General features: G+C 36.3%; 150 protein-coding genes and 11 tRNA genes. 86 read left to right on the forward strand and 75 right to left on the reverse strand.

Features of this window, described 5'->3' with window-relative positions:
• The first annotated feature begins 206 nt into the window (after nt 1–206).
• Nucleotides 207–653: a VOC family protein gene (locus MP477_RS18590; RefSeq protein ID WP_230039255.1), complete on the forward strand. Its 447-nt coding sequence runs from the start codon at nt 207–209 to the stop codon at nt 651–653.
• Nucleotides 654–764: 111 nt separating this feature from the next.
• Here the strand turns inward: MP477_RS18590 and MP477_RS18595 are convergent, their stop codons facing one another.
• The 26 genes from MP477_RS18595 to MP477_RS18720 form a co-directional block, all read right to left on the reverse strand.
• Nucleotides 765–2,114, reverse strand: coding sequence for an SWIM zinc finger domain-containing protein (locus tag MP477_RS18595; protein WP_257191555.1), 1,350 nt, complete (start codon nt 2,112–2,114; stop codon nt 765–767).
• Between the two features lie 4 nt (nt 2,115–2,118).
• Nucleotides 2,119–4,815, reverse strand: a complete 2,697-nt coding sequence (locus MP477_RS18600) for a DUF6493 family protein (protein WP_257191556.1) — start codon at nt 4,813–4,815, stop codon at nt 2,119–2,121.
• The gene (locus MP477_RS18605; protein ID WP_257191557.1) at nt 4,796–7,327 is read right to left on the reverse strand and encodes a DUF6493 family protein; all 2,532 of its coding nucleotides are present in this window, start codon (nt 7,325–7,327) and stop codon (nt 4,796–4,798) included. The genes MP477_RS18600 and MP477_RS18605 overlap by 20 nt, the downstream gene beginning before the upstream one ends.
• 295 nt (nt 7,328–7,622) lie before the next feature.
• Nucleotides 7,623–9,596, reverse strand: coding sequence for an AAA family ATPase (locus MP477_RS18610; RefSeq protein WP_257191559.1), 1,974 nt, complete (start codon nt 9,594–9,596; stop codon nt 7,623–7,625).
• Between the two features lie 120 nt (nt 9,597–9,716).
• Entirely contained in the window at nt 9,717–10,268 is a 552-nt protein-coding gene (locus tag MP477_RS18615; RefSeq protein ID WP_230039760.1) for a 3'-5' exonuclease, read from the reverse strand.
• 233 nt (nt 10,269–10,501) lie between these two features.
• Nucleotides 10,502–11,515: an RNA ligase, Rnl2 family gene (locus MP477_RS18620; protein ID WP_257191560.1), complete on the reverse strand. Its 1,014-nt coding sequence runs from the start codon at nt 11,513–11,515 to the stop codon at nt 10,502–10,504.
• A 4-nt stretch (nt 11,516–11,519) separates the two neighbouring features.
• Nucleotides 11,520–11,891 carry a cyclic-phosphate processing receiver domain-containing protein gene (locus MP477_RS18625; protein WP_373567439.1) on the reverse strand — a complete coding sequence of 124 codons (372 nt, stop codon included), beginning with the start codon at nt 11,889–11,891 and terminating at the stop codon, nt 11,520–11,522.
• Nucleotides 11,892–11,952: 61 nt separating this feature from the next.
• Entirely contained in the window at nt 11,953–12,438 is a 486-nt protein-coding gene (locus tag MP477_RS18630; RefSeq protein ID WP_257191562.1) for a ribonuclease H-like YkuK family protein, read from the reverse strand.
• Between the two features lie 188 nt (nt 12,439–12,626).
• A tRNA-Gln gene (locus MP477_RS18635) sits at nt 12,627–12,699 on the reverse strand.
• A gap of 45 nt (nt 12,700–12,744) precedes the next feature.
• Nucleotides 12,745–12,817 (reverse strand) — tRNA-Phe (locus MP477_RS18640).
• 237 nt (nt 12,818–13,054) lie between these two features.
• A tRNA-Glu gene (locus MP477_RS18645) sits at nt 13,055–13,126 on the reverse strand.
• A gap of 81 nt (nt 13,127–13,207) precedes the next feature.
• Nucleotides 13,208–13,342 (reverse strand) — tRNA-OTHER (locus tag MP477_RS18650).
• Nucleotides 13,343–13,877: 535 nt separating this feature from the next.
• A tRNA-Asn gene (locus tag MP477_RS18655) sits at nt 13,878–13,949 on the reverse strand.
• Nucleotides 13,950–13,954: 5 nt separating this feature from the next.
• Nucleotides 13,955–14,028 (reverse strand) — tRNA-Ile (locus MP477_RS18660).
• 74 nt (nt 14,029–14,102) lie between these two features.
• Nucleotides 14,103–14,174 (reverse strand) — tRNA-Pro (locus tag MP477_RS18665).
• A 68-nt stretch (nt 14,175–14,242) separates the two neighbouring features.
• Nucleotides 14,243–14,316, reverse strand: a tRNA-Arg gene (locus tag MP477_RS18670).
• A gap of 7 nt (nt 14,317–14,323) precedes the next feature.
• Nucleotides 14,324–14,397: transfer RNA gene (locus tag MP477_RS18675), tRNA-Lys, on the reverse strand.
• A gap of 8 nt (nt 14,398–14,405) precedes the next feature.
• Nucleotides 14,406–14,477, reverse strand: a tRNA-His gene (locus MP477_RS18680).
• A 568-nt stretch (nt 14,478–15,045) separates the two neighbouring features.
• On the reverse strand, nt 15,046–15,174 hold the full coding sequence (locus MP477_RS18685) for a penicillin-binding protein (RefSeq protein WP_167449355.1): 129 nt from the start codon (nt 15,172–15,174) through the stop codon (nt 15,046–15,048).
• A gap of 246 nt (nt 15,175–15,420) precedes the next feature.
• On the reverse strand, nt 15,421–16,443 hold the full coding sequence (locus MP477_RS18690) for a soluble NSF attachment family protein (protein ID WP_257191563.1): 1,023 nt from the start codon (nt 16,441–16,443) through the stop codon (nt 15,421–15,423).
• Entirely contained in the window at nt 16,433–18,127 is a 1,695-nt protein-coding gene (locus MP477_RS18695) for an APC family permease (protein WP_257191564.1), read from the reverse strand. The genes MP477_RS18690 and MP477_RS18695 overlap by 11 nt, the downstream gene beginning before the upstream one ends.
• Nucleotides 18,117–20,495, reverse strand: coding sequence for a hypothetical protein (locus MP477_RS18700; RefSeq protein WP_257191565.1), 2,379 nt, complete (start codon nt 20,493–20,495; stop codon nt 18,117–18,119). The genes MP477_RS18695 and MP477_RS18700 overlap by 11 nt, the downstream gene beginning before the upstream one ends.
• Entirely contained in the window at nt 20,486–21,229 is a 744-nt protein-coding gene (locus MP477_RS18705) for a hypothetical protein (protein WP_257191566.1), read from the reverse strand. Before MP477_RS18705 ends, MP477_RS18700 begins: the two co-directional genes overlap by 10 nt.
• Entirely contained in the window at nt 21,202–22,335 is a 1,134-nt protein-coding gene (locus tag MP477_RS18710) for an AAA family ATPase (RefSeq protein ID WP_257191567.1), read from the reverse strand. The genes MP477_RS18705 and MP477_RS18710 overlap by 28 nt, the downstream gene beginning before the upstream one ends.
• Entirely contained in the window at nt 22,335–22,979 is a 645-nt protein-coding gene (locus tag MP477_RS18715; protein ID WP_257191568.1) for a hypothetical protein, read from the reverse strand. The genes MP477_RS18710 and MP477_RS18715 overlap by 1 nt, the downstream gene beginning before the upstream one ends.
• A 214-nt stretch (nt 22,980–23,193) precedes the next feature.
• Nucleotides 23,194–23,583, reverse strand: a complete 390-nt coding sequence (locus tag MP477_RS18720) for a VOC family protein (protein ID WP_257191569.1) — start codon at nt 23,581–23,583, stop codon at nt 23,194–23,196.
• Nucleotides 23,584–23,900: 317 nt separating this feature from the next.
• Here MP477_RS18720 and deoD point away from each other — a divergent pair, with 317 nt between their 5' ends.
• Nucleotides 23,901–24,611, forward strand: coding sequence for a purine-nucleoside phosphorylase (gene deoD, locus MP477_RS18725; protein WP_257191570.1), 711 nt, complete (start codon nt 23,901–23,903; stop codon nt 24,609–24,611).
• Between the two features lie 57 nt (nt 24,612–24,668).
• Here deoD and MP477_RS18730 read toward each other — a convergent pair whose 3' ends face one another.
• The 4 genes from MP477_RS18730 to MP477_RS18745 form a co-directional block, all read right to left on the reverse strand.
• The gene (locus MP477_RS18730; protein WP_257191572.1) at nt 24,669–25,454 is read right to left on the reverse strand and encodes a TatD family hydrolase; all 786 of its coding nucleotides are present in this window, start codon (nt 25,452–25,454) and stop codon (nt 24,669–24,671) included.
• Between the two features lie 15 nt (nt 25,455–25,469).
• Complete coding sequence (locus MP477_RS18735; protein WP_257191574.1) at nt 25,470–25,763, reverse strand: hypothetical protein; 294 nt, start codon at nt 25,761–25,763, stop codon at nt 25,470–25,472.
• 106 nt (nt 25,764–25,869) lie between these two features.
• Nucleotides 25,870–26,520: a hypothetical protein gene (locus MP477_RS18740; RefSeq protein ID WP_257191576.1), complete on the reverse strand. Its 651-nt coding sequence runs from the start codon at nt 26,518–26,520 to the stop codon at nt 25,870–25,872.
• Nucleotides 26,521–26,523: 3 nt separating this feature from the next.
• Entirely contained in the window at nt 26,524–27,237 is a 714-nt protein-coding gene (locus MP477_RS18745; protein ID WP_257191578.1) for a DUF434 domain-containing protein, read from the reverse strand.
• 191 nt (nt 27,238–27,428) lie between these two features.
• Here MP477_RS18745 and MP477_RS18750 point away from each other — a divergent pair, with 191 nt between their 5' ends.
• Nucleotides 27,429–28,289, forward strand: a complete 861-nt coding sequence (locus MP477_RS18750) for a DUF4822 domain-containing protein (RefSeq protein WP_257191580.1) — start codon at nt 27,429–27,431, stop codon at nt 28,287–28,289.
• 79 nt (nt 28,290–28,368) lie between these two features.
• Here MP477_RS18750 and MP477_RS18755 read toward each other — a convergent pair whose 3' ends face one another.
• The 4 genes from MP477_RS18755 to MP477_RS18770 all read right to left on the reverse strand — a co-directional run bounded on the left by MP477_RS18755 (nt 28,369) and on the right by MP477_RS18770 (nt 35,136).
• Entirely contained in the window at nt 28,369–29,415 is a 1,047-nt protein-coding gene (locus MP477_RS18755) for an MBL fold metallo-hydrolase (RefSeq protein WP_257191582.1), read from the reverse strand.
• Between the two features lie 12 nt (nt 29,416–29,427).
• Nucleotides 29,428–31,008, reverse strand: coding sequence for a Na+/H+ antiporter (locus tag MP477_RS18760; RefSeq protein WP_257191584.1), 1,581 nt, complete (start codon nt 31,006–31,008; stop codon nt 29,428–29,430).
• 350 nt (nt 31,009–31,358) lie between these two features.
• On the reverse strand, nt 31,359–33,116 hold the full coding sequence (locus MP477_RS18765) for an alkaline phosphatase (protein WP_257191585.1): 1,758 nt from the start codon (nt 33,114–33,116) through the stop codon (nt 31,359–31,361).
• A gap of 229 nt (nt 33,117–33,345) precedes the next feature.
• Nucleotides 33,346–35,136 (reverse strand): helix-turn-helix domain-containing protein, encoded by a 1,791-nt coding sequence (locus MP477_RS18770; RefSeq protein ID WP_257191586.1) that lies wholly within the window; start codon nt 35,134–35,136, stop codon nt 33,346–33,348.
• Nucleotides 35,137–35,332: 196 nt separating this feature from the next.
• Here MP477_RS18770 and MP477_RS18775 point away from each other — a divergent pair, with 196 nt between their 5' ends.
• From MP477_RS18775 to MP477_RS18790, 4 genes are read left to right on the forward strand one after another with little or no spacing between them, the layout of a single operon-like run.
• On the forward strand, nt 35,333–35,530 hold the full coding sequence (locus MP477_RS18775; protein ID WP_257191587.1) for a hypothetical protein: 198 nt from the start codon (nt 35,333–35,335) through the stop codon (nt 35,528–35,530).
• A 6-nt stretch (nt 35,531–35,536) separates the two neighbouring features.
• On the forward strand, nt 35,537–37,738 hold the full coding sequence (locus MP477_RS18780) for a prolyl oligopeptidase family serine peptidase (protein ID WP_257191588.1): 2,202 nt from the start codon (nt 35,537–35,539) through the stop codon (nt 37,736–37,738).
• A complete protein-coding gene (locus tag MP477_RS18785; protein WP_257191589.1) occupies nt 37,739–39,982 on the forward strand; it encodes a lantibiotic dehydratase family protein in 2,244 nt (747 codons plus the stop codon).
• Between the two features lie 37 nt (nt 39,983–40,019).
• Nucleotides 40,020–40,868 (forward strand): thiopeptide-type bacteriocin biosynthesis protein, encoded by an 849-nt coding sequence (locus MP477_RS18790; RefSeq protein ID WP_257191590.1) that lies wholly within the window; start codon nt 40,020–40,022, stop codon nt 40,866–40,868.
• 448 nt (nt 40,869–41,316) lie between these two features.
• On the opposite strand, the gene MP477_RS18795 is transcribed toward MP477_RS18790, so the two are convergent.
• From MP477_RS18795 to mce, 9 genes are all read right to left on the reverse strand, one after another.
• Nucleotides 41,317–41,703, reverse strand: coding sequence for a hypothetical protein (locus MP477_RS18795; RefSeq protein WP_257191591.1), 387 nt, complete (start codon nt 41,701–41,703; stop codon nt 41,317–41,319).
• Nucleotides 41,704–41,708: 5 nt separating this feature from the next.
• Entirely contained in the window at nt 41,709–42,497 is a 789-nt protein-coding gene (locus MP477_RS18800) for a hypothetical protein (RefSeq protein ID WP_257191592.1), read from the reverse strand.
• A gap of 116 nt (nt 42,498–42,613) precedes the next feature.
• Nucleotides 42,614–43,282: a hypothetical protein gene (locus MP477_RS18805; RefSeq protein ID WP_257191593.1), complete on the reverse strand. Its 669-nt coding sequence runs from the start codon at nt 43,280–43,282 to the stop codon at nt 42,614–42,616.
• Complete coding sequence (locus tag MP477_RS18810) at nt 43,263–50,120, reverse strand: RHS repeat-associated core domain-containing protein (RefSeq protein WP_257191594.1); 6,858 nt, start codon at nt 50,118–50,120, stop codon at nt 43,263–43,265. The genes MP477_RS18805 and MP477_RS18810 overlap by 20 nt, the downstream gene beginning before the upstream one ends.
• 70 nt (nt 50,121–50,190) lie before the next feature.
• Complete coding sequence (locus MP477_RS18815) at nt 50,191–50,673, reverse strand: hypothetical protein (RefSeq protein WP_257191595.1); 483 nt, start codon at nt 50,671–50,673, stop codon at nt 50,191–50,193.
• A 10-nt stretch (nt 50,674–50,683) separates the two neighbouring features.
• Nucleotides 50,684–51,565: a hypothetical protein gene (locus MP477_RS18820; RefSeq protein WP_257191596.1), complete on the reverse strand. Its 882-nt coding sequence runs from the start codon at nt 51,563–51,565 to the stop codon at nt 50,684–50,686.
• Nucleotides 51,566–51,582: 17 nt separating this feature from the next.
• Nucleotides 51,583–52,401, reverse strand: coding sequence for an FkbM family methyltransferase (locus MP477_RS18825; protein ID WP_257191597.1), 819 nt, complete (start codon nt 52,399–52,401; stop codon nt 51,583–51,585).
• A gap of 470 nt (nt 52,402–52,871) precedes the next feature.
• Nucleotides 52,872–52,945: transfer RNA gene (locus tag MP477_RS18830), tRNA-Ile, on the reverse strand.
• Between the two features lie 62 nt (nt 52,946–53,007).
• A complete protein-coding gene (gene mce, locus MP477_RS18835; RefSeq protein WP_257191599.1) occupies nt 53,008–53,406 on the reverse strand; it encodes a methylmalonyl-CoA epimerase in 399 nt (132 codons plus the stop codon).
• 94 nt (nt 53,407–53,500) lie between these two features.
• Between mce and rbfA the strand changes: the two genes are divergently transcribed.
• The 7 genes from rbfA (at nt 53,501) to MP477_RS18870 (ending at nt 61,661) form a co-directional block, all read left to right on the forward strand.
• Nucleotides 53,501–53,860 (forward strand): 30S ribosome-binding factor RbfA, encoded by a 360-nt coding sequence (gene rbfA, locus MP477_RS18840; RefSeq protein ID WP_027373534.1) that lies wholly within the window; start codon nt 53,501–53,503, stop codon nt 53,858–53,860.
• A gap of 3 nt (nt 53,861–53,863) precedes the next feature.
• Nucleotides 53,864–55,069 carry an ABC transporter permease gene (locus tag MP477_RS18845; protein ID WP_257191601.1) on the forward strand — a complete coding sequence of 402 codons (1,206 nt, stop codon included), beginning with the start codon at nt 53,864–53,866 and terminating at the stop codon, nt 55,067–55,069.
• Nucleotides 55,070–55,149: 80 nt separating this feature from the next.
• The gene (locus MP477_RS18850; RefSeq protein ID WP_257191602.1) at nt 55,150–56,934 is read left to right on the forward strand and encodes an endonuclease; all 1,785 of its coding nucleotides are present in this window, start codon (nt 55,150–55,152) and stop codon (nt 56,932–56,934) included.
• A 61-nt stretch (nt 56,935–56,995) separates the two neighbouring features.
• Nucleotides 56,996–57,733, forward strand: a complete 738-nt coding sequence (locus tag MP477_RS18855) for a shikimate dehydrogenase (RefSeq protein ID WP_257191604.1) — start codon at nt 56,996–56,998, stop codon at nt 57,731–57,733.
• 77 nt (nt 57,734–57,810) lie between these two features.
• The gene (locus tag MP477_RS18860; RefSeq protein ID WP_230039838.1) at nt 57,811–59,613 is read left to right on the forward strand and encodes a DUF349 domain-containing protein; all 1,803 of its coding nucleotides are present in this window, start codon (nt 57,811–57,813) and stop codon (nt 59,611–59,613) included.
• 64 nt (nt 59,614–59,677) lie between these two features.
• Nucleotides 59,678–60,703: a bifunctional diaminohydroxyphosphoribosylaminopyrimidine deaminase/5-amino-6-(5-phosphoribosylamino)uracil reductase RibD gene (ribD, locus tag MP477_RS18865; protein ID WP_257191606.1), complete on the forward strand. Its 1,026-nt coding sequence runs from the start codon at nt 59,678–59,680 to the stop codon at nt 60,701–60,703.
• Nucleotides 60,704–61,055: 352 nt separating this feature from the next.
• Entirely contained in the window at nt 61,056–61,661 is a 606-nt protein-coding gene (locus tag MP477_RS18870; protein ID WP_257191607.1) for a YigZ family protein, read from the forward strand.
• Here the strand turns inward: MP477_RS18870 and MP477_RS18875 are convergent.
• The gene (locus MP477_RS18875; protein WP_230039844.1) at nt 61,658–62,368 is read right to left on the reverse strand and encodes a zinc metallopeptidase; all 711 of its coding nucleotides are present in this window, start codon (nt 62,366–62,368) and stop codon (nt 61,658–61,660) included. The genes MP477_RS18870 and MP477_RS18875 overlap by 4 nt on opposite strands.
• 105 nt (nt 62,369–62,473) lie before the next feature.
• Here MP477_RS18875 and MP477_RS18880 point away from each other — a divergent pair, with 105 nt between their 5' ends.
• The 30 genes from MP477_RS18880 to MP477_RS19020 all read left to right on the forward strand — a co-directional run bounded on the left by MP477_RS18880 (nt 62,474) and on the right by MP477_RS19020 (nt 91,473).
• Entirely contained in the window at nt 62,474–63,607 is a 1,134-nt protein-coding gene (locus MP477_RS18880; protein ID WP_257191608.1) for a GTP cyclohydrolase, read from the forward strand.
• 385 nt (nt 63,608–63,992) lie between these two features.
• Nucleotides 63,993–64,364, forward strand: a complete 372-nt coding sequence (locus MP477_RS18885; RefSeq protein ID WP_076356209.1) for an NADH-quinone oxidoreductase subunit A — start codon at nt 63,993–63,995, stop codon at nt 64,362–64,364.
• Nucleotides 64,365–64,463: 99 nt separating this feature from the next.
• Nucleotides 64,464–65,024 carry an NADH-quinone oxidoreductase subunit B gene (locus MP477_RS18890; protein WP_002983540.1) on the forward strand — a complete coding sequence of 187 codons (561 nt, stop codon included), beginning with the start codon at nt 64,464–64,466 and terminating at the stop codon, nt 65,022–65,024.
• Nucleotides 65,025–65,029: 5 nt separating this feature from the next.
• The gene (locus tag MP477_RS18895; RefSeq protein ID WP_257191612.1) at nt 65,030–65,524 is read left to right on the forward strand and encodes an NADH-quinone oxidoreductase subunit C; all 495 of its coding nucleotides are present in this window, start codon (nt 65,030–65,032) and stop codon (nt 65,522–65,524) included.
• Between the two features lie 61 nt (nt 65,525–65,585).
• A complete protein-coding gene (gene nuoD / locus MP477_RS18900; RefSeq protein ID WP_047494369.1) occupies nt 65,586–66,809 on the forward strand; it encodes an NADH dehydrogenase (quinone) subunit D in 1,224 nt (407 codons plus the stop codon).
• Between the two features lie 127 nt (nt 66,810–66,936).
• Nucleotides 66,937–67,446 (forward strand): NAD(P)H-dependent oxidoreductase subunit E, encoded by a 510-nt coding sequence (nuoE, locus tag MP477_RS18905; protein ID WP_230039853.1) that lies wholly within the window; start codon nt 66,937–66,939, stop codon nt 67,444–67,446.
• Between the two features lie 78 nt (nt 67,447–67,524).
• Nucleotides 67,525–68,883, forward strand: a complete 1,359-nt coding sequence (gene nuoF, locus MP477_RS18910; protein ID WP_230039856.1) for an NADH-quinone oxidoreductase subunit NuoF — start codon at nt 67,525–67,527, stop codon at nt 68,881–68,883.
• A gap of 87 nt (nt 68,884–68,970) precedes the next feature.
• The gene (locus MP477_RS18915; protein ID WP_306552785.1) at nt 68,971–69,762 is read left to right on the forward strand and encodes a hypothetical protein; all 792 of its coding nucleotides are present in this window, start codon (nt 68,971–68,973) and stop codon (nt 69,760–69,762) included.
• Nucleotides 69,763–69,803: 41 nt separating this feature from the next.
• Complete coding sequence (locus tag MP477_RS18920) at nt 69,804–70,802, forward strand: 2Fe-2S iron-sulfur cluster-binding protein (RefSeq protein ID WP_230039860.1); 999 nt, start codon at nt 69,804–69,806, stop codon at nt 70,800–70,802.
• 87 nt (nt 70,803–70,889) lie between these two features.
• A complete protein-coding gene (nuoH, locus tag MP477_RS18925) occupies nt 70,890–71,954 on the forward strand; it encodes an NADH-quinone oxidoreductase subunit NuoH (protein ID WP_230039862.1) in 1,065 nt (354 codons plus the stop codon).
• A 151-nt stretch (nt 71,955–72,105) separates the two neighbouring features.
• Entirely contained in the window at nt 72,106–72,663 is a 558-nt protein-coding gene (locus MP477_RS18930; RefSeq protein ID WP_040996950.1) for an NADH-quinone oxidoreductase subunit I, read from the forward strand.
• Nucleotides 72,663–73,160, forward strand: a complete 498-nt coding sequence (locus MP477_RS18935) for an NADH-quinone oxidoreductase subunit J (RefSeq protein ID WP_047494349.1) — start codon at nt 72,663–72,665, stop codon at nt 73,158–73,160. The genes MP477_RS18930 and MP477_RS18935 overlap by 1 nt, the downstream gene beginning before the upstream one ends.
• 3 nt (nt 73,161–73,163) lie before the next feature.
• A complete protein-coding gene (gene nuoK, locus MP477_RS18940) occupies nt 73,164–73,493 on the forward strand; it encodes an NADH-quinone oxidoreductase subunit NuoK (protein ID WP_047494345.1) in 330 nt (109 codons plus the stop codon).
• 2 nt (nt 73,494–73,495) lie between these two features.
• Nucleotides 73,496–75,409: an NADH-quinone oxidoreductase subunit L gene (gene nuoL / locus MP477_RS18945; protein WP_257191615.1), complete on the forward strand. Its 1,914-nt coding sequence runs from the start codon at nt 73,496–73,498 to the stop codon at nt 75,407–75,409.
• A gap of 2 nt (nt 75,410–75,411) precedes the next feature.
• Complete coding sequence (locus MP477_RS18950; RefSeq protein WP_047494340.1) at nt 75,412–76,905, forward strand: NuoM family protein; 1,494 nt, start codon at nt 75,412–75,414, stop codon at nt 76,903–76,905.
• Nucleotides 76,906–77,055: 150 nt separating this feature from the next.
• Complete coding sequence (locus MP477_RS18955; RefSeq protein WP_257191617.1) at nt 77,056–78,435, forward strand: NADH-quinone oxidoreductase subunit N; 1,380 nt, start codon at nt 77,056–77,058, stop codon at nt 78,433–78,435.
• A gap of 143 nt (nt 78,436–78,578) precedes the next feature.
• Nucleotides 78,579–79,658 carry a hypothetical protein gene (locus MP477_RS18960; protein WP_257191618.1) on the forward strand — a complete coding sequence of 360 codons (1,080 nt, stop codon included), beginning with the start codon at nt 78,579–78,581 and terminating at the stop codon, nt 79,656–79,658.
• A gap of 39 nt (nt 79,659–79,697) precedes the next feature.
• Nucleotides 79,698–80,201, forward strand: a complete 504-nt coding sequence (locus tag MP477_RS18965) for a DUF4280 domain-containing protein (RefSeq protein ID WP_257191619.1) — start codon at nt 79,698–79,700, stop codon at nt 80,199–80,201.
• A 17-nt stretch (nt 80,202–80,218) separates the two neighbouring features.
• Complete coding sequence (locus MP477_RS18970; protein WP_257191620.1) at nt 80,219–83,506, forward strand: glycoside hydrolase family 19 protein; 3,288 nt, start codon at nt 80,219–80,221, stop codon at nt 83,504–83,506.
• Between the two features lies 1 nt (nt 83,507).
• Nucleotides 83,508–84,350, forward strand: coding sequence for a hypothetical protein (locus MP477_RS18975; RefSeq protein ID WP_257191621.1), 843 nt, complete (start codon nt 83,508–83,510; stop codon nt 84,348–84,350).
• A gap of 3 nt (nt 84,351–84,353) precedes the next feature.
• Nucleotides 84,354–84,953 (forward strand): hypothetical protein, encoded by a 600-nt coding sequence (locus MP477_RS18980; RefSeq protein ID WP_257191622.1) that lies wholly within the window; start codon nt 84,354–84,356, stop codon nt 84,951–84,953.
• Between the two features lie 32 nt (nt 84,954–84,985).
• A complete protein-coding gene (locus MP477_RS18985) occupies nt 84,986–85,522 on the forward strand; it encodes a hypothetical protein (RefSeq protein ID WP_257191623.1) in 537 nt (178 codons plus the stop codon).
• A 13-nt stretch (nt 85,523–85,535) separates the two neighbouring features.
• Entirely contained in the window at nt 85,536–86,078 is a 543-nt protein-coding gene (locus MP477_RS18990; protein WP_257191624.1) for a hypothetical protein, read from the forward strand.
• Between the two features lie 106 nt (nt 86,079–86,184).
• Nucleotides 86,185–86,769, forward strand: coding sequence for a hypothetical protein (locus tag MP477_RS18995; RefSeq protein WP_257191626.1), 585 nt, complete (start codon nt 86,185–86,187; stop codon nt 86,767–86,769).
• Between the two features lie 111 nt (nt 86,770–86,880).
• Entirely contained in the window at nt 86,881–87,015 is a 135-nt protein-coding gene (locus MP477_RS22870; RefSeq protein ID WP_373567440.1) for a hypothetical protein, read from the forward strand.
• A 251-nt stretch (nt 87,016–87,266) separates the two neighbouring features.
• A complete protein-coding gene (locus MP477_RS19000; RefSeq protein WP_257191627.1) occupies nt 87,267–87,803 on the forward strand; it encodes a hypothetical protein in 537 nt (178 codons plus the stop codon).
• 199 nt (nt 87,804–88,002) lie between these two features.
• On the forward strand, nt 88,003–88,416 hold the full coding sequence (locus MP477_RS19005; protein ID WP_257191628.1) for a hypothetical protein: 414 nt from the start codon (nt 88,003–88,005) through the stop codon (nt 88,414–88,416).
• Between the two features lie 3 nt (nt 88,417–88,419).
• Nucleotides 88,420–88,926, forward strand: coding sequence for a hypothetical protein (locus MP477_RS19010; protein ID WP_257191630.1), 507 nt, complete (start codon nt 88,420–88,422; stop codon nt 88,924–88,926).
• Complete coding sequence (locus tag MP477_RS19015; protein WP_257191631.1) at nt 88,907–89,050, forward strand: hypothetical protein; 144 nt, start codon at nt 88,907–88,909, stop codon at nt 89,048–89,050. The genes MP477_RS19010 and MP477_RS19015 overlap by 20 nt, the downstream gene beginning before the upstream one ends.
• Before the next feature lie 122 nt (nt 89,051–89,172).
• Nucleotides 89,173–91,473 (forward strand): GAF domain-containing protein, encoded by a 2,301-nt coding sequence (locus tag MP477_RS19020; protein ID WP_257191632.1) that lies wholly within the window; start codon nt 89,173–89,175, stop codon nt 91,471–91,473.
• A gap of 179 nt (nt 91,474–91,652) precedes the next feature.
• Here MP477_RS19020 and MP477_RS19025 read toward each other — a convergent pair whose 3' ends face one another.
• Both MP477_RS19025 and MP477_RS19030 read right to left on the reverse strand, forming a co-directional pair.
• Complete coding sequence (locus tag MP477_RS19025) at nt 91,653–92,576, reverse strand: bestrophin family protein (protein ID WP_257191633.1); 924 nt, start codon at nt 92,574–92,576, stop codon at nt 91,653–91,655.
• A gap of 15 nt (nt 92,577–92,591) precedes the next feature.
• Complete coding sequence (locus MP477_RS19030) at nt 92,592–93,767, reverse strand: Pycsar system effector family protein (RefSeq protein WP_257191634.1); 1,176 nt, start codon at nt 93,765–93,767, stop codon at nt 92,592–92,594.
• Nucleotides 93,768–93,793: 26 nt separating this feature from the next.
• Here MP477_RS19030 and MP477_RS19035 point away from each other — a divergent pair, with 26 nt between their 5' ends.
• Nucleotides 93,794–97,513: a metallophosphoesterase gene (locus MP477_RS19035; protein WP_257191635.1), complete on the forward strand. Its 3,720-nt coding sequence runs from the start codon at nt 93,794–93,796 to the stop codon at nt 97,511–97,513.
• Between the two features lie 69 nt (nt 97,514–97,582).
• On the opposite strand, the gene MP477_RS19040 is transcribed toward MP477_RS19035, so the two are convergent.
• Nucleotides 97,583–99,610, reverse strand: coding sequence for a M43 family zinc metalloprotease (locus MP477_RS19040; protein ID WP_257191637.1), 2,028 nt, complete (start codon nt 99,608–99,610; stop codon nt 97,583–97,585).
• Nucleotides 99,611–99,702: 92 nt separating this feature from the next.
• On the opposite strand from MP477_RS19040, the gene MP477_RS19045 reads away from it, so the two are divergent.
• Nucleotides 99,703–100,185, forward strand: coding sequence for a hypothetical protein (locus MP477_RS19045; protein ID WP_257191638.1), 483 nt, complete (start codon nt 99,703–99,705; stop codon nt 100,183–100,185).
• A 58-nt stretch (nt 100,186–100,243) separates the two neighbouring features.
• On the opposite strand, the gene MP477_RS19050 is transcribed toward MP477_RS19045, so the two are convergent.
• The 5 genes from MP477_RS19050 to ruvX form a co-directional block, all read right to left on the reverse strand.
• On the reverse strand, nt 100,244–101,116 hold the full coding sequence (locus MP477_RS19050) for a hypothetical protein (RefSeq protein WP_257191639.1): 873 nt from the start codon (nt 101,114–101,116) through the stop codon (nt 100,244–100,246).
• A gap of 52 nt (nt 101,117–101,168) precedes the next feature.
• Nucleotides 101,169–101,936 (reverse strand): nucleoside triphosphate pyrophosphohydrolase, encoded by a 768-nt coding sequence (gene mazG, locus MP477_RS19055; RefSeq protein WP_230039916.1) that lies wholly within the window; start codon nt 101,934–101,936, stop codon nt 101,169–101,171.
• A 495-nt stretch (nt 101,937–102,431) separates the two neighbouring features.
• Nucleotides 102,432–102,989, reverse strand: a complete 558-nt coding sequence (locus MP477_RS19060; RefSeq protein ID WP_230039918.1) for a DUF5606 domain-containing protein — start codon at nt 102,987–102,989, stop codon at nt 102,432–102,434.
• 78 nt (nt 102,990–103,067) lie between these two features.
• Complete coding sequence (gene def, locus MP477_RS19065; protein WP_230039919.1) at nt 103,068–103,640, reverse strand: peptide deformylase; 573 nt, start codon at nt 103,638–103,640, stop codon at nt 103,068–103,070.
• Nucleotides 103,637–104,053, reverse strand: a complete 417-nt coding sequence (ruvX, locus tag MP477_RS19070) for a Holliday junction resolvase RuvX (RefSeq protein WP_230039930.1) — start codon at nt 104,051–104,053, stop codon at nt 103,637–103,639. The genes def and ruvX overlap by 4 nt, the downstream gene beginning before the upstream one ends.
• Before the next feature lie 115 nt (nt 104,054–104,168).
• Here ruvX and MP477_RS19075 point away from each other — a divergent pair, with 115 nt between their 5' ends.
• Nucleotides 104,169–104,645 (forward strand): histidine phosphatase family protein, encoded by a 477-nt coding sequence (locus MP477_RS19075; RefSeq protein WP_230039932.1) that lies wholly within the window; start codon nt 104,169–104,171, stop codon nt 104,643–104,645.
• Between the two features lie 291 nt (nt 104,646–104,936).
• On the opposite strand, the gene MP477_RS19080 is transcribed toward MP477_RS19075, so the two are convergent.
• On the reverse strand, nt 104,937–106,481 hold the full coding sequence (locus MP477_RS19080; RefSeq protein WP_257191640.1) for a serine hydrolase: 1,545 nt from the start codon (nt 106,479–106,481) through the stop codon (nt 104,937–104,939).
• 73 nt (nt 106,482–106,554) lie between these two features.
• Between MP477_RS19080 and MP477_RS19085 the strand changes: the two genes are divergently transcribed.
• From MP477_RS19085 to rsmD, 5 genes are all read left to right on the forward strand, one after another.
• Nucleotides 106,555–107,004, forward strand: coding sequence for a hypothetical protein (locus tag MP477_RS19085; RefSeq protein ID WP_257191641.1), 450 nt, complete (start codon nt 106,555–106,557; stop codon nt 107,002–107,004).
• Nucleotides 107,004–107,501 (forward strand): metallophosphoesterase, encoded by a 498-nt coding sequence (locus MP477_RS19090; RefSeq protein ID WP_257191642.1) that lies wholly within the window; start codon nt 107,004–107,006, stop codon nt 107,499–107,501. Before MP477_RS19085 ends, MP477_RS19090 begins: the two co-directional genes overlap by 1 nt.
• 97 nt (nt 107,502–107,598) lie before the next feature.
• Nucleotides 107,599–108,093, forward strand: coding sequence for a Smr/MutS family protein (locus MP477_RS19095; protein WP_257191643.1), 495 nt, complete (start codon nt 107,599–107,601; stop codon nt 108,091–108,093).
• 18 nt (nt 108,094–108,111) lie between these two features.
• Entirely contained in the window at nt 108,112–108,828 is a 717-nt protein-coding gene (locus tag MP477_RS19100) for a DUF3822 family protein (protein WP_257191644.1), read from the forward strand.
• A 66-nt stretch (nt 108,829–108,894) separates the two neighbouring features.
• The gene (gene rsmD, locus MP477_RS19105; RefSeq protein WP_230039953.1) at nt 108,895–109,470 is read left to right on the forward strand and encodes a 16S rRNA (guanine(966)-N(2))-methyltransferase RsmD; all 576 of its coding nucleotides are present in this window, start codon (nt 108,895–108,897) and stop codon (nt 109,468–109,470) included.
• On the opposite strand, the gene MP477_RS19110 is transcribed toward rsmD, so the two are convergent.
• Nucleotides 109,467–109,814, reverse strand: coding sequence for a helix-turn-helix domain-containing protein (locus tag MP477_RS19110; RefSeq protein ID WP_257191645.1), 348 nt, complete (start codon nt 109,812–109,814; stop codon nt 109,467–109,469). The genes rsmD and MP477_RS19110 overlap by 4 nt on opposite strands.
• Nucleotides 109,815–109,898: 84 nt before the next feature.
• Here MP477_RS19110 and MP477_RS19115 point away from each other — a divergent pair, with 84 nt between their 5' ends.
• Nucleotides 109,899–110,501 carry an NAD(P)H-dependent oxidoreductase gene (locus tag MP477_RS19115; RefSeq protein ID WP_257191646.1) on the forward strand — a complete coding sequence of 201 codons (603 nt, stop codon included), beginning with the start codon at nt 109,899–109,901 and terminating at the stop codon, nt 110,499–110,501.
• Between the two features lie 36 nt (nt 110,502–110,537).
• Here MP477_RS19115 and MP477_RS19120 read toward each other — a convergent pair whose 3' ends face one another.
• Nucleotides 110,538–111,587, reverse strand: coding sequence for a substrate-binding domain-containing protein (locus MP477_RS19120; RefSeq protein ID WP_257191647.1), 1,050 nt, complete (start codon nt 111,585–111,587; stop codon nt 110,538–110,540).
• 223 nt (nt 111,588–111,810) lie between these two features.
• Here MP477_RS19120 and MP477_RS19125 point away from each other — a divergent pair, with 223 nt between their 5' ends.
• The 9 genes from MP477_RS19125 to MP477_RS19165 all read left to right on the forward strand — a co-directional run bounded on the left by MP477_RS19125 (nt 111,811) and on the right by MP477_RS19165 (nt 122,698).
• Nucleotides 111,811–112,758: a class II fructose-bisphosphate aldolase gene (locus tag MP477_RS19125; RefSeq protein WP_257191648.1), complete on the forward strand. Its 948-nt coding sequence runs from the start codon at nt 111,811–111,813 to the stop codon at nt 112,756–112,758.
• Nucleotides 112,755–113,636 carry a myo-inosose-2 dehydratase gene (gene iolE / locus MP477_RS19130; protein WP_257191649.1) on the forward strand — a complete coding sequence of 294 codons (882 nt, stop codon included), beginning with the start codon at nt 112,755–112,757 and terminating at the stop codon, nt 113,634–113,636. Before MP477_RS19125 ends, iolE begins: the two co-directional genes overlap by 4 nt.
• Before the next feature lie 17 nt (nt 113,637–113,653).
• Entirely contained in the window at nt 113,654–114,685 is a 1,032-nt protein-coding gene (locus tag MP477_RS19135; protein WP_257191650.1) for a Gfo/Idh/MocA family oxidoreductase, read from the forward strand.
• Between the two features lie 26 nt (nt 114,686–114,711).
• Nucleotides 114,712–115,578 carry a 5-deoxy-glucuronate isomerase gene (iolB, locus tag MP477_RS19140; protein ID WP_257191651.1) on the forward strand — a complete coding sequence of 289 codons (867 nt, stop codon included), beginning with the start codon at nt 114,712–114,714 and terminating at the stop codon, nt 115,576–115,578.
• Nucleotides 115,579–115,598: 20 nt separating this feature from the next.
• Nucleotides 115,599–116,603 (forward strand): 5-dehydro-2-deoxygluconokinase, encoded by a 1,005-nt coding sequence (gene iolC, locus MP477_RS19145; protein ID WP_257191652.1) that lies wholly within the window; start codon nt 115,599–115,601, stop codon nt 116,601–116,603.
• A 19-nt stretch (nt 116,604–116,622) separates the two neighbouring features.
• On the forward strand, nt 116,623–118,506 hold the full coding sequence (iolD, locus tag MP477_RS19150; RefSeq protein ID WP_257191653.1) for a 3D-(3,5/4)-trihydroxycyclohexane-1,2-dione acylhydrolase (decyclizing): 1,884 nt from the start codon (nt 116,623–116,625) through the stop codon (nt 118,504–118,506).
• Entirely contained in the window at nt 118,503–119,981 is a 1,479-nt protein-coding gene (locus MP477_RS19155; protein ID WP_257191654.1) for a CoA-acylating methylmalonate-semialdehyde dehydrogenase, read from the forward strand. Before iolD ends, MP477_RS19155 begins: the two co-directional genes overlap by 4 nt.
• Nucleotides 119,982–120,069: 88 nt before the next feature.
• Entirely contained in the window at nt 120,070–121,047 is a 978-nt protein-coding gene (locus MP477_RS19160) for a Gfo/Idh/MocA family oxidoreductase (RefSeq protein WP_257191655.1), read from the forward strand.
• A gap of 43 nt (nt 121,048–121,090) precedes the next feature.
• On the forward strand, nt 121,091–122,698 hold the full coding sequence (locus MP477_RS19165) for a solute:sodium symporter family transporter (protein ID WP_257191656.1): 1,608 nt from the start codon (nt 121,091–121,093) through the stop codon (nt 122,696–122,698).
• Nucleotides 122,699–122,868: 170 nt separating this feature from the next.
• Here MP477_RS19165 and murI read toward each other — a convergent pair whose 3' ends face one another.
• The 6 genes from murI to MP477_RS19195 form a co-directional block, all read right to left on the reverse strand.
• Nucleotides 122,869–123,699, reverse strand: coding sequence for a glutamate racemase (murI, locus tag MP477_RS19170; RefSeq protein WP_230039969.1), 831 nt, complete (start codon nt 123,697–123,699; stop codon nt 122,869–122,871).
• A 45-nt stretch (nt 123,700–123,744) separates the two neighbouring features.
• Complete coding sequence (locus tag MP477_RS19175) at nt 123,745–125,337, reverse strand: DUF4139 domain-containing protein (RefSeq protein WP_257191658.1); 1,593 nt, start codon at nt 125,335–125,337, stop codon at nt 123,745–123,747.
• 47 nt (nt 125,338–125,384) lie between these two features.
• On the reverse strand, nt 125,385–126,509 hold the full coding sequence (gene hemW, locus MP477_RS19180; protein ID WP_257191659.1) for a radical SAM family heme chaperone HemW: 1,125 nt from the start codon (nt 126,507–126,509) through the stop codon (nt 125,385–125,387).
• 51 nt (nt 126,510–126,560) lie between these two features.
• Complete coding sequence (locus MP477_RS19185) at nt 126,561–127,511, reverse strand: PorP/SprF family type IX secretion system membrane protein (RefSeq protein ID WP_230039993.1); 951 nt, start codon at nt 127,509–127,511, stop codon at nt 126,561–126,563.
• A 51-nt stretch (nt 127,512–127,562) separates the two neighbouring features.
• On the reverse strand, nt 127,563–128,636 hold the full coding sequence (locus MP477_RS19190) for an RluA family pseudouridine synthase (protein ID WP_230039995.1): 1,074 nt from the start codon (nt 128,634–128,636) through the stop codon (nt 127,563–127,565).
• A 74-nt stretch (nt 128,637–128,710) separates the two neighbouring features.
• Complete coding sequence (locus tag MP477_RS19195) at nt 128,711–129,805, reverse strand: PASTA domain-containing protein (RefSeq protein WP_257191661.1); 1,095 nt, start codon at nt 129,803–129,805, stop codon at nt 128,711–128,713.
• Nucleotides 129,806–129,959: 154 nt separating this feature from the next.
• Here MP477_RS19195 and MP477_RS19200 point away from each other — a divergent pair, with 154 nt between their 5' ends.
• The 5 genes from MP477_RS19200 to MP477_RS19220 all read left to right on the forward strand — a co-directional run bounded on the left by MP477_RS19200 (nt 129,960) and on the right by MP477_RS19220 (nt 133,104).
• Entirely contained in the window at nt 129,960–130,949 is a 990-nt protein-coding gene (locus tag MP477_RS19200; protein WP_257191662.1) for a D-alanine--D-alanine ligase, read from the forward strand.
• 95 nt (nt 130,950–131,044) lie between these two features.
• A complete protein-coding gene (gene coaD / locus MP477_RS19205; RefSeq protein WP_230040006.1) occupies nt 131,045–131,509 on the forward strand; it encodes a pantetheine-phosphate adenylyltransferase in 465 nt (154 codons plus the stop codon).
• 193 nt (nt 131,510–131,702) lie between these two features.
• Nucleotides 131,703–131,903, forward strand: a complete 201-nt coding sequence (locus tag MP477_RS19210; RefSeq protein WP_257191690.1) for a four helix bundle protein — start codon at nt 131,703–131,705, stop codon at nt 131,901–131,903.
• Between the two features lie 42 nt (nt 131,904–131,945).
• Nucleotides 131,946–132,578, forward strand: a complete 633-nt coding sequence (locus MP477_RS19215; protein ID WP_230040008.1) for a trimeric intracellular cation channel family protein — start codon at nt 131,946–131,948, stop codon at nt 132,576–132,578.
• A gap of 4 nt (nt 132,579–132,582) precedes the next feature.
• Nucleotides 132,583–133,104 carry a hypothetical protein gene (locus MP477_RS19220; RefSeq protein WP_257191663.1) on the forward strand — a complete coding sequence of 174 codons (522 nt, stop codon included), beginning with the start codon at nt 132,583–132,585 and terminating at the stop codon, nt 133,102–133,104.
• A 53-nt stretch (nt 133,105–133,157) separates the two neighbouring features.
• Here MP477_RS19220 and MP477_RS19225 read toward each other — a convergent pair whose 3' ends face one another.
• Together MP477_RS19225 and MP477_RS19230 are read right to left on the reverse strand one after the other, a co-directional pair.
• Nucleotides 133,158–133,724 (reverse strand): tetratricopeptide repeat protein, encoded by a 567-nt coding sequence (locus tag MP477_RS19225; RefSeq protein ID WP_230040012.1) that lies wholly within the window; start codon nt 133,722–133,724, stop codon nt 133,158–133,160.
• A gap of 164 nt (nt 133,725–133,888) precedes the next feature.
• Nucleotides 133,889–134,392 carry a dihydrofolate reductase gene (locus MP477_RS19230; protein ID WP_257191664.1) on the reverse strand — a complete coding sequence of 168 codons (504 nt, stop codon included), beginning with the start codon at nt 134,390–134,392 and terminating at the stop codon, nt 133,889–133,891.
• 74 nt (nt 134,393–134,466) lie between these two features.
• Between MP477_RS19230 and MP477_RS19235 the strand changes: the two genes are divergently transcribed.
• The 5 genes from MP477_RS19235 to MP477_RS19255 all read left to right on the forward strand — a co-directional run bounded on the left by MP477_RS19235 (nt 134,467) and on the right by MP477_RS19255 (nt 138,909).
• A complete protein-coding gene (locus tag MP477_RS19235; protein ID WP_047493113.1) occupies nt 134,467–135,072 on the forward strand; it encodes a LemA family protein in 606 nt (201 codons plus the stop codon).
• The gene (locus MP477_RS19240; protein ID WP_202271782.1) at nt 135,072–135,500 is read left to right on the forward strand and encodes a TPM domain-containing protein; all 429 of its coding nucleotides are present in this window, start codon (nt 135,072–135,074) and stop codon (nt 135,498–135,500) included. The genes MP477_RS19235 and MP477_RS19240 overlap by 1 nt, the downstream gene beginning before the upstream one ends.
• Nucleotides 135,481–136,299 carry a YgcG family protein gene (locus MP477_RS19245; RefSeq protein ID WP_257191665.1) on the forward strand — a complete coding sequence of 273 codons (819 nt, stop codon included), beginning with the start codon at nt 135,481–135,483 and terminating at the stop codon, nt 136,297–136,299. Before MP477_RS19240 ends, MP477_RS19245 begins: the two co-directional genes overlap by 20 nt.
• Nucleotides 136,300–136,497: 198 nt before the next feature.
• Entirely contained in the window at nt 136,498–137,019 is a 522-nt protein-coding gene (locus tag MP477_RS19250) for an NAD(P)H-dependent oxidoreductase (protein ID WP_257191666.1), read from the forward strand.
• 3 nt (nt 137,020–137,022) lie between these two features.
• A complete protein-coding gene (locus tag MP477_RS19255) occupies nt 137,023–138,909 on the forward strand; it encodes a monovalent cation:proton antiporter-2 (CPA2) family protein (RefSeq protein WP_257191667.1) in 1,887 nt (628 codons plus the stop codon).
• 1 nt (nt 138,910) lies between these two features.
• Here MP477_RS19255 and MP477_RS19260 read toward each other — a convergent pair whose 3' ends face one another.
• Nucleotides 138,911–139,726, reverse strand: coding sequence for a head GIN domain-containing protein (locus MP477_RS19260; RefSeq protein WP_230040021.1), 816 nt, complete (start codon nt 139,724–139,726; stop codon nt 138,911–138,913).
• A 560-nt stretch (nt 139,727–140,286) separates the two neighbouring features.
• Between MP477_RS19260 and MP477_RS19265 the strand changes: the two genes are divergently transcribed.
• From MP477_RS19265 to MP477_RS19275, 3 genes are all read left to right on the forward strand, one after another.
• Complete coding sequence (locus MP477_RS19265) at nt 140,287–142,428, forward strand: M3 family metallopeptidase (protein WP_257191668.1); 2,142 nt, start codon at nt 140,287–140,289, stop codon at nt 142,426–142,428.
• A gap of 141 nt (nt 142,429–142,569) precedes the next feature.
• Entirely contained in the window at nt 142,570–142,947 is a 378-nt protein-coding gene (locus tag MP477_RS19270; RefSeq protein WP_257191669.1) for a YchJ family protein, read from the forward strand.
• 4 nt (nt 142,948–142,951) lie between these two features.
• A complete protein-coding gene (locus tag MP477_RS19275) occupies nt 142,952–143,545 on the forward strand; it encodes a hypothetical protein (RefSeq protein WP_257191670.1) in 594 nt (197 codons plus the stop codon).
• Between the two features lie 334 nt (nt 143,546–143,879).
• Here MP477_RS19275 and MP477_RS19280 read toward each other — a convergent pair whose 3' ends face one another.
• Both MP477_RS19280 and MP477_RS19285 read right to left on the reverse strand, forming a co-directional pair.
• The gene (locus MP477_RS19280) at nt 143,880–144,380 is read right to left on the reverse strand and encodes a peptidylprolyl isomerase (RefSeq protein WP_257191671.1); all 501 of its coding nucleotides are present in this window, start codon (nt 144,378–144,380) and stop codon (nt 143,880–143,882) included.
• Nucleotides 144,381–144,495: 115 nt separating this feature from the next.
• On the reverse strand, nt 144,496–144,747 hold the full coding sequence (locus MP477_RS19285) for a VF530 family DNA-binding protein (protein WP_230040030.1): 252 nt from the start codon (nt 144,745–144,747) through the stop codon (nt 144,496–144,498).
• 121 nt (nt 144,748–144,868) lie between these two features.
• On the opposite strand from MP477_RS19285, the gene MP477_RS19290 reads away from it, so the two are divergent.
• The 3 genes from MP477_RS19290 (at nt 144,869) to MP477_RS19300 (ending at nt 149,391) form a co-directional block, all read left to right on the forward strand.
• On the forward strand, nt 144,869–145,021 hold the full coding sequence (locus MP477_RS19290; RefSeq protein ID WP_230040032.1) for a hypothetical protein: 153 nt from the start codon (nt 144,869–144,871) through the stop codon (nt 145,019–145,021).
• Between the two features lie 125 nt (nt 145,022–145,146).
• Nucleotides 145,147–146,352: an exonuclease subunit SbcD gene (locus MP477_RS19295; protein ID WP_257191673.1), complete on the forward strand. Its 1,206-nt coding sequence runs from the start codon at nt 145,147–145,149 to the stop codon at nt 146,350–146,352.
• Between the two features lie 3 nt (nt 146,353–146,355).
• Entirely contained in the window at nt 146,356–149,391 is a 3,036-nt protein-coding gene (locus MP477_RS19300; RefSeq protein ID WP_257191674.1) for an SMC family ATPase, read from the forward strand.
• Nucleotides 149,392–150,158: 767 nt separating this feature from the next.
• Here MP477_RS19300 and MP477_RS19305 read toward each other — a convergent pair.
• Together MP477_RS19305 and MP477_RS19310 are read right to left on the reverse strand one after the other, a co-directional pair.
• Nucleotides 150,159–151,184 (reverse strand): LLM class flavin-dependent oxidoreductase, encoded by a 1,026-nt coding sequence (locus MP477_RS19305; protein ID WP_257191675.1) that lies wholly within the window; start codon nt 151,182–151,184, stop codon nt 150,159–150,161.
• A gap of 521 nt (nt 151,185–151,705) precedes the next feature.
• On the reverse strand, nt 151,706–153,844 hold the full coding sequence (locus tag MP477_RS19310; protein WP_257191676.1) for a S9 family peptidase: 2,139 nt from the start codon (nt 153,842–153,844) through the stop codon (nt 151,706–151,708).
• 449 nt (nt 153,845–154,293) lie between these two features.
• On the opposite strand from MP477_RS19310, the gene MP477_RS19315 reads away from it, so the two are divergent.
• Both MP477_RS19315 and ygiD read left to right on the forward strand, forming a co-directional pair.
• Nucleotides 154,294–154,806 carry a YceI family protein gene (locus tag MP477_RS19315; RefSeq protein WP_103291681.1) on the forward strand — a complete coding sequence of 171 codons (513 nt, stop codon included), beginning with the start codon at nt 154,294–154,296 and terminating at the stop codon, nt 154,804–154,806.
• Between the two features lie 78 nt (nt 154,807–154,884).
• On the forward strand, nt 154,885–155,712 hold the full coding sequence (ygiD, locus tag MP477_RS19320; RefSeq protein ID WP_257191677.1) for a 4,5-DOPA dioxygenase extradiol: 828 nt from the start codon (nt 154,885–154,887) through the stop codon (nt 155,710–155,712).
• 207 nt (nt 155,713–155,919) lie between these two features.
• Here the strand turns inward: ygiD and MP477_RS19325 are convergent, their stop codons facing one another.
• The 3 genes from MP477_RS19325 to hutH form a co-directional block, all read right to left on the reverse strand.
• Nucleotides 155,920–157,398 (reverse strand): S8 family serine peptidase, encoded by a 1,479-nt coding sequence (locus tag MP477_RS19325; RefSeq protein ID WP_230040042.1) that lies wholly within the window; start codon nt 157,396–157,398, stop codon nt 155,920–155,922.
• A gap of 127 nt (nt 157,399–157,525) precedes the next feature.
• A complete protein-coding gene (locus MP477_RS19330; protein WP_257191678.1) occupies nt 157,526–157,972 on the reverse strand; it encodes a GNAT family N-acetyltransferase in 447 nt (148 codons plus the stop codon).
• Between the two features lie 68 nt (nt 157,973–158,040).
• Nucleotides 158,041–159,528, reverse strand: a complete 1,488-nt coding sequence (hutH, locus tag MP477_RS19335; RefSeq protein ID WP_257191679.1) for a histidine ammonia-lyase — start codon at nt 159,526–159,528, stop codon at nt 158,041–158,043.
• A gap of 129 nt (nt 159,529–159,657) precedes the next feature.
• Here hutH and MP477_RS19340 point away from each other — a divergent pair, with 129 nt between their 5' ends.
• Both MP477_RS19340 and uvrC read left to right on the forward strand, forming a co-directional pair.
• Nucleotides 159,658–160,419, forward strand: coding sequence for a hypothetical protein (locus tag MP477_RS19340; protein ID WP_257191680.1), 762 nt, complete (start codon nt 159,658–159,660; stop codon nt 160,417–160,419).
• An 88-nt stretch (nt 160,420–160,507) separates the two neighbouring features.
• Complete coding sequence (gene uvrC / locus MP477_RS19345) at nt 160,508–162,301, forward strand: excinuclease ABC subunit UvrC (protein ID WP_230040050.1); 1,794 nt, start codon at nt 160,508–160,510, stop codon at nt 162,299–162,301.
• A 452-nt stretch (nt 162,302–162,753) separates the two neighbouring features.
• On the opposite strand, the gene MP477_RS19350 is transcribed toward uvrC, so the two are convergent.
• The 4 genes from MP477_RS19350 to MP477_RS19365 form a co-directional block, all read right to left on the reverse strand.
• The gene (locus MP477_RS19350; protein ID WP_257191681.1) at nt 162,754–165,609 is read right to left on the reverse strand and encodes a T9SS type A sorting domain-containing protein; all 2,856 of its coding nucleotides are present in this window, start codon (nt 165,607–165,609) and stop codon (nt 162,754–162,756) included.
• Between the two features lie 75 nt (nt 165,610–165,684).
• Complete coding sequence (locus tag MP477_RS19355) at nt 165,685–166,437, reverse strand: hypothetical protein (protein WP_257191682.1); 753 nt, start codon at nt 166,435–166,437, stop codon at nt 165,685–165,687.
• 12 nt (nt 166,438–166,449) lie between these two features.
• A complete protein-coding gene (locus MP477_RS19360) occupies nt 166,450–167,532 on the reverse strand; it encodes a PorV/PorQ family protein (RefSeq protein WP_257191683.1) in 1,083 nt (360 codons plus the stop codon).
• Between the two features lie 13 nt (nt 167,533–167,545).
• Nucleotides 167,546–168,424 carry a DMT family transporter gene (locus MP477_RS19365; RefSeq protein ID WP_257191684.1) on the reverse strand — a complete coding sequence of 293 codons (879 nt, stop codon included), beginning with the start codon at nt 168,422–168,424 and terminating at the stop codon, nt 167,546–167,548.
• 199 nt (nt 168,425–168,623) lie between these two features.
• Between MP477_RS19365 and MP477_RS19370 the strand changes: the two genes are divergently transcribed.
• The 4 genes from MP477_RS19370 to MP477_RS19385 all read left to right on the forward strand — a co-directional run bounded on the left by MP477_RS19370 (nt 168,624) and on the right by MP477_RS19385 (nt 176,321).
• On the forward strand, nt 168,624–169,151 hold the full coding sequence (locus MP477_RS19370) for a GNAT family N-acetyltransferase (protein ID WP_257191685.1): 528 nt from the start codon (nt 168,624–168,626) through the stop codon (nt 169,149–169,151).
• A 297-nt stretch (nt 169,152–169,448) separates the two neighbouring features.
• Nucleotides 169,449–171,077 (forward strand): acyl-CoA carboxylase subunit beta, encoded by a 1,629-nt coding sequence (locus tag MP477_RS19375; RefSeq protein ID WP_257191686.1) that lies wholly within the window; start codon nt 169,449–169,451, stop codon nt 171,075–171,077.
• 448 nt (nt 171,078–171,525) lie between these two features.
• A complete protein-coding gene (locus tag MP477_RS19380) occupies nt 171,526–174,651 on the forward strand; it encodes a SusC/RagA family TonB-linked outer membrane protein (protein WP_257191688.1) in 3,126 nt (1,041 codons plus the stop codon).
• A 26-nt stretch (nt 174,652–174,677) separates the two neighbouring features.
• The gene (locus tag MP477_RS19385; protein WP_257191689.1) at nt 174,678–176,321 is read left to right on the forward strand and encodes a SusD/RagB family nutrient-binding outer membrane lipoprotein; all 1,644 of its coding nucleotides are present in this window, start codon (nt 174,678–174,680) and stop codon (nt 176,319–176,321) included.
• Nucleotides 176,322–176,652: the final 331 nt, after the last annotated feature.

Genomic DNA, 176,652 nt, shown 5'->3' on the forward strand with positions numbered 1-176,652 from the left:
ATTATACATTATACATTATACATTATACATTATACATTATACATTATACATTATACATTATACATTATACATTATACATTATACATTATACATTATACATTATACATTATAAAAACCTTCTATCATTCATTTCAAATTAAGAAATCACAGATACCGGCTTTTTAAATATCCGTTGTATAGCTTTGTGATGATTAAAAATGGGAACTATGATTACAGGATTATATGAAACGCATGTTCAGGTAAGTAATTTGGAAAACGCAGTAGAATTTTATACAACAATATTAGGATTACAATTAGCGCACAGAGATGAGACAAGACCTATCGCTTTTTTGTGGATTGGAGAGGAAAAGAAGTTCATGTTGGGATTATGGGAACAAAAAGAGAACCTTCAAACCAGACATTTTGCATTTACGGGCGATAAAGAAGATATCCTGAATTATTCTGTGGAATTTTTAGAAAACAAAGATTTACAACCCTATAATTTTTTAAAGAACGGCACCGTTCAGCCAATGGTTTTTGCATGGATGCCGGCACTGGCTATTTATTTTAATGATCCGGATGGCAACCAGCTTGAGTTTATTTCAATTCTGGAAGGTGAAGGAAAGCCAGAGCTGGGAGTACTTACCTATGAAGAATGGATGAATCTTCAATAAATCCGGTATAAATCCTGAAATCCTTTATATAAATATACTAATGATTTTCTGGCAGCTCTTCTAACGGACTCCGGCAAGCCCAAAGGGCTTGCCGGAACTATATAGTAAATCTTAATCGACCTGATTCACCATCTTTTTCACTGCCAGAACATGTTTACAGGGACCTCTCTCCCCCTGGTATTTACTGAACCATTCACAGGTACAGCGTTCTTTTTTATCTTCAATAATGACCGTGTGATGAACACCTGTTCCTTCCACTCTGGCCTCAGTTCTTTCTCGAGTACGATGTAAGATTTCAACCTTTCCTTCTTCAATGAGTTTTTCAGCATTTTTCAGACGAGGATTTAGTCCTGCAATACGGCTCAGTTTAAATGGCAATTTCCGGTAGAAAAATCCATTATCATCCAGATCATAGCCCAGCATTCCCATTGCGGCCAGCCTGCCTGTAAGATCAGCAACCTTTTTCAGGCTGACATTTTCTTCCAATGCCAGAACTGTTGCATTAAAGGATTGATTGGCATAAGCATATTTATCCAATGCATCTATCCATTCATCAGCAACATCGTTAATTAAATTCTCTAATACAGCTCCTTCTCCGGAAAATCCGCGCCAGCTTTCTCTTGATAACGAAAAACTGAATTTTATATTCCCCATATAAAGCTGCCATGTGGTAGACTGCATATTGGGGTGGGCAAAAACCTTCATATGATCTATATAAGGAAGAAGAGGCTCAAGCAGCCGAAGCCTGTGAATACCTCCCACACAAACAGCGTCCATAGATTTCACAGGAGAAAACATGGGTTTATTTCCTCTTACGATAAGATAGTAGTCTGATTTCACTATTCCTTTCGGCATTCCTCTAAACAGCTGCTGTGTCTGAATTTTATTGAATGTATGCAGCCTTTCTGATTTGGATAAATAAACCTGAACGGTTCCCAATCCATTGATCCATTTTAAAGGCAGCGGAACTTTCCTTTCCATTACTTTTGTCTCTTCTTTATAGAGGCCAACTTCTTTTTCACCTACAGAAAGTACAATACTTTCATTAGGACGAATGCTTCCTAACGCATTAATCATAGGCTGATTAAAATCCACATTTGTAGTACCACTTTCCAGAAACTCTCCATCCAATCCCTCAGGCAGAACATCTATACGTGCATACACTCCGGCACAGTGTGAAAATCCTTCAAAACGTAATCTTTCATTCCCGGCAGTCACAATAGGATCTTTAAGTAATGCCATTTGAAATGGAGAAAGATTAAAGCTGGACTTTACAATATTAGAAAGACTAATCAGACATCGGGCCAGGATAAATGGCTGTCTCACATTACCCCAGAAAAAACAGGGGGCATCAGTATTCTTCTGAATCTCGCTATATTTTGCAAGAAACAGTTCTTCCAGCGCTCCCTTTTTTACCAAAGATGATGATCTGGAATAGTTGTAAATAAGCGTATCTTCCATAAATTTATTTTTTAAGAAGAAGATTGCAGATTTTTTTCAGGCTTGAGTTTTCTTTCCAGTCGTTTAGTTTTTGTTGTACCTCTTTATTAGCTTCCGACTGGTTTAAAGCTATGACTTCATGGTAAACCTCCAATAATTTTTTCAAATTAGTGACAGGTTCTTCCATTTGAAGTAATATATTTGATATTAATTCTTCTAATGCGTGATTGTGATTTTTACTGACATTCAGCATATGGTGCTGCATAAGATCAGTAAGCCTTTTAACAGGCGCCCATTCCAGTTTTTCATGCAGGCCGATTACTTTTCCTAACCGTGCATTATTGATCATTTGATGGGAAACATGTTCCAGCCATATTTCGGCAGCAATACCTCTGATTGTTTTATCGCCATCGAGGAAAATAGTTCCCAGAAAGAGATATCCCATTTCGTCCAAAGGTTTTTTGATCTGATAAAGGGCTTTGGCAGTATTCAGAACCAGATTTCTTTCATACACTTCTGCCAATCCTGAATAGAACAGGCATATTTTAATAACTCTGGCAAGAATATTGGCCTGGGCATTTGGGAAACTCCACATAAAAGCAGGGATTTCAGAAAAATCCTTTTGTTCCGCAATGAAATACTCCATAAGGAGCTGATCTTTTTTCTTTTCAAAGCGGTATTTGGGAATGCTGATGTTCAATTCAACAGGATAATATGAATTCTTATTACTGTCTATTGTTTTCCATTCATACATTCCGGAAAAAAACTCCTTAGGGATATTTTCATATCCGAAATTTTTAAATTCCTCAAAAGTAATATCCTGAGACCGTGTGATTCCGGCAGTCATCCACCAGGCAGGATGTTCAAATTTCCCTTTTGGAGTTTTATATTTTCCAAACAAGAACAACAGGAGATCTTTATATTCTCCTTTCAAATTTTTCTCAACCAACGGCACTGCTTCCGCAGCATCGTCTAATGCACATCGTTGTAATGCCAGCTGAATATCCAGCTGATTAGGCTCAATATTTTTATTTTGGTAGATTTCAAATCTTTCCACCAGCTTCACCGGAGAAATCCAACAAGGTGTATGGGTTACCGTAGACAGCAACGGAGTTGTATCACCTGACCGGATTTTATGGTAAGCATCAATGGCAATTTCCTTGAACACTTTCATAGCAAGACCTCCTACTCCAACCCCTTCTATTGGGCCTATTTTTTTATAATAGCTTGAATAGGCTTCTCTTGAAACTTCATTCTCACGGGTTTTAGCATATATTTTTTCCAGGTTTTTCAGTTCGCCTGGGAATTTTTCCAATAAGCTTAATCCATAATTAATAACCAGATTACAGAGGATCACATTAAAATAAGGGACCTCCCATTTCGCGATCGTTTTACAGGCTTTCAGAAATACAGGTTCTATTAATATTACAGATTCTGTATCTACCTCATCAGCAAAACGGATGAGCCCGGCCAATGCAATATCATAATAATAGCTTTCCGGATTTTCTATTGCCAAAGGAAGAAGGAACATTAAATCTTCAAAGCTTTTAGGTTCTTCAACCCTGTTTTCTTTGGTAATTAATGTTAATCTTTCAGTCGTAATATTCTCCAGCTCGTGCGGCGTATCTTCAATATATTTTGCTAAAACAGGGCGTATATTAGCCAGTATATTATCTGAATAATGAGAAAGTGATTCTTTTATATTTTCAGAAACAGGGATATATTTTATAATAATCTTTGATGCCTTAGACTGTATTCCGTCATCCTTACTTACAAATGCTGTGCTTAAAGCCATTCCCAACATCTCTGGATTAATTCTTCTTCTCTGGAAAATTTTTTCCGTTAGGATAAGACTGGAGGCTACTACAGTTTTAACTTCAGAACTCAATAAATTAGGAAGATAATGGGAAAATTCATCTATTTTAAATTCAGGATTCTGAATAATTTTTTTCAAATGCACCAATATGGTATTGATTGCTTTGGATTGGGCAGACGTTAACCCTGCCAATAATTCATTCTGAAGCTCTACAAGCTCTTCATCTGTTGGTTTTAATGCAGTAAATGCATCCATAAACCAACCCGTAACATTTTTATTAAAATTTCTGTTGGAAGCCAGAAGACATTCTCTCAAAAATCTTTTCCTGTCAATTTTCTTTTCTGCAACCAGCCTTTGGATGATAGGGAACCATTCCTTATGAAATGGCAATGATTTAGAAGGATATTCACACAAATACCAGAAATGGGTTTTCAATGTTTCAGGATATTTATCCAGGTTTTTGGGATAATTACACAAATGATATCCCAGGAGCTCAGGTTTAGGCTGTATATATCCTTTCTCAGCCCATTCTAAAACATGCAGATAGTTAAATGTTGTAAATTCTGCCTCTACAGACTCATTGATAAAGTCTGAAAACCAGTCCGGGCATCCCCACTCCAGTATTTTCTCAGTCTGCTCTATATTTCGGAAAAGGTTCCAATAATTTTTACCGAAATTTTTCTGATCCATACAGGCAAGCGATGCAATATCTACAATAGAGTGCTGGTCTGCAGAGCCTGCAGTATGGTAGGAGTTTTTAGTCATGACGATCTTATTGATCTCCCTGTCCATTTTTTTTATCGTCGGTACAAGTGCTTTTCTTTCGTCAATAGAAAGCTGTTTCAAAAAAGGTACGATCTCATGTATTTTTCCCTCGTTAAGGATCTCATAAAGTCTTTCTTTCATGTGTTTTAATTTGATGAATAATTTTTTTCAGGTTATTTTCTCTTTCCCAATTCTGGAGCTTCTCAGCAATAGCTTCGTCCGCTTCAGATTGGTTCAGGTTTAGTAGTTCATAATAAAGCTCAAGGATTTTTTTCAGATTAAAAACAGGTTTTTCAATGGCTGCCAGGGTGGAAATCAGCAGTTTCTCAAAAAGCTGATTATGTCTGGAGCTCAAATTGATACATCCAGCCAGTCCATCTGTCAGTCTTTTAACCGGAGCCAATTCAAAGTTGATATTTTTACCGATTAACATTCCCAGTTCCCGGGCATCAAAATCCTTTGAAAACGCCCTATTTATCAGTACTTCAAAAGCCATACCAGAGAATATTCTATCTTTATTCAGCAAGCCGGCAGATAGAAATAAATAATGTATGGGCTGAAAAGGTAAATTCAGCTTCATCCATGCATCAAGAAATTCTATATTTCCTTTAATATCATACTGATACACAGCATTGGACAAAGTTTCATTATATTTTTTTGCGAAAACAGAGCCTGAAAAATAGGGAGCTGTATATACAATACTAATCAGGTCATCATGATAAACGCCATGATAAGAATTGAATAAAAAATCTAAAAGAGTTGAATCCTCCGTAATTTCTTTCCGGTTTTCAATACTTACCAATACTTGAGGAATTTCCTCCGTATTATTCCATTTATAGACTTTTCTGCGGCTTAGCTTCCAATCAAAATTACCATCAAGATAGGCATCCTCATACCTGTCTGTAAAATAATCCCCGTTAAAAACAGGTTTCAGAAAATTAAAATATTCTGCATCGAGCTGCTCTTTTGCATAGTGTTCAGCCTGTTTCAGGTTTTCTTTTTTCACCCTAAGGACAGCCATTTGCAGGTCGAAAGCCATAGGCCGTTCATCCTGATTCTGGTATATCTTTATTTTATCTATCAGCGTAAAAGCAGAAATCCAACAAGGGGTATGATCCGGAACTGAAAGAAGCGGAAGTTTCTTTCCTTCTTTTAACCCTTCGAAAATATCTAAAAAAAACTGTTGATAGGCCCTGAGAATTAAAGGAGTTCTTTTCTCATCCCAATTTTCCAATCGGGGAAACTCTAAACGGGCTTCCAGCAGAACATCAGAGGTTTTCTTTTGCTTTAGCAAGCCATAATTGATAAAAAACGTAGCTAATAAATGACGTAACCCTGATGTTCCTTTTAATTTATAGGCTGCTTTAAATGCGGGCTCAAGCTGATTAAAATGATCTTCTTCAAGCTCATTATTAAACCTCATCAAAGTTGCCAGAAACTGGTCGATGTGATAGGTTTCTTTGTTATTGAACACCCGGGAAGTCAAAAATATAAAATCTTCGACTGTTTCTATAGTTGCTATTGGCTGTGGTACATACCATAAACCACTTACGAAGTTCTGTTCTTCTTTAAGCGCTGGCTTCTCTTCATTAATCAGAAACTGTCCCAATAATGTATGGGTATCTGAAAGAAAATTCTCTTTATACCCTCTCAGTTCTTCTTTTATAGTATCAGATTCCGGGTTACCATATTTAGCAATAATTTTGGCTCCTCTCGTCTGTATCGCTTTATCTTTATTCAAAAAAACGGGCATCATGAGAATACAGATTTTTTCTCTGAGCTCTTTATTGCTTTTTGCAATCTTTTCCAAGATCATCAGTACTCCATTTAAAACACTCTTTGTAGAAAGTGTTAACAGGCGTTCTACAGCATCTAAAAATGCTTCTGTTTTAAATTCTTTTTCTGTAATAACAGGATTTAAAGCCTTAAGTATTCCCGGAAATAATGACTGTTGTGTAGAATGAAAAATTAGAAACAGCTCTTCCTGTAATTTCAAGATTTCGTTGTCTGTAGGCTCAAGATAAGCGAAAAGCTCCAAAAACCATGTGTTATATTCTTTTGAAAAGTTAAAGTGAATAGCCTTCAGACTTGATTTTAAAACCCTGTTGCGGTCAATCTTATCTTTTTGAACAAGATTTTTTAACAGATCCTTCCAGTTTCTTTCGCCATAATGTTCCGTAATACAGGATCCATATTCAAATAAAAGCCAGATATGGGTCTTCAGGGTAACAGGATAGGTGCTTAGTTCGTCTTCTGAGATAGATGATGTAAGCAGGGATGCACATATTTCATTATCAACGGTAAGATAACCTTTCTGCTCCCATTCCAGCATTTTTAAATATCCAGTTTCTCTTAAAAATAAATAGCTTTCACCAATCCATTCGGGAACATAAGATTCAAATAATTCATCAATAAGTTCTACCGGCATAGAATAATATCCAGGGCTTAGATTTTCGTATTCATTTTTGGTTTTACAGCACGCCAAAGCCGCCAACACAGAAATACTATTGTGCCCCCATTCTTTGTTTATAAATTTCTTTAAAAGAGCGGCAATTTCTTTTTTGTCTTTCGGTGTAAGCTTCTTCAGAAAAGGAACAATTTCCTTAATTTTATAGTTTAAGTATATGGCTTTAAACCCCTCCTCAATAAGCATAAATTCATTCTTGGCGGCTAAAATAACAAAAAATGCCAGACACGCAGTAAATTATCCCATAAAAGTGATTTTTTTAACAAAATATTAAGTTAATAAAAGCCATAGTATCACATATTTTAACTATTACACTAAAATCCCATAGTAAAGATATATGTTTAGAAAAGATCCATATATCTTACTTTTTCAACTTTAAATTAAACTGCAGGGGATTTTATATAATACAGGTGATTTAAAAACAGGCTTACATACATTTCAAAAGCAGAGTTCCGAAAGGATACTAATCTTGTCAGAGGCATTACATTTTAAAAGTTCTTTCAACTTCGGTTAAGCCCATTTTTGCCAGATGCCTGTATACTGTTGGCAGAGTAAGATTTCTTTTTTCAGCAATTTCAAAAGGAGGCATACCTTCATCAAATAATTGGAATGTAATCAGGTGCGTGGGCTTTTTTACAACAAGTACAGAGGTATCCATTTCATTTGTTTTATCAAATAAAGGAACATCCAGTAAGCAGCATTCTTTCAGCCTTTCAATATAGTCTCCAAGATCAGACAGGAATATTTTAGTTTCTTCATTATAAGCTTTTAAGCCTTTGGTACCTATCGTTTCAGAGTAAAACTCTTTTAAAGGCAACAGGAAATCTTCAGCCACTCTTTTATAAAAAAAATCAACAGCTCCTTTGCATTTTTCTTCAATTTCGGACCATTGGCTATTTCCTCCCGTAAAGCTTCTGGCCATTTGCCGGATGACCCTTTTAAACCTTTCAGAAATTTTAAAAAGCTTTTCGCTTTCCGTTATAAAATTTTTTGACAGCAATTCCAGTCTTTTCTGATCTGGTACATCTGCTGACCATGCAGTGCCTGTCCAGGTTATTACAGCATATTTTATCCATTCTGCATCTATAGTCATCTGTACTTTATGAAGGCTATGGTCATATTTTTCCTGTTCCAGAAGCTCCTCTAAGATATCGTTAGCATTGGTAGATTCCTGAAAATCTTCAATCCTGAGATCTTTAAATATAGCTTTCTGCAGAATTTCAGACTTCAGAACAATTCCTTCCAGTGTACGGCAACGGCTTAATGCTACATACACCTGACCGCTGGCAAAAGATCTTCCGGCATCAATGATCACACGATCAAATGTCAGTCCCTGGCTTTTATGAATGGTAACAGCCCAAGCCAGACGGATGGGATATTGTTCAAAACTACCCACTATTTCTGTTTTGATATTCTTGTCAGCATCAAGACTGTATTTTTTATGTTCCCAAACCTCCCTGGTAAGCGTTATTTCTTCTTTGGTTTCGTGTAATATAGCTTTCACAATTTCATCATCCAGATAAGAAATTTCTGCAAGTTTACCATTATAGAATTTTTTAGCAGATGATGAATCATTCCTTATAAACATAATCTGGGCTCCTTCTTTTAACTCCAGAGTTTCCTCATTGGGATATTGGGATTCTTTAAAATCACCAATCACCGTAGCTTTATACAAGTGTGAATCCTCAGCTAGCTCAGCCAGTTTTTTCTGATTAATATGATCTGCGATACGATTGTGTGAACACAAATGAATATAGGCTTCATTTTCAGGCTCAAATTCCGGGTTATACCGGGAATTCAGCTGAGCAAGTTTTTGGCTGCTGATATCTGCATGCCGGACCGCGTTAAGGATATCGAGAAATTCCTTATCCTGCTGACGGTAAACTTTCATGAGCTCTACTGTCACCAAAGAGATTTTCTGTAATGCTTTGGCAGAAAAGAAAAACGGAGTTTCATAGAATTGGGATAAGATGTGTGCTGCATCATCCCTCACTACCGGAGGCAGCTGGTACAAGTCGCCAATTAAGAGGAGCTGTATTCCTCCAAATGGCAGCTGATTTCTTCTGACCCGTCTCAGAGAATGGTCCATCATATCCAGCAGATCGGCTCTTACCATGGATACTTCATCAATAACGATCAGTTCAATCTCGCGGAAAAGGTCCAGTTTATCTTTTCTGTATTTGAAATGTGGAAAAAGCTCATTGATATTCATTGCCAGATTAGGATCAATGTGTTCTGTGGTGGGCACAAACGTTCGTGACGGGATAGCAAACAACGAATGAATGGTAACGCCGCCGGCATTTATTGCAGCAATTCCCGTTGGGGCCACGATGATATGCTTTTTACGCGTTTTTTTTACAAAATCGTTGAGGAAAGTCGTCTTCCCTGTTCCTGCTTTGCCTGTCAAAAATACGCTTCTGCTGGTATGTTCGAGTAATTCGACGAGTGCCTCCACTGAATAAAAAGTTTTGATCAAAGTTAAATCATAAAAAACGATTCGCAATATTGTCCATAAAAAAACTCCCTTTTTCAAAGGAGCCAATGTTAATGGTATCGTTCGGTTGATGACTGTATTTTAATAGTTTTTCAGGCACCAATGGAGAATCTTTGCAATATTCTTAGCATCATCCACTCCCCGGTGATGAGTACCTTCCAATGTAAGTCCCAATTCACCTAAGGCCCTGTTCATTCCTACACTTTTTCTTATGGTAGGATGAATTTCTCCGAATAAGGTTTTCACATTGATGTGGTCATCTCCCATGGGATAATCCAGATAAAATCTCCGTGCCTGATCTTTAAGCATATTCAGGTCGTAGTTTCCATAGCTGGCCCATGTCAATTCTTCGGAATCATACTCTGCTCTCAGGATATCGAATGCATCTTCCAGCATGATTCCTTCGTTATCCAGCATGTTCTGGGTAAGGGTTGTAAGTTCCGTACAAAAGGGGCTTACTTTGGAGTATTGCGGCTTTACCAAAATACCTTCATTTTTGGAGATCTTTCCAGTCTTTGCATTCATAATACAAACCCCGATTTCGATGATCTCACTTTCCTGACCTCTTGGTGGACGGTCATTCCAACACGTCGCTTCAAGGTCTACAATTAATATATTTTCTGTTGTTTTCACTTGTTTAATTTTTTTTTAATTTGTTGTTTAACCACCAAAGGACTTCACAATAAATAGTCATCTGATCTTCTTTATTTGCTGTTGAGACTCCTACGGAATGACCAACTGGATGTATTTTCAAAACATGAGTGTTCTTCTCAACCGTTTCATCGTGACTAAAAAATAACTAAGTGCTTACCTTCTTTTGTGGTTTAGGTTTTATACATAAAAAGCTTCGGTAAAAAATACCGAAACTAGACTTTAACGGTCATCAATTCTTCTTTGATAAAATCAATGACTAATGCATTCAACTTTTTGTTGATTCTTTTCTGCTCTTCTTTTTCAATGGTTGTGAAAACTGCCGGAAAATCTTTTTCAAAATCTTCCAAAATATCCTGAGCAAAAAGACCGATAACTTTCCCTATTATTTTAGGATCAAATTCCCCAATTTTGCTCACTACATTGTTCAGCCTGTTGACTGTTGCATATCTTTGTATTTCTTCCCAAATATTCTGAGCTGTTTCACTAAAATGGATTTGTTTTTGAACAGTTTTAGCCCGTTTTTTCACCATTTTAGATTTTTCAATCCATTTTTCATTCTTATTTTTCAGAATGACTCTTGCACCGTTTCCAAAATATTTCGTTTTCAAAGTCTTTACAATAGTTCCTTCACACATATTGTTTATTTCCGGTAACCCTAACCAGGTTGGAATTTTAGAATTGAAAACATTAGGGAACCTCAAAGCTTCTTCTAAAGTACCCTGAAACAAAGTTTTAGCATAGAAAAATCCGGTTTCCTCAAAAATTGAATTGATCATTTCTGTATCCAGATAAGTGACTCCGTTTAACTTGATATCGAAAGCATAAAATTCGTTGTAAGGGGCATACTCAATACCTTTTTGCACTTTTACAGCACCTTTTACCGGTTCTACATCTTTATGTTCGTAGCCACCACCGAACAATTCGCCATAGATCACTATAGTTTCAACATCCGGATATATAGTTTTCACTTTCTGAAACACTTTAATTACATTTTTCCTGTAACGTTCCAACATCTGATGGGCATTGAAAAATTTTTCATCTTTTTCAATAAAAGCAGTTCTCTTCGCGATCTTAATTTCCTTTCCGTCGGTAAAGAATGAGAAATTGGCACCGTGAACTTTTTCCTGTACGATGAAAACCTCATTTCCAAAACCCTGCATCCTGATCTGTTCGATCACGCGGGCCTGGTAAGCATTTTCTATAGCGTTATATGTTTTGAAAATCATTTTTTTAGTTTTTAATAGTTTTAAAATTTTTTAAGAGGCTCATAATATTGTCCTTTCCTACAGGATTCATCGAGTGGCAGTAGAATTTGGGTAAGTCTAAAGAATTATCCATACAAAATTCTATCAGCCATTTGGCACACTCATATCCTGTTTTTTCAGCATATTCAGACGAACCTGTTTTCAGATAATTTTCATCTGCAAGGTCGTGGTCAAAAGAGATCATTTCCGGAAGTCCTTTTTCCAAAATCCTATTGACAAACTGTTCGTAATTCCGAACGATATGCCAGTCTTTTCTGAGAAAAACATCCTGCTTGGTATAATGATATGCTTGAACAGGATACCTTATATCATCCAGAAATAATAATCTTTTTGTCATTTCCATAGTTTAATTCTTTATAACCTCCATTTCCTGCTGCTTCAGTGGTCACAATATCTGCTTACACCATCATATCAGCACAGTTGGAACTTGCGAAAGCAAAAGGTTTTGCTTTGAATACATATCCCATCCCCAGAATATATCCCATTGCATCTTTTAATGCTACATTGGATTTAAAATCAGGATCGGTATTAATATCCGCGTGTACCTCCATTTCCACTCCATAGGTATCCAATACAGAGCAAATTGTGTAGGCAATTTCCACAGATTTGTTGACTTCATTCAGCATTCTCTCTTTGATACTGATACTCTGTATTTCTCTTTCTTTTCTAATAAAGGTAAACGCTCCTTTTCCTTCACGAATAAATACTACTGCCGTAGCATAATTGATGGCTTCTCCATATACATGAGAATCTGATCCCACACATACTTTCAGACGGTGTCCGTTTGCCAATTCGCGAATGATGGCTTCTTCTACCAGCTGCGTGATAGACTGTTGGAAAATCTTTCCGTTCATATTCTGCCATGTTTGTTGTTGCGTTTCCATTTTTTCTACATATGTTTATTGATAATTAATAAATGATTACTGATTGATAAATAGCCAATAGTGAATTTTAAAACCGACCGCAATGCGGATTGACTATTCATTTTTTTTGCACTCCGAACCAGACCCGAGCCTATACTGTCAGTTTTGGAGACTGAAATGTTACCATTACAATATCGGAGTGGATGATGTTAATTCATTAGGATTCGAACCTAAACTACAAGAATCAAAATCTTGTGTGCTCAACCATTACACTATGAATCAGGCTATGAGTAATAAGCAATGCCATTACTTATCATTCATGTTTTGTGGAACAGACAGGAATTGAACCTGTACCTTTAGTTTTTCAGACTAACGTGCACACCTTGTACACCACTCTTCCGGCTTTTTATAAGTAATGATTTTGTTTTTCAATGATTATTCATTACTTATTTAGGTTTGAGAAAGCTCTGTCTATTTAAAAACTATGCCTGTTAGTATTTGTAAAGATCAACTGCGCTTGACAAACCTTTCTCTTTTCCTAATTTCCATGTGAATGATGACTGGCCAAATGTATTTTCAAACTTGAATTTTCATGGTATTATTGTCATTCAATATTGACCAGTTCATGCATATCTTGTACTCTATAAGGGAATCGAACCCTTATTTTCTGCTCGAAAGGCAGGCGTCCTCACCATTAGACAACTAGAGCAATAAAACCAACTGATCAGGAATCGAACCTAAACAACAAGAGTATATTTCCTGCATGCTGCCATTACATTATCAGCGGTTGTGGAAGTAGTAGGATTCGAACCTACTCAGCAATGAAGCAACAGATTTTAACTCTGCCCTTTTCATTTTTTTAAGGAATCGTTCAATTCATTCCTCATGTCAGTCTGCCCCGACTCTCCAACTTCGACGTACTTCCATTTTCATGAGTAACCAGCAATGAGTTTCATTTTCCAAAGGAGGAAATAAAGTTTGTCTCTATTTTTTTGTTTGATATAAGAACTTCTACGCTCGACAAACTCTTATTTTTTCTCCTGAACTAATCTCATTTTAGTTATTTGAGATGGCTATGGGATTGTTCATAACATTCTTATTTTTTTATTTGAATTCACGAATGTTTCACATTTCAAAACCCACTCAGCATATGCAACGGTTTTGCAGACCGCCCCGACTCTTCCACTTCGGCGAACCATCAGATGATAAATGATGAATGGTAATGGATTGATTTTTACCACTATCATCTCGTTTAGATATTTAAAAACAAGAGCCTGTCATTATTTTTTATTTGATATAAGAACTTCTACGCTCGACAAACTCTTCTTTTTTTTATCAATGGCAATCAGTTTGTGGGAGAAGGAAAAAGTCTGTCTATAATTTTCGTGTTTGGCTTAAAGATCTTCTGCTCTCGACAAACTTTTACTTTTCTCCTGAAACAATTAACATTTTATTATCTGCGATTCTGGAAAGACTCGAACTTTCAACTTCCAGTTTAACAAACCAATGCTCTACCATTGAGCTACAAAATCTTTTGTAATTCCGGAAGGACTCGAACCTTCAACCTTCGGTGTATCAGACCGACACTCTAACCACTTGAGCTACGAAATCATTTTAATACGTGAATAGTAAATAATCAATTCACTTACACAGCAACATTTACCATTACCTTATTCACTTTTTTGTCTGGAAAGCAAGATTCGAACTTGCGACCTCCCACGTCCAAGACGGGTAAACAACCACCGTTATCTTTCCAGTTTTGCAGATTCACTTCAAAATTCTTTTCCGAGAGACAGTCGGAGCTGAAATTTTCCGTGAATCTTTGTGATCCCGAGAGGACTCGAACCTCTAACCCTGGGTTTAGAAAACCCATGCTCTATCCAGTCGAGCTACGGAACCGGTTTAGTAATCTCAGAAGGATTTGAACCTTCAACTCCCGGTTTAAAAGACCGGTGCTCTAACCACTTGAGCTATGAGATTTTATAATTTGGTATCTTCGGGATCGAACCCTGTTCTCCGGTTCCACAGACCGGCGCTTTACCAAATAAGCTAAAGAAACCATAAAAAAAGCACCTCTTTTCGGGAGGTGCTTCATATATTCTAACGTAATAGATCATTCACTGACCCACGTATATAAGCACCTTTTATCCACAATTCCACGATCAATAATACACAGAGGAGATATCGGCTCTTGTCCGAATACTCTTGAATATAGATTGAATATGTTATGTAATTGTTTCATTTTATTTTTTGTTTGTTTTTAAATTATTTTTTGAAATCCTGAAAACCTGTTGCTTTCAATTTTCGGTTGCAAAGTAAATATGTTTTCTTGAAACCTGCAAATAAATTTCAAATACAACCCACTGTAAATCAAATAATTAAGTCATTAATTAAGAATAAGAAATATCTGTCCGCAATGTTTTGCGGATATATTAATTACCTAAATGACTGTCTCTCACCGGGTTGCTTATCACTCTATTTTATCGTATTAAAGTTTCATTGTTAGTTATTAAATTTTCATGTTTATGGTTATTTTTTTTCATTCTAAATAATTTCTGACCTAAAAAACAAAAAACGCCTCGATTTTTCGAGGCGTTTTTGCAGTATTTTGATTAAATTTTTACGAGTTTACAGTAAATAATTTCCAAAGTCAGCACATTTTGCCTCATTCCATATCGTCCATTCATATCCGAACAACCCCTTTGTAGAAGGGCGTCCGCATAGTTCTGCATTGATATGTGCTCTTTGTATTGTCATAATTTTCTGGGGCAAAGATAAATATTTTTTGTAATTATTTTATAGTTCTCGCAGGATGGAGTAATAAAACAATCGTTTTAAACACTCTTTTTTGCCACAACTGGCTTTAAAATTTCTACTATTTTTTCAATAGATTTTACATAGAATGTTTTAGGGCTAAAAGAGAATCAATTAAATTAATTCTGATGAAGCAGCCAGTCATTTTCAACCGTTTGTTTTTTTACCAATAGAGGTATTTCATTACTCTCAATTTCTAAACATCTTATTTCTGCCGGTTTTAAACCTGGAGATATCTTTCAGAATTACCTCATCATCAGGATTGAAATATTTTAGTTCGTTTACAATTTCTGAACGTATTCCTATTTTTTCTGCAATGATTTGATAGGCAATGTTTCTGGTTGTCGTTTGTAATTTCGGATCTTTTCTGAACTCATGTTTCATGGCATCCAGGTAGGTCATCTTTTTATAATCCGGAGTCTTTTCATATAAATTTCTAATTTCCGTTTCCAGTTTCTGAACATCATGGATATTGGCAAAATAGTTATTAAGGCAGTTGAAAGGATCTTTATTTTCTTCCCAACCCTTTAACAACACTTTTTGTGCCTCTTCTCTATTTTCCATCTTTTTACGGTAGATCAAAGAAGCCTTTACCATCTGATTATTCGCAGTATAGTCATCTGCAACCATTTGGTAATAAGCGTGGGCATTTTTAAGATCATTAATTTCTTTATAAAGATCTCCTACCTTTTCCTTCTGCTCCATCTCTCTGTAAAGCTCAATTGATTTTTTATATTGTTTTGCCTTTTCATAACAGATGGCAGCATCGGATTTGTTGTTTAATTTCTTAAGATATACCGCAGCAGCTTCATTGTAAAATGCTCCATCTTCCAGGGTTTTTGCCCCTCTGTAATTGTCCTGAAGTAAATTCATGTAGACTTTTGCCGCTTTTTTATACTCTTTTTCGGCGATATATTTTTCTGCCAGTTCTTCATATTTACTTCTGATCCTGTCAAACAATGAACTTTCAAGATAAAAGCTCCCTCCTCCGGCACCTCTTTTCCCTGAGTTTTGTGCATTCTGTTCTTTATCTTTTAAAGCAGCGATGACGATAAGTATAATAAATGCTACCACTAAGAAAATCACCAATGTGCCCACCACACTCCAGAAACTTTCATGAAACAGCTGGGCTACGATTCCAATTACCTTAAACATTACTAAAAGGACAAAAGCAGCCATGAATTTGTCTGTAAATTTCTGTTTATTCATCATCTTCGGTGTTTAAAATGGTTTTATCTTCCCTGAACAAACGGTAAAGAAGCAGTATAACACAAATGATAAGAGCCCATACAAACCAGTTGTAACCGAACATTTTCACCAACGGATAAAACAGGTATATCAACATCGTCACAAGTATGGCAATTAAAAGAAATTTTATCCAGCCCGGCACATTATCACCTCCCAGATGTAAGGCTTTTTTCTTAAAGATAAAGAGATAGATTCCCACCGCACCGATCATAAAAATAATAAGATAAAGAATATCGGAAACCGCAGCCTTCTCTTCAGGCTTGCTTCCTCCTGGTTCCACACCTTTGATCTTAGATTTTCCAACGGGTGCTGAAGAAGCATCCACCAGGTCTATGGTTCCATAAAGTCTTCCCAAAGAATCTGCCATTAGGACCTGTTTCTTTCTTACAAGGTATTTTACCACATCTCCATTGACAGGTTTCCCCCTGCTATATTGTTTCAGGGAATCCGAAAGCTTCCGTTTCAGCTTTTCAGTTCTCGCTTCAATATGTTTTTTGATTTTTCTGCTGTAGATTATTTTGAGGGAGTCCCTGCTTTGTTTCTCTTTGGCAACAAGCTTGTCTATATCCGGACTAATTTCATTAAGATTTCGTCCTCCTGATTTTCTGTACTGTTCCCTTTCTTTCTCTTTAGCTGATATCATTGTGCTTGCGACATGAACTTCTTTAGATAAAACGGCCCTTCTATCCTGATATATAGAATCAATCTTCTGATCAATTTCCGAGATTCCGGATTGGAAGGCAACCATATCTGAAGGGTCTTTTACTGCATCGGTGACAATACTTCCCGAAGAAGCACCAGTTTCTTCCTGTTCTTTTTTATCTTTATCTGAGGGTAATGCAAATCTTAAGATGACAGCAATCACCAACATTGCCCAAAATATCCGGCGGGAGTTTCTAGCCCTTTTAGTTTCAGGTTTTCCACCAGTGTTTCCAAATAAACCTTCAAACCAGGAAAATTTTTCAAAACCATTTCCTCTGGAAGTCCCCATAATATCCAAAGGAACTCCTAATTCGATTGCTCTTTCAGGATATTTTTCAATATATTTTAAATACTTTTCAATTTCTTTTTTATTTCCGGCCATTACCTTTTTAAGATCAAAGGGCAGGTTCTTCGTCCATTCTTCTTCAGTTTGCTTCGGCTGTAATGCTTCCAGGATTTTTTCATCATCCATTTCTACAGTATAACTCTCAATGTTCTGAGCAATGTGAACACCGTTTGCAGGTCTTCTGATTATTTCCTCTATTTTTCCGGGTTCCTGAATTAAAGCAATCCAATTGATTTCTTCCGATAGTTTGACCAATCCAAACTCAGGATGCATAATGATAAACCGGGAATCCAGATGTTCCCAGTCTTCCGGATTAATCTTAGGATAAAAGACTGTATGTTCCGGTATAAAAAATCTGTCATTTACCGACTGGAAGTAAGCATTTCTCCCAATCTCATGTGGAATTTGATCGTTAAAAATAAGAAAACACCCGTAGAGTATATTGGGGGTATCGGATGGAATAGCATAAGATTCTACCTGACTTAAGCTGATATCAAGATCTTCCATTTCCTGAAGCCATATGACCGGTGAAGAGCCTTTAATTAAAAGCCCTTTTTTAGGAAATTTATTTTTCGGAAAAGGTTTAATTCTAAGCTCCATAATCCAAGATCTGTTCTATAAATGCTTTTAAAAACCGGGAACACATTTCTTCCATTGTTTTCACCTTCATCAAAGCATGTTCGGGAAGATAATATTCTGAACCTCCAAACTCTGTATACGTGGCCAGCGATAAAAATCCATAGGCAGTAGAGGGGATAAAAAACTCTTCAATTCCTTTATTACTGCTTCTGAAAGTCAATATTCCACGGGAATCCGTAATAATCTCGCTTCCATCAGGAAAGGTAAATTTATTTTTATGCTGTTCTGCAAAAATTATAATTTCCGATTTATTTTTATAAAGATTTAATGAGTTTTCATAGAGACTGCTCAGTTCATTGGCTGAAACAACCAGGTTATGATTATCATTAATTCCGATTTTGTTAAAACTATTGATAATTTTCAATCCGCTTCTGTCAAGTTTAGCTACTTCGGCTTCCACTTTTGTTTTGTTTCTTTCGATTTCTTTTTCTTTACCGGAAACGGTTTCCAGCGAAATATTTCCATCAATGTTTATTTTGTAATGAACAGGATTTCCAGGATGGTACAGATAAAAGCTTTTACCAAAATACAGCAGCTCATAGGAATCCCCAATATTCATTCCGGTAAGATTCTGCTCAGAATATTCTTTGGTATTGATATTAAGCTTGGAAATTAATTTTTTATCGGCCTGATATTGGCACAGGATAAAATGCTGCTGTTTATTTTTTGCCAATGCAAACTGTCCTCTTGGTTTTACAGAGACCTTTTCGAATAAAACTTCACAGCCATGAAATGTTTTATAATAATCATAAGAATGTCTGTCATAATAATTATCTGACAGATACGTTTTCAGCAAATCCTTTTTTGAACTCAAAACAAAAAATTCTCCTTCATATAAAAACTGGGCAATTTTACCGGCAGGCATTGGAAATAAAATAGGATAGTTTTGGGGAAGATCTGTTTTCTTTCCGTTACTATTTTCTGAAGAATATTTTCTTCTTGGAGGATTGGCCCATAATTCAGGCAAAGGAAGTTTTATTTTCTGAATATGTTTTCTTGCCCCTTTATCATGTTTATAGAAATTGATCTCGCCATCTGATGTGGTTGTTACCAGAAATTTGAGCCTTTCTCTATTTTCATGGATTACTTTCTGAACCTTTTCATCTTTTGTACTTTCCTGATGGGTAATAAAGAACACTTCAATATCTTTTTCAGAATGCGGCCCACTAAAAAAATTTTCCAGGGCTTCTGAAACTTCAAGAACAGGGCTCACTTTATTCAGGTTTTCAACAACTTCTTCTACCGTGTTAAGCGACATTGGAACACTATCCTGTCCTAAGGCAAAAACCCTGCATTCTGAATGGGCTTTGGGATGTTTAATAATGGCCAAAGCTGCAGCAAAAGCAAGCACTTTTGGAGTTCCCCAGTTTCTAAGGGAGGTATCAATCAGGATCACTCTCTCAAAAATATTTTCTTCAGGTGGAATCTCTCTCTGAATATAAAGGGCTTCATTATTGGCCACGCGGTTCATAAATATTTCATCCTCATTGGCAAATTCTGAAAGAAGCATCCTGTGAAAGTCGCCTTTATTGGTCATATCGGAAATTCCTCCTATAGGCTGCTCTCCCGGAGAAAGGTGGCGCATCGGAATTTTCAGTCCGCTCCAGATTCTTTTGATAAGGCTCCCTACCTGAAATGTTTTAGGCTCTTCCACCAATTCCCTAATGAAATCTTTATCGGTATCTGAGGTTGTCTCTTCCTGTACAAGTTCGTCATCGAGTTCAGGTTCTTCCACAAGTCCTTTCATCGCGTCAATGATAGACTGAACGGTAGGAAATTTTTCATTGAGATCCAATGCTTTTAAATCTCTGTTTAAAACAGATGGTCCGGCATGTTGTTTTTCCGCACCTGAAGCGAGTTCGTGAGGTCTTTTATAATAGGCATTCAGATTAAGTTCTGCATTCACAGAAGATAGTCTGTGATGTACATCTTTAAAGAGAGTCTGCAAAAGTATGATTCTATTCTGCCCCTGTTTATAAGCTTTGGGAAGTGATTTTATTTTTTCAAGAAATTCTATTTCTCTTTCTGCATTAAACTCAAAATTCCCGACACTGTAAAATTCAGCTGTACGTTTTAAGGGAGTTTCAAAATCGGTGTATCCTTCCTGTGTGGCATATAAAACCATCAGCAATGCTCCAAAAGGTGGCCATCCCTGTGGCTGAAGCTCCTTCAGGATTTCCATTACATAAGGTCTGTAAGCAATGGCTCCCACTCCCGGGACAGAGAGCAGGTTATGATCATGATATCCGGAATCACCGGGAACATCTTCATCGGTTTTCCATTCCCAGAAATAATTTTCATAGGACTGGAAGTATACCTTTAATTCCATTCTTTTGATTTTTCAGTAAGACGGAATGAGCTGACAGACAACTGACGGAAATCGGTATCCTTTAAGTAAAGATAATTTCCATTTTCATCCCATAAAAGCCACCCGTCTGATTCTTTATTATATTTCTGCTGTAAAAATATACTCATATTTTTAAACTCAAAATCCAATCCCGAAGGTAAAAGATGCTTGTCTTTTGTCCAATATGTTTTTCCCGGAAGGCTTAATAACGGTGTTCCTAAGAACAGTGCTTTATCCCCTATGATTGTCCAGTCTATTCTTTCAAGTTTGAATTTTGCTGTTCCGGCTATGCTTTCACTAATGTCTGATATTAGGCTTAATAAAGCAATTACCGGCTGTTCTTCATTGTTTTCCTTTAAGCGGATCTGAATTTTTTCACTAATTCCGAAATAATTTTGATTGGAAGCCGGAAATGTAAGGCGCAATGCCTTATCTATCGACGTCCAAAGTAAAGCAGAGCGCATTTTTTTACTCGGAACCAATGCATCTTTCCGGAATAAAAGACCATCATGCAGCTCATACAGTAAAAAATCTGGAAACTGATGAATTTCCGAAGCTATAATCTGTTCATCGGTAAAACCTTTGAGCCAAATCGTTTCGTCGTCCACTGCAATCAGTACATTTTTCCAGTCTCTGATTGACCCCAGGAAATCTTCATTCCTGCGGGGAAGTTCTGCCCAAAATTCTTTTATACACTTTGAAGGATCTTCTGCCATAAGCTTTCAATTTCTTGCCGGATATATTCTTTCTGTTCAGGATTCCTGATCCAGTCACAACGGGTCTGCAGGTATCTCAGTTTATCTTTAATCACATTCTGTTCTTCAAAACTCAGTGTTCCACCATTCCATTTATCGGTAAGGATCTTCACATCCTTCATTACTTCTTCCGGATTGGGCGTTTTGTTGTGCATCGCCTGTGGATGGGAATTTGGGTGGTCATCCTTTTCAACAGTCCTGTTGATGATTCCTTCCAGGATTTCAATCTGCTCTTCTGTATCCCAGATATGTTTCAGAACCCAGAGATCCGAGAGAATGGCCTCATTTCTTCCGCAGATCAGGGCACTAGCAGCAATCAGGTTTTGAAGTTTTACAGCTCTACGGTCTGAAATGGCAATTCCTGTATTTCGTAGATTTATAATAGTATTCAGATACACCTCATAAATAGGTTTAAGATCTATGGTTCTGCATAAATTCTGAAGCTCTCTGATCTCATGCACCTGAATTTCAGGAGTTTCAGTTTCTTCTTCATTTTCAAGTTTCCTTCCGGCTAAAAGAACCTGATGGAGTAACTCGGGATTTACATAATCTACATTGATTCTCACCAGGAAACGGTCAAATAATGCATTTAATGCTTCATCTTCGGGAAGAACATTACTTGCACCTACAAACATCAGCGCCGGCAACTGTTTAGTTTCTTTTCCTCTTTTGAATATTTTCTCGTTGAGAGCCATCAACAGTGAGTTCAGAATAGCGGAATTGGCATTGAAGATCTCATCCAGGAATACCATGGACGCTTCAGGCATCATTCCTTCTGTATTGGTAAGAAGTTCACCTTCTTTTAATTTTCTGATATCAAAAGGTCCGAAGATCTCATTGGGTTCTGTAAAACGGGTTAATAAATATTCAAAGTTTTTCCCATCTTTTACCGTTTTGGACAATGTTCTGACAATGGCTGATTTTGCAGTTCCCGGGGGACCGTATAAAAAAGCATTTTCTCTTGCCAAAAGACAGATTCCCAGTAGATCGACTACATCATTTTTCCCTACAAAAGTATCTTTTACGTAGGTAAGGACTGTATTAAGTTTATTGATATTCTGAGTCATTAATTTTCTTCAGTTATTATTTTTAGTTCTCTCCAGAATGCATCTTTATGCATTCCCAATTCTGCAATAAGCATTGTATTGATCGCCGGAATTTCTGCCCGTTTATAATCTCTTTTTTCAAGAATTCTTTCGAGATATAGCTTCCGGTACGTACGGTCTTTTAATTCTTCTTCCCAGCTTATATGCTTCAGATCAAGATCATATCCTATTCCCGAATAATGAAATTCTGTCAGAATATCTTCAAGCATCCCAATCAAAACATCTTCCGGATCCAGTGTATTCAATGCTACCATGATCTGTGGAAGGAATCTTAAAGACATATCCGCAGATAGTACAGAAGAGACATCTTTTTTTCCTTTAAACCTGGAAATAAGGCGGTCTATATTTTTTGCTGTGTTTTCCCTGATCAGATAAAGCTGTGCACTGTGATACAGTATTTTTCCTGCCCACACTGCTGCTGCTCTGTCACATGGCATTCTTCCAGATAAAAATTCAAGCCTTTCCTTTTCAAATTCTGTTTCAAAATAGTCCTCTGCCTCTCCTTCTTCTTTGGGAGAAATCTCCTGTAAGTCTGAAAAAAGAGTAATGCATTCAGTTTTTCTGAGCAAAAAGATCGTATCTAAGAATGGTGATTTGGCTTCCATCATTTAACAAAAATAGAATTATTTCGTTGAGAATAAAATTTTTAACTCAAGGATTGATATCAGATACTGAATCTTTTTTTGTTTTGATGTAACAGTGAAGATGATCTAATTGATGTAATGAAACTCTACAGGTTGTACTTTGCAACTTTATATTTTCCAACATTCATGAAATTTCATGAGTGCGTTATTGCTAAAAGCTTTTGCAATGATCATATCAGGCTACTATTTCAACAATATTGTCTTCCGGATCAAGAATAACACTTTCATAATAGCCGTCACCTGTAGTTCTTGGCTCTCCGGCGATGGTATAGCCATCTTTTCTCAGGAGTTCTGTAAGTTCATTTACCTTTTCTTTAGTTTCGACAGCAAATGCCAGATGGATAATTCCAAACTGTTGGGAATCATAAGATCCTGTATTTTCTTTAATATCGGGTCTTGTCATAATTTCAAGACGGCAGCCAGTCTCAAAACTCAGAAAATACGATTCAAAATTTTTAACAGGATTATGGTATTTTTCGTTGGAAACAGCTCCAAAATATTTCTGATAGAATTCTTTAGTTTTTTCAAGATCTTTTACCCAGACGGCAAGGTGTTCAATTTTCATTTTTCTATATTTTTAACTATTGCATGGCAAAATTAGCTGGCTCCACGTTGCCATATCTGCTCTCTGTTATTCTATTCTTGTTCTGTATTTACAAAAGGTAAAAACTCATGCTGAAAATCATTAAAAGCTCATGTTCTAATGAGTACAGGCTCACTCAATATGAAGTTTTCAACAGACGTTATACAAAACTGCATTCAAAATACTTATATATACCATTTTATGTATTATTTTTTCATGAGAAGGCTTCGTTGTTTCACTCATAGTAATATCACATACAATCTAAAAGTTATTATCTTTGCATCTGTCAAAATAAAATTATGAGTATTCACATCAGTGCCAACAAAGGAGAAATTGCTAAAGTAGTATTGCAGCCGGGGGATCCGCTTCGTGCACAGTATATTGCTGAAAATTATTTAGAAAATGCAAAACTGGTAAGTAAAACCAGAGGTATATTTTATTATACAGGTCTTTATAAGGGTAAAGAAATCACGGTAGGAGCAAGTGGAATGGGCTTTCCAAGTATTGGAATCTATTCTTTTGAGCTATTCACAGAGTATGAGGTAGATACTATCATCAGAATTGGAACTTGTGGTGCTTATACTACAGATCTTAAGCTTTTTGATATTTTAAATATTGAAAACGCAGCCAGCGAAAGTACGTATGCTAAATATGCATGGGGAATTGAAGATGAGATTCTTCCTCACCAGGGAAATATCTTCAACACCATTAATGAAACTTCTAAAGAATTATCCTTAAACGCAAAAGCAATCAATATACACAGTAGTGATATTTTCTACAGAAAAGATCCTGAGACTCCTGCTATTGCCACAAAATACAATTGTCCGGCAGTGGAAATGGAAGCTTTCGGATTGTTTGCGAATGCTCAGCATTTAGGAAAAAATGCAGCTACTATCCTTACGGTAACTGACATTATCCCAACGCATGAAAAAATTTCTGCTGACGAAAGAGAGAAAGCCCTGAACCCAATGATGGAACTGGCTTTGGAATCAGCATTGAAAAGTCTGTAAAAGCGAATTCGCTTAAGAAATAAAAAAAGAGCTTTACTGTATCAGTAGAGCTCTTTTTTATAGCCTGAAAAACTTCTTCGCAGCTTCTGTGGTTTCATCTGCAACCTCGGAAATACTTATTTTTTTCAGATGGGCTATGGTTTGCGCCACATAGGGTAAAAATGAAGGTTCGTTCCGTCTGTTCTGAATTCTCGGCATATTCTTCGGGAGCATGAAAGGGGCATCTGTTTCAATCATCATCCTGTCGAGGGGAACATATTTAATAACATCTTCCAGTTGTTTAAATCTTTTCTCATCGCTAACTGCTCCGGTAAAACCTAAGTAAAATCCTTTGTCCAGATATTTTTTTGCTTCATCCAAAGTTCCGGTAAAGCAATGAACTACTGCTTCCGGTAATTGGGAAAGATATTCATCTGTAATATCATTAAATCTTTTAAAAGCTGATCTTTCATGAAGGAAAAGAGGCTTATCCACTTCAATCGCCAATTCTAGCTGAGCTCTGTAGCATTTTTCCTGAACAGGTCTTGGGGAGAAGTCACGGTCAAAATCCAGTCCGCATTCTCCTACTGAGATGACATGTTCCTGTTGTAAAAGTTTTCTCAGTTCACTGATGCTTTCGTTATTAAAAGATTTGGCATCATGAGGATGGATTCCTGCTGTAGAAAATAAAATGTCCGGATAGTCTTCTGCTATTTCTGCAGATTCTCTACTTCCCCGTACGCTTGTTCCCGTGAGGATCATATGCTCTACTCCATTATCCAGAGCACGGTTGATAATTTCGTCATGTTCGTTATAGAACTGTTTATTGGTCAGATTAATGCCAATATCAATGTAGGTATTCATTTCTTTTTTGTTTTATTATTTTTCATATAAAAATATCTTGTTACATATTGGTTTTTCACAGCATCTTTCAATTCTTTTTCTGTAAAACCTTTTATAATCAGAGCGCTTCAATCCGTTAATTTCTTTTGTTATTTTGACCCATATGGTTTTTCTACGGTTTTTTTTAGTTTTCAGGAAACGTACTTCTTCTTTCAAATGATCTTCGATAGCAGATTTTTCGGTCCTCCGCCATTTTTTATTCCCATATTTCTGTAATTCACGGGAAATTTTACCCTCTTCTCCAGCTCTGAAATCTCCTTTGTTGTACATATTCCTCATGGTTATTGAATAAAAATGATCATCAACATATATAATCGCTATTTAATTTCCGCAAAATTATCTGTTAACAGCGCAATCTTTTTACGCGGTAAAAAACTTATTCATTGATAAATCTTTCCAGAAAGCCAATCAGTTTTGTTCCCCCGTGGCTCCACCGGATTCCGTGGCCTTCTTTTTCCCTGATTTCAAAGACTAAACCCTGTTTATAATGAAAAAATACATTCCACCAGGTTTGGTTTTCGAGAATATAGCAGATTTTCTTCATTACCTTTTCCTGCTTCTGCTGGTTATTGCCTTTGACTTCGCCCCAAAAATGATCATCCATTCTTCCGGTGTGTTTTTCCCAGGCTCTCTGGGCAATGGTGATTTCACTGTTAAAAGGCTCTCTGCATGCATTAATAAATACTTGATGGAGAGGAGGAATAGCATTCTCATCACGGATGCTTGCCGGGGTAAGCCTTTGCCCCAAAACAATAAGCCAATCTTCAAAGGGAGTTTCTTCTAATTTTGTTGCTTTAACCTCAGCAGGATCATTGCTTTCTAATAAGTGAATAAACCTATCAAAAATGTCATGACGGTTAATTTTTACTTCTTCATTAAAATAAGGCAGATCCCAATCCAGCCTATTTTCTTTATAGGCCCGGATGTTTTTTTCCAGGTTTTTCACATGTTCTTCTTCTAAAATAGCCTGATATTTTTCTTTCCAGGAATCTGAAATAAAAGGAATATATTTTTCAAACATCTTCATTCTTTACGATGTTTTTATAAGATTGACAGAAAGCAATTCTTCCTGAATCAAATATCCGGTAAGATTAAACCATTGTTTACAGTGATCTAAAATCCAGGCATCAGCAGAAATAATGATTTCTGCATTTTCTGCCAGAAATTTATCCGGATTGAACTGAAGTTCACACTCCCAATTCAGTTTGTTTTCGAAAGCAAAATCAAGGATCATCTGTTTTACTCTTCCACTGTTGGATACCGGCTGATCAAAAACCCAGATCAGCTTTTGGATTTTATTTTTTTGAAAGAAAGAAGCTACCAATTCTACAGCTTTCAACGTCTGATTAACTCTTTTATAAGTTCCGTGAATTCCGGAAAGGTCTCGAAAACAACCGTCTGCGCCTTCGAAAATATAAGCTTCGGAAAGCAGGCTTTCCAACAAAATCAATACATTAAACCCATCAAGGTAAATTATTCTGTCTTTTAATGCTGAAACGTTCAGTTGTTTTAAATTTCTCTCATGGATCTGCATACCGGAAGCTGATGCACCCCGTAAAGCCTGTATTTGTCTGGTCTTTAATCTATATCTGTTGCCTACAAGTTCTGATCCTGCTTTTTCCGCATAACCTCTTGTCAGCAAATACTGCATATCCTGAACAGCCATTCTCATTGTGTTGACCTGTTTTTCTGAACCGAACAGGTTATCGTCACCTGTATTTTTTCCCCGGTTTCTGTTATTCATACTCAAAAATAGAATTTTTGAAGGTTTTTCGTCTATAAACTTTTCCAAAAGAATTTTTCGGCAAGAGTACAACAATATCATTTTGTTTATTTTATCATCCATCTGTTATATTTCCTACAACAAAAGAGATACTTTATACAATGTTTTGGTGTTGATTAGGGATAAGTTTGCAAAGACTTAAAAATACCCTTATGAATACACTGAAAAAACTATGTTATCTGTGCGCAGCAATGCTTTTAACAGCATCTTTTGTATCATGTTCTGATAACGATGACGAAATTATTATAGAACAGCAAACTCCCTCACAGGTTCTGTCTTCCACTCCATGGGAAACTACAGGGGCCAAAGATAAAAATGGGAATAATGTAGCACTAACTGATGCCAGTGTAGCCGGATATGTAGGTTTTGCTTATTTCAAAGCAGATGGAAAATTTGCTATTTACGGACTGGATGATATCTTGAGATCAAGAGGAACCTGGTCTGTAGATGCGCAAGGTAAAAAAAGAACTATTGCAGCGCTTAATCCGGACGGTTCTACTATCTTCACCCGCGATGTTGATATTCTTGTCCTTAATAAGAATGAATTTACCTACAGAATATATCCTAGTTCAGCAGATCCATCTCTTTATTATGACATCATCCATACAAGAACATCTCATGCCGAACCGGACAACGGACAGCTTACTTTAGCTTCTACTCCGTGGGAAACTACAGGTGCTAAAGATAAAGACGGAAATAATGTAGCATTAACCAATGCCAGTGTAGCCGGATATGTAGGATATTCTTATTTCAGAGCCAATGGAACATTCAAAATTGTAGGATTGGATGATGTTTTCAGATCCCAGGGGAAATGGTCTATTTCTGCTGACGGGAAGAAGAGAACACTTATTGGAATCAATCCCGCTACCGGAGCTGTTATTTTTACCAGGGTGGTAGATATTCTTACCCTGAATGAGACTACTTTCACCTACAGAATTATCCCTGATGCGGCTAATCCTTCTGTATTTTATGATATTATCCATACTAAGGTTACCCATAATGAACCTCAGTAGTGGTTATTTTTTTGATAATAAGGAAGAACCTGCTCAGTATGGGCAGGTTTTTATTTTAATTAGTGATGTACAGGAAATATCAGATATAGTCTTCCCACCAATTCTTCCAGTCTGTGGTGTCCAGCTTATCTAAGTTCACTTTTTCACCCATAACAGGTAATGTAATTGGCTGCTGATGTTCTTGGGCATATTTTGAAACCTGCTCAAGCGGTTCGTACCAGGCGTGCTGAGCTAATTTAAATTTTGAATTGTGTACAGGAATGAAATTTTTTGCTTTCAGTTCTTTCACTTCTGTAATGATCTGTTCGGGTAAGGAGTGAATATAGGGCCACTTTTCATTGTATTGTCCACATTCCATTACTGCTAAATCGAATGGTCCGTATTTTTCTCCAATTTCTGTAAAATGGCTGCCATAGCCACTGTCGCCACCTAGAAAAAGGTTCTTTGTAGGTGTTTTCAACACAAAGGAGGTCCAGAGTGAGATATTACGGTTCAGCAGCCTTCCTGAGAAATGCCTTGCCGGAGTGAGAGTAATTCTGAAACCTTCTGCAATATCCATACTTTCCCACCAGTTTTTTTCCACAATTTTCTCTGGTGACCAGCCCCAATATTCAAAGTGCTGGCCGGTTCCCAAGCCACAGATTGCTTTTCCTGCTTTATTTTTTAAAGCCTGAACGGTTTTATAATCCAGGTGATCCCAATGATCGTGGGAAATAATAAGGAAGTCTATATCCGGCATATGTTCCGGTTTATAATAATCTGCTCCCGGAAATGCTTTTATAGACCCCGGCATGGGAGAGGCATTTCCACTGAAAACAGGATCTATCAAAAATTTTTTGCCATCAATCTGTATGAAATAAGAGCTGTGCCCAAACCAAACGAGAACATTTTCGTCAGGCTGCAGGTTTTTAAGATCTGTTACTACAAACGGAAGTGCAGTTCCGGGTGATGTGTTTTCTATTTTACACAGACTTCCGAGAAGAGCTTTGGTCATACTTTCCCCTTCCAACAAAGCCGGTGTTATCAGTATATTTTGAAACTTTCCATTGTTATAATTGGAAAGTGTACTGAAATATTCTTTTCTTTTTTCATCGGGGAATTGCCCCAGTTGTTTTACTAAGTTCATTGTATTTTTTTTTTACATCCTAAGTCTTTCTTCTTCCATATCCAATCTTGTCAGATAATGTCTTATATATTCTTCATCAATATTCGGGTTACGTCTGTTTTCTTCCCGAAGCCAGATTCTCTGTTGCTCCAAAGTTTCAAAATAGATTTCTTTAGCTTCATCAGACAGCTTATGAACTGAATCTTCCTTATCTTCCTGCTCCCAGCGATCCATCAGTTTATTGAAGTATTCATTTTCATTTCTCTTTTCTTTATAGTTTTCATCCAGATACCTGAAGGCAACTCCGCGCATTTCTTTTTTCAAAAAACGTTCTGATTCGTCTTCAGACATATATCCTCCATTGGAATCGGATAAATCCAGTTTCTTTATCAGTGTTGGTAAGGTCAGTCCCTGAAGGATTAAAGTAACCAAAATGACTACAAATGTAATGAACAGGATAAGGTCACGATGAGGAAAAGGCTGTCCGTTTTCCATGACAACGGGAATAGATAATGCAGCGGCTAAAGAAACCACACCCCTCATACCGGTCCAGCCCATTAGGACCGGGGCTTTCATTCCGGGATCTCTGTCTGCTACATTGATAAAATTCCGCATAATCAAAGTTATAAATACGGCACCAAAAGAAGCCAGGAAGCGGACAATAATCAGTACTGCTGTAACCAGCAATCCATAGCTTACTGCTTCGGACAGGCTTATTCCTTCTTTATTCAGGCCTACCATAATTTCGGGAAGATCCAGCCCTATCAGCAGAAAAACAATTCCGTTAATCAGGAATACAAAGCTTTCCCATACATTGGAGCCTCTCAGTCTGGATTCTGAAGTTCTGAAAACTTCATGTCTTCTTACAGAAAGAAAGAGTCCGCCACTCACTACAGCCAGCACACCGGAGGAGTGCACTTCTTCAGCAGCAATATATATAACATAGGGTGCTACTAAACTGAGTATGGCATCCATATTGACATCGGTAGGGAATATTTTTTCAATTTTAAGAAAGATAAAAGCCAATACAACGCCTATTCCGAGGCCTCCAAATACCATCCATCCAAAACTGAGTACGGCATCCTGCCATATAAACTGCCCTGTAGCTACCGCTACCATGGCAAATCTAAAAATGATTAGTGAAGAGGCGTCATTGAACAGGCTTTCTCCTTCCAGCACAGTGGATACATTTTTAGGGACTTTTACAAATTTTAAAATAGCTCCTGCACTTACAGCGTCGGGTGGTGAAACAATTCCTCCCAAGACAAAACCCAAGGCTAATGAAAACCCCGGAATATATGAATTGGCCACAAAAGCTACAGATATTGCAGTAAGGAAAACAACAATAAAGGCAAAGCTGGTAATGATGCGCCTCAGTTTCCATATTTCCTTCCATGAGACCGCAAACGCTGCTTCATATAAAAGCGGAGGCAGAAAAATGATAAATATAAGCTCAGGATCAATCTTTATAGCGGGTAATCCGGGAATGAAGCTGATCAGTAATCCTGCAATAACCAATATAATAGGATAGGCAATTTTTAAACGATTGGCCAGCATTATCGCACCGATAATCACCAGAACCAATCCTAAGTAATAAATAAAATCTTCCACCATTGCTTTTTAATTATTTGTAAACCAAATGATATCATTTTTGAGAAATATGATGTCTCTAATTTGATTTTAAAATAAATATAAGCATTCAATATGGAAATTTCATACTGCCATACCAAGAAATGTTCGAATGTAAAATCTACAGGATTGATACTGCATACAGAATAAACCCAGGAGTCTATATGCAAGTTTGGTCTGAAGTTTCGAAATCAGGGGTAAAAATTCTTTCATTATATCCTCCTGCAGCTGTTTAAGATACAAAAAACATTAATATAAAAGAGCTACAGTAGCGTGCTGCAGCTCTTAATACAAAATTGAAAATAAGATTTGTTCTACTAAAACTATGATTAAAATTATACGATTGTAAATGTTTTTTCGGTAACAGTATTGTAAGTATCGGAAATTATATTGTCTACAAATCTCCATTCTGCCAGAGAACTTCCGGAAGTAAATTTTACATGCAGATATCCTCTTTTATAAAGATTGGCATAATCCAGATCGTCTATCAACATTGAAAATGCCTGAGCCAATTCTACAGCTTTTGCAGGGTCAGATGAGATTCCCAGATATCCTTCAAGCCCCGGAGAAGAAACCGAACTACAGGCCAGCTCTGTCCCAATGTGATTTCCCTGCGCGTCTTTCAGTGTTCCCAACCATGCATTATGAGTATCCCCTGCCAGTACCACTACTTTTTTCCCGGCAAGAAGAGAATATAATTGTTCCCTTTCCATAAAATATCCATCCCATGCATCTAAATTATAAGGTAGTGTAGTAGTAATTCTTGCAATTTCCTGCGGTGTAAGGGTTGGGTCCTGTTGTTTGTATCTTGTTTTCAAAACAATCAATTGGGTAATTGTAGTCTGAAGTGCCAGCATGGTTGCCGGCTGTGCACTTCCGTGCTGTTTTATTTCTGCAAGAATCTGGTTCAGTAACATCAGGAGTTCGGCAGGAACCATCATTTTTGTCATAAGGATCTGCTGCCCCAATACCTGCCATTTTGCAGTGTTACCATTGATCTGAGAACTCAGCCATGACATCTGCTCGCTTCCGATCAGTTTTCTGCCGGTGCTCAAAAAATCTGTTGTAAACTGGGCCTGATTAAAATTTCCGGCATTATCCAGATAATCCGAATATTCCATCTGTTTATCTCTTGCGATTACCCTTGTATCCATCATGTAAAGGGAAACAATATTTCCGAACTGGAAACTTCTGTAAATTTTCAGATCTTTTCCTGTTTTCAAAGGAATATACTCACTGTAAGCCTGGAAAGCTGCCATTTTTCTGGCCTGGAAATCCCCTTCATTAGGCTGATGATTTTCAGCTCCGGATTTGTAGGTGTCATTCGCAAATTCATGATCATCCCATACGCAGATAAAGGGCTTTTTCTGATGAAGAAGCTGAAGATTTTTATCTCCCCTGTACTGTCTGTATCTTTCCCTGTAATCGTTAAGACTCAGGATTTCTCTGGCCGGTTTATGGGCTCTGCCAAGTTGGTTGGTATAAGGATTGGTACCATATTGTCCCGGAGCATATTCGTAAATATAGTCTCCAAGGTGTACCACTACATCGGCTTCTGATTGGGCAATAGCACCATATACATTAAAAAGCCCTGCAGGAAAATTAGAACAGGATACTACCGCCATTTTCACTTCGCTTACAGTATCTGTTTTTGATGGTAATGTAAGGGTTTCTCCAACAACAGAAGCTTCTTTGGTTGTAATATTATAAAATCTATAGTAAAACTTAGTATTTGACGGAATATTCTGTACGTCTACAGCTACAGTAAAATCATTAACGGATGTAGACATCGCCTTGCCTCTTCTCAAAACTTCCGAGAAACTGCTGTTTTTACTTATTTCCCAGGTAATTTCAGCATCAATGCCTGTAGAGTATCTTGTCCAGATAATAATTCCTGCTGCAGTAGGATCGAAACTGGCTACTCCGGATTCAAAGCCTGCATTTTTAAGATCGGTGGGAGCATTTTCATTGGTATCGGTAAAATCATTATCTGTACAGCTTTCAATTAAAGGAGCGATAAAAATTCCTCCTGCTGCCAGCAATGAATTTTTAAGAAATCTCCTCCTGTTGATCGGGTTGTTGTTTTCCATCATTATTTTTTCTGCAAAACAACGTTATCTGAGCAAGAAGGCTGTTAACTCAGTTTTAATTATTCTTTATGGTTTTTTAAACATACGTTTAATTCGAATTTTATCTGTTTCAAGGAATGATAAGTCCCCATTAAAAAAAAACAAAGCACTCACATTTCTGTAAGTGCTTGTTTTTTTCGGGGTCATTTCTTCAAATCTATGAATACTGAATCGCATACATTCCAAAAGGTTATTATACTACATCTGGATTATCCTTTGTTTCATTTACCGTCTTTTCAATTTCCTTTAAATAGATGGATAGCGGAGTTCCCGTTCTTTTTTTGAAAGCCAAGGTGAAAGCCTGCTCATTGTTGTATCCTAATTCTTCTGCAATAAAAGGTATTTTATAAGACCGGAATCTTCTGTCCCTTGCCAATCTGCTGATCGCGTAATCAATACGGAGATCATTAAGATAAGCTGCGAAATTTTTCCCTTTATGGGTATTGATTACTTCTGACAAATATTTAGAATTTGTCTTTATTTTTTTTGCCAGCGTTCCCAACGTGATTCCCCTGTTTAAAAACTGTTCTTTCTTTTCAAAAATATCGAGCTCTTTCAGAATACTTTGTGTTATATCCTCGGAAATTGTTTTCGTTGTTTTATCTTCTGTATTTTCTACATTTTCTGTATTTTCTGTATTTTGTGGTAAGACAATATCCGGTACTACTTCTTCTTTTTGTATTTCTGCCTCTGGTTCTTTCTTATTTTCGTTAACGGACTGAATTAAATCCTGAGCAATCTTTCTGTATTTTTTTTCAGCATTTTTATATTTAAAATAAAAATTCACAAATAATAAAAGAACTATCACTAAGATTCCCAGCACTATATAAAGGAATATTTTTCTCTGTTTGAGTTCTTTGATAATACTCTCTTTTTCCTGTAACAGATTAGGGGTGTCATACCTTCTTGGTAGCTCTCTTGATATGTACCGGAAACGGGTATCCAACACCTTGTCGACATCTAAAAATCTTTCAACATAATAAAGCTGTTTCTCCTTATCTTTTTTCTCTTTATAATGATCAATAAGGTAGGTATACACTTCTCTAAGCTCAGGAAAAACATAGTTTGTTTTAAGCACCATAGAGTCTATTTTTGCAAAATTCTCTATTGCTTTATTGCTTTCCTGCAATCCCGCATAGGCCTTTCCTAAGTTTAAAAGAGTATAATTTTGATTTCTCTTGCTGGGATAGCTTGCAGTGAAAAAGAAGTTTTTACACTTCAATAAATTTTCAATGGCTACGTTATATTTTTTTAATTTTAAATTATAATAGCCTAATAAACCCAAATTCTGATGGTAAGCATATACGTTTTTGCTTTTCTTAGCGGCCAGTAATCCATCCTGTATCAACATATATGCAGAATCCATTTTATTGATTTCTATATAAGCATCTGCTAAATTTAATCTAAGAATGGTATGCTCACTCTCATTCATATAATCAGCATTATACAGATAATATCTAAGGGTCTTAGCTGTTTCAGCATGCTTTCCAATATAATTTTTCAAATAGGCAATACTGATCTCAGCCATGGCAATCTGCCTTTTATATCCTTTTTCTTTCGCGTATTTCAGACCCAGGACATAATTATTCAGTGCAGCCTGAAGGTTATCAGATTTAAAATATAAATTCCCTCGTAATAAATACGTTCTGGCGGGATAATAAATTTCTTTGGATTTTTTGGTAACAGACTGCAGACTATCCAGATACTTTAATGCATTGGGTAAAGATTCATCAACATGTAACATGACATATGCCTCCGCAATCTGAACTTCATCTTTTTCTTCTTTGGCTTTTTGGAGATAGTATTTTGCTATATCTCTTTTACTTTTTACATCTTCAGGTTTAGTTTCATAGAATTTTTTTTCCAATTCCTGATAGGTATAATCTTTTAAAACACTCTTTTGAATATTCTCAGCATTACCCGTCTGTGCATACATTACATTACACAACACACTTAACAATAAAAGCAGCTTAATTTTCAACATCTGCATCCCATTTTTTACAAAAATATTATTTAAAAATGAGAGTCTTATAAAAATTTAAAAAAATCATTATAAAACACTGTAAATCAATTTATTAAAATAAGTATAAAAATTATAAATTCATGAATTTATACATACTTTTTCCCAACATAGAGAAAAAATAGCTTTATTTGTAAACAGCTACATAAACAATTTTAAAATGAAAAATAAGAAAGAAACAAAAAAGAAACTATCTTTAAAAAAATTACAGATGGCAAAAATTGACAATCTCAACAAAGTACATGGCGGCTATGGTAACAACAGCCACCTGCAGCACATTGACGGTTGTGTGAATGGCGATGATGGAAGCATCATTGATGATAGCCTGGGGATACCACCACCTGTTCTTACAAAATAATTTCTTATGCAATATAAAATATTTCTCACTTCTCTTCTTTTAACAACATCTTTCAAAGCACAATTAAGTAATCTGGCTCCGTCTGTTCCTGCTACAGACAATTATTTTGGCACAAAAATAATAGATGAATACAGGAATTTAGAAAATTTACAGGATCCTAAAGTAATTGGCTGGATGAAATCCCAGTCAGATTTTACAGCTTCAGTATTAAGCGCTATTCCTAATAGAAATTATTATCTAAATAAAAGGTTAGAGTTTGATAAGAGAGAAGGATATTCCTTATATGATTTAAAAGTAACGGAAAATGATAAATATTTTTATTTAAAAAGAAATGTTGGAGAAAAAACCGCTAAGGTTTATTACAGAAATGGATTTAACGGGCAAGAAAATTTACTTTATGACCCCGCCAATTTTGTTTCCTCCAGGAAAACGACAGGCACTCCCAAGACGGGCAATTTTGTCATCAATCTTGCAAGTCCCAGTTGGGATGGAAGTAAAGTGGCCATTTCTTTAACCCAGGGAGGTAAAGAATTATCTGAAGTAATTGTGATGGATGTGGATAAAAAAACTATTTATCCACAAACCATCACTAATACAAATCCTGCCAGCATTGGAGGAATAAAATGGCTTGATGATAACAGTGGCTTCTTCTATACCTATTATCCGGTGGTAGATCTGCAGTCTAAAGATTTCAGAAAAAACACCCAGGCTATACTTTATAGAATTGGCGAAGATCCTAAAAAGCTTAATGATGTTTTTTCAGGTACCCATAATCCTGATCTGAAAATCAGCAGCACAGATTATCCTGCCATCCTTTCTTTCAACCGTGAAGATCAGCATTACATAGGAATTTTGGTAGATGCAGAGAATTTCAGGAAAACATTTTTTATTGAAAAGAAAGAATTATTACAGGGAAAAAATAATTGGAAACCTTTGTATGATAAAGAAAGTAAAGCATTTTCAATAAGACTAGCAGGAAATGACATTTATTTTTTATCAGGATATAACTCATCCAATTATAAGTTGTGTAAAACCAATATGACCACCAGGGATTTTAAAAACCCTGAAATACTGGTTCCTGAAAAAAAAGATGAAGTCATAAAGCAGTACACTATTACAAAAGATGGTATTTATTATGTGACCACCAAAAATGGGGTGGAAGCTAAATTATATTTATATCAAAATGGAAAAGATATTACCATCAAATTACCCTATGTTTCCGGCAGCATAGATCTACAATCCAAAGGAAAGAATTTTTCTGATATATGGATCAATTGTTCGGGATGGGCTAATGAAGAAGAGCGTTTTAAGTATACCCTATCTACCAACACTTTCACTCAGGAAAATCTTGTCCCAAACATAGATTTCCCGGAATTTAAAGATATTACTGTAGAAGAACTTTCTATAAAATCCTATGATGGAACGGAGGTTCCCTTATCCTTAATTTATAACAAAAACACTAAGAAAAACGGCAAAAATCCAGTGCTTATAGATTGCTATGGAGCTTTTGGAGAGTCTTCAAGACCCTTTTTTGCTAAGAGTTACTTATTGTGGGTCAATCAGGGAGGTATTGTTGCTATTCCCCATGTAAGAGGAGGTGGAGAAAAAGGAGCACAATGGCATACTGACGGACAGAAAGATAAAAAACCCAATACCTGGAAAGATCTGATTGCCAGTGCAGAATATCTTATTGACCAGAAATTCACGTCACCGGAAAAATTGGCAATCTGGGGAGCCAGTGCAGGAGGCATTGCAATAGGAAGAGCCATGACCGAAAGACCAGAGCTGTTTAAGGCTGCCATAATAGAATCCGGAGTATTAAATACGATCCGGTTCGAGAACAATGGAATTCAGGCAACCAGCATCAAAGAATATGGAAACCCAAGTGATCCGACTGAGTTTAAAGGACTATTAGAAATGGACTCTTATGAACATATTAAAAAAGGTAAAAAATATCCTGCTGTTTTACTTTGTGCCGGAATTAATGATCCAAGAGTGTCACCGTGGCAATCTACAAAATTCGCATCTAAATTATTAGCAAGCAGTACTTCAAAAAGACCTGTTTTATTAAATATAGATTATGAAGGAGGCCATGGTGCAAATATTCCGGTAGCCCAGCGATATTCTAACCTCTCGGATATCTTTGCGTTTGCATTCTGGCAACTGGGACATCCTGATTACCAGCCTCAAAAAGATAAAAAGAAGTAGATGTCTCGTTTTCCTTACCATTTTTTTGATGAGTATGTTTTTCGTACGCCCTTATTTTCACGGAAGCAATTCCTTGAAATGGCAGGCAATGATGAAATCCAAAAGAGTGCATTGAAATCAATCTATGCGGATCCTGTTTTTCAGGAAGCCATTTATCTGGCCTCTCCCTATCTTCATAAAAAACTGAATGGCTGGCTCAGCTTCAATCAGCATAAATCACAGAAAGAAAATCAGAAACTGGAAAACAGCTTTCTGAAATATTACAGCCGGATGAGCACCCGTTCTATTCCTTTTGGTTTGTTTACGGAGGTGGGTGTAGGACAATTCTGTACAGGCCCCAACCCATTTTATGGGAAAGATCAGTTCACAAGTGAGCATCTTGTGAGAGAAACTCAGCTGGACATGCACTTTCTGGTTGGCCTTTCCAGTCATTTGGTAAAAGCTCCGGAGATAAGAAATAAGTTATTATTTTATCCTAACAACAGCATTTATACAGTCAGGAATAGAATCCGCTATGTTGAATACGAATATACCCACGGAAAAAGAGAGTATATCATCTCATCAGCTCAGCTTTCTGATGAATTACAGGATGTATTAGATTGTGCAAAAAAAGGTAAAACAATACAGCAGCTTTCAGACATTCTGATCAATGAAGAAATCACATCGGAAGAAGCTGCGGAATTCATCAATGAATTAATTGACAATCAGGTTCTGGTAAGTGAATTGGAACCTAATGTATCCGGAAAAGATTTCTTAGATATCATCATCGGAACTTTACAAAAAACAGGCATCAGTAATGAAGCTGAAATTCTGAGTTCTATACAAGCCAAACTGGATATCATAGATACCACTATCGGAAACCCTGTTTCTTTATATGCTGAAATTGAGGATTTAATTACATTATTCAATACAGAATATGATCAGAAATACCTGTTTCAGACCGACCTTTATTTCAAAGAAAAATTCATTTTACCTCCATACTGGAAAAAGGAATTAAAAGAAGCGGTTAGTTTTTTAAATAAAATTAAGTTCCCCCAAAAGGACAGCCACCTGGAGAGGTTTAAAAAAGCATTTTATGAAAGGTTTGAAAAGCAGGAAATGCCATTGGCCTATGTATTAGATACAGAGATCGGAATCGGTTACAGGCAGGATATTGCTACAAAGGGATTACATCCTTATATTGAAAACCTGGATTATTCTTCGTCTCATCATCACTCAACCCTTAGAATTGAACTGGATCCTCTTCAGCAAATTCTCAATGAAAAAGTACAGGAAGCCTTGCTCAACAATCAATATAAAATTAATCTGTCTGATAAGGATTTCGAAGAATTTGAGGAAAACTGGAGTGATCTGCCGGATACAATTTCTTTTGTCACAGAAATTATCTCTGAAAACAATCAGGAAAAGCTCTCCCTAAGCAGCGGAGGCGGAGGCAGTGCAGCCAATCTTCTGGCAAGGTTTTGTTCAAAGAAATCTGAGGTTCAAAATTTAACAAAATGCATTGCACAAAAAGAACAGGAGCTTAATGCCGGTTATATCTCGGCAGAAATCATCCATCTTCCCGAAGCAAGAATAGGAAATGTAATCCGAAGGCCTACACTGCGCCCTTATGAAATCCCTTTCCTGGCACAATCCGTTTTGCCGGAAGAAAATCAGATAAGTGTTGATGATTTATACATTTCCCTGAAAAATAATAGAATTGTTTTGCGTTCCAAAAAACTGAACAGAGAAATTAAACCATACCTGACCAATTCACATAATTACTCCGCCAATCCATTGCCGGTTTATCATTTTTTATGTGATCTTAATCGTCAAAATATAAGATCTTCCATTAGTTTTAACTGGGGAGATTTAAAAAGTATCTATCAGTTTTTACCGAGAGTGGAATATAAAAATTCAATTCTCTCAAAAGCCTGGTGGAAAATTACCGAAAAAGAGCTTACTCAGTTTTCAATATTGAGCAGCTATGAAACAGGAAATAAAGAACAATTATTATCCGGCATAAAATCCTGGAGAAATAAAAGGCAAATACCTCAGTGGATTCAATGGGTACAGTCTGATAATAAGCTTACTATTAATCTTGATAATTATGATCTGGTGATCGTTTTTATTGATACCGTTAAAAAATTAAAATCAATCGTTATTGAGGAGTTCCTGTATAACGAGAATACTGACTTTATGCACCAGTTTATATTTTCAATGTATAGGGAGGGTGAGAGCCAAGAGTTGAGAGTTAAGAGTTAAGAGTTAAGAGCAAAGATAAAAAACATGTAAGATAAGGATGATGGTAAAAAGAAAGTTTGTTCCCGGAAGTGAATGGCTGTATTTTAAAATATATACGGGAATAAAAACAGCTGACATTATTTTGGAGGAATCCATTGAACTGCTCGTGGCCTGCTTCAAAGAAAATAATTTAATTTCACAATGGTTTTTTATCCGTTATAATGATCCACAGCCGCATCTGAGGCTCAGATTAAAGCTTACTCAAGCTGAAAATTATACTGAAGTTGTCCAAAAAATCAATAATACTCTCACTGAATATATTAACAGCGGAGAAATTTCAAATATCCTTATCGATATTTATCACCGGGAAATGGAAAGGTATGGCAGCAATACGATAGAAGAAGCTGAAACCTTATTCTGGAAAAACAGTGAGTTTACGTTAGAATGTCTTCATTACAGCGATGAGGAAAAGCTTATGATCAGTCTCTTTTATATTGATGAACTCTTACATCAGCTCAACCTTCCGATCCAGGAAAAACTGAATTGGATAAAAGATTTCAATGAAGTATTTAAAAAGGAATTTAAAGCCGATAAAAAACTTAACAGCCAGTTGGATAAGAAATACCGGGAATTTAATCCCCTATTCTTAGATTTTATCCAGTCTGAAAAATTTTCAGAGGAAAGAAGTACCATAATTTCCACCATTAGTGAAAGTGCTTCCGCATTACAAGCGATTCTCAACCATCATGAAAGTCAATCTTTAGAATCCTCATTGCAAACATTCTTTCAAAGTATTTTTCATATGAATATCAACAGGATGTTTATTTCCAACCAACGCCTGTTTGAAATGATTGTTTATGATTATTTATTCAGGTATTACAAAACGGTTGCCTTCCGGGCTTTGTAGAACAACTGATTTGTAGCTTGGCTCATACCCATTTCAATACCTTCCTAAGCTTCTAAAATATAGAATGCAGTACCGCCTTCTTTTTCTCTTTTTTTAGTTGATAATTGTAACCATTGTTTTTGATTTTTGAGTTAGATAAAACACCAGGAACAAAAGAATCGTGAGCAATAGTACATCAGCTATCACCTTGATTGTATTACTGCCTGCGAAATTTTCCTTTCTTACTGGCGGGAGATGATTCCTCCTCAAGATTTGTCGGGGTGTGTGGGATAAGGGGAATTACACATAAATAAAGGGAGTCGAATTTTTTTTCCAGAAAATTTCCAGAAAAAACCAATATATAAGTTAAAGGTTTTTGTAAAATAAAAGAGACTGTCCAAAAAAGGTCAGCCTCAATATTATTTGTTCATTTTGTGAAGGGAGATGATTTACTATAACACTTTATAATTTAATCATTATTTTTCACTCTTTTAAATATAAACTCTTTGTTAGTTTTAATTATTGCTAGTGTATCACTATTTGCTCTCTTAATAATTTTAAAAGGAAGATTAACTTCTCTCCAATAAATTGGAAACTCATCATTAACCAAGCTTCCTGGTATTAAAAGTTTTCTTTCATTCAAATCTTTTGTGTAATACACAAAATCATACTCTTTTTCTATATAACTTTTTTTATCAATACTAAAAACATAACCTATATTAAAACTTCCTTCTCCGTCAACATTTGTGTTAAATGAGTAATCATTAAAATCAAGAAAATCTTTGCCATTTTTATCCTTACAACTTAAAGTAGTGAAAAAGGAAATTATTATCATTAAAACTGTACGATAATTCATGTTTTCTATTTATTAAATATTGATTTAAGTTTAATAAACCTGTCGGCTGACATTGTCTTGTTGAAATTAATATCAACACCAGTTGGCACTGAATCTAATCCAAAGCTTACAGATATTCCATAAGTTTTAAATTTCCATCTGTTATCTGTACTATATGAAGCCCCAAATCCTAATTTTGCAATATCATCTAATTGTACATTTGTAGACCATCCTTTACCCATAAATAAACCCGTACTAATTTTATTTTCAGAGCAATCACAATAGTATTCGGTATATACCACACCTCCTCCTGCATTCACGGTTCCTAATCCGGCCTCTATACCATACATTCTGGAGATTTCAGTCCCATTCATTGTCATTATGAATCCTCCGGATAAGGACATATTAACTCCAGACGAAACTTGACCATAGAGAGAGATAGAGATCGCATCCGGTCCAAAAATATGTCTGGTTTGTCCTGTTATGATTGCCATAACAGAACCCTGTGGTGAGATACTGCTCAATCTAGGTATTCTGAACGTAGCCCCCCGCTTCTTGGGTTTTGGATTGTCAAACAGGTTGCTGTCTATTTTATGCATCGCATGATTCAACCCAGCTACCGTACCGCCAATCAAAGCGCCTTCCCAGAAATTCCCTCCTGATAAGGCAGAGCCTGCACCTCCTGCCAGAGCTCCAAAAGTAATTTGTCCTATGGCAGAATTGGCCACCCCTTTAGCAACGGCTCCGAATGCGCTGGCTCCTAAGCTTCCCAAAGCTCCGGCAATAAAAGCCTGTCCAAAACTATTGCCCTGCATTAAAGATAATGTTCCCTGTGCTAAAGCATGGGCTGCGCTCTGTACAAGAACAGTTCCAAACCTTCCAAGTTCGTTGGCAGTTTGGGTAGCACTATCAAGCCCAAGAAGTGTTGCTATTAATCAGAATAATTAGTTTTAATAAAGATTAATTGTACTTGATTACTACAAATTTTTCTGTTATAAATATTCTCTTTTTTTAGATAATCTCTGACTTGAGGATTAATATTTTCGTTAAGGCATATCTTTAAATTATATTTCTTATTCTTTTCCAAAATATAACCTTCTATTTCTGAAAAATCATAAAAGCGAGGTTCATTTTCAAAATCAATTCTTGTTGAAAACCTCATAGAATCATTTCTTTTGATAGTTTTAATATATCTTCTTAAAAGAGAAAGATCAATATTATTGATGTTACTCAAACTTTCTATTTCTTTATATTCTTCTTTTACAGAAGCTAAACTATCTAAAATTTTTCCTTTATAATTCACCTTAAATAAACCAGGAATTACAGTATTTTTGTTGTTGTATATATTTATTTTAGGGTTAAACCATGTATTTATAAAAAGACTATCTTTTTTACGTTGAAAAAAATCAGGATTACATAAAATTCGTATGTCATTATCTGTTTTGTTCACAATATAATAACTTACAATATCTTGGTTATAAGAAATATTCTTATTCAACCTAATGTAGACGTCTTCTTTTTCATCAGTTTTCTTTAGATTATAACAATTACAAAGTAAAAACAGAAAAAGTAATAATGAGTTATTTATATTGCCAGCCATATTTTTGATTTAATGATTTTAATGCATCTCCTGTACCAAAAGTAAATCTACTATTTAATAATACAGCACCAATTTCTTTATGTATTAAAAAATGTTCATAGTCACTACGTTTTTGACCAGAATATTTGAGAAGTTTTTGGAATCCTGGATTCCAATAAAATACTAAATGTTTTAGCTCATGGAAAATAACTGTTCCCAAAGACATATTACTTGCTGTTGATAAGCTATTTCTAGCTAAATAAATATCTCCGGTTTTTACATTTGTTGCTCCATGATAGCTATCTGCATTTGTAAATCCCGCAATCTTTCCTCTTCCGCCTGCTAAATCTCTTTGATTTTTAAGTATTGCTACTTTCTCCATCATTGTTTGAGCATATTCTTTTGTAGCTACTGGCTTAGCCCAAGGATCATAACCTGCTTGTTCAAGTTGACTCTCTAGTATATATTTACCTTGAGAATCTAATTCTGTTACTAATTTATTACTCGTATCCATCTGATGCATCGCGTGGTTAAAACCTGCTACTGTACCACCAATCAAAGCACCCTGCCAGAAGTTTCCTCCTGATAGGCCAGATCCTGCACCACCTGCCAGCGCTCCAAAAGTAATTTGTCCTATGGCAGAATTAGCTACCCCTTTAGCAATAGCTCCGAATGCGCTGGCTCCTAAGCTTCCCAAAGCTCCGGCAATAAAAGCTTGTCCAAAACTATTGCCCTGCATTAAAGATAATGTTCCCTGTGCCAAAGCATGGGCTGCGCTCTGTACAAGAACAGTTCCTAATTTTCCAAGTTCTGTGGCAAGTTGTGTTGCTGTTCCGGCAGAGCTTACAAATACACTTCCTATTCCAGCAGTCACAGCTCCACTTACTGCCCCAAAGGTAATAGATTTCAGGAAACCGCCCCAACTCCAGTTACTGGAGAAAGACGCACTCATAATATAAGAAACAGCCCCGATAGCAGCCCCTATAACTGCTGCGGTAGCTACGGTTCCCCAAAAAACAGGCAGGGCAGCAAAAATAGCAAATACAAATTCTCCATTGGGATCATTATACATCAGAGGATTATTCATTACATATCCATACTTATTATAGTTTTGGGTATTGAATGGCTCCTGGATATTTTCATCTGCATTTAAGAATCTTCTTAATAGTGGATCATATAACCTTCCGTTCATATGGATGATGCCTACTTCTGCAAAATGCTCATGGCTTGTATAGCCTCTTTCTAATAATAACGATGTATTGTCAATTATATTTTTATCGGTGATAATAGCCCCGCTTCCTATCTGAAGATGGGTAAAATTACCCCAGGCATCAAAATGTCTTTGTTCCAATTTGTTTCCTGCTTCATCACTGATGGCTAAGATACTTCCTATATAATCCTTATGCAGGAATTTGTAAGAACCACTGCTCTCTGTATAATTTTTTAAATATACAATATCAGAATCATACGGCGACCCCCCAATATATAATATATGTTTTTCCTTTCCGGTAACATTATCTTTTACAACCTCAAAACTTCCATCCTCACTATAATATTTGGTGAATTTACCTTCCCCATCTGTACTAAAGTTACCTCCATAGGAGGCTCTTTGTCTCATACTGGAAAGTCCGTATTGGAAAGCAACATCACCTTTCATACCATCAATGAATACAGGATCATTGTTTTCATTATAAACAATGTTTTGAACTAAATCATTGTTATAATTTTGAGCTCCTGCGGCATTCAGAGTCATACCTGTTGGCTGGTAGATTTTAGAAGAATTGTCAAATTTGATTTTTCCTACCTGATCGTTTTCCAGGATTCTTCCTTTTGCATCATAAACGTTACGGGTTGCATTCTGTACTTTAACTCCTGTTACCGGATTCGTCCAGTTGATAAGTCTGTTGTTATCGTCATAATCAAAGGATTCTACTAAATTAAAATCTCCTCCGGTGGTTCTGCTCTTAAGCTCATTTTTGATTGCATCAAATGCGTAGGAAACTTGGAGAATACCGGGTTTCACCTGTGAAGAATGATTAACATTCGTTAAGAATCCATTAGTGTCATACGTATTATTAATGCTAGCAGCTCCTAATTTAGCCGTTAAAACCTGACCTTTTGCATTGGTTTCTTTCAGCTCCCACAAGATTTTACCTGAGATTTTATCTTTTATTTGATACAGCTCTCCATTCCATGCACTATACACATTTTCTATTTGCACTTTAGTCAAAGTTCCGGAAGAATACAATTGCTTCTCATAAGAAATTACTCTTGCTTTATCGTCGTAGGTAATTCCTTTCTGGATAAAGTATTTTCCGTTACTGCTTTCTGAGGAGGATAAAAGTCTTCCCTGAGGGTCGTAGGCTATATTCGAACTGTAGGCTTTTCCTTTGGAGATTCCGGCTTTTGAAATAACCCTTCCTTTATTGTCATATGAATAAGAAATGGTTTTATCAGTTGCTTGTCCGCCATCTGCTGTAGAAAGTTCTTTTTGAGTGATCAGTTGCCCCAGATTATTATAAATGTATTCCTTCGTTCCTTTCGGACTGATGACTTTCTTAGGCTGCCCAAAACCATCATATTCATATTTGTAGATTCCATTGGAAGGATCATTAAACTCCGATTTTCTTCCCCACGAATCATATTTAGTGGTAACAATATTTTCGGCATATTGAGCCTTGATCTGTTCACCTGCGGCATTGTAAGAAAATGTGATCGTTCCACCTTTGTCAGTAGTGGTGATAGTGTTTCCCAGAGCATCTGCTGTTTTGGTGGTGATTCTTCCGTAATCCGTGGGATTTGATTCTTTAACTGTCGTTGTTAATCCTGAGATGCTGGTCTCCATTTGTTTTCCGGTGAAGGAAGTGGTGGTTATTTTAGCAGGAAATACGCTGTCATCATAGGCAATGGTATTCCAGTTACTAACACCCTGTCCTTCAAAAAAAGGTTCGGACTCTCTTATTTTTCTACCTAAAATATCATACTGGGTAGCTTTCAAAACAAAATACCCCTGACCAAAAGCTTTGGTTGAAGACGTAATTTCCTGCCCTAATGTATTAGTAGTTTTTTTTGAAATATCCCCATCTGGATCGTATTGTGTAATGATCAAATTAGAGAAATAATCTTTTTCATACTGATAAGTGGTTGTTCCTGCTAAATTAGTTTTAGAAGTTAATAATTTACCCCAGTTATCATAAGTATTGGTGAGAATATTTCCTAAGGGATCGACCTGGGTCAGAATCTGTCCCCAATCGTTGTATACAATACCGGTCTGTAATCCTAAGTTGTCTGTTTTTCTAATGACAAACCTTCCTTTAGGATCATAGTCTGCTTTGGTGGTCTGAGTCCCAGAATCAACACTATTACTTACAGTTTTCTGAATAGTATTTCCAAAGCCATCGTAAATATAGGTTTCCTGTAAGTAACCTGTATTATCCCTGTTCCCTATTTTTAGGGTTTTCAACAGGTTGTTTTCGTAGCTGTATTCTTCCTTAGCAGATTTGGTGTCACCATAAGCCTGTCCTATGTCTGTTTTAGACTTAGGACGTCCGATGTAATAGTCTGCCCCGTTTCCAGAGGGATTGTGGGTATAATCGAAGGTGGAAGTAGTGATGCCATAGCCGTTATTGATATTGACAATACTTTGGGCAGGAAGATAATATTCTCCATAGGTAATGCTGCTTTCGGTAATGTTGCCTGTTAAAAAATCTTTGGTTTTGGTAGTCTTTGGTACTATTGCAGTTACGATTTTAGGCTTATCAGCATTAGCTACCGAAGTGACTATTTGTCCGTTCAACAATTGATCGGTTTGATATTGTGTTGATTTGAAGCTTAGTAATTGGGAATTGTTCTCAGAAATATCCGGAGGAAAGATCATATTTTCGGTATTGGTTCTGATCGACCATTCTTTTACCGGAACAACTTCATTCACAGGATCTATTTCTGTTCCACTCCATATTTTAGTGTTTTCAAAACCATCAGCATACCAGGAAGAACGGGCAGTTTGGCGAAATCCGATGATACCCTTTCCTTGTAAATTCGCTATATATCCTCTGTACCTGAAATCCTGCTTTTTGCCAGACATCCTGATTTGAGTCACCGCATACATCTGGGATAGCCTGTCCATTTCTACATAGGGATACTGCTCTTTTTTTACCGGAGCATATATATTGGAATTAACAGCAGGATCAAGCTCTTTATAATCGATATCATACTGAAGACCTGCCTGAAGTATGCTTGAAATATTCTTGTCAGCATTCAGATTATAATGCTGGTAACTGATAAGCTTTCTCTCATTATTGTTCACTCCCTTTAATAAAAACAGTACTTTAGAAGAGTTACTATTTACCCTGAAATCTCCAAATAAAGGACTTACTATTACTTTAGCTCTTTGTGAATAATAGAGTTGTTTTTTTGTGAAACGCCATTTAAATTCTGTATTTCCGGGATTATAATAAGGTTCCGTATAATTATCAATAAACCATGTTGATTGCTGATTATTAGCAGCTGCAAATATTACGGTAGAGTTGACGATATCACTTTTCCCGTCATTGTCTAAATCGATCAGTCCGGCCTGAGAATAATTTACAAGTGTTGTTGGATTCTGAGATACTTTCTTATAATACATAAGCCCCTGAATACCCTCTGACAAAGATTGTCCGTTATTTAAATAAATAGACCATCCGGTGGTGTAAATATCGTTGGTTGCATTTTCGTGGATTGGCAGTAGCATTTCAATATTTCTGTCACCGTTCAGATCTCCAAATTGAAGTCCATCCACAAGCCCTTTTACGGAATGGATATTTTTCAGATTTAAGACATAGGCATTATTTTGTTTTTTGAGTTCATATTGCCGAACACTGTTCAATGGGGTACTAAAAGTCCTGCTGACAGACGGACCGTTTTCATTCATATACTCTTTGGTGAAAAAAGTAACATCTGTATTCGTACCAGTTGGGTCTACAAAAACTATGTCCTGCTTCCCATCATTGTCAAAATCCATAATCCTCCCTTTGCTCAGTATATTTTTAGGAGTTGTATCCGGTATAACATGAATAGTGTTGTTTTGTATGTCATCATTATCTACAACCATATACCTATATCCTAATGTATTACAATCCCATCTTCCTTTAGGCGGATCAGGAATAATTTCTATATAACGGCATTTTTGATCTTCTATACCCATAACCAGCTCAGACATTCCATCAGAATCAATATCAACTTCTTTCAGATTCGAAAGACGTGAGACATTGTCACCATTTCCGCCATTAGGATATGTCGGGCTACTGAATTCATAGCTGGAACTCTGTATTGTTTTTGAATATTCTAAGACTAAAGGGTTGTTATACGTATTTAAAACGGACGCATCACTTTTAATGGAGTAGTACTTTAATTCTATGTTTCCTGTAGAGGGAGGGTTATACTCTGAATTAGCCTTGGAGATAATAAGTCCCTGCTTGGTTTTAATATAGTTATCCGCCGATTTTATATTAAATGTAGTAAAGCTGCTACTTGGCCAATAAGTACTTGAAGTGCCTAAGTAGACAAAAGAAGGATTGCTGCTGTTAATAGCATCAAAATAAATATAGTATCCATCCGGTCTGCCATTTTGTGCAGGCTGCATCACTATAAAATCTACCAATCCATCTCCGTTATAATCTCCGGTCGTAACAATATTGTTGTAATCTGCAAAATTACTTTCACTGCTGCTGGTAGTCAATGATTTTGTAGCAAATGTAACCGGATTGGCTGCATCTCCTACACTATTTCCTTCGGTCACACTTTTTACAAACTGGTAGTTAACCCTTTTATTGGGATCATTATTTACCGTTTCGGCTGAATAGTTGATGGAGTAGCTTTTAAACGTTGTATTACCTGTCCTAACCACTACAGTGCTTAAAATTTTATCTTGTAGTAAAGGAACTCCCCTGACGTAAGATGATTCCTGAACATTTCTGGGAGAATAGTAAAAGTTGATCTGGTTATAATGAGCCTTTCCAAGTCCTTCATTGCCTCCCCATTGAATCGTATTAATGGAAGCGGTATTATTACTCTGAATATAGTTATAAGTAATAGAGTTACCTTTATTATCTTTCCATTTTACAATATTATATTCCATCGGAGTCCTTGCCTGACTATTCCCTGAAGCAGCAGCCCCATACCAGGCCTGCGACCCATCTTCAAAAGTTACTTCCCAATATTCCGGTCCCTGCCATGCTTGTCCAGAAATTGCTCCAACAGACTTTATTTTAATATTGGAATATTTTTCAGTGCCATATTCCGCACCATCTTTTCCATACTCACCGGATTTAAGAATTAGCCTTTGACCATTGAAGCTGTAATAATCAGAATAATCTAGTTGTATTCCCTTAACTTCTCCATCTTTTTCAATGGTCTTTCCTATTCTTGAAATAGCTGTAAGCCCAGATAAATTCCAGGCATAGCCAGCAATTCCATTTCCTGCACCACTGGTATAAACCAGATTAACTTGTGGAGCTACACTTTTAATTCCCGGAGGTAAAGCAATGGGTAAAGTAAATTGTAATTGCCCAGCTCCGTTAACCTCAATATTGCCTTTGGTATCATGAAAGCTCTGGCCTCCCGGGGCAGATGATGTACCGCTTGGGTTATTGGCCCCGGCATTAGAGTCTACAGGTCCTCCTCCCGGATTTTCTGTTGCAGGTCCAATCTTAGCTATAAAAGGATTGGAAACATCAGATTTAGCATAAAACCCCTGTGCCAGAACCACTGTCTGTGGATCCTGAACTGTACGGGTTGTACTCTCTGCCTGATACAGTATGGTCTGTGAAAAGCCCAATACTGAGCCTAACGACAATATAATTGATGAAATAAATTTCATATTTGTATTTTTTAATAATGATTGATAAATAATATTCAAAATGACCTCAGCTATAAGCCGAAGCCGAATATTATCGTTTCGTAATATTTCGACCAAAAACTCTTCCGTCTTTCAAGGTAAAACGCAAAATATAAACACCCCAATCATATCCAGTCATATTGATCTTCAACTGCTTATTCAGATTGGGTAAATTTTGTTGTTGGAATTTCCAGTGTACAGTACTATGCTGATAAAGAGAAACAGATTCTATTAATCCATCTGCTTGTTCTGTCCAGCCAATGGTTAGTACATCATTAACCGGAACAGGATATAGTCTTATTTGCTTCCAGAAAGTGGCTTCATCCATAATTTGAGTTTGAGGATCAAGCTGACTTTGGGCTACAGAAACAGTTTTTGCTTCTGTTTTTGCTGGTTCTTCTACTGTTTTTCCTGCAGAATTTGTTCCTCTGTATCTTTGGTTTCCGGCTTCATCGTATTTGAAATACACTTCAGTTTGAGAAAAACCTAAGAAGCCTATAAATAAAGAGAATATCGAAAGTAATTTTGTTTTCATTGGTGTCTTTTTATTTCTTTGTTGATAATAATTGCTGAACTTGTTTCTTTAGCTCTTTTATGTCTTCGGATTGAGATTTCAGAGTTTTATTTTCTTCCTGTAGATGCCTAAGTTGTTCTTCCTGAAACTTTAGCTGCTTATTTTGTTCTATTGAATAGAGGGTAAGTTCTTCAATTTTTTGTAACAATTTAATCTGGAATTCGCCTATATTGACTCCTTCATTTTCCATTTCTTTGGCAGAAGCAACTTCAGGAAGATGTTTCTTTTCTCTGATATGCTTTTCAATTTCCTCTAATTTTGGTAATTGATAGTCTTCTTCAAACACAAAATCCGCGGTTGGAGTGGCAGTGACCTTTACTTCTTTAGCTTCTACTTTACCTCCCACTTTCATATTATCACTAAAAGAAGATTTTCCTAATACATCAAGTTTATATTGAGGATTATGTATTCCTACTCCAATGTTTCCATTCGCTCGTATGTTAAATAAAACTTCATATTTGGAAGGCTCGGTCAATCCAGATACTGTCATTACACTGGGATTGTTTGGCTGGTATTTTCCATATCTGAGAAATATAAGATCATTCCCGTTTCCAACATTATCAGAATCATTTCCAACAAAAAATACATCACTGTCTGCATTCGATACTATTTGCGATCTCCCATGTACTTTTAAATTGATTTCAGGATCCACCGCACCGCCTACTGCAATTTTACCGTCCGAATTTATCCTTACCCTTTCAGTATTGTTTGTTTTAATAATAAAATCTTTATTATCAGATGTTCCTAAAAAATTAGTGCCAGGATTCGTTGCAGAGTTTCCTGTTAGATTCCATGATTGTCCGTAAATAGTTAACGATAATAAAAGACTTGCTGTTAATAAACTTTTTTTCATAATTGTATATTTAAATATTATTTTTTTGTTGCATAAATCATTTTTAATCCTCTAAAAGAATCGGGGGTTAAAACCGTAAAGCCAAAAGGCAATAGGTCCTGTTTTAACTCATCTAAACTATATGGATCATGTAACTCTATTATTATATTGTCCACCTTGTTAAGCCACTCATTATTATTTTTCAGGAGCGATTGCTCTAAGCCCTCAATATCTATTTTTAGTAAATCTATATGGTCAATTTCCAGTAATTCCATATAACTTTTCATGCTATACGCCTGAACTTTTTCTCCGATTTCTGTTACAGTATCTGAGATTTTAAAGTTATAGGATAAATCAGGAGAAGAAAGAAATACGATTCCATCTTTTGTATTAATAGCTCCATGTTTTGAGATAATATTCTTAGAGAAAGAGACATTTTTTTTAAGGATTTTGTAATTCTCTTCTTCTGCTTCTAAAGCATATATTTTTGCATTTGGATATTGTAAAGAGAAAAAAATAGATGTAAACCCAATATTTGCACCTAAATCCATTATAATTTTATTCCCAGGTGAAAAAAGCATTTTGGGAATATGATAAGTTTTCTTCCAAAAAATCTCATAAAATATATCAAAATCACCCGAATAAGTTCTGATAGAAAGAGGAATATTATTTCCTGATAAAAAAAGATTATATTCTACAACTTCTTTATTCTCCGTTCCTAAAAGTTTATTTTTTTTATACGTTGAACTATATCTTTTAGAATTTTTAATAAATAGAGCAGTTTGAAAAAAAGAAGAATTTATCTTAAAACAAAATAAAGCTTTAGAAAGGATTGTATTTAGTTTATTTATAAGCATAATATTAGCTATTTTTGATTTATTTTGGTAAAGTCAAATCTGATCAAGAACCAATACAAATCATTATTTTTTTTTAATTTTGCAAATATAAAATTTTATAATCACATAAGGGAGAGATATTAAGTTGATTATAAAGTAATCTCTTATTCTAAATTGTTACGTTGTAAAGATATTTTCCGCAAGCGTCAAAATTAGACGTATTAAAAGTAAATTTTATTTTTTCTATTCAAACCTCATTGCATCATACAATAAAATCCGCTAGGATAAACCTCTAGCTCAAAAACCAACGATAATTTAAATTATAAAAAAGCAGGTAACATTTTACTTTCAGATTTAGATAAATACCGATATAACTTCTACCTGTCTATAAACTAGGTGAATGATAAAATATATCCTGAAATGTTGCAGTATTGTTGCAGTCAAAAAATAAAAAAAGCACCTACATTTCTGTAAGTGCTTGATTTAAAAAGTGGTCCCACCTGGGCTCGAACCAGGGACCACCTGATTATGAGTCAGGTGCTCTAACCAACTGAGCTATAGGACCTCAAAACTTGGTTAAATTTTGTGTTTGCAAAAATAGTAAAAATTCTTTCACTACAAAATTTTTTATTGCTTTTCTTGACAAAGTTCTACCAGCACGCCGTTTGTAGATTTTGGATGAAGGAATACAACTAATTTGTTATCAGCACCTTCTTTCGGTTCTTCGGAGATAAATTGAAATCCTTCTTTTTTTAATCTTTTTACTTCTTCCAGGATATTTTCAACACCAAATGCCAGATGATGGATGCCTTCGCCCTTTTTTTCGATGAATTTTGAGATTGGACTTTCAGGACTACTGGCTTCCAGCAGCTCAATTTTACTTTCTCCTGTTTTGTAGAAAGAAGTAACTACCCCTTCCCTTTCCACAGTTTCTTTTTTATAGGATTCCTTTCCTAATAGTTTAGTAAAAAGCTCGTCAGAGATTCCTAAAGATTGTACGGCAATACCGATATGTTCTAGCTTCATAAATACAAATAAAATATAATTAAATCGTAAATTTGATACTGTAGCTGAATTTGAAAGTATCAATTCAAACAAAAGTACTAAATTTGCATAAATTATGGAAAGTAACAGACAAAGAAAAGTAGCACAGATTATTCAGGAAGACTTCGCAGAGCTTTTCCGCAAACAGGCTTCAGAAAGTAAGCAAAGCATATTGGTATCCGTATCAGACGTAAAAGTAACTGCTGACTTAGGAATTGCTAAAATTTATTTAAGCATTTTCCCACAGGAATTCCGTACTGCAGTCATGAAGGAGATTGAAGAAAACAAACCTCAGTACAGAAACTTCATTGGCCAGAAAATGGCAAAACAGGTACGTATCATCCCACAGCTTAACTTTTATCTGGACACCGCGCTGGATGATGTTGAAAAATTAGAAAGAGAATTAAGAGGCGAAGGCGACAATCCTGTTTTATAGATCTTGAAGAATATTGCATTTTACATAGCATCCAGATACCTTTTGGCTAAAAAAGGAAGTACTGCTGTTACGTTTATTACGTGGCTTTCGGCAGGGGCTATGACGGTTGCAGTAACTGCAATGTTCGTCATTATTTCTGTTTTTTCAGGTCTTGAAGATCTTAATAAAGATCTTATTTCCAATCTTCATGCAGATCTCACTGTACAGAGTACTGCCGGAAAGACGATCAAAGACCTGGATAAGGTTAATAAAATACTGGCCAATCAAAAAGAAATCAGCAGCTTTTCCCGTGTTATTGAAGAAAAAATATACATCAGTTTCAATGGCAAAGGAGATATCGCTTACTTAAGAGGTGTTGATTCCGCTTATGTAAAGGTTAACCCAATCAATAAAGATGTATTCTACGGAACTTACCCAAGTTTCAAATATTCTAATGAAGTATTAATGGAAAACAGTCTGGATAACAGGCTTTCCATTCCGGTAGATTCATCCAATCATTATGCAACGGTCTTTATGCCGAAACCGGGAACGGGTATCATCACTAAGGAAGAAGACATTTATAATAAAAAAGACATTCTGGTAACGGGAGTTTTTCCGGGAAAAGATCAACTGGACAATTACATTATTTCTCCTATTGAACTTGCTGAAGAACTGCTTAGCTTACCTAAAAAATCTGCATATCAAATTGTTATTAAACTAAAAAATCCTGAGAATGCAGATGCAGTAAAACAAAACCTGCTCTCTGCTCTCGGAAAAAATATTGAAATAAAAACCAAAGAAGAGGAAAATGCAGCTTTCTGGAAGATGATCAACACAGAGAAAATGTTCATTTATTTAATTTTCGCATTGGTAATTTTCATTACTACCTTTAATCTTGCAGGAGCCATTATTATCCTGCAGCTTGATAAAAAAGAACAGGCAAAATCATTGATATCACTGGGCTTTCCTTTAAGCCACTTAAGAAGAACCTATTTCTACACCGGAATTCTCATTGTTATTTCAGGAGTTATCACCGGATTGATTGCGGGAACAGCACTTTGCTATTTCCAGCTTTATACAGAATTTTTCAGAGCTAATGAAGTACTTCCTTTCCCGGTGAAAATTGTAGGAAAGAATTATTTCATCGTAGCCCTTACCGCTTCCCTGTTTGGAATTGCAATTTCATGGTTCTTCTCAAAAATCAGCAAAGAATATATTACTAAAAATTAATATATTAAGCTGGTAAATTTAACAACACCAATCTTTTCGGATTTCATTTTTTCATACCTTTACGCCCCAATTTAAAAAAAATGAAACGAATTCTATCTTTTTTTCTGTTAAGCCTGGTATTCATCAGCGCTCTAGCACAACCACCTGCCAATTATTACAATGCAGCGGCAGGTTTAACAAATGCACCTCTTAAATCAGCACTGAAGCAAATCATTACCACCGGACACGCCTCCAATCTCTCTTATAATGATTTGTGGACCGCATATCAAACCACTGACCGTGATTATGACTACGATAATGATGGAACTATATTAGACATTTACTCTGAATTCCCTATTGGTCCAGATAATTATAGCTATCCTTACGGATCTTCGCAATGTAGTGGAACCAGTGGTCCTGAAGGGCATTGCTACAACAGAGAACATATCGTTCCTCAAAGTTTATTTAATCAGGGGTTACCTATGAGATCTGATGCTCACTTTGTAAGAGCTACAGACGGAAAAGTAAATGGAGAGAGAGGAGATTTACCTTTTGGAAAAGTGGCAACTGTCAATTATAATTCACAAAATGGATCTAAAAGAGGAAATTCTGCATCACCAGGCTTTACAGGAGTAGTATTTGAACCAATTGACGAGTTTAAAGGAGATGTAGCCCGAATGATTTTCTACTTTGTAACAAGATATGAAACTCAACTTTCCGGATTTGGTACAGGAAATATGCTGGGCGGCTCTGCTTATCCTGGACTTCAGAACTGGGAGCTTAATCAACTTATCATATGGCATACACAAGACCCTGTATCATCAGCTGAAATCAGAAGAAATAATGCTACCTATACATTTCAGGGAAATAGAAACCCATATATTGATCATCCGGAATATGTAAATATGGTTTGGGGAACTCCGGTTCTTGATACGGAAGCTCCTACCATTCCTACCAACTTAGCAGCCACAAATCCTACCTCAAGCACTGTTGCATTGAACTGGACGGCTTCTACAGACAATATTGGAGTAATAGGCTATGACATTTATGCCAACGGAGTTCTTAAAACAACTGTATCCGGCACCTCTACAACTGTTACAGGATTGTCTCCGCTTACAGCATACAATTTCTATGTAATTGCTAAAGATGCTTCCGGAAATGCTTCTACACAAAGTAATATAGCATCAGCAACTACCCTTGACGGACCTGTAGGTGGAAGCTGTGGAACTGAAGACTTCACCAACATTCCAACTTCTACGACTCCAGCCTACGATACAAGAGTATGGACCAATAATAGTATAACATGGACTGCAACAGACGCAAGAATTGATCAAACAATTAATGGTAAAGCTATTACAATAAGAAATGGGACTTTAACCAGCTCTACTGTTTCTGGAGGAATCCAAAGCTTAACCTTAACAACTCAGTTAAAGTTCTCAGGAAATGCTGGTACTATAAATGTTTTTGTAAACGACGTTAACGTAGGAGCAATTCCTTACAGCTCAACAGCTACAACCACTACGATAAACAATATTAATGTAAGTGGGAATGTTACCATTAAATTTACAAACTCCTCTACAACTGACAGACCTGCTTTAGATGACTTAAGCTGGACATGCTTCAACACTTTGGCAACTTCTGAAATCAAAAAAGATAAGTCAGAATTTACCATCTACCCTAACCCGGTAAGAAATAATGAACTGTTTGTAAAAGGAGAAAATCTTAACAAAATTTCAAAAGCTGAAATTTATGATCTTTCAGGAAAACTGATTGAAACGATTGCAAGTCCTTTCAAAAATTCAAATAAGATCAATCTTAAAGGATTGACAAAAGGAAATTACATTCTGAAAACAGATCATTTTACTAATAAATTCATTGTAGAATAAATATTAATAATATTTCAAATCAAAGGCCGGATTTATCCGGTCTTTTTTTTATTTTTGATCAATGGATTCCAATAAAAAATTAGGATTGATAGGACGGAATATTTCCTATTCTTTTTCTAAAAAATTCTTCGAAAATAAGTTTCAAAAGCTTATGCTTAAAGGCTTTACTTATGACATATTTGACCTGAACGAAATTAATGAAGTGGAAAACCTTTTTTCTTCTCCCGAGCTTTTAGGATTCAATGTTACGATTCCTTATAAAGAAAAAATCATCAACTATCTGGATGAGCTTAGTGATGAAGCCGAAAAAATTGGAGCAGTGAACTGTGTTCTTATTCGGGACGGAAGAAAAACAGGTTATAATACAGATGCCTTTGGTTTTGAAAAAACTCTTTTTCTACACAAACAACCTTCCCAGAATAAAGCTTTAATTTTAGGAAACGGAGGAGCTGCCAAAGCTGTACAATATATTCTGAATAAAAATAATATTCCTTGCCAAATAATCTCCCGAAACACAGAAATTAATTTTGAAAATCTGGACCAGGAAACGGTTAAGGAACACAAAATCATCATTCAATGTACTCCTGTGGGCACATTCCCAAATGTGGAAGACTGCCTGAATTTTCCGTTCGAAGCAATCTCTTCGGATCACCTGGTAATCGATTTAATATATAATCCGAATTATACGAAGTTTATTATCAATGCCGCAGAAAAAGGAGCGAAAACAGTAAACGGTTATTATATGCTTGAACAACAAGCAGAAAAAGCCTGGGAAATTTGGAATTTTCAAAAAAAATAACATAAATTAGTGCTTTAATTGGCTTTATAGCTATATTCAAAGGATATTATTAACGCCACTCACATAAAAGATTTGCTATGACTACAGAAAACAATCTTTCTGAAAACGAAGAAAAGAAAAATCCGAACGAAGTATCTCAGGAAACATCAGAAAATAAAGATTCTCATGATGTGATTCCCCATGAGGATGATGCTGAGCACCTGGAGGACCATGAAGCTGTTGAAATTTCCCTGACAGACGCTCTGAAGGAAATGGAAAAAATCATCAACACTCCTAATGCCGGTGAAAACTTCAAAAGATTCAATCTGCTGAAGGAAAAAGCAAGTCATTACATTCATGATGAAGTGGAAGATAAAAAACATGAATATACAGAAGGTGGAAATGCCTCTGAAAATTTCAGTTACGAACATCCTTTACAAGCTAAGTTCTCTGCTTTAGTTAATATATTCAGAGAAAAGCATGATGATTTTCAAAAAGGACAGGAAGAAGAACAGAAAAACAATCTTGAACACCGTCAGAATATTATTGAAAGACTTAAAAATCTCTACACCAATTCTGAACCGGGAGTTAATCTTTTCAAATCCATCCGTGAAATCAAGGAAGAATGGACGAAGGCAGGACAGGTTGCAAAATCTGAGTTTAAAATCCTTAACAACAATTATTTCCATCATTTGAACCAGTTTTATCAAATGCTGGATCTTAACAAAGAATTTTTGGAGCAGGAATACAGCCATAACTTAGAAAAGAGGCAACATATTATTGCCCGTGCCAAGGAGCTGGAAAATGAGCCCGTAATCCAGAAAGCTTTAAATGAGCTGCAGTATCTTCATAAACTTTGGAAAGAAGAAGCAGAACCGGTAGCAGAAGAATTCCGTGAAAAGACATGGGAAGAATTCAAAGAAATATCCAATAAAATTCACGAAAGAAAATCTGAACTTTCCGCAGTGATCGAACAGGAACAAAATGTTAATCTTGAAAAGAAAAATCAGATCATTGCTGAGATCAAGAAACTGTCTGAACCTGCTGAAACCCCCAATCACAACTATTGGCAAAACGCTATCAAAAGAGTGGAAGACCTTCGTTCCGAGTTCTTAAAAACAGGAAGTGTTCCAAGGAAACTTTCGAATCAGAACTGGAATGATTTTAAAACTATACTGAGAGGTTTCAATACAACAAAAAACAACTATTATAAGTCTTTAAAAGGTTCTCAACAGGCTAATCTTGAAGAAAAGTTAAAACTGATTCAGACAGCCAAAGACAATATGAATAATGAAGAATGGGATATTGTAGTTCCGTTATTCAAAAAACTTCAGGAAGACTGGAAAAAAGTGGGCCATGTTCCTAAAAGCATGACCAATAAGATCTGGGACGAGTTCCGTGATGCATGTAATGCTTTCTTCAATAATTACAGAGAAAAAAGCAATACGTCTACCGACAACTGGAAGGAAAACTATAAAAACAAAAAAGCCCTTCTTGATGAACTGAAAATGGTGACTGATGAAGAAGGCAGTATTGAAAAAATAGAACAGATCAAAACTTCATGGAATAATATTGGAAAAGTTCCCAGAGATAAAATTTCAATTAATTCTGAATTCAATAAGACCTTAAGAGAGAAATTAAAAATCAATAAGATCAATGAGCTTGAATTGAAAGAAGAAGGACTATCTGAAAACCAGCTTACCGACAAGGCAAGAAAGATCAAAAATCAAATTTCAGATCTTGAAGGCGAAATCGTTAAACTTGAAAATAACCTGGCCTTCTTTACTAAGCCATCAAGAGAAAATCCTCTTTTAAGAGATACTTATAATACTATTGATGAAAAGAAAGCTCATCTGGAAACATTAAAACAAAATCTCCACAATATCATTACCGGAGATTAAATTGTAATACAATAAATAAAGGCGGAGCAAAGCAATTTGTCTTCGCTTTTTCTTTTCTACACCTATGAATAACGACGAATTTTATATTAAAAGATGCATTGAACTGGCACAAAAAGCACTAGGCAAAACCTACCCTAATCCCCTGGTGGGAAGTGTAATTGTTCATAATGGAGAAATTATTGGGGAAGGCTACCATCATAAAGCTGGAGAAAACCACGCTGAAATTAATGCCATCAATTCCGTTAAAAACAAAGACCTTATTCCGGAATCTACCATTTATGTTTCCCTGGAGCCCTGTGCCCATTACGGAAAAACACCTCCCTGTGCTTTAAAGATTAAAGAATTGGGATTTAAAAAGGTAGTTATCGGAGCGATGGATTCTCATGATAAAGTCAATGGAAAAGGAAAAAAAATCGTTCAGGATGCCGGCATCGAAGCCATTTCAGGAATTCTGGAAGAAGAATGCATTGAGCTGAATAAAAGGTTTTTCACGTATCATGAAAAGAAAAGACCTTACATTATTTTAAAATGGGCAGAATCCGGTGACGGCTTTCTGGATAAGGACTTCAAACCGACGGCTGTTTCAAATCCTTTAGTCAATCAGTTTGTCCATCAGTTAAGGGCCGATGAACATGCCATCCTGGTAGGAACCCAAACCGCTTTAAATGACAACCCCAGCCTTACCGTAAGAAATGCAGAAGGGATAAATCCTGTAAGAATATTAATTGATTTTGATCTGAAAGTTCCGGATACCTTTAAAATCTACAATAAGGAAGCCAGAACATTGGTTTTGAATTCTATTAAAGAAGGAACTGAAGACCATATTCAGTTTATCATGATTAAGAAAGAAAATTTCCTGCAGAAACTCATGGAGACACTTTATAAAGAACAGATTCAATCTGTTATTATCGAAGGAGGACGTTTTACTTTACAGCAGTTCATTGATGGCCAACTTTGGGACGAAGCAATTGTCATCAAAAATGAGAATTTGAAATTGGAAGATGGGACCAAAGCTCCTGAGTTTAATTATACAGCTAGTAGAATTGAAAACTATAGGGATAACTCGGTATCCTATTTTGTCTTAAAATAAATCCATTTTATCCCTTTTAAATGAAATAATATATTTACATTAGTAATACAAAAATATTGCTATGAAAAATTTAAAGAAAATCACCAGACAAAATTTAAAAAAACTAGCGGGAGGTAGTGCACCTGAATGTTGCTCTTACTACCCGCCTTCATTACAGCATTGTTGCCCAACTCCTTCCAGCATGAGCTGTCCACCACCATGGCTTGACGGATCCTTCCCATGCTAGAATATGGAAACAATATATAAGATTAAAAGAGCGGAAACGCTCTTTTTTCATTCATTAAATTTTTCGGTAATATACATACATAGTGAATTTTAAAGTTTTAAATTTGCACCAGCAATTGTTGAGAGGATGACGTTTGAATACAAAACCATAGAAAAACCCATAGAAAACACTTTATTAAAAGAGAAAGGAAGTAAATTCATAGGATTTGCTTATCCTGTGAATAATGAAAGTGAGCTGAAAGCTGCATTGGAAAAAGTAAGGGAAGAACATCCAAAAGCAACTCACCATTGCTATGCATTCAGGATAGGAATAAATGGAGAAAATTATCGGGCCAATGATGATGGTGAGCCTTCAGGAAGTGCAGGATTACCTATTTACAATCAATTATTAGCCCATGAAATCACCAACATACTTGTTATTGTTGTGCGCTACTATGGAGGAACTAAGCTGGGTGTGTCAGGACTGGTAAAAACGTACAAGGAGTCTGCAAAGATGACTTTAGAAGAAGCCAGTATTATCATTAAAGAACTGGAAACACAAATCGAAATTCAATTTAATTTTAATCAGCAAAATATTATATTTACGCTGCTTTCAAGATTTGATGCGAAAGTTTTGAATTTTGATGCCAATGAAAACTGCATCCTTACTGCTTCACTGAAACTTATTCAAAAAGAAAACATCTCGGAAAAATTATCCGAGATGCAATATGTTACCTTTGAATTTAAAGATTAATCCCTTCTTCCGCCAAGAAGTAAGGAGCCCCAATAGAGAAGCTGTGCTAAAGAGCCTAAAGCTGCCACTACATAAGTTCTTGCTGCCCATTTCAAGCTGTCCTGTACGCCAACGAATTCTTCCGTCGTTACAGTTCCTGTATCTTTAAGCCATTTCATCGCTCTGTTACTTGCATCATATTCCACAGGGAGTGTTACAAAAGCAAAAAGCGTTGTCATGGCAAACATAGCCACACCAATTGCCAAAACGGTTGTATTTCCATTTGGATTCTCTATGCTTCGGGATGCTGCCATTACCGCAATACCTGCAATAAGGACAAACTGCATCAAATTAGAACTTATATTAACAATAGGAACCAGTTTTGAACGTAAATTCAACATTGCATATCCTACAGCATGCTGTACAGCGTGCCCACATTCATGAGCTGCCACTGCCGCTGCTGCTGCATTCCTCTGCATATAAACCCCTTCAGAGAGGTTTACTGTTTTATCTGCCGGATTATAGTGGTCCGTCAACTGCCCGGGAACAGATATTACCTGAACATCATTAATCCCGTTATCTCTCAACATTTTTTCCGCTACTTCTTTCCCCGAAAGACCATTTCGAAGATGTACATTGGAATAATATTCAAATTTAGATTTCAACCTTGATGACACCCACCAGCTCACCAGCATTGAAATACCAATAATGATATAATAACCCGTCATTTTATATAGATTTTGTGTTTAATTTTTATTCATAATGATATAAAAACTGTGCCAAAGTATATGATATTATTATTTATATTTGCCCTTAAATTACCATCAAAAATTATGTCGAAGGTTTCAATTATTGAAGTAAAAACAGCCGGTCAGCTCAAGCAGTTCGTAAGATTCCCAATGGATCTGTACAAAAATAACCCATACTATGTTCCATCTTTTATTAAAGACGAAATTAAAATCTGGGATGCAAAAGAGAATCCAGCCCTGCAATATTCAGAATCCAGACAATTTCTGGCACTAAAAGACGGCAAAGTGGTTGGAAGAATTGCGGTAATGATTAATCATAAAGAAGAAAAGGAATTAGGCATTAAAAAAGTACGTTTCGGATGGATAGATTTTATTGACGATGCTGAAGTTTCAAAAGCTTTAATCCAGACTGCTGCCGATTACGCCAAAGAGCACAATTTTGATATGATTGAAGGCCCGATGGGCTTCACCAATCTTGATAAAGCAGGAATGCTGACGATGGGATTTGATAAACTGGCGACAATGATAGGAATTTACAATCATGCCTACTATCCGAAGCACCTTGAAAATCTTGGCTTAACCAAAGAGAAAGAATGGGTAGAATATGAAATGAACTTCCCGAAAGTACTTCCTGAAAAAGTAGAAAAATTCAGTGGCTTAATCGCTCAGAAATATAAACTTAGTGTTCTTAATTTCAAATCAAAAGAGGAGATCCTTCCTTATGTGGAACCTATGTTTAAGCTATTAGATGAAACCTATAAACATCTATCTACCTATACTCCGATTTCGGAAGAGCAGATCAAAACATATAAAGAAAAATACTTCCCTTTTATTGATAAAAATTACGTAATCTGCGTAGTAGATGAAAATAAACAACTGGTATCTTTCGCCATTACAATGCCTTCCTATTCAAAAGCTTTACAAAAGTCAAAAGGAAAACTGTTTCCTTTCGGATGGTGGCATTTTTTACAGGCGGGCAAAAAAAATGACCGTGCCAACTTTTACCTTATCGGAATTCACCCTGAATATCAGAGACGTGGCGTAACAGCTATTATCTTCAAAGAAATTTTTGTACGGTTTACAAGCATGGGAATCAATTTCGCAGAAACAAATCCCGAGCTGGAGGAGAATAAAAGCGTTCAGCTTCTTTGGCAGGATTACAACCCGGTCAACCACAAACGAAGAAGAACGTATTCGCTAACTATAAATAATAATTAGTTATGAATGATAAGTTTTGAGCTATGAATGATTTCATTCGAAAATTAAAACTTATCATTCATAACTCAAAACTTATACCTTTTCTCATGAAACCGCAACTTATTATTTTTGCTATTCTCATCTCCGGCTTTATTGGTTACAACTTTTTTTTTCAGTCGCCGGATGACAGAACAAACACAATAATTAATATCGTGTTTGCCAGCGTTCTTTTTGGATATATTTCATTCATGGCATATGCTCTTCTTAAAAAAATGAAGAAATAACTCCTTATTTTTATTGATTCTAAATTGTAATTTTTCTCTATTTTAATCCTACTTTTAAGCTGATTAATTTCATGCTTTCTTGTTTATTCGCTAAATTTGCAAATTGAGATAATAATGCAAAAATGAATTTACCTGAAAGTTATATTCCAATCCTTATCCAGGCAGGTGTAGCAGTAGCATTCGTAGCTGTTTCCTTACTTGGAGCACATTTCCTAGGTCCAAAGCAGAAAAAAGGAGATTCTGTAAAAAACCAAAGCTGGGAATGTGGAGTTCCTAGTGAAGGAAATGCAAGAACACCGTTTTCTATCAAGTACTTCCTGACTGCGGTATTGTTCGTACTATTCGATATTGAAATCGTATTCTTTTATCCTTATGCAGTAAACTTCAGAGAATTCGGCATGGAAGGATTCCTGGCTGTACTTACGTTCGTTGCGATTTTCTTCGTAGCGTTTTTCTATGTTTGGAAGCGTGGTGCACTGGATTGGGATAAATAAATTTTAACATTAAAAGATTGAATGACTTAATTTATAAAAAATCAGCAGTGGTTTCAAATTTTTTAAATGCTTTAATCTTTAAATATTTAATCAAACAAAATGTCAGATAAAAAACCAGTAATAAGAACAGATGCACCTGCTCCCGAAGGATATGAAGGAGAAGGGTTTTTCGCAACAAAACTGAGCAGCGTAATCGGTATGGCTAGAAAGTTTTCACTTTGGCCGTTGCCATTTGCAACCTCTTGTTGTGGTATTGAGTTTATGGCTACCCTGAACCCTACTTATGATGCTTCAAGATTTGGAATGGAAAGAAACTCTTTCTCTCCAAGACAAGCAGATATGCTGATGGTTTGTGGAACTATATCAAAGAAATTAGGACCAGTCCTGAAAGAAGTATACACTCAGATGGCTGAGCCTAAATGGGTAGTGGCAGTGGGAGCCTGTGCTTCCAGTGGTGGTATTTTTGATACGTATTCCGTACTTCAGGGAATTGATAAGATTATTCCGGTTGACGTTTATGTGCCCGGATGTCCTCCAAGACCAGAACAGATTATTGAAGGGGTAATGCAGGTACAGGCTCTTGCTGAAAGTGAAAGCATCAGAAGAAGAGATATGCCTGAATATCAGAAATTATTAGATTCTTACAATATAAGCAACTAACGGAAATGACAAACGAATTTGTATTAGAAGCGATCACCAGAGAATTTCCGGAATCTGTTATTTCAAGTTCAGAACCGTATGGAATGCTGACCATTGAGGTAAAGAAAGAAGATATCAAGAAGATTATCCACTATCTTAAAGATTCATCATTAGAAATCAATTTCCTTACTGATATCTGTGGAATTCATTATCCTGAATTCCCGGACAAAGAAATAGGTGTTGTATATCATTTACATAATATGATGGTCAACTTCAGATTACGTCTGAAAATCTTTATGTCCAGAGAAAATATCGAAGTGGACTCTCTTGTAGAATTATATGCGGGAGCTAACTGGATGGAAAGGGAAACTTTTGATTTCTATGGAATTAAATTTAAAGGACATCCTGATCTTAGACCTATCCTGAATATGGAAGATCTTGGATACCACCCCATGTTGAAAGAATATCGACTTGAAGATGGTACAAGAACCGACAAGGACGATAATATGTTTGGAAGATAAAAAGCGAATGGCCAATGGCAGCTAGCCAATAGCCTGAAGCAAATAGCTAAAAGCAATCATTATGAAAGATAACTCATTATCTAATATACTAAACCAGTACGAAAGTAAGGAACAGATTGACGGACAACTATATACCCTCAATTTAGGACCTACCCACCCTGCAACTCACGGAATTTTTCAGAACATTCTAACAATGGATGGGGAAAGAATTCTTCATGCTGAGCAAACGGTAGGTTATATCCACAGAGCATTTGAGAAAATTTCTGAAAGAAGAAACTATTCTCAGATTACTACTCTTACTGACCGTATGAATTACTGCTCTGCCCCTATCAATAATTTAGGCTGGCATATGACAGTAGAGAAGCTGATTGGTGTAGAAGTTCCAAAACGTGTAGACTATATGCGTGTTATCCTAATGGAATTAGCCAGAATCGGTGATCACCTGATCTGTAACGGGGTAACCGGAATGGACTCGGGAGCTATTACAGGTCTTACGTATATGTTCATTGAAAGAGAACGTATTTATGATATGTACGAGCAGATCTGCGGAGCAAGGATGACGACTAACATGGGAAGAATTGGCGGATTTGAAAGAGATTTCACTCCAAAATTCCATGAGCTGCTACAGGACTTCTTAAAAACTTTCCCGGCAAGATTTAAAGAATTCGGTACTTTATTAGAAAGAAACAGAATTTTTATGGACAGAACCATCGGTACGGGAGCTATTTCTGCCGAAAGAGCATTAAGCTATGGTTTCACAGGTCCCAACCTGCGTGCAGCTGGTGTAGATTATGATGTAAGAGTTGCACAGCCTTATTCTTCCTACGAAGATTTCGACTTTATTATTCCTGTAGGAACTTCAGGAGATACTTACGACCGTTTCATGGTTCGTCAGCAGGAGATCTGGGAATCACTTAAAATTATCAAACAAGCATACGAAAATCTTCCTGAAGGGCCATTCCATGCGGATGTTCCGGATTTCTATCTTCCTGAAAAGGCTGATGTATATCAAAAAATGGAGGCATTGATCTACCATTTCAAAATTGTAATGGGAGAAACTGATGTACCAAAAGGAGAAGTTTACCATGCTGTAGAAGGTGGAAACGGAGAATTAGGTTTCTATCTTGTGAGTGACGGAGGAAGAAGCCCATATAGACTTCACTTCAGAAGACCATGTTTCATCTACTATCAGGCATATCCTGAAATGATTACAGGATCTGTAATTTCAGATGCCATTGTAACGATGTGTAGCATGAATATTATTGCGGGAGAATTAGACGCATAATACATTAGACAAAAAGATAAAAGAAGAAAGATAAAAGACTTTCTTCAACCCAAAATAAAACGAATTTAGAATAACGGACTTTAGAATCTTTTTTCTTTGTTCTTTACTCTTTAATCTTAGATAAAAAATGAGCGAAACAATAGCTTTTAAACCGGAAAGTTTAGCACAGGTACACAAAATTATCGCAAGATATCCTGAAGGAAGACAGAAATCTGCTCTTCTTCCTGTACTTCACTTAGCACAGAAAGAATTCGGAGGATGGTTAGATGTTCCTGTGATGGATTATGTTGCCGAACTATTAAGTATCCAGCCGATTGAGGTATATGAAGTGGCTACTTTCTATACGATGTTTAATATGAAGCCGGTAGGTAAATATGTTTTGGAAGTTTGCAGAACCGGACCTTGCATGGTGTGTGGAAGCGAAAAAATCCTTAATCATATCAGAACCAAACTGAACATTAAGGATGGAGAAACTACCGAAGATGGAATGTTTACATTAAAGCCTGCTGAATGTCTTGGAGCATGCGGATATGCACCAATGTTACAACTGGGAAAATTCTTTCATGAAAATTTAACGATAGAAAAAGTAGATGAAATCCTGGATCTTTGCAGACAGGGGCAAGTTGCTTTAGACTAAATAAATTTTAACAAATTAAAAATAGCCATAAGCTAAAAGCCATAGGCCAATAGCTGACCGCTAAAAGCATAATAAACAATGAGTAAAAAACTTTTACTTAAAGACGCACATATAGAAGGTATTCGCTATTTTGAAACATACCGTAAACAGGGAGGTTACACTGCAGCAGAAAAGGCCTTGAAGATGACTCCGGACGAAATTCTTGAAGAAGTAAAAGCTTCAGGATTAAGAGGACGTGGTGGAGCAGGATTCCCAACAGGAATGAAATGGAGCTTTTTGGCAAAACCTGAAGGCGTTCCAAGACACCTTGTTGTGAATGCGGATGAATCTGAGCCCGGAACATTTAAAGACAGATATCTAATGGAGTTCCTTCCTCATGTATTGATTGAGGGAATGCTTATTTCATCATTCTGCTTAGGTTCCAATGTTTCCTATATCTACATCCGTGGAGAGTATTCGTGGATTCCTGATATTTTAGAAGAAGCTATTGAAGAAGCTAAAGCAGCGGGATTTTTAGGTAAAAATATTTTAGGAACTGGCTTCGACTGTGAAATTTATGTTCAGAGAGGAGGTGGAGCATACATCTGCGGTGAAGAAACGGCATTGCTTGAATCCCTTGAAGGAAAGAGAGGTAATCCAAGGCTAAAACCGCCATTCCCGGCTGTAAAAGGTCTTTGGGAAAGACCAACAGTGGTAAACAACGTTGAGTCTATTGCTGCTATCGTTCCTATCATTGATATTACAGGTGCTGAATACGCTAAAATTGGTGTGGGAAGATCTACCGGTACGAAATTGATTTCTGCTTGTGGAAACATCAATAAACCGGGTGTATATGAAATCGACATGACGATTACAGTAGAAGAATTCATCTACTCTGACGAATATTGCGGTGGTATTGCCAACGGAAAAAAATTAAAGGCTTGTATTCCCGGAGGAAGTTCCGTTCCTATTGTTCCTGCTAACTTATTGTTGAGAACAGTAAATGGGGAGCCTAGATATATGAACTACGAATCATTGGCAGACGGAGGTTTTGCTACCGGAACTATGATGGGTTCAGGAGGTTTCATCGTTTTGGATGAAGACCAGTGTATCGTAGAACACACGATGACTTTAGCAAGATTCTATAATCACGAAAGCTGTGGTCAATGTACGCCTTGCCGTGAAGGTACAGGATGGATGTATAAAATCTTAAAAAAAATAGAAAACGGACAGGGAAAAATGGAAGACATCGATCTACTTTGGGATATCCAGAGAAAAATCGAAGGAAACACAATCTGTCCATTGGGTGATGCCGCAGCTTGGCCAGTTGCAGCAGCAATCCGTCACTTTAGAGATGAATTTGAGTGGCATGTAAAAAACCCTGAGTTATCACAGACTCAAAATTATGGATTGGCAAATTATGCAGATCCTATTCCGGCCGTAGAAAAAAACGCATAGATGAAAAATTTGTTGGTTGTCGGCTTAATGTTGTCGAGTTTTGTTTTCGGACAAAAAAAAGAAAAAGATACTTTAATAGACAGAAGTATGGCGGATTCGTTTGCAGCGACTCCTAATCAGAAACCTGAACCTTTAAGCAAAAAGGGACAGATGTTTGTTTTTTTTGGATGGAACAGAGCCGCCTTCAGTAACTCTGACATCCGTTTTAAGGGAAATGGCTATGATTTTCAGCTGAATAATGTATCCGCTCAGGACAGACCTACAAAGTTTGGAATCGTTTACATTAATCCGGGATGGTTTACCGTAGTTCAGTATAATTTCAGAGCGGGATATTTTATCAAAGATAATTTAGCACTTGTTCTTGGAATTGACCATATGAAATATGTGATGGATCAGGATCAGACAGTTAATTTCAAAGGGCATATTTCAGATCCTGAATATGCAGGAATGGTACAAAACGGACAGGTAAACCTGGCAGATGAGAAGTTCCTTACTTTCGAACATACGGATGGACTTAATTATGAAAACCTGGGTCTTGAAAGATATCAAAACCTTATCAACAAGAAAAACGTTGATTTAGTTTGGTCTTACGGAGCAGGAATCGGAGTCATGTTTCCTAAAAGTAATGTAAGACTTTTTGGAAATGAAAGAAGCGACCGTTTTCATGTTGCAGGTCTTGGGACCGACGTAAGATCCAGTCTTAACCTTGTTTTCTGGAACCACTGGATGGCAAGACTGGAAGTAAAAGCAGGTTATATCAATATGTGGGATATAAAAACTACATTAAATAATAAGCCTGACAAAGCACAGCAGGATTTTGTTTTCGGGCAGGTCCTTGCAGGAGTTGGATATACATTTAATACGAAAAAATATAAATAACAAAGCCTATTGCTTAATGCATAAAGCTTAAAGCATACAATATGAGCGAAGAAGTTAAAAAATTCACAATAACGATAGACGGACAGACTACTGAAGTTTTGCCTGGTACTTCTATTTTGGAAGCCGCAAGACAAATTGGTGGAAAATCTGTACCTCCCGCGATGTGTTATTACAGCAAATTGGAAACCAGTGGAGGAAGATGCAGAACATGTCTTGTAGAAGTATCTAAAGGATCTGAAGCTGATCCGCGTCCTATGCCAAAATTAGTGGCTAGCTGCAGAACGAATGTAATGGACGGTATGGAGGTAAAAAACCTTACTTCTGAGAAAGCTCAGGAAGGAAGAAAAGCGGTTACCGAATTCTTATTGGTAAACCACCCGCTGGACTGCCCTATCTGTGACCAGGCAGGAGAATGTCATCTTCAGGACTTAGGTTATGAACATGGTGTAGACAGTACAAGAACAGAGTTCGAAAGAAATACTTACGAAGCTGATGATCTTGGACCGAACATCAAATTGAACATGAACCGTTGTATTCTTTGTGCAAGATGTGTATTGACAGCAAACCAGCTTACAGATACAAGAGAACACGGTATTCTTTTCAGAGGAGACCACGCTGAAATTTCTACCTATTTAAATAAAGCTTTAGACAATGACTTCATTGGAAACATTATCGACGTTTGTCCTGTAGGAGCATTAACAGACAGAACAGCCCGTTTTGCAAGCAGAGTATGGTTTACCAAACCAATGAACGCTTCCTGTAAATGTGATAAGTGTTCAGGAAAAGCTGTGGTATGGATGAAAGGTGACGAGATTGTAAGAGTAACAGCAAGAAAAGACCAGTGGGGAGAAGTTGAAGAATTTATCTGTGATACCTGCCGTTTCGAAAGAAAAGCATTATCAGACTGGAACATCGAAGGTCCTAGACATATCGACAGACACTCCGTAATTTCATTGAACCACTACGAGAAGCCTAAAGATGAACTGAGAGTTTTAGACAATCCAATGGCTAAAGAAATCAGTGAAAAAGACGAAAAATAATTTTAATTAAAAGACATCAGATTTCAGACATTAGATCACAGACTTTCTAATTTCTAACTTCTAATATCTAACATCTATAACAAAAAAATGGATTTAATAACATTTAAACTTATACTTGTACTAGCGCTTTTCCTGCTGTCCTTAACGATTGCAGCCTACTCTACCTGGGCAGAAAGAAAAGTTGCCTCTATCATGCAGGATAGAATTGGTCCTAACAGAGCAGGACCCTTCGGACTATTACAGCCTCTTGCTGACGGTGGAAAGTTTTTCTTTAAAGAAGACTTTACTCCGGCCAATGCAGAAAGATTCCTTTTTGTATTGGGGCCTGCTTTAGTAATGTTTATTTCATTAATCACAGGAGCTGTTATTCCTTGGGGTAAAAGTTTAAATATTGCAGGTACTTCTTTTGATCTTCAGGTAGCCAACATTGATGTGGGAGTACTTTTCATCATCGGAATGGCTTCCATTGGGGTGTATGGAATTATGATCGGAGGTTGGGCTTCCAATAACAAATATTCATTATTAGGTGCTATCCGTGCTTCTTCACAGATGATTTCTTATGAACTGGCGATGGGACTGGCACTGCTTTCTATCATTATGATGTCAGGAAGTTTAGACTTAAAGGAAATTACTGAAAGCCAGACTACTGGGAAATTATGGGGAGTAATTCCTTGGGGTTCTGGTATGAACTGGAATATTTTCTACCAGCCAATTGCCTTCCTTGTTTTCTTTGTAGCAGCTTTAGCAGAAACAAACCGGCACCCGTTCGATTTACCTGAGTGTGAATCTGAATTGGTAACAGGATACTCTACGGAGTACTCTTCCATGAAGTTAGGGTTATATATGTTCGGAGAATATGTGAACATGTTTATCTCCAATGCTTTCATGGTGGTTCTTTTCTTCGGAGGTTACAACTACCCTGGTATTGAATGGGTAACTCAGAACTGGGGTGAAAACATTGCAGGTATTTTGAGTATTGCAGCATTCTTAACGAAGACGGTAATTGGAATTCTGATCTTTATGTGGATCAGATGGACACTTCCAAGATTCAGATATGACCAGTTAATGCACTTAGGGTGGAAGACACTGATCCCAATGGCATTGGTAAACCTATTAATTACAGGAGCTGTAATTTTAGCATTTGCAAACTAAGAAATTTGAAAATGAGCTGATTTGAAAATTTGATAATGAAATCAAAGCTTTATCTTTAGCGTATCATATTCAATCATCAATATTAAATAATTAAGATAACAGACAAGATTAGTCTAAAATCTAATGTCTAACATCTAATATCTATAATTAAATGAAACTTACAAACAGATCAAAAGTTGTTTCCAATAAAGAAATGACCCTTGCTGAAAAAATCTACCTTCCTGCTATTTTTACAGGGATGGGGATTACATTTAAGCATGCTGTAAGAACCGTGATAAAGGGTGCTCCCGCAGTATATTCGTATCCGGAAGTACAGAAGCCAAGAACTACCATCTGGAGAGGTCAGCACGTTTTGAAAAGAGACGAGGAAGGCAGAGAAAGATGTACGGCCTGTGGACTTTGTGCGGTAGCTTGTCCTGCAGAAGCCATTACGATGACTGCTGCTGAAAGAACCAAAGAGGAAAAAGGCCTTTACAGAGAGGAAAAATATGCTTCAGTATATGAAATCAATATGCTGAGATGTATCTTCTGTGGAATGTGTGAAGAAGCCTGTCCTAAATCCGCTATCTATCTTACAGACAGATTGGTGGATGTGGAAACCAACAGAGGTTCTTTCATCTATGGAAAGGATAAATTAGTTGAAAAAATAAATGAAAGGATTGACATCACAACAAGACAATCCGAGAAACAAAAAAATGCGGTAAAATAATGGATCAGTTTTTATTTTTCTTGGTGGCGTTTTTAGCAGTGGCAAGTGCTGTTTATTTTGTATTTGCCAGAAATCCTTTATATGCTATTTTGTCATTAATCGTCACGATGTTTTCAATTGCAGGAATGTACATTCTTTTGAATGCACAGTTCTTAGCCATTATCCAGATTATAGTGTACGCAGGTGCCATCATGGTACTTTTCCTTTACATCCTAATGATGCTTAACCTTAATAAGGGAGACGAAAGTAAGAAGAACAATACTTTAAAATTTGTTGGAGTTTTTACTGCAGGTCTTCTTTTAGTAGGGGTATTAGGGGTATTCAGAGGAGTACAGGACAACCACATTGTAGTGGAGAATGTAGACAGAGGAGTGGGTCTTACTAAAAATCTGGGTAGACTTTTGTTTAATGAATATGTTTTACCGTTTGAGCTTGCTTCCATCCTAATTCTGGCAGGTATTGTAGGCGCGGTATTAATCGGTAAAAAAGATTTATAAATTATGGGAGAAGTAAATACATTTATACAAAGCATCCCCTTGGAGTACTTCATCATTCTTTCTTCGGTATTATTCTGCCTGGGAGTGATGGGCGTATTGCTAAGAAAAAATGCTATTGTGATTCTGGGCTGTGTAGAGCTTATGCTAAATTCTGTAAACCTTTTATTGGCAGCTTTTTCAGCATATAAAGGCAACGGCGACGGACAGCTTTTAGTTTTCTTCATTATGGTAGTGGCTGCTGCTGAAGTAGCAGTAGGTTTGGCAATTATTGCTATGCTTTATAGAAATACCCGTTCTGTAGATGTGAGTATATTTAATAAATTAAGAGGATAAGAATGGAGAATTTAGTATATGCAATAGTACTTTTACCACTTTTAGGGTTTCTTATTAACGGTTTATTCGGGAAAAATCTTCCAAAAATATTGGTAGGTTCTTTGGCCACTGCAGCAGTATTCGGATCTTTCTGTATTGCTGTAAGTCTTTTCATGAATTTCAATTCTGAAAGTCAGCCTGTAATCGTAAAAGCTTTTGAATGGTTTAGAGTCAATGGTATTCAAATTAATTTTGGATTCCAGATCGATCAGCTTTCTTTAATGATGGTGATGATCATCACGGGTATCGGATCATTAATCCACCTATACTCTATCGGATATATGAGTCATGACAAAGGGTTCTATAAGTTCTTTACTTACCTGAACCTTTTCATCTTCTCAATGTTACTTTTAGTAATGGGAAGCAACTACCTTATCTTATTCATCGGATGGGAAGGTGTAGGTCTTTGTTCTTACCTGTTGATCGGATTCTGGTATACTAACGAAGAATACGGTAAAGCGGCAAGAAAAGCTTTCATTATGAACAGAATTGGTGACCTTGCATTATTGATCGGTATCTTTATGATTGCTGCTCAGACCAATGCTGTAGATTACCTTTCAGTAGCAGAAAACGCTTCAAAATTTGAATTAGACGGAACCGTGATCATCTTTATCACAGCCAGTTTATTTATCGGTGCTACCGGTAAATCGGCTCAGGTTCCTTTATATACATGGTTACCGGACGCAATGGCCGGTCCTACTCCCGTTTCAGCGTTGATCCACGCGGCAACGATGGTTACGGCAGGGATCTATTTGGTAGTAAGATCTAACTTCTTATTTACTTTAGCCCCTACGGTACAGGGAGGAATTTTATTCATCGGGTTCTTAACGGCAGCTTTAGCAGGGTTCTATGCACTTCGTCAGAACGATATCAAAAAAGTATTGGCATATTCTACAGTTTCACAGCTTGGATTTATGTTCATTGCTTTAGGTCTTGGAGCGTATACAACGGCTATGTTCCACGTAATGACACATGCATTCTTTAAAGCTTTATTATTCCTTGGTGCAGGTTCTGTAATCCATGCTATGAGCAACGAGCAGGATATGCGTTTCATGGGAGGTCTTAAAAAATACATTCCTCTTACCCATGCTACCTTCCTTATCGGAACATTAGCCATCTCAGGTTTCCCTTTATTATCAGGGATGATCTCTAAAGACGAAATTTTAGTAGCAGCTTTCGCTAAAAATCCGGTGTACTGGGTGATCTTATTTGTTTTAGCGGCAATGACTGCAACGTATATGTTCAGATTATACTATTTAACATTCCACGGAGAATTCAGAGGTACTGAAGAACAAAAACACCACTTACACGAAAGCCCGTCAAATATGACCTTACCATTGATCGTATTGGCTATTCTTTCTGTAATTGGAGGTTTTATCAACCTGCCACACTTCATCGGTCACGGGCATTATGCTAAACTGATGGAATGGTTGAAGCCGGTTCTTACGGAACAAAGCTACAACCAAATGGAAGCTACCCTTTCGGGAGTACCTTTCAATACTGAAATGATATTATTGGCAGCTACAGTGATTATGTTCTTTACGGTATGGTTTATCGTTAGAAACACTTATGTAAGTAAGAAAAAAATGGCTGTTGCAGAAGAAAGCTATACCGGATGGGAAAAGCTTTCTGCTAAGAAATTATACGTTGACGAACTTTACAACGCATTGATTGTAAAAACTGTTGAAGGATTAGGACGCGGAGGAAAGATGTTTGATAAGGGTATCTTAGATCGTTTTGTAAACTTTGTAGGTGATGGTGCTGAAGACAGCGGAAAAGCTATGAAGCGTGTTCAAAACGGAAATGTAGAGACGTATATTCTTATCATGTCTTTAGCTGTGGGAATTATATTAATTGTTAACTTTTTATTACAATAATAATGTCTTGTTTATTATTAACATTATTACTTTTACCTCTAGTAGGTTCGGGATTAGTTTTTGCATGGAAGAGTAATTCCAGCAAATATTTGGCACTGGGAATTGCACTGGTACAAATGCTTCTTACATTTTATATACTTTCGGATTTCGATTTTACTCCGACGGTAGATAGTGTATTGCAGCATGAGATCAATTATCCCTGGTCACAATTTATGAAGAGTTCTCTTCACTTCGGTATCGATGGGATGAGCATGCTTCTGCTATTGCTGACTAATATTTTAGCGCCAATCATCATTTTATCTTCTTTCAATGAAAGTGTAAACTACAGAAATACATTCTACGGTTTGATTCTGTTGATGCAATTTGGTCTTGTAGGAGTTTTTACTTCTCTAGACGGATTGTTGTTCTACATTTTCTGGGAAGTAACATTGATTCCAATTTGGTTTATTGCCGGACTTTGGGGACAGGAAAATAAAAGGTTTGAATTCACTACGAAATTTTTCGTATATACATTCGTTGGATCTTTATTTATGCTGGCCGGATTGATCTATGTGTACAACCACTCTGCATCATTCGCCTTAACAGATCTATACAATGCGCAACTTAACGAAGTACAGCAGACGGTGGTATTCTGGTTTATTTTCTTTGCATTTGCAGTGAAATTACCGGTATTCCCTTTCCATACATGGCAGCCTGATACCTATACCTACTCTCCTACTCAGGGATCGATGTTGCTATCAGGGATCATGCTTAAGATGGCAGTGTACGGGGTAATGCGTTATTTACTTCCAATTACTCCACTTCCTATTGCTGGGATTTCAGGACAGATTGTGATCATTCTTGCCATTGTAGGAATTGTTCACGGAGCTCTGATTGCTATCATCCAAACAGATATGAAGAGAATCATTGCGTATTCATCTTTTTCTCACGTAGGATTAATGGTGGCAGGGATCTTTGCTTCAGCAGTGGTTACTTTAAGAGGTAATTTCAATGTTGAAGGTGCTGAAGGAGCTTTGGTACAGACTTTCGCTCACGGTATCAACGTGGTAGGATTATTCTACTGTTGTGATATTTTATACAAGAGATTTAAATCAAGAGATATCAGACAAATGGGAGGTTTAGCAAAAGTAGCTCCTAAATTTGCGGTATTATTCCTGATCATTATATTAGGTTCAATGGGAGTTCCATTAACCAATGGATTTATCGGAGAATTTATTCTATTGAAATCAGTATATGATTTTAACGGAACAGCAGCAGTAATTGCTGGTCTTACGGTAATTCTTTGTGCAGTGTACTTATTGAGATTCTACGGAAAAGCAATGTTTGGAGAAGGAGATGAGGCAGTTCTAAGCACAGCAAAAGATTTATCAGGTGTAGAATTTTCTGTATTGGCAAGTTTAGCGGTTTTTGTGATTTTACTTGGTATTTTCCCACAACCGGTAATAGACATGGTGAGCAGTTCAGTGAAGTTTATCTACACGGCGATGGCCAACTAAAAATTAAAAGATTTAAAAATTAAAAAATTAGGAGATTAGAGAAAAGTAAAAGACAGGAGACCAAGAGATTAGAGACAGGAGACTAAACCTGGAACTTTACGTCTTACATCTTAAGCTTTATCTTCAAATCTCACATCTCAAATCTATATTATGAGTGTTTTAATTATTGTTTTCCTAACGGCAGTTATTGCGTTATTTTCAGGAGTTTTTGAACAAGGAAAATTCGCAAGATACATTGGGATTTTGGGATTAATCATCGCATTGTACGTAAGTTTTATGCCGGAATGTTCGTTCTTCGACCATTACAAGCATATGTATGAGTACAGTGCCAATACAGCATTATTCACAAAAATATCCATTGTAACAACCTTATTGTTATTCTTCCTTGGAGGTTTTGCATTCAGCAATCACAGAAGCCACCAGTCGGAATTATATGCTTTAATGCTATTTGCATTATGTGGAGGGATCATCCTTTTCGGATACCAAAACCTGGTGACGATGTTCTTGGGGGTGGAGATTCTTTCTATTCCACTTTATGTAATGGCCGGAGCCAACAAAACTGATTTAAGATCAAACGAAGCTTCTATCAAATATTTCTTAATGGGTGCATTCGCAACAGGTTTCCTACTTTTCGGAATTGCGTTCATCTATGGAAGTGCGGGAAGTTTTGACCTCTATAAGATCCATGATTTTGGAATAGCAAACACTGGTAATGTAATGTTTATCTTAGGGGTATTATTAATCCTTTGTGCATTGGCATTCAAAGTCGCTTTGGCACCTTTCCATATGTGGAGTCCTGATGTATATGCAGGTTCTCCTTCATTAATTACAGCTTTCATGGCAAGTGTAGTAAAAATCTCAGGATTCTTCGCCCTGTTCAGATTAATGACCATTGGTTTTGCCGGGGTTACCCATGAATGGATCAATGTTTTAGGGGTATTCTTAATTATTACTTTGCTTTTGGCAAACGTTATGGGTCTTGCCCAGACGAATGCAAAAAGAATGCTGGCCTACTCTTCAGTTTCTCACGCCGGATACATCGGATTGGTATTCTTCGGAATGACCAGCCTTTCTACTTATAATTTAGCATTTTATTTATTTGCGTACTCATTATCTACAGTAGGAGTTTTTATGTGCTTAATCTGGGTAGAGAAATTAAAGAGAGAAACTTCTTTCGGAGCATTCAAAGGATTGGCAAAAACAGAACCTTTATTAGCTACTGCGGCAGCAATCTCTATGCTTTCTATGGCAGGAGTTCCGCTAACAGCGGGTTTCATGGGGAAATTTGCTTTATTCTCCCAGGCTATGAACGGTGCAGCTTTCCTTGTATTGGTAGCTGTGTTAGGTTCTGCCCTATCTATCGCTTATTATTTAAGGCTGATTGTAGCCATGTTCTTCTTTAAAGAATCAACATTCAAGTCATCAGAGAAAGTAACGCTTACTTATAATATCATTGCAGTAGTTGTTATTGCCTTGATTATCGTTCTGGGAATTTTCCCGGACCTGTTTGCAAGAATATTCGGACTGTAAAAGTTATCTATTATTATATCAAAAACCTTCCAGGCATCTGGAAGGTTTTTTTTTGTCAAAATTTTTATAAATTTCAGACAACAAAATAAATTTTACTCTCTATCATTATAACCCCATCTCACATTACTAAACACACCAATCACATGATCACGTATATGACTCTTCCAGGCGATACTCTGGAGAAAATTGCTTCCGACCTGAAAGTAGAAAACCCCAACTATATCAAAGAGGTGCATAATAAATGCTGCGCCCTGCACAACAGACTGGTAGAGCCTGTACAGCTGAAACCTGGAACACTCCTTCATATTCCGTTTGGGGATGAAATAAAGAATCTCAATATTAAAATTAATGAAAATGGAGACAGCTTCTACTATCATCCACCCCATGGAAATATTCCGTTTCAGATCCCTTTATTGGAGGGCAGCTATAACATGAAGCATCAGAAATATCAGGACCACAACATGCAGGCAGATTATCAGTATCAAATGGAACTTAAATACCTGAAAACGCAAAACGATCATCACTTTTTTTCAATGCAGCTAGTAGATTCCAGAAAGGACGGAATGGAATCAGACAGTAAAATTTCCAGCCTGGCGAAAGCCTGCACAACAATTATTTACCCATTGCAAATAAGGACAGATGAAAAAGGCAGACTTATAAGTGCCGAGTTTATGCATTCAGAAACGGTCATTAAAGAGGAACTGGAAGCGTTGAAAAAATACTTTACAGATGAACTTTCAGCTTCTTATATCGATCAAATGAAAAAAAAGGCGGGAGATAAAAAACAGATTCTTGGAGATATAAGGCATACACTTCCTGTACAATTCCTGTTTGGATCTTTTTACAGAGCCCAATATGGAGACTGGACCGATTCCAAAATCTATCATGAGTTTCTTCCGTGGATTGCCCATGCTTCCCCGATACGTTTTGAACTTTATAACCGGATCTTACCAAAAGATTTAGCTACAGATAATGAAGCACTGAAAATCATTCAGAACGGCAGCTGCTGTGACTACCGTAATCTCAATCAGCTGTATGATAAAAACTATATTTATTCTGAACAAACTCCCATTAATGAAAACTCTGTACACTGCCGCCATGAAGCAGAATATATTTTTAACAGAAAGGATCTGGCAGTTCAAAAAATCACAGGAAGTTTTGAAATTCAGATTGGTGATGTGACAGAAAAAGATGTTTTCATGATGGAAAAAGCAATAAAATAAATTAGTATCTTTGAGACAGCACCATCAAAAACGCAAAATATGTCCGAATCCGCATCACCACATGACGGAAAACACTTTGTCATACAGAAAGGAAAAACCCAGTGTAATCAGGGAGACCTCTTTCCACAGTTTAAAGTCACTTCCCATCAGAAACATTACTGGAATAATGAAGAAGGTAAGGCTGATTATCTGGCCGTTACCGAAGATGACCTTCAGTTTAATCCCCAAGGCCCAAGTTTCGGAAAATGTAAACTGAAACCTACTCCCGGTGGATATCTTCCCTGCGCATATGCTCCCGCAGGAAAATGGCAGAAAACTTACGAAAAAGTAAAAGTAATGGGTAAAAGCTGCGTTACAGAAATCTCAGAACTTATGTGCTCTACAGGTGGAAAAATCACCATCATGGAACATGGGCAGACTGCTGCTATGACTCAGCAGAATGTTAAAAATGCAGACCCTCAGGAACAGCATCATATCAATCCTTTTATTGATTTCAAAGAATTCCAGAAGGAAACGGATGATCATGAAGCAGATGCCTATTAACCATACACTTTTCGGCCATGTCAAAACAAGGAATTTATAAAATATCGGGAAATACAAAACCAAAAGTTGGCGAACAGGTTACCTACAAAATTGATGAATGGTATCCTGCCACCCCCAGAGAAAAAAGAAATCCGGCGCTCGTTACCTGGCATCTGTTCAAAAAGGTGAACGGGAAATTTGTTCCCACCACTATTAAGAAAAAAGGAATAAGCAGCTTTACCTTTAATACAACAGCTTATAAAGATACTTTCAGGATAGAAGCTTATCTTCATAATCCGGAAGGAAAAACTCCAATGGCACTTGAGATACAGCCCCAGCCCAGCGATGTTCCCCGGATCAACAAAGTTGAACTAAAATACATAGACAATACTCCCGGAACTGTTTTCAGCTTTACGGAAAAAATGGTGGCAGAAGCTAAATGCATGAATCTGGAAGCCCAGTATCTGCAATTTACTCTTTGGGAAGATGATTCCAGAGACTCAGGTCATAATGCTCAAAATCTGCCTATAGACAGTAAAAAAGAAAAGGTAAAAAACGGAATCGCCAGGGCAGAATTCATGCTGACAAAAGCACTTATGCGAAAAGCAATGCAAGGTGAAACAAACCCTCAGCAGCTTGAATTCTATGTAACCGTAGAATATTATGCCCATAAAAAGCATGCAACGGATAATGTAAATATCAATACTCCAACAGAATTACGCCCTTCATCCGGCCAACCTCAACCTCAGCAGCCCCAACAACAACAACAACAACAACAACAACAACAACAACAACAACAACAACAACAACAACAACAACAACCTGCTCCGTCACCTCAACAACATCCCGAGCCACAAACAGCCCATGGACAGATCAATAATACCCAGCCGGCAACACCCCCACCATCGGGAGGGGTCTCTCCTACCGTCATCAATCAGGTAAAGGTTGAAGACCTTCTGGATGCCTATTTTGCAAAAAAAGAATATACCAGGAAAACAGGAGAAGAGGACGGAACTCATACCTATACTTTCGGAGGAAGCAAAAGTGGCAACAAAACAGCTACTGCTGAAGAGAAAAATAAAGTGGCACAAACCATTCTCAATAAAATTAAAGAGAACCTGAAGTCCTCAAAGAAATATACCACTCCTGAAGTGATTGCTGCGGCATTAACCGCCGAAGCTTATGGAAAAGATACAACCAGTCAAAAGACTGTAACTTTTAAAACCTTCAAGCTGGGAGTGGATTTTAAAAAGGTTGACAGTGCCCCACTCGATGATAAACTGTACCTGGTTGCCAGAACCATGCTTCTGGATGGGAAACAGGTCACCATATCCATTAAAGAAAAAGATGGTATCATCAAAGGTTCAGCAGATGCTGTTCTCCCTGTTCTGGAAATTACTGAAGAACAGATGGAACAGAAAACACCTGCCGGAGGAGAAGTTCCGGGAACCGAGAAAACAGAATTCTCAGGAACCGTAAAAGACAATCTCGTAAAAATTCCTATTCACCTCCGTCCGAAATCCGAAGAAGAGCTGAAGCAATGGAAAGATAAGATCAACAACGGAAAAGAAGATGGAAGCTATACCTATACATTCGGAGGTCCTACAAGTATAAAAAATGCTGCCGATAAAAAATCTATCGCCGGAAATATTCTCAACAACGCCAAAGGCGGTAAACGGGGAAATCCAAAAATAGAAGACGGCAAAACCTCCAGTGTAGAAGAAATAGAAAAAGCTTTAGCCATAAAGGATTACAAAGCCGGAGATACCATCACCTTTAAACTTCTGAAAAAGGTCCCGGAATTCTTGTATCTTCATGCAAAAGCACAGGGTGAGAAACAGCATGATAAGAAGTTCTTGAATAAAGAGGGAGCGTATTTCCAGATTGGGAATAAGTGTCCTAGATGTGAGGCTAAAATTACAGTGGCAGAATTTCAAGAAATGTTTCCTGATGTAAAACAATTATTTTATAAAGGAATTAATAGTCTAAATTCTCCTACTTTAGAAAACTTTCTGGAAGCTTTAAATAAAACCTTAAAAGAGTTCAATATAAATACTTGTATAAAAAAAGCATTCTTCTTAGCACAAATAACTAAAGAAACAGGATATTTTGCAAGAATAGATGAAAACTTGTATTATACTACTGAAGAGGCATTGCATAGTTTTTGGAAAAAAAGCAGCCATCCTAGGTTATATTCAAACCCTAACGAGTTTTTTAAAAATCCCGAAAAATTAGGGAATTATGTTTATAGAAATGTTGCAGAAAATGGTGATGAAGCAAGTGGTGATGGGTATAAATATAGGGGTAGAGGATTAATTCAGATTACAAGAAAAAAGGGTTATAGGAGATTTGGAGAATATTCTGGTAAGAATTTGGTAAGTAGCCCTGATTTATTGTTAGAGGATCTTGAGCTTACAACAAGATCAGCAGGCTGGTATTGGAAACACGGAGTACTTTTAAACAATGGCAGTGAAAAAGATCTAAATACTGTTGCAGAATCTGGAAACTTTACTGAAACTACTAGATTAGTTCATGGTTCAACAGAAGATGTAGCTGCAAGGGAAACAATCTTATTAAAAATAAAGAATGTTTTGAGAACAGATGAATGTCAAAAATCAGACACAGCCATAACAGATGCAGATATAGAATATCACATTCAAAGCTCTGGAGAAATTCAATACAAAATCCAAAATGAAAAAAGAGAATATGCAGCATATTTTTACCATGATACTAACGGAAATGTTCATGACCTAGGTAGATATAAATTAAAAAAAGTCAAAGATAATTATGGAGGGCTTTATAAAGATAAATTAGGAAAGGATTCTAATAATGTTTATCTAATTGATATTAGGACTGTTAAACAAAGTTATAAAAATAATGGAATAGGATTTACTTTAACCGTTAATACTAATCGTTACTATATGAACGATGTTACAATAGCCTCATTATTCGGTGCAATGCTAGCATGTAATTACGATGACTTTACATTCAATGGGTTTAGTAATGAAAAAGGTGAATCTATTGGGGGAAGCAAATCTCATAAAAATGGTATGAATGGAGATCTTAGATATCTTAGAAAGGACAAAAAAGGAGGCAAAACAAATCTGTTTGATAATGGTGAAACACTAGGGTGGAAAGGACTAGATGAAGAAAGACAAAATAATTTTAATGATTCATTGTATAAATTTGGATGGAAGAGTATGCTCTCCCAATATTTCGGTGAAAAGAAAAATAAACTTCTTCGACATTGTACAAATGACTCTGACAACGGCCATAATGACCATTTACACTTACAGGGTTACAAACCAACTCTAAAAGAACTTTAATATGAAATATATACTATGTTTACTTTTTTTAATTCAAATTAAAAATTGTAAATCTGAAACACTTCCATCTCAAAAAAAAATATCACCGCAAATATCAAATACTAAAAGTATTATAGATAATTATTCTATAAATAATGTTGATAAAAATGCAATAGGAAAAAAGATAGAAGACCAGAATACTATAAAGCATTTAAAAAAATTATTATCACAATCTTTGGATAGGGAAATTGAGAGACCTTATATGTGGGATATTTTCACCTCCTCCAATGATACTTTACTACAATTCCACAATTATAAAGATTTTGTACTAAACAATACTACTTTTAAGTCTTATTACATCAAGGCCAATTATGAAGATGCAAAATATCAATGTATTTTAACAATCAATGAGACCTCGAATAATATTTATAATGGTATGATTGTTTATGAGCAATTAAACTCTGAAGAAAAATACCAAAGAACTTCTGAAGTCCAAGGGGATAAAATTATTCTAAAATTTCTCCGGGAAAGATCTTCTAAAAGTATGATATTCCAGATTAAAAATGGTCTATTTTTAGACTATTTTGATGTCCAAAATATAGATCAACGATGGGGTAATAAAGAATTAACACATTCTAACACAGCAGTATATGAATATCAATTAAAAGGTAAAGCAAATAATCATTTAAAAAATGGCTATTGGATCGAAAAAAGATATTCAACAGATTATAGAAAAACAGTTATTGAAGATGGTAATTACATAAATGGCATAAAAGACGGAGAATGGAATTATTCTCCGGATGGACCTGTAGATAAAATTGAGGTTTATAAAGACGGCAAAGTGATAAAAACATATTCTCCTTAAACGATGTGCTTACGTAAAATACTATATACAATTGGATTTTTATTACTACTTTCCTGTAAAGAAAAAAAACAGGAGGTTGTTCAAATTAAAAAAACAAAATCTGATACTTCAGTAGCATATTCAATTAATGAAAATGATACTTTGCAGCAATCAAAAGGCCCGATAAATATAAAAAGTGTTGAAGATAAACCCTCCCAAAAAGAAGAGAAATATTCTCCTGATGGAACCTGGCAGGTAGACTGTAAAAAAGGAGCCGGAAGCATATCTATCGATGGCAAAGAGGCATCACTGACGGTTTTGTACAATCAAATTTATATCGATATGAAAGAACTCAAGAGATATGATTTTGAAAAAGGTATTGCCTATACACTAAAAGAAGTTCCGGAAGATATTGGAAATATTGGAAGAGGGCTCAACTGGAAAGAATATGTAAATAATGAACCTATAGTATATCTGAAGATCATTGATAAAAATACTATGCATTTTTACTGGTATGGGTTTTACAACAGAAAAACAAAGAAGAGAGAATGTAAAGAAACTAATTTCCAGCAGGAAAGCAAAACCAAAGAAATCATTCTAAAAAGATGTTCTCCTCAAAATTAAAAATTACAGACAAAGTAATTTTGATATAAAAAATGCAAGCAAACAATATCACCTTTATATTGTTATTTATTTTTCTCTTCTCATTGGAAGGGAACGCACAGTCATATAATAAAAATAAAAGTTTGCATCCTAAAACTGCATCAAATAAAAAACCCGGAAAAGGAAAAACACTCCCATCTGATTTAGAAGGCGAATGGGCTGTAAACTGCGGAAACGGACTGACCACCTTCAGTATAGGGAAAGAAGAAAACATTATATCATTGTATGGAAACTCTATATACATTAATGTACAGGTGGAAAAACTAACTGATAGGGAATATATTTTAAAATTCAAAAATATAGCAACTCAGGAAAATTGGGTAGAAGAGTCATTAAAAATAACTGAATCAGATATATCAAAAGATAAAATCATTGGAAAATTCTTTATAAAAAAAGATGGCAAAGTAGAACTTCATTGGATAGGTCTGTATAATATGAAAAAACAAAAACTAGATTACGCTGGTAAAGACTTTTCATTAATTAGGGAAAATCGGGGTAAGAATCCTGTTATATTAGAAAAATGTTCATAATCAGATTAGTAAAATGCATGTAAATAGTATCACTTTTGTATTGTTATTTATTATTCTCTTATCATTTGAAGGGAACGCACAATCAAATAGTAGAAATAAGATTTCTCATCATCAAACTGCACCAAATACAACAAGCGAAAAAGAAAAAACGGCCCCTTCAGATTTAAAAGGGACCTGGGCCGTAATTTGTAAAAATGAATTAACAGAGCTTGATATCAATAAAAATGAAGGTTATTTATCACTGTATGACTTTAATGCCATTTACATCAATCTAAAGGTAGAAAAAACATCTAACAAAGATGAGTATGTTCTGAAGTATGCAAGCTTAGCTTCTCAGCAAGATTACTATAAAGAAAATTTAAAAATTGTAGATGAAGAGATCTCAAAAGATAAAATTATTGGAAGGCTGATTCTGCAAAAAAATGGTAAAGCAGAATTACAATGGATCGGATTATATAACATAAAAAAGCAGAAACTGGAGTTTGTAGGTAATGATTTTCTTCTTATAAAAGAAAACGGTGGTAAAACTCCATTAATTCTTGAACCATGTCACTAAAATGATAAAGACTCAATTTTTTTTTATAATCGGATTTTTATGGTTTTTCTTCTGCAAAGAAGCAAGACAGAAAACACTCCAATTTGAAAAGTCAAAATCAGGTACTTTGGATAATGATAAATATGTCAACTATTATATAGATATTAATAAAGATAATATTCCTGATAAAGTAGTTTCCAGTGCTCCTGGAATGGGAGATGAGCTTTCACTCTATATAAAAAAAGATAACAAATTCAATTTAGTATTGAAAACCATTAACTTCTCTCAGGATGGAGGAAATAAAGTATCTGATATTAAAGAAACAAAAGAGGGATTTGTTATTGTTACCACATTTCCCGATAGAGGATACTATGAAGAAAACTATCAGATTATATATGATAATAATAGTTTTATCTTAAAAAATGTAGTTTACAAAACAAGTTCATGGCAGGAAGATTATACAAAAACATATGTCTGTAACGTAATTCAGAATATCAACATTTCAAAAAATCCCTATAAATTTAAAATAAAAGGGATGCCGGGTGAAGAGAATAGAAATCAGGAATGTAGTGTTGAATATTACTCAGGAAAAACTTTACAAGAATTTATAGATCGATTTAAAGAACGAAATTCACCTCAAATCGTACAGGGAATTGAAAGATATAAACAATTATTACAAACATTTCCCATCACTCAACAAAATATATTATAATACAATGACATAGGATATTATCTACAACAATCACAAAATAACAGAGAAGCCATTTTTCTGCTCACAAAAATTATAGAAAAATCTCCAACCCGAGTAGTAGCATACCTTAATATAGCAGACGCTTATTGGGAAATAAATGATAAAGGAAAAGCCAAAGAATATTATCAAAAATATATATCATTGATGAAAACCCAAGATAAAGATTTGAAGAAGATACCACAAAGAGTTCGTGACAGAAATAAGTAACATCATTATAGTTTTAAAAATTAATAGATTTTCATATAAAAATATAATGCAGAAAAAATAAGAGATAAAATATAGATCAGAAGTAAACAAAAAATTCGAACTTTTCGGCCAAAAAGAAAGACTAAGAAAACAAGAGTTCAATGGTAATAATTTTCTCTTCTGATTCTCTAGCCATGTAAATAAAAACGATGATGAAGCTATCAAATCTTCTATTATTACTTCTAACCATAAGCATCTTTTCCTATAAGAAGATGGAAAAACAAGATTCTCAAAAACAGATCTCTTACACCAAAGGTAAAACTGAAAAAATAATAGAAAAAAAAGATGATTCTTCCAGGATTGACAAAATAATTAAGGATAGTCTATCTTCAAAGGAAGTCTTTACAGTCAACGCAAGCTTCAATAATGATCAGTTAAATAACTTCAGTTTTTCAGGAATATGGAAAGCTGAATGTACTACTAATGACCATGTAAGTAATATCTTATTTTATAAAAAAGATGAAGGGGATCTGAGTATATATTATAAAACAAAGCTCATAGCTAAAATGATGGTTGAAGTAAATTCCGACAATAAATCATTAAAGTATATTGGAACAAATATTATTGGAGAAGGAGTAGATATAAAAAAAATAACTACCCTTACAAAAGGAGATGTACTTGCCAAAATTGATATTATTAATGAATATAAAATATCAGTTAATTGGCTGGACTTTATAAAAGAAAAAATATTTATTAAAAATTTATTTGGAAAAGAAAACTCTATAATCCTAAGTAAATGTAGTGAGTAATATAAGAAAATCATTATACTCTCAATGATGTACCTAAACAAAATACTATATACAATCGGGTTTTTATTATTACTTTCCTGTAAAGAAAAGAAATAGAAGGCTGTTCAATTTGAAGAAAAAAAATCTGATACTTCAGTAGCATATTCAATACAGGAAAATGATACTTTACAACAATCAAAAGGCCCAATAAATATAAAAAGTGTTGAAGATAAAACCTCCCAAAAAGAAGAAGAAGAATACTCTCCTGCAGGTAGACTGTAAAAAAGGAGCCGGAAGCATATCTATCGATGGCAAAGAGGCATCACTGACGGTTTTATACAATCAAATTTATATCGATATGAAAGAACTCAAGAGATATGATTTTGAAAAAGGTATTGCCTATACACTAAAAGAAGTTCCGGAAGATATTGGAAATATTGGAAGAGGGCTCAACTGGAAAGAATATGTAAATAATGAACCTATAGTATATCTGAAGATCATTGATAAAAATACTATGCATTTTTACTGGTATGGGTTTTACAACAGAAAAACAAAGAAGAGAGAATGTAAAGAAACTAATTTCCAGCAGGAAAGCAAAACCAAAGAAATCATACTAAAGAAATGCTCTCCATAAATCATGAATTTAAACACAATATTTTACACAGCCGGGATTCTGTTATTATTTTCCTGCAAGGAAACCCATGGCAATAAAAACACTCCGGAACCCAATTCCAGTCTAAAGCGTGAGAAGATTGTCACAGGGCAGCAAATACAGAAAACAAAAGCGGAAGAAGATCCAGGTCAAGCTTCTGTACAGGAAACAGGATCTATCTGGAACGGGAAATATTCAGGTTCATTTTTAAGATTAAAAGATGAAACTGCAGATCCCAGAGCCTGGGGACAGATTCATCTACACATCCATGGGAAAAGTGCAACACTTTCTATCGATTCTTATGTGGAGAATGTTCAAAAAAAATTAAAATTATTCAGCGAATCAAAAGATGAACTCAGACTAAAAGATATTTCCGATGGGAAATCTCTTACCCTATCTAAAAAATCCGGTACAATCACTATGGAAGGTAACTTAATGGAATCAATAGTCGGAATCAGTGAAAAATATGAAATTGAAAAAACGGTCAGATAAAACGTATGATGAAGTTTATAATACGGTAACCTTTAATGGCAGATATCAGCAATCCAGCTATGATGCCCAGCATTTCAATATCTTCGGAACACAGTTTATACTGGGATATAATATAAAGTTCTAATACTCATCATAAAAATCAGAAGCCCTGACCACCAAACAATTACTATATTTTTAAAATAATAAAAGTTGTCCCAGAACTATTGGAGGCAACTTTTTTCATAACTTTACTTTAAATTTCAGCTCTTGGCTAATCTTTACAAAAAAGACTCTCCCTTTCAGGTTTATATATCGTTCAAAAAATATTTGGATGTATTGGAACATATCCGATATAATGACCGTCTGGAATACAGGGTCAACTATGCTGAATCCCTGATTGACAGAACAAAAAACTTTACAGAGCTTAAAGAAGGCTTTCAGGATATCACCTTGCTGGAAAAACATGAAGACCTCATCAGGTTACTTCTTGCTGACCTTTTCCCTACCGGTCTTACCCATAATGAAATAAAGGCAGCAAGTATTCCCCTTTCCAACATTACTTTTAATTATACCGAAAGGTTTAAAAACATCCTTAAGGACGCCGGTAAAGATTTTGAAATAGAACTCAGAAATATTAATGACGATGAGTTTTATGTATTCTGCTGCTGTCTGATTCTTCAGAGTTACTTTAAGAAAGATATCAAAAGTACAATCCCTTTTTATTATGATATCCCGAATCAGCAGGGAATCATGAAACATTATAAAATTACAGTAAACTCAGACTTTACTGAAATTTATCCTACAGAAGAAGCAAAAATACCATCGGATGATATTCTGGATGTATTGTTGGAAAATCTTGATGACTTTAAATTGTGGAAAAAATATTTTCCTTCGCAATCCTGGATATTAAAAGGATTTACAATTATTTCATTGGTAGACTGTACTTCCGAAGTCGCACTATCTGATCTGAAGTCAAGCATGATAGAGATTGATCCTGAAGATTTAAATCCGGATGAAAACCTGACTGAAATTTTCAAATCCTATTTTGATGTACCAGAGCTTAATTTTGGATTGATGACTTTTAATAAGAAAGAACAGAAGCTTGATAAACTTCCTATTTACGAAAGTCTTCTAACCAATCATATCCTTGATTTCTGGATCAATACATTTGATGAAGAAACCCGTAAAAATACTTTCAATAACTTAAACCACAACTCAAAACCCATTGTGGTTTCCAACGTCGATAATCTGGATGAAAATGTCAGACAGCTTCCTTCTTTCAGCATATTAAAAGACAATAATGTCAACAGCTTTATGGTGATTCCTATCATGAAAGACAGTGAGCTTCTTGCTATCATGGAATTCACGTCTCCTCTGGCTGGCAGTTTTAACGGATTAAAACTCAAAAAAATGGAGTTTTTTTCCGATATGATCCTTTTTTCTTTAAGCAGATTCTACTTTGAGAAAAATTACCAGATAGAAGCTATTATCCAGCGTGAGTATACATCTATTCATGACAGTGTGGTATGGAAGTTCAGGAATGAAGCTGAAAAATATTTTACGGCATCGCTTGGAAAAAAAATATATACTCTAAAGGAAATATCATTTAAAAATCTAACCCCTTTATTTGGAGTCTCAGACATCCGTTCTTCTTCGGAAAAACGTTTTAACCTTATGCTTCAGGACCTTAACCAGCAGATTGAATGGTTAATTGATATTTTAACAATAACCAATTCTGATTCGGAAAAGTTTATGCTCGCATTAGATGTTTTTGAAAATGAACTGAATAATGAGATCAAGGCTGATACTGAACAGCGCCTTCAAAGATTATTGAGAGAAGAAATTCATCCGTTCCTACAGGGAAAACTGGAGGTAAGATCATCCAGAGAATTAAAAACTAAAATTAAAGAGTACTTTTTGCAGGTGCGGGTTCAAACTGACCTGTTTTATAACCACAGAAAAAAACTGGATGATTCTATAACGCTTGTCAACAGGAAATTGGCAGATATGCTGGATGAAAGCCAGGTGAAAGCTCAACAGATCTTTCCACATTATTATGAAAGGTTTAAGTCTGATGGAGTGGAACACAACCTGTACATTGGTACCACTATAGCTCCGGAGCTTCATTACACTTCAAAAGTAGTCCATAAGCTAAGATACTCGCAGCTGAAAACCATCTGCAAAATGGAAATGGAGTTTCAGTCTTTTAAACAGCAGCTTCCGATTCAGCTGGATATAGCTTCACTGATCTTTGTATACAATGAAAAAATAGACATCCGATTCAGAATGGATGAAAAGCGCTTTGATGTAGATGGGGCTTATAATTCCTATTATGAAATCATAAAAAAGCGTCTTGACAAAGCTCATGTAAAAGACTCTTCGGAAAGAATTACTGCTCCCGGAAAGATTACCATAGTCTATTTCGGAATGGAAAACCAGAAAGAATATCTCGAATATATCTCAAAACTTCAGAACAAAGGAATTTTACAACCTAACGTAGAATTTCTGAAAGTTGAAGACCTTCAGGGGATCACTGGGTTGCTGGCACTGAGAGTGACGTTGATATAAATTGTGGACTCAATAATTTTATGATTTTTTCATTTTTACTTAATAACTACTGCCTTATTATGGGTAGATAAGCATTTTTTTTCATAGTGAGAAGGTATATCTTCCGACTTACATCTTGATGTGCTTTTAGGTAACTAATAAACTTTTACTCTTAAAAACCAATCATCAGCCAGATTATCCTAATCTATAAAATAAGTATCCGGCTTCTTCAGCTCACCCTGTGGTATTTCAGCCTGCTCAAAAATAGAAAACTCAATAGTACGGCAGATGCTGTTCAGGGCCAGATCATTTTCTTCTTCCCCAAAAGGTTCCCCAATTTCCTGGATTATAGCATCCAATGCAATAAAGGTATAACTGATCAGCAGGACAATTAAAGGCATCATCCATCCCAGGGAATCAACTAACCCAAAAGGAAGCCAAAAACAGTATAGGTATACCGTACGGTGCAGCAAAACACTGTAGGCAAATGGTAACGGTGTGTTATAAATTCGCTCACAGCCTCCGGAAATATTAGAAAACTGATTCAGCTGATGGTCCATAGAAGTCAGTACAATGGTATCAATATTTCCTTTTTTCTGCTGTTCATTCAGCCAGGCGGCAATAAAACCCAGGATTATACTTGGAATAAATTTTTTATCCTTCAGCTGCTCCACCTGCTCCTGAGAAAGTAATCGGGAAAGGTGTTCAGTTCCGGATTTATCTCTGAGCTGATGGTTCAAAGACCAGCAGAATGCAGAGATCATTTTGATGATTTTTTGTTTTTCTTCTTTAGATTCAGGAGAAGAATCATTTACCAATGAAAAAATTTGCCTTGTTAGCGATCTTGTTTCAATAACAAGCAGTCCCCAAAGCTTGCGGCCTTCCCAAAAACGATCATAGCTTGCGGAATTGCAAAAACCCATGAAAATGGCTAATGCCAATCCTATTAATGTAAAAATCGTAGGATTAAGATGTACTTTATAATCAAATATTTTTCCTTTAAAATAATAAATAGCCAATGAAAACAGCGTAATAATGATCAGCTGAACTACAATTTTCTTTAACACAGAACCTCTCCATATAAATAGCATTTTCAGCCAGTTTGTACGCTGCCTAACAATCATTGTATCTGTTTTTAATTAAAGACTAAGAAATGCAAATCCAAAAGAAAGTACTGAAATAATAATTCCAGCCATAAAAATCTTATACGTTATGGATAGAAGCTTATATTTTCTGTCCAGGACTTTTCCCAGGTAATACAAATCCTTTACCATAGAGTCGTAAATATAATCCCTGTCCTTAATAAGGTCTTTCATTGCATTATGATAATCATCAAACAGCATCTGCTGAAAGTTCCCGAAAAACAACAGGTTTACTTTTCTGTTAGCAATATCCTGAGGAGTAAAAGTTGTTTTGGTTACATTGGGTTTTGTAGACAGGATGGCAAATATAATTGTCAGCACACTTGAAAGCAGTAATATAAAGCTAGGAAGAATCAAATGTGAATTTTTAGGGGTATCCAGCTTCGGAATTAATACAGACAGGCATACTGAAATAATAATAGCATTTACAGATAACAGAATGTTCGCTTTACTGTCTGCAATATCACTCAGTCTTGTATGATTATTAAGCGTCACTCGAAATAAAGTATCGACACTTCTGTCAGATTTTTCTTTTTCTTTTTTCCCTTCAGAATTATCTTTTTTATCTTCCTTCTTCTCAGCTTCTTTCTCCAGCTTTTTTTCAATCTTTTTGATATTCTTATTTTTTAAAGGTTCCCAGTTTTCTTTGGCATAATCTGTATAAAAAGTATGCCTGTTTTTCAGCATATCCAGATTTCCGGCATTCCATTCGTCGTTAGAAAAACATTTTACATTGGTAAGCTCCCATTCTTTTCTCAAGGCATCAGAAATATCATTATAATCGTGACCTGCAAAATGGCTGAAATCAGCATCTTTCACTATTTTCTCAAGTAAATTCTGAGGCTCATAAGTAATTTTTGTGGCCATGATCAGTTTTTCAACATCTCCAATATAGTCTTCAGGGTAATTTTCCTGATGCAGAAAATCCTTCATAATTTCCACACCCCTCTCTTCATGATTCATCGCACATTCTATGTAGCCGGTATCATGGAACCAGAGTGCCACAAGTACCTTCTCCTGATCCGCTTCGGAAACAGGAGTATTTTTCATGATTTCTTCTGCCTTGTTTACTGTATAGGCAGTATGAATAAAATTATGATAAAAATATACCGAAGATAACTTATCTTTGAATAAGATTTCAACATAATTTTTAGCTTTGTGTAGAATGCTCATTCCTGAATTTTTGTTATTGTAAATTTATGAATTTATCCTTTAAAACTCATCTAAAAAATACTTCTATTGTTCTAAGGACAATATTATCCGCAGGAGCCCTTTACTCCTGTGCAACCTATAACGTACAAAAAGGCAAAAACTTATTTGAAGTGAAAGATTCTGATATAAAATCTGAAGCTGATTTTAAGCTTTTCCTGATCGGTGACGCCGGAAATGCAGATGAAGTTCAGGCACAGAAAACCCTGAATTTACTGAAAGGCAAGCTGGATTCTGCAGACAGCAAGTCTATGCTGATCTTTTTGGGTGATAATATCTACCCTAACGGAATGCCTAAAGAAACGGATAAAGACTATAATCTTGCCAAACAAAAACTCGAAAATCAGCTTTCTATCACCAAAAACTTCAAAGGAAAGACACTGGTGATCCCCGGAAACCACGACTGGTACAGCGGTGTGGACGGATTAAAAGCCCAGGAAACCCTGGTAAAGAATTATTTCAATGATAAGAAGCCCTTTTTACCTAAAAGCGGCTGCCCTATTGATGACATCAACATATCTCAGGATATTAAATTAATTGCCATTGATACGGAATGGGTGATCGCCAACTGGGATAATTACCCGGGAATCAATAAAAACTGTAATATAAAAACCCGTGAAGATTTTTTCACAGAGTTTAAAGACCTGGTCATCAAAAATCAAGGCAAAAGAATTATTGTGGCCCTGCATCATCCTATTATCAGCAGCGGAATTCATGCAGGATTTAACTCTGCAAAATCTCACCTTTATCCTCTTAAAAGTAAAATTCCTGTTCCTGTTGTGGCCAGTGTTATCAACATATTGAGGAGCTCGTCAGGGGCAAATCCTCAGGATATCAACAATCAGCATTATGCTGATCTTGCCAACCGGTTGAAAAGTATTGTTCAGGATAAAGAAAATATCATCTTTGTTTCAGGACATGATCATAATCTTCAATATCATGAAGATGGAAATATAAGACAGATCATCAGTGGTGCAGGTTCCAAAACTGATCCGTCTACGATTGTCGAAAAAACAGATTTCTCTTACGGCGGAAATGGTTTTGCTGTTTTAAATATCAGAAATGACCAGAGTACCGATGTTGAATTCTTTTCAACAAAAGATACCCAGCTTCAGAGGCTTGCCCAGATCTCTGTCATTTCAAAACCGGACGTATTTGTGAATAACTTTCCAAATTCTTTTCCGCCAGCCATATCTTCTACTATCTATCCGCTACAGCTTACCCAAAAAAGAAAATTTTACAGATGGCTTTGGGGAGATCACTACAGAAGATATTACGGAATCCCTGTTGAAGCTCCTACAGCCAACCTTTCGGAGCTTAATGGAGGCTTTATCCCTTTCAGAGAAGGAGGAGGAAACCAATCCAACAGCTTAAGATTAAAATCTTCAGACGGACAGGAATTTGTAATGCGCGGCATAAAAAAAAGTGCCATTCGTTTTCTCAACAATATGGCTTTTACCAAAAGTACATTTGGAGAAGAACTTACCGATACCTTTCCTGAAAAGTTCCTACTGGACTTTTATACCACGAATCATCCTTTCACTCCTTTTTCCGTTGGAAATATGGCCGATAAACTGGGAATTTTCCACAGCAATCCAAAATTATATTATATTCCTAAGCAACAGGCTTTAGGCAGGTACAATCAAAACTACGGTGATGAAATGTATATGATTGAAGAGCGTTTTTCTTCAGACCCTAAAACCTTAGCTTCACTGGATAATGCAAAAGATATTCTTTCTACTGATGACGTACTGAAAAACCTCATCAAAAACTATAAATATTCTGTTGATAAGGAATCCTATATGAGGGCCCGGATTTTTGATATGCTGATCGGAGATTGGGACCGCCATTCGGATCAATGGAAATGGGCTGAATATGAGAAAGGAGATCAAGTGGTTTACAAACCAATTCCCAAAGACCGGGATCAGGCTTTCAGTAAATATGACGGAGCTGCATTCAAACTTATTATGAATGTCCCGGCGATCCGTCATATGAAAACATTCACAGAAGATATCAGCAGTGTAAAATGGCTGAGTATGGAACCTTACCCAATGGATCTGGTCTTTTTAAAAGGATCTACTCAGGAAGAATGGGTAGCACAGGCAAAATACATCCAGGAACACCTTACCGATTCCGATATTGATGAAGCATTCAAAAATCTTCCCAAAGAAGTACAGGATGAAACCATTGCCGATATTCAGAAAAAACTGAAAATACGAAAAACCAAGTTACAGGATTATGCCTTCGACTATTATGATGTGCTTCAGAAAAAAGTTCCATTGGCAGGAACTATAAATCCTGATAAATTCGTCATTACAAAAAATGGAAAGTCTGTACTTGTACAACAATATGAACTCGGTAAAAACAAAGATAAAAATGAACTGGTTTTTGAAAAAAAATATGATGATTCAAAAACAAAAGAACTCTGGATCTATGGGCTCGAAGATGATGATATCTATGAAGTAACAGGAACCGGAAATCCAAAGATGAATATCAGACTGATTGGCGGATATAATCACGATGTATATAATGTTGCAGACGGAAGAAAAGTGAAAATTTATGATTTTAAATCACAGAAGAACACTTATAACAATGCCGGCAATGCCACAAAGAATATTTCTGATGATTATGACCTCAACAGCTACAATTATAAGCACCCGAAATACAATTCATTTGCAGGATACCCCAACTTTGATTACAACCCTGATGATGGAGTAATTGTTGGTGTTTTAGCAAATTATACCGTGAATAACTTTATTCGCGACCCTTATACTCAAAAACACAGTTTAAAAGCCAATTTCTATACTGCTACAGCGGGGTTCAGTCTTACTTATAAAGGGATTTTCAAACAGGCAATTAAAGGATGGGATTTTAATGTGGATGCTGCCTATACCACGCCAAGGTTCTCTCAGAATTTCTTTGGCTTATCCAATGAAAGCCCTTATGATAAAGAAAATACAGAGAGAGAATATAACAGGGCCCGGATTTCCAAATTCAATGTTGCTCCTTCGATCTCCAAAAAAAGCTGGATGAATCTCAATCATCAGATTCAGCTTACCTTTGAAGACAATAAAGTACAGGTAAAGGAAGGAAGATTCATTAACGAATCTCCCGATGTAAGGCCTGAAGTCTTCAGTAGCCAGCAGTTTGTAGGGGCCAATTATACATTCAGTTATAAAAATTCAGATAATGTTGCCTTCCCTACTCTTGGAATGGAGTTCATGCTTAATGCCGACTGGAAAGCAATTTTATCAAATTTTAACCGGAACTTCCTTACTCTGAAAGGTAAGCTGGCTATTGACCACAGAATTGATAAAAAAGGAAATTTTGTTTTTGCCAATTCCAGTCATGCCATGTGGATTAATAATGACAGCTTTGAGTTTTACCAGGCGGCAACTATTGGTGGAAACAATGGAATGAGAGCATTCAGAAATGAAAGATTCTCCGGTAGATCATACTTTATCAACAATTCAGAAATCCGATGGGATTTTGGAAGAATCAGAAATAATATTATTCCTGCCAATCTTGGAATTCTGGTAGGCTATGATATTGGACGTGTATGGAATGATGGCGAATATTCAAGAAAATGGCATCAATCTGTAGGAGCCGGTGTTTGGCTAAGTCTTGCCGAAATGATCTCCGCAAGGTTAAACTATTTCTATGGCTCAGATGGCGGAAGGATTTCAGCAGGTATTGGTATGAAATTTTAGATTAATAAAGAAGTAAATAAAAAAAACTCAGGGTGACCTGAGTTTTTCTTTTATGTATATATGTTTGTATTACTTCTTAATGAATTTAATACTTTCAGAAATTGTACGATCTTGTATTGTAATAACATAAGTACCTTTCACTAAATCAGCTACACGGATCTGGCTATTTTCAATTTTACCTTTCTTAATAAGCTGTCCGACAGCATTATGAATTTCAAATTGTGCTTCTCCGGAAACAGATGAGATAGTAAGTATATCATTAACCGGATTAGGATATATTCCGAAATTATTTTTCTTATCCGTTTCCTTGGTTCCCAGCGTCTCTCTTGTTGTAAATGTTTTAGTTTCATAAACAAACTCACCATCTTTATGAAATACAACCTGCCCTGAGCTTGTAGATAAATCAACATAACCATTTGTTAAGCCATCCCCAAAATCATCGGAAATAGTAAATGCATAACAATCTTGAGGAAGCGTCCATGTTTGTGTAATAAGTGTTGGATTCGGCTGTCCCGGTTGTGTGTTAGAATAGTTTCCGGACTTAACAATCTGGCCAGCACTATTTCTCAGGTTCCATCTTGTCTCATTTCCATATCGGTCTCTTAATAATTTAAAAGTAAATGTAGTGGTACCAAAATACTCAGGTATTATAGGTTTCACATAATTACCGTTTGAGGTATTATTTGTACTTCTTTCATCTGTTGTTCCGTTGACTGAGACAATCGCTAATGAAACAGGAGAAGAGGGTACAGCTCCATCAACAGGAATATTGATAACGCTTGATTTATCCTGAGTTAAATTACCTGTCCAGTTATAATTTTGAACAGCACCACCATTGAATGAATAAGAAATAACAGCTGACGTTAAATTACTTGTCCCTCTATTATTAAGAATAAGACGTACTACTCCTTCCCCACAATTCACCACACCAATTGAACAGCCTCCGTCAAATTTGATCTCAGCATCATTAGCAAACAGAGGAATAGGCTGATCTCTATTAGATGTCTTCAGCTCTACCCTTCTTGGAGAGTTGTCCATTACTGTTCTGATTCTTGTTTTCTGATCATTCGTATAAATGTTCATACAGGTATCATTGGTATAATCCATATAGTTCTGAACCATTTCATACACTGATGCATTATCACAGCTGGCTATTGCAGCATTACATGTATAATTTGCAGTATGTGCTGTTGGAGTATCTGCACAATAGTCATTTCCACAGTTAGCATCTCCCCAGATATGTCGTAATCCTACAAAGTGTCCTACCTCATGAGTCATTGTTCTCCCCCTGTCATAGCCCGCCTGCATCAGAAATGTTCCATCATTGTAATCCATACTCCCAAAAGTAGAGAAACCTGCAACAACACCATCTGTATTGGCGAGCCCACCATTAGCAGCCATCCCCGGAAGTCCGGAATTAGATGGAAATTGAGCAAAGCCCAGTAAGCCACTGTCTGCAAAATTTACACTCCACATATTCATGTATTTTGTAGGATCCCATATTGTTGTAGGCTTTACCGTACTGTTAATAAAGTTTTCGTAACCATCTGCTGGGGATCCGTTAGCCCAGAACTCCCGGCAAAGATTTACCCTATCAATACCATTGGTGGGATTTCCGTTAGGATCCACCTTTGCAAGTACAAATTGTATTTCAGTATCTGCTCCTACAAGGCTGGCATTAAATCCCGGAGTTCCCGTCATTCGTCTAAAGTCGTTATTCATTACTGTAATCTGTGACATTACCTGGCTATCTGTAATATTGGGAGCAGTTCCTATATCCTGACCATTGTGAATAACATGTACTACAACCGGAATAGTAATGACATTCCCGTTCTGGGATCTATTCAATTTATTTTTTTCAATTAAAGGGGCCAGCCATTCTTCAAATTGTTCCGTTGTAAATCTCTCAGGAAATTGTTTCCTAAGACCTTCTTCATACGCAACAGTTCCACATCTTTCAATTCCCCGGGGATCCCTATTTCCTTCTGTGGAGCGTTTTGAAAATTTTGAACCTTCTTTATTCTGAGCATTGGTAAATACAGCTCCGGAAAATAATAGAGGTACCAAAAAAAATTTCGAAATAGTAGTTTTTCTCATATTCTTTTTTATATTTTAGCAAATATATAAACAAAAACAAAAAACCAAATAATAATAGATAAAAAAAACACCAAATACATAAAAATAATTCAATGAAAAAACATTTTATATTAATTAATTCCGTATTCATATTTTCAATTATAGGTTGTATTAATCAAAATAAAAGTGAAAACAACGGAAAAAATTCAACAATAAATACAAAACAAGGGAAAATTGAAAAAGTACAATTAATCGAACAAACAAGAGGAGTTAATGATAGTGTGACTTTCACAGCTACCTCTAAAGTCTACACCTCCAATAATGCAGACCCCACCAATTCTTCTATCTCCCCCTCTGAATGGGCAAGCATTTCCAAACAGGCAGAAGCGCTTGATTTATCTGCAATATCCAAGCTTCAATCTCCCACAACAGGAAGATATTCTGACCGGGCTCTGGCCGCTACCATTATTATTACTTCGGGCGGTACAACCTATACCTCAGCAACTTTTGACTCGGGCCATCCACCAAAAGAATTAGAAGCTTTGTATAATGAAATTCAAAAACCTACCAGAAATCTTAAAAAGAAACCTGAATAAACCAATAAAAAAACCACAGATAATTTCTGTGGTTTACTATTTATAAATATTGATTTGTTTAAAAAGCAAGCTGATATACATTTCCACCTTCTTCTTTAGCTTTTTCATCAGCAATAATTAATGTTTTGTCATTAAGGAAAACAATCGCTTCTTTCTGCGAATTGTGGTCTAATGGTATTTTCTGAATTTTGGCAGAACTGAAATCATCTGCTGTAAACCCACTGAGAACATGAATGTTTTTATGGGTAAGCAGTACAATCTTATCTTTCGTACTGTTGATGGTTGCAGAAGTAATAGCAGCATCATTATACCCTCCGTCAAGCTTTAATCTCCCTATTAATTTGGCTTCAAAATCTCCTTCTTTATTAGGAACCTGAAAAACAAGGAAAGTTCCGTCAAAACCTTTGCTTCTGTTTTTAGTAAAAAGATAGAAGTTACCATCCATCTCTACAAAAGCCTCACAGTCATACAATAAGTTAGATTTTTTTGGAGGAAATTCAGTCTGTCCCTGATAATGAAATTTTGTAGTTTGGATCACTTTGGTTGTTGCCTGAGTGGCATCTTTTAAATCTGTCTTCAAAATAGCAAGGTCCTGTCTGCTATTATCATTATTTCCAAAATTTCCAATGTAAATATTTCCTTGTGTATCTGAGATAATATCTTCCCAGTCTGTATTTTCAGCATTTTCAACCGGAATAGAGGCCAGCAATTCACCTTTATCATTAAGCCCATATACAGCATTTTTATTTCCACGGTCTTCTATGACCCAGGCTGTCTTTTTATCCTGAGACAAGGTAATTCCGGAAACCTCCTTTAGCTTTTTAGGTAAGGTATACTGTACTTGTAATTTATCATCATTAGTGGGTTGATTCTGTGCCTTAGGATTACAGCTCAGTAAAAGTGAAACAGGTAAAATAAGAAATCGTATCATATGTATTTTTTTTAACTTAAATTAAGAAGCATTAATCGTTCCAAATACGACTTTATGAAAGAAGCTTTGCTTTTTCCCATAAAATATCCATTTCTTCCAGGGACATATCAGCAAGTTTTAAACCTTGCTCATTGGCAAGTACTTCCATCTTTTGAAATCTTGAAATAAACTTCAGGTTTGTTCTTTCTAATGCAGAATCAGGATTAATTCCTGAAATCCTCGCATAATTGATCAATGAGAAAAACACATCTCCCAGCTCCTGTTCTTTTTTAACAGGATCCGTTTCCTCATGGAATTCCTGGATCTCCTCATCTACCTTTGCCCAGGCATCTTCTGCATTATGAAACTCAAACCCAATCCCTTTTACCTTATCCTGAATCCGGTACGCCTTTACCATACTTGGAAGGCTTTTCGGCACTCCTCCCAGGATAGAGGTATTACCTTCTTTCAATTTCAACTTCTCCCAGTTCTGCTTTACCTCTTCTTCATCCTTCACTTCAGTATCACCATAAATATGGGGATGGCGGAAAATCAACTTTTCATTGAGAGAATTGATAACATCTGCTATATCAAAGCTTCCTTTTTCAGATCCTATTTTAGAATAGAAAACCAGATGAAGCAATACATCTCCCAGTTCCTTCTTTATTTCCTGTAAATCTTCCTGAAGTATGGCATCTGAAAGCTCATAAGTCTCCTCAAGAGTCAGGTGGCGAAGCGACTCTAAAGTTTGCTTTTGATCCCATGGGCATTTTTCACGCAGATCATCCATAATATCCAGTAGTCTTCCGAAAGCTTCCAGCTTTTCCTGTTTCGTATTCATAGTAATGGGAAATTCAAAATTATACAAATGTAAGGGTTATTTTGACTTTAGTGCAAGCCTTGGAGCTGAAAGTTGAGAGTTAAGAGTTAAGAGTTGAAAGTTAAGAGTTGAAAGTATGAAGCAGGAATTGTGAATCGTCAATCTGCGCTGCGCTTATCAATTTTCACAGATCTGGTACAACCAATCACTATTCACTTGCAAAGAAAAATTCAATCTCTGACTTAAAACGGCATTGCAAATTGTGAATGGTCAATCCGGCTGCGCTTGTCAATTTTTTGCAGATAAAAAATTCACTATTCACCAGCAAAGAAAAATTCACTTTTAACTTAAAGTTGTATTTCAACCTTCAACATCTGAAATCTAGCATTTCGGCTCTCAACTCTTAACTCTTAACTCTCAACTCCAATCCTTGCCTCCCCCTCTTATCCCCACAAAACAAAAAACCTTGTTAAGAAAGTTCTCAACAAGGTTGTATTGTAAAATCCGGTGATCGGATTATCCTTTTTTAGTGTGTGTACTTTTCGGAGCTGACTTTGCAGCTGAAGTAGCCTTTACTTTAGGAGCAGCAGGCTTTTCTGCTTTAGGCGCCGCTTTTTTAGTTTCTTTTTCAATGCTTACTTCTTCTGCAGGCTCACCTTCCAAAGTTTCAGGTTCTGCTTTTACAAAACTTTCAGGAGTGATATATCCAGCTTTGTGAAGAATATTATACCATTGAGCCAATTTCTTGATGTCAGATGCATATACTCTTTCTGTATCATAATTAGGAAGAGAAGCCAACATAAAATCTTTCAGTTCAGCATCAGAAGCTTTGTGAGAAATAGTTTCTTTATAATCATTGTTTTTAGCAACATTTTCAAAAACTTCGAACAAAGGAACTTCTTTATCAAATGTAAACATTGCAATATTATCCAATAAGCTTACCTGGCTAGAGTTACCAATGCTTACTTTTTTCTTGTTGGTAACATCTTCAATAATAAACCCGTTTCTTAATTGAGAAACTAATTTGAAAAGTCCTGGTTTTCCAGAAATTGAAATTATTTTTTCTAACAGCATAATTTTATTTTTTGTAAATTCTGCAATCAGCTTTCAGCTTTTTGCCTTTTATTATTCTTTTTTTAATCCTTGTTTACATTATTTTGGAAATCTCATTTTGTAGCCGATGCTTACATCACCCTGAGAAATCTTTGTCAGTTTTCCTTTTACCAGTTTCTTCTTCAGTGCACTCAGATGGTCGGTAAATAAAACCCCTTCAATATGATCGTATTCATGTTGAATTACGCGGGCTCTAATATCGGAAAAAGTTTCTGTATGTTTTACAAAATTTTCGTCATAATATTCAATGACGATAGTTTCTTTTCTTTTCACATCTTCTCTTACATCCGGAATAGACAGACAGCCTTCATTAAACTTCCATTCTTCACCCGATTCTTCAAGAATTCTGGCATTAATGAAAACTTTCTTAAACTCTGCCAGCTCATCTTTGATATCTTCATAATCCTCATCATCTGCAAGGGGGGTCACATCTATTATAAACAGACGGATATCCAATCCTATCTGAGGTGCAGCAAGACCAATGCCATTTGCACTGTACATCGTTTCGAACATATTATCCAGTAATTCCTGTAATTCAGGATAATCTTTATCTATATCTTTTCCTACTTTTCTCAAAACAGGATCCCCAAAAGCTCTTATCGGTAAAATCATCTTAATCTTTGTTCTAAAAAATTCTGCAATATGATGGTTGCACTTACTTTATCTATTAATCCCTTTTCCTGTCTCTTTTTTTTGCTCTTTCCACTTTGGGAAATAAAAAACGAGGCCATTTTGGAAGTAAATCTTTCATCCAAACGGTGGACTGCAATATCCGAAAATTCTTTTTTAAATTCTTCAATGAATTTTAAAATATCAGTTTCCACTTCTGAAATATTCCCTTTCAAATCTGTGGGAAGGCCAACTACTACTTCATCTACCTTATTTTCGCTGAAATATTTTTTTAAAAATTCCATCAGAAAACGGGTCTCCACAGTATCCAGCCCACTGGCTATAATCTGCATATCATCTGTTGCAGCAATGCCACAACGCGCCTTTCCATAGTCTATCGCAAGGATTTGTCCCATAATTTTGCAAATTTAGTAAAATTTAATGATTTTATTCATAACGCAGTTTTTTTATATAAATCATGTTTTATTCCATTATTTTTTTTATAATTTTAATCCTCCAAAAAACAAATATATGAAGAAACTCATCCTCGTAAGACATGCAAAAAGCGACTGGCCGGAAGAAACGGAGGATTTTGACAGACCTTTAGCAGATAAAGGTTTAGAAGACGCTATGAACATGTCCCGGTTCCTGAAAAGTCATCAAATTTCTATTGACCATTTTATTTCAAGCCCGGCCGTCCGTGCGCTCAATACATGCAAAATTTTTAACCAAACCTATCAGCTTAATTTTTCTACTGATGAAAAACTCTATAATCCTTCGGAAAGAAATTTTGAGTCTGTAATTTATGATCTGGATGACAACCTTAGCTCGGTTGCCTTTTTCTCCCATAATAACGGAATCTCGAATTTTGCCAATTCTATCTCTGAAGATATTTTTCATTTTCCGACCTGTGGTGTCGCAGGTTTTGAAGTAGACTGCACTTCATGGTCTGAATTTGACGGAGCCCAAAAGAAACTTCTATTCTTTTATGAGCCGGGGAAAATTTAGCTTCTTTTCAATAATTCTTTATTCAGTATGGTAATAAAAACGGTTGCTTAAGTTAAAAACTTTTTTTGAAAAACATCATCTTAATTCAGAGCTTTCAAAAGCTGAACAGGGCTTAAACCTGCTTCAGTAAACCAGTATATCTTTTGCAGACTACATATTTCCCTTCACTAGTGGGGTGGCAAAAAATTTATTTTTGACAGGGTGGTTAAACTTCAGCCAAAAAAACTATCCGTTGTATACAAAAAAACGGGCTAAAGCCCGTTCTGTTGAATATTTTTGCAATTGTGCCACTTATTTTCTCTTCAGATCAAGATCATCAAAATCAAAACTGAAATCTGTAACATCGGAAATAGCTTTTAATTTCGCTGACTGTGCTTTTCCATTCTCATCATAGCTGAAAATAATAAAAGCATCCGCATCATAGCTTCTGTCATCCCATTTTATAATGAAAGAATTGTTGGAATACGGAAGCAGCTCTCCTTTCAATCTTGGAGAATTTTTGCATGATATCCTGTAGGTATTTCCTTGTTGAGTAATGTCTACATCTCCAAACCAGATGTCATGATAAGTTCCGGTAAACTGTTCTGCATTTGGCTGAAGTCCTTTATCTTTCTTAAAAGTTTCAGATTTTACATAAGCTTCTTTCTTTTGCTTATCATATTCTGCATTTATTTTAGACATTCTCTCACCATATGTTTTCAGCCAGTTTCTGTCTGCCACCCCCAGATAAGAATCTTTCACTGTATTGGTAATGGTGTTGAAGGCAGCTCCTGATTGCTGGTTAGTTAAGACCACAATTCCAAGTTTCAGATCAGGAATCAGGGTAAATTGTGTCACCGTACCAATAAGCCCGCCGGTATGCTGAACCTGCTTATGGCCTTTAACATCGCTTAAAAACCATCCCAACCCATATCCGTAGAAGCTGGTATCATATGGATTTTTTGCAGCTACTCTATCAGGGATCTGTAAACTCCAAAGTTGCTGAACATTTTTATCAGACACTAATTTTTTACCGTCTTTCGTTGTAAAATTATTCAAAAGACATTCTGCCCATGTGGTCATGTCTTTGATATTACTCATAATTCCTCCTGCCGCATTGCCTGTTTCATTCCAGTCATGAGGAACCGCAATTGCTTTTCCATCTACAGGGGCGTGTGCATCAATTTTATTAGAGATAGCTTTTGCCCTGTTGTAGCTTCCAAAACTCGATGTCATCCCTACCGGCTTCATAATTCTCTGCTCAATAAATTCAGCCCAGCTTAATCCGGAAACTCTGTGGATAACTTCTCCGGCAACAATGAACATGATATTATTATAATCTAATTTCGTTCTGAAAGCGTTTTCAGGCTTCAGATATCTTACATTGTGAACAATATCGTTAACGGTCAGGTTTCCTCCTTCCGGAAAAAACATCAGATCTCCCTGCCCCAACCCTAATCCCGCTCTATGGGTAATCAGATCCTTTATGGTTATATTTTGAGAAACGTATGGATCGTACATTTGGAATTCAGGGATATATTGAGAAACTTTATCATCCCAGTTCAGCTTTCCTTCATCTGCCAAAATAGCCAATGCCACACAGGTAAATCCTTTGGAGTTGGAAGCAATACCCACCAGAGTATGATCATCCATAGGTTGTTTTGTGGTAAGAGAACGTAGTCCGAAACCTTTTGAATAGGTTACTTTTCCATCTTTTACAATACCTACTGACATTCCCGGAACATCGAAGGTTTTTAATGTATTCTGGATTAATTCATCCAGTTTTTTTTCTTCAACCTGGGCATTAGCTAGCCCCACTGTTAAAAGAAAAATGAAAAGAGAAAGTTTATGCCTCATTGCTTTTTAATTTCCCCAAATTTAGTAAATAACATCAAAGCTTCTTTATATTTGCAGTCTAAAAGCATTAAAAATGGCAATAAACAGATTATTAGCTTTATTCTTACTCATGATAAGCTGTAATTTATATTTTTCTCAGGATGTAGTCATTAAAGATAACAAGGTTATGCTAGACGGAAAGCAAATTCTAAAAGCTGAAAAAATAAGTCTTGCTCAATATTCATTTTTCTCTATGAAAAATGATGATGAAATCTTGCTTTACAAATACATGGATAATGAAACGCCAAGTAACGTAAGAGATGATTTCTTTATCCTGAATTTTCTAACGGAAAAAGTTAAAGTAGAGTCCACCGATTTAGGAAAGGTATCCAACTTTATGAACTCCAGAAAGGGGATGGAAAAGGTATTGAGATGGCTGTTAAAAGAAAGGGTTATTAATTATGATGGTGAACTTAACCCTGATCGTGTTGCTGTTTTTAAAGAAAAATACGACGAAAATATTACCGAAAGAACATTGAGATAATGACAAAAATTCTTCTCCTTTCCGATTCCCATTCTTATATTGATGACCGAATCTTAGAATACGCATCCCAGGCAGATGAAGTCTGGCATTGTGGTGACTTTGGAAGCATGGATGTTATAGAACAGCTGGAAAAAATAAAACCGCTAAAAGGGGTTTACGGGAATATAGACAACGCTCAGATCCGTTCTGAGTTTCCGGAAGTAAACCATTTTCTTTGTGAAAAACTGGAGGTTTTGATGATCCATATTGGAGGTTATCCCGGAAAATACACTCCCTTAACAAGGAATGAAATAACCAACAAGGCCCCGAAACTGTTTATCTCAGGGCATTCTCATATTTTAAAAGCCATGTATGACGAAAAGAACAGTCTTTTACACCTCAACCCGGGAGCTTGTGGTAAGCAGGGCTGGCACAAGATGAGAACCATGATGCGGTTTGTAGTGGATGGAGAAGAAATAAAGGACCTTGAAGTTATTGAATTGGGTCCGAGATTGTGAGGAGTTTGAGGGTTTGAGAATAAAGGGGCTTGCCTTCAATACATTTTACTTTTTACCTTTGTACAAATTAGTGGGTCCGGACAAGTCTTAAAAAATTATGAAGATTGGTGATAAAGTTTCTGTAGTGGATGAAAATTTAAACGGAGTGGTAACTTCCGTGAAGGGAAATATTGTAGTATTTAAAGATGAATACGGCTTTACTCATCAATATCCAAAAGAAAAACTGGTTCCCAAAGATGCTGATCTTTATGAAAATATAAGAATCATAAGAAAAGCAGAACCAAAAAAAATCATTTCGAAGAAACATCAGAAAAATCATTTGGTTGTAGACCTTCATTTTCATAATTTAGTAAAGAATCCCAGTGATTATGACAGCTTTGAAAGACTGTTTATTCAAAAGGAGAAATTAATAGATGTGTTGGCATTCTGCAGGAAAAACAATTTAAAAAGGCTTGAAATTGTTCATGGTATTGGGGACGGCACTTTACAGAGGATGGTACGGGATGTTTTGGAAAGCCAGGTGAATATTGATTTTTATAATAAGGAAATACTTCACCACCAATCGGGTGCGGTAATGGTAGAATTTCACTAAATTTGCAGCAATTGAAATATGAACGTACTTAATTTACTTTTTACCAAAGACGGATTGATCTACCAGATTGTGAAGAATAAAAACATCCTGGAGGAAAAATCTTATTTCGTTACAGAAGAAACACCAGCCAATCTTATTGAAGAAAAGCTTGATGATATTCTTATCAAACAACGTTTTGATGAGATCCAGATCATTTCTGCCCTGAATCATTTTACTCTGATGCCGGAAGGATTTTCAGAACATGAAGCCGGATTTGACCTGATAGCCTTCAATGCTCCGGCTGACAGGAACAAAGAAGAACTGATGCTTTCGATCAATAAAAAATTCAATATCCAGTTTTACTATACTTTTCCCAAACATTATTACAAAAAAATAAAAGAGCTGGCTGTTCCGGTACATTTTAATTTTTCCGGAGAGAAGTTTTTAAGTTCTCTCAACAATAAAAATAACAAGGAAATTCACATCAATCTTTATCATAATCAATGTGAGTTTTTTGCTATCGATCAAAAAAAGGTAATCCTGTACAATAACCTGGATGTCAATTCAGAGGTTGATTTCCTTTACTTTATTATGTTTACGCTAAGCAAGTTAGGTTTTGGAATCAATGATACGAACTTTTTCGCTTATGGAGAAACAACGGAAAATGAAACATTTATTTCCGAACTTCAAAAATTTGTCAGAAATCTAAAGATTGTTTTTGACAATGTTCCTAACAAGAATTTTATACTTAATTAGATTACAGCCAGGTATATCAGAAATTTATATATACTTCTATAATCTACCACATAAACCCTAAAAAATATGTTCAGAATAATATCCGGAAAATGGAAAGCTAAAAAAATTGCCGCTCCAAAGAACTTCGATGTAAGACCCACTACGGATTTTGCGAAGGAAGCTTTATTCAGTATTCTGGAAAACAAATATGATATGCAGTCCATTTCCGTCCTTGATTTATTTGCGGGAATAGGTTCCATTTCATTAGAATACGCTTCCAGAGGATGCAAGAATGTTACATCTGTAGAAATGAACCCCAAACATACAGGCTTCATTAATTCTACAGCATCTGAACTGGATATGTCACTTCAAATCAATGTACAGAGAGATGATGTGTTCGACTGGCTTAAAAAGTTCAGAAATAAAAAATCTTTTGAAATTGTTTTTTCAGACGCCCCATTCGAAATGGAGGAGAAAAAATATTATGAACTGATTTCTTTAGTATTAAATAATAAATACTTAAAAGCAAATGGAGTTCTTATTGTAGAGCATCAAAGCAGAATGAAACTTGAACATCCCAATCTGACAGATACCAGAAAATACGGAAATGTAAGCTTCAGTTTTTTTGAGCCTAATAAAGAAAATGATAATCAGGAAATTTAATTCCTGATTATTTTTTTTGATATCTCAGGTGCGTTTTTTCCCCATTTTGTAATTGCTTCCAAAACAGGCAGCAGGGTCCTCCCAAAATCAGTTAAGGTATATTCTACCATTAAAGGAGGTTTTTCCGTGAATACTTTTCTGTCAATAATTCCATCTTCCTCCATCTGTTTAAGCTGAAGGCTCAGTGTTCTTTCTGTAATGGTCGGAATTTCTTTTCTAATTTCATTATACCTTTTGGCACCCTCAATCAAGTGGTGCAAGATGACTGCCTTCCATTTCCCTCCTATAAATCTCATTGTTACACTTGTGCAACAAGGATATGATTTGTTATCTACTGTATACATTTTTTATACTATCCTTTTTTACCGTTATTGCAAAGTTAATAAACTTAAATTAATTTTGTAACTATAAAAATGATAGTATAAATTATGAGTTTTTTAGAGAAAATGAAAACAAGGTATACTGTAAAAAAGTATAACCCACAGGGCCATATCAGTGAAGAAAAAATAAATGAATTGAAAGAAATTCTAAATCTGAGCCCATCTTCAATCAACAGCCAGCCATGGAATTTTATTTTTGTTAATAATAATTCTAAAGTGAAAGATCAGCTAGCGGAAGCTTCTTACTGGAATAAAGAAAAAATTGTACAAAGCAGTCACTTGATTGTCTTCCAATCTCTTAAGAATTCAGAAGATTTTGAAAAACAGATTGAAGGAGTTTTGCCTGAAGGGTCCGTGAATTATTATAAAAATTTTATAAAACCTAAAGGAGAAGACGGAATCAGGTCATGGCTAAAGCATCAGGTTTATTTATCTTTGGGAGTCTTTCTTTCTGCCTGTGCTGATATGGGAATAGATTCTACTCCTATGGAAGGAATTGAACCGGAGCGCTACGATGATATTCTGAAAAATGAAAAGTATGAAACGCTTTTTGCCGTAGCAATCGGTGAAAGAGATGAAGCAGATACCAATCAGCCAAAGTTCAATCCAAAAACAAGACTAAAGACCGGAAAAGTGATTGTAGAAGGGTAAAAATCCACTTTTCAAAAACCTGGAATAGCGAATGGGTCAATGTACATAATATTCCAGGTTTTCTTTCGCTATAATCTGTACCGGTGACATATAAACAGCATTCAGCTGTTCTCCATGTACAAGATGTTCAAACATAAGTTTGACACTTTTATATCCTTGCTGGAACGGTTCCTGGCCAATAAGAAAAGTAATAATATTCTGATTCAGGTATTTTTTATTCTCCTCAGTCACATCATACCCAACGACCAGATCCAGTTTTATCTGGTGTGTTTCAAAATACCTTCCTGCTTTGGTTATTGAGTTGGAGGGAAAGAATATTCCACCAATATCTTCATAAGCATTTAGGCTTTCACTTAACAGCTTATAATAGAGTTGAGTATTTTTATTCGGAACTCTTAATTTTTCAATGATCACATGAGAGGTATGGTCTGAGAAAAAGCTCATAAACCCTTTCACCCGTTGATCCAATCCATAATAATTTTCGAAATCTTCTAAAACCTCCACTATTAAGACCCGTGGCTTATTTGTATTTTGAGCAACGTGAAAAAGTTTAGCAGCAAGCCTCCCGCTGGCAAAAGAATCCTGACCTACAAAAGAAATGTTATTGAGTCCTTTCAAAGGAACATTCAAAAACAGATAAGGAATATTAAGCGCATCAAGCACACCACTTCTTTCCTGTGTCTCTTTAGCAAAATGTGGAGCTATGATAATCCCATCCAGGTTTTTATTCTTCAGGATTTTATCTAATTCCCTGTTGTAAGAATCTACATTGAATTCATCAAAGTAGGAAACAGAAACTTTCATTCCATAGCTCGAAACTTCTTCTACCGCTTTAAGCACTCCTTTTTTAGGATATTCCCAAAATGGACTGGCCGCATTAAACAAAGGCATTAAAACCGCTACCTGATACACTTTATTAAGTGCCAGATTACGGGCAATAACATTAGGCTTGAATCCGCCTGCCTGTTCTATTATTTCTATTACTTTCTTTTGGGTACTTTCCGCCACTCCCCCTCTGTTATGCAGTATACGATCCACTGTTCCAGGGGAAACATTCGCTAATCGGGCAATTTCCTTAATTGTCAAAATATATGATTTAGTGTAAATAAGTCTTCAACAAATATAGAAAACATTTCATTCCTTTTGTTCTACCCGTCTCGAATTCCCATTAAATCTACAAATAATCAAAAAATAAAATAAATATTTAATAAATATTTTGCTATTTATAAATAAATATATAAATTCGTGTTCGAACACAATGATAAAAAATTAAACAATCAAGTTAATTTTTTATAAATTCAATAATTATATGAAAACTAACTCGGTTACCCTTTTTAAAGAAGCTTACGGAAAGTTTTGTATTCCTGCGATCAACATTTCGATGCCTGAGCAGATTCATGCTTTATTTAGTACAGCACAAAAGATGAATGCTCCATTTATTATTCAGACTACTCCGGTTGCCAGAGAATACATGCACCCTCTTATGCTGATTAACTGCGTAAAGGCTGCCGCTAAAATATACCCCGATGCTCTTTTCGCCCTGCATCTGGATCACGGTAATGAACCGCATATTGACAGTGCTATTGAATCAGGAGAATATACATCTGTAATGATCGATGCCTCGCATGATCCTTTGGAAAAGAATATTGAACGGACAAAAAAAATATCCCATAGAGCTCATCTTAAAAACATTTCTGTTGAGGCAGAGCTTGGGGTACTGAGTGGTGTGGAAGATCATCTTAATATAGAAGAAGAGAACGCATTGTATACCAATCCTGCCGACGTGGAATATTTTGTAAAAGAGGCGGGCTGCGACAGTCTTGCTGTTGCTGTAGGAACAAGCCACGGTGCTTATAAATTCTCCGGAGGCAAAGGGCTCCGTTTCGATCTCCTGAAGGATATCCAGAAAAGAGTCCCGGATTTCCCCGTTGTTCTTCATGGTGCTTCTTCCATAGATTACGAAGAAATAAAACGAATAAATGCCGCGGGAGGAAACATTAAAGAAGATGCAAAAGGTATTACGGAAGAAGAGATCAGAAAAGCCATCCCCTACGGAATATGCAAACTCAATATCGCTACCGATCTTAGAATATTATGGATAAGAGTTCTCAGAGAATATTTACAAAATCACCCCGATCAATTGGATCCTTTAAGACCGGGAATCCAATATATGCAGGAACTCGAACTTCTTATCGCTAAAAAGTTTGAAATATTAGGCAACACTAATAAAACACAACTATATAAAAAACACATATGATACAATTAGGAATTGCTCCCATTGGCTGGACTAATGATGACATGCCTGAGCTGGGAAAAGATATTACTTTTGAACAATGCATCAGTGAGATGGCCCTGGCCGGCTATAAAGGCTGTGAAGTTGGAAATAAATACCCTAAAGATCCTGTAATCTTAAAGAAATATCTCGACATCAGAGGGCTTACTATCTGCAACCAATGGTTTAGTTATGAACTGACTGCTAAATCATATGAACAGGTAAAACAGGATTTCATGAATCAGCTGCATTTTCTAAAGCATTTCAATTCAAAAGTAGTGGGTGGCGCAGAATGTGGGAATACCATTCATGGGAAATACAATACCCCCATCACACAACGGAAAAAAGCATCGGATGAAGATTGGAAAAAATTAACCCATGGGCTGAATGAACTGGGTAAAATAGCATTGAATGACTTTGGAATGTACCTTTCCTACCATCACCATATGGGAACAATGATACAGACCATTGATGAAACCGACCGCCTGCTCAATGAGACAAAAGAAGAATATGTAAAGCTTAATTATGATTGCGGCCATTTTGCTTTTGCCAATGAAGATCCGGCTAAGGCATTAAAAAAATTCATAGGCCGCACGGCCCATATCCATTTCAAAGACGTAAGAAAAAACATTCAGGAACAGGTGTATAAAGATAATAACAGCTTTTTACAGGCTGTAAAACTAGGCATATATACTGTCCCGGGAAATGGCAACCTCGATATGCATACGCTGGCTCAAATTATACATCAAAATGATTATAAAGGATGGATCGTAGTAGAGGCAGAACAGGATCCCTCTAAAGCCAATCCTTTTGAATATGCCCAGAAAGGCTACCAATTCATGACAGAAACTTTAAAATTTTAAAAAAGAAAAATACATTTATGAAAAAATTGAATATTGGAATTGTAGGATTGGGTAGACTGGGTAAAGAATATGCAAAAAACCTTACCTATCTGGTTCCAAATGCCAATCTGATTGCAGCATGCAGTATAAGAAAGGAAGAACTGGATTATGTAAAAGAGACCTATAACGTTCCCAACCTATACACCTCCTACGACCAAATGCTTGACCAGCAAAAAGATATGGATGCTGTAGTTATTGTTACCTCAACAGATCAACATGCTGATGAAATCATTAAAGCTGTAGAGGCCGGTTATCATGTTTTCTGCGAGAAACCTTTAGCACTTAATATAGAAGACTGTCTCCGCGTTGAAAAAATAGTGGCCAGGCATCCCGATCAGATTACCATGTTAGGATTTGTCCGGAGGTTTGATGCCAGTTATGCAGAAGCTAAAATCAAAATTAATGAAGGCTTGGTGGGTACTCCCTATCTTTTACGTTCTCAAACAATAGATAAAGATACTTTTGCACCATTTCAGATTGAATTTTGTACCACTGGTGGAGGAATTTTCCATGATTATAATGTTCACGACATAGATCTGGCCCATTGGTATCTGGGTTCCAGAATAGAAAAAGTTTGGGCTCTAGGAGGAGCTTATAGATTCCCGGAGTTTGGCCTCGCAGGAGATGCAGACAATACAGCTGCTATGTGTGAACTACAAAATGGAACTATGGCTGTATTACTGGCCTCCAGAATTTCCTCTTTCGGGCATAATACCTGTACAGAAATTTTCGCGACAGAAGGCAACTTAAAAATAGGTGATCCTCCTGTAAAAAACATGCTTCAGATATCAGACAAACATGGCATCCGAAGAGAAGGGATGGAAACTTTCTTTGACAGATTCCAGCATGCATTTCTAACACAGATTCAATCTTTTGTAGACCATGTATTAGAAAACAAACATCCTGAATTAACGATGCATAACGCAACCAATGCCACTTTAGTGGCTACTGCATTAACGAAATCATTTAAAGAGAAAAAGCCAGTCACCATTGCCGATCTACTCTCTTAGACAAGAACGCGCCTAAAAACACACAAATGAATCTTATAGTAAAATCTAAAAAACAGAAAATTTACCAAAGTATATCTGCCGAAAATGCAGGCTGGAACTGGCTAAATTTTGAAGCCCGTCTTATGGGTTCATCTGAAACATGGACCTATGATACGGGAGAACATGAAATGGTAATTGTATTATTGTCCGGTAATTACAAAGTGGAAAGCAACAGAGGAAATTGGGAAACAAAAAATGGGAGAAAGAATGTATTTCAAGGGGTAGCCCATACCCTTTATCTGCCCAGAGAAACTCAATTCACCCTTATACCAACCTCTGAAGCGCTAGACATTGCCTATTGTTGGTGTAGTGCTGATCATGATTTTGAACCTCAGATGATTACTCCGGAAGAAACTCCCACCGTGATTTTTGGCGGAGATAATGCCACCAGGCAATTCAATGATTTAATTCCGCCGGGATTTGGATGTTCCCGACTTGTATGCCGGGAGGTATATACTCCATCCGGAAATTGGAGCTCCTTCCCCCCCCACAAGCATGATGAAAGAATTATTGATCATAATGGAGAATTGCAGGAAGCCCAACTGGAAGAGATCTATTTCTATAAATTTCAAAAGCCTGAAGCTTATGCTATCCAGCAAATTTACACAAAAGATCATCAGGATCCTTTAAACGAGATATTACGGGTAAGACATGATGATGCAGTACTGGTGCCCAGGGGGTACCATCCGGTAACAGCAGTACATGGCTATCATTGTTATTATTTAAATTTTCTAGCGGGATCCGATCAGTCACTCGCCAATACCCCCGACAGTGACTATGAATGGATTTTTGATTCATGGAAAGGAAAAGACCCTCGTCTTCCTTTAGTAACTCCTGCCATGAATAATCAGTAACACGATTAATATAAAGTAAAATGAAATTTGATCTACTAACATTCGGAAGAGCCAGCATAGACCTGTACTCTAAAAATATTGGTGCAGAGTTTAATGACATCAAAGAGCTTACCACTGCCATTGGAGGATCTCCGGTAAATATATCCGTAGGAGCACAAAGACTCGGCCTCAGGACAAGTATTGTAACAGGAGTTGGAAATGATCCTGTTGGAGGTTTTATTACCCATACCTTAAAGCAGGAAAATGTAGATGTGTCCCATGTCAATATCATCAGGGATACTACCAGTACGGCTGTCGTTTGTGGTATTGTACCTCCTGATAAATTTCCTCTGGTTTTTTATCGGGATAAGGCACCAGATAACTATCTCACAATAGATATGGTGAACACAATAGATTTTGACCAATATAAATCTTTCCTGATGACAGGTACGGCATTATCCGTAGAGCCTACCCGAAGTGCAGCTATCTATGCTACAGAAAAAGCCAAAACAAAAGGAACAACCATTTTTTTAGACATCGATTTCAGAGCCAATCTATGGCATGATGTACGGGCATTTGGAGTTACCCTTCGTCAATACCTTCCTCTTTGTGATATTGTTATGGGTACAGAAGAAGAACTTTTGGCAATGGGGCTTACAGATTCTGATCAGGTAACAATTAAAGACAATGCTATTTCTTCCCCAACTATCGAAGGTGATATCAATGGGGTGATCAAACAGGTGTTATCCTCCGGAATAAAGCTTCTTTTGGTTAAAACAGGATCCAAAGGGGTGACCGCTTATTATCCTGACGGAAAGACGGAAGATATCCCGGGATTTCCGGTAGAAGTTGTCAATGTATTGGGTGCAGGAGATGCATTTGCGTCGGGGTTTATTTATGGGTACCTCCAAAATTGGGATACGTATCAATCTGCCCGTCTTGCTAATGCTTGCGGTGCATGGATTGTGACCAGGCAGGGATGTAGTAATTACGCACCTACTTATGAAGAAATAGTTCAGTTCATTACAGACAAAGGAGGCTTTTAACCCTATCAACCGTTGAATTATGGAAACAAAAAGATTAACGGTAGCACAGGCTACTATTGAATTTTTAAAAAATCAGTACACCAAAAGAGATGGTAGAGAACAGCTATTTTTCGCAGGGTGTTTCGGGATTTTCGGGCACGGAAATGTAGCTGGTTTAGGAGAGGCTCTGAAACAAAATCCAGATTTCACCTATTATCAAACCCGTCATGAGCAGGCCATGGTCCATACCGCTGCTGCCTATGCAAAAATGAAAAACAGACTGCAGACATTTGCCTGCACGACCTCCATAGGTCCGGGAGCACTTAATATGATTACAGCTGCTGCCGGTGCTACCATTAATAGATTACCCGTATTATTGCTGCCCGGAGATTTTTTTGCGACACGTTCTGCAACTCCTTTACTACAGCAATTAGAATCTGCCCAAACTCAGGATATTTCTGTGAATGACTGTTTTAAGCCCATTTCAAAATATTGGGACCGCATCCAACGTCCGGAACAACTCACCTCATCTTTACTGGAAGCCATGCGTGTTCTTACTTCACCTGCTGAAACAGGAGCTGTAACACTGGCTCTTCCACATGATGTACAAACGGAAGCCTATGATTTCCCTGTTCAGCTTTTTGAAAAAAGAACCTGGTATATTCCAAGGCCGGTACCGGATTTTCAATTATTAGAATATGCCGTAAGCCTTATAAAAAGTTCAAAAAAACCAATGCTTATTGCAGGAGGAGGAGTTATCTATTCTGAAGCAGAAGAAGAGTTAAAAACTTTTGCAGAACAGTTTGGAATCCCGGTTGCTGAAACCTATGCCGGAAAAGGATCTCTTCATTATGAACATCCCCTCAATCTTGGGGCAATGGGAGGAACTGGTACCAAAGGAGCCAATAGAATTGCTGAAGAAGCAGATCTTGTCATTGGAATAGGAACCCGGTATGGAGATTTTATGTCTGCCTCCAAATCAGCATGGAAAAATCCCAATGTCATTTTTATCAATATCAATGTTGCAGAAATTGATGCTTTCAAACATTCTGCGGTTCCTTTACAGGGAGATGCAAGGGAAACTCTTAAAGCATTACGTAAAGCGTTGAGAGATTATCACACAGAAGAAAAGTATATCGAAAAAGTTCACGGCTATCATAAAGAATGGGATGAAATTGTAACAAAAGCCTATGCATGCGAAAATCCTGATCATCCTGTACAGGTAGAATATATGGGAGCCCTCAATGATTTTATAGAAGATAAAGATGTAATTCTCTGTGCTGCAGGCTCATTGCCTGGAGATTTGCATAAATTGTGGAGAACCAAAAACTCTAAAGGCTTTCACCTGGAGTATGGAAATTCATGCATGGGATATGAAATTCCGGGAGGTCTTGGTGCTAAAATGGCGGATCCTGACCGGGAAATATATGTTATGTGTGGGGATGCCACTTATCTTATAATGCCTTCTGATCTGATTACCACACTACAGGAAGGATATAAGATCACCTTAATATTAATCAACAACAATGGCTATGCCTCAATAGGCGGGCTTTCCAATGCTGTTGGAGAAGAAGGGTTTGGAACTTATTTTAATTATAGAAATGAAAAAACAGGCCAACTGGATGGAGCCCCTCTTACAACTGATCTGGCAAAAAATGCAGAAAGCCTGGGAGCTGCAGTATTCCGTCCTAAAAATATGGCTGAGTTTCAGGAAAGCCTGATCAAAGCCAAAAATAATAAAGAAACAACGGTTATTTACGTAGAAACCATCCGGGACAGGAAACTCCAGGGTTACGCTTATTCGTGGTGGGAAGTTCCCATCCCTGAAATATCGGTTTTCCCTGAGGTTATTGAGGCCCGAAAACAATATGAATCCAATAAAAAACAACAACAGCAATACATAAAACCTAATCAATACAAATGATGAAAACATTAGAAAATTACATCAACGGAGAGTGGCAGAGCAGTATCTCCACCCAATATACCTCCGTACATAATCCGGCAACTCAGGAAGTTATTGCACAGGTTCCTTCCGGCCCGGATACCGTAAAAGATGTGGAAAAAGCGATACAGCATGCCCAAAAGGCTTATCTGGAATGGAAGGATGTCCCGGCAATGAAGCGAGTACAGCCTTTATTCAAAATGAAAATGTTATTAGAAGACCACAAGGAAGAGATTGCAAAACTCATTACCAATGAATGTGGGAAAACCTATGCAGAATCTTTGGGTGAAATACAGCGTGCTATTGAAAATGTGGAAGTAGCCTGTGCTACATATGTCCTCAATCAGTCTGAGTTCTCTGAAAATATAGCTCCGGGGATTGATGAATTCATGATCAGACAGCCCTTGGGAGTCTGTGCTTGTATTACTCCTTTTAATTTCCCGGGAATGATTCCTTTTTGGTTTCTTCCGTATGCAATTGCCACGGGAAACTCTTTCATCTTAAAACCTTCAGAAAAAGTACCTGCCACCATGCAGTATGTATTTGATCTTATCCATAAGAACTTAGATCTGCCTAAGGGCCTTTTAAGTCTGGTACACGGTGGAAAAGATTCTGTAGATACGCTACTCCGACATCCGGATGTAAAAGCCATTAGCTTTGTAGGCTCTACTCCCATAGCCAAATATATTTACTCGGAAGGAGCCAAATATGGAAAACGCGTACAGGCACAGGGAGGAGCTAAAAATCCTATCGTTATCATGCCTGATGCAGATATTGATATGACTACAAAAATCATCACGGATTCAGTATATGGCTGTGCAGGCCAACGCTGTCTTGCAGCGTCCCTTGTTATTACTGTTGGTGATGATAAAAAAATCAAAGATGCTCTGGTAGAAGCTGCCAAGTCCAGAAAAGTAGGATATGGCCTTGAAGACGGAATAGAAATGGGACCTGTAATTTCTCAGGAAAGTAAAATACGAATTCAGGGGCTTATTCAAAAAGGAATTGCCGAAGGTGCCAACTTTCTGGTAGATGGTACTCAAAAAAATGTTTCCGGATTTGATCGTGGAAATTTCCTTTATCCTACTATCCTGGAAAATGTTCCGCTAGATAAAGAAATTATTTCTACGGAAATATTCGGTCCGGTAATGAGCCTGCTTAATTTCAAATCTATGGAAGACTCTATTCGGTTTATCAATAGTGGACGTTACGGCAATATGGCTTGTATTTTTACTCAGGATGGTCTTTCAGCACGTCAATTCCGGAGTGAAGCAATGGCCGGAAACATAGGCATCAATGTAGGGGTAGCAGCACCGGTCGCGCAGTTTCCTTTTTCAGGATGGAAAGAGTCTTTCTTTGGTGATCTTCATGCACAAGGACGCCACGGCATCGAATTTTATACCCAGACAAAAGTAGTCATCGAACGCTGGCCTAAAACCTGGTCCAGAACCTTTTAATTCCAGGTTCCATATCAAATAAAAGGGTTCGGGTTCGAAATAATTGGAATACAGGAAAGTTAAAAACACAAATTCAACTATACATAAAGTGGACACCCAATTAAAAATAGGTATTATAGGACTTGGAAGAATCGGACAGGTACACCTTGCAGCATTAAAAACTATAAAAAATGTTGAGGTTGTAGCGCTATCAGATATTTCTTTGGATCACGTAACAAAAACAGCTGAAGAGTATCAGGTTCCTCATTTCTATACTGATTATCATAATATTCTGCGTCGGCTGGATATTGATGCAGTATGGATATGCTCTCCTACCAGCCAACATTTCACTCAGGTGATGGAAGCTTTAGGGAGCAATAAATATGTATTCTGCGAAAAGCCACTGGATGCAGATAGAGATAAAATTCAAACTATTATAGATTCTTATCCGGATATCAATCATCGTCTTATGGTAGGTTTTAACCGACGCTTTGATCCTGACTTTGCCAATGCCAAAGCAAAACTGAAAAAAATAGGCAAGTCTGTGATTATTAAAATCACCAGCAGGGATCCTTTCCCTCCATCTGCAGAATATTCCAGACAATCCGGAGGAATTTACAATGACATGAGTATCCATGATCTGGATATGGCCCGTTTTATCAGTGAAAGTGAGGCTGAGCAGATTATTGCCATAGGTTCCCGCAATTTTACAGAAGATACAGATACAACCCTTATTACCATTAAGTTTAAAAATGGTATTATCTGTAATATAGATAACAGCCGAAAAGCTTCCTATGGATATGATCAACGGTTGGAAATATTGGGAGATCAGGGAATGATCTCTGTGGAAAATAAAAAGATCAGCCATACCCGTTTTTATTTTGAAAATGCTGTTGAAAGCAGTGTACTCGAACCATTTTTCCTGGAGAGATATAAAGATTCATATATAGAAGAAGCAAAAGCATTTGTTACTTCTATAAAGGAGAAAAAAGAATTTCCTTCCACTGCAGAGGACGCCCTTAAGGCTGCCCTATTAGCTAATGCCTGTGCGCGGTCATTAGAACAACAAAAACTGATTTTTCTATAATGAAAAATAATGTTTACAATGGTAATCAAAAAAACTTAATTCTATGCTTACAACATTAATCACATTCTTCATATTTACAGCCGGAGTGGCCATTACTTCCTGGTGGTTTACAAGAAAAACAAAAATGGCACATTCTTCTGTAGGATATTTTCTGGGAGGGCGTAATTTGACTGCCGTTTTAATTACAGCTTCTTTATTACTCACCAACCTGTCCACGGAACATCTGGTGGGTCTTAATGGTAGTGCTTATGCTTTTGGAATGGAAGTAATGGCCTGGGAAACTATGGCAGCATTTGCCTTGGTACTTATGGCTATCTACTTTCTTCCCAGGTATCTAAAAATGGGACTGGTCACCATTACAGAATTTTTAGAACTCCGTTATGATAAACAAACGCGGGTAATCTGTTCAGGGTTATTTCTATTGCTTTACATTACGACTCTCCTTCCCATTGTACTCTATACGGGAGCTATTAGTATGGAAAGCATTTTTGATGTTTCAAAAAATCTGAACATTGATAAAATGACAGCCATTGTCATCATGGTGGTGAGCATAGGAGCCCTCGGTTCTTTATATGCTATTTTAGGAGGGTTAAAAGCCGTAGCCATCTCTGATTTGATTAATGGTATTGGCCTGGTTATTGGAGGTGCACTTATTCCTATACTCGCATTCTATAAAATAGGTGACGGAGAGTTTTTAGCTGGGGTACATACCGTTTTTGAAGCTGTTCCGGATCGCTTTAATGCAATTGGAGAATCCAATTCGGATGTTCCTTTTTCAGTACTTTTTACGGGAATGTTTATTCCACAAATATTCTATTGGACTATGAATCAGTCTATTATTCAGCGCGCATTCGCTGCCAAAAATCTTGCAGAAGGGCAAAAAGGAGTTCTCTTAACTGCCTTTTTTAAAATATTTATTCCTTTTGTAGTAGTTGTACCCGGCATTATTGCATACTATTATTTTAAAAATAGTTTAAATGATCCTGATTATGCTTATCCTGAGCTTGTAAAAGCTGTACTTCCGGTAAGCCTTATCGGTATTTTTGCAGCTATTGTGGTAGGGGCTATTCTGAGTACATTCAATGGAGCGTTAAATAGTGCAGCTACGTTATTTTCAATTGATATTTATAAAGGATATGTAAATCAAAAAGCCTCAGAAACACAAGTCGTAAAGATAGGTAGAATCAGTGGAACCATTATGGCCATTACGGCTATTATTCTTGCTCCTTTTATTAGTATGGCAGGGAAAGGTTTGTACATTATCCTTCAGGAATTTAGCTCCATCTTCAATATGCCTATTTTTGCCATTATCATCTCTGGGCTATTGTTACCTAAAGTCTCTGCAAAAGCAGCAAAAATAGGACTGATAACCGGCACCCTGCTTTATTTGTTTTCTAAATTCGGAATGGAGGCTATCGGCGTTCATATTCACTTTTTACATCGTTTGGCTGCTGCATTTATTATCACAATCCTTACCCTCATTATTGTAAGCAGGTATTACCCCAGAAAAAACAATTTTGTCATTAAGGATACAGGAGCTGTGAATGTAGAAAACTGGAAATATTTAAAACCTGTCTGCATTCTCATCATTCTTCTTACGATCATAGTTTTCCTGTTTTTCAGCCCAATAGGGATTATTCCCAGCCAATAACCCTATTTGTTGAAGGAACTTAGGTTAACATTTAGCACCCATTTATTATATTTTTAGAATACAAACTGCCAGTAATATTCATTACCCGCAGTCTCTTTATCTTTTTAGAGAATAACAAAAAATATTATTTCTCTATTTTCAGTAAAAAAAATCCAAACTGTATCTATACATTATAGTACTTTCAATTCCAAATCAATGGTTTTTCCGAAAAACTTCTTAGAAATTTTTTCAAAATTCTTAGTAAGATCCGAAAGGTAAAAATGATAATTCGGTTTGGGATTATGATCATTCAGAAGATGATATTTATCCAGGATAATTTTAAGATGGTTGGCAACGATATTCGGAGAGTCAATAACACGGACCCTGTTTCCATAATACTGCTTGATCTCATCAATTAAAAGTGGATAATGGGTACATCCTAAAATTAATGTTTCAATATTTTTCAGCTTATTGTTACTAAGATAATTGTAAATAATAGCATGGGTAATCGGATGATTCTTAAATCCTTCTTCAATAGCAGGAACCAGTAATGGTGTTGCCAATTCATCTACCTTGATCCATTTATTCTGTTTTCGGATGCTCTTTTTATACAATCCCGAATTTACAGTAGCTTTAGTAGCAATTACTCCAACGTTGTTATGGATTTCGTAAGCTACTTTTTCAGCAACAGGATTAATAACATCTATCACTGGAACTTTACCTGCCACAGACTGCATTACTTCGTTCAAAGCATTTGCTGTAGCCGTGTTACAGGCAATGACTATGGCCTTGCAATTCTGTTCCATCAGAAAATTAGTGATCTTTGTAGAATATTCAATAATGGCTTCCTTAGATTTTTCTCCGTAAGGAAGGTGCTTGGTATCCCCAAAATAGATCAGATCTTCGTGAGGAAGAAGCCTTTTAATCTCTTTAGCTACGGTAAGTCCACCCACCCCACTATCAAAAATACCGATAGGCTGGCTAGGTGAAAGATGCGAATAATCTTGTTTTTTAGTTTTCAAATTGTGAACTGAAATTTTATACAAAAATAGTGAATAATCTGTTACTTATTTAAGATTACTAACTGAAAAATCTTTCGGATATCTTACTTTATAACTTACTCTAAACTTCTTAGTTTCTGACGGAGAAATTTTAACATTCCAGCCCAGGAATCCTTTCTCTTTATCAAAATCTGCATTATCACTCTGAAGAAGCTCAATTTTGATCGATTCATCTTTACTTAATGGGATCTGATCTTTTATATCAATATTGATCACTTCCTTTTTATTATTGCGTACAATAAGATCATAGGTGAATGTTTTCTCCTGATAGGAAGAAAAGAATTTCTCATTAGCTTTATCATTCACCATTTCCTTTCGTATGCTTATTCTTTTGTCATCACCAAGAGTAATGCTCATTTTATCTTCCGTCTGATTGGGATTTATTCTAGTTTCCCCAACATACATATTTTCAAAGATCACATTAGCGGAACCGGAAATCAGATCGTATTTATTAAAATCTTTAATATCAGCTACCAGATAAGCGGTAGTGTTATATTTTGGTACTGTATAATATTTATAATCTGCAGGAATTTTTATTTGCTTTAAATTGATGAAATGATCTTCATTATTAGACAAAATATCATACGGAATATCAACATCGAAGCTTATATTCAATTGGTTATCATTGATTTTAAATCCTCCATACCCTGTCACTACCACTTCTTCAATTTCCCGGGTTCTAGCAGTATCTTTCCCGCGGGAATAAGCCTGAGTAGATCTTTCCTCATTTTTGTAAGAATTCAGAAACCATGGATTCATTACCGGAGCATTATTATTTCTTGACGATCTTGCATTGATCAGGGAAAGTTTTACTCCTTTCCAGTCAAGTCCGGTATCCTGTCTTAACTTTGCTTTAAAAATCACATCCAAAGGCTCTGTTAATTTATTGCCCTTTACTTCGTAAAACGGTTCCCAGGAAACATTTTCAACCAGATATCCCAAATCTATTTTTACATTCCCGGCTACGCTGCTTGCAACTTTTAAAACAAGGACACCGTCAGAAAATGTCTCTTCAGATTCTGTATTGGCTTTCAGCCTTTTTTGAAGCTTTGCAAGTTTTGATACAGCTTCCGTATATTTTTTATTGATATCAAGCTGGGCAATACTAATCTCATTCCTTTTGGTTTTATAATATTCCGTCAATTGCATGAGCTGCGCTACGCTGGAGGTATTGCTTCCTACTAATAGAGCCTGATTTTTATCTAACAGCTCAAGAGTCTTTTCATTCGTCTGACGCTCGATATTGATTTTCGTGCTAAAATTTTCTAAAATGACTATGCTGTCTTTAATTCTCTTCCCGCTTGGGTTATTATTTTCAAAATAATTGGAGCTGTAATCATCTCTGTACTGTACAGAAAGAATTGAAATATTCTTGTTGTTGGTATTAATCTGTATTGATTTCTCTACAATTTCATCTGAAACATTGGTAATCACAACTTCAGAATTACCTGAAGGAAGGGAAATATTTACCAGATTTTGTAACTCAGCAGAAGTTCTGTATACATTTACTGCATACACTTTCGCTTTAGTAAAAATTGGTTTTTGAGAAAAGTATAAAGCATTTGAAAAAAGGAAAAAGAGTAATAAGCTTCTTCTCATGGTTTTAGTTTATTTAAGGTCTGGCTTCAAATATACACTAATAAACATTATACCAGAAATAAATCCGAAGCAATACCATCTGCCATAAACCAATGCTTTTCAGGAATTTTCAGGTGATCTTTTTCAATAATTAAAATGCCTTCTTCTAACTTAGGTTTTACCTCAGCCTGAAAATGATCCATTATCTGATCGGAGAACTTATTTTTTAAACTCGTAAGGTCTACACCCCAAATGGTTCTCAGGCCAATCATAATCATCTCATTAAACTGGTCTTCCTGAGAGAGCAATTCTTCTTCTTTGGCAAGGTTTTTAACTGCCAGTTTTTTAATATACTGTGGATTGTTGGCAATATTCCAGCTTCTGACATCAAATCCGTTATAGGAATGTGCTGATGGACCTATTCCAAGATATTCCTGATATTTCCAGTATGCTGAATTGTGTCTTGAATAAAATCCCGGTTTTGCAAAATTGGAAACTTCATAATGTTCAAATCCATGATCCTTAAGAAAATCTGAGAGATAGTAGAACTCTCTGTTTTGCTCTTCTTCCTTCGGACTGATCACTTTTCCTTTTGATATCCAGTTTTCCAGCGCCGTTTTAGGTTCCACAGTTAAAGCATAAGACGAAATATGAGGAACTTCTAGTTCAATTGTTTTATTCAGGTTTTCCTTCCAGATTTCGAGATTCGAAGTAGGTGAACCATAAATTAAGTCAATGCTTAGATTTTCAAAACCAAAATCCTGGGCCCTTTTAATAGAGCTTTCTGCTTCCGAAGCACTGTGAGCACGGTTCATCAGTTTCAAGTCTTCTTCAAAAAAACTCTGTGTTCCAATAGATAAACGATTCACGGGAGTTCCTGCCAGCTGCTTTAAAAACTGCTGATCCAGATCATCAGGATTAGCTTCCAGCGTAATTTCGATGTCTTTATCAAAACTGAAATATCGTAAAGCTTCATCAATTAAAGAATGGATCTCATCGACTGAAAGAATGGAAGGTGTTCCGCCACCAAAATATAAAGATCGTAAGGTTTTGTTCTGTAATTCATCTTTCCGAAGCATCATTTCCGTTTTCATAGCATGAAGCATTTCATCCTTAAAGTTCAGGGATGTTGAAAAATGAAAATTACAATAGCTGCATTTTTGCTTACAGAATGGGATGTGAATATATATCATAAAAAAAGCTCTGAAAAAATTCAGAGCTCAAATTTATTTAAATTAAATTGATTAATATCTAAATCCTCTAACATTAATAAAGTTATCGAAGTTATAACCAAGGCCAAGCATAAAGCTATTTCCTCCAGTTTTCTGAATATCAGACATTCCCAGATTATAAGTGGCACCGATCATAAACTTGTTGAATCTTACTTTTACAATTGGAGAGATACTCAAATCCTGACTGTCGAATCTGTTCTGAACAGTTCTGTAGCTTACCCCAAAAGAAAATGCATTAATCTCATTAGAGAATGTGGCCATTAAATTCCAGTCAATCATTCTTGTTGAGTTGGTATTTAAGTTGATTAACGCGGAAGGTGCAATTGAAATATTATCAGCAATATTCCAGTTGTATCCTAAGTTTAAAAAGAATTTAATAGGTGATGGTTCATACCCGTTTACAATAGACTGATCATTACTTAAAGCAATATCATTAACGGAAACTCCCCCGAAAAGTCCTCTGTACGTAGCAGCCAAACCGAAGTTTGCATACACCATAAAAAGGTTACTCTCTTCCCCTCTCAATAATGGGTCATTAGCTTCTTCAGTATTAATTTTTGAATAATCAAAATTCATGTTATAGAAGTTAACACTTGTACCGAAAGAGAATTGATCCTTTCTATCTCCTTCGCTGCTTAGCGGAATAAAATAGGAAGCACCCGCTGTAATACCTCCGGCAGAAATAGGCCCATTGCTATCTCTAAAAACAGAAATACCCGCACCCACTCTATCAAAAATATTCGCATTAATCCCGATTGATTGTACATTCGGAGAGTTGTTGAATTTTGAAAATTGTTGTTGATAATTAGCGTTGAGCTGTACGTAGTCTGTTTTTCCGTATTGAGCTGGGTTGAATAGGAACTCACCATCCATAAGATATTGCTGATAGTAGGGTAGTGTTTCCTGTGCTTTGTATGCATTTGACAAAAGAGCTAAACATACGATAGCATATAGTTTTCTCATAACAAATCTTGATTTCAATTCAACAAATATAAAAAAAATCTCAATATATTTTTAGTTTTCTAAATAATTTCTCCATTTTTTTACGGCATCCACCATATCTTTGGGCATTGGGCTCTCAAAATATAATTCCTTTTTTGTGGTTGGGTGTATAAATCCCAGGGTATGCGCATGAAGTGCATGTCTGGGCAGAATTTCAAAAACATTTTTTATAAACTGCTTATACTTAGGCAGGTTCACTCCTCGTAAAGGTGTATGGCCTTCATATCTTTCGTCATTAAACAAGGTATGGCCAATATGTTTGAAATGGGCCCGGATCTGATGGGTTCTTCCGGTCTCAAGTTTACATTCTACCCAGGTCATATACCTGAACCTCTCCAATACCTTGTAGTGCGTAACGGCATGCTTTCCCTGGCTTCCGTCTTCATATACAGACATCTGCATTCTATTTTTGGGATGTCTTCCGATATGCCCTCTTATTGTCCCCTCATCTTCCTGAAGATTTCCCCATACAAAAGCCCAGTAAAGCCTTTTAGTAGTTCTGTTGAAAAACTGTTTCGCTAAAAAGCTTAATGCATATTCGGTTTTGGCAATTACCAATAATCCTGAAGTATCCTTATCAATTCTATGTACAAGCCCTACCCTGTCCAGATCAGATTTTTCTCCATTCTTTTCAAAGTGAAAGGCCAATGCATTAACCAGCGTGCCATCCCAATTTCCAAATCCCGGATGGACAACCATTCCCGGTTCTTTATCAACAACCACTAAATCATCATCCTCATATACTATATTAATAGGAATATCCTGTGGGATAATAACATTTTCTCTTGGAGGACGCGTCAGTAAAACTGAAATCTGATCCCCAGGCTTTACCCTGTAATTCTGTTTTACAGGATTTCCGTTTACCACGACATTCCCTGCCCTGCAGGTTTGGGAAATTTTATTTCTTGAAGAATTCTGCCTGTGTATTAACAGGAATTTATCTATTCTTAATGGCTCCTGTCCGTTGTCAACAGTGAGATTAAGATGTTCATACAATCCTTTATTTTCTTCATCAATATCGATATTTTCAATACTGTTGGAATCTAATAATTCTTCATCTAAAAAACCTTCGTTATCTTCTGACATTGTTTTATATTTTTTACACAAAAGGCCTCAACATTTTGCAGTTGAAGCCTGTATTTATTTATACTAGTTTGATATTATTCTACGACTACTTTTTTAGCCTTTGGCTTTTGAGCAGGTTGCTGCCCTGTATTTGTAGAAGCAGCAGGCTTAGCTGTGCTTCCTGTTGCCTGGCTGCCGGCAGAGGTTTTAGGTTTCTCTGCTCCGGAAGCTGTTGACTTAGGAGCCGTAGTCTGGGTTTTAGGAGTCTCTGTTTTTACAGGCTCAGGTTTTGGCGTTTCTCTTTTGGGAACCGGTGCCGGAGCTACCGGAGGATCAAAACTTGGTTCATTATGAACTTCCTCATATCGTACCGGTGGCAAAGAAGTATCTACTTTCATACGGTAAATAGAATTCAGCTGTTCCACTTTAGCCCTAAGCTCAGCCGGAGTTCGCTTACTTGCCCATAAATCGATCTGCATGCCCTGGTCACGAACATCTCCTGCAGCAGGATCCTGATAATAAATGATATCAGATTCATCATTGCTGCCATCTTCATGCTCTACCAATCCTACTTCAAACATTCCCTTTGTAATAACCGCTCTTGCTTCTTTTACAGAAAGTCCCACTACATTAGGAATAGAAATATTTCTCATAGGACCTGTTCCTACTACAACATCTATGACAGAGAATCTAGGTAAACGTGTTCCCGGATTAACGGCATTACCTTTATATAATATTCTGAGAAGAGCATCTTTCTGAATACTTGGTTCAAAGATCGTATCTCCTATTTTAAGACCCACCTGATCAAGTCTCTGGAAGGCCAGTCCGGAATATTTATTGATAACATCAGGCACAGCAATCTGAGCCCATGTTCTTGGATTAACTCTCAAACGTACCGTTCTTCCGTCTTTTACACGGGAGCCAGGTGCCGGATAAATCTGAAGAACCTGGAAAGGTCTGTATTTAGGATCATAATTGGCACTGTCCACTTCATATTCAAGACCGGTATCATCTAATATTTTAATAGCATCATGCACTGATTTATTAACAACATTAGGAACAGGAATTTCCTGCCCATGGTTTGTATGATATTCCAACCAACGAAATGTGAGCCATACCAGACCCACAAAAATGCCGATGGCTATTACTAAATTAAGTAAAACTTTCCAATTGAAAAGTGATTTAAGCATATTTAAAAATACTTTTATTACAACCGCAAATATAACTAATAATTTTAGAATGTGCTTTTTATTTAACAATTCATTTTTGATTTTAAAATTTCCAGTTTTCCCATATTGCATTGCATAAAATGATTAAATTTGCCTTAATTGATACTATATGGTTATGAACAAAAAAAGCGTTGCCGTAGTAATGGGAGGCTATTCTGATGAATATGTGGTTTCCTTAAAAAGCGGACAGTTGATTTATGATTCTTTAGACAGAAATCTATATGATGTATATAAAGTAGTCATTCTAAAAGATGAATGGTACTTTTTAGGAGAAAATGATAAAAAATACGACATCAGTAAAGGAGATTTTTCTGTAGTTTTAGATAATGGTGAAAAATTAAAATTTGATGTCTGCTTCAATACTATCCATGGAACTCCTGGTGAAAATGGAATTTTACAGGCATATTGGGATGCAATAGACCAGCGGTATACGGGTTGCGATTTTTATCAGAGTGCTCTTACCTTCAATAAAAAAGATACCCTTGCTGTATTGTCAAAATATGGAATTCCTTCTGCCAAAAGTGTATATTTAAGAAAAGGAGAAAACATTAATGTTGATAAGATTATAGAAGAATTAGGTCTTCCGGTTTTTGTGAAGCCTAACCAATCCGGATCATCTCTGGGAATTTCAAAAGTAAAAGAAAAGTCAGAATTGATTGCTGCTACAGAAATAGCTTTCAAAGAAGATGATGAAATTCTGATTGAAAGTTTCCTGGATGGAATGGAAGTTTCTGTAGGGGTTATAGATTTTAAAGGAGAAACCATAGTACTGGGAATTACTGAAATTGTACCTACCAATGAGTTTTTCGATTATGAAGCAAAATATGAAGGAGCTTCAGAAGAAATTACTCCGGCAAGAATTGATGCGGAAACCACAAAGAGAGTGGAAGAAATAGCAAAAAGAGCTTACAATTCATTAGGAATGAGCGGATTTTCAAGAAGCGAATATATTTTAATGGATGGAATTCCCTACATGCTTGAAATGAATACCAACCCAGGATTCTCTCCTGCAAGTATTCTTCCCCAACAGGCAAAACATTACGGAATTTCCCTTTTGGATCTTTGCGGAAATGAAGTTGAAAAAGCTTTACATAAAAGAAAATAGATCATAAAAAGAAGTTGAAAAATTAGAGGTTGAAAACTGGAATAAGAATAAACTTTTATACCTCAAAATCACTCAAAATTCATAACTCGTACCACATGAAAATTGCTGTTTTCCCGGGGTCATTTGATCCCATTACACTAGGACATTACGATATTATAGAAAGAGCGGCACCGCTATTTGATAAATTAATTATTGCCATTGGGCAGAATTCTCAGAAGAAATATATGTTCCCTCTAGAAAAAAGAATGGAATTTATTCAAAACTCTGTGGCAGAATTCCCCAATGTAGAAGTAGACTCATTTGAAGGATTAACAGTAGATTACTGTTTTGAAAAAAATGCACAATACATTCTAAGAGGCTTAAGAAATCCTGCTGATTTTGAATTTGAAAAAGCAATCGCTCATACCAACAGGACATTAGCTCACAAAAAACTGGAAACCGTATTTTTACTCACTTCATCCGGTAAATCTTTTATCAGCAGCAGCATTGTAAGAGAAATCATCACCCACGGAGGAGAATACGAACTGATGGTTCCGGATTCCGTGAGAGTGAAGATATAAAACATAGGTAATTGGCAATGAGTAATAAGTAATTTTAATAGTAGGGGTTTTAATCAGATCTTTAGGGAACGAGCCAAAAACTGTCCTATTGCTATCATTAGAACACTTTCTCCACTACCCTGTTCTGATGGCCTTTCCATAATAAGGAAACAGACAACAATTAACTATTTCTGTATCAGTAAATTACAAAACTATTTCAAGAGCAAGATCTGAAAAAGAAAAATTTGCTAAAATATGTATTGTTGTTGAAAAAATTGATGAAAATCAGCTTTGGCTTGAGATCATTGAAGAATTAGAATATGTAAATCCTGAAAAAATTCTATATTTAAAAACAGAATGTGAAGAATTAGTAAAAGTCATGACCAGATATAAGTTCAAACTATCACAAATTTAAATGGCATAATTTTTATTACTCATTGCTCATCACTTATAATATATGCACGAACAGTTCAATTTCGCCATAGAAGTACTTGGAACCATTGCCTTTTCCATGTCAGGAAGTTTTGCAGCGATGCAAAAACGGCTTGATCCGTTTGGGGTACTTATTATTGCCTTTGTTACTTCTGTAGGTGGAGGAACGGTGAGGGATCTCCTGCTGGACATCCCTGTGTTCTGGATGCATGATCTTCTCATGTGTGTATTGATCCTGATTACCAGTATATTTTCAATGGTCTTCAAATCTCTTGAAAAGAATTTTAAAGTAACCCTGTTTATCTTCGACAGCTTCGGATTGGGACTATTTACCATTATCGGAATTCAAAAAGGGCTGAATGTAGGTATTCATCCTTTGATCTGTATCGGACTGGGAACCATTACCGGCTGCTTTGGAGGTATTATCCGGGATATTTTACTGAACAGGATTCCTTTGATTTTCAGAAAAGAAATCTATGCTACCGCCTGTATTGTGGGTGGGGCAGCATTTTTACTGATGACAAAATACACTCCGCTATCCTATACTTTTATACAGATCTTTACTATTTTACTGATCGTTGCCATCAGAACTTTTGCCGTAAAATATCACTGGCAGATGCCTAAGTTTTATGGCTATGACCATAATTCGGAAATGTAAATTCATGAAAAGCATATTTTTCATCATTTTATCCCTTTCCTTATTCTCTTGTCAGCATAAGAGTGAATTTGATTTGAATAGAGATCTTTATCAGTTCTCTGAAAAAATGGAAAATGGAGATACCATGAAAGTCAAAACAGAGCTTTCAGCATGTACTTTTTTTGCATTTGAAGTATATATTTTTATCAAACAAAATGACAGTCTGTTTCTGGAAAAGTATTCTCAGATAGATACAGGGGGAAAAAGAACTCAAACGTTACCTAAAATCATTTACAAAATGAAAGCAAACGATCCGCTGTCTTTTGAAAATTATCTTAAATACCTTAATAAAGAAGATAAGCCGGATCACAAAAGTAATTTCCCATTGGTTTCTGTTCACTACAAAAATCAGAAACGTAACTTTTACGACGATGGTCTCCGTGATAAATTTATAAAACTGGATCGTTTACTCCTTGTCAAAGAAAATATGTATCCTACAGATACTTTTTTCATGCAGGAAGCTCCACCTCCACCTCCTGGTAAGTAAAAAAGAAAGTCCTGAAAGAATCAGGACCTTTATATGGTAAAACAGAAAATCAATTAGAATTTTCCTCTTTGTCTCATATTTGGATTATGCATATGCTTTTGCATAGTAGGCATTTTCAACTGATCTTTCATCATCTTGATCTGATCTGTCATCATTCCTGCACTGTCTAATCTTTTTGCTTCTTCCAACAATTTCTGGCCTTCCTGCCTTCTTCCTTTAGAGATAGCAGATGCCGCAAGATTTAAAGTAGCCATGGCTCTGTCATGCTTCATATTCAAACCATACTCCAATGCTTTTTTCATCAAAGGTTCTACTTTTGTAGGATGATCCTGAGCTTGCGTTAATCCTAATAAATAATGGAAATATCCATATTGGGATTTGTGAAGCTGTGCCTGATAGTTGGTAATCTTAGTCAGCCATTCTGCAGCTTTTTCCATATTCTGCTTTCTCAATTGCCAGAAAGCCAAAAGGATATATTCATTTTTAAAGAAAAGTAAGATCGGAAATGCTGCAAGAAGAAAAACAACAATACCCCAGCCCAGGTTTCTTGTAAAAAACATCATATAAACTCCTGTAAGGATAAGAAGAGCTGCTATTACAATTTTTATGTATTTATTCATTATTAAATTTTAGAAGTGCAAAGATAATAAATTTAAGGTTTAGAGTTTAAGGTTTAGAGTCCAAAAAGCCAATTATGAATTGTCAAGACGCTTAGCCTGTCTATTTTTATAGAAGTCAAAGACATTCCCTATTCATTTGCGAAGCAAAAACTGACTGCTAATATTTAAACCTCCTCTTTGGTCTTTATTTTCTCAAATGTCTGAAAGCAGAAATCATAGGCGTTTTTTTCATCTTTCTCATGACAGATTTCACTGGTCTTTTTCCAGATCTTCCCATCAATTTTCGGAAAAAATGTATCAGCCTTCAAATCAGCTTTCACTAAGGTTACTTCAAGTTTATCTACAGCATCCATCGTCTGCTCATAAATATTACCTCCCCCAATAATAAAAACCTCCTCATCTATTTTTTTAGCAAATTTCACCGCTTCCTTGATACTGCCCACAATAAGAATGCCTTCTTCAAACCAATTTTTCTTTCTTGAAACAACAATATTGGTACGGTTAGGAAGAGGCTTCCCAATACTTTCATATGTTTTTCTTCCCATAATAATCGGATGCCCCGAGGTAAGATCTTTAAAATGTTTTAAATCTGTAGGAAGATGCCAAAGTAACTGGTTTTCAAAACCAATTTCATTTTTCTCTCCCATTGCCACCACTATTGTTGTCATTCAAATAATTTTCTGCAAAATTAGCACATAATTTGTATATTTGATTAGCACAAAAAATTAAAAAAAAATAAACTATGAAAAATAAAGGATGTCTGGGCGCCGGAACTATTGGTATTGCCCTCCTTGTTATTGTTGCAATTCTATTCTTTTGGGGAAAAAGCGGATATAATAACTTCGTAACCAAAGAACAGACGGTGAATACAAAATGGTCTAATATAGAGACCGTATATCAGAAAAGAGCCAATCTTATCCCTAACCTGGAAAGAACGGTTAAGTCTTATTCAAAATTTGAACAGGAAACGTTAACACAAGTGGTTGAAGCACGTTCCAAAGCAACTTCCATCAATGTTGACCCTACAAATATGACAGATGCTGACATTGCTAAATTCCAGGCTGCACAAGGAGAATTATCTGGAGCTTTAAGCCGATTGATGGCTGTTGTGGAGTCTTATCCAAATTTAAAAGCAGACCAGCAGTATATCAACTTCCAAAGAGAATATACCGCTATTGAAAACAGTATCAGAACAGAAACTGTATATTACAACGAGGCTGCGCAGGATTACAACACCTCCATCAAAACTTTCCCCAATAATATTTTGGCGAATTTTACCAACTTTAAAGAAAAACCTTATTTCAAAGCTGAAGCAGGAGCTCAAAAAGCACCTGAGGTATTCAAATAATGAGTAATTTCCTTACAAATCAACAAATCGCTTCCCTTGTGGAAGCGATTCAGTCAGCAGAAGATCATTCTACAGGCGAAATAAGAGTGCATATAGACTCCAATACGGAAGAACGGAATGCAAAAACTGCATTTGAGGTATTCAAAGAGCTTTGTATGGATAAAACAGCTGACAGAAACGCCGTGCTTTTTCATATCAATTTCGAACAAAAATATCTGACCATTATCGGAGATATCGGGATACATGAAAAAGTACAGCAGTCTTACTGGGATCATTTGCATGACTATGTAACCTCTGAATTTGCCAAAGGAAATTATCACCAGGCGCTAAAAAGTGCCATCTTGGAAACAGGCCTTGAACTCAAAAAATATTTTCCTGTGGAAGGAGAAAACCCAAACCAACTCCCGAATGAAATTACGTTCTCTTAAAATAGTATTTTCATTTTTATTGATCTGCTTTTACAGTTTTGTATCAGCACAATATACTGTTCCTGAAAAGCCGGCAGTGCTATATCCGGTTTTTGATGAAGCCGGACTGCTCTCCCAGCAGGAGAAGGATGAGCTTAATAATAAGCTGATCAAATTTGCGGATTCTACCTCAACGGAAATTGAAGTCGTAATCATCAAGTCTACCAAAGGAGAAGATGTGAACTTTTTGGCCACCATGTTTGGTCAGAAATGGAAAATCGGAAAAAAAGGAGTAGATAATGGAGTGGTTTTCCTGGTGGCTACAGAAGACAGAACAATGTCTATCCAGCAGGGAAGAGCGGTAGAGCAATATCTCACAGCTTCAGTAGCAGGACAGATTCTGGATTATATTGTGACACCCAATTTCCGGAAAGGACTTTGGTATGAAGGTATCAACCGTGGTACCTCAGCCATTATGGAAGCTGTTCAGGGGAAATTTAAGCCTGAAGAAACAACAGCCCCTTCCGGTAATGGAAGTGCATTTAAAATCCTCCTCATTGCTTTTGTCATTTTCATCATTATTGCCATTCTCTTTGGTAACAGAGGTGGTGGCCCCGGCAGAGGCAACAACGATGACGATGATGACGTTATCATCACAAGAAGAGGACGCAGAAACTATCCTGGTGGATTCTTCCCATTCCCTGGAAGTTTTGGTGGCGGAGGCTTCGGTGGTGGAAGTTCCGGCGGCGGTGGCGGTGGATTTGGAGGCTTCGGCGGTGGCGGAAGCTTTGGAGGCGGTGGTGCATCCGGTGGATGGTAATTTTAATCCAGAAACAATAGATAGAAACAGATCAGGTCATAAAGGCCTGACTTTTTTTGTTTAAAAACTCAAAATATTATTGTTTTATTGATTTTTATAAGCACTAAACCACATTTTACATATTAAAAAATTAATAAATCCAACTAAAACCTACCTTTTATCCAATATTTTTTCACTATATTTACTGAAAACAGGATTATGAAGAAGACGCTGGTAATATTTGCTCATCCCTATCTGGAGCACTCTAATTCGAATGTAGAGCTGATCAATTTCTACGTTCGCCACCAGCATTATACCTTAAGAGATCTTTATGAAGAATATCCTGATTTTCATATCGCAGCCTTCAGAGAAAGGAAACGTCTTGCCAATTATGACAGGTTTGTCTTTCAGTTCCCACTGATATGGTTTGGAATGCCTCCTTTATTAAGATTATGGATTGATGAAGTCTTCGATCGAGACTGGCTTCAACCGGAAAAAAACAATCCTTTAGAAAATAAAGAAGTTTACATCCTGATCACTACCGGCGGAAAGGAAAGATCTTTCAGCAAAACAGGAACGTATGAATACACCATTGATGAGCTTATCAGCGGACTGATTGTTTCTTTAAAGGTCTTTAAAGCAGATATAAAGCATATTAAGATTGTTTACGAAGCCAATAAGCTGTCAAAAAAAGAAATCATTTTACATAAAAAAGAATTTACAGAACTTCTCAACCAATAGAATATGGAATCCAGCTTAGCAATGAACACATTACTTTTTCTGGGTGTAGCTATTATTATGGTTCCACTGGCCAGAAAATTCGGTCTGAGTTCTGTGATCGGTTATATTTTAGGAGGGATCATCATTGGCCCTTATGTTCTCAGGCTTACAGGAAATAATGTAAATGATATTATGCATGCCAGTGAGTTTGGGGTAATCATGCTCTTATTTCTGGTAGGGCTTGAGCTGGAACCGCGAAAATTTTGGGAGATGCGTAAGAAAATCATGGGCCTGGGTCTCACCCAAATGGCACTTACAATTTCCTTACTTGTTCTGATATTCATCAGTGTGGGATGGAGAGTAGATAAGGCCGTAGCCGTGGCCATGTGTTTTGCCCTGTCTTCTACAGCAATTGTACTACAGACTTTACAGGAAAAAAACAACTTTAAAACAACAGCAGGGGAAGCTTCATTCTCTACATTATTATTTCAGGATATTTCTGTGATCCCTATTCTGGCAATACTTCCCATCATTGCCAACTACAAAGCGAAACATCATGATAATGAAATTCAGATTCTGATTCAAAAGCTTCCGGAGTGGCTTCAGGCAGGAACAGTGATTATAGGGGTTGCCATGCTTATTTTATTAGGACGATATGTATTTGTTCCTTTTTTACGCTATGTTTCAAAATCAGGAATGACAGAACTCTTAACTGCCTCTTCCCTATTTTTAGTGATTGGCGTTTCTGAGCTGATGATCGTTATCGGCCTGTCTCCGGCATTGGGAGCCTTTCTTGCCGGAGTAATGCTGGCCAACAGTGAATTCCGTCATGAGCTTGAAGCACAGATCAATCCTTTTAAAGGACTTTTACTGGCTGTATTTTTTGTGAGTGTAGGCTCCACCATCAATTTTAATATTATCCAGCAGGATCCTTTATTTATATTTAGTACCGTCTTTGCAGTGGTAACGGTAAAATTTATCGTTTTATATGCTATTGGAAAATTTTTCAGAATAGATACTCCACAAAGCCTTTTCTATGCGTTTGCACTTTCCCAGGTGGGAGAATTTGCCTTTGTCCTGATCAATTACGCTTCTGATCTTTATCTTTTAAGCCCTGAGCTGAATGCACAATTAATGGCTGTCACAGCAATTACCATGTGCATCACTCCTATTCTTCTTATTGTTAATGATAAGTTTATTACCCCCAGATTTATTAAAGAAATTCCTGAGGAAGAACATGATTTCAATATTCTGGACAGTGAGGTGGCCCAAAAGAAAATTATTATTGTAGGTTTTGGGCATTTTGGAAGTACGGTGGGGCGTCTTTTAAAAGCAAACAAAATGTCAGCAACAGTTCTGGACAGGGATTCAGACCGTGTAAAGCTGCTGAGAAGCTATGGTTTTAAAGTATATTATGGTGATGCTACCAGAATTCCTATTTTAAGGGCAGCCGGTATTGAAGATGCCGAAATTTTAATTTTATGCCTGGATGATCCTGATGACAATAAATTCATTGCCGAGCTTGTACGTGAGCATTATCCGGCAGTGAAAATTTTTGTGAGGGCAAAAAACAGAATTGATGCTTATAATTACCTCAATAACGGAATCAATCATATCTATCGTGAAACATTAGGTACCGCTGTTGATATGGCTGTAGACGTACTTCATGAAGCAGGTATGAGAAAATATGCTGCCAGACGTCTTGGCCAAAGGTTTATGGCCATTGATAAGGCTTCTATCAGAAAGCTTGCAAGGGCAAAGGATGATGACGATATTGCCTTATTTACAACAAAAGAAATCCTCCAGCGAGAGGAGGAATTATTGGCTTATGACAATCTTAATTTTGATAATAAAAACTGGGAAGGATCCTCATCTGCTGAGGAAGAAGATGAGGAAGAATCCCAGGATTAATCTAGTGAATATTTACGCTTCCGCCACTGCTTTCTTCTTTAGTAACATTGCTTAGTTCGCCTTTTTTAGCAATATCAACACTTCCACCTGATGAAGCACTTGCTTTAACACTTGTAACAGCACTAATCTCAACGCTTGCTCCACTGGAAGCTTCAGCTTCTACATTATCTGCAATCACATTTTTTGCTGATATACTGCTTCCTGAAGAAGAATTGATATCTGCATGCTTAGCTTTACCTGAAATATCGATACTTGATCCTGAAGAAGATTCTATATCAAGGTTTACAGCCCATATTTTTCCATTAAAATTACTGCTGCTGCCTGCTGTAATCTCAAAATCATTAGCTTCCAGATCCCCGGAGATACTGGCAGCACTTGATATCTCAATATCTGTTTTTTCCTGAGTAAATTTATCCTTCACCACTATTTTTGCAGCTGATCCTGCAATCAATTTTGTAAAGTCTTTGGTATAAATTTTAGCTGTCACCTTATTGATATTCATCACTCTGATGCCGGGTTTATAATGAATATGAAGCTTTCCGCCTTCATTATCTACAAGAATCTCATTAATGATACTTTGAGGAGCTGAAATAACAACTTTCTCTGTTTCAGATTTTATCACCTCAGCATCAATCGCCTGAGAAACCTGAATTTCATCAAAATCACCATTAAATTCTTTCTGCTGTACCGGTCCGCTTTCTTTATTGATCACCTTATCTACCCAATCGCCTTTTTCTCTGTTCTTTTTCTCATGTCTTTCATTACATGAGGCCAATACCACTAAGGCGGAAAAAATAAAAAGAGTTCTTTTTTTCATGTTTATTTATTTTTATAGATTATTATTTCGATCGTATTATTTAACAACAACTAAATTATGAAAAATATTACATCTTCTTTAAAATCCTGTGATTAACCACTCTCCAAATTATTAATAAATGAGTTTATTTTACCAATTGTTTAATTACCTTTTATTTAGAAAAACTGTTTACACTTTTATTTAACCACAAATCGAAGATTATCTCCTTTCAGTCGATGAATGTTATTTCGACGTAGTCAAAGTCACAAAGTTTTTTGAGCACTTAATAAGGCTGTGAAAATAAGCTCACTAAAGCTCACGTAAGTTTTTAAAAAAACAAAGATTTTTTGCTTAAGTGTACTTTTATTTTCAATCAGTTTAATCTTAAAATAAACTAAAGTGTTTATAGCGATTCATTAAGCTTTTGTGACTCAATTTTTAATGAGTTAAACAGGCATAAGATAAAAGATGTAGCCCGCTCTGAAAATATCTATCCATTATTTTCAATAAATACATTTGGGACAAAATACCTTCTATGATGCAAGTTTTTAATATCTTTATGCTTTAATAACAACTATTTTATGAAGAATATTTCATCGGTATTATTAATTTCTGCTTTGGCGTTTAATCAATCTTATACCACAATGAAACAAACTGATACTCAACAGGAACTTCCTGCACCGGATCCCTCTTTATCTTCAAATCCTTTCATGAAGAAAAGTAAACTTCAATATGAAGCTCCGGAATTTGATAAAATTAAGAATGAACATTTTAAGCCTGCTTTTGATTTTGGGTTAAAACAGCATGAAGCTGAAATTGTAAAAATTGCAAATAATCCTGCGGCAGCTACCTTCGAAAATACTATTGTAGCATTGGAAAAAAGTGGTGAAGTGCTGAGAAGGACACAAATTGTTTTTTCCAATCTTACCAGTGCGAATACCAATCCTACACTGCAGGCGCTAGATGAGGAATACGCTCCTATTTTTGCTGCACATTCCGACAAAATGTATCTGAATGAAAATCTTTATAAAAGAATAAAATCCATCAAAGAAGATGGTCTGGATTCTGAAAGTAAAAGACTTGTACAATATTATAAACAAAATTTTGAAATTGCAGGCGCTAACCTTTCTGCAGTGGATAAAGAGAAATTAAAACAACTCAATCAGGAACTGGCTTCTCTTTCTACCCAATATGCCAATAAATTGCTGGAAGCAAGAAAGCAAGGTGGTGTCTTCTTCTCTGATGCCAAAGAACTGGATGGCCTTTCGGCTGATGAAATTGCAGCAGCGGCGGCTGATGCCAAAACTGCAGGCCAGCCCGGGAAATACCTTTTGGCTTTACAAAATACCACACAGCAACCTCTTTTACAAAACTTAAAAAACAGAGCTACCCGAGAGAAACTGTTCAAAGCTTCATGGACTAGAGCAGAAAAGGGTGATACCAACGATACCAGAGAAACCATTGAAAAACTGGCTAAACTAAGACTTAAAAAAGCTCAGATTTTAGGTAAAAAGAATTATGCTGAATGGAAACTTCAGGATCAGATGGCAAAAACTCCGGAAGCTGCCACGAAACTGATGAATCAGGTGGCAACTCCTGCCGTGGAAACAGCCAGACAGGAAGCTAAAGATATTCAGGATCTTATCGATCAGCAAAAAGGAGGTTTCAAAGTAGAACCTTGGGACTGGACCTTCTATGCTGAACAGGTAAGAAAAGCAAAATTTGATCTTGACGAAAGTGAAATAAAGCCTTATTTTGAAATCACAACAGTTCTTGAAAAAGGTGTTTTCTTTGCCGCTGAAAAATTCTATGGACTGACATTTAAAAAGAGAACCGATCTTCCTGTTTATCATCCTGATGTAGTTACTTATGAAGTTTTTGATCATGATGGAAAATCTATTGCTATCTATTATCTGGATTTCTACACAAGAGATTCTAAAAATGGAGGAGCGTGGATGAGTAACTTTGTAGAACAGTCTTATCTGATGGGAACAAAACCAGTAATTGTAAACTGCTATAATTATCAGAAACCAGCTCCCGGAAAACCATCATTAATCAGCTATGACGATGTTTCCACAATTTTCCATGAATTTGGCCACTCTATCCACGGTATGTTTGCAAGTCAGAAATACCCTTCTCTTTCCGGAACCAATGTACCGAGAGATTTTGTAGAGTTCCCTTCACAAATTAACGAACACTGGGCATTAGATCCGGTTGTCTTAAAAAATTATGCCGTTCATTTCGAAACAAAACAACCTATTCCACAGGCTTTAGTAGAAAAGATTAAAAAGGCTTCTACTTTCAACCAAGGGTATATGACCACAGAATTGGTTTCTGCAGCAGCATTAGATATGGATTGGCATTCTGTAACCAATGACAGCCAGCTGATCCCTGTTCTGGATTTTGAAAAACAGTCCTTAACTAATCATGGGTTTACGTTATCAACCGTTCCTCCAAGATATCATACTCCTTATTTCGCTCACATCTGGGGCGGTGGCTACTCAGCAGGATATTATGCTTATTTATGGTCTGAAACATTAGATAATGATGCATGGGAATGGATTAAAAATAATGGCGGATTAACCAGAGAAAATGGCGACCGATTCAGAAAATATATTCTTTCTGTAGGAAATTCTGTAGATCTTAACCAGGCATTCAGAGATTTCACAGGACATGATCCGGATATCAAACCTTTATTGAGAAACAGAGGGTTTATTAAATAAAACAATCAGACGTATTCTTTAAGAATGCGTCTTTTTTATGTTTTGGTTAGTAAAGCCAATAGATTTATTTATCATCTTTTTTAGCGGGCCTGTTTCCATTGATATTTATTATTTTTGCGGTTCAAATTTAAAACCAGATATATGGATTGTCCCTGCTGCTCAGGAAAAACTTACGAAGAATGCTGTAAACCATATCATACCGGAGAAAAGCATGCTCCCACTGCAGAAGCTTTGATGCGTTCCCGATTTTCGGCATTTGCTATTCCAAATGGTGACTATTTAATGGAAACCACTCTTCCGGGAAAAAGGAAATACCACAATACCCGCGATCTTCAGGAGTGGGGAGAAATCAACCAATGGACCCAACTGGAAATTATTCGTACGCCCGCCTTAAATCAGGTAGAATTTAAAGCGTACTATACCGATGAAGACGGACATCCACAAATTCACCATGAATTTTCTATGTTCCAGAAAATGCATGAACGCTGGTATTATGTTTCAGGTGAGTTTCTAAATTAATACTATGAAAAAGAATATTATATACACAATGCTATTTCTGCTTTGTGGTTTTAGCTTTTTCAATGCCCAGACTGCTGATGACAAAAAGCAGATTACTTTAGCTGTTACTGATATTTTAAAAGGTTTTCAGACTAAAAATGGAGATCTCATGAACCAATATATCAATCCTACTTATGGAGTTGGGGTTCTTTTTAAAAGCAGCGGTGATCTGGGATTTGTTTTAAATGAAGATGTTAATTTCAGTATGCCGTTAGGGTATATTCAAAAGGTATGGAATATTAAAAATAAATTTCCGATTCAGTTTGAAGCTGCCCCTGCCTACGATTCAGGAAATAAAAAGTGGAAAAAAGAAGGATTATATGTTCAGTTCAACTCTAACGGAGTCAACGACTATGCAGACAAATTTCTGGAACAGTATCCTGTAAAAGATCAGGACGTTTTTAAGATCAATTCTGATCCCAGGAATGTAGTTTGGGTGACACTTGCTGAAAATACTAAGGAAAAGACTCCTATCAATGGATTGAGATTTTTCATGACAAAAATAGATACGAAATGGTTCCTTACGCTCATTGACGTTACGGAATATGATGCAGAGTAGATGAGATAATTGGTAGAATAATGCGAAAACTACCCCTTCAAATCTGAGATTCAGTGGAAGGGAATGTGCCAAGCATTTTATTTATTTTTAACTTTATAATAAAAATAAACCACAGTTGAGTTCTGTGGTTTATTTTTTGTCTTGATACCAATGTATAGGATTTCTATTTTCTTGCTCAGAGTGTCTTTCTCAACAATTTTAAGGGGAAAAATGACCCCGGAATTATATGTAAGACATTTTATACTGATCCGATTTATCTTCGGGAGAAAATATAACCGTTGACAACAGATACTGCAAAAAAATGTCCGAAAAAACCGGACATTTATATTATTTTTTAGTGAGCTTCAGTTCCGTCAATTCCATGAGTATGGCCATGTGACAATTCTTCTTCTGTTGCAGGACGTGTATTTAAGATTTCCACCTGGAAATCCAAAACTTTACCTGCCATTGGGTGGTTAAGGTCTGCCACTACAACTTCCGGTGTTACTTCTACCACAAATGCCTGGAAATTATTCCCCTGATTATCAGATAGAGGTAAAATAGCCCCTACAGGTGGAGTTCCTGATTCTTTAAACATCTCAATAGGTAATTGAGCAATAGCATCCGGTTGTTTTTCACCATAAGCATCTTCAGGCTGGATTGTAAAAGCAGCTTTATCACCAGCTTTCAAACCAAGGATATTTTCTTCAAATTTTGGAATCATCATTCCTACACCGTACAAAAATGTAAGTGGATTTTCTGGTGCTGTTTCTTCTACAAGAATCTTACTTCCATCCTCTTCGATTGTGTGAAGTATGTAACTTACAGCTACAACATGGTTGTTTTCAATTGTCATATTTTTCCTTTTTTTCGTGCTTTTTTTCACGATTAATAATGCACAAATATACTATTTTTGAAATGATTGTTTAAAGAGACAAGCTAAAGGATAATCTTAAGCAATATACTGACTTCTACTTTCCACTCTTCGTTTCGTCTCTTTTCTTCTGTCTCAGCATAAAGAGATACAAACTTTCAACCTTCGTTCTTGCCCAGGGTGTCTTCCGTAAAAATTTCAATGAAGAACTGATGCTCGGGTTATCTGTAAAGCATTTTATGTTGATCTGCTCGCCTAATTCCCCAAAACCCTGATAATATTCTACGAGTTCTTCGAGAATAGCATCAAGTCTTTTTCCATGTAAAGGATCTTTTGATTTTTCTTCCATAACGCAGTAAAATTAAAATATTTTATCAGACTTACCGACTAAAATTGTTTAAACTCTTAATCTTTAGTATTTTTGATGAAGCTATTTCTTACCAATAAAAATTATTCGTTACAAAAAAAATATGAGCAAAAATAACGAAGCAAACAGAAAAAAAAATAAAAAGAAAATTGATCAGAAAAAACGTAAAATACAAAGTGCAGAGGCAGAAAGGAAAGCACGTCTAAAACAAATTCGAGAAGACTTCCAGGCAAAAGAAGCCGATGATAAACTGTAAAAATCTTCATGACTAAGCCTAATCGGTTTAAATTTTGTCCTGTATTTTAATATCCAGATTTTAGTTCAATATATCTGATTATACAATTACATTCCATATTTCCTTTAAACAATGATAAACTTTTTATGAAAATTCTGCATACCGCCGACTGGCATTTAGGTAAACGGCTGGACCGCTTTTCCCGTCTGGAAGAGCAAATTCTGGTCATGGAAGAGATGATTGGCATTGCTGATGAAGAAGGCATTGACCTTGTGATTGTTGCCGGCGATCTTTTTGACAATTTTAATCCGGGAGTAGAAGCTACTGAGCTATTTTATAAAACCCTGAAACGTTTATCTCTAAACGGTAAACGCCCTGTGATTGCTATTTCCGGAAATCATGACTCTCCCAGCCTCATCAATGCTCCCGATCCTTTAGCCAGAGAATGCGGAATTATTTTAATAGGTCATCCCAAAGCAGAAATTACTCCTTTTGGGACCGAACATTTTAATATTCTGAATTCAAAAGAAGGTTTTATTGAACTGGCTATTAAAAATATAAATTTTCCTGTAAGAATTCTGCATACGCCTTATGCCAATGAGATCCGTTTAAAAGAATATTTTGGTGAAAATAAGGAAGAAGAAATCAATAAAGTACTTTCCCAGATGTGGAAAAATCTTGCTGATGAATTTTGTGATGATCTGGGTGTCAATCTTCTGACCGCTCATTTGTATATGAACAAAAAAGGCTCTGAACTTCTGGAGGAACCTGAAGGGGAAAAGCCCATTAAAATTGGGAATGCTGATCTGATTTTTTCGGATTGTATTCCTGATCAGATTCAGTATACCGCTTTAGGCCATCTCCATGGTTTTCAAAATATAGGAACGGCAGAGAAACCTGTTGTCTACTCTTCTTCCCCTTTGTGCTATAGCTTTAGTGAGGCAGGACAAACAAAATATGTTTCTATTATTGAAGCATTTCCGGAAAAAAATATTTCTTTTGAAAAGAAGGCGTTGAAAAATGGAAGAACACTGGTAAGGAAAACTTTTACCTCTGTGGAAGATACCGCTCAGTGGCTGAATGAAAACCCGAATACCTTTATTGAACTGACTTTGGAAAGTGAAACCTTTTTAACGGCTGATGAAAGAAAGATGATCTACCAGTCTCATACCGGTATCGTCCATCTTATTCCCAAAATCAAAAACAGTGAAATAACCGGAGAACAGCAACATGAAATCAATTTAAATCAGGATATAGGAGTATTGTTCAAGGATTATTTTAAATCTAAAAATGGAGGACAGGAAGTCAATGAAGAGCTTATGGATTTGTTTAACGAAATTTTAAATATCTAAATTATGATTCCCATTCAACTAACGATTGAAGGTTTATACTCTTACCAGGAGCGTCAGAGCATTGACTTTAAAAACCTCACTGATGCGGGTCTGTTTGGTATTTTTGGTGCTGTAGGTTCCGGTAAATCATCGGTTCTTGAAGCTATTTCGTTTGCTTTATATGGTGAAACGGAACGTCTGAATATGCGTGATAAAAGGGCTTATAATATGATGAATTTAAAGTCAAACAGTTCTTATATAGAATTTGATTTCATCAATTATGAGAATAAGCTGTTTCGTGCAACTAGAGATTTCAGGCGTAATTCTAAAAAATTTGATGATGTAAAGCCTTACGCTGTCACTTTTTACGAGAATATTAATGATAAATGGATACCATTGGATCATTCCAATGCAGAAGCTATCATTGGGTTAAGCTATGCCAATTTTAAACGGACTATTATTATTCCGCAGGGACAGTTTAAAGAATTCCTTGAATTAGGGGCTGCCGACAGAACCAATATGATGAAGGAGATTTTCAATCTTCAAAAATTTGATCTTCAGAATAACGTGTCTACACTGAATGTAAAAAACAGGTCTGAGCTGGATCAGCTTGAAGGTCAGCTCAAAGGGTTTGAGGAAGTGAGTGAAGAAAATATCCAGCTGCAGAAAGGACTTTTAACAAAAGAACAGAAAAAGCTGGCTAAATCCAATGAAAAATTTGAGAAAATCTCCCATACCTATCAGCAGCTAAAAAACTTAAAAACCGATTTTGAAAGTTTAAAGCAACATAAGGAGAGTTTTACAAAACTGGCTGAACGGAAGCCTAAAATAGATGCACTGGAAACACAGACAGAGCTATACGACCTCATTTCCAGAACTTTTAATCCTTTAATTGCTGAAAAAAATAAGCTTTCAAAAGAAATTACAGATAAGCGGATTGAAAGGGAAAATCAAATTAAAATACTGAAAGAAACCGAGCAAAATTTTACTGCTGTAAAGGAACAGCTTTATATCCTTGAAGCTCAGTTCAAGGCTTTGGATCAATCCAGAATACAAGAAAATGATCTGGGTATCATTATACAGATTCTCAGATTTTATGATGAAATTAAAACACTTCGCGCCAGAACTAAGAACGGTTCTGAGAAGGTAGCAGAAGTAAGTATTAATAAAGGAATTGTTCAGAAAAAAATTGAGGAGCTGGCTAAAAGTATTGATGAGTTAAAAGAAAAGAAACTTGACACCTCCCTTCTTTCCAATGTTGGAAACTGGTTTATTCAACAGAAAAACCTCAATAAAACACTGTACGATCAGGCTGGAAAGATTGAGAAACAGCAAAAACAGATTGAAGCCATTTCAGGAGAACTCAAACCTTTTTCTTTTCGTGAAAATTTCAGAGAGGAATTCAAAAAAAAGAGGGAAGTTCTGGAATTAAATAAAAAAGTGCTTTCACAAAAACTGGATCATCTAAAGATTCAAAAAGAGCTTTCCCGGTTCGCCCATGAGCTTCACGACGGAGAATCTTGTCCGCTTTGTGGTTCTTTGGAGCATCCTCATATTGTGGAAATTCAAGATGTAAATTTTGAACTTCAGGAGATTCAGGATAAAATAAGTACCCTTGACCATGATATCCTGAATATTCAAAAACAGGAAACGGAAATTGAGAAGATTCTGGACAGGAAAAAGATCTTTGAAGAGCAACTTATTGCTGAGCAGAGAATTTTGGAACAGATTCAAAAAGATATTGAAATTCATCTTCAACATTTTATATGGAAACAGTTCAGTCCGGATCATGAAGATGAATTTGAGAAAAAAAGGTCTGATTCCTTTGCTCTTGAAAAAAAGATGGAAGAAACAGAACAGCATATTACTGCAGAACGGGAAATACTTGAAAAGGAAAATAAACTTTTAGAAAAATATAAAACTGCCCTTGAAACTTTCAAGCTGGAAGAGGCTACAAAACAGGAACAGATTAATATCAGCCGTTCCAGCTTAAAAATTCTGGATTGGAATCATTATGAACAGAAAACACTTGCAGAAATAGAGGAAACTTACCAGAAACTGGTACTGTCTAATACTGAAACAGAACAGAATTATCAGAAGGCAGCTCAACAGGAAAAAATAATAGCTCCAAAACTGGCAGAGCAAAAAGCCATCCTGAGCCAGTCTGAAAAACAGATTTCAGCTCTTGAAAAAGAAATTTCGGAAAATACCGAGGCTATCACTAATGCCCTGGCTGCACAAAATATTACTGATTTTAAAGAAGTTGAGATCATTCTGCTTCAAAAACTTAACGTTCTGCAGACCAGGGCCGAAGTTCAACAGTTCAGAATTGACTTTGAAACCTTAAAGAAGATTATTGAAGGATTAGAATTAAAGCTTAAAGGCCTTCTGTTTAATGATGAACAGTTTTCTTCAACTGAAAAACATTTCATTGAGGCTCAGAATGAATTAAAACAAATGAATGATTCTGTTGTAAAGATGGCTTCTGAAATAGAGCGGCTGGAAAAAGAATACGGCAAAAAAGAAGAGCTGTTACAAGCCCTGTCAAAGCTTCAAAAGCGTTCCGAAAATTTAAAGCTGATGATGAATCTGTTTAAAGGGGCCGGTTTTGTGCAGTATGTCTCTTCTATTTATTTAAGACAGCTTTGTGATCACGCCAATCTGCGTTTTCATAGGATGACCAGAAATCAGCTGAGCCTTCAGCTTAATGAGAATAATGATTTTGAGATCATTGATTACCTTAACGAAGGCAGAAGCAGAAGTGTAAAAACGCTTTCGGGCGGCCAGGCTTTTCAGGTTTCATTAAGTCTTGCACTGGCTTTGGCAGAAAGTGTTCAGGCCAATGCTCAGGCAGATAAAAATTTCTTTTTTATTGATGAAGGTTTTGGAACGCAGGATGCTGAATCGGTAAATATTGTTTTTGAGACCCTTACCAACCTGATGAAAGAGAACAGAATTGTAGGAATTATTTCTCATGTAGAAGAACTTAAAGAGAAGATTCCTACAGCACTCAATATTATCAAAGATGAGGAAAGAGGAAGCCTGATTGAGATTGTTTAACTTTATATTTTAAAACCCCAAATCAAAGATTCGAAGTAGTCAAAAGGCACAAAAGTATTTTAAACACTTAAGTTATTTTCAAGTAACAAGCTTGGGCATAGAAAGTACACTTAAGATTATGAAAATCTTCGATTTTCAACTCACGTAAACCTTTTATGCAGTGCAATTGTAAATTTACTTTTGGAGTATAATGCTAGAGAGACAGAAGAAATATTTTGTGAGAGATAACCACTACTTGGTATATCGTAAAAAGAAAGATTCAGAAGTTTTGTGTAAATTAGGCTTGGAGAGAAAGCTTAATAATTGGCATATGCCCATCAAGATTATGCGCGATTTAAAGTTTTTAAGCCGAGTACCTTTTGTGGTTATATTTCTTTCGCAGATTGATTGAGCAGATTTTTATTATGTCTGGATTCCTGCGGAATGACAAGTGCTGTTATTCTAATTGAATAAGATAATACCTGCAAAAATTGTCATCCGAAGGAATCCAGATACTTAAAATTAGCTTTACAAAACGTAAATAATAGCTATGCTCAGATTCCTGCAGAATGACAAATACGTTATTCTAAAGAATGAATATTTTTTAAACACTTTAGCTCACTTAAGTAAGTACAAAAATAACTGAATACAAGTAAGTTCACTTTAGAAGAAAATCAAAGATTTTCATAAAACTTATGTGTACTTCTCAGCAGTTTGATATTAGCTTAAAAAAATCTAAAGTGTCTAAAATCTTTTGTGACCTTTTGTGGTTAAATAATATCCGGCAATTACAGGTTTTGTACCAATGGTTTTACTTCTTTCCCGAATAATTCAATAGACTTCATCACCAGGTCATGAGCAGGATCTCCGATATCCATATGCCCTATAAATCTTGTAATTCCGAAAATCTCTTTCATATAAGCAATTTTATCAGCTACTTCTGCCGGACTACCGATAAATAAAGCGCCTTCTTTGTTTCTTCCCCCGTCATACTGCATTTTTGTATAAGGTGCCCATCCTCTGGAAGCTCCTATCCTATCCATCTGAGATTTATAGGTATGGAAATATCCGTCCACTACATTTTGATCATCACTCACAAAAGTATGGGAATGAATCGCAATCTGCATTTTGGATACATCATGTCCTGCTTTCTGGTATTCCTGTTTGTAAAACTCAATCAGGTTTTTAAACTGGACAGGCATTCCTCCGATAATAGCTACCACCAGAGGCATTCCCAATTGGGCAGCACTTAATACAGATTGCGGAGTTCCTCCTACTGCTCTCCAGATCGAAAGCTTTCCGTTATTTTTTGCCCTTGGATACACGGTCTGGTTTTGCATCGGTGCCCGGAGTTTTCCTGACCAGGTTACATTTTCTTCGGAATTAATCTTTAATAACAACTCCAGTTTCTCATCAAAAAGCTCCTCATAGTCATTCAATGAATACCCATATAGAGGAAATGATTCGATGAAGCTTCCGCGGCCTACAAATATTTCTGCTCTTCCGTCTGAAATAAGATCTAAGGTTGAAAAATCTTCATACACCTTTACCGGCTCTGAAGAACTTAACACAGTCACCCCGCTTGCCAATTTTATATTTTTTGTAATACTTGCTGCTGCTGCCAATACCATTTCAGGAGAAGAAACAGCATAATCCGGACGGTGGTGTTCTCCCATGGCGAAGACATCGATTCCTACCTCATCCATCAATTTTACCTGTTCCAAAATTTCACGAATCTTTGTTCCGGCATCTCTATATTTTCCGGTGGCCTGATCAAAAGCCAGATCACCGAACATTCCTATTCCTAATTCCATATTGTTGATTTTATATACACAAAATTACAGGAATAAAAAGTCAAAAACATTGATGTTTGTTAAGAACGTAAACTTGATTTCCAAACACAAATGACGCTAGTTTATTGCACAAATATCACGACTTTATTTTTGAAGAATATCAATTTATATTTATACGGTGTTGGAAAACGCAAAGACGCAAATTGTTTTAAAAGGTTACATTTTTAAGACGCAAGGATTTTATCTGCGATAATAATTGCAGACCTCTCTATATTTGCCATGGATGTACAAATAAAACTATTTATATACCTGTCGTATAGACATACAGATCCCTTGCTGAAAATCTCCGATTTTCTTGCGCCTTAAAGCAATATGATAGTAAGCATTCTTTGCACCCTTGCGTCTTCCAACAAAAAGAAGGTGTATCACAACTAGACGATGTGGGTTGAGAATGGTTTAACGAAAACCCTTCTCATATAGGGGTATAGGAAAATTTCATAAAAAAGGCCGTTTTCACGAGTTGTGAGACGGCCTCTTCATTATTATTTTTTCAGGTACTGATCAAAGTAATCTGTAATTTTCTGCATCAGGTGAACCCTGTCTTTTCCGATCACATTATGCGGATGTCCCGGATAAGTAAAGTAATCCAACTGAACCCCATTATCAACCGCAGACTTGATGAATTTTATAGAATGCTGCCATACCACTACATCATCCTGAGCTCCGTGAATCATCAATAATTTTCCTTTCAGGTTCTGTACTTTATCTAAAAGATTGGCCGCAGCATATCCCTGTGGATTTTCCTGTGGGGTATCCATATATCTTTCCCCATACATAATTTCGTACATGCTCCAGTCGATCACCGGTCCTCCGGCAACTCCTACTTTAAATACATCCGGCTTACGAAGCATAAAGCTTGTAGTCATAAACCCTCCAAAGCTCCAGCCATGGATTCCCATTTTTGTACCGTCTACATAAGGAAGAGATTTCAGGTAGTCTACACCTTTCATCTGGTCATTCATTTCTGTAGTTCCCAGATTTCTGAATACAGCCTGTTCAAACTTCATTCCACGGTTAGAAGATCCTCTTCCGTCCATGGTAAAGATGATATATCCATTCTGAGCCATATATTCATACCATAGGTTTCCTGACGCCGGGAAAGTATTTGTTACCAACTGTAAGTGCGGACCATTGTACAGATAAACAATGGTAGGATACTTTTTATTAGGATCAAAATTTGTTGGAAGGATGATCTTTCCATATAAAGGTGTTCCGTCATCAGCTTTCAATTCTACATTTTTAATTTCAGGTCTCTGATAATTTTTCAATGTATTTTCTGCTGTAAAAATATTCGTAGACTTTAAATTGCTGGTATTAATAATATTTCCAATTCTTGGCGAATTGGCATTACTATAAACATCATACAGATAATTTCCGTCGCTGCTCAATACACCGGCATGCATTCCTTCTGCATCATCCAGTCTCTGCATTTTGAAGTTGGTCCAATTGATCTTATACAAATGTCTTTCTAAAGGAGTTTCTTTTGTTGACGTAAAATAGATCTCTTTCTTCTTTTCATTAAACCCTAAAATATCGGTTACCAGCCAGTCGCCTTTTGTAATCTGCGCAACCAATCCTTTTTCCAGGCTGTAATGGAACAGGTGATTGTACCCTGTTCTCTGACTTTGCCAAATAAAATCTGTATTGGAATTTGGGAAGAAAGTAAGTGGGTGCTGTGGCTCCACATATTTACTGTCGGTCTCTTCAAATAAAGTTTTTACCAGTTCTCCGGTAGCGGCATCATACTGATTCATTTTCATATGATTCTGTCCTCTGTTCAGTACTGCTACAAAAATGTATTTTGAATCCGGGCTCCAGGTAACAGCAGTTAAATACTGGTCTTTTTCGCCTTCAACTTTCAGAAAAGTTGTTGACTGGGTTTTAATATTAAAAACGCCTAAAGTTACCTGATGGGAAGTCTGACCTGCCATCGGGTATTTAATATTGTGATTTACAGCAGGTGTTACAGACCAATCGATGATCGGGTAATCTGCAACCATAGACTGATCCATTTTATAGAAAGCTACACTTTCGGAATTGGGAGCGGGAAAAATTCCGGTGTCTATTCCGAATTCATTCCTGTGAACAGCCTGTCCACTGATAATATTTTCGTTTGCTTCGTTAGTGACTGCAATCGTTTTTCCGTTTTTACTCACAAACAGGTTGTTCTTTGCTGTAAAAGCGAAAGTCTGACTATCCCCAAAGACTTTCACATTGGAGGCATCTTTATCTATGGTCACCTGATTTTTCACTTTCCAGTCATTTCCTGATTTTTCAATCCAGAACATTTTACCGTCTTTGTTAAAATAACCATTTGAAGTACTCGAAAACTTAATCTGAGGGACAGCGTTCAGTTTATCATCGGCAAACTGCCTGTTCAGCTGTGTTAAGGATACCAGAGTATCTTGTTTATTGGTTTTCAGATCTGTCACCAGATACCCTCCTTTCACGGACTGGATATAGGATTTTCCGTCTGCAGACCATGAAAATTGTGAAATATTTTTCACAGCAAGGTTGGTTCTCATCCCATTTACAGCCTCCGCCATGGTAAACTTCTGTGTCTGGGCGAATGCAGCATTTCCCAAAACCAGCATCAATAAAGAAAACTTATATAATTTCATTGCGTAAAATTGAATCCATCAAAAATAAGAAATAAAAATCATCCGTTAAGAAATGTTAAATTAAAACATTCATAAAATGGAGTTAATGGATTAAAAGAAATTATTTCTTACCTTAATATTGGGATTTGAGTATTGGAAATTGCCATGGCGCAAAATACATTGAGATTGTTTCATTTTGATCTTCTCAATGAGGATATTGTCAAAGATGAGGATAAGGTCTAGCCCCGATAGTAACGGTTACCCCACAGCATGCATTGGAGGGTTTGGGGATTGGAGCGTTGGAGTGTATTGGCGCGAGGAGTAAAAGTGGATAGCGGGAAAAAGCTCAAAAAAAAGCAAAAAGAATCATAATTTACATATACCCTGCATTTCTTATCCTATATCAATGTTCCGTATATGCTCTCTATCCTACATTTGCATCATTAATAACAAACAAAAATAAAAATACAATGGCAACAAAATGGAACCTAGACCCAACGCATAGTGAGATTACTTTTAAAGTAAAACATATGATGATTTCTAATGTAAAAGGAAGTTTCAGAACTTTCACTGCAGAAATCGAAGCGGAGGATGATACTTTCGCCAATGCAAAAACTACCGCTACTATTCAGACGGATTCTGTTTTCACCAATAATACAGACAGAGATAATCACCTAAAGTCTGGTGAATTCTTCAATGCTGAGCAATATCCAACGATTACTTTTGACTCTCAGGCCCTGAATGATCAGGTAGTGGGAAATCTTACGATCAATGGGATTACGAAGCCTGTAACGTTAGATGTAGATTTCGGAGGAATCAATGTTGATCCGTGGGGAAATACAAAAGCGGGATTCTCTTTTGAAGGAAAAATAAGCAGAAAAGATTTCGGATTAAACTGGAATGCAGCTTTAGAAGCAGGAGGAGTAATGGTAAGTGATGATGTAAAAGTAGCTGGTGAATTACAGTTTGTAAAACAAGCATAGTTTTTTTTCATATTTTATAAAAGGTTCAGGGATTTTACTAAAAACCTTGAACCTTTTATTTTTTATTATTATTAAATTATGAACCTCAACGATCTGCAAAACATAAGTGAAAACTTCCAGAGCACTCAGAGAATGCCTGTTCTATTTTTAGGACATGGCTCTCCTATGAATGCTATTGAAGAAAACCAGTTTGTACAGGGCTTCCGAAAAGCAGCTGCAGAGATTCCCAGACCTAATGCTATTCTGTGTATTTCTGCACACTGGTATACAGAAGGGACGTTTGTCACTGCCATGGAGATGCCTAAAACAATTCATGATTTTTATGGTTTTCCGAAAGAATTATTTGATGTACAGTATCCTGCTCCCGGAAATCCTCAGCTAGCCGTGGAAACTGCTGAGCTGTTATTACCCGTGGAGGTTGAAGAAGACCATAGCTGGGGACTGGATCATGGGGCATGGTCAGTCATCAGACATATGTATCCTGAAGCTGATATTCCGGTCATTCAACTGAGTATTGATTATACCAAGCCTCCGCAATATCATTATGACCTGGCTAAAAGGCTTCATAAACTCCGTGAAAAAGGAATTCTGATCATAGGAAGTGGAAATATTGTACATAACCTACGTTTAATCGACTGGAAAAATATCAATACGGTGGGTGCCGGCTGGGACTGGGCAGTGGAAGCCAGGGAAAAAACCAACAATTGGCTTATTGACGGTAATTTTCAACCTATTATTGATTATCAGAAACAGGGAACATTTTTGCAATACGCTGTGCCAACCCCTGATCACTATCTTCCGCTTATCTATACTTTAGGGTTGAAAGACCGGTCTGAACAATTGTCTTTATTTAATGACGAACTTATTGGAGGTTCACTAAGCATGACAAGTGTGAGAATTGGATAATTCTGTATCCTAAGCTCATGATAAACGCTTTATAAACAGTTTTTTAAGGCTAAAATCACAAAGTGCTGTTGAAAACATTGTACGTTCGTAGTGGCGATGAACTCAGCAAAGTTGTATTCTATACTAAGCGGCAAGTGAAAGCAAAAAACAGATATATAAAGCCCCTCAACCTAGCTGGTTGAGGGGCTTGTTTTTTGAAATAGTATTTTATTGTACTGCTTTTAAAACATTGATGTTTCCATAGCCATAGCTTGAATTCACATTTGGATAATAAGTGGCAGACTGTCTCATTTTATTAAGGACCTGATCTCTGGTCCATGATGGATTTTTAGCCCACACCAAGGCTGCAATTCCGGCTGTTGCCGCTGTAGCTACTGATGAACCGCCTACATAATCGGCCTGTCCGTTATAATAACTTAAAACCGGAACCGTATTTCCTGAAGCTCTTTCCATCTGGAAGGTAAAGTCTATCTCACCTCCGGAATGGCAAACATCACATTTCTGATTGGAAGTTCCTTCTTTCACTCCAGTTATGGCTTGTGTTTCCGGCATCCATGCAGGGAAAATAACGCCTACAAAAGTGGTAAAGCTGGTAGAGGTACCTCCTGCACAGAAAATCAATTTTCCTTTGGAATAGGCATATTTTACACCATCTTCAATTTTTCCTACTGAAAAAATATGTCCCATAGACATAGAAATAATCTTTACACTGGCATTATTTGCCAGCTCTGTAAATGCTGTTTTCACTCCTGTCTGCTCACTTGAGGTATCCAATACTACATTTGTTGCAGCCCTGTAAGCAATTAAATTGGCATTATAGGCAACTCCTACAGGCAGTCCTGCATTATTTCTCGGTGCCGCCATTACGGAAGCCATTTTTGTTCCGTGCCCACACTGATCTGCAGAACCATCTGAATTATAGACCCCAAATTTACTGATTGTTCTCCCTGAGGAGGATCCGTTATTAAAGCTGTTTCCAAGAAACGCCTGCTCTGGTGAAACGCCTGTATCTACCAGGCCAATGGTAACGCCAGCTCCGGTACTGTAGCCCCATGCACCAGGAATATTATGTTTGGTAAAAGCCCAGGGAATTTTCGCACCCGGAGTGGTGGAAGTATAGTCATCAGCATTCAAAGTAGTAGATGAAAATCCACATCCTGAACCGCTGCCTGAGGATCTTGAAGCTAGATTGTATTTATTTTCATTTTCGAAATAGTGATAATCCCCCGGTTCAAGATACCGGATAGTCTTCATCTGTCGAAGCGCTTTAATGGTTTCTTCTTTTTCAATAACTACATCGATCTGGTTGAGGTACTTATCTGAGGTAAGAAAGAAAGTTCTTTCATCTTTTCCTTCATATTTTTTGATTATCGATAAAATCTCAGTTTCCATGGCCTGGTTATTTGAAGATTTGCTTCTATCAAAATCTTCTTTAGATTCTCCAAATCCAATGGATACCATTTTATTTCCCTGAAAGATGGCGCTCCATAAAAAATGATCAGATTGATTGGCCCAGTTGAAAGAACCTTTTGTTTTGATGGACTGGTTAATTCCCTCATTAATTTGTTTGGCAGTCAGGGGATCTTTCTGACTCATTTCAATGTTTGAACTTTCATTCTGGAGATCTTCGGTATTACAAGAGCTTAAAGCAAAAAATATTGCTACTAAGAATACACTTTTTTTCATATGTTATAATTTTGGTTGGGACCAATATAACACTTTATTGTGAATTACCTATTTTTTAAAGGTGAATTCTATATTATCCGAATATTAATAACACTTTAAGGATAAAATTCACAATATTCAATGAAATCTATATTATTTTTTCAAAACAGACACTATTATCTATTCCAATGTACTGTCCATAGTTCGGAATGTGATAGAAGCCACTTTTTTCATAGACAGAAATAGCGTTCTTTAAGTCTATGGAAGTTTCTAAAACAGCTTTTTCAAATCCCGATTCTTTAGCCCAATTTTCCAATTCTCCTACTATGGCAGAAGCTAACCCTCTTTTTCTGAAAGCCGGATTAGTGTACATTCTCTTGATTTCAACAGTATTTTCCGAAAGTTCTTTAAATGCTCCGCATGCTGCCGGCAGTTCATCAATATAGGCAACAATACAGTTTTTAAGCTTATCAATTGTATTAAACTGTTCAAAAAAAGCATTTTCGTCCCCATTGTGTACCGCAAGATCTGCATCGAGAAGTTGTACTAAATTTTGAAAATCCGGATGGGTAGAATCAAGTCTTTTTATAGTCATATATATTTAATTAAAAAAATAGGATAAAACAAAAAAGCTCCCTTCCTGAAGCTTTTTTGGGGTATATTTTATTTTACGATAAATTTTCGTTCATTAATCAGGGCTGCAATAGCCAGCATATCCTGACCTATTAATCTGTCTTCTTCAAGTTTGGTAACTTTAGAGCGGAGAACAGCAACATTCTCTTCAATGATCTTAGAACATTTGGAAGGCCTTCTGAATTCCAGCCCCTGTGCTGCAAACATCAGCTCAACCGCTAAAATATTAACCAGATTCCCCAGTACCTGATTGAATTTTCTCCCTGAAATACTTCCCATAGAAACATGATCCTCCTGACCTAAACTTGTAGGAATAGAGTCTGCAGAGGCAGGGAAACACAGTGTTTTATTCTCTGTAACTAACGCCGCAGAAGTATACTGAGGAATCATAAATCCTGAATTCAATCCTGAGCTTTCTGTTAACAATCTTGGAAGGCCATATTTCCCTTCTAATAATAAATAGCTTCTTCTGTCTGAGATATTTCCTAATTCCGCAGCCGCTAACGTTGCATAATCTAAAGGTAATGCCATCAGCTGCCCATGGAAGTTACCTCCGGAAATAGATTCTTCAGCACTTAATACAATAGGATTGTCGGTAACAGAATTTAATTCTGTTTCAGCCATACCTCTAAGATGTTCAAAAGCATTTCTGCTGGCGCCGTGAACCTGAGGCACACATCTCATGGAATAAGGATCCTGCACTCTTTCACAATCTTCATGTGCCTTCATGTTTTCTGATCCTTTTAAGAACTTAAGCATTCTTGCCGCCACTTTTTTACTTCCTTCAAAAGGCCTGATATCATGAAGTTCTTTTTTGAAAGGGCTTGAAGAACCTCTATATGCTTCAATACTCATGGCTGCCGTGACATCTGCAAGGTCTAATAAGTATTCAAATTTTTCCAATCCTTTGATAGCATGAGCCAGGATAAACTGAGTTCCGTTAATTAATCCAAGGCCTTCTTTTGGTCCTAAAGCTAAAGGCTCAAGGTTGTATTTTTCCAACACATCCATTGTATTGGAAACCTGGTCTCCTTCCCAAACCTGCCCTAAGCCAAGTAAAGGCAGAACCAGATGCGCTAAAGGGGCCAGATCTCCTGATGCACCTACAGATCCCTGCTCCGGTACAACCGGAATAATATCCTTTTCCAACATCAGGATCAGTCTCTCAATCACATCAAGAGAAACTCCGGAAAATCCTTTTGACAAAGCATGAACTTTGGCAATGATCATGATTTTTGAAAATTCTTTATCAATGGGTTTTCCTACACCTACTGCATGGGAAATAATTAAGTTATACTGCAACTGGGCTGTTTCGTCAGCTGATATTTTAGTATCGCACAGTGGCCCGAAGCCTGTATTGATTCCATATACACATCTATCGGATTCTACTATTTGCTGTACGTTTTTCTGAGATTTTAATATTTGTTCTTTTGCCGCTTTATTCAGCTTCGCTTTACTGGGGCTTTTACAGATTTCCAGAACATCATGGAAAGTTAAAACATCTACTCCGTATATCATTTCTAAAAAATTTTCTTAAAATTACACATTTAACAATAATTAAAGAAACTAAATTTCAATGTTCTATCTTTTTCTCCAAATAAGTTAATTAATTTGTTATTTTTACCGCCGAATAAAAAACAATAATACATGAGACTTACATCTTTACTGCTTGCTTTATGCCTTGCAGGTACCACTACTTTCGCCCAGAAAGTAAAATACTCTAAAGAGGATATCAAAAAAATGGAAACATACCTTTTTAATGAAGGTTTCAATACTCCATCTCCGAAAAAAACATCAACCATTATTTTGAAAGACGGAACCTCTTACAAAGGGTTTTGTAGCAAGATTGAAACAAAAAAAGGACAGATTTATGAGGTAGCCATCAAAGACAGTGCTACAAAAAAGAATGCTACCTTTAATGCTGAACAGATCAATGAAATGTACGTTTATCCAAGTAACGCAGAAAAAATTGCAAAAGTGGCCAAGTACATGGGAAATATCAGAAACTTTGGTACAAAGAAATTAACAAAGAATACCAATAACGACAGGATCTATTTTGTAAACCAAACGGTTTCATTAAAGAACAAAAAGGATGATAAAGAATTTCTGATGCAGGTTATCAACCCCGGTTTTGATGATATTATTTCTGTATATCATGATCCGAGAGCTAAAGAAACAACAGGCTTTTCGGTGATGGGCTCTCCACAGCTTGGCGGTGGGGTTATCAAATCTTATTATGTAAAGAAAGGAGACAAAATTATGTGGCTTCATAAAGATGATTTTGAAGACAACTATGATTTCCTTTTTGGTGACAATGCAGAATTCATGAAAAAATATCCTAAAAACTCTGTAGAGTGGGATTATTTCAGCTTTCTTATCAGTGCTTACACTGATATGAATAACGGATAAAAACATTCAATTTATAGAATTAATACCTGCGGAGCAATTCTGCAGGTATTCTTTTTTTAAATATAGAAAGATTCCTTAATTTTGTTATATGAATCCTTCTTTAGAATTACAGCTCAAAACTTTACCTTCGGAACCCGGTGTTTATCGTTATTATGATAAAAATGAACAGCTATTGTATGTGGGTAAGGCCAAAAACTTAAAAAAGAGGGTTCTCTCCTACTTCAACAAAAACCTTTCAGGATACAGGATCAAAATAATGGTTGGGAAAATCCAGCGCCTGGAAACTACTATTGTAAACAGTGAGTATGATGCTCTTTTATTGGAAAACAATCTGATCAAGGAACATCAGCCATTTTACAATGTGATGTTGAAAGATGATAAAACCTATCCCTGGATCTGTATTAAAAATGAAGATTTCCCAAGAATTTTTCTCACCAGAAATGTAATTAAAGATGGTTCTGAATACTATGGCCCCTATGCAAAAGTGCGTCCGGCAAAAATATTATTAGATACCATCAAACATATCTATAAACTGAGAACCTGTAATCTGAATCTTTCTCCGAATAAAATAGCCGACGGAAAATACAAAGTCTGTCTTGAATATCATATCAAAAATTGTGAAGGGCCTTGTGAAGATCTTGAAAGTAAAGAGGATTATGATGAAAAGATAGATGCTATCCGTGGAATGATCAAAGGAGAATTCCGGAAGGCAAAAGATTATCTGATCAATCAGATGATGAAACTCGCCTCTAATTTGCAGTTTGAAGAAGCTCAGATTATCAAAGAAAGACTGGATATATTGGAAGATTACCAAGCTAAAAATACGGTTGTCAATCCTAATATTGACGATGTGGATGTTTTTGGAATGGTGAGTGATGAAACCGCCGCGTATGTCAATTTTTTTAAAATAAGAAACGGAAATATTATTCAGAGTTTTACTACAGAGATTAAAAAAATCTTAGAGGAAGCGGATGAAGATATTATGGAAGAGGCTTTGATTGAGATCAGGCAGAAATTCAGTTCCAACTCAAAAGAAGTATTGCTTCCTTTTCATTTATCTGTAGAAATTCCTAATGTAAAACTTATTGTTCCTAAAGTAGGTGATAAAAAGAGAATTGTAGAGCTGTCCGAAAAAAACGCTAAAGAATACCGTCTTGAAAAATTAAAACAGGTTCAGATTGTGGATCCTGAAAGACATACCAACAGGATAATGGCTGAGATGCAAAAACTGCTCAGAATGCCTGTAGAACCAAGACATATTGAAGGTTTTGACAACTCCAATATTCAGGGAACAAACCCGGTTTCTGCCTGTGTAGTTTTTAAAGACGGCAGGCCCAGCAAAGCGGACTACAGGATTTTTCATCCTAAAACCGTAGAAGGACCTAATGACTTTGCTACGATGGAGGAAGTGATCTATCGCCGTTATAAAAGAATGGTAGATGAAGGGGAAGACCTGCCCCAATTAATTCTGATAGATGGTGGAAAGGGCCAGCTATCTTCTGCTGTAAAGAGCCTGAAATTATTGGGTCTTTATGGTAAGATAACTATTGTGGGAATTGCAAAAAGACTGGAAGAGATATTCTTTCCCGAAGATCCTATTCCGCTCTATCTTGACAAAAAATCTGAAACATTAAAAATTCTTCAAAGAGTTCGTGATGAAGCCCACCGTTTTGGAGTTAAGCATCATAGAACAAGAAGAAAGAACTCTACTATAAAATCTGAACTGGAGGAAATTCCCGGAGTGGGAGAAAAAACAATTGAATTGTTATTATCAAAGCTTAAATCTGTTAAAAGGATTAAAGAATCCAATCTGGAAACATTAGAAGAAATTCTGGGCAAGAGTAAAGCAAAGGTAGTTTGGGAATTTTTTAATTCAAATTAAAACGCTTTTACATCCACATTTTACTGTCACACCTTTTTTTAATCCTATATGCATTTGATTTTGATATTTTTTAAATACTATCAAAATTCCAATAATAAAAGGCCTTTTTAGATTTTCTAAAATGGCCTTTACTATATTTATGTAGTATTGGCGTATAGATTAAGTTATTGTCCCATAAAAAGACAAAATATAACAAATCCCTAATGATCGATTAAAAACAATATATATAAATATTAATTAATAAAATATTATAAATAAATTAACATTATTTATAATATTTTTCGTAAATTAGTACAGCTTTCAAAGTTTAGATAGAGTAAAAAATAATCTGAGTTAAAATAATACAGGCGGCTTTAGAAACAAAAACAGATGACAGAGTTCTGTACTCCTATTGAGAAAACACATCAACATATATACATATAAAAGGCTCTTTTTAAGAGCCTTTTATAATATTATTTCTTTAAGATCTTAATCAGATAATCTCCCTTAGCCGTTTTAATTCTAAGGAAATAAACTCCTGAAGAAAGTTCGGCAACATCAATTTTATCATTGGGATACGTTATATTCTTAACCAGCTTCCCGGCTGCATCGAAAATTTTAACTGTTTCAATTTTATCATTTTCTTTGGAATGTATTGAAAAATAGTCTGAAACCGGATTAGGATAAATCTTGATATTAAAATCAGCATTCTTCTCTTCCTGTTTTACAGATTCGTTAGTCGCCATATAAATGGGTAAAGTATCCGTGATGGCGTAAAATTCACTTCCATGCTCTTTTGTGAAAATGGTCAGAAACAGCTCTTCTCCGTCCGTTGCCATTTTCTGAATATTTTCATTAGCCAGCAGCTGATTATCATCATTCGTAACAAAAATATCCATTGGCACTGTATCTGAAGCAATACCATTAGTTTTCCATACTTTTTGGGAATCACCATTCAGGAAGTAAAGATAGTTATTGGCACAAACCATATCCTTTATTGCAGAAAATCCGGATTTCACATTATAAGTACCATTGACTGTGCCATCAGTCCTCCACAGTTCTTTATGATAATTATTGGTGAAAAATAGCTGGTTTCCACATTTTTTAAACTTCACATTTGCCGTAAAGTTTCCTGCTATAATTTTTTCTGTGCCCGCAACTGTTCCATCGGAAGAATGGAGACCTGAAGAGAAACCTGTAGTCACATAAAATAATTTGTCATTGAGTATTCCTGTTTCCCTGTAAATAGTTCCAGAACCGGCAGGTTCTACATAGGATTTTAACAGTACAGATGAAGCCTGGTCACCATCCGAAGACCAAAGCTCCGTATGTTCATTACTTGAATTATTCTCCTGAGCCAGAGTAAAGAATAATTTATTATTAACAGCGCTCAAGACTTTTATATCTCCATCTGTCCCATTCTGATATGTAAATTGAATGGTTTTATTGGTATTAGGATTCGTACCGTCAGACTTCCAGATTCCCAGTTTTCCGTTCTGTCTCGCTATAAAATATGCGTATCCGTCTAGGACAGCCGTTTTAGTATCCACATCATATAAACTTCCCATATTGTCCACCGATATATCTTTTACTAAATCCATTGTATTTGAACTGTTGTTAATTCTCCAAAGCTCAGTTCCTGTAAAGTTACTATAGGCGGAGAAGAGCAGCATATTATCATTCAGGCTGGTATAGACAATTCTATTTGTAATTGGTTCCAACATAATGATTACATTTGAGCCTGCAGCCGTTCCATCTGTCCTGTAAAAGCCTCCTTTTGTGTAAAGATAGTTTCCTACTTTAGTGAACTCATCGTCAAAAGTGGTAGCTATTCCCCCTGGTAAAGCTCCACCGGTATTAAAGAAAGATAATCTTTCAACCTGTTGGGTGCTTTTATTTCTCTTATATAGCTGATTACTAAATTCCCGGTCTTTGGCGATAAAGATCAGATTATTGTTCAGTACATCAAAAGAATGTGGCTCAGAACCTTCCACCCTGTTAATATCAGCAGCTATTGAAATAACTTTCGTGGCAGGGTCCAGGGAAAAGACTTCTGCTCCATTCCTTTGGTTTGTACCAGCCAGATAAACTTTAGAGTTAAGATCTATAAAACTATTGGCAATCGGTAAAGCTAATCCTGTAATTTCAAATGGCTGAACAGAACCTCCATTGGTGATCCAATATCTTAGCCCTGAATTTACAGTGTTATATATTAAATGTATCCCATCTGAACTCTTTCCATATAATTTCATTTCCGGAGGTGTATTAAATAATGCTGTTCCAGCCAGAGTTCCATCAGTTTCCCAGATATAATTTCCATAATTCGGGGTTATTCCGTTAGAATTACTTTCAAAATAGATTTTATTGTTAAAACTAATAAATTTAGGCATAGCCAGGGAACTTGTTACCCCCGGGATAATATCCTTTAATAATTGAGTTCCAGCAGCTGTTCCATCTGACACCCAAGGTTCAATTCCACTTCCCACAGGGTCTAAGCCTTTAAATACAAAATAATTATCTGAAGCTGCCCCATCCAATTCCGGAACCTTTACAGGTGTCACAGACACCGTACCGGCAGTAGTTCCGTCACTTTCATAAAGCTCATATCCAGCCGCCCCATTGCCCACAAAATAAAACTTATTATTTAATTCAATAATTTTAAAATCATTAGAAATACTTGATCCCGAACTTGAGGCGATATCTTTCAGCAAAGTGGTACCGCCCGGTGTACCATCAGACTTCCAGATCTCTTTTCCGTGTACTCCGTCATTAGCTGCCAGAAACAATTCATTGTGAAAAGAATATAATTTTACATTTCCGGAATAGGAAAATGTTTTTAATGACTGCAGATCGTCAGTAACCGTATCAAAAGCCCACAGCTCATTAGATTGATAAAAGAAAATTTTATTTCCCACCACCACAAGCTCATCAATAACAAAATTTGAGCTAAGGTCTTTTAACTTTGTTGTTCCAACACTTGTTCCGTCCGTTACCCAAAGCTGGTAATAGGATGAGTTTTGCTGGGCAAGAAAATAGACTTTATTATTTAATTTTACTGAGGCAGGAGATCCTGATATACCAGCGCTGGGCCCCGGATAAATATCTTTCAGCAAACTAGATTTTTGAGTGGCAGAATTAAAACACCAAAGCTCTCTTCCTTCATAAGGAGACCCGGTTGCCGGGAAAATGATCAGATCATTAAGTTTGATAAACGATTTTGGATCACTTGAAGCTCCAAAATTAATCTCATGCAATTGTGTATTCAATACAGTTTGCGCAGTTGAAAATATTGACAGTAAAGTCAATATGGGAATGTAAAGTTTTTTCATGGTTTTAAAAATTAATCCTTAATTCAAACATCATGAATTAAGGATTATATATTAGTTTATTAAGTTTTTAAAAAATTATTTTGCTGCAAAGACCTCTTTAGAATATTTACCGTCAGCCTGAGGAACATCAATTACGATATTTCCATTCTCAAAATAACCAATAGTAGTTGTTCCGTTATCCAGCTTCACCATAAATACATCTTTCTTTGAAGTTGATTTAAAAATAGCGAAAGGAACAGAGCTCCCTGACTTAGCAAGAATAAACTGGGTGTTATCTATCTGTACTTTCTGCAGATCAAGCTTTCCGTTTGAAAAATTGCTTGCCGTAGAAACAGCTGTTGTAGCTGCAGGAGTATCAGAAGCTGTATTCTGAGTACTGCTGGCTGTATCAGATGTCTGCGCAGGTAAAATATTAACAGGGTTTGAAATTGTAACATTCATTAAAGCCTGTTTCAGTGCATCCGGATATCCTTTTTCAAATTCTTTGATATTCGATCTTCCTTTAGCTTCCAGAATGGTTTTCTTATTACAATCCGATAATTGTAAGATAACTTTATTTGTAAATAAACCAGAATCATCCAAAACATTTGCATTAAGGATATTACAGGAGTTATCTTTAGCTTCAGAAGGCCATTGATCTCTATTAGCCGGCAGAACGACATATTTTTTCCCTGTCAGTGCTTTTGCTAAAAAAGTCTCTAAGCCATAACTATCTTTTTTAAATGATTCAAACTTCTCAGGAATAAATATGTATTTATAATCTGAAACCTTTTGTCCGAAAATGAGTGTTGAACAAATAGCCAACATAAACACTGATATCCTTTTCATATTATTTTATTTTTAATCGTTTCTAAATGCTCCCATATCCAGCTTCAATGAAAAGAAATTGGAATAGAAATTAGATCCGCCTATTCCTGAATTTGTGATTGCATAATCCAGGGTAAGTCCTCTATATTTTATTCCAAGACCTGCACTCGGCTGAAAGGAAACTTTTCTTTTAAGATCTTCTATATCTGTAATGGACTGGAACCTATTGATCCCCAATCTTACAAAAATCATTTTCTGGTACCCCAGCTCAGCTCCCGCATAAGGACTGATACTTGCAAAGTCTGTTGAAATTAATGAAGCCGTTTTTGCAAAATCCACATTAATCCCTGCTTCCGGCAAAACATAGACACTGCTGTTAATTTCAAATAACTTACTTGCCCCAACATTCAGCTTAGGCATGGTAAGCTCCATTTTATCTTTTGGTGCAGGGTTAAACTCTTCACCATTTACAACGGTTGATAATTCTTTCTGATTAATGGTCCAAAAGTTTACTGTGGTAGTAATATCACGGATCATACCCCCAAATTTCCATCCATTATTTCCTTTGTAAATAGCTCCTACATCAAAACCAAACCCGTAGCCACTGGCAAATTTACCCACATTTCTGTACACAATTTTGGCATTCACTCCTACATCCAAATTGGGATTCCCTCCCGGCCTGAATGCATAAGAAAGTATAGCGGCATAATCAGATTGTGAGAATTTGGTGATCTTATCATAATCAATATTTCCCTCAGAATCTATCATTTGGGTGGTATTCAAAATATTATCTACCCCAAGTCTTACTATTGAAACTCCAAAAACACCTTCTTCCATTACCTTTGCATAGGCCAGGTAATCATATTTTGCAATAGATTCAAAATATTCTGCGTGCATCGCTGCTCCCTGCCAGTCTCTCTCAATAGACATTAAACCCGCAGGATTCCACATTGGAGCATATACATCATCCTGATTGGATATTACTGCTCCCCCCATTGCCAGACCTCGTGCACCGGCTCCGATATTTAAAAATTCATTGGAATATTTCCTGATAATCTGAGATTGTGACAGCCCAAACAGCAGTGAAAATGCAAGTAAAAAATATTTTTTCATCATATAAATTTGATGCTTAGTTAAAGTTTTTTGTTTTTTTAGCTTTTATTAATCCATTGACAATGATTGCCAGTATCATAACTCCTGAAGCAATATAAAATATAGGGCTCATATGTTCTGATTCTCCAAAGATAAAAAAAGCTAGTATAATTCCGTAAACCGGCTCTAAATTAACTGTTAAAATTAAAGTAAAAGGCGAAATATACTTCATTAATTTTACTGATTCCAACATTGGAAAAGCTGTAAAAACACTGGCCAACAAGCATATTAACGCCAGATCTCTATAGTTTATTTCATCCATCTGAAAGATTTGACCCGTCAGAAGATAAAATACCATTAAAATAAACCACCCACAGAAAATTTCATAGAATATAATATTCCCCGAACTTGTTTTTCCAAACATTTTACCATTAAAAACAGAAAAAATGGTTCCGAAAACAGCACACAGGATACCATAAATAATACCCTCTTTAAAATGAAATTCAGTTTTAAAAATCAATAAAATGCAGGCAACAATCACTGTTCCCATCACCACTTCTGATATATCAATTTTCCTTTTAAAAATGATAGGCTCTAAAATAGAGGCAAAAAGTGTAGATAATGATAAGCAGCTTAAAGCAATGGAAACATTAGAAACCTTGATAGAATAAAAAAAGCAATACCAGTGAAGTGCCATCGCAACACCAATAGCTGCCAGCTGAAAGAATATTTTTTTTGAAACCTTTATACTCTCTTTTTTGTAAACTCTTATGAATACAAAAAGAAAGACTGCAGCAAACAACATTCTGTAAAATACCAGAACCTGCGCATTCGCATGAATTAGTTTTCCTAAAATTGCAGTGAACCCCCACAAAAACACAATTAAATGCAGCCTGAAAAGTGCCAATTTATGCATATCCTATCTTCTATGAATTTTTAACGTGCAAATTTACAAATAGGCTTTTACAAATCTGATAAAAAAACAAATAATAGTTTAATAAAAAAACACTTAATAGGTCTTCACCTTATTTTTATAAAAATTTTATCAAAAAAAGCAATGTTACTGCCCCATAAGATCTTTTCTCACTAAAATAAAAAATTCATACATTGGACTTATGATACTGAATAAAGATATTAGAATTAAAACAGATCGGCTGATATTGCAGCCTGTAGAAGATTTGTATATTGACGATATCAATACCTGTTTTACTGCAGAAGTTACAAGATATATGCCTTTCAATCCGCATGGAGATAGGAATGATATTCTGGTTTTCGTAGAAGAATCAAAAAAGTTGTTGTTAAAAAATACTGACCTTGTCATGGTTGCGCTTGATGATGATAATAACTTTATGGGTTGCTGTGGTATTCATAGCATAACAGAAGAATCGGTAGAACTCGGCTTATGGTTAAAAAAGGATGCACAAGGTATTGGATTGGGTACAGAGATCATAGTGAGCCTTATTGAATTTTTAGAAAGTAATTTTACTTTTAAATATATAGTCTATCCAGTTGATCAGGAAAATATAGCGAGCAGGAGAATACCTGAAAAATTAGGCTTTATCCCTTTTAAAAAATATCAAAAAAATAAAAGCCCATCATCATTTCTCAATATTATAGAATATAGAAAACAGTATTCAGTTTAATTTTTCAGTATGTTCTTCCAACTTTTATGCAGATACAAAAAACCCTGAAAATTTGTTAAACTTTCAGGGCTTTCAAATAATAAACTATTAAAAAAATAAACTAGGAACAGAGTATTTTGCAGAGATTAGGATCTCTGTTACTCTACCGTAAAGTTAGAAAAAATATAAATCATCTAAAAATATTTTTCTGTTAAAAATATCACAATTTTCTGAATACCAATATATTAAACACCTGTTTTACTTCAATTCATATTCTGTATAAAAATAGTATCTTTAAGCGTAAAAAATTGAAACTTTATGGATATTGAATTCAACAAACGGGAAGATCAAAACAGGTTAAGACTTTCAGATATAAACCGCTTGCTCACCGAAATAAAAAAAGGTGGTGGTGAAAAGAGGCTTCAAAAGCTTCGTGATGAAGGAAAAATGACGGCAAGAGAAAGAATTGATTATCTTCTTGATAAAAATTCAGATTCCATAGAAGTAGGAGCATTTGCAGGATATGAAATGTATAAGGAACATGGAGGATGCCCTAGTGGGGGAGTTGTTGTAGTGATTGGTTACGTTTCAGGAAGGCAGTGTATCGTTGTAGCTAATGATGCTTCTGTAAAAGCAGGTGCATGGTTCCCCATTACAGGGAAAAAGAATCTAAGAGCACAGGAGATTGCTATGGAAAATAAACTTCCTATTATCTATCTGGTAGATTCTGCCGGTGTTTATCTTCCTATGCAGGACGAGATATTCCCGGATAAAGAACATTTTGGAAGAATATTCAGGAATAATGCGAAAATGAGCTCTATGGGAATCATCCAGATTTCAGCAGTTATGGGCAGTTGTGTAGCCGGAGGAGCTTATTTGCCTATTATGAGTGATGAGGCTATGATTGTTGACAAAACAGGTTCTATTTTCCTTGCAGGAAGCTATCTTGTAAAGGCAGCAATAGGTGAAAGCATCGATAACGAAACATTGGGTGGAGCTACTACCCACTGCTCTATTTCAGGAGTTACAGATTATAAAGCTAAAGATGATAAAGATGCTTTGGATAGAATCAAAAACATTATGAAATCTATCGGAAGTACTGAAAAAGCAGGTTTTGACAGAATAGAAAGTTTTCTTCCTAAAGAAAAACCGGAAAATATTTTTGGAATAATGCCGGTTTCAAGAGCTGAGCAGTATGATACTTTTGATATCCTAAAGTGTATTACAGACAACTCTGAATATGAAGAATACAAGCCTGACTACGGAAAAAGTATCATCTGTGCTACAGCCCGAATAGATGGCTGGTCTGTAGGAATTGTAGCCAACCAAAGAAAAATGGTAAAAAACGGTAAGGGAGAAGTACAATTCGGAGGAGTTATTTATTCCGATTCTGCAGATAAGGCCACCCGATTTATAGCTAACTGTAACCAAAGAAAAATACCATTGGTTTTCTTACAGGATGTTACAGGCTTCATGGTAGGTTCTAAATCCGAACATGGAGGGATTATCAAAGATGGTGCAAAAATGGTCAATGCCGTATCCAATTCTGTTGTTCCTAAATTTACCATCATTACAGGAAACTCATATGGAGCCGGTAATTACGCCATGTGTGGAAAAGCTTATGATCCAAGATTAATTGTTGCATGGCCTTGGGCAGACTTAGCCGTAATGGGTGGGTCTCAGGCAGCAAAAGTTTTAGCACAGATCCAGGAATCTGCATTAAAAAAACAAGGCAAAGAAATATCAGAAGAAGAACACAACGAAATTCTGGATACTATTTCCAAAAAATACCAAAGCCAAACCGATGCTACTTATGCAGCAGCAAGATTATGGACAGATGCCATCATCAATCCTGCAGACACCAGAAAATGGATTTCTATGGGTATTGAAGCTGCCAACCATTCTCCTATTACAGAGAAATTTAACTTAGGCGTTATACAGGTATGATCTGACGTATACATATTCACCTCGGCGAATAATTCAAAGAGGCCGTTTTCACAATATGTGAAAACGGCCTCTTTCTTTGAATATATATGCTCTTGTAAGAGAAAAGTTTTTATTTAAATAATTCTTCACATACAGTATCAAATAGTATGACAACTCATAAGAAGGTTATCAGTACTTCTTATTTTTTTAATAATCTTAGTCAACTTACGAAGTTTACCATAAAATATTACCTCAATTGATAAAAAAAATAAAATTCATTTAAATAGCAATTGATATTAATTTATCACTATGATATCCTTAATGGATAAATATTTTACATAGAAAATTAAATTAGACAAGATAATCAAAAGCCTCAAACACTGATAATCAATTTGTTACAATAAAAATAAATCACTTTTTATTATTTATTTTTTTAATATTGTAATTCTTAACCAAATGATGAATCAAAATGAAACAATCAAGTGTGGGCTTTGCCTTAACCGTAAGTGTCTTTTGTTTTCTGTTGAGTCCAAACCATTTAAATGCTCAGAAAACAAAGAAAGATACTGTAAAAAATAAGGAAATTCAAGAAGTTATTGTAACTGCACTTGGAATAAAAAGAGACCAGAGAAAACTAGGTTACGCCGTTACAAAGGTTGAAAGCAAAGATATTACACAGGCAGGGGTTGTTAATCCTATGGAAGCCCTTCAGGGGAAACTACCCGGGGTAGAAATTGTTGCCGGTGCAGGAGGGCCTCAGTCTAGCTCCAGAATTCAAATCCGGGGGAATACTTCATTGGGGAAAAATAATCAACCTTTAATTGTTGTGGATGGCGTTATTATAGATAACAGTGTAACCGGTGCAGATGCATGGGGATCGGGATATGATTTCGGTAACGAAATGAAAAATCTGAACTCAGATGTTTTTGAATCTGTTACCGTGCTCAGAGGAGCAGCGGCCTCGGCCCTTTATGGTTCACGTGCCGCAAATGGGGTAATCGTTATTACCTCCAAGAAAGGGAAAAGCAGAAATGGGATTGGGGTCAAAGTCAATTCTTCCCTTACCACACAATATGTTTACTCAGGGCCAAAATTTCAAAATGAATTTGGAGCAGGCGTGGGCCCTACATTCCAAACGGATAGTAATGGTGAGCGCTTTATTGATCCGGGCAATGCTTTTTACAGCTATGGGCCAAAGTTTGATGGAAAGCCTGTAAGGGATATTGACGGCAGAACCATACTATGGAATTCTCAACCCAATAATTACAGAGATATTTATCAGGTAGGCCTTGATCGTAAAAATTCAATTGAGTTATCTGGTGGCGATGAGAAATCTACTTTTTTATTAAGCTATACCAATCAGGAAGCCGATGGGATCTTGCCCCGAAATAAATTTACAAAAAATGCTTTTTATTTCCGTGCAACTCATGAGTTCAGTAAATATCTGCAAGTGGATGCCAGTTTCAATTATAACCGGTCTTTTGGGCAGAACCCGGTACCTCAGGGAGGAAATTCAAGTCCGTTGTTCAGCTATATTTATGGACTTCCCAGAAGCTTTGATGCCGTTTACTGGAGAAACAATTATTTGGATCCAATCAATGGAGGTATAAAAAAAGAGAGTGCCGATCCTTATGAAATGGCCGCTAATTATTTTAATATTTTTCAAAATACAAGAACCCAAAAAGAAAATAATTATATAGGACGTTTAGAAATACGGTCTCAGTTAACGGATTGGCTAAATCTAACCGTTAGCGGTAATTTCAATAATTATAATTTTATCAACGAATCTAAAATACTAGGCGAAAATACCGGCTTTACAGGAGGGAGCTATACTATTCTGGAAGGAAATAAAGAACAGTATAATGTTAAATTTTTATTGAATGGTAACTTTAAATTAACTGATCATTTAACATTAAATGCTTCCCTGGGCGGAGAGGATTTCAGATCCAGGTATAAATCAAACAAACAATGGACAAATGGAGGCCTTAACACCCCTGGTGTTTTTCAGATCCAGAATACTATAGATCCTGCAGGAAATGAAGTTTCATACACTGATGGAGAGCAGTCTCCAAAAAGGATTCAGGCCGTTTATGCCTTTGCTAACTTCGCATGGAAGGATCAGCTATTCATAGATATTACCGGACGTAATGACTGGTCTTCCACCTTATCATATCCTGATGGCTACGGAAGTCTGAGCTATTTTTATCCATCCTTTGTGGGGAACTGGATATTTTCCAATTCCTTCAAACTTCCGAAATGGATTAATTTTGGTAGTTTAAGAGCCAGCCTGGCATGGGTAGGCCGGGATACTTCTCCCTATAACACAAGCGCAGGCTTCTACTACAGACCAGACCCGTCAGCTTACAATACTCCTAATGGGAACCGCATTCCTTTAACAGGTTTTAATAGTAATGCCCTTGCCAACGCAAACCTAAAGAATGAGCTGAGCAAATCCATAGAATTTGGATTGAATATGGCCTTTTTGAACAACCGTTTAGATTTTGATGTCTCTTTTTACAAAACGAATACAACAAACCAATTATTAACCCTTTCATTACCCCAGGAGTCCGGAGTTAAAGAACAACAGATAAATGCCGGAAACTTACAAAACCAGGGTATTGAGGTTATTGTAAACGCAGTTCCTGTTAAATCAACTAATTTCAGATGGAATACAACATTTACATTCTCCCAAAACAGAGACAAGCTTATTGAATTGTACCCTGGAGTAAGTGTATATGTTCTCAATTTGGGTATGGGAGATGATGTAAGAAGTGTAGCCATAGCGGGCCAACAATATGGGCTGATACAAACAAGGTATGCCTATGCCAGATACCAGGCACAGGATGCCAATGACCCCAGAAATGGAATGAAAGTCTTAAACTCTAATGGCTATTATCTACGCTCCAATTCTTATCAGAATCAGAACGATGTTACAGTAGGAAAGCTGACCCCTGATTTTTTAACCAGCTTTAGAAATACCTTCAGCTATAAAAATTTATCATTAAGTGTATTGATAGATGCAAGAGTGGGTGGAGATATTCTTTCAGCCACTTATAATTATGGAGTTCAGTTTGGAAACTCACCATCAACCCTACAATATAGAGATGAAGCCAGAGGAGGGATTCAATATACAGATGCCAATGGCGTGACACAATATGGATTAATTCCTGAAGGAGTGTTTGCTGATAAAACAAAAATAACTGATAAACAAGGCATTAAAAGAGATGTAGGTGGAATGACTTATCAGGAAGTGTATGAAAATGGATGGCTAAATCCTGTACGTACCGATTTATATTATAGAAATTTAGCCTCATGGGGAACCGGCATACGGGAGCAGGCTATTTTTGAGAATACCTGGGTAGCCCTTCGCGAGCTAAGACTTACCTATTCTTTTAAACCGGATATGATTAAGCCTCTAGGGTTGAATACACTCAGTGCTTCTATAATAGGAAGAAATTTATTCTATATCTATAATAAATTACCCGATGGCATCAATCCCGAAGGAAAATACTCCAATAGTGCAGGAAGCTTTGCAGAATATGGAGGCTCACCTATGTCAAGATATATTGGGTTTAACCTGGATTTTTCTTTCTAGAAACTATTTAATTTAAAATTTAAAGCATGAAAAAATTATTAATATTAACCGTTTCACTTTCTCTATTCATTTCCTGTACAAGTGATTTTGCTGACATCAATACCAATCCCCTGGATAAAACAACCGCAACCCCGGAAGAACTATTACCTCTCGCCATTAAAAGAGGTTATGATGGCAGTTATGAATACTATTATGATTATTATCGTAGAATTATGCCATGGACTCAAACCTTAGTTCCTAATACTGGAAATGCTTCGAACTTTATGGATGATGGTTCCAACATGAATGCAAGAAAAGATATCTTTTATGGAGATCATGGTGCCTTGCTTACTGATATTATTCACAAGATCAATCAAATGCCGGCCAATGAACAGGTAAAATACGTCAACATTAAAAGCATTGCCAGCATTTTAAAGGTTTATTATGCGTGGTATGTTACTGATGTGAATGGAAGTATGGCTTATACAGAATCATTTCAGGCACGCTATGGTGGTACACTAACTCCAAAATTTGAAACCCAGGAACAATTATATGATATTTTTGACAAACAGCTAAATGATGTCTATGTGGCTATTGAAGCTGCTGATCAATCTATACAGATAAATCCTGGAAATAAAGATCTATTCTTTAATGGCAATATTACAAGATGGAAAAAGATTGCCAATTCATTGAGATTAAAGATTGCTTCAAGATTAATGAAAAGAAATCCTGCAAAACTGTCCACAATTGCAGCACAAGTATTATCAAGAGAACAGATTAATAGTACAGATGAAGATTTCTCTCTGCTCGCAAAAAGATTTACTGAGAATGGTAATTTCAACCCTATAGGGATGTCTGCTTCTAAACCAATGGCTGATTTTATGAATCTTAATAAAGATCCAAGAAGGCCCATTTTTTTCCAGGAAAACGATTATTCCCAGGAAAATATTGATAAGCTTGTTGCTGCTGGAAAAATGAAACCAGCTATAGAAAATCAGCGATATGTAGGAGGTCCAACCAGCCCGGATATGGTCAGCCCAAATAAAAGCCGTTACTATACCTCTGCCAAGAGGCTGTTAGACGGTATAAACTATGATACGATCTCTAGATTACAGTATAAAATATGGCATCCTGAATATAATGCAGGTACCGGAAACGCCGTATTTCCAATTCTTACTTACGCTGATTATTCTTTATTAAAAGCTGAGTTAGCAGCAAGGGGGCTTATTTCCGGTAATGTACAGGCTCTATATGAACAAGGAATCAGAGCCTCAATCATAACCTATAACTATATCGCTAAAGAAGCATTAGTAGACAAGTATGCCCCAACTACCGAAGCAGAAATTACGACTTACCTTAATTCTTCTCAAGTTAAATTTAATGCTTCAACAGCCCTTGAGCAAATTATCATACAAGAATATCTTAATTATTTCAAACAACCAAATGAAGTTTGGGCTCTTATTAAGAGGGCCGGCATGCCTAATACATCCACTGCTCTTACATTAGAATCTCCCTCACGGGATGGAGGAATTTTATTAGTAATGCCTAGAAGAATTATTCTTTCAACCCCTTCAAAAGATAACCTGAATTATCAGAATCAAAAATCAGCACTTGATATGATGAAACTGGATCCTGATTTTGGATTAAGTGAAAGTGATATCCAGGGACGCATTTGGTGGGATAAGAAATAAACAGCATGTACAATTCTTTTCAAAATAGAATTAATAGTTCTATGACTTTGTCATCCCATGGGCCTCAATAGCCTAAACTTAATAGAAGGGTTATGAGTTAGGAGTTAATAGTTGAGAGTTAGGAGTTGAGAGTTAATAGCGTTGTCAACCCTCAACCCTCAACTATCAACTATCAACTGAGGTTGGGTATAGTTTAGAGTTGGAGTATAAGAGTATAGCAGTTATAGTATATAAACAAAAAAAAATCCTCTATCTTACGATAAAGGATTTTTAAAAATAAAATAAAAACTGGCGGCGGCCTACTCTCCCGCGTTAGCAGTACCATCGGCGC

Origin of the sequence: Chryseobacterium sp. WG23, assembly GCF_024586575.1 — a bacterium.
Lineage (GTDB): Bacteria > Bacteroidota > Bacteroidia > Flavobacteriales > Weeksellaceae > Chryseobacterium.

Excerpts from the sequence above, each read along its gene's own strand:
- MP477_RS18590 (WP_230039255.1), top strand. The coding sequence starts at position 207 with ATGATTACAGGATTATATGAAACGCATGTTCAGGTAAGTAATTTGGAA.
- MP477_RS18595 (WP_257191555.1), bottom strand. The coding sequence starts at position 2,114 with ATGGAAGATACGCTTATTTACAACTATTCCAGATCATCATCTTTGGTA.
- MP477_RS18600 (WP_257191556.1), bottom strand. The coding sequence starts at position 4,815 with ATGAAAGAAAGACTTTATGAGATCCTTAACGAGGGAAAAATACATGAG.
- MP477_RS18605 (WP_257191557.1), bottom strand. The coding sequence starts at position 7,327 with ATGCTTATTGAGGAGGGGTTTAAAGCCATATACTTAAACTATAAAATT.
- MP477_RS18620 (WP_257191560.1), bottom strand. The coding sequence starts at position 11,515 with ATGATTTTCAAAACATATAACGCTATAGAAAATGCTTACCAGGCCCGC.
- MP477_RS18625 (WP_373567439.1), bottom strand. The coding sequence starts at position 11,891 with ATGACAAAAAGATTATTATTTCTGGATGATATAAGGTATCCTGTTCAA.
- MP477_RS18630 (WP_257191562.1), bottom strand. The coding sequence starts at position 12,438 with ATGGAAACGCAACAACAAACATGGCAGAATATGAACGGAAAGATTTTC.
- MP477_RS18685 (WP_167449355.1), bottom strand. The coding sequence starts at position 15,174 with ATGACAATACAAAGAGCACATATCAATGCAGAACTATGCGGACGCCCT.
- MP477_RS18690 (WP_257191563.1), bottom strand. The coding sequence starts at position 16,443 with ATGATGAATAAACAGAAATTTACAGACAAATTCATGGCTGCTTTTGTC.
- MP477_RS18695 (WP_257191564.1), bottom strand. The coding sequence starts at position 18,127 with ATGGAGCTTAGAATTAAACCTTTTCCGAAAAATAAATTTCCTAAAAAA.
- MP477_RS18700 (WP_257191565.1), bottom strand. The coding sequence starts at position 20,495 with ATGGAATTAAAGGTATACTTCCAGTCCTATGAAAATTATTTCTGGGAA.
- MP477_RS18705 (WP_257191566.1), bottom strand. The coding sequence starts at position 21,229 with ATGGCAGAAGATCCTTCAAAGTGTATAAAAGAATTTTGGGCAGAACTT.
- MP477_RS18710 (WP_257191567.1), bottom strand. The coding sequence starts at position 22,335 with ATGACTCAGAATATCAATAAACTTAATACAGTCCTTACCTACGTAAAA.
- MP477_RS18715 (WP_257191568.1), bottom strand. The coding sequence starts at position 22,979 with ATGGAAGCCAAATCACCATTCTTAGATACGATCTTTTTGCTCAGAAAA.
- MP477_RS18720 (WP_257191569.1), bottom strand. The coding sequence starts at position 23,583 with ATGAAAATTGAACACCTTGCCGTCTGGGTAAAAGATCTTGAAAAAACT.
- deoD (WP_257191570.1), top strand. The coding sequence starts at position 23,901 with ATGAGTATTCACATCAGTGCCAACAAAGGAGAAATTGCTAAAGTAGTA.
- MP477_RS18730 (WP_257191572.1), bottom strand. The coding sequence starts at position 25,454 with ATGAATACCTACATTGATATTGGCATTAATCTGACCAATAAACAGTTC.
- MP477_RS18735 (WP_257191574.1), bottom strand. The coding sequence starts at position 25,763 with ATGTACAACAAAGGAGATTTCAGAGCTGGAGAAGAGGGTAAAATTTCC.
- MP477_RS18740 (WP_257191576.1), bottom strand. The coding sequence starts at position 26,520 with ATGAAGATGTTTGAAAAATATATTCCTTTTATTTCAGATTCCTGGAAA.
- MP477_RS18745 (WP_257191578.1), bottom strand. The coding sequence starts at position 27,237 with ATGAATAACAGAAACCGGGGAAAAAATACAGGTGACGATAACCTGTTC.
- MP477_RS18750 (WP_257191580.1), top strand. The coding sequence starts at position 27,429 with ATGAATACACTGAAAAAACTATGTTATCTGTGCGCAGCAATGCTTTTA.
- MP477_RS18755 (WP_257191582.1), bottom strand. The coding sequence starts at position 29,415 with ATGAACTTAGTAAAACAACTGGGGCAATTCCCCGATGAAAAAAGAAAA.
- MP477_RS18760 (WP_257191584.1), bottom strand. The coding sequence starts at position 31,008 with ATGGTGGAAGATTTTATTTATTACTTAGGATTGGTTCTGGTGATTATC.
- MP477_RS18765 (WP_257191585.1), bottom strand. The coding sequence starts at position 33,116 with ATGATGGAAAACAACAACCCGATCAACAGGAGGAGATTTCTTAAAAAT.
- MP477_RS18770 (WP_257191586.1), bottom strand. The coding sequence starts at position 35,136 with ATGTTGAAAATTAAGCTGCTTTTATTGTTAAGTGTGTTGTGTAATGTA.
- MP477_RS18775 (WP_257191587.1), top strand. The coding sequence starts at position 35,333 with ATGAAAAATAAGAAAGAAACAAAAAAGAAACTATCTTTAAAAAAATTA.
- MP477_RS18780 (WP_257191588.1), top strand. The coding sequence starts at position 35,537 with ATGCAATATAAAATATTTCTCACTTCTCTTCTTTTAACAACATCTTTC.
- MP477_RS18785 (WP_257191589.1), top strand. The coding sequence starts at position 37,739 with ATGTCTCGTTTTCCTTACCATTTTTTTGATGAGTATGTTTTTCGTACG.
- MP477_RS18790 (WP_257191590.1), top strand. The coding sequence starts at position 40,020 with ATGATGGTAAAAAGAAAGTTTGTTCCCGGAAGTGAATGGCTGTATTTT.
- MP477_RS18795 (WP_257191591.1), bottom strand. The coding sequence starts at position 41,703 with ATGAATTATCGTACAGTTTTAATGATAATAATTTCCTTTTTCACTACT.
- MP477_RS18800 (WP_257191592.1), bottom strand. The coding sequence starts at position 42,497 with ATGCAGGGCAATAGTTTTGGACAGGCTTTTATTGCCGGAGCTTTGGGA.
- MP477_RS18805 (WP_257191593.1), bottom strand. The coding sequence starts at position 43,282 with ATGGCTGGCAATATAAATAACTCATTATTACTTTTTCTGTTTTTACTT.
- MP477_RS18810 (WP_257191594.1), bottom strand. The coding sequence starts at position 50,120 with ATGAAATTTATTTCATCAATTATATTGTCGTTAGGCTCAGTATTGGGC.
- MP477_RS18815 (WP_257191595.1), bottom strand. The coding sequence starts at position 50,673 with ATGAAAACAAAATTACTTTCGATATTCTCTTTATTTATAGGCTTCTTA.
- MP477_RS18820 (WP_257191596.1), bottom strand. The coding sequence starts at position 51,565 with ATGAAAAAAAGTTTATTAACAGCAAGTCTTTTATTATCGTTAACTATT.
- MP477_RS18825 (WP_257191597.1), bottom strand. The coding sequence starts at position 52,401 with ATGCTTATAAATAAACTAAATACAATCCTTTCTAAAGCTTTATTTTGT.
- mce (WP_257191599.1), bottom strand. The coding sequence starts at position 53,406 with ATGAAGCTAGAACATATCGGTATTGCCGTACAATCTTTAGGAATCTCT.
- rbfA (WP_027373534.1), top strand. The coding sequence starts at position 53,501 with ATGGAAAGTAACAGACAAAGAAAAGTAGCACAGATTATTCAGGAAGAC.
- MP477_RS18850 (WP_257191602.1), top strand. The coding sequence starts at position 55,150 with ATGAAACGAATTCTATCTTTTTTTCTGTTAAGCCTGGTATTCATCAGC.
- MP477_RS18855 (WP_257191604.1), top strand. The coding sequence starts at position 56,996 with ATGGATTCCAATAAAAAATTAGGATTGATAGGACGGAATATTTCCTAT.
- MP477_RS18860 (WP_230039838.1), top strand. The coding sequence starts at position 57,811 with ATGACTACAGAAAACAATCTTTCTGAAAACGAAGAAAAGAAAAATCCG.
- ribD (WP_257191606.1), top strand. The coding sequence starts at position 59,678 with ATGAATAACGACGAATTTTATATTAAAAGATGCATTGAACTGGCACAA.
- MP477_RS18870 (WP_257191607.1), top strand. The coding sequence starts at position 61,056 with ATGACGTTTGAATACAAAACCATAGAAAAACCCATAGAAAACACTTTA.
- MP477_RS18875 (WP_230039844.1), bottom strand. The coding sequence starts at position 62,368 with ATGACGGGTTATTATATCATTATTGGTATTTCAATGCTGGTGAGCTGG.
- MP477_RS18880 (WP_257191608.1), top strand. The coding sequence starts at position 62,474 with ATGTCGAAGGTTTCAATTATTGAAGTAAAAACAGCCGGTCAGCTCAAG.
- MP477_RS18885 (WP_076356209.1), top strand. The coding sequence starts at position 63,993 with ATGAATTTACCTGAAAGTTATATTCCAATCCTTATCCAGGCAGGTGTA.
- MP477_RS18890 (WP_002983540.1), top strand. The coding sequence starts at position 64,464 with ATGTCAGATAAAAAACCAGTAATAAGAACAGATGCACCTGCTCCCGAA.
- MP477_RS18895 (WP_257191612.1), top strand. The coding sequence starts at position 65,030 with ATGACAAACGAATTTGTATTAGAAGCGATCACCAGAGAATTTCCGGAA.
- nuoD (WP_047494369.1), top strand. The coding sequence starts at position 65,586 with ATGAAAGATAACTCATTATCTAATATACTAAACCAGTACGAAAGTAAG.
- nuoE (WP_230039853.1), top strand. The coding sequence starts at position 66,937 with ATGAGCGAAACAATAGCTTTTAAACCGGAAAGTTTAGCACAGGTACAC.
- nuoF (WP_230039856.1), top strand. The coding sequence starts at position 67,525 with ATGAGTAAAAAACTTTTACTTAAAGACGCACATATAGAAGGTATTCGC.
- MP477_RS18915 (WP_306552785.1), top strand. The coding sequence starts at position 68,971 with ATGGCGGATTCGTTTGCAGCGACTCCTAATCAGAAACCTGAACCTTTA.
- MP477_RS18920 (WP_230039860.1), top strand. The coding sequence starts at position 69,804 with ATGAGCGAAGAAGTTAAAAAATTCACAATAACGATAGACGGACAGACT.
- nuoH (WP_230039862.1), top strand. The coding sequence starts at position 70,890 with ATGGATTTAATAACATTTAAACTTATACTTGTACTAGCGCTTTTCCTG.
- MP477_RS18930 (WP_040996950.1), top strand. The coding sequence starts at position 72,106 with ATGAAACTTACAAACAGATCAAAAGTTGTTTCCAATAAAGAAATGACC.
- MP477_RS18935 (WP_047494349.1), top strand. The coding sequence starts at position 72,663 with ATGGATCAGTTTTTATTTTTCTTGGTGGCGTTTTTAGCAGTGGCAAGT.
- nuoK (WP_047494345.1), top strand. The coding sequence starts at position 73,164 with ATGGGAGAAGTAAATACATTTATACAAAGCATCCCCTTGGAGTACTTC.
- nuoL (WP_257191615.1), top strand. The coding sequence starts at position 73,496 with ATGGAGAATTTAGTATATGCAATAGTACTTTTACCACTTTTAGGGTTT.
- MP477_RS18950 (WP_047494340.1), top strand. The coding sequence starts at position 75,412 with ATGTCTTGTTTATTATTAACATTATTACTTTTACCTCTAGTAGGTTCG.
- MP477_RS18955 (WP_257191617.1), top strand. The coding sequence starts at position 77,056 with ATGAGTGTTTTAATTATTGTTTTCCTAACGGCAGTTATTGCGTTATTT.
- MP477_RS18960 (WP_257191618.1), top strand. The coding sequence starts at position 78,579 with ATGATCACGTATATGACTCTTCCAGGCGATACTCTGGAGAAAATTGCT.
- MP477_RS18965 (WP_257191619.1), top strand. The coding sequence starts at position 79,698 with ATGTCCGAATCCGCATCACCACATGACGGAAAACACTTTGTCATACAG.
- MP477_RS18970 (WP_257191620.1), top strand. The coding sequence starts at position 80,219 with ATGTCAAAACAAGGAATTTATAAAATATCGGGAAATACAAAACCAAAA.
- MP477_RS18975 (WP_257191621.1), top strand. The coding sequence starts at position 83,508 with ATGAAATATATACTATGTTTACTTTTTTTAATTCAAATTAAAAATTGT.
- MP477_RS18980 (WP_257191622.1), top strand. The coding sequence starts at position 84,354 with ATGTGCTTACGTAAAATACTATATACAATTGGATTTTTATTACTACTT.
- MP477_RS18985 (WP_257191623.1), top strand. The coding sequence starts at position 84,986 with ATGCAAGCAAACAATATCACCTTTATATTGTTATTTATTTTTCTCTTC.
- MP477_RS18990 (WP_257191624.1), top strand. The coding sequence starts at position 85,536 with ATGCATGTAAATAGTATCACTTTTGTATTGTTATTTATTATTCTCTTA.
- MP477_RS19000 (WP_257191627.1), top strand. The coding sequence starts at position 87,267 with ATGGAAAAACAAGATTCTCAAAAACAGATCTCTTACACCAAAGGTAAA.
- MP477_RS19010 (WP_257191630.1), top strand. The coding sequence starts at position 88,420 with ATGAATTTAAACACAATATTTTACACAGCCGGGATTCTGTTATTATTT.
- MP477_RS19025 (WP_257191633.1), bottom strand. The coding sequence starts at position 92,576 with ATGATTGTTAGGCAGCGTACAAACTGGCTGAAAATGCTATTTATATGG.
- MP477_RS19030 (WP_257191634.1), bottom strand. The coding sequence starts at position 93,767 with ATGAGCATTCTACACAAAGCTAAAAATTATGTTGAAATCTTATTCAAA.
- MP477_RS19035 (WP_257191635.1), top strand. The coding sequence starts at position 93,794 with ATGAATTTATCCTTTAAAACTCATCTAAAAAATACTTCTATTGTTCTA.
- MP477_RS19040 (WP_257191637.1), bottom strand. The coding sequence starts at position 99,610 with ATGAGAAAAACTACTATTTCGAAATTTTTTTTGGTACCTCTATTATTT.
- MP477_RS19045 (WP_257191638.1), top strand. The coding sequence starts at position 99,703 with ATGAAAAAACATTTTATATTAATTAATTCCGTATTCATATTTTCAATT.
- MP477_RS19050 (WP_257191639.1), bottom strand. The coding sequence starts at position 101,116 with ATGATACGATTTCTTATTTTACCTGTTTCACTTTTACTGAGCTGTAAT.
- mazG (WP_230039916.1), bottom strand. The coding sequence starts at position 101,936 with ATGAATACGAAACAGGAAAAGCTGGAAGCTTTCGGAAGACTACTGGAT.
- MP477_RS19060 (WP_230039918.1), bottom strand. The coding sequence starts at position 102,989 with ATGCTGTTAGAAAAAATAATTTCAATTTCTGGAAAACCAGGACTTTTC.
- def (WP_230039919.1), bottom strand. The coding sequence starts at position 103,640 with ATGATTTTACCGATAAGAGCTTTTGGGGATCCTGTTTTGAGAAAAGTA.
- ruvX (WP_230039930.1), bottom strand. The coding sequence starts at position 104,053 with ATGGGACAAATCCTTGCGATAGACTATGGAAAGGCGCGTTGTGGCATT.
- MP477_RS19075 (WP_230039932.1), top strand. The coding sequence starts at position 104,169 with ATGAAGAAACTCATCCTCGTAAGACATGCAAAAAGCGACTGGCCGGAA.
- MP477_RS19080 (WP_257191640.1), bottom strand. The coding sequence starts at position 106,481 with ATGAGGCATAAACTTTCTCTTTTCATTTTTCTTTTAACAGTGGGGCTA.
- MP477_RS19085 (WP_257191641.1), top strand. The coding sequence starts at position 106,555 with ATGGCAATAAACAGATTATTAGCTTTATTCTTACTCATGATAAGCTGT.
- MP477_RS19090 (WP_257191642.1), top strand. The coding sequence starts at position 107,004 with ATGACAAAAATTCTTCTCCTTTCCGATTCCCATTCTTATATTGATGAC.
- MP477_RS19095 (WP_257191643.1), top strand. The coding sequence starts at position 107,599 with ATGAAGATTGGTGATAAAGTTTCTGTAGTGGATGAAAATTTAAACGGA.
- MP477_RS19100 (WP_257191644.1), top strand. The coding sequence starts at position 108,112 with ATGAACGTACTTAATTTACTTTTTACCAAAGACGGATTGATCTACCAG.
- rsmD (WP_230039953.1), top strand. The coding sequence starts at position 108,895 with ATGTTCAGAATAATATCCGGAAAATGGAAAGCTAAAAAAATTGCCGCT.
- MP477_RS19110 (WP_257191645.1), bottom strand. The coding sequence starts at position 109,814 with ATGTATACAGTAGATAACAAATCATATCCTTGTTGCACAAGTGTAACA.
- MP477_RS19115 (WP_257191646.1), top strand. The coding sequence starts at position 109,899 with ATGAGTTTTTTAGAGAAAATGAAAACAAGGTATACTGTAAAAAAGTAT.
- MP477_RS19125 (WP_257191648.1), top strand. The coding sequence starts at position 111,811 with ATGAAAACTAACTCGGTTACCCTTTTTAAAGAAGCTTACGGAAAGTTT.
- iolE (WP_257191649.1), top strand. The coding sequence starts at position 112,755 with ATGATACAATTAGGAATTGCTCCCATTGGCTGGACTAATGATGACATG.
- MP477_RS19135 (WP_257191650.1), top strand. The coding sequence starts at position 113,654 with ATGAAAAAATTGAATATTGGAATTGTAGGATTGGGTAGACTGGGTAAA.
- iolB (WP_257191651.1), top strand. The coding sequence starts at position 114,712 with ATGAATCTTATAGTAAAATCTAAAAAACAGAAAATTTACCAAAGTATA.
- iolC (WP_257191652.1), top strand. The coding sequence starts at position 115,599 with ATGAAATTTGATCTACTAACATTCGGAAGAGCCAGCATAGACCTGTAC.
- iolD (WP_257191653.1), top strand. The coding sequence starts at position 116,623 with ATGGAAACAAAAAGATTAACGGTAGCACAGGCTACTATTGAATTTTTA.
- MP477_RS19155 (WP_257191654.1), top strand. The coding sequence starts at position 118,503 with ATGATGAAAACATTAGAAAATTACATCAACGGAGAGTGGCAGAGCAGT.
- MP477_RS19165 (WP_257191656.1), top strand. The coding sequence starts at position 121,091 with ATGCTTACAACATTAATCACATTCTTCATATTTACAGCCGGAGTGGCC.
- MP477_RS19175 (WP_257191658.1), bottom strand. The coding sequence starts at position 125,337 with ATGAGAAGAAGCTTATTACTCTTTTTCCTTTTTTCAAATGCTTTATAC.
- hemW (WP_257191659.1), bottom strand. The coding sequence starts at position 126,509 with ATGATATATATTCACATCCCATTCTGTAAGCAAAAATGCAGCTATTGT.
- MP477_RS19185 (WP_230039993.1), bottom strand. The coding sequence starts at position 127,511 with ATGAGAAAACTATATGCTATCGTATGTTTAGCTCTTTTGTCAAATGCA.
- MP477_RS19190 (WP_230039995.1), bottom strand. The coding sequence starts at position 128,636 with ATGTCAGAAGATAACGAAGGTTTTTTAGATGAAGAATTATTAGATTCC.
- MP477_RS19195 (WP_257191661.1), bottom strand. The coding sequence starts at position 129,805 with ATGCTTAAATCACTTTTCAATTGGAAAGTTTTACTTAATTTAGTAATA.
- MP477_RS19200 (WP_257191662.1), top strand. The coding sequence starts at position 129,960 with ATGAACAAAAAAAGCGTTGCCGTAGTAATGGGAGGCTATTCTGATGAA.
- coaD (WP_230040006.1), top strand. The coding sequence starts at position 131,045 with ATGAAAATTGCTGTTTTCCCGGGGTCATTTGATCCCATTACACTAGGA.
- MP477_RS19215 (WP_230040008.1), top strand. The coding sequence starts at position 131,946 with ATGCACGAACAGTTCAATTTCGCCATAGAAGTACTTGGAACCATTGCC.
- MP477_RS19220 (WP_257191663.1), top strand. The coding sequence starts at position 132,583 with ATGAAAAGCATATTTTTCATCATTTTATCCCTTTCCTTATTCTCTTGT.
- MP477_RS19225 (WP_230040012.1), bottom strand. The coding sequence starts at position 133,724 with ATGAATAAATACATAAAAATTGTAATAGCAGCTCTTCTTATCCTTACA.
- MP477_RS19230 (WP_257191664.1), bottom strand. The coding sequence starts at position 134,392 with ATGACAACAATAGTGGTGGCAATGGGAGAGAAAAATGAAATTGGTTTT.
- MP477_RS19235 (WP_047493113.1), top strand. The coding sequence starts at position 134,467 with ATGAAAAATAAAGGATGTCTGGGCGCCGGAACTATTGGTATTGCCCTC.
- MP477_RS19240 (WP_202271782.1), top strand. The coding sequence starts at position 135,072 with ATGAGTAATTTCCTTACAAATCAACAAATCGCTTCCCTTGTGGAAGCG.
- MP477_RS19245 (WP_257191665.1), top strand. The coding sequence starts at position 135,481 with ATGAAATTACGTTCTCTTAAAATAGTATTTTCATTTTTATTGATCTGC.
- MP477_RS19250 (WP_257191666.1), top strand. The coding sequence starts at position 136,498 with ATGAAGAAGACGCTGGTAATATTTGCTCATCCCTATCTGGAGCACTCT.
- MP477_RS19255 (WP_257191667.1), top strand. The coding sequence starts at position 137,023 with ATGGAATCCAGCTTAGCAATGAACACATTACTTTTTCTGGGTGTAGCT.
- MP477_RS19260 (WP_230040021.1), bottom strand. The coding sequence starts at position 139,726 with ATGAAAAAAAGAACTCTTTTTATTTTTTCCGCCTTAGTGGTATTGGCC.
- MP477_RS19265 (WP_257191668.1), top strand. The coding sequence starts at position 140,287 with ATGAAGAATATTTCATCGGTATTATTAATTTCTGCTTTGGCGTTTAAT.
- MP477_RS19270 (WP_257191669.1), top strand. The coding sequence starts at position 142,570 with ATGGATTGTCCCTGCTGCTCAGGAAAAACTTACGAAGAATGCTGTAAA.
- MP477_RS19275 (WP_257191670.1), top strand. The coding sequence starts at position 142,952 with ATGAAAAAGAATATTATATACACAATGCTATTTCTGCTTTGTGGTTTT.
- MP477_RS19280 (WP_257191671.1), bottom strand. The coding sequence starts at position 144,380 with ATGACAATTGAAAACAACCATGTTGTAGCTGTAAGTTACATACTTCAC.
- MP477_RS19285 (WP_230040030.1), bottom strand. The coding sequence starts at position 144,747 with ATGGAAGAAAAATCAAAAGATCCTTTACATGGAAAAAGACTTGATGCT.
- MP477_RS19290 (WP_230040032.1), top strand. The coding sequence starts at position 144,869 with ATGAGCAAAAATAACGAAGCAAACAGAAAAAAAAATAAAAAGAAAATT.
- MP477_RS19295 (WP_257191673.1), top strand. The coding sequence starts at position 145,147 with ATGAAAATTCTGCATACCGCCGACTGGCATTTAGGTAAACGGCTGGAC.
- MP477_RS19300 (WP_257191674.1), top strand. The coding sequence starts at position 146,356 with ATGATTCCCATTCAACTAACGATTGAAGGTTTATACTCTTACCAGGAG.
- MP477_RS19305 (WP_257191675.1), bottom strand. The coding sequence starts at position 151,184 with ATGGAATTAGGAATAGGAATGTTCGGTGATCTGGCTTTTGATCAGGCC.
- MP477_RS19310 (WP_257191676.1), bottom strand. The coding sequence starts at position 153,844 with ATGAAATTATATAAGTTTTCTTTATTGATGCTGGTTTTGGGAAATGCT.
- MP477_RS19315 (WP_103291681.1), top strand. The coding sequence starts at position 154,294 with ATGGCAACAAAATGGAACCTAGACCCAACGCATAGTGAGATTACTTTT.
- ygiD (WP_257191677.1), top strand. The coding sequence starts at position 154,885 with ATGAACCTCAACGATCTGCAAAACATAAGTGAAAACTTCCAGAGCACT.
- MP477_RS19325 (WP_230040042.1), bottom strand. The coding sequence starts at position 157,398 with ATGAAAAAAAGTGTATTCTTAGTAGCAATATTTTTTGCTTTAAGCTCT.
- MP477_RS19330 (WP_257191678.1), bottom strand. The coding sequence starts at position 157,972 with ATGACTATAAAAAGACTTGATTCTACCCATCCGGATTTTCAAAATTTA.
- hutH (WP_257191679.1), bottom strand. The coding sequence starts at position 159,528 with ATGATATACGGAGTAGATGTTTTAACTTTCCATGATGTTCTGGAAATC.
- MP477_RS19340 (WP_257191680.1), top strand. The coding sequence starts at position 159,658 with ATGAGACTTACATCTTTACTGCTTGCTTTATGCCTTGCAGGTACCACT.
- uvrC (WP_230040050.1), top strand. The coding sequence starts at position 160,508 with ATGAATCCTTCTTTAGAATTACAGCTCAAAACTTTACCTTCGGAACCC.
- MP477_RS19350 (WP_257191681.1), bottom strand. The coding sequence starts at position 165,609 with ATGAAAAAACTTTACATTCCCATATTGACTTTACTGTCAATATTTTCA.
- MP477_RS19355 (WP_257191682.1), bottom strand. The coding sequence starts at position 166,437 with ATGAAAAGGATATCAGTGTTTATGTTGGCTATTTGTTCAACACTCATT.
- MP477_RS19360 (WP_257191683.1), bottom strand. The coding sequence starts at position 167,532 with ATGATGAAAAAATATTTTTTACTTGCATTTTCACTGCTGTTTGGGCTG.
- MP477_RS19365 (WP_257191684.1), bottom strand. The coding sequence starts at position 168,424 with ATGCATAAATTGGCACTTTTCAGGCTGCATTTAATTGTGTTTTTGTGG.
- MP477_RS19370 (WP_257191685.1), top strand. The coding sequence starts at position 168,624 with ATGATACTGAATAAAGATATTAGAATTAAAACAGATCGGCTGATATTG.
- MP477_RS19375 (WP_257191686.1), top strand. The coding sequence starts at position 169,449 with ATGGATATTGAATTCAACAAACGGGAAGATCAAAACAGGTTAAGACTT.
- MP477_RS19380 (WP_257191688.1), top strand. The coding sequence starts at position 171,526 with ATGAAACAATCAAGTGTGGGCTTTGCCTTAACCGTAAGTGTCTTTTGT.
- MP477_RS19385 (WP_257191689.1), top strand. The coding sequence starts at position 174,678 with ATGAAAAAATTATTAATATTAACCGTTTCACTTTCTCTATTCATTTCC.